The sequence below is a fragment of the Calothrix sp. FACHB-168 genome, from assembly GCF_963889195.1.
In the GTDB taxonomy this organism is placed as follows: Bacteria; Cyanobacteriota; Cyanobacteriia; order Cyanobacteriales; family Nostocaceae; genus Aulosira; species Aulosira anomala_A.
In genome coordinates this window covers 115,343-301,437 of sequence record NZ_CAWPNJ010000052.1, presented here as the reverse complement: position 1 = coordinate 301,437, position 186,095 = coordinate 115,343, and the positions used below count along the sequence as shown (strand labels likewise).

General features: G+C 40.5%; 131 protein-coding genes, 1 tRNA gene, 1 other RNA gene and 2 pseudogenes (1 of these 135 cut by a window edge). 46 read left to right on the top strand and 89 right to left on the bottom strand.

Annotated elements, in window-relative coordinates; all coding sequences use genetic code 11:
* Nucleotides 1-41: 41 nt before the first annotated feature.
* The 5 genes from AACW45_RS28680 to AACW45_RS28660 all read right to left on the bottom strand — a co-directional run bounded on the left by AACW45_RS28680 (nt 42) and on the right by AACW45_RS28660 (nt 7,003).
* Nucleotides 42-692 carry an HMA2 domain-containing protein gene (locus AACW45_RS28680; protein WP_190629606.1) on the bottom strand — a complete coding sequence of 217 codons (651 nt, stop codon included), beginning with the start codon at nt 690-692 and terminating at the stop codon, nt 42-44.
* A 372-nt stretch (nt 693-1,064) separates the two neighbouring features.
* On the bottom strand, nt 1,065-1,364 hold the full coding sequence (locus tag AACW45_RS28675) for a DUF5132 domain-containing protein (RefSeq protein WP_190629604.1): 300 nt from the start codon (nt 1,362-1,364) through the stop codon (nt 1,065-1,067).
* A 4-nt stretch (nt 1,365-1,368) separates the two neighbouring features.
* Entirely contained in the window at nt 1,369-3,669 is a 2,301-nt protein-coding gene (locus AACW45_RS28670) for a heavy metal translocating P-type ATPase (protein WP_190629634.1), read from the bottom strand.
* Between the two features lie 8 nt (nt 3,670-3,677).
* Entirely contained in the window at nt 3,678-4,736 is a 1,059-nt protein-coding gene (locus AACW45_RS28665; RefSeq protein WP_190629602.1) for an HMA2 domain-containing protein, read from the bottom strand.
* Between the two features lie 1,022 nt (nt 4,737-5,758).
* Nucleotides 5,759-7,003 carry an RNA-guided endonuclease InsQ/TnpB family protein gene (locus tag AACW45_RS28660; RefSeq protein WP_190629600.1) on the bottom strand — a complete coding sequence of 415 codons (1,245 nt, stop codon included), beginning with the start codon at nt 7,001-7,003 and terminating at the stop codon, nt 5,759-5,761.
* Between the two features lie 24 nt (nt 7,004-7,027).
* Here AACW45_RS28660 and tnpA point away from each other — a divergent pair, with 24 nt between their 5' ends.
* Nucleotides 7,028-7,435, top strand: a complete 408-nt coding sequence (gene tnpA, locus AACW45_RS28655) for an IS200/IS605 family transposase (protein WP_190629598.1) — start codon at nt 7,028-7,030, stop codon at nt 7,433-7,435.
* A gap of 90 nt (nt 7,436-7,525) precedes the next feature.
* A complete protein-coding gene (locus AACW45_RS28650; RefSeq protein ID WP_190629593.1) occupies nt 7,526-9,733 on the top strand; it encodes a heavy metal translocating P-type ATPase in 2,208 nt (735 codons plus the stop codon).
* A 320-nt stretch (nt 9,734-10,053) separates the two neighbouring features.
* Here the strand turns inward: AACW45_RS28650 and AACW45_RS28645 are convergent, their stop codons facing one another.
* The 6 genes from AACW45_RS28645 to AACW45_RS28620 all read right to left on the bottom strand — a co-directional run bounded on the left by AACW45_RS28645 (nt 10,054) and on the right by AACW45_RS28620 (nt 18,132).
* A complete protein-coding gene (locus tag AACW45_RS28645) occupies nt 10,054-10,689 on the bottom strand; it encodes a hypothetical protein (protein WP_190629591.1) in 636 nt (211 codons plus the stop codon).
* A gap of 12 nt (nt 10,690-10,701) precedes the next feature.
* Nucleotides 10,702-14,961 carry a hypothetical protein gene (locus AACW45_RS28640; RefSeq protein WP_190629590.1) on the bottom strand — a complete coding sequence of 1,420 codons (4,260 nt, stop codon included), beginning with the start codon at nt 14,959-14,961 and terminating at the stop codon, nt 10,702-10,704.
* A gap of 122 nt (nt 14,962-15,083) precedes the next feature.
* Nucleotides 15,084-15,308, bottom strand: coding sequence for a hypothetical protein (locus AACW45_RS28635; protein ID WP_199330982.1), 225 nt, complete (start codon nt 15,306-15,308; stop codon nt 15,084-15,086).
* Between the two features lie 346 nt (nt 15,309-15,654).
* A complete protein-coding gene (locus AACW45_RS28630; protein WP_190629587.1) occupies nt 15,655-15,870 on the bottom strand; it encodes a bromodomain-containing protein in 216 nt (71 codons plus the stop codon).
* A gap of 228 nt (nt 15,871-16,098) precedes the next feature.
* On the bottom strand, nt 16,099-16,782 hold the full coding sequence (locus AACW45_RS28625; protein WP_190629585.1) for a hypothetical protein: 684 nt from the start codon (nt 16,780-16,782) through the stop codon (nt 16,099-16,101).
* A gap of 285 nt (nt 16,783-17,067) precedes the next feature.
* A complete protein-coding gene (locus AACW45_RS28620) occupies nt 17,068-18,132 on the bottom strand; it encodes a hypothetical protein (protein WP_190629584.1) in 1,065 nt (354 codons plus the stop codon).
* A gap of 248 nt (nt 18,133-18,380) precedes the next feature.
* Between AACW45_RS28620 and AACW45_RS28615 the strand changes: the two genes are divergently transcribed.
* Nucleotides 18,381-19,262, top strand: a complete 882-nt coding sequence (locus AACW45_RS28615) for a UTP--glucose-1-phosphate uridylyltransferase (RefSeq protein WP_190629582.1) — start codon at nt 18,381-18,383, stop codon at nt 19,260-19,262.
* A gap of 65 nt (nt 19,263-19,327) precedes the next feature.
* On the opposite strand, the gene AACW45_RS28610 is transcribed toward AACW45_RS28615, so the two are convergent.
* From AACW45_RS28610 to AACW45_RS28600, 3 genes are all read right to left on the bottom strand, one after another.
* Nucleotides 19,328-19,555, bottom strand: a complete 228-nt coding sequence (locus AACW45_RS28610) for a hypothetical protein (RefSeq protein WP_190548048.1) — start codon at nt 19,553-19,555, stop codon at nt 19,328-19,330.
* Nucleotides 19,556-19,754: 199 nt separating this feature from the next.
* On the bottom strand, nt 19,755-20,195 hold the full coding sequence (locus tag AACW45_RS28605; protein WP_190629580.1) for a hypothetical protein: 441 nt from the start codon (nt 20,193-20,195) through the stop codon (nt 19,755-19,757).
* Between the two features lie 63 nt (nt 20,196-20,258).
* Nucleotides 20,259-20,828, bottom strand: a complete 570-nt coding sequence (locus AACW45_RS28600; RefSeq protein WP_190629578.1) for a hypothetical protein — start codon at nt 20,826-20,828, stop codon at nt 20,259-20,261.
* A 235-nt stretch (nt 20,829-21,063) separates the two neighbouring features.
* Here AACW45_RS28600 and AACW45_RS28595 point away from each other — a divergent pair, with 235 nt between their 5' ends.
* On the top strand, nt 21,064-22,788 hold the full coding sequence (locus AACW45_RS28595; RefSeq protein WP_190629576.1) for an ABC transporter ATP-binding protein: 1,725 nt from the start codon (nt 21,064-21,066) through the stop codon (nt 22,786-22,788).
* Between the two features lie 475 nt (nt 22,789-23,263).
* Here the strand turns inward: AACW45_RS28595 and AACW45_RS28590 are convergent, their stop codons facing one another.
* On the bottom strand, nt 23,264-24,025 hold the full coding sequence (locus tag AACW45_RS28590) for a peptidylprolyl isomerase (protein WP_190629574.1): 762 nt from the start codon (nt 24,023-24,025) through the stop codon (nt 23,264-23,266).
* 433 nt (nt 24,026-24,458) lie between these two features.
* Nucleotides 24,459-25,121, bottom strand: a complete 663-nt coding sequence (gene lipB / locus AACW45_RS28585; RefSeq protein WP_190629629.1) for a lipoyl(octanoyl) transferase LipB — start codon at nt 25,119-25,121, stop codon at nt 24,459-24,461.
* Nucleotides 25,122-25,740: 619 nt separating this feature from the next.
* On the opposite strand from lipB, the gene hpf reads away from it, so the two are divergent.
* Entirely contained in the window at nt 25,741-26,391 is a 651-nt protein-coding gene (gene hpf, locus AACW45_RS28580; RefSeq protein WP_190629572.1) for a ribosome hibernation-promoting factor, HPF/YfiA family, read from the top strand.
* Between the two features lie 116 nt (nt 26,392-26,507).
* Here the strand turns inward: hpf and AACW45_RS28575 are convergent, their stop codons facing one another.
* The gene (locus AACW45_RS28575) at nt 26,508-26,966 is read right to left on the bottom strand and encodes a peroxiredoxin (protein WP_190629570.1); all 459 of its coding nucleotides are present in this window, start codon (nt 26,964-26,966) and stop codon (nt 26,508-26,510) included.
* Between the two features lie 75 nt (nt 26,967-27,041).
* Between AACW45_RS28575 and AACW45_RS28570 the strand changes: the two are divergent.
* Nucleotides 27,042-27,488 (top strand): annotated as a pseudogene (locus AACW45_RS28570) (RNA-guided endonuclease InsQ/TnpB family protein); the annotation flags it as partial.
* Between the two features lie 190 nt (nt 27,489-27,678).
* Nucleotides 27,679-28,806: an acyltransferase family protein gene (locus AACW45_RS28565; RefSeq protein WP_190629568.1), complete on the top strand. Its 1,128-nt coding sequence runs from the start codon at nt 27,679-27,681 to the stop codon at nt 28,804-28,806.
* A gap of 234 nt (nt 28,807-29,040) precedes the next feature.
* Here the strand turns inward: AACW45_RS28565 and AACW45_RS28560 are convergent, their stop codons facing one another.
* From AACW45_RS28560 to AACW45_RS28550, 3 genes are all read right to left on the bottom strand, one after another.
* Nucleotides 29,041-29,628 (bottom strand): Uma2 family endonuclease, encoded by a 588-nt coding sequence (locus AACW45_RS28560; RefSeq protein ID WP_190629566.1) that lies wholly within the window; start codon nt 29,626-29,628, stop codon nt 29,041-29,043.
* 16 nt (nt 29,629-29,644) lie between these two features.
* The gene (obgE, locus tag AACW45_RS28555) at nt 29,645-30,667 is read right to left on the bottom strand and encodes a GTPase ObgE (protein ID WP_190629564.1); all 1,023 of its coding nucleotides are present in this window, start codon (nt 30,665-30,667) and stop codon (nt 29,645-29,647) included.
* A gap of 253 nt (nt 30,668-30,920) precedes the next feature.
* Nucleotides 30,921-31,637, bottom strand: coding sequence for a Mo-dependent nitrogenase C-terminal domain-containing protein (locus AACW45_RS28550; RefSeq protein ID WP_190629562.1), 717 nt, complete (start codon nt 31,635-31,637; stop codon nt 30,921-30,923).
* Between the two features lie 484 nt (nt 31,638-32,121).
* Between AACW45_RS28550 and AACW45_RS28545 the strand changes: the two genes are divergently transcribed.
* Entirely contained in the window at nt 32,122-33,231 is a 1,110-nt protein-coding gene (locus AACW45_RS28545; protein WP_190629560.1) for a glutamate--cysteine ligase, read from the top strand.
* A gap of 234 nt (nt 33,232-33,465) precedes the next feature.
* On the opposite strand, the gene AACW45_RS28540 is transcribed toward AACW45_RS28545, so the two are convergent.
* On the bottom strand, nt 33,466-34,161 hold the full coding sequence (locus AACW45_RS28540) for an SAM-dependent methyltransferase (protein ID WP_190629559.1): 696 nt from the start codon (nt 34,159-34,161) through the stop codon (nt 33,466-33,468).
* A gap of 112 nt (nt 34,162-34,273) precedes the next feature.
* On the bottom strand, nt 34,274-35,383 hold the full coding sequence (locus AACW45_RS28535) for an iron-containing redox enzyme family protein (RefSeq protein WP_190629557.1): 1,110 nt from the start codon (nt 35,381-35,383) through the stop codon (nt 34,274-34,276).
* Between the two features lie 332 nt (nt 35,384-35,715).
* Here AACW45_RS28535 and AACW45_RS28530 point away from each other — a divergent pair, with 332 nt between their 5' ends.
* Nucleotides 35,716-35,916: a hypothetical protein gene (locus AACW45_RS28530; protein WP_096645891.1), complete on the top strand. Its 201-nt coding sequence runs from the start codon at nt 35,716-35,718 to the stop codon at nt 35,914-35,916.
* Between the two features lie 139 nt (nt 35,917-36,055).
* On the opposite strand, the gene AACW45_RS28525 is transcribed toward AACW45_RS28530, so the two are convergent.
* Complete coding sequence (locus AACW45_RS28525; protein WP_242045535.1) at nt 36,056-36,253, bottom strand: DUF2795 domain-containing protein; 198 nt, start codon at nt 36,251-36,253, stop codon at nt 36,056-36,058.
* 431 nt (nt 36,254-36,684) lie between these two features.
* Here AACW45_RS28525 and AACW45_RS28520 point away from each other — a divergent pair, with 431 nt between their 5' ends.
* On the top strand, nt 36,685-36,927 hold the full coding sequence (locus AACW45_RS28520; protein WP_190629555.1) for a hypothetical protein: 243 nt from the start codon (nt 36,685-36,687) through the stop codon (nt 36,925-36,927).
* Between the two features lie 141 nt (nt 36,928-37,068).
* Here AACW45_RS28520 and AACW45_RS28515 read toward each other — a convergent pair whose 3' ends face one another.
* A complete protein-coding gene (locus tag AACW45_RS28515; protein WP_190629553.1) occupies nt 37,069-37,896 on the bottom strand; it encodes an Rpn family recombination-promoting nuclease/putative transposase in 828 nt (275 codons plus the stop codon).
* A gap of 338 nt (nt 37,897-38,234) precedes the next feature.
* On the opposite strand from AACW45_RS28515, the gene AACW45_RS28510 reads away from it, so the two are divergent.
* Nucleotides 38,235-40,043 (top strand): PmeII family type II restriction endonuclease, encoded by a 1,809-nt coding sequence (locus AACW45_RS28510; protein WP_190629551.1) that lies wholly within the window; start codon nt 38,235-38,237, stop codon nt 40,041-40,043.
* Between the two features lie 51 nt (nt 40,044-40,094).
* Here AACW45_RS28510 and AACW45_RS28505 read toward each other — a convergent pair whose 3' ends face one another.
* The 6 genes from AACW45_RS28505 to groL form a co-directional block, all read right to left on the bottom strand.
* On the bottom strand, nt 40,095-41,168 hold the full coding sequence (locus tag AACW45_RS28505; protein ID WP_190629549.1) for a Gfo/Idh/MocA family protein: 1,074 nt from the start codon (nt 41,166-41,168) through the stop codon (nt 40,095-40,097).
* Between the two features lie 223 nt (nt 41,169-41,391).
* Nucleotides 41,392-42,111, bottom strand: coding sequence for a ribonuclease III (gene rnc, locus AACW45_RS28500; RefSeq protein ID WP_096645886.1), 720 nt, complete (start codon nt 42,109-42,111; stop codon nt 41,392-41,394).
* 220 nt (nt 42,112-42,331) lie between these two features.
* An RNA gene (rnpB, locus tag AACW45_RS28495) (RNase P RNA component class A) lies at nt 42,332-42,780 on the bottom strand.
* 48 nt (nt 42,781-42,828) lie between these two features.
* The gene (locus AACW45_RS28490; protein WP_190629547.1) at nt 42,829-43,539 is read right to left on the bottom strand and encodes a hypothetical protein; all 711 of its coding nucleotides are present in this window, start codon (nt 43,537-43,539) and stop codon (nt 42,829-42,831) included.
* A 63-nt stretch (nt 43,540-43,602) separates the two neighbouring features.
* Nucleotides 43,603-44,745: a magnesium/cobalt transporter CorA gene (gene corA, locus AACW45_RS28485; RefSeq protein WP_190629545.1), complete on the bottom strand. Its 1,143-nt coding sequence runs from the start codon at nt 44,743-44,745 to the stop codon at nt 43,603-43,605.
* Between the two features lie 316 nt (nt 44,746-45,061).
* Nucleotides 45,062-46,732, bottom strand: a complete 1,671-nt coding sequence (gene groL / locus AACW45_RS28480) for a chaperonin GroEL (RefSeq protein ID WP_190629543.1) — start codon at nt 46,730-46,732, stop codon at nt 45,062-45,064.
* A gap of 532 nt (nt 46,733-47,264) precedes the next feature.
* Here groL and AACW45_RS28475 point away from each other — a divergent pair.
* Entirely contained in the window at nt 47,265-48,356 is a 1,092-nt protein-coding gene (locus AACW45_RS28475; RefSeq protein ID WP_190629625.1) for an MraY family glycosyltransferase, read from the top strand.
* Between the two features lie 148 nt (nt 48,357-48,504).
* On the opposite strand, the gene fabG is transcribed toward AACW45_RS28475, so the two are convergent.
* From fabG to AACW45_RS28460, 3 genes are all read right to left on the bottom strand, one after another.
* Nucleotides 48,505-49,272 carry a 3-oxoacyl-[acyl-carrier-protein] reductase gene (gene fabG, locus AACW45_RS28470; protein ID WP_096645881.1) on the bottom strand — a complete coding sequence of 256 codons (768 nt, stop codon included), beginning with the start codon at nt 49,270-49,272 and terminating at the stop codon, nt 48,505-48,507.
* 271 nt (nt 49,273-49,543) lie between these two features.
* Nucleotides 49,544-50,836 carry a glucose-1-phosphate adenylyltransferase gene (locus AACW45_RS28465; protein ID WP_190629541.1) on the bottom strand — a complete coding sequence of 431 codons (1,293 nt, stop codon included), beginning with the start codon at nt 50,834-50,836 and terminating at the stop codon, nt 49,544-49,546.
* A 405-nt stretch (nt 50,837-51,241) separates the two neighbouring features.
* Entirely contained in the window at nt 51,242-51,541 is a 300-nt protein-coding gene (locus AACW45_RS28460) for a hypothetical protein (RefSeq protein ID WP_190629539.1), read from the bottom strand.
* 477 nt (nt 51,542-52,018) lie between these two features.
* On the opposite strand from AACW45_RS28460, the gene urtA reads away from it, so the two are divergent.
* From urtA to AACW45_RS28425, 7 genes are all read left to right on the top strand, one after another.
* Entirely contained in the window at nt 52,019-53,341 is a 1,323-nt protein-coding gene (gene urtA / locus AACW45_RS28455) for an urea ABC transporter substrate-binding protein (protein ID WP_190629537.1), read from the top strand.
* A 229-nt stretch (nt 53,342-53,570) separates the two neighbouring features.
* Nucleotides 53,571-54,731, top strand: coding sequence for an ABC transporter permease subunit (locus AACW45_RS28450; RefSeq protein WP_190629535.1), 1,161 nt, complete (start codon nt 53,571-53,573; stop codon nt 54,729-54,731).
* A gap of 45 nt (nt 54,732-54,776) precedes the next feature.
* A complete protein-coding gene (gene urtC / locus AACW45_RS28445) occupies nt 54,777-55,895 on the top strand; it encodes an urea ABC transporter permease subunit UrtC (protein WP_190629533.1) in 1,119 nt (372 codons plus the stop codon).
* On the top strand, nt 55,870-56,616 hold the full coding sequence (gene urtD, locus AACW45_RS28440; protein WP_190629531.1) for an urea ABC transporter ATP-binding protein UrtD: 747 nt from the start codon (nt 55,870-55,872) through the stop codon (nt 56,614-56,616). Before urtC ends, urtD begins: the two co-directional genes overlap by 26 nt.
* 100 nt (nt 56,617-56,716) lie before the next feature.
* Nucleotides 56,717-57,415, top strand: a complete 699-nt coding sequence (gene urtE, locus AACW45_RS28435; RefSeq protein WP_190551309.1) for an urea ABC transporter ATP-binding subunit UrtE — start codon at nt 56,717-56,719, stop codon at nt 57,413-57,415.
* 2 nt (nt 57,416-57,417) lie between these two features.
* Nucleotides 57,418-57,669 (top strand): UPF0175 family protein, encoded by a 252-nt coding sequence (locus AACW45_RS28430; protein WP_096645873.1) that lies wholly within the window; start codon nt 57,418-57,420, stop codon nt 57,667-57,669.
* On the top strand, nt 57,662-58,147 hold the full coding sequence (locus AACW45_RS28425) for a DUF3368 domain-containing protein (RefSeq protein WP_190629529.1): 486 nt from the start codon (nt 57,662-57,664) through the stop codon (nt 58,145-58,147). Before AACW45_RS28430 ends, AACW45_RS28425 begins: the two co-directional genes overlap by 8 nt.
* A gap of 75 nt (nt 58,148-58,222) precedes the next feature.
* Here AACW45_RS28425 and AACW45_RS28420 read toward each other — a convergent pair whose 3' ends face one another.
* The 3 genes from AACW45_RS28420 to AACW45_RS28410 all read right to left on the bottom strand — a co-directional run bounded on the left by AACW45_RS28420 (nt 58,223) and on the right by AACW45_RS28410 (nt 60,955).
* Nucleotides 58,223-58,858 (bottom strand): hypothetical protein, encoded by a 636-nt coding sequence (locus AACW45_RS28420; RefSeq protein WP_190629527.1) that lies wholly within the window; start codon nt 58,856-58,858, stop codon nt 58,223-58,225.
* Entirely contained in the window at nt 58,858-59,109 is a 252-nt protein-coding gene (locus tag AACW45_RS28415; RefSeq protein WP_190551291.1) for a hypothetical protein, read from the bottom strand. The genes AACW45_RS28420 and AACW45_RS28415 overlap by 1 nt, the downstream gene beginning before the upstream one ends.
* A gap of 118 nt (nt 59,110-59,227) precedes the next feature.
* Nucleotides 59,228-60,955 (bottom strand): S8 family peptidase, encoded by a 1,728-nt coding sequence (locus AACW45_RS28410; protein ID WP_190629525.1) that lies wholly within the window; start codon nt 60,953-60,955, stop codon nt 59,228-59,230.
* Nucleotides 60,956-61,325: 370 nt separating this feature from the next.
* On the opposite strand from AACW45_RS28410, the gene AACW45_RS28405 reads away from it, so the two are divergent.
* A complete protein-coding gene (locus tag AACW45_RS28405; RefSeq protein ID WP_190629523.1) occupies nt 61,326-62,789 on the top strand; it encodes a glycoside hydrolase family 13 protein in 1,464 nt (487 codons plus the stop codon).
* Between the two features lie 229 nt (nt 62,790-63,018).
* Here the strand turns inward: AACW45_RS28405 and AACW45_RS28400 are convergent, their stop codons facing one another.
* On the bottom strand, nt 63,019-64,203 hold the full coding sequence (locus AACW45_RS28400) for an NAD(P)H-quinone oxidoreductase subunit H (protein ID WP_096645869.1): 1,185 nt from the start codon (nt 64,201-64,203) through the stop codon (nt 63,019-63,021).
* Between the two features lie 1,330 nt (nt 64,204-65,533).
* Here AACW45_RS28400 and pntA point away from each other — a divergent pair.
* The 5 genes from pntA to AACW45_RS28375 all read left to right on the top strand — a co-directional run bounded on the left by pntA (nt 65,534) and on the right by AACW45_RS28375 (nt 73,115).
* Nucleotides 65,534-67,123 (top strand): Re/Si-specific NAD(P)(+) transhydrogenase subunit alpha, encoded by a 1,590-nt coding sequence (pntA, locus tag AACW45_RS28395; protein ID WP_190629521.1) that lies wholly within the window; start codon nt 65,534-65,536, stop codon nt 67,121-67,123.
* A gap of 7 nt (nt 67,124-67,130) precedes the next feature.
* Nucleotides 67,131-68,582, top strand: coding sequence for a Re/Si-specific NAD(P)(+) transhydrogenase subunit beta (gene pntB / locus AACW45_RS28390; protein ID WP_190629519.1), 1,452 nt, complete (start codon nt 67,131-67,133; stop codon nt 68,580-68,582).
* 261 nt (nt 68,583-68,843) lie between these two features.
* The gene (locus AACW45_RS28385) at nt 68,844-69,059 is read left to right on the top strand and encodes a hypothetical protein (protein WP_190629517.1); all 216 of its coding nucleotides are present in this window, start codon (nt 68,844-68,846) and stop codon (nt 69,057-69,059) included.
* Nucleotides 69,052-69,468 carry a retroviral-like aspartic protease gene (locus AACW45_RS28380; protein ID WP_190629515.1) on the top strand — a complete coding sequence of 139 codons (417 nt, stop codon included), beginning with the start codon at nt 69,052-69,054 and terminating at the stop codon, nt 69,466-69,468. The genes AACW45_RS28385 and AACW45_RS28380 overlap by 8 nt, the downstream gene beginning before the upstream one ends.
* Before the next feature lie 332 nt (nt 69,469-69,800).
* Nucleotides 69,801-73,115 (top strand): leucine-rich repeat protein, encoded by a 3,315-nt coding sequence (locus AACW45_RS28375; RefSeq protein ID WP_190629513.1) that lies wholly within the window; start codon nt 69,801-69,803, stop codon nt 73,113-73,115.
* A gap of 124 nt (nt 73,116-73,239) precedes the next feature.
* Here AACW45_RS28375 and recR read toward each other — a convergent pair whose 3' ends face one another.
* The gene (gene recR / locus AACW45_RS28370; protein ID WP_190629623.1) at nt 73,240-73,869 is read right to left on the bottom strand and encodes a recombination mediator RecR; all 630 of its coding nucleotides are present in this window, start codon (nt 73,867-73,869) and stop codon (nt 73,240-73,242) included.
* Nucleotides 73,870-74,064: 195 nt separating this feature from the next.
* Here recR and AACW45_RS28365 point away from each other — a divergent pair, with 195 nt between their 5' ends.
* Entirely contained in the window at nt 74,065-75,636 is a 1,572-nt protein-coding gene (locus AACW45_RS28365; RefSeq protein ID WP_190629511.1) for a WG repeat-containing protein, read from the top strand.
* Between the two features lie 478 nt (nt 75,637-76,114).
* Here the strand turns inward: AACW45_RS28365 and ftsH2 are convergent, their stop codons facing one another.
* Both ftsH2 and AACW45_RS28355 read right to left on the bottom strand, forming a co-directional pair.
* On the bottom strand, nt 76,115-77,998 hold the full coding sequence (gene ftsH2, locus AACW45_RS28360) for an ATP-dependent zinc metalloprotease FtsH2 (protein WP_190545329.1): 1,884 nt from the start codon (nt 77,996-77,998) through the stop codon (nt 76,115-76,117).
* 625 nt (nt 77,999-78,623) lie between these two features.
* A complete protein-coding gene (locus AACW45_RS28355; RefSeq protein ID WP_190629509.1) occupies nt 78,624-79,121 on the bottom strand; it encodes a hypothetical protein in 498 nt (165 codons plus the stop codon).
* A 95-nt stretch (nt 79,122-79,216) separates the two neighbouring features.
* Here AACW45_RS28355 and AACW45_RS28350 point away from each other — a divergent pair, with 95 nt between their 5' ends.
* On the top strand, nt 79,217-79,459 hold the full coding sequence (locus AACW45_RS28350) for a hypothetical protein (protein WP_190629506.1): 243 nt from the start codon (nt 79,217-79,219) through the stop codon (nt 79,457-79,459).
* Here the strand turns inward: AACW45_RS28350 and gltX are convergent.
* From gltX to AACW45_RS28320, 6 genes are all read right to left on the bottom strand, one after another.
* Nucleotides 79,415-80,860 carry a glutamate--tRNA ligase gene (gene gltX, locus AACW45_RS28345; RefSeq protein ID WP_190629505.1) on the bottom strand — a complete coding sequence of 482 codons (1,446 nt, stop codon included), beginning with the start codon at nt 80,858-80,860 and terminating at the stop codon, nt 79,415-79,417. The genes AACW45_RS28350 and gltX overlap by 45 nt on opposite strands.
* 146 nt (nt 80,861-81,006) lie before the next feature.
* A tRNA-Asp gene (locus AACW45_RS28340) sits at nt 81,007-81,080 on the bottom strand.
* A gap of 179 nt (nt 81,081-81,259) precedes the next feature.
* Nucleotides 81,260-82,801, bottom strand: coding sequence for a protein kinase domain-containing protein (locus AACW45_RS28335; RefSeq protein WP_190629502.1), 1,542 nt, complete (start codon nt 82,799-82,801; stop codon nt 81,260-81,262).
* 96 nt (nt 82,802-82,897) lie between these two features.
* Entirely contained in the window at nt 82,898-84,508 is a 1,611-nt protein-coding gene (locus AACW45_RS28330; protein WP_190629498.1) for a serine/threonine protein kinase, read from the bottom strand.
* Between the two features lie 526 nt (nt 84,509-85,034).
* Complete coding sequence (locus tag AACW45_RS28325; protein ID WP_190629496.1) at nt 85,035-86,219, bottom strand: esterase-like activity of phytase family protein; 1,185 nt, start codon at nt 86,217-86,219, stop codon at nt 85,035-85,037.
* Between the two features lie 145 nt (nt 86,220-86,364).
* Nucleotides 86,365-87,873 (bottom strand): TM0106 family RecB-like putative nuclease, encoded by a 1,509-nt coding sequence (locus AACW45_RS28320; RefSeq protein ID WP_190629494.1) that lies wholly within the window; start codon nt 87,871-87,873, stop codon nt 86,365-86,367.
* A gap of 172 nt (nt 87,874-88,045) precedes the next feature.
* Here AACW45_RS28320 and AACW45_RS28315 point away from each other — a divergent pair, with 172 nt between their 5' ends.
* Nucleotides 88,046-89,236 (top strand): aminotransferase class V-fold PLP-dependent enzyme, encoded by a 1,191-nt coding sequence (locus AACW45_RS28315; protein ID WP_190629492.1) that lies wholly within the window; start codon nt 88,046-88,048, stop codon nt 89,234-89,236.
* Between the two features lie 238 nt (nt 89,237-89,474).
* Here the strand turns inward: AACW45_RS28315 and AACW45_RS28310 are convergent, their stop codons facing one another.
* From AACW45_RS28310 to AACW45_RS28300, 3 genes are all read right to left on the bottom strand, one after another.
* Nucleotides 89,475-89,894 carry a hypothetical protein gene (locus AACW45_RS28310; protein ID WP_190629490.1) on the bottom strand — a complete coding sequence of 140 codons (420 nt, stop codon included), beginning with the start codon at nt 89,892-89,894 and terminating at the stop codon, nt 89,475-89,477.
* A gap of 576 nt (nt 89,895-90,470) precedes the next feature.
* Nucleotides 90,471-91,616, bottom strand: coding sequence for a glycosyltransferase family 4 protein (locus tag AACW45_RS28305; protein ID WP_190629620.1), 1,146 nt, complete (start codon nt 91,614-91,616; stop codon nt 90,471-90,473).
* Between the two features lie 80 nt (nt 91,617-91,696).
* On the bottom strand, nt 91,697-92,818 hold the full coding sequence (locus tag AACW45_RS28300) for a glycosyltransferase family 4 protein (protein WP_190629618.1): 1,122 nt from the start codon (nt 92,816-92,818) through the stop codon (nt 91,697-91,699).
* Nucleotides 92,819-93,686: 868 nt separating this feature from the next.
* Between AACW45_RS28300 and AACW45_RS28295 the strand changes: the two genes are divergently transcribed.
* From AACW45_RS28295 to AACW45_RS28285, 3 genes are all read left to right on the top strand, one after another.
* Nucleotides 93,687-95,894, top strand: coding sequence for a hypothetical protein (locus AACW45_RS28295; protein WP_190629488.1), 2,208 nt, complete (start codon nt 93,687-93,689; stop codon nt 95,892-95,894).
* 1,059 nt (nt 95,895-96,953) lie between these two features.
* Entirely contained in the window at nt 96,954-97,730 is a 777-nt protein-coding gene (locus tag AACW45_RS28290; protein ID WP_190629485.1) for a PIG-L deacetylase family protein, read from the top strand.
* Nucleotides 97,731-98,084: 354 nt separating this feature from the next.
* A complete protein-coding gene (locus tag AACW45_RS28285) occupies nt 98,085-99,194 on the top strand; it encodes a glycosyltransferase family 4 protein (RefSeq protein ID WP_190629483.1) in 1,110 nt (369 codons plus the stop codon).
* 275 nt (nt 99,195-99,469) lie between these two features.
* Here the strand turns inward: AACW45_RS28285 and AACW45_RS28280 are convergent, their stop codons facing one another.
* The 24 genes from AACW45_RS28280 to AACW45_RS28165 form a co-directional block, all read right to left on the bottom strand.
* A complete protein-coding gene (locus AACW45_RS28280) occupies nt 99,470-100,921 on the bottom strand; it encodes a GH39 family glycosyl hydrolase (RefSeq protein WP_190629482.1) in 1,452 nt (483 codons plus the stop codon).
* A gap of 824 nt (nt 100,922-101,745) precedes the next feature.
* Nucleotides 101,746-104,373: a CHAT domain-containing protein gene (locus tag AACW45_RS28275; RefSeq protein ID WP_190629480.1), complete on the bottom strand. Its 2,628-nt coding sequence runs from the start codon at nt 104,371-104,373 to the stop codon at nt 101,746-101,748.
* Nucleotides 104,374-104,462: 89 nt separating this feature from the next.
* On the bottom strand, nt 104,463-107,987 hold the full coding sequence (locus AACW45_RS28270) for a two-partner secretion domain-containing protein (RefSeq protein ID WP_190629478.1): 3,525 nt from the start codon (nt 107,985-107,987) through the stop codon (nt 104,463-104,465).
* 35 nt (nt 107,988-108,022) lie between these two features.
* On the bottom strand, nt 108,023-110,317 hold the full coding sequence (locus tag AACW45_RS28265) for a DUF11 domain-containing protein (protein ID WP_190629476.1): 2,295 nt from the start codon (nt 110,315-110,317) through the stop codon (nt 108,023-108,025).
* A gap of 1,118 nt (nt 110,318-111,435) precedes the next feature.
* Nucleotides 111,436-112,866 (bottom strand): O-antigen ligase domain-containing protein, encoded by a 1,431-nt coding sequence (locus tag AACW45_RS28260; RefSeq protein ID WP_190629474.1) that lies wholly within the window; start codon nt 112,864-112,866, stop codon nt 111,436-111,438.
* Nucleotides 112,867-112,963: 97 nt separating this feature from the next.
* Nucleotides 112,964-113,899 (bottom strand): glycosyltransferase family 2 protein, encoded by a 936-nt coding sequence (locus AACW45_RS28255; protein WP_190629471.1) that lies wholly within the window; start codon nt 113,897-113,899, stop codon nt 112,964-112,966.
* Nucleotides 113,817-115,019 carry a glycosyltransferase family 4 protein gene (locus AACW45_RS28250; protein ID WP_190629469.1) on the bottom strand — a complete coding sequence of 401 codons (1,203 nt, stop codon included), beginning with the start codon at nt 115,017-115,019 and terminating at the stop codon, nt 113,817-113,819. The genes AACW45_RS28255 and AACW45_RS28250 overlap by 83 nt, the downstream gene beginning before the upstream one ends.
* 611 nt (nt 115,020-115,630) lie before the next feature.
* Nucleotides 115,631-116,587, bottom strand: coding sequence for a glycosyltransferase family 2 protein (locus tag AACW45_RS28245; protein ID WP_190629467.1), 957 nt, complete (start codon nt 116,585-116,587; stop codon nt 115,631-115,633).
* Nucleotides 116,581-117,729 carry a glycosyltransferase family 4 protein gene (locus tag AACW45_RS28240; protein ID WP_190629465.1) on the bottom strand — a complete coding sequence of 383 codons (1,149 nt, stop codon included), beginning with the start codon at nt 117,727-117,729 and terminating at the stop codon, nt 116,581-116,583. The genes AACW45_RS28245 and AACW45_RS28240 overlap by 7 nt, the downstream gene beginning before the upstream one ends.
* A 1-nt stretch (nt 117,730) precedes the next feature.
* A complete protein-coding gene (locus tag AACW45_RS28235) occupies nt 117,731-118,648 on the bottom strand; it encodes a hypothetical protein (RefSeq protein WP_242045538.1) in 918 nt (305 codons plus the stop codon).
* A gap of 150 nt (nt 118,649-118,798) precedes the next feature.
* The gene (hepA, locus tag AACW45_RS28230) at nt 118,799-120,649 is read right to left on the bottom strand and encodes a heterocyst formation ABC transporter subunit HepA (RefSeq protein ID WP_190629463.1); all 1,851 of its coding nucleotides are present in this window, start codon (nt 120,647-120,649) and stop codon (nt 118,799-118,801) included.
* Between the two features lie 361 nt (nt 120,650-121,010).
* The gene (gene hepC / locus AACW45_RS28225) at nt 121,011-121,781 is read right to left on the bottom strand and encodes a heterocyst development glycosyltransferase HepC (RefSeq protein WP_190629461.1); all 771 of its coding nucleotides are present in this window, start codon (nt 121,779-121,781) and stop codon (nt 121,011-121,013) included.
* 170 nt (nt 121,782-121,951) lie between these two features.
* Nucleotides 121,952-124,201, bottom strand: coding sequence for a GumC family protein (locus AACW45_RS28220; RefSeq protein WP_190629460.1), 2,250 nt, complete (start codon nt 124,199-124,201; stop codon nt 121,952-121,954).
* A gap of 250 nt (nt 124,202-124,451) precedes the next feature.
* A complete protein-coding gene (locus AACW45_RS28215) occupies nt 124,452-125,558 on the bottom strand; it encodes a glycosyltransferase (RefSeq protein WP_190629458.1) in 1,107 nt (368 codons plus the stop codon).
* A gap of 338 nt (nt 125,559-125,896) precedes the next feature.
* Complete coding sequence (locus AACW45_RS28210) at nt 125,897-127,210, bottom strand: NAD(P)H-dependent oxidoreductase (protein ID WP_190629456.1); 1,314 nt, start codon at nt 127,208-127,210, stop codon at nt 125,897-125,899.
* 150 nt (nt 127,211-127,360) lie between these two features.
* Nucleotides 127,361-127,915, bottom strand: a complete 555-nt coding sequence (gene rfbC / locus AACW45_RS28205) for a dTDP-4-dehydrorhamnose 3,5-epimerase (protein WP_190545276.1) — start codon at nt 127,913-127,915, stop codon at nt 127,361-127,363.
* Between the two features lie 182 nt (nt 127,916-128,097).
* The gene (locus AACW45_RS28200) at nt 128,098-128,937 is read right to left on the bottom strand and encodes a phytanoyl-CoA dioxygenase (protein ID WP_190629454.1); all 840 of its coding nucleotides are present in this window, start codon (nt 128,935-128,937) and stop codon (nt 128,098-128,100) included.
* A 40-nt stretch (nt 128,938-128,977) separates the two neighbouring features.
* A complete protein-coding gene (locus AACW45_RS28195) occupies nt 128,978-129,976 on the bottom strand; it encodes a glycosyltransferase family 2 protein (RefSeq protein WP_190629452.1) in 999 nt (332 codons plus the stop codon).
* Between the two features lie 268 nt (nt 129,977-130,244).
* Nucleotides 130,245-131,273, bottom strand: coding sequence for an NAD-dependent epimerase/dehydratase family protein (locus AACW45_RS28190; protein WP_190545270.1), 1,029 nt, complete (start codon nt 131,271-131,273; stop codon nt 130,245-130,247).
* Nucleotides 131,274-131,492: 219 nt separating this feature from the next.
* Nucleotides 131,493-132,704: an L-2-hydroxyglutarate oxidase gene (gene lhgO / locus AACW45_RS28185; protein ID WP_190629450.1), complete on the bottom strand. Its 1,212-nt coding sequence runs from the start codon at nt 132,702-132,704 to the stop codon at nt 131,493-131,495.
* Between the two features lie 171 nt (nt 132,705-132,875).
* The gene (rfbF, locus tag AACW45_RS28180; protein WP_190545266.1) at nt 132,876-133,652 is read right to left on the bottom strand and encodes a glucose-1-phosphate cytidylyltransferase; all 777 of its coding nucleotides are present in this window, start codon (nt 133,650-133,652) and stop codon (nt 132,876-132,878) included.
* 1,292 nt (nt 133,653-134,944) lie between these two features.
* The gene (locus tag AACW45_RS28175; RefSeq protein ID WP_190629448.1) at nt 134,945-137,119 is read right to left on the bottom strand and encodes a tetratricopeptide repeat protein; all 2,175 of its coding nucleotides are present in this window, start codon (nt 137,117-137,119) and stop codon (nt 134,945-134,947) included.
* 59 nt (nt 137,120-137,178) lie between these two features.
* Nucleotides 137,179-137,961 carry a PP2C family serine/threonine-protein phosphatase gene (locus tag AACW45_RS28170; RefSeq protein ID WP_190629445.1) on the bottom strand — a complete coding sequence of 261 codons (783 nt, stop codon included), beginning with the start codon at nt 137,959-137,961 and terminating at the stop codon, nt 137,179-137,181.
* Nucleotides 137,962-138,009: 48 nt separating this feature from the next.
* Nucleotides 138,010-138,684: a vWA domain-containing protein gene (locus tag AACW45_RS28165; protein WP_096645815.1), complete on the bottom strand. Its 675-nt coding sequence runs from the start codon at nt 138,682-138,684 to the stop codon at nt 138,010-138,012.
* A gap of 722 nt (nt 138,685-139,406) precedes the next feature.
* Between AACW45_RS28165 and AACW45_RS28160 the strand changes: the two genes are divergently transcribed.
* Complete coding sequence (locus tag AACW45_RS28160; protein ID WP_190629444.1) at nt 139,407-140,819, top strand: response regulator; 1,413 nt, start codon at nt 139,407-139,409, stop codon at nt 140,817-140,819.
* Between the two features lie 44 nt (nt 140,820-140,863).
* Nucleotides 140,864-141,226: a response regulator transcription factor gene (locus AACW45_RS28155; protein ID WP_190629442.1), complete on the top strand. Its 363-nt coding sequence runs from the start codon at nt 140,864-140,866 to the stop codon at nt 141,224-141,226.
* Between the two features lie 471 nt (nt 141,227-141,697).
* Here the strand turns inward: AACW45_RS28155 and AACW45_RS28150 are convergent, their stop codons facing one another.
* Nucleotides 141,698-142,534, bottom strand: coding sequence for an Rpn family recombination-promoting nuclease/putative transposase (locus tag AACW45_RS28150; RefSeq protein WP_190629440.1), 837 nt, complete (start codon nt 142,532-142,534; stop codon nt 141,698-141,700).
* 330 nt (nt 142,535-142,864) lie between these two features.
* On the opposite strand from AACW45_RS28150, the gene pheT reads away from it, so the two are divergent.
* The 3 genes from pheT (at nt 142,865) to AACW45_RS28135 (ending at nt 147,912) form a co-directional block, all read left to right on the top strand.
* On the top strand, nt 142,865-145,300 hold the full coding sequence (pheT, locus tag AACW45_RS28145; protein WP_190629438.1) for a phenylalanine--tRNA ligase subunit beta: 2,436 nt from the start codon (nt 142,865-142,867) through the stop codon (nt 145,298-145,300).
* Nucleotides 145,301-146,180: 880 nt separating this feature from the next.
* Nucleotides 146,181-147,290 (top strand): hypothetical protein, encoded by a 1,110-nt coding sequence (locus tag AACW45_RS28140; protein WP_190629436.1) that lies wholly within the window; start codon nt 146,181-146,183, stop codon nt 147,288-147,290.
* Between the two features lie 349 nt (nt 147,291-147,639).
* Nucleotides 147,640-147,912, top strand: coding sequence for a YciI family protein (locus tag AACW45_RS28135; RefSeq protein WP_190545248.1), 273 nt, complete (start codon nt 147,640-147,642; stop codon nt 147,910-147,912).
* A gap of 425 nt (nt 147,913-148,337) precedes the next feature.
* Here AACW45_RS28135 and AACW45_RS28130 read toward each other — a convergent pair whose 3' ends face one another.
* Nucleotides 148,338-149,678: an HlyD family efflux transporter periplasmic adaptor subunit gene (locus AACW45_RS28130; protein WP_190629434.1), complete on the bottom strand. Its 1,341-nt coding sequence runs from the start codon at nt 149,676-149,678 to the stop codon at nt 148,338-148,340.
* A gap of 386 nt (nt 149,679-150,064) precedes the next feature.
* Here AACW45_RS28130 and AACW45_RS28125 point away from each other — a divergent pair, with 386 nt between their 5' ends.
* Nucleotides 150,065-152,209, top strand: a complete 2,145-nt coding sequence (locus AACW45_RS28125; protein WP_190629432.1) for a peptidase domain-containing ABC transporter — start codon at nt 150,065-150,067, stop codon at nt 152,207-152,209.
* A 39-nt stretch (nt 152,210-152,248) separates the two neighbouring features.
* Here AACW45_RS28125 and AACW45_RS28120 read toward each other — a convergent pair whose 3' ends face one another.
* Nucleotides 152,249-152,638 carry a hypothetical protein gene (locus tag AACW45_RS28120; protein ID WP_190629430.1) on the bottom strand — a complete coding sequence of 130 codons (390 nt, stop codon included), beginning with the start codon at nt 152,636-152,638 and terminating at the stop codon, nt 152,249-152,251.
* 1,050 nt (nt 152,639-153,688) lie between these two features.
* On the opposite strand from AACW45_RS28120, the gene namA reads away from it, so the two are divergent.
* Both namA and AACW45_RS28110 read left to right on the top strand, forming a co-directional pair.
* On the top strand, nt 153,689-154,756 hold the full coding sequence (gene namA / locus AACW45_RS28115) for an NADPH dehydrogenase NamA (protein WP_190629428.1): 1,068 nt from the start codon (nt 153,689-153,691) through the stop codon (nt 154,754-154,756).
* Nucleotides 154,757-155,330: 574 nt separating this feature from the next.
* Complete coding sequence (locus tag AACW45_RS28110) at nt 155,331-156,830, top strand: site-2 protease family protein (protein WP_190629427.1); 1,500 nt, start codon at nt 155,331-155,333, stop codon at nt 156,828-156,830.
* A 471-nt stretch (nt 156,831-157,301) separates the two neighbouring features.
* On the opposite strand, the gene AACW45_RS28105 is transcribed toward AACW45_RS28110, so the two are convergent.
* Nucleotides 157,302-158,561, bottom strand: coding sequence for a glycoside hydrolase family 10 protein (locus tag AACW45_RS28105; protein ID WP_190629614.1), 1,260 nt, complete (start codon nt 158,559-158,561; stop codon nt 157,302-157,304).
* 498 nt (nt 158,562-159,059) lie between these two features.
* Between AACW45_RS28105 and AACW45_RS28100 the strand changes: the two genes are divergently transcribed.
* Nucleotides 159,060-159,560 (top strand): hypothetical protein, encoded by a 501-nt coding sequence (locus AACW45_RS28100; protein WP_190545232.1) that lies wholly within the window; start codon nt 159,060-159,062, stop codon nt 159,558-159,560.
* A gap of 619 nt (nt 159,561-160,179) precedes the next feature.
* Nucleotides 160,180-162,042 (top strand): hypothetical protein, encoded by a 1,863-nt coding sequence (locus AACW45_RS28095; RefSeq protein WP_339385099.1) that lies wholly within the window; start codon nt 160,180-160,182, stop codon nt 162,040-162,042.
* A gap of 456 nt (nt 162,043-162,498) precedes the next feature.
* Here AACW45_RS28095 and AACW45_RS28090 read toward each other — a convergent pair whose 3' ends face one another.
* From AACW45_RS28090 to AACW45_RS28075, 4 genes are all read right to left on the bottom strand, one after another.
* The gene (locus AACW45_RS28090) at nt 162,499-162,804 is read right to left on the bottom strand and encodes a hypothetical protein (protein ID WP_190629423.1); all 306 of its coding nucleotides are present in this window, start codon (nt 162,802-162,804) and stop codon (nt 162,499-162,501) included.
* 353 nt (nt 162,805-163,157) lie between these two features.
* Nucleotides 163,158-164,156: a DnaJ C-terminal domain-containing protein gene (locus tag AACW45_RS28085; RefSeq protein WP_190629421.1), complete on the bottom strand. Its 999-nt coding sequence runs from the start codon at nt 164,154-164,156 to the stop codon at nt 163,158-163,160.
* A gap of 206 nt (nt 164,157-164,362) precedes the next feature.
* The gene (gene dnaK, locus AACW45_RS28080; RefSeq protein ID WP_190629419.1) at nt 164,363-166,669 is read right to left on the bottom strand and encodes a molecular chaperone DnaK; all 2,307 of its coding nucleotides are present in this window, start codon (nt 166,667-166,669) and stop codon (nt 164,363-164,365) included.
* A 59-nt stretch (nt 166,670-166,728) separates the two neighbouring features.
* Nucleotides 166,729-166,881, bottom strand: a complete 153-nt coding sequence (locus AACW45_RS28075) for a hypothetical protein (RefSeq protein ID WP_190629417.1) — start codon at nt 166,879-166,881, stop codon at nt 166,729-166,731.
* A 145-nt stretch (nt 166,882-167,026) separates the two neighbouring features.
* Between AACW45_RS28075 and AACW45_RS28070 the strand changes: the two genes are divergently transcribed.
* The gene (locus AACW45_RS28070; RefSeq protein WP_190629415.1) at nt 167,027-167,875 is read left to right on the top strand and encodes a M28 family peptidase; all 849 of its coding nucleotides are present in this window, start codon (nt 167,027-167,029) and stop codon (nt 167,873-167,875) included.
* Between the two features lie 3 nt (nt 167,876-167,878).
* On the opposite strand, the gene AACW45_RS28065 is transcribed toward AACW45_RS28070, so the two are convergent.
* The gene (locus AACW45_RS28065; RefSeq protein WP_190629413.1) at nt 167,879-168,814 is read right to left on the bottom strand and encodes a bestrophin family protein; all 936 of its coding nucleotides are present in this window, start codon (nt 168,812-168,814) and stop codon (nt 167,879-167,881) included.
* Nucleotides 168,815-169,327: 513 nt separating this feature from the next.
* Between AACW45_RS28065 and AACW45_RS28060 the strand changes: the two genes are divergently transcribed.
* Nucleotides 169,328-169,543, top strand: a complete 216-nt coding sequence (locus tag AACW45_RS28060; RefSeq protein ID WP_190629411.1) for a hypervirulence associated TUDOR domain-containing protein — start codon at nt 169,328-169,330, stop codon at nt 169,541-169,543.
* A gap of 167 nt (nt 169,544-169,710) precedes the next feature.
* Here the strand turns inward: AACW45_RS28060 and AACW45_RS28055 are convergent, their stop codons facing one another.
* The 5 genes from AACW45_RS28055 to AACW45_RS28035 all read right to left on the bottom strand — a co-directional run bounded on the left by AACW45_RS28055 (nt 169,711) and on the right by AACW45_RS28035 (nt 179,256).
* On the bottom strand, nt 169,711-170,085 hold the full coding sequence (locus AACW45_RS28055; protein WP_190545213.1) for a hypothetical protein: 375 nt from the start codon (nt 170,083-170,085) through the stop codon (nt 169,711-169,713).
* A 1,170-nt stretch (nt 170,086-171,255) separates the two neighbouring features.
* A complete protein-coding gene (locus AACW45_RS28050; RefSeq protein WP_190629409.1) occupies nt 171,256-172,557 on the bottom strand; it encodes a hybrid sensor histidine kinase/response regulator in 1,302 nt (433 codons plus the stop codon).
* Entirely contained in the window at nt 172,554-175,340 is a 2,787-nt protein-coding gene (locus AACW45_RS28045) for a CHASE2 domain-containing protein (protein ID WP_190629407.1), read from the bottom strand. The genes AACW45_RS28050 and AACW45_RS28045 overlap by 4 nt, the downstream gene beginning before the upstream one ends.
* 123 nt (nt 175,341-175,463) lie before the next feature.
* The gene (locus tag AACW45_RS28040; protein WP_190629404.1) at nt 175,464-176,516 is read right to left on the bottom strand and encodes a DUF928 domain-containing protein; all 1,053 of its coding nucleotides are present in this window, start codon (nt 176,514-176,516) and stop codon (nt 175,464-175,466) included.
* A 190-nt stretch (nt 176,517-176,706) separates the two neighbouring features.
* Nucleotides 176,707-179,256 (bottom strand): CHAT domain-containing protein, encoded by a 2,550-nt coding sequence (locus tag AACW45_RS28035; protein ID WP_190629402.1) that lies wholly within the window; start codon nt 179,254-179,256, stop codon nt 176,707-176,709.
* A 90-nt stretch (nt 179,257-179,346) separates the two neighbouring features.
* On the opposite strand from AACW45_RS28035, the gene AACW45_RS28030 reads away from it, so the two are divergent.
* From AACW45_RS28030 to AACW45_RS28020, 3 genes are all read left to right on the top strand, one after another.
* Nucleotides 179,347-179,514, top strand: coding sequence for a hypothetical protein (locus AACW45_RS28030; protein WP_339385098.1), 168 nt, complete (start codon nt 179,347-179,349; stop codon nt 179,512-179,514).
* 205 nt (nt 179,515-179,719) lie between these two features.
* Nucleotides 179,720-180,946, top strand: a complete 1,227-nt coding sequence (locus tag AACW45_RS28025) for an ATP-binding response regulator (protein ID WP_190629400.1) — start codon at nt 179,720-179,722, stop codon at nt 180,944-180,946.
* A 427-nt stretch (nt 180,947-181,373) separates the two neighbouring features.
* Nucleotides 181,374-183,341, top strand: coding sequence for a GAF domain-containing sensor histidine kinase (locus AACW45_RS28020; protein ID WP_190629398.1), 1,968 nt, complete (start codon nt 181,374-181,376; stop codon nt 183,339-183,341).
* 285 nt (nt 183,342-183,626) lie between these two features.
* On the opposite strand, the pseudogene AACW45_RS28015 reads toward AACW45_RS28020, so the two are convergent.
* Both AACW45_RS28015 and AACW45_RS28005 read right to left on the bottom strand, forming a co-directional pair.
* Nucleotides 183,627-184,487, bottom strand: a pseudogene (locus AACW45_RS28015) (filamentous hemagglutinin); the annotation flags it as partial.
* Nucleotides 184,488-184,818: 331 nt separating this feature from the next.
* Nucleotides 184,819-186,095 carry the 3' portion of a two-partner secretion domain-containing protein gene (locus tag AACW45_RS28005; RefSeq protein ID WP_190629392.1) on the bottom strand. It continues 1,636 nt past the right edge of the window, so the window shows 1,277 of its 2,913 coding nt (coding positions 1,637-2,913); the start codon falls outside the window, past its right edge — the gene reads right to left on this strand; the stop codon is at nt 184,819-184,821.

Below are 186,095 nucleotides of genomic sequence, written 5' to 3'. Positions count from 1 at the left end.
GCAACTTCTTTGAGTAAATCATCTCAAAGAAAGAGGAAAATTCAACAGTAATGTTGGAATCTCCCGCTACATTGCTTGCAATTAGCGGGAGAGGATGTCAAATTTAGCTGAGAATAGGGATTTTGCGAATTAACATTATTGAGTTTCAAGAAGCTATCAAAGGCATACCATGCTAAGACATACCAAGGAATCATATCTAATTGCATCCCTTTAATAATCAACTGTCTTAAAGATAATATACTTAGTCCTAAAGGGAACAATAATCGTAAATCAACTGTACTATCTGTAGCGCGGGCAAACTTATTATTTACAGCTATTACAGATTTTCTTACATATATAGCTGCTTTAGTATTTCTTGGTATATAGTTTGTAAAATTCATACCAAGTTTTTGCAGAGATGCGAAAACAACAGCTAAAGTAACATTCTCAGCATAATTGATGAGAATGCTACCTTGATGCAAGTTGGTTTTTACCTGAATAATGTACGGTTGCGTCTCTAGAAAATTGACAATTTGTTGCATTATCTCAGATTGACGATGGCTAGGTGCAATTCTCAACCGCAACCTTCCCGGAGTATCGCTAATAATTTGGGTAGCTATCAGTGTATCAGCGAGTGCTGGATGGCTAATTTGTTGTTTCTGGGGAATAATTACCATAGTTTTGGTTGAAAATGGGCATGGGGCATGGGGCATGGGGCATGGGGCAAAAGTTAAAATTCAATATAGAGTTCTTATACCAATTGGAAAAAAGAATGCGACAGATTGTAGGGGCACTGGCAATGCCATGCCCTCTAGAACATTTTGATGTGTCGCAAAGATTATTGAAATTGGTATTACAGCATCTTCCTGTAAATAGACCACTATGTAGGGGCACGGCACCGACAATCTTTTGGTACATACAATAATTTTACTGTTGCCGTGCCCCTACTACGACAGATGTGGTTCAAATAGGTGAAAACTGCTGTAATTTTGAATTTTGCGGAAAGTCTGAGCGCCGGCTTCCGGCGAACAGAACTTTCCAAGAGAGAATTTTGAATTTTTTATCCCCCTTCCCCATGCGCCGTATTAATCTTTGTGGTGATTTTCCACAACATTAGCACCTGGTTCAAATACACGTTGATATTGACTTTCGGCGATTTCGGCTTTGGCTTCAGCAACGATGTCTTCCCAGGTTTCACCGAGTTCAGCGAAAGCACCTTTGCTTTTTTCGTAGGCGAGGATTCCACCTTTAATAATAGATTTAGCTACGGGTTTACCAATACCGGCGACAACTGGCAAAATAACCGGTGCTAATAATACTGCACCAATACCAGCGATTAGTCCAGGTCTACCTGCATTTTCCATTAAATCTGTAATTTTAGGCATATTTTTATAAACCTCCTGGTGGGGAATATGGGGATGAATGTTTGCTAGCGGCAGTATCGCGGATTTGGGATGAGGAATTTGTGAGGATTGGCCTTAAACCGTTGACTCCTGCAACTACGGTGGAACCGTTGTTGACTATGGTTGCGGCTAGGGGGTTGAGTCCAAATAAAGCGGCGATCGCTAATCCTGCCAAATTTGGTATAGTGACAATGGCGATATTTTGCTGAATCAGTTGCTTGGCTTGATGGGCAATGGCGATCGCTGTTAACAAACCATGCAAATCATTCTGCATTAACACTATATCTGCTGTCTCCCGTGCAATCTCGGAACCATTGGCAAAGGATACGGAAACATCGGCGTAAGCTAAAGCTGGTGAATCATTAATTCCATCGCCAACAAAGGCGACTGTTCTACCTTGGTTGTGTAGTTGCTGGACGATAGCGGCTTTTTGTGCGGGAAAGGCTTCTGCGTGGGTATGCGATGGCGGTATTCCCAATTCTGCTGCTACGGCGTTGGCTATCTGCTGGTTGTCTCCGGTAAGCAGATGCACATCTATGCCTTCTACCTTTAACAACTGATGAATTACGTCAGGGCTTTCATTGCGTAAGACATCTTTATAAGTAATTATACCCTGTAATTCCTGGTTGCTAGCAACATATATTGTCGACTCTGCGAGATGATATTGTTTAGTTAGGGATGACATATCTACGCCTTGTTGACGTAAAAAGCGATCGCTCCCTACATAGACAGTTTCACCATCGATAATTGCTTCTACACCTAAGCCTAGTTGATAATGCCATTGACTGCGCTGGGGTATATTCACACCTTGCGCCTGGGCGTAACGAATTATCGCTGCCGCTACTGGATGAGTTAATCTTTGTTCTGCTGCTGCGGCTAATGCTAAAACTCGCCATTGGGAAACATCGGGATGACAACTTTCTACATTAATCACCTCTGCTTCGCCTTTTGTTAGCGTCCCTGTTTTATCAAAAACAATAGTATCAATTTGTGCCAGTTGTTCTAAGGCTCGACCACTGCGAATCAGAATTCCTTGTTTAGCAGCATAGCTCAAAGAGGCTAAAACTACTGTGGGAATTGCCACGCGAATTCCTGTAGCAAAATCTAAGGTAAGGATGCTGGCGGCTCTGGCGGCGTTTCTTGTTAGTGAAAATACTGCTGCTGCTAGTAGCAAAGTTGGCAATACAGCTTTATCGGCGATCGTGGTTGCATAGTTTTCCATGCGGGTATCATGGACTGGTGCTGCTTCCATGAATTTGATACTTTGTCCAGCACGGGTATCATCGCCTGTGCTTTCAACTAAGATATAAATTCTCCCTTCCCTTACCAAGGTAGAAGCGAATACTCGTTGTCCTTTGGTTTTTAAGCTGGGTATGGATTCACCAGTAAGTTTTTGCTCATCTAGTAAGGCTTTTCCTTTAATGATTGTGCCATCCACGGGCACTTGTTCCCCAGGATAAACGATGACAGTATCGCCTGTTTGCACATCTTGAATGGGAATTTGCGCCTTTTCTCCATTTCTTTCTACCCAGACAAATTGTCCTAAACAACTGAGTAAATCTAATGTTTGCAGTTGGGAAGTACGTGCAGTGCGATCGCGGATATTTTCGCCAATAGCAATTAAACTCAACATTAGGGCTGGTGTGAGAAAATGACCTTGAGCAGTGGTAATTGCGATCGCTAAACAATCCAACACATCAATTGTGAGTTTTTGCTGTCTGACAATTCCTGTAACAGCTCGTTGCAAAACAGATAAACTAGCTACAGCAAGAGTTCCCACCCGCAAAATTGGCGGAATTGGTAAACCAAACATCCTCTCGCAGATAGCTAAACCTGTAGCTAACACTGGTAGTGATAAGCTAGATTCAGCTATTTGTTGTGCGTTAGTTGATGGCGTAGGTTGAGAAGTTACAGAAATTTGTCTAGCAGCTAGCAGCAACTTACCCAAACAGCAGCGCATTTTGTTGTCATTAACTACGTTGGGTTGATAGGTAATAACTAAAGATGCGGCGATTGAGTTGATGCGAAAACTAGTAATTAAAGGTTCTGCTGTTAATAAACCTTGCAGTCTGGAAGTATATTGTGCATCATGCCGTAAATTTGGCACTCGTAACCTTAATCTTCCCGGTATCCCATGAACAACTTGATAATTTTGATCAGGGGAATTTTGGTTACTAGCTACAGGAAGTTGGACAACTTTACCATTGCTTTTCCCTAAATCCTCTAAGGGACTAGCTGCTACTAACGATTCGAGTGGAATTTTCACTTTACCATTCCTTTCGCCCATTGGAAGCGTCATAAAGGAAAGTTCGCCATCAAGCCTAAAGAATAAGACATCATTGAAGGCTTTAAATCAACCCAGATTTTTGATAAATCTAACTCTATATTTGTTTCTGCTGACGGCGTTGTTAATGGCTGCGCTTCTGGCGGTGACACTAATATTTCTGGTGCTATCTCTGGTGGTAAAGCCGATTCAAGCAAGTGTAACCAATAATCTAAACTCGTTTCTGAATGATGATAATTAATTACTACTGAACTTGCTTGATAGTTCACCCGAAAATTAATAACTTCTCCATCAGCTTTGAGAATACTCTCTAATTTTTTACCATAGGCGGAATCTTTAGTCAGTTGCTCAACATGAAAGCGAATTCTCCCAGGAATTTGATGGACAACTTGATAACTTAGTTTTCCCGGTTTAGCTATTTCTTGAAGAGACTTGTTCGCCACTTTTGTAAATCCTCGTAGCGGTATTTCTTTTTCCGTGAATTTCTCGGCAGTTTTTGCAATTACAGCCAGCAACAAACCCGGTTCTACAGAGTCTATTACCCAGCGAGTTGCATCTGCCACCAGCATATAAATTAAAATTGCTGGTAAGCCTCTAACTCTCAAACCTCTTGTGAATGCTAACCCAGCCAGCAACGGTATCACCGCCATTGATTGCTTTTGCCAGAATCCCAGAGATTTAAAATCAGTCAAATCTACTTTATTTACTGAGGGAGAATAGCTAACATCAAATTCTGTTAATATTTTCAACACCTGGGGTAAAGAAACCTGATTTTCATCAAAGGTAAAAATTACACTACCCCGTTGTTGATTATGCTGAATATCTAATAGCCAATTCTGCTGTTTTAAGTCTTGGCAAAGTTGCTCTATTTGGCAATTCCAATTCCCATCGTTAGACCGGATACGTAGCCGTCCAGCAGTTGCATGAATTACTTGTAATTTTACCTGCTCAACTACTTGATTACCATGTTCCTGCGCTGATATTTCATCACAGAAATTCTGCTCAGAAGTTAAGTCAGGATAATCATTTAACGGCGTACTTAAATTGTGACTACTGATGGTTGTTGTCATTAGTTAATAGCTGCACCAATTCAGACATTCACGATAGCTTTAATCATACCCGATTCTTTTCTCAATAAGATTCGTTCTTGAGAATAATTTGATAATCCGTAAATTTTGCTATTATTTCTTGTTCTTTGTTTATATAACTTAAAAGTTATACATAATTTTGCATACTCAACTCTCACAAGCTGGAAAATATGGTTAAATTTCGGTGTCTTTTCATCTTTTTTCCTCTGTGAACTCTGTCTTGAAAAGTTCTGATCGGAGGAAACCTCCGCTCAGACTTTTCGCTGTGTCCTCTGTGGTTCATTTCTTCCTAATCTTAAAAATGAATGGCGCAGATTGCAGTTCCGCTTCAACAAGACTCAAAGCTTTGCATCAGAACGTGAGAGAAACTTCAAGACTTACGCAAAAGTTACGGGAAATTAAACCACAGAGGACACAGAGGACACAGAGAAATAAAACTTTTAGAGAGTTATTGCTTAACTCTTAAACTTACAGCAGTTTTCATGCATTTAAACCACAATCGTAGTAGGGGCACGGCACCAGTAAGATTATTGTATATCCGAGAAGATTGTGGATGCCGTGCCCCTACAATGTGGTCTATGTACCTGAAAATTGCTGTAATCTTTATGTAAAGAAATATATTCATTAATCACGATTCTTAACTTTTTGCAAATAAAAAGTTAGTCAGATGCAGAAAAGTTTTTGTAAAAATAATCAAAATAATTGTTATTGTATAAAATCATCAGAAAAATTAGGGTTTCGCTAGGCATCAGAATGCAACTTTTGATAGGATAAAGAATCCCTATGGGCACAGAGGATATATTAAAACTTAAGTTAGAACTGGGGAATTTTAAATTTGAGATTTAGGTAGGAGCGCTAACTTAAATCGAGAGTTGCCAATTTGAAATACTCCCACTTTAATGGTTGGAATTAATTCACAATTGATTGAGCTTGTTAACTCTGAGCCATTGTCTGCCAAAAGAGAGGATGACGATGTGACAACTCTCCCACTACACCGCTTGCGGTTAGTGGGAGCATCTCAAATTTACAAATGAAACTTGCTGCTTCACAGGCTGGGCATCCCCTAAGCCTCCACAGCCAGGAATCGGTAGTCCAACCGACCCATGTTTTAAAAGATTAAGTGCGCTGTTCCAGTCGCGGTCAATAACCAGTCCACAAGAACAACTATGAACACGAACGAAGAGCGTTTTCTCAACTCTTGCGCCACACCCTGAACAATTAATACTAGTCCCTCTAGGGTCAACGCCTCTTGTATGCTTGCCGCGTCTTACCGCTACTGCTTGCATGATTTGGAGGAACGCACCCCAGGCAACATCGAGTATCGACTTCGCTAGTCGTGTTCTAGCTAGTCCTTTAATATTCAGGTTTTCAAAAACAATTAAGTCATAGGAATTAACCAACCAATGAGCAACTTGATAATGAAACTCTTTCCTTTGTCTTGCAACGTGCAAGTGAATTTTAGCTACCTTGTTCGCCTGTTTTTGGTAGTTTTTAGACCCCTTGGTAGACCTTGCAAGCTTGCGTTGTTGACGAGCTAAAGCCGACTGCGCTTTGCGGTAATACTGCGGTACTTCAATGCTTTTTCCATCAGCAGTTGTTAAGAATTTTTCCAGTCCAACATCTATGCCAGTAGCAGTTTTAATTCCATCAATAGGTATCGGTTCTGGTAAGGTTTTATCTTCCAGAGAAAAGCTGACATACCAACCATCAGCTTTCCTGAGAATAGTTGCTTGCTTAATCTCAAAACCGTCTGGGATTGGCCTGTGCAAAATAACCTCAATCTTACCAATCTTAGAGAGTTTGAGAATGTTGCCAACTAGATGTGCGCCTGCTTTAGCACAGTTAACACGGGGGAAAGTGAACGAACAAATATCACCACGCTTTTTAAATCTTGGTCGTCCTCCCCGCTTGCCGTTTTTATCTGGCATTAACCACCGCTTCCACGCCTTGTCTAACCTCATCAGGTTTTGTTGTTGGCAGTCGGCGTAGATGTTTTTATATTCGGGGAACAGATCCTTGGTTTGCTTGAGATCAGATGCTTGTGTGTAGTAGTCAACTTTTTGTGGTATCTCGCCAATTGGCTCACGAACCAAACTACAACGGTCAATCTGTGACCTTGTGCGGTTTAACCAATCCAGTCTTTGCCCTAGTGCATAGTTGTAGTGACGGCGCAGTAACTCACCCCAGGTTTCCATCGTGACAACCTGCTGTGGTGTGGGGTTGAGTTTGTACTGGTAAGTGAGTAACATATACTCATAGTACGATTTAGTGGAATGAGTTACAACGTAAGCCATAGGGCAGTTTATAGCTTAAATATTAATTTAGTGTTGGTGACAAAATACCGTAGAAAAGTAATCAACCAGTCAATACTTAATCGACTCAAAGAGATATTTGAAACCACTTGTGCTAAGTGGAGAAGCAAGGTAACGGAGTTTAACGCACAGTCAGATCATGTTCACTTAGTTATTAGTTATCTGCCAGATGTCGAAGTGAGCAAGTTAGTTAACAATCTCAAAACTGTATCTAGTCGCTTAATTCGCAAAGAGTTCAATGAACAAGTCAATCAATTTTATAAAAAACCAGTCTTTTGGACAGGTGCTTATTTTGTCGCATCCTGCGGTGGTGTCACCCTTGAACAACTTCAATCTTATGTTGAGAAGCAAAACAATCCTGATGATTGAAGGGGCATTGAACCCCTTCAATCCCAAGCGCAATTCCCCATCACCGCCAACCGTTCCGGTGTGGCGGGAGTACTATGAGCGGAGGTTTAGATGGTTTTAGCAGTAAAATTACCAGATAATATGGAGATTGCAGTAAAAGCAAAAAATACTGCTATTACTTACTCTGTCGTCCATGCAATTCCAGGACGGGTAAGATTCCGCATTCCTTTGTTAGCAGAAGATGGGGATTATGGCTGGCGGTTAGAAACACTCTTAAAATCAGATAGTAGAGTCACAGATATTCGCATCAATCGCCAAGCCGCATCAATTGTGATTCAATATCAACAGAGTGAAAATTATAATCGCGCTTTTTTGAAACAGATAGTGCGATCGCTCCAACTTGCCACAAATACCTCACCTATTACCCAAAATACCACCAGCCCAGAAGAAGCTGAAGCAGAAGAGGCAGGTGTTAAATTACCAGCCTTTGCAGTTTTGCTAGCGTTACTGGGTTTAAGGCTTCCCATTCCCCAAAGTTTAATTGCTTCCGTTGTCGGCCTCGCAGCTTGGCCTGTTGCTAAACGCGCCTACAATAGTATTACCAAGAACCGCAAATTAAACATTGATTGCCTAGATTTTATGGCAATTTCCCTCACCGCAGCCCAAGGAAACCTCCTCACCCCAGCTTTGGTGATGACTCTGCATGAAATTGGTGATATGATTCGCGATCGCACAGCGCGAGTATCCGAACAAAACGCTTCTAACCTCCTTGACTCCCTGGGACGTTATGCTTGGGTATTGCAACCCGATGGACAAAAACAGCAAATTGAAGCCACATCTGTGCAACAAGGTGATACAGTCATTGTCTATCCAGGTGAGCAAATTCCCGTAGATGGTCAAGTGTTGCGCGGTAAAGCATTAATTGACCAACAAAAACTCACAGGTGAGTCTCTGCCTGTGTTGCGGCAAATAGGCGAAACTGTATATGCTTCCACCTTGGTAAGGGAAGGAGAAATTTACATTCACACCGAGAAAGTAGGCAATGCTACCCGTGCTGGTGCAAGTATCGAGTTAGTTCAACAAGCACCGGTTCATGATACCCGCATGGGAAATTACGCCGCCGCCATTGCCGACAAAGCGGTAATTCCTTCGCTATTATTTGCTGGCATAGTATTAGTTGCTACCCGGAATCCTGCCAGAGCAGCCTCAATTTTGACCCTAGATTTTGTCACCGGAATTCGTGTTTCCCTACCCACAACCTTTTTAGCCGCCTTGACTCATGCCACCAGACATGGTGTACTGATTCGGAGCGGTCGCGCTTTAGAAAAATTAGCACAAGTAGATACTTTAGTTTTTGATAAAACCGGTACCTTGACCCAAGGTAACATTCAAGTAGTAGCAGTAGAAGCAGTTGCAGAGCGGATATATACCAGCAGATTATTAGAATTAGCCACAGCCGCAGAACAAAGATTAACTCATCCAGTAGCCGAAGCAGTCATGCGCTATGCCGCAGAACAGCATGTAGAAATTTTACCCCGTGGGGAATGGAGTTATGAAATCGGTTTAGGCGTAATTGCCCAAATTGATGGTCAAGAGGTATTAGTAGGAAGCGATCGCTTATTATCTAAGTTTAATATCCCCCTGACTTGTTTTGATCGCAAACATCACTGTCAGCTAGAAGATTGTACAAACACCTTAAATTGTCCGATCTCTGCCCATGATTCCTTACTATATATAGCAGTTAACAGAGAATTTGCCGGAGTCATTGCTTATACAGATCCTCTACGCCCCGAAAGTTCCGCCATCCTAGAACAATTACAAACAGAGTATGGCATGGAAATTCATCTATTAACTGGGGATAGCCAAACCAAAGCACAGATGGTAGCAGAAAAACTCGGTATACCCTTGAGTAACGTTCACGCCGAAGCCTTTCCCGAAACCAAAGCCGCAATTATCCAGAAATTAAAAGCCGAAGGTAAAACAGTAGGTTACACCGGCGATGGTTTAAACGATTCCGCCGCCTTAGCTTATGCAGATGCAGCCATATCCTTTGGTGATGGTTCCGAAATAGCCAGAGAAACCGCCGATGTCGTGCTGATGAATAATAACTTAACTAGTTTTGTCGATGCAATAGCGATCGCCCGCGAAACCAAAACCGTCATTGGGCAAAATATTAGTTTAGCTGTCGTTCCCAATTTAGCCGCCTTAGGACTAGCCACCACCATAGGAATGCACCCCCTAGCAGCCACTGTAATACATAATGGTTCCGCGATCGCAGCCGGACTCAACGGTTTGCGTCCACTCATGCACCGCGATTAATCAGCATATTAAGACTAAAAGATGCGATCGCGCTATAGATGATCTTACTACCAAATAAGTATAAAGCGATCGCATTTGGATTTTGCGCTGATTGCACCATGATTCACTTGAATTTGCGCGATTGGATATTCACAGGTTATCAGGATATGCGATCGCATGATATCAATGTTATACCAGTTCTCCGTGACAGCGATAGGACATTTCTTATTTAGAAGTCCCTCAGGCAAAAGACATGATTTTCACTATAATGCTAGGAAATAAACTTCCCAGCCAAAATGCTGTATAAGGTTTTTTTACCACAGTGACAAAAGATCTCAAGATTACAACCACCGTGCTGTCCCTCGTCCAGCAAAGACTAAACGTCCTTCAGAAATAGGTATCATGTCACGATCATCACGTAGTGTATTTGAGTCCCAGAGTTGATTCATGTAATAATTCAAATAGAGAAGACCAAATCGTTCATCAGCTAGTGCATTGACATTTAATTCTAGGAGCATCAAATAATAATTAATAATCCAATCCTTATTACCTTGCTTATTTTCCCAAGCCTCATCGCCATAATGAGCATGAGTATCTACAAAAGCAACTTCTGCTGGTATCTTTTCACATGCATCGCGGAAAGTATATGCTAATGGCAATAAAGGATCTTCTTCCAAAGGTAAATTTTGATTGTCTGGAAGATTGGGAATTAGGTCAAGAAAGTGGTCTTGGGAAAAATAAATCTGTAAGCAGTTGTGATATTCAAGTCTATCAAGCCTAGCCCAAGCATCTCCAAATGCATTCCATACTCCATAAATGACTTCTTGGTTGGGATCATTGATACCTAATCCTAGCTTTTCAGCTTTACTCAAGTATTGTAAACTTTCCATTCTAGCCAGCGTCAGCAATTTTTCTAGTGAAAAATCATTACTTCCATGCTCAATAAAGAAAGCTGTAGCTAATGTTTTGAAAAACATAGTTATATACAATTATTGTGATGGTGGTAAAGGTATTTCTGGCCCAGTAACTTGTACATTACGACCATTCAATTGGATAGATCTCAGCCTTGTTGCTACTTCAGGTGTTACACCTTTGGGAAAATCAAAAACAACTGTTGGTGGAGTACCATTCACTAAATTGGCTTCAGCAGCACGCAAATTCATTTCTGCTTGGGTAATCAATTCGTCAATTTTCGGATTGTTTAGCCCAAAAAGTTCATAATTCTTCACATTTATCCATTTTCCATCAGGACGTATTTGATCAATTTCAATCTTTTTACCTTGAAATTTAATATAGCCACCAATTTCTGTGCCAGGTGGTGCTGTTTTTGCCCTTTCAAACTCACTTCTAGCACCTTTAAGATTGTTCTCAAAGCCTTCAACACGAGCTTTACTAGCTTCGTCTATCCCTTCTTCCATTCTTTTCATCGGGCCTTTCAAATCATTATCAATCGTCTTAATAATTCGTTCTCCTCTCTTGATACCAGGATCTGTCCTTAACCAAGCATTAATCTCCTCTATTAAATCTTCAGCTTCTTGACGCAGCCTTGGGAGATCTTTAACCCTTTCTCCAAAACGAAAACGCTGATTAGTTGGAACTTCAACTTGCTTGTTAGCATTTAAGTCTTTTATGAAACCGGTTTCTAAATCGCCATCACCTTTATTGATAACAGATTTCAAATAACGCTCAAAATTGTTAATTTTTTTGGGATCGGTGGCATCGCCCACTATGGCTTTATACTTTTGGTCAAATAATTTAATTGCATCCGGATTTTTAAGTCCGGCACGTTTATTCATAAAATCATTGACCATTTTAAATGCATCGTCAGTAATTTCTACAGCACCTTCCGTACCTTTTTCAACCTGTGTAATTTTCCCTTGCGCAATAAGTACCCAAGGATTAATTAAACCTTCTAGTCGGAACCAGCCATTTGCCACCCGAATGCGGAATGCTTTAAACCGCATCCGCTCTAACAAGGCTTCACCAAAATTTCTCAGTCGCTTAAACTGGTTACCAAGCTTGGTACCAGCAATCCCCTTGAAAAGAACTTTGCCTTTTTCAATGAGATATTTAGCACCCTTGATGATTCCTCTATAAGCTCTTTTAGCAACATTAGCTACACCCTTGGCAGCTGTTTTTAAACCTTTGGCGGCGGCTTTGGCTCCTTTGGCGGCTACTTCTCCCGCTTTGAAAGTTAAGTACATAATCACTTCAATGGCTCCCGCAGCCAGCGCTTTAGCCAAACTCTTACCACCGCTTTGAATATCGCCGTCCCAAGATTTAGAAAGATAATCACGCAGATGTCCACCAATTTTGGCTATAGCTTCTGCGGCAAAGACTACAGTCAAAATTTCCATGATTATGGGTAATGCAGATAAAATTGCACCACCGGAAGCAATAATTGCTGCAATAATCACAGCAGCAGCTGCTATCAATCCAGCTAGTAATTTAGGCCAGTTATCAGAGAACCACTGCTTAATTCCTTGCTTCATCATTTCCCATTTAATGCTGGCTCGCTGTCTTGGCGATAGTCCATCATCGGGAATTTGTTCTGGTTCTGGTTCTTGTTGCTCTCCTACCTGTTGTTCTCCAACAGCTTCGGAGATAATTGCATCCATTGAGCGGTTTTCTTCTTGAGATTCTGCAAGGATGATTTCCCCTTCACCTTGGGTTTGCTCCATGACTTCTGCAGTGAGTTCTGGGGAAAGCTCCATATCTTCTTCAACTGCATCCACCCCAACATTTTCTTCACTCCAAGGTGCGCTAGGCATCTCTGCGGTTTCACCAGTTTGTGGTGTACCTTCAACTTCTGTATGCGGAATATTCACCCCAATTGCTTGGGCTTGGGCGAGTTCTTCTGGTGCTAGAGGTTTATCTAAGTCAACTTCACCTCCCATCAGCTCTTCTAGAGCTGCGGTTTCAAATTGAGGAGGCATTGCTTTAGCGCCTGCAATCAGGTTACTAAAACGCTTGGCTAATTCGGCAAATTCTCCCCGGATGAGCATACCAATCACGGTGAGAGCGCCATTGTACAGGCTTTGGACTAATCCCAGTAATGTATCTAAAGTTTTCGCTAAGAAATCCAGAACGCTAGAAACGGCTTTCTTCAAAAAGTCAGCAGCAGCATTAACTACCTCTGTAGCTTTGTTAACTGCTTGATCTATAGCATTGGTAAATTTCTTAGATATTTCTGGGAACGCAGCAAAGACTATCTGCACTAATCCTTTAAGAATTGCTCCCAAGCCTTGAATTATACCGACAATGACATTACGGGCTAGATCGATGGCAGCCATAGCTAATTTTTTAGCTGCCTCAAAAATAAATTTTACTGCTTTGCGTAAGTTGTCATAGATAAAGTTAATAGCTGTTTTGAGTCCTTCAACTATGCTACTAAAGAAAGATGTGACTCCTCCCCAAAATTTATCCCAACCGCTTTGATTCGATTGTTTTTCCTTTTCTTTTTCTGCTTCTTCTCGTTTTTTTGCTTCTTCGTCTTCAGCTTTTTTCTTCTCAGCTTCGGCTTTCTGTTCTGCTTCTTGTAAGTGCTGATCAGCTTGGGCCTCTCCTTTAGTTTTTTCTTCTTCAACTTTTTGGCGTTGTTCTTTAGTTGCTTTACCAGCTTTTTCTTGATAGTCTTTTTCCGCAGTATCTATTTCTTGTTGCCAATTTTGTTTGGCTTGAGCAACTTCTTGTTGTGCTAATTTTTTGGTTTCTATTTGTTTATTGGTAGTTTCTTGATTGAGATTTTGAATCTCTTTATTGGCATTTTGGCGGGCGGTGACTGAATCTAAATCAAACTTTTGCTTACCTGCGGCATATTTCTCTTGTTCTGGAGCAATTTTAGATTGATAATAAGGGGTTAAACCTTGATTTAAGCCACCTGCAATTTCTTCAGAAATCACAGGAAGTTCACCACCTTGGCTAGAAGGAGGCGCAATTTGAGAAATTTCTTGATTTGCTTTGAGAATTTCTTTGCTGGCTTGAGGATAGATATTATTTTCACCAAAATCGCGATAAGTTTCACTATTAGCCTGAGCTTTAGCTTGTTGCACTTGTGAAGCGGATTGCTGCTGCTCTGCATTCATTTGTGCTGGATCTGCATCTCCTGTGAGATTTAGCTTGGGACGTTCTCCTGCACTAGTGCTGATTTGATTGCTGTCTTGGCCTTGATGGGTTGTTGATGACGCGATCGCAGAAAATAAACTACTGACACCACCGAAACTTGCTCCTATATTACCAGATACAGGATTTGGCTGTCCTGGTTCTGGAACTGGTTGTTTCGATTGTGGAGTGGTTGATGCTGAATTATTCGCCACATCCACATTAGTTTGCGATGTCAAGCCTGTGGGCGCTGGAATTTCTGGTATTGTTGCTTGCAGCTGTTTCTTTTGATTCTCTAATGCTTTAGCTGAAGCTGTTTCCGCTTGGCTGTAGGTTGTAAAAGCTTGGGTGGGAGGTGTATTTTTTAACTGCTCAAGAATTTGTCCGGGGTCTTCCGCACTAATATTAGTAGTAGGTTGTTGATTAACTACAGTGCTTTCTGGTGCGGCTTTATCGCCACCTTTGTCTCCATTAACATTAGGTTTCCCATCTGCTGGCGGTGAATTTCCCATACCACCTCCAGCCAGTGGCGGTGTATCTGCTGCTACGCTTTTTTCTGTCGGATCTGGAGAGACTGGCTGGTTTTGTGTATCTGGTTTACTGGCTACTGGTTCTGCTGTCCCTTGTTTTTCTGGCTCGGTTTGCTGCTGCGGACTCTCTCGACGCTGAATTAGTGATTCGCTAGCAGGTGTAACAAGGAGAGCTTTGGTTTGGGGACGCCGCAGTGAAATTCGACTAATGTCGTGCCCTAGAGTTTTGTTGGGAGTTTGTACTTCAGCTACTGTTGGGGATGAATCAGCAAACTGCTGCATCGTCAACTCTGCTGGTTTTTGCTGTTCATTGGCTAGTTCTTTTCCTGGGATAGATGCGGCACTTCCCGGTGCGTTCATCTGAGAGATATTATTGGTATTTAACTCAGCAGTTTGTTCTGTAACTTCTTCTGTTTGATCTGGTGTGAGTTTTGCTTGTGGACTTAGTGATATGCGACTAATGTCGTGTCCTGGAGGCTGATTGAGGGGTTCTAATAAAGAAGCTGCTGGGGGTGAAGTTGGCGCTGAGTCTAAACCGAAGCCGCGTACTGGGTTTTTCAGAGTGGGGATAGAGAAACCTGTAGTAGTTTTTTTGTGCCGGCTTACCTGTTCTCTCATAGTCTGCTCCTAAAGCCCCAGCAATCAAGTTATTGATATTGCACCAGTTCAAATATCTCAGGATACAGCGATCGCATTTATCAAGCAATTAGCCCAAAGTCTAATAGTTAGATTTGGATAATTTATTTTCTGGAAGTCCCTAAATCTTTGAATTTCCATTGCATATAGGCCTCAACAGAAGGAAAGTATTGGATAATACCATCTAACCCTTGTGGTCTACCTTGGAGATAAGCTTCCAAATAAACCGAACCTTGCATTTGTGGCAATAACCCAGCATCGCGATCGCGACAACCTTGTTGATAATGAATTTCTCTTAAGCGATCGAACATACTCATATACCCACTCATATATATATCACGCTGCTACTTATAATCTATGCATTCCGCAAGATAAGAGCAAATACTCTTGTTTTTCAAACGCATAAATACAAGTTATTGGTAATTGCTAAAGTGCGATCGCATTTACAGCAGTTTTCACCTATTTGAACCAAATCTGTCGTAGGGGCACGGCACTAGTAAAATTATTGTATGTACAAAAAGATTATCAGTGCTGTGCCCCTACAGCGTGGTCTATTTACAGGAAGATGCTGTAATACCAATTCAAATAATGTTGGCGGTATATCAATATATTCTAGAGGGCATGGCATTGCCATGCCCCTACCATTTGTCGCATTCTTGTTGCAAATGAGTAATACTACCGCTTTTCTTCAGGGGGAACTGCGTGCGGTAATACAGGAATGTCTTCATCTACAGTGTGTAGAGGTACGTTTAAATGCTTTCTTGCCATGTCCTCAGCTAGTTTATGGTCTTCCTTACTGTTAAACTGGCTCTCATCTAGCAAATGCTCATTCTTGGCTGCTTCATCTCGACTGGGCGCTCTGCCATTTTTCCACCGATACTTAAAATCCATAATACACAGCAGTTAGACTGCGGTTGATTTCTACGGTATTAATAGTAGAGATGAAGCAAAGATTGTACTTCTACCATAAAGTTGAAGCCAATATCTAGCCACTATACATTTAGATCCATTTTTGTATTAGGAGTCGAGTAAAAATAAGTTGAACAATTTAATATTTGTAGTGCGGGCATCTTGCCCGCGCGAGCAAGATGCTCGCACTACTTATTTTTACTTGATGACTTAGTTGTCTTCGTTGTCTTCGTTGACTAAAACTAGTTTACCTTCCTGGTATGCCTTTCTTAAGGCTACTGCTTCGGCTACGATTTGTTGAGCGCTTAAACCTTCTGTATCAATCATGCTTTGCAAAGTTACCCCTGTACGCTCATCTTCTTCATGAATCGCCGGAATTTGGCAATATCTGCCACCATTCTTTGTCCGCCGCCAAATACTTGGTTTTTCTGGTTTTGGCGCTTTGGGTTTGCGACTTTCTTTAACTAAAGAACGTACAGCTTCTTGAGTAATGGCGCTTAAATCTAACAGCGCATCGATAACTGGCTGATATTTATTACTGTTATTTGCTAGCTGATATACGGTTAAAGGTTCAACTTGTCCTAAATCTTGGGGTGAAAACTCACCAAATACCGCCGCAATTTTCAGATATTTTTTTTCTTCACCGCGCCAACCTCTATCAACCAGTAGCTTTTTGTACTGCCTGAGGGAAAGCTTCTGTTTTTGTTCCGCTAGCCAAAAGGCATGATGTAAAATTGTTTTGGTAACATCACCTAAAGAAGGTAAAGGAAATTTTTCTCCACCAACACTTTTGAGGGCGTTCGGCTTTTCTTCCACATATTGCTCAAATTCTGATTTTGTAATCGCTTTAGAGTCAACGGGGGTGGGAACTACACTCTGTACTTGTGCGATCATAAATCTTAGCCTCCTAAAAACTCCCTGGCACTACAAATCCATCGCCTTAGCTATTTCTATTTCGCAGGCGATCGCTTAAGTTGGTGGAAGTTGGAAAATAAAGTTTTCTACTAGAACAATTGTACTATTTAACTTCAAAAAAGCATCCCCAAACATACCCAAATTTTCGGGTGTGCGGGGAAAGCTTTATACACAGCCGCCCCTAATACCATTTTGGATTTTAGATTTTAGATTTTGGATTGAGAATTAGTCTCTATGGTCGAGATAAGATTAGGGACTTGTAAATTATCTTGAAGGAACCCAGCCATTTGCAGAACATACGCCTACTTCGCGTCTGGGAGGAATACACCAATAATTTTTACCATCAAATACCAAACCTTCTTTGATAGAATTTAACTCAGAAGTTGGTCGCCATTCTTGAGTTCCACCCTCGTCATAATAGCGATATTGTTCGCCTTTTACTTCCAAGCCTTGATCGGTTCCTCCCAAGACATAAAACCCGTCTATAATGCGTGGGGATGAGACTTCTATTAAAGATGACTCACAAATTGTACCTTCACCTTTACAGCCTCTTGCTATTTGTCCATCAGGTGATAGGCTATAAATTTTATTATCTTGTAAAAGTAATCCTAAGCCACTGCCATCTTGTAATTTGATGGGATTAGAAAATTTACCTTGATATTGCACTAAAGTTTCAAATTTACCGTTAAGCTTAACTATAGTGGTTCCATCAGGCGCGATCGCAATCGATTGACCGGTACCATTACCATTGAGAAAATTAAACAAGCGAGTACCAATAAAGGGTGGTTTCGCTTCAGAGGTAGAAGGTACAGCTTGCTGATGATTATTTGTTCCCTTGTCAATTCCCCAGCGCCAAATCACTCGTTCTGTATTAGTTCTATCAGCCATAATTGCCGAAATCCACAAGAGTTCTCCAGCTTTGTTGGTAAACTCAAATCGACAAGGGCCTAATCCTGTTCCCGCACAGTCTTTCACCTCTTTATACCCAAAATCAAACAACTCTCTGACAGTATTATCTCGGAGATTGGGAGCATCGCCTTGTAAATTAGGTTGCCAACCTTGTTGCATCACCAACTCTCGCGCAGTTCGATACAGCATACCTTCTTTAAGCGTGATTTTTGCAACCGGATTGGCGGAATCTTGCACCCTAGAACCAACATTCTGGACTTGCTGTGCTGCTGTTGAGGTGGGAGTGTTAATATTTACATTATTTTCTTGCTGTACATTGGGAGTTGTTAAGCTAGTGCATCCACAGGCGATCGCTCCTAGTAAACTTGTAAATATAGTTGTTTTAATCCTAGAGTCCCAAAATTTCTGATTTTTCCACATAAGTTAATTGCATAATTACGCAAAACAATTTAGATGTAACGTTAAATAATACATATAATTAACATTATTTTCCGCAAATTTACTGTCTAAGTGTCGAGGTTAGTAAACACCCCCAATGAAATAATCAGGAAATACAGCGACAAATGACTAATGACTAATGAAAATTGTACAGACGCGATGAATCGCGTCTCTAACAAATGAAAATTGTACAGACGCGATGAATCGCGTCTCTAACAAATGACTAAAATATGCAAACAAACCCAGTAAGAAAAGCAGTCATTCCGGCTGCTGGTTTTGGTACAAGATTATTTCCAGCTACCAAAGTTGTCAAAAAAGAACTTTTCCCCATTATTGATGAGAATGGGAGAGCTAAACCGATAATTTTAGCGATTGTCGAAGAAGCAATTAGTGCAGGGATTACAGAAGTAGGTATCGTTGTTCAACCTGATGATGTAGGAGTATTTGCAGATTTATTTAAAAATCCTCCCACACCAGAACTTTGGCAAAAACTCTCACCATCTAATCAAGAATATAGCCAATATCTGCAAGAATTGGGTAAAAAAGTAGTGCTATTAACCCAGGAAGAGCAAGAAGGATATGGACATGCAGTATTTTGTGCTAAAGATTGGGTAGGGAATGAGCCATTTTTATTAATGTTGGGCGATCATGTTTATAAATCTCATATTGATAAATCTTGTGCGCAACAAATCGTAGAACTTTACGCCCAATTAAATCAAAATGTAGTCAGTTTAACGATTATGCCAGCCGCGATTATTCATAAAGCGGGATGCGTTACCGGAGTGTGGCAAGAGTTTAACTCGCTGCTAAAAATCACACAAATAGCAGAAAAACCCAGTATTGATTATGCCCGCCAAAATTTAAGAGTAGAAGGCATGGCAGAAGATGAATTTTTGTGTATATTTGGTTTATATGTATTGACACCAAAAATATTCGATTTTTTAGCAGAAAGCATTGCAGAAAATTCCCGCTACCGGGGTGAATTTCAGTTAACAACATGTTTAGATCAATTATGTCAGGCAGAAGGCATAACAGGTTACGCTATCAAAGGTCAATATTTTGATACAGGTTTACCAGACACCTATCGCCAGACATTAATTGATTTTATATAACTCAACCGATTCTCATTTCCCGATTAAATAAATAATGACAAATGACAAATGACAAATGACAAAACTTAATATAGAGAACCACATACAGCTTTTAACTGCGGTTCTGTTTGTCCAAAGTTTTGTTGGCGACAAAGTAAAACTTGAGCCGAACGATAGCGATAATAAAATTGATGGCTAAACCAGCCTAAAGGCGCACCAGCAATTAAACCAATACATAAGCCAGTGATTAAAAGAGGTAATGGATTACGTCTTTTGAGATAAATATTTGGCTGTGAATTCGTAGTTTCTACCATTTTGATTTGATGTGTTCACTTGCTCCTGTTTCTTAATAGTGAACAAAAAATCGTGTTTAGTAGCTTCTCTCTGGGTGCGTATTTACGTTACTCCCAAGGTTGATATATTGGATGCGATCGCTAGCTCAAACCTGAAAAAATTGCGATTATCATCTGGGAAGGTGCGTTTATACTAAATTAGCTATGATTTAGTACCGCTTTAAACGTCAGGCCCGTTAGCGAGAGTTTCTGCCTCCTGACGCGGTACACCAAAATTCATCAGTGTGTTAACATCTCGAATATAATTGCCATCACCTTTAAATACCCAACGATTACCCTCATTTTTAAATAAAAGTTGACCAGCCCAACCATTAGGATTCTCACGGCTAACAATAAGATAACTCGTAACTAGCCAGTCTCCACTGATAATTAATGATGAAACTTCAATCTTTGCATTGCGGCTAAGACGAATATTATTTTTTTTGAAATCTTGCACCAGATGGTTAAAAACCATTATTTTAATTGGTCTCCAACTATCGTTTTTAGCACCAGGGTTAACCAACCTTTGAGCAATAGCAGGTGTAGATAAACCTAATCCTAGTCCACCACAGCTAATTGTTAGCGCCAAACCAATACTGCAACTAATCTTATATAAATTCATGGCAACTTTCTCAAGCCAAATGTGTTGTATTCATGTCTAGTTTCTATCGCCGACTTTTTGGAATTAATTATTAAACTCTGGAGGAAAACTTTGTACAAATTTCAACCACTTTGAGACATTATTACCTGATATCTTCAAAGTCGGTACATTAACTATATTTCTGGATTTGTGATAGTAAACTTCTGTACGCTGTGGGCGATCTAATCCGTAAGTAGCTGCAACTTGACGAGCACGGGCGCAGGTAATATTGAAAGAACCCATATTAATTGTGCCGTCACCTGCACTATACTGCCAAACAATATTGTTCCACTCACGTCCGGGAGTAGTTTGACATTCGTGATTGGTTAATTCAAACATCTTGGCAACATGAGCATCATATCGACGCAATTTGGTACCCTTGATGGTAACAGTAGTATTTTGATCTGGTACTGTTAATTCAGCCTGCATTGCTCCATTCTCAAAACTTGCTAAAAAATGGACATACATAGGTAATGAAGGTCTTGCTGCTGCTGGTGCTGCTTTTAACAGCGATGTTGTCATGAATGACCCGCTAGCTAAAGTTAAAAGTGCAAATAATCGGATTCCTGCGTTTGTAAAAGCTACTTTGGTAGACATATTTGGTTTTGACAACATTTCATCTTTTCCAGGATAATTTCATGGATTAAAAGTATCAAATAGTACATATACTGTTCTTTCTTAATTAACCACCTGCTGGTTTTATGGGAGATATGCGTCTTTTTACGTAAATGACGGAAAAATCTAGATTTCTCCAGAGAAAATTTTGCAGATAATCTGGAATAAGTCTTCAGAAACTCCGCAAAAACTGATAGCGTCAAACAAAGTAAAAGATTATTGTGGATGTGACAGCTTGAAAACGCGATCTAATTATTGGCAACTGCTACCCTATATTCAACTCCAATGGCGAACCATTATTAAGGGATTTATTGGTATTTTGGGATATGTGCTGGCTACATTAACGCTAATTAATCTTGCAGGTAAATTGGCAGTTCCTTTTGGAGAGGGTAATGTAGTAGCGATCGCACAATTAGCAGGAATCTGCGCTGTCGTCTTTCTAGTGCGGGGGTTTTTTCAGTCTGTACAAGATATTTACATGGCGCAAGCTGCTTTAAGAGTAGCTTTTAATCTCCGCAAACAAGTCTACTCTCATCTACAAAAGCTGAACTTAAGCTATTTTGAAACAGCCAAAGCAGGTGATTTATCTTACCGCTTAACTGAGGATGTTGACAGGGTAGGAGAAGTAGTTAATAAATTATTTCATGACTTAGTTCCCTGTGTGTTGCAATTGCTGGCAATTCCTATCTATATGATTTACTTGAATTGGCAGCTGACATTAGCAACGGTGATTGTTGCGCCATTGATGGGAATTTTAATTGGCTGGTTTGGGGAACGGTTACAAAAATATTCTCGCCGCAGTCAAAATCGTATCTCTAGTTTATCGGCTATTCTCACGGAAGTTTTTAGCGGAATTCGCTTAGTTCAAGCTTTTGCGGCAGAAAACTACGAAATTGCTAGGTTTAGCCATGAAGCCGAACGCAGTCTCAAAGCTAAATACTCAGCAGAAAGACTCAAGGCGATTCAAATCCCCATTGTGGGATTTTTAGAAGCTGTGAGTGCTTTATCGCTGTTATTGGTGGGAGGTTGGCAAATTTCCCAACGCAATTTAACTGTGGGAGAATTTTTCAGCTATTTAACAGCAGCAGCGTTATTAATTGACCCCATTGGTCATACTACTAATAATTACAATGAATTTAAACAAGGTGAAGCTTCCGTTGACCGAGTTTTTGAATTATTAGCCATTCAACCCACTGTACTAGAAAAACCAAATGCGATCGCTCTGCCGCCAGTGCAAGGTAAAGTGGAATACGATCGCGTAGCTTTTGCTTACAAACCAGGCGAACCTGTATTAAAAGATATCAGTTTATTAGTATATCCCGGACAAGCGATCGCTCTTGTGGGTGCTTCTGGTGCTGGTAAGACTACATTTGTGAATCTGCTACCCCGATTTTACGATCCGGTATCCGGTCAAATCTTGATTGATGGCGTAGATATTCGCGATGTCACCCTTAACAGTTTGCGGCGACAAATCGGTATCGTTCCCCAAGAAACTATGATGTTTTCCGGCACAATTGCCCAAAATATCGCCTTTGGACAAGAATATTTTGAAATGTCAGCAGTTATCGAAGCTGCAAAAATTGCTAACGCCCATAACTTTATTACCCAGCTACCAGAGGGTTACGATACTTGGGTAGGCGAAAGAGGAATGAATTTATCCGGGGGACAAAGACAAAGAATTGCGATCGCTCGTGCTGTACTTCTTAACCCGCAAATTTTGATACTCGATGAAGCTACCTCAGCCCTAGATTCCGAGTCAGAAGCCTTGGTACAAGAGGCTTTAGAAAGACTGATGGAAAGCCGCACTGTATTTATTATTGCTCATCGCTTAAGTACAGTCAAAAGATGCGATCGCATTTTAGTTTTAGAACAAGGGCAAATAGTCGAATCTGGAACCCATGAAGAACTGTTAGCACTTCACGGACGCTATGCAAAATTTTATGCGCAGCAGTTTAGTTAAATTTGGGCATGGGGCATTGGGCATTGGGCATTGGGCATTGGGCATTGGGCATTGGGCATTGGGCAAAAGTCAACAGTCAACAGTCAATAGTCAATAGTCAAGGGACTTATAAAAAATAAATTACCCATATTTCGTAGTGCGGGGAGCATCCCAATTTTGACGCAATACCCTTTTAGGGTATTGCTATACCAACAAAGCCTGCCGAAGCCGGCTAAAAGTTTGATAGCCTGCGTTCGTCGAAGACGTTCCCGAAGGGTAGGCAGGCTTCGTATTTCTAGCCCCACCCTTATAGGGTGAGGGCGTTTTTGCACATTTGGGATGCTCCCGTAGTGCGAGCATCTTGCTCGCTTTTGAACACCAGCGAGCGAGACGCTCGCACTACAAATTTATTGATTGGGTATTTAAAAAATTGGATGTCCCCAATAGTCATTTGTCCTCCTTCCCTTGTCCCCCTTGTCCTCCTTCCCTTCCTAAACTACGCCGATTTGCTAAAAGAAGAACTGTCATCAACTGAATTAGCAGATAACATCATTTGCTTTTGCTGTTCGTTCATCCAATTTTCAAACAGTTCATTCAACAGGCGCATTTTCATCGCATCATCTAGTTGTGCAGTGACAAATTTTTCTAACTGCACAATCACAAACCATTCGCCGATGCGGTTGGGAGGTACAACTTGTCCTGGTTGAGAGTTCATGAGTAGTTGCGCCATTGCTGGATGTAGTTGGCTGAGTTCCACAGGGCCGACTAACCCACCTGTTTGTGCTTCTGGGCCTTGGGAATATTGTCTCGCTACTTCGGCAAAGGTTTGCTCTTTGTCTTGAATGCGAAAATATAATTCTTGGGCAATTCCGATATCTTGGGTACGCAGCAGGGAATAAATTACCTTGTCTAGCCTGGATTTAGATTGAAAGAAATAGGATTCAAGTTTTTTACCCCAGGTAATTTGCTTAAATTTTTCAACTTTGAGCTTGCGTAGGGTTATGGCTTCTAGTTGATTAATGCTGAGACCTTGATATTCCATCCAAGCTTTGAGTTCAGCTTCTGATTTTAACTGTCTCTCAGCCAAAAACTGCTGTTTAGCAGCATTGATTTCTTCTCGCGTACAGTCAACTGATGCGATCGCCTCATCAATAATCAATTCCCGGCGCAACTGTGGCAGCATTTGGTAGCTTGCCAGTAAAGGAATCAGTTCATCAGCAGTGATTGTACGGTTACCAACTCTCAGTATTTCATTCATGATCTTGCAAATCTATATAAAGATATAGTATATGGTTTGTTCGATTTGATGCTGTTGATTTATCGATACTGATTCAGCAGCCTGCACTGCAATTATGCCATAGCGCAATCTGTACTGAATATTTATCGCTACTGAAGTTAAATATTTAATAGGTGATTATTTTCAACAATCCTTTGGTAAAGATGACTCATGCCAAAACTCATAATTTGGTATCAGTAGTTGCTTATGTTCTACACAATCAAATTTTAATTTCCAAACTATGCCGCTTTTTATAAATTTTTCGACAAGAAAACACTGAGATCGTTAGGTAGATGTAATTGTGAAAAACTATATGTAATATAAAATCTGTTTATAAGCTCAGTGATTTTACCATATACCTGATAACTAAATACGGAAATACAGCCAATGACCAATGACCAATGACCAATTAAAACTAAAAATCAGGATTGACAAACTCTATAGCAAACACTTCTGCAAAACATTTTGATACATGTAAACGCACTTCTTCGCAGGTAATCCCTGGAATCCATTGAGCTAAACTAGCTACAGGTTTATCAGCAATACCACAGGGAATAATTTCTTTAAAGCCTGTGAGATCGGGACAGACATTTAAAGCAAAGCCGTGCATGGTAATCCAACGGCTAACTTTAATCCCAATGGCTGCGACTTTACGTCCTTCGATCCAAACACCTGTAAATGAAGGAATGCGATCGCCTTTTAAGCCATAAATTGCCAATACCCGAATTAAAACTTCTTCTAGCTGGCGCAAATACCAATGCAGGTCTTTTTGATAGCGTTGCAGATTTAAAATCGGATACCCCACCAATTGACCGGGACAATGATAAGTAACTTCCCCGCCACGTTCAATTCTATGGACATCAAATTTATTGTTGTTGAGGTCAAATTTGAGAAAGTCTAAACTAGCTCCTTGTCCCAAAGTATAGACAGGGGGATGCTCCAAGAGAATTAACACATCATCTAGATTGGGGTTGTTCAGGCGATCGCTCATTAGCGATCTCTGCCATTCCCAAGCTTCTAAGTAAGGTAACAATCCTCGGTTATATAACACACAGCGATGCAAAGACATGGGGTTCATTACTACGGATGCCACGAAAAATCAACTACTTGAGGGACAAAAAATATTGCAAGTCTCTGGGTAAGGGTCAACAAATGTCAAGCTATGCAAAGGATTTTAAAGGAACATCAACGGAACCCACTTTAGAAAATACAAAATGCTAGTTTGAATATATAACCTAACTGGGTGTAGGAGGAGTTCTCTGCAATAAGCATCACGCCACAACAAGAGGAAGAAATGTACTGGCTGATGAAGTCTAAACAAATTGTTTGCATCAAAACCTTAACATTCTCTATGCAACACCAGCGAATACCCAGGAGAAAAAAGAATAACTAATAGTTAGCTAAACATAGCTCCCATAATCAAAGCAAGTCAGACAGATGCTGTTCAGATTGCTTTATTCAGGGTTTTCACATAGGTAATCAATTGACTGACAACCAATGAGATACCTGCATCAACATAGAGAAATATTGCCCAGGAACGCGCAATAGTAAAATAAGATACAACAATCATGATAGGCAGATTGGTAGTACAGCAAAACACTTCAGAGATTGTTTTGGCGGCAGTGATAGACCTTACCGCATTTCCCTTTCATACAAAACGAATACACATCAAATAAATATTGAGCGGGAGAGTTTACATGAAGCTTGTCATCCACGGCAAAAATATTGAAATCACCGACGCCATTCGGGATTATGTGCATCAAAAGATAGAAAAGGCGGTTAATCATTTTCAAAACATCACCAACGAAGTGGATGTGCACCTTAGCGTAGCTCGCAATCCCCGAATTGCTTCTAATAAACAAGCAGCTGAAGTCACCATATATGCCAATGGTAACGTCATCCGTGCCGAGGAAAGCAGCGAAAACTTATATGCCAGCATTGACTTAGTAGCAGATAAAATTGCTCGTCAATTGCGCAAATACAAAGAAAGAAAACAAGATAAGAAAACTCAACCAACTAACGAGGTAGTAGTACCAGAACCAGTAGTTGGAGATTTAATTGGCGATCGCACTCCCGAACTCCCCAGTGAAGTCGTCCGCACAAAATACTTCTCCATGCCACCCATGTCAGTTGCCGAAGCTTTAGAACAGTTGCAACTGGTCGGTCATGATTTTTATATGTTCCTCAATTCGGAAACTAATGAGATAAACGTCATTTACGAACGTAACCACGGCGGTTATGGCGTCATTCAACCCCGCCATAACAACGCCCACACCAACGGTCATAGCAAGAATGGCAAAACAGCCCATGCTAATACCACTGTAGAAAAAGCCTCTGCGAGTAAATGAGGGGCTAGGGGCTAGGGCGTGGGAATTTTAGATTTTAGATTTTGGATTTTAGATTGAAACCTAATCCAAAATCGGAAATCCAAAATCTAAAATTGAATTGCCCAATGCCCCATGCCCTACTTCACTAATTGTTGCAATGTTTTCAATGCTTCTTCAACGTGACCTTGAAAATTGAACATTGAATCAAAGACATATTGCACAACGCCCTGTGAATCAATAACATAAGTCACGCGACCAGGAAACAAACCAAAGGCGGCTGTTGCACCGTAGAGTTTACGTACTTGGTCGCCTTTGTCACTTAAGAGTATAAAGGGCAAATTGTACTTAGCCGCAAATTTTTGATGGGACTCGCTAGAGTCACCACTGACACCAATCACTTCAGCGCCGGCGTTTTTAAACACTTCATATTGATCGCGAAAAGCACAGGATTCCGCAGTACATCCTGGCGTGTCGTCTTTTGGATAAAAATACAGAACTACAGCATTTTTGCCCCGAAAATCGCTTAAGCTTACCGTTGAGCCGGTTTGCGCAGGTAAGGTGAAATCAGGCGCAGTATCTCCAACTTTAACTGGCATAGGTATTAAAAAATTCCAAATTTGATAATTGCAGAAACAACTATTTTAACTAATTCGGCGGAATTCCCCACCTTCAGCGATAGCCAAGCTGTCATAGTAGAAAATCTTCATATCAAAGGTATGGTTCGTAACCACAATTTGGCGAAAGCAATTATGAATTGTGGATGGGGAATGTTCACTAACTTTCTATCTTATAAGCTAGAACGCAAAGGTGGAAAGCTAGTAGAAATTGATAGATGGTTCCCCAGTTCCAAGCTTTGTTCTAATTGTTTCTATCAAGTCAGCGAAATCCCACTAGATGTGAGGGAATGGACTTGTCCTAACTGTGGCACTCATCATGACAGGGATGGGAACGCAGCGATAAATATTAGAGCAGAAGGAATCAGAATGCTAAAGGCGGATGGTTCAACCGTCTCTGCTGTAGGAGGAGAAGTAAGACCGAAGCTTGGGCGAAAGTCTAAACTAAGGCATTCTCCTGTGAGTACAGAAGCCCCACCAAGAGCCGAAGGCCGGGTGGGGTAGTTCACGTGATGTTAAGACCGTAAAGATAGGAAATACTAGATTTCAGACTTCTTCAAGAAGCTGAGGATCTGACATCATTAAACTTCATTTTTTACAAAATTTTAACTTCTATGTTAGTCTAGATAATTTGCTTGCTCGTCTTTCATAGCAGGTGTACTGTGTAGATCTCAAAAAAAACTACTTTCCTGCTATGCGTCTGACCTCACTTGATGTTTTTCGTGGTATTACCATCGCTGGGATGATTCTCGTCAATATGGCGGGAGTTGCTGATGATGTATATCCTCCCTTAGCACACGCCGATTGGCACGGCTGCACGCCAACTGATTTAGTATTTCCCTTTTTTCTGTTTATTATCGGTGTGGCGATGACATTCTCATTGTCAAAGTACACTGAAGGCGAAAAACCCCAATCGGGAGTTTACTGGCGAATTTTGCGCCGTGCGGCTATTCTCTTTGTCTTGGGTTTGGTACTCAACGGTTTTTGGAATAAGGGTATTTGGACTTTCGATTTCAGCAGTATCCGGCTAATGGGAGTTTTACAAAGAATCAGTCTCGCTTATCTGTTTGCTTCATTCACAGTCCTGAAGTTACCACGTAAAGGTCAATGGATATTAGCGGCTGTTTTACTCATCGGCTATTGGTTGGCGATGATGTATATACCTGTACCTGGTTACGGTGCGGGAGTGTTGACGCGGGAAGGTAATTTTGGCGCTTTTATAGATAGACTAATTATACCTAAAGCGCATCTGTATAAAGGCGATGGCTTTAATTTCTTAGGAGACCCTGAAGGGCTTTTCAGCACGATTTCCGCAATTGTCAGCGTATTAGCTGGTTATTTTGCTGGACAATGGATACGCTCTCAGCCTGTACAATCACGTACAAGTATTGGTTTAGTATTATTTGGCGTTGGCTGCTTAATTGTTGGTTCGGCTTGGGGGTGGATATTTCCCATCAACAAAAAAATCTGGACGAGTTCCTATGTAGTGTTTACTAGTGGTTGGGCGTTACTGTTGCTAGCTGCTTGCTACGAACTGATTGAAGTGCGACGGATCAAACGCTGGAGTAAACCATTTGAGATTATGGGCTTAAATGCGATCGCTCTTTTCGTGGCATCGGTATTAATGATTAAAATATTAGTGAGAACCAATATTGGTACTGGGGAAAATGCTCCCAATACCTTCAATTGGATTTATCAAAATGTTTTTGCCTCTTGGGCGGGAACCTTCAACGGTTCATTTTTATTTGCCCTTGTTACCGTCCTTTTTTGGTGGCTAGTTGCAGTTATTATGTATCGTCAACGCTGGTTTGTGAAAGTATAAGGGTAATTCGTAATTCGTAATTCGTAATTCGTAAGCTGATGTGCAGCTAAATTGTGTAACACGAAAACACAAAATTATTGTAGTGCGGGCAGCGTTCGACTGAGCGCTCACGCCGAAGTCTTGCCCGCGTCTAATACACAAATTAAATAAACAACAGCTTAATTCGTAATTTCAATTTTGAATACTTCATGAAGCTCTCATTACAAGTTTTGAATTTTGAATTTTGAATTGAAATTACTCTTCTTCCGCGTTGAAATCCACCTTATCGTAAATATCCGCTAGAGTAATTTGGAAGGAAACAGACGCCAGGGATAACATGACATCGCCATCTTCATATTCCGAAAATATCCATTTATTATTTTCGGTTTTAAAGTATTGTTCAACATGCATCTTATATTGGTCAATTAGAACATACTCTTGAAAAGTAGGAATTGTGCGATAAGCTGCAAACTTTTCATCCCTGTCATAACTCTTGGTAGATTTTGATAACACCTCAGCAATAAATACTGGATTCATCAAAGTGTCTCGTCTTGCTTCCTGATACTCTAAAGGCGTGTTTACTATCATCACATCCGGGTAAGTATGTATTCGCCTGTTAGGAATCCATAAACGCTGATCGGTAATATAAGCTCTATAAGGCTGACGTTTAAGAGCAAAATTCAATGCAGCGCTAAAGTTACCAACTATTTGATTATGGTTTGGTGTTCCACCAGATTTGAGGATAATTTGTCCATCAATATATTCATGACGTTCCTCAGCATTAACCTCTAATTCTAGGTATTCTTCAGGCGAATAATATTTTTGTGTCTGTGCAATAGTCATAGGATTTCACCTAAGCTTATACTTCTACTTCTTCAGCAGTATTAATCTGATCGAGAATTCCCCAAATTTCTTGTAAAAGTGGCTCTAAACCAGTGCGAGTCACTGCGGAAATTAAGAAAACCTTAGCGTAGGAACGATGATTTAATTCAGTAGCTAAAGCCTCTAAATCTACCGTTTCTCGATCCACTGCATCTATTTTATTTAATGCTAAAATTTGCGGACGTTCTGCTAAACCCCGTCCGTAAGCTTTTAATTCTTGCTGAATCGTCATAAAATCACCCACCACATCCTCACTAGTCGCGTCAACTAAGTGTAGTAATACCCTAGTGCGTTCGATGTGGCGAAGAAAATCGTAACCTAAACCCGCGCCATGAGAAGCGCCTTCAATTAATCCGGGAATATCAGCGAAAACTGTACCATCACCTGTGGGTTTACGAACTACGCCTAAATTTGGTATCAAGGTAGTAAAAGGATAGTCAGCGATTTTTGGACGCGCTGCTGACAGTGAGGAAATTAAGGTAGATTTACCCGCATTTGGTAAACCAATAATTCCCACCTCAGCTAAAAGTTTCAATTCCAAACGCAGTACTTTTGCCTCACCTGCTAATCCGGGGAGGGCGTATTCTGGGGCGCGGTTGCGGTTACTCAAGAAATGCTGATTTCCCAAACCACCTTTACCGCCTTCCGCAGCCCGAAACCGTTGTCCAGGTGTAATTAAATCTTCTAGTAAAGCGCCTGTGGAAGCATCATAAATCGCAGTACCACAGGGAACTTCGATAATTAAATCTTTGCCATTTGCGCCAGTACAATTATTAGGGCCGCCTCTTCCGCCGTTTTCAGCTTTAAAAAGGTGATTATAGCGGAAATCTAACAAAGTTTGCAGGTTTTCTACTGCTACAAAAATGATTGAACCGCCTCTTCCGCCATTACCACCAGAAGGGCCTCCTGCGGGAACATACTTCTCACGGCGAAAGGCGACAATTCCATCGCCGCCTTTACCAGCTTCTACTTGAATTACTGCTTGATCAATAAATTGCATAGTTAGTCAATAGTCAGTTGTCATTAGTCAATAGTCAGTTGTCAGTTGTCAGTAGGGGCGGGTTTGTGAGAGATTGTTATGAATATTTGAGGATATCTGTAAACCCGCCCGTACAGTTGTCAGTTGCTTTAGCTGTTAGGGTGACAATCCTTTTTGGCAGACGAAAGGCTGAACTAACAATTCTACAAGTTGGGGAACCCTCAGTGCGAACTATTTCACCAATGACCAATGACCAATGACTAATGACTATTAACTAAATATATGGTGAAATATCCTCTCCACAATCATCTGCCAAATAGGAGAGGGCGCGGAAACGCAAACCTACCATTTGTTCATAAAGGGGATTAATTTTACATAATGGCGGAATATGTACAATTTTGCGTCCAAATAGCTTCACATCCCGTTCAAAGGGACACTGGGGCGGAATCATTTTACATAAAAAGCGAGCAACTCTAGGATCTTGAATATCCAGTCCGTCTAACCAATCGCGTACAGGGGTAAGTGCATCATGGGGAGGAGAATGGGGCCCAATGGTGATGGAAGGCTGGGCGGATGCTTCTTGCTGGAGAAAACTGTCGATTGTTGGATCTACATGTTCTGTGTGTTCTAGGGTGTGGCGCAAAGCTTCGATTAAATCCTTGGGTTCGCCTAGTGCTTGACACAGCTGTTGCAAAACTTGGTCTTCACTGGGAGAATATATCCCATCTGCGATCGCTACCATCACAGCTGTGCGCAAGAAATTTTCTGCTGCTGATGTTCCTTTACCCAAAACTGCGGCTAATTCCTCTGGTGTAATCACTTCCAGAGAATCAAAATTAATAGTGGGAGCTAATTCATTTTCCGTTATACTAGCAATTAACTCTTTTTCATGTGCGTCAAAGTCACCATCAGCTAGAGCAATAGTGAGCAATCCACGCAACCAAGCCGCTACTTGTTCGCTAGTATAAGGGGATTGAACGACACTTTTCATAAACTCATACCTCAAGCTGTCCTCAGTCCATACAGTACATAGTAAGCTACCTTAAAGGGTATTAAACTGCTACATATTTAACTTTAAAGACTGAGAGAATTGGTTTTTCAGCCTTAGAGAGCAAAAATACTTTTAAAAATCCCATAGCTTCTTAAAAAAAGATTGAGAATTTTTCTACTTAAATGGTTTAGCGTTAAGTTAGTTTTGATGGCTTTATAGCCTCCAAAGCCTTGCCAAACGGTTACTGATATTCAATATGACTAGCTTATTGCAAAAAATATTACCTCTTTGATACAATCACTATTGCGAATATATCTCATGTATTTGACATAAACAGTAATTTTCTGCAACTCGTTGCAAAACTACTGCAAATGGCATCCTAAAATTCATGTATTTGGGATGACTACAAAATGTGAGTTGAAATATTTCCTGTTTTATTACTTAGCATCAGATTGCAATTAACTCTACATATTTAGGTAATATCATGACGTTTTTTTTTGGGATTGAACACGAAGTTGCTTTTCTAAATCAAGCAGGAAAGTTTGCTGATTTTGAAAATACAAAATTTGCTGATTTTAGCCAAATTGTCGAAAGATTACCAACATACCCCAATGATTATGCACATTTACGTGTAGGTGATGCGGGGATTAAGGCTAAGAGATGGTATATAGAAGGATTTGAAAGATTTGCTGACTCTGATAAAGTAATTGATTGTTTACCTAAAGGTATTGAAATTAGAACGACTATCCACCCTAATATTCAAGCTGCAATTCAGGAATTAACCGAAAGTTTTTGCTTATTACGTGATGTAGCTGCTGATTACGGTTTTTCACCTGTATTAACTAGTTTTAATCCCTACAAAACTGTTTTTGAACCGCAACCACCATTAAATGAATATGAAAAAAAATATCTCCAAGCTTATCCTGACGAAAATACCGCCAATATTTATATGGTGACATACGGGCCAGATTTAAATATATCTATGGCAAATTTGTCTGTAGAAAAGCTAATTGATATTGGTAAAAAGTTAACTTATTACAGTCCTTATATAGTTCCTTTTAGTTATAGCGCACCTTTTTATAATGGTGATTTATGGGAGGGATTATCGGTAAGAACTTTTGTGAGAACCGGTAAAAGATCGGCGGCGCTAGTTTTTGTAGAAAAAGCCGAACAAACGATTGCGAGCGTTCCTTCTTTAACCAAAGTCGCACGCATTTCCGCAGAAGTAGGAAGAATTGAATTTAAGGCTTTTGATACTTGTGATGATTTTTCGATTTATGCAGCTTTGTTAGCTTTATTAAAAGGCTTAGTTTTAGATGAATCTTTGTTAGGTAGAGCCACAATTCCCGATGCAGCTTTACATCAAGTTTCAGCCAAAGCAGGATTTAATAACGAAGAGATATCTCTGATTGCACATCAGGTTTTAGAAGCAGCAGAAATGGCTTTGAAAGATGACCCAGATAGAAACTTATTAATACCTCTGAAACTGAAATTACAGCAACGAGAAACACCATCTCAAAAACTCATTCAATGGTATCAAGAATTAGGTTCTATAGAAGCAGCAATGCAGCAAACTTACTTAAAATTTAGCTGAGTCTTAATTTGAGATTTAATCATAAACTAATCTATCGCAATACTATCTAAGTTGTGAAAATATTTTTTAAATGAACCGCCAAGTACGCCAAGGACGCCAAGGATAAGAGAAAAAAATTGAGAGTTTGTAACTTTCACAAAAGATTTAGGATTGCTATAATCATCAAAATTGGGAAAACCTTTGCGTCACTTTGCGCCTCCCTTAGCGCTACTCTGCGTTTCAGAATCAATAAAGTTACAAACTCGTCAATACCTGAGCAAGTTCCTGAGATAAATCAGTTTGCTGTGTTTGACATTTACTAAATAAAACACCAGCTAAAAAGTAATAGTCACCGGAATAAAATGCCATTTTATGCTTCCGCAATTCTTCAATATGGTTTTTCACCTTTGGTTCCGAGCTATAATGACCAAATTTGAGCGGAAGCACGACAAAATTATTCACTATATATCCATAATCTTTTGCTTGTTCAATGGTGCTATTAGGGTTAGAATAGCTAGAAATTAAAACTAGCACGTTCTCGTAACCTAAAGACAAAAGATTATTAGTCACTGTCGCGCCATCTATACCCCCAAATAATAGTGGCATATAAATATCTGGATCTGGTGCGGGGAGATAAGGCGGATTAGCAACTAGATATTTAGCTTTAGGTTTATCTGATTTAAAGAGACAGGCATTATTGATGATATATTTTTCCGTGAGATTATATTCATCAATTGTTAAATTGGCAGCTTTCCAAGCTGAGGTATTTAATTCAAATCCCTGGATCACACCATCAAATTTATTTCTCAGCAACGAGTTGATTACCGGACTACCATCACCAGAACCAAATTCCACAATCGACTCAGGATTGGGACAATTTCTCAAAACTAAATTTTCTAAACAATTGGAGTAAAAATTAGATTCTTCTGGGCAAAAGAATATCTCTTTCATGTGACCTCAAGTCAAATTTAATGTAAGATAAATTAGATTTAGACAGTAAGAACTGTTTCTTTAGCAGTAGATTGCTAAAGAAAGGTTTTGCTAAAGAAATTGAGAATTTTAGCTATTGTTCTTGGGCGCGAATAGAACAGACAACAGCTTTTGCGGCGCGATCGCCCATGAGTTTTTCTTGGTCATACCCTAGTAGCAATTCCCACGCATCATTGGGATACTGTTCTGCTAAAGCTAAAGCCACATCATCCAACATCCAACGACCGTGGCGTTCGTCTTCGCGAATATGCAGTTCCCAATAACCCATCGCCGCCTCTGATAGTCCCAAGCGTTGCGCTGCTGTGAGATAATTTCTGTAAGCTGCAGGGCCAGCTACTTCAAAATAGGTTAATGCACCACTGTAGCGGAGAAAATAGCGCTTGCGTTCTGTGGTTAAAAAGTTATGGTTATCGCAAGCTAAAACTTCCCAAGGTACTAAATCAAAATATGCCTCTGGTGCGGTATTCATGCCAAACTCAGCTAGCATTTGGGCGAAATATGTCGAATGCTTGCGCGATAAGCGACCGTTACCATATTCTTCTAAAAATACTCGCACTAGAGTACACTGCACTTCATTAGCTGCACCGCCTAAAATAAATGTCATGCGACTACCTTCTACCAAGCCATCAAAGGAACCAATGGCGAGTAGGTGACGGTAACCAGCTTCACTCATTTCTTCGCGGATGTAGCGACTCTCCGGCGATAAAGGCGGATCGACATCAACAGTAGCGCGTTCAATCAGTGCTTGTTTAACTTGTGTAACGTTTAGCTGTTGCAGTGCAAAGACATCGATTTGGGATAGTTCCCACTTTTGCCAAGCTGCTTCAATTTTATTTCTACAGGATAATAAATAGAGCGATCGCTCGTTGTCATAATGTCGTAAATCGTCATACCAAAACAACTTTAGCCGATTAATACGGTACAGGATTCTTTGCAGAAAGCGATGCGCCACATCATCACCACCGCCTTTTCCATAAGCAGCAGTAATTGCTGTTGATAACGTCTGTTCAAATTCCCAGACTTTGCTAGCATTTTCTTCCAGTTGATTATCTAAATTTTCTGTAGCTAGCAGTTCTATAAATTGCTGTTCAGCATTGTGATAGTTGGGAGCTGTTGTTTGTGCTATTTGATTATCATTCCCTTTCACCTTTAAGTCAGGGAACATCAGCAGATTGTTTTGCATGGAATATTAAGTAGCGTTGCCAATTGTGAACAAAAAACCGTTATCTGTAATATTTAAATTTACATAGTTATAGCTATATGTACCTCTTTCTCAGGTTATAAAGAAAGATTAATTTGGGAGAGACAGATAATTTTTCTAAAGTTGGCAAATATGCCAAAAGATTGATGAATAAACTCCATAATCTCTATTGAAGTAATTTAAAAAATAAAGTGAGTATATGATGCAACTTTAATCAAGAATTGTATTAGTTTGATAACTGCGACCTTTGTCTGCTCCTATACTAAGGATATTCCTCAAGTTAGCGTGCGTATTGCACATTTGGAGGCTCCAAAATGGTTCATACATACGAGGTATTGGTAGATATTAAGGAATTTGCCGGACAAACAGACAATACCTTTCAACGCGAAACGGCAAGGTACGAAATAGACGCTACTTCCAAAGAAAAAGCGGATGGTATGGCTTTCCAAAAAGCGAGAAGCGAGCATCCACACGGCACAGAATATGATGTTAGGGTAACAAGACTGCTGAGATAAAACGAATATTAAGTATGCTGATTCTTGGGAATAAGCATTCTGTAAAATTTGTAAATTCAATAATTAATTATATAGTGTAAAACCGCCCTCGACCGTTTGGGGGCGGTTGCAGTTTGGGGTTTAATTGACAATTTTTCGACTATTTCAGATTTGCGATCGCTTCACTCACATCTGTAGAATTTTCATAATCTTGATAAGGTATCTTTTTCAAAATCCGCAGTACTTTCTCATCAAAACCTTTCTCTTCTGCATTCTTAATCAAGTCTTTCTTACTAATGGGATAATTAAGTTCATGCAAGTTCTTATTGAGTTGCACCGAGGTGGCTGTACTCATCATGGCAATTCTCCTGAATACTAATGATTTGCATTCAAATGTTATCCAGTTCTAATTTGCTATGAGACTTACTGGATTGTAATCTTACAGATGAATTCGCTTACTCGTGGTAGTCAGGAATATTCGAGTAATTAATTACAGCCTATTTTAACTATTTGTTATTACCTTTACAATCGAAGGATACAATGCTTTTTGACATCCTACTAATGATAGATTTTTAAATTTTAATAGTAATTTTTAATTCAGCAAATTTGATTGTAGGAACACAGTATCAAAAATTCCTACAAATGACCAATGACCAATGACCAATGACAACCCTACCCAGTTATCTTTAATTCCACCAACCTACTTAATTTTTTCTACGCTTTTAGGAAGATGAAGCTCTCTTTTACTGTGAGTAGAAATTAATTAGACACCTAAAAGAGGAAAAAGTTATGGTTACTACAGGTAACGGACAGTCTCAACAAGCCATTAGCAATCTAGAGTACGATTTTGTCACCGTGCTGCACAATAAAGCAGAAGCTGTTAAGGCTTACGATACTTATATCAAAGATGCACAAGAAGCTAACTCTCAGCCTTGTGTAGAATTATTCCAAAAATTGCGCCAGTCTGATATGGAGCAAGCACAAGAAATCCGCCGCCATCTTCAACAAGTATTACAGCACGGTAAAATGTAAAGCTGGTAATTCAATTTTAGATTTTAGATTTTGGATTTTGGACTTCGTCGTGAGCGCTCAGTCGAACGATTTGAGATTTAAATTTCCTAAGTCCAAAATCTAGAATTATCTGAATTGAGATATAGCGAGTAGCAGGTAATATTAGCTAGACTGATTGCGTGCTACTTTTTGTACTTGCTCCACAGTCAAATCTAAAGCTTGCGCTATTTGTTCCACACTTAACCCCAAAGCTAACAATCTGGGTACAGCTTCTAATTTTGCTTGTTGTCTACCTTCTTGTCTACCTTCTTGTCTACCTTCTTCTAAGCCGTCCTGTTTAATAGACTGATACATCCTTGTTTTTTTGAATTCCTCATCTATACCTAACATGGCTGCCAACTCCTCTCGGCTAAGTCTGGTAAATTTGTACAACAGGATAGTTTCTATTAATTCTACAATTTGCTTTTTGGTAGTTTCATCAGCCAATTGATTTTTGGCTTGTAAAATTAGTTCTTTACCTCTTTCTATTGCTGTCTCTTCACCTGCGATAATTAATTGCACTATAGCAACTTGAAGTGAGGTTTCCGTGACTGTCCCTAATTCATCTAAATAAATACATTGTACTTGAGGACTGTCTAGCAATAAGTGATAAGGCTGTTGATCCTCTGGCTCTACACTACGTTGAGGATAGATAACCACAGCACGCCAAAAGTTAACAGATGGATTTTGACGTAAGTAAAGAAATATTTCCGCAAACAAGCGGCGATAAAAATTTGTATCTAGTTGAAATTGGACTTCGACAAAGTATAAAGGTTGTTCTGGGGTTTCACTTTCGGGAATAAATACACCATCAATTCTAAAGGCTGTATCTTTGAGTTCAACTGATACAAATTCATAAGCATTAATGTTAACCCTAGTTTCGCCAATGATGGCAAAAAAGATGCTGGGGAAAGCTTGGAATAAGCTGTAGAAAATTTTGTCAGTTTGCACCTGGATATTCTCATGTCGAAAATTCTCTAGTCGCCAGTCTATCAAGAAGTTTCTCTACGAGAGTAGTAATATAGCAATTCTCAATTATTCGTCAACAAAAGGCTTAACAGCTTCAGTTACCTGATATCACCATCAGAAACTAACAAAACTGGTAAAGTTTATCTACCTGTGGTTCATTTGAACTACAATAAGTTCAAATTAGCTATCAAATGTAATAATAACTTGATTTTTGCTGCGCTCTATAGTGTCTGTAAGCCTTTTAAGGTACACTAGAACGCTGCATACTTGTTTTTTAGTATATTTTGGCTAAGTAAAATTTCAGTCTAAGAAGTTCGGTTATGGTAGAAGCATCGCTAAACATTTCCTTGGAATCTGAGGAAATTCTTATTCAGGATTTGGGATCAGTAGACAAGGATAATCCGCAAAGTTGGAAGAATCAGGTAATTCTTGGTGATTGTTTAGAGGTTTTACAAAAGCTACCGTCTGCAAGCGTTGATTTAATTATCACTTCACCTCCATACGCTGATAGTCGAAAAAAAACTTATGGAGGAATTTCTCCAGATGAATATACTGATTGGTTTCTTACAGTAGCTCTAGAGCTAAAAAGAGTTTTAAAACCAGAAGGTTCCTTCATTCTTAATATTAAAGAAAAAGTAGTTAATGGTGAAAGACATCCTTATGTATTAAATTTAATTTTAGGAATGCAAAACCAAGGATGGTTATGGACAGAAGAATATATATGGCATAAGAAAAATAGTTATCCAGGAAAATGGTCTAATCGCTTTCGTGATTCCTGGGAGCGTTGTTTACATTTTAACAAGCAAAAGAAATTTAAGATGTATCAGGAATCTGTTATGGTTCCTATGGGAGATTGGGCAAAATCCCGTCTCAAAAATCTGAGTGAAACGGATAAAAGGCGCGATACTTCTAAAGTTGAAAGTGGGTTCGGTAAGAATATATCTAATTGGGTAGAGCGGAAAATGGCTTATCCAACCAATGTGTTACATTTAGCAACTGAGTGTGGAAATAAAAATCATAGTGCAGCTTTTCCGAAAACGCTTCCTTCATGGTTTATCAAGCTATTTACTGATTTCGATGATGTCGTTCTCGATCCATTTGCTGGTTCAGGAACATCTTGTGTAGCTGCTAAAGAGTTGGGTAGAAATTATATAGGAATTGAGATTAAACAAGAATATTGTGGCCTAGCTGCAATGAATATTAAAACAGCAGTTGCTAATAGTCAAGTTGTGAAAAATAATAAACAATCTAATGAGGAATTAAATGTGGTTGACCGAGATTATACAATCTATCATGATTACTTGATTCAGCAGGTACTTACACCTTTCTATGATAAGAGATTTGAAAAATTGAGTAAGTTAAAACTAAAAGATGTCATTAAACGTAAAAACCCTTATTTATTTAAAGCAAAAAATATTGAACTTGCTCAAGATTTGGTTGCCAGCATAATTACGGCATTTCTTTCTTCACAAGAAGAAACGATTTTCGGGAATTTGCTAGAAGGATTTGCAATACATATATCTCAATCTTTATATGGTGGTTTTAAGTCAAAATTAAACAGTGTAGATCTAGAATTTCAACGAAATGAAACTTATTATATTGTAGGGATTAAATCTGGTAATAACTGGGGCAATTCTGACCAAATTAGTAAAATGAAAGACAATTTTAAAAAAGCAAAACAATTATTGATAAAACAAGGTATTACAAGTAATATCGTTGCTATTAATGGTTGTATGTATGGTAAAGATAGTAATCCTTTGAAAGAAGATCTCAAAGATCCTGATAAGACATACTTTAAATATGCTGGTCAAGAGTTTTGGGAATTTATCTCAGGAGATGCCAATCTTTACCAAGAGATGATTGTTCCTATCGGGGAAGAAGCAAAGAAGAAAGATGAAATTTTTCAATCTACTCTTAATGCAAAAGTTAATGAAATGACTTTTGAATTTATACAGTATTTTACAATAAATGGTCACATTGATTGGATTAGGTTGGTTGATTATGTATCTAAAAAAGGCGATTTCAAATTAGAACCTATATCTCAACAGATGACGTTAGAACTAGAAGCAGGGGATTCAGATTTAGAAGAACCTCTAGATTTAGCAGATGCGCTAGATTTTGAAGAATAGAAGAAAATACTGCTGAATATCAGCCTATCAAGGAAAATCCCGATGCTGTTATCAAATACTATTGCTGTGTTCCCTACAGCCTTTTAAAAAAATCGCCTGTCCACCATATTTGAGAGATACTGTAAGCGCAGAGAGAATTTGCACTAACTCCATACCTACCCAACCAGATGATTCAACTGGGGGCGTATTTTTCAGGATACAACTAATAAAGCGATCGCACACCCGCGCTAAAGGTTCGCCTGTTTCTACCTCTAATACCTCTTGGCTTTGATTCATCGGTAAAAATTGATTATCTTGGTATTCAATTTCACCACTGAGTAAAGTTAAAGGCGACGGGTGCAACATTTCATCAAAAATCAAGGTACCACAGTCACCCACCACCGCTAACCGCCTTTGTTTATCGGTATTCAGCCAGCAGAGATGAATATATGCTTGAAAACCATCTGCATAGGTTAGCGTCACCCATACTAAGTCAGCTAATCCTTGATTTGGGAAATTAGCAACTCTTTTCTCCCCTGCTTGTTGTAGCCACACTGTACCCGTAGCTTGCACTTTCACTGGTAGCTTACCTAACCAGTTATTAAAAATAGCAATATCGTGAATCGCTAAGTCCCATAGTGCATCAACATCTTGTCTCACAGGACCTAAGTGAGTACGAGTAGCATAGCCGTAGCGTAAATCACCTAAATTACCCGCCTGAATGACAGCTTGTCCTTTCTCAACGGCTGGATGAAATAAATAAGTATGATCCACCATGAGTATTAAATGTTGTCGCTGTGCTAACTCGCAAAGTTCACGACATTCTAAGGGATCTAAAGTTAAAGGCTTTTCGGCTAAAACATGGTAGCCCTGGTTAAGGGCATCTTTAATCAGATGATAATGGGTAGTAGCTGGAGTTGCGATCGCTATTGCCATTAAATCTGGTATTTGCTTTACAGCTTGCCAATCAGTAGTTAATAATACATTATCGTTTAGCTTAAATTGCCGTTTTACCGCCTCTAACCGTTCGGGATTGGAGTCTACAACCGCACTAATACTTACTTGATGATGTTCTAAAAAATTCCGTAGCAAATGCACGCCCCAACGCCCAACGCCCAGGACAGCAATTTTAATTTTGTTATTCATTAGTTATTAGTCAAGAGTCAATGGTCAAGAGTCAAGAGTCAATGGTCAATGGTCAATGGTCATTTGTCATTTGTCCTGCTTGTTGTCCTTTCGCTTCCCCAACGATTGAGCAATTCTAGATTGTTGGCTATGGACTTTTGACTATGGACTTTTGACTATGGACTATGGACTCTTGACTCTTGACTAATAACTGAATTATCGACGTATAAATAGTATGTTGAGTTCAGGGTTGTTCCTGATTAGTAATAGATAAAAAAGCTACTTTGGCTGCGGCTTGTTCGGCGGCTTTAATTGAGCGTCCTTTACCTTGACCTAGTTGTTTACCGTGTAACCACACCTCAGCCACAAATCGCTCTTGATTGCGGTGGGGTTGCGTAACTTCGACAACACGATATTCTGGTAATACCTTAAATTGCGCCTGAGTCCATTCTTGTAGGGCGGCTTTGTAGTTTAATCTAGCTGGATCGAGGCGAATTTCTGCTGCTAGTTGTTTGAAGTGGGGATCGAGCCAAGGACGGATTAACTCAAGATTGTGAGTACTTAAGTATAAAGCACCAAGAACCGCCTCAAAAGCATCTGCTAACCGAGATTCTTGACCAACTTTATCAGCAGTAGCACTACCGGCGACTAATAAATACAGTTCTAAACCATATTCTCTAGCTAATTGAGCGAGAATGCGATCGCTCACCAAGACTGAACGAATAGCCGCAAAATCTCCCACCGGACAATCGGGATAATGTTCCCACAACACCACAGCCGCTACCAACCGTACTACCGCATCACCAACAAACTCCAGCTGCTCATAGTTCGCAGACTCCGACACGGTAGGATGAGTCAAAGCTAAATCAAGCAAGTGCCATTGTATAGCTGCTTCCTTTGGTAGACCTAACTTTTTAACTAAACTTTCAAGCTGGCGCTGACGGCGTGGATAAGCGAGAGACATTCAATTCAGAAGGGGTGCGGGAAGGGGACAAGGAGGACAAGGAGGACAAGGAGGATAAAGAGGACAATGAATTTTAGATTTTGCGAAAAGTCGGAGCGCCGGCTTCCGGCGATCTGAACTTTTCAAGACAGATTTGCGATTTTGGATTCCAATCTAAAATTTAAAATCCAAAATCCAAAATTGTTTCAATGCCCAATGCCCAATGCCCAATGCCTAAAAGAGAAGAGAGCAGATCGTAAGCCGGGTTCTGTTCTCTACTGTAGAGATGTTTTGCAACTTCCCTACAATGAGGGTGGTTATCTATCTGGGACGTTTGTTACCAAACGCCTCTAGCGGCTCTATTTTGCGGAACTGGTAAAAGACCAACCATAGTTCCTTCGCCTTGCTCCCAACCGGGGTTTACCGAGCCAACGCCTCTCGACGTTGCTGGTGCGCTCTTACCGCACCTTTGCACCCTTACCAATCAATTTTGGATTTTGGATTTTGGATTTTAGATTCAATCCAAAATCTACAATCTAAAATTTAAAATTGATTGGCGGTATCTTTCTGTGGCACTATCCTCACGATCGCTCGCACTGGACGTTATCCAGCAAGTTTGGTCTTTGGGAAGCCCGGACTTTCCTCAAACCGATTTTGACAATCGATCTGCAACCGCCTACCTCTACTCTCTCCCTAGATACAGTGTAATCTTGGATGGCGTTGTGTGTCTGATTTGAATTACTTCTTTTTATTCCAAGGTAGGGCGTATGTCCAAGGCAATTTTCTAATGGTAAAAGGACAATTGACGATGCACATTGGCGGGATATTCTCACCCGGAGCTAAACCTACACGCACTTCAGACAAACGCAAAACTAACTGTAGTGAAAATTCTAACTGTTTTGTTCTGCTGACAAAGTCGTTGTATAACTTTTTTTGGGCTTTGACAGGACTTTTTTGCAAAGCCGTGATATTCACTAGGGGTTGTTTGGCTGAGTAAGTCCCTGAGGTTGCATCGCGGGCGAAAACATCTTCAGCTGTGACTGTTGCGGAAAGGGTTTTCTTGGGCGCGATGAGACTGGGGCTTTGGGGTACAGCTAAGTCACGAGTTAAATCTGGTGATTTGCGAATTACCCGGCGCGATTGCTTGCTATGTTCGACAACTATAGAACTATTATCCCAATCAACATAAATAGCGAGATTATCAGATTTATTTTCGATACTCACTGACAACTCTTTCAATTCATCAAAAGAATAGGAAGGACTAAGTTTAAAAGAAATTCCTACTTGGTCTTGGAGATTTTGCTCTTTGAGTTGATCGTCAACAACATTTTTTTGATGCTCAAATTTAATTTTGTCATCAATTGACTCAATCATCAAATTAAAAATGTAAGAGACGCCGATGATATAAAGCGTCAAAACCACTAAATTTTGGTCGCCACTGCCTCTCATAACTTTAAATATAGACTCCCTGTACTAATTTTGTATATTTGTTCCCTAACTCATCGGCTATAGTTAATCTTCCTTGATTGGTACCGACCTTTCTAGCCAGCCCCGCCGCCAGAAAAAGTATAATAATCCCCCGGCGATTCCCAGCATTACTCCCCAGCACAACAGGTATCCCCATTTCCAATTGAGTTCAGGCATATTATACGGTGATATTTCCGTATTGAAGTTCATTCCGTAAATTCCTGCTACAAAAGTTAAGGGAATAAAAATTGACGAAACCACCGTTAGCAGCTTCATAATTTCATTCATTTTGTTACTCACTGCTGACAGGTAAACATCCATTAATCCTGATGTGAGTTCGCGATAAGTTTCTACCATATCAATTACTTGCACTGCATGGTCATAACAATCTCTTAGATATATGCGGACTTCTTCGCCGATTAAGTTATCGCTATCTCGCATTAAAGCACTCATCACATCTCGTTGTGGCCAAATTGCGCGGCGCAGTTGCAGTAATTCTCGCCTAATTTTATAAATTTTTTGAAGTGTTTTTGGCGTAGGTTTAATAATGACTTCTTCTTCTAATTCTTCAATTTCCTCGCCGTAGCGTTCTAACACAGGAAAAAAACCATCAATAATCGCATCTAATAGAGCATAAGCTAAATAATCTGTGCCTGATTTGCGGATGATTCCTTTGGCTTTTTCAAGGCGCGATCGCACTGGTTCAAAACAATCATGTTCTGGTTCTTCTTGTACGGTGAGTAAATAATTTTTACCCAAGATTAAACTCACTTGTTCGCTATGAAAACCAAAGGCATTTTCCTTTGGTACTACCATGCGGGCAATAATTAATAATTGGTCGTCATAATCTTCTGTTTTCGGACGTTCTGGGACATTAACTATATCTTCTAAAACTAGAGGATGTAATTCAAAAATTTGACCAACTCTTTGCAATAAGTCTTGATTTCCTAAGCCCTGCACATCTACCCAAGTGACTGATGTTGTATCTAAATAAGGAATACATAGTTCTGGTGTTTCTATTTTCTTACGAATATATTCTTGGGCATTATAATCTATCAACACAATTTCTGGATATTCGGCATTTTCATCAATTATTAGAGTGCCGGGAATATTTCCTGGTTGGTGATAGAATTCTTTGATTAATGAATGTTTGATAGCTTTACGATTGCGAGGAATTCTTAGACCCATAAAGTTTTACCTGTAGTCATTTGTCAATAGTCAATGGTCAATGGTCAATGGTCAGTAGTTAATATATAAATAAGCAGAAAATCAGGTTTTGGATGAATTTTAAATTATTCATCACAATTAATATTGTTTCGGATAGGCAATGCCCAGCCTCAGAAATGAATTAGCAGCCAAAATTGGTTAGCTATTCAAGCCGATATGATATCATCTCCTCACTTCTGAGTCAGAAATAATAAAAAAACAGTTTGTCTCAATTAAGACAAACTGCTTCATAAATGTTTATACAAATAACCAATGGGAAGATATGGGGAAGCGGAGATTAGAACATGCCCATGCCGCCCATACCGCCCATACCACCCATGCCGCCCATGCCGCCCATACCGCCATCAGCAGGAGCTGCGGGGGCTTTCTTTTCGGGTTTTTCTACAACCAAGGCTTCGGTGGTTAATACCAAGCCAGCGATGGAACCAGCATTTTGCAGTGCAGAACGCACAACTTTGGCAGGATCGATAATCCCAGCTGCAATTAAGTCTTCAAATTCTCCAGTAGCGGCGTTATAGCCTACGTTAAACTCGGTTTCCCGGACTTTGGAGACGACTACGGAACCTTCAGCACCAGCATTGTCTGCTATTTGACGTAGGGGTGCTTCTAAGGCACGGCCAATAATATCAGCCCCAAGCTTTTCTTCTTCATCTTTGAGGCTGTTTTTAATTGCTTCTACCTTGGTAGCCAAGTGAATCAAGGTTGTACCGCCACCAGGAACAATCCCTTCTTCTACGGCGGCTTTAGTGGCGTTCAAAGCGTCTTCAATGCGGAGTTTGCGATCTTTGAGTTCGGTTTCTGTGGCTGCACCAACTTTAATTACTGCCACACCACCAGCTAACTTAGCAATCCGTTCTTGGAACTTTTCTTTATCGTATTCGGACTCTGTTTCTGCCAACTGCTTGCGAATTTGCCCAATTCGCTTTTGAATTTCGGGTTTAGTGTTGCTACCAGCGACAATGGTAGTGTTTTCTTTGTCGATGGTGATTTTGCGGGCGGTTCCTAAAGCTTCTAGAGAAGCGGTATCCAAGCTTAAACCGATTTCTTCAGAAATTAACTGACCATCGGTAAGAATGGCGATATCTTGTAATAATGCTTTGCGGCGATCGCCAAATCCAGGGGCTTTAATTGCAGCTACAGAAAGTACGCCTCTTGCTTTATTCACTACCAAAGTTGCCAAAGCATCGCCTTCTACATCTTCAGCAATTACCAGCAAGGATTGACCCAAACGCGCAACTTTTTCGAGTACGGGTACTAAATCCTGAATGCTGTTGATTTTCTTGTCGGTAATTAAAATGCGGGCATTTTCAAATTCTACGGTCTGGCGCTCGTTGTTGGTGATAAAGTAGGGAGAAATATAACCCCGGTCAATCTGCATCCCTTCTACCACTTCTAATTCAGTTGTCAGGGACTTAGATTCTTCAACGGTAATTACACCATCTTTGGTGACTTTATCCATTGCTTCGGCAATCATGCTGCCGACTTCTTCGTCATTACCTGCGGAAACTGTCGCTACTTGTGCGATCGCACTTCCTTCTACTGGCTTGGCTATCTTGACGATTTCTTGTACCAGCGCCTCAATCGTCTTGTCAATTCCTCGTTTTAAACTAACTGGGTTGCTACCAGCTGCAACATTCTTTAGCCCTTCGCGGATTAAAGCCTGTGCTAAAACCGTCGCGGTAGTGGTACCATCACCAGCAACATCTTTAGTTTTTGATGCGACTTCTTGGATCAGCCGCGCACCTGTATTTTCTAATGGATCTTCTAATTCAATTTCTTTAGCTACAGTGATACCATCATTGACAATTTGAGGGGCACCATATTTTTTTTCTAAAAGCACGTTACGACCTTTTGGCCCTAAGGTGATTTTTACCGCATCAGCAAGAGCGTTAACACCCCGTTCCAGGGCCCGCCGTGATTCTTCATCAAATGCAATAATCTTCGCCATGTTTCATTTCTCAAGCGCTTCCATTAGACAATTTAGCACTCACAGCGCCAGAGTGCTAACACATTCCACAACTCAAATCACAAATCAAGATAAAAATATGAAATTACATATTTAACTGTCAACAGTCAATAGTTCATAGGATCGGGTTCCCCTAAATATGTATCGGGAAAACAGCTATTGTCAGTCAACCCACCCTTTCATCAACTATTGGACTTTGGACTTTGGACTTTGGGCTTTGGACAAATGACCAATGACCAATGACCAAATAATAATTCCAATTTGGCTTTTATAACAGGCAAATCTATGCTTTTATCCTGTTTAGCCACTTCTATATAAGGATAAGGCCATCAAAAATACTGGACAAAAATTTGAATGTGTATTTGCATCTGGGGAATGCCCTTGATAAGGATGTAAGACTGGCTCAGTTTCAAGTTACGCCCGTAGACAAGTATTGGCCGACTGCCTTAGTTGAAGCGGGAAGTAAATATCAATTGCTCAGATTTGAGCGATATATGTAAATTTTATGGAGCAGATGAATTTAGGTAACTCCCTTAAATCCTTAGGTATTGCTGACCCTAGCGGCACCGGCTGGTTGGCTGTAGTATTTACGTTTCTCTTGGCTTGGCTAGTAACATGGCGGTTAATCCCCACAGTCCGCAAATTTGCCTTACGGGTAGGTTGGGCGGATCAACCAAACGCTAGGCGACTTAACCGGGAACCTTTGCCTAATGCCGGAGGGCTGGCTATTTATACAGGCGTAATTGCGGCATTGGTATTAGCAACTCTCTTAAGACCTATTGAACTACAAGGGGTATTAGCTCAAGTTCTGACAATTCTCTTGGGAGGAACAATATTAGTTTTGGTTGGCTTTATTGATGACCAATTTGGCTTACCTCCCTCTGTGCGGATGTTTACTCAGATTCTCACCGCCCTTTTGCTTTATGCTAACGGAATTAGAATTGATATCGCTTTTGGTACACCTATCGACTCGATTCTTTCCATTTCCCTGACAGTATTTTGGGTAGTGGGAATTACCAATGCCATTAACTTAATGGATGGGATGGATGGTTTGGCAGGAGGGGTAAGTTTTATTACTGCCATGAGTTTGTTGGCGGTTTCCGCGCAAATTTCCTATCGTGCCGCAGCAACTCTAGTTCTAGCCGCCTTGGGTGGTGCGGCCTTGGGCTTTTTGCGCCATAACTTCCACCCCTCACGTATTATTATGGGTGATGCCGGGGCATACTTTTTTGGTTACGTGCTAGCGGCAACAAGTATTTTAGGTAAACTCCAAGTCAATACAGTATTTTCCCTGATTCCTACAGTTTTATTTTTGCTACTACCAGTATTAGATACTACGCAAGTAATTGTGCGGCGACTGATGGCGGGCAAAAACCCCATGAGTACCCCTGGTAAAGACCACCTGCACCATCGCCTCTTGGCTTGGGGCTTCTCTCAACGCCGAGCTGCATATACTCTGTGGTCAATTACTTTAGTTTGTAATTTGTTGGCAATGAGAATGCAAAATTTGACTTTGGTACAAATGGTAGCTACCACTATGAGTGTAATTTTGCTCATTAGCTTTACCATTTGGGGAAGAATACAGCAGAGAGAATGTATTACTTGAGCGAAGTGGGAAGGGAAGGGAGACAAGGAGGACAAGGAGGACTAAGAATTTTAGATTTTAGATTTTAGATTTTAGATTCAAAGCCAATCCAAAATCGCAAATCCAAAATCCAAAATTGAATGGCCCAATGCCCAATGCCCACACCTATCTACGCCATGACCATACCACCATCGACATTAAACACTTGTCCGGTGATATAGGCGGCGGCGGGGTCGGCGGCGAGGAAGCGTACCATACCAGCAATTTCTTCTGGTTGACCGTAGCGACCGAGGGGAATGAATTTGAGAATTTCTTCAGTGTTGCTGAGGTTGCTGGTCATGTCTGTGGCGATGAAACCAGGGGCGACAGCGTTAACGGTGATCCCGCGAGAAGCTAGTTCTTTTGCTACAGTTTTGGTAAAGCCGATAACGCCTGCTTTGGCGGCGCTGTAGTTAGCTTGACCAGGGTTACCCATTTGCCCTGCAACTGAGGCAATATTAATAATCCGCCCAGAACGTTGCTTGAGCATAACTTTACTAGCCGCGCGAGTGCAAAGAAATACACCAGTAAGATTAAGGTCAATCACTGCTTGCCAGTCTTCTGGCTTCATGCGCAAAAGTAGAGTGTCGCGGGTAATACCAGCATTATTAACTAGGATATCAATCCGCTTAAATTTATCGATGACGGTGTTAAATAGGGATTCTACTTGATCGCTTTTAGAAACATCTGCTTGTATGGCTATCGCCTGACCGCCAGCATTTGTAATTTCTGTCACTATGCTATCAGCCGCACCACTAGAACTAGCATAATTAACGACTACATTAGCGCCGTAGCTAGCTAATTCCAGAGCGATCGCTCTACCAATTCCCCGTGAAGCACCTGTAACAATTGCAACTTGTCCCTGCAATTTTTGTAAATTCTCACTCAAAAGTTCCATGAAATATATTTTGAATCACCGCGCTAATTATCTTATGGTGATTTGTACCTTCAGTATTAAAACTGCGTGTTATTGATTGTGGGTTATGGGTGTCAATGGTCAATAGTCAATAGTCAATGGTCAATAGTCAATGGTCAATGGTCAATGGTCAATGGTCAATGGTCAATGGTCAATGGTCAATAGTCAATGGTCAATGGTCAGGAAATTTTTGACTTTTGACTCTTGACTATGGACTTTTGACTCTTGACTTTTGACTTTTGACTATGGACTCTTAAATGATTGTGCCATCAGGGATGACGGCATTTTTTAATACAACCACAATTCCACTACGGATATAAAAGCCCTGACTTTCGCGATCGGCTTCTTGTACATTGTCTTTATTGACAATTTTGACATTTCTACCGATGCGGGCGTTTTTATCAACAATGGCGCGGCGAATAATCGTATCTGCACAAATACCGACGGAAACCTCATCGCTGAACAAGTTACATTGTCTTTCTACAGCAGGTTGGTAAAAGTCGGCACCCATAATTAGAGAGTCTTCGATGATGCTACCAGATTCAACTCGCGATCGCACTCCTAAAACTGAATGTTCAATGCGGCAGTTTTTCAAAATACAACCTTCACCAATCAATGATTGGGTGATTGTACAATCTAACATTTTTGTGGGAGGCAAGTAACGCGCGCGGGTGTAAATCGGCGCTTGTTCATCATAAAAGCTAAAAGGCGGTTGGGGTTGCTCTGTTAGAGCTAAGTTGGCATCATAAAAAGCTTCAATGGTTCCGATATCTTCCCAGTACCCATTGAATAAGTAGGCTTGGACGTTGTAATCTTTAGCAGCAGCATCAGGAATGATTTCTTTACCAAAATCTGTGCTTTCTAAAGATTCGCGCAATAATTTGATCAAAACTTCTTTTTTAAAGACGTAAATCCCCATCGAAGCGATGTAGGGTTGGAGTTGGGCTTGTTCTGGACTCAATCCCAGTACGGTGGTATCGACGCGCATGTTGGCTAAAGCGTCACCTTTGGGTTTTTCGCTAAAGTCAATGACTCTACCGGATTGATCGATTTTCATCAAGCCAAAGTCAGAAGCGCGGCGATCGTCGATGGGAATTACAGATAATGTAATATCTGCTCCTGTTTCTCTATGACGCTGGACAAATTCGCGGTAATCCATGCGATAGAGATGATCCCCGGAGAGAATCAGGTATTCTTCGGCGTCCCATTCTTCCAATAGCCAGATATACTGACGCACAGCATCGGCTGTCCCTTGGAACCAGTTGGGGTTTTCTGGGGTTTGCTGTGCTGCCAAAACTTCGACAAAGCCATCGCTGAAGCCACTAAAATTGTAGGCACGAGCAATGTGGCGATTCAAAGAAGCTGAGTTGAATTGTGTCAGGACGTAGATTTTAAATATTTCTGAATTGATGCAGTTGCTGACAGGGATATCAATTAAGCGGTACTTCCCTGCAACTGGTACGGCTGGTTTTGCACGTAGTTTAGTTAACGGATAAAGGCGAGTACCTGCACCACCACCGAGTATTATTGCTAAAACTTTTTTCACAAAATGTCTCCCGACTGCCTTTCAACTCTCACCTTCAGTTTATGACTGTATGTAGCAGCTGGTAAGGGGGGATCGCAGATTCTGAAGCGTGAATTTTACAGAATGCTGGCGGTAATTAATGTCGCTGCCAATAAATACAGCATTAAGATTTATGTATAATTTACTGCCTGCCTAATTTAGGCGATCGCGATCAAGTTTTCACTACTAAGTAGGCAATTATATCTAAACACTCAATTAATTTGCAGATAATCCCATTTTTTCTAAGTAACACATACTTATACGCAAGTATTTTAAGTTGCATATACTATACTTAGTTTAATAGGAATAATTCTCAAGTTTTGGGCAAAATTTTCAGGGAAGAATTTAAGATGGAAGCTGAGTTAACAAGTGCGATCGCCAAATAAATTAAACACTCAATTTTTTGAAATTTAACTTGGTATTAACGAAATTTAATTGCTGTGATAACCTGATCTGCTGTACCCAAGGTTGCGCAGATAACTGGGAAATAGCATTTGCAGACAGAGTAGCTGTAAAAATATTCTTTCCGGGAGTGACATCATTCACCCCGATATTTTCCAAAACAGCAATAGCAGTTGCATCTAACACAGGTTCAGTATGGATAAACACTGTCAAACTCTGTGCATCTGAGTTTTGTACTTGATTGATTGCAGAAGCCAAGGCTGCGTCAAGTTTTTGATAGTTCATAAGCAATTCCTTAAACAGCGTAGCTGGTGATTGTTAACCTAACCTATCACCAACCTATCAAATTTATCGATTTTCATTACCTATCTTCGTATAGACGTAACATCCTGTTGGCTACGTCTAATTGCAGATTTGCTACATCAATCCTATCGGTAGCAACAAGGTAAAATTTTATCTTTTATTCAGAATTGATGCTTGACAAAATATTAAATGTTGCAGATAGGAGGGGAAAAATTATTATTTCTGAAGTTATGTTGCTTTCAGGTTAGTACTGGAAAATCTAATATATTTGTTGCACAATAATTAAAAATTTTTATTTAAACTTAACGTAAATTATTTTTCAAGTAAAGAAACCGAAATTTAGTATCCTAAATAACAATTTAGTGGTTAAATATCAAACTAATATCACAGTTTAAAGCTTGCGCTGGTTAAATTTCTAGGAGCTAGCTGATTCTTCATTGAGAGAAAATTCACAAATATATGAGTAGACTTAACCGACGTAGGTTTTTGATTTACGGTTCCGCAACGATTGGTACCAGTATCTTTCTCAAAGCTTGCGCTAATGAATCTCCCAGCAGTACAAATAGTCCCAGTCCCACTAGTGCAAATAGTCCCAATGCTTCGCCAGTAGCAGCTACAGGCGACAAAATTAAAATCGGGATTTTACACTCCCTAAGTGGCACAATGGCTATTAGCGAAAAAAGCGTTGTTGATGCGGAAAAATTGGCAATTAAGGAAATTAATGCCAAGGGTGGGGTTTTAGGCAAACAAATCGAAGCCATTGTTGAAGATGGTGCTTCTAACTGGGATACTTTCAGAGAGAAAGCCACTAAATTAATCGATCAAGATAAAGTAGCTGTAGTTTTTGGTTGTTGGACTTCAGCTAGTCGCAAGAATGTTAAACCTGTGTTTGAAAGTAAAGACCACATGCTGTGGTATCCCGTACAGTATGAAGGTCAAGAATGTTCTAAGAATATTTTCTACACAGGTGCGGCACCAAATCAACAAATCGAACCTTCTGTAGATTGGCTGTTAAAAAATAAAGGCAAAGAATTCTTTTTAGTCGGCTCAGACTACGTATTCCCTCGGACTGCCAATACCATTATTAAAGCTCAATTAGAAGCTCTTGGTGGCAAAACAGTTGGTGAAGATTATTTACCATTAGGTAACACAGAAGTTACACCAATTGTGACGAAAATTAAGCAACAGTTACCTAATGGCGGGGTAATTTATAACACCTTAAATGGTGATAGTAATGTGGCTTTCTTCAAGCAATTGAAAGGTGCGGGATTAACACCAGATAAATATCCTTCGATGTCAGTAAGTATTGCTGAAGAAGAAGTGAAGGCCATTGGTGTGGAATATCTTAAAGGTCACTATGCTGCGTGGAATTATTTCCAAACAGTCGATACTCCTGCGAATAAGAAATTTGTCGAAGATTTTAAAAAAGAATATGGTGCAGAAAGGGTAACAAATGACCCAATGGAAGCTGCATATATTGCTGTTTATTTGTGGAAGCAAGCAGTAGAAAAAGCGGGTAGTGTTGACTTAGCGAAAGTACGCGCAGCAGCTTATGGTCAAACCATAGATGCGCCAGAAGGAAAAGTGACAGTAAATCCTAATCATCACATCTCCAAAGTTGTGCGCATTGGTCAAGTGCGAGATGATGGTTTGTTTGAAATTGTCTATGCTACGCCTGCACCAGTTGAACCTGTACCTTGGAACCAATTTGTCAAAGAAACCAAGGGATATGCTTGTGATTGGTCTGATCCAGCTAAAGGTGGTAAGTACAAAAAGGCTTAATTAGTCATTGGTCATTGGTCATTAGTCATTGGTCATTGGTCATTGGTGAAAAATTTGACGGAATTGGCTGATCTCATATATCTTTATTCCCCATAAATTTCTATAAAAACTCTACGCAACCAACAATTGTACAGACGCGATTCATCGCGTCTCTAATGACTCAGCGATTAATCGCGTCTCTGACTAATGACTCATTTATCAACAAAAAGCTGATAGCTGGGGAATCAAAATGTTAACAGGTTTTTTAGATGCTGTATTTAATGGGATCAGCATCGGTTCTGTGTTATTAATTGCTGCTTTGGGATTAGCCATTATCTTTGGCTTGATGGGCGTAATTAATATGGCGCATGGTGAATTGATGATGTTTGGGGCTTATACAACCTTTGTGGTGCAAAATGGTTGTAAGCAATTAGGCGGCTTTTGGTGGGAAATTTATATATTTTTGGCGTTAATTATCGCTTTCTTTTTCACAGCATTTATCGGCTTAATTTTAGAAAGGGGCGTGATTCGTTATCTCTATGGTAGACCCCTGGAAACTTTACTCGCAACTTGGGGAGTAAGTTTAATATTTCAGCAGTTTGTCCGCAGTGTAAATTGGGTTGTAATTATTGGCTTAGTTTTGTTTTCAGGATTATTTTTTGGGGGTTTATGGTTTTTAAATTCCCGCACCAATTTAGAGAGAGTGCATAACTGGGTTGTTGGCGTTATTTTCTTGCTATCTTTGGGTGTGACAGTCACCACAGGTAAGATATTAAGTCAAACCTATAAGTTAGCGGTAACACAACCTTGGTTTGGCGCACAAAATGTAGATGTAACTGCTCCGAAATGGTTACAAACTGGTATATCTGTAGGTGGTGTACAATTACCATTTGCTAGATTATTTATTATCAGTTTAACAATAATTTGTGTCGCTGGAATTTATTTGTTTTTACAGCGTTCTAGTTGGGGATTAAGAATTAGGGCGGTTACCCAAAATCGCAGTATGAGTGCTTGTTTAGGTATCCCCACTCAAAAAGTTGATGCAATTACCTTTGCGTTGGGTTCTGGGTTGGCTGGTGTAGCTGGATGTGCAATTAGTTTGCTAGGTTCTGTAGGGCCAAATACCGGACAAAATTATATTATCGACACCTTTATGGTTGTGGTTGTCGGTGGTGTGGGGAATTTAGCTGGTACTATTGTGGCGGCTTTAGGAATTGGTACAGTTAACTTTTTAATTGGTTCAGGAACCTTGGCTTTATTATTTGCACCAGTGAAACCTTTAGCAGATTTGTTGAACTTTTTTGCGACTACAAGTATGGCAAAAGTGATGGTATTCGCACTGATTATTATATTTTTACAGTGGAAGCCAGCAGGAATTTTTCCCCAAAAAGGTCGGACTGTTGATGTTTAACCTTAAGTATTTCACAATCTTGCTTCAAAATCAGAGGGCGCAAAGATGAAGAAGGGAGGACGGTTAATCTTAATTGAAGTTGGGGTGGTGGTAGCGATCGCACTCATTCTCATCTTAATTATGCCAGCAGTGTTGTCAGAGTTTCGCTTAAATTTGCTGGGGCGATTTTTATCCCTGGCGATTGTGGCTTTAGGTATTGACTTGATTTGGGGCTATACTGGGTTACTCAGTTTAGGTCATGGTATATTCTTTGGTTTGGGTGGATATGCGATCGCCATGTACCTGAAACTGCAAATTCCATCGGGTGACTTACCTGATTTCATGGAATTATACGGTGTCACGGATCTTCCCTGGTTTTGGAAACCTTTTTATTCTTTCCCTTTCGCAGTCACAGCTGTAGTCATCATTCCCGGTTTACTGGCTGGGTTACTGGGGTATTTAGTATTTCGCAATCGCATCAAGGGTGTTTATTTTTCTATTCTTACCCAAGCGGCAATTATTGTCTTCTTTAACTTTTTTAACGGACAGCAACAATTTTTTAATGGTACAAACGGGCTGATAGATTTTACAACTTTATTTGGTGCAACTGTCAGCGATGCCAAAACCAAATATATTTTCTACATCCTTACAGTATTATTTCTCGCTGCGACATACGGCGTTTGTCGCTGGTTAACTAGCGGACGTTTTGGGAGACTGTTAATCGCCATTCGCGACGATGAAAGTCGGGTGAGATTTTCCGGTTATAACCCTACAGATTTTAAAACATTAGTCTTTGCCGTGTCCGGTGCGATCGCTGGGATTGCAGGAGCATTTTACACCCTACAAAGTGGTTCTGTATCCCCCAGAGCAATGGATATTGCTTTTTCGATTGAAATGGTGATTTGGGTAGCAGTTGGGGGACGCGCAACATTAATTGGCGCAGTTTTAGGAACTTTATTAGTTAATTATGCCCGTGCTTTTTTAAGCGAACAATTCGCGGAAATTTGGCTATTTTTCCAAGGCGCACTCTTTTTAATCGTCGTCACAGTTTTACCTGACGGACTAGTTGGCTGGTTCCGCAGTCAAAACTTTGCTATTTTCAAACGCCCTCAAGAAATTTCTACCTATCCCAGCTTAGAAGAAGATCCGGAAGTACAAAATGAACGCCAAAATCTTGGAAACTGAAAACGTTACTGTTAGTTTTGACGGTTTTAAAGCTCTCAACCAATTAAATTTTAATATGGATATGGGCGAATTACGAGTAGTAATTGGCCCTAATGGTGCGGGTAAAACTACATTTTTGGATGTAATTACTGGGAAAGTTCAACCAACTATCGGCAGAGTTTTATTTAAAGGTAAAAATCTCCGTTCTCTACCAGAATATGAAATTGCACGGCGAGGTATTGGGCGGAAATTCCAAACACCGAGAGTTTATCTTAATCTTACGCCCAGGGAAAATTTAGAAATTACCAGTAACCGCAAGAAAAATGTATTTTCTACATTATTGGGGCGTTCTCCAGTTACTGAGCAAAATAGCGTCAAAGGTTTATTAGAAACCATTGGCTTAACTGCTAAAGCTGACATTCCCGCCGCTTTATTATCCCACGGCGAAAAGCAACGGTTAGAAATTGGGATGTTAGTGGGACAGTCACCAGATTTATTACTGGTTGATGAACCGGTTGCAGGTTTAACCGATGAAGAAACCTATAACATTGGCGAATTACTTTTAACATTAGCGCAGAGTCATTCAATTTTAGTAATTGAACATGACATGGAATTTGTCCGCCAAATTGCGAAAAAAGTCACAGTATTACATGAGGGTTCCGTACTCTGCGAAGGTAACTTTGAAGAAGTGCAAAATGACCCACGAGTGGTAGAAGTTTATTTAGGACAACAACAAGAGTAGTGAAATGTTGATGGTTAACTGTTGACTGTTGACTGTTGACTGTTGACTGTTGACAAATGCCCAATGCCCAATGCCCAATGCCCAATGCCCAATGACTAATATGCTAAATATTTCTAACCTGAACGTTTACTATGGTGAAAGCCATATTCTCCGCAATGTAGATTTGCATGTTCCTAATGGACAAATGGTATGTCTCATTGGGCGTAATGGTGTCGGGAAAACAACATTACTTAAAAGTATTATGGGTTTGCTGAAACCCCGCAGTGGCACAATTAATTTAGCTGGAAATTTAATTAACTCGAAAACTCCCGACCAAAGGGCGAAGTTAGGAATAGGTTATGTACCCCAAGGACGAGATATTATTCCTCGGTTGACGGTGAAAGAAAATCTGATTTTGGGATTAGAAGCGAGACAAAAACAACTGAAAAAACCGGAGATTCCCGAAGAGATTTTTAGCTTATTTCCAGTTTTAAAAACCATGTTGGCGCGGATGGGTGGCGATTTAAGTGGGGGACAACAGCAACAATTAGCGATCGCGCGTGCTTTAATGGGACAGCCTCAATTATTAGTGTTAGACGAACCCACCGAAGGTATTCAACCCTCCATCATCTTGGAAATTGAAGCTGCTGTTCGTCGGATTATTGAAAATACCGGGATTTCTGTATTATTGGTAGAGCAGCACTTACACTTTGTGCGTCAAGCCGATTATTATTACGCCATGCAAAAAGGTGCTATTGTCGCTTCAGGTTCAACTGATGAATTGAGTCAAGATGTAATTCAAAGATTTTTAGCGGTGTAATTATGACCAGAGTAAACCTAGACTTACCCGAAGAAGTATTTTCAGCGCGTCGTCTTCCTCCGGATGATTTCGTGCGTGATATGCGGCTGGCTGCTGCTATTTACTGGTATCAAAAGGGTGAAGTTTCCCAGGAAAAAGCTGCTCAAATTGCAGGTTTAAATCGCCGTGACTTTCTTGCAGCCCTTGCCCGCGAACAAGTAGATGTGTTTATTGTAGACTTTGATGACTTGCAACAAGAATTAAACCGTGGCTGAACGTCCCGCAATTAATACCTCCCCATTGATTTTTTTGACTAAGGGTGGCTTTCTCTACCTATTACAGATAGTTAGTCCAGAAATAATTGTCCCGCAAGCTGTCGCTACAGAAATTCAAGCATATGGACAGACAGACGTAACTGCAATGGCGCTGGCTGCTACTTCCTGGCTGATAGAGGTTGTTACACCTACTGTCCCAGCAATTATTCAAAGTTGGGATTTAGGTCCTGGTGAATCTGCTGTATTAACGTGGGGTTATGTAAATAATAGCACTGAGGTAATTTTGGATGACTTAGCCGCCCGCCGTTGTGCAGCAGCTTTGGGAATTCCAGTACGGGGAACTTTAGGTATAGTTATTACTGCTAAACAACGAGGTGTAATTCCAGCAGCCCGTCCGGTTTTAGAACAACTGCGCTTGTGCGGAATGTATTTGTCGGACAAAGTAATGAATCGAGCATTAGCATTAGTAGGAGAATAATCACAAATATTTATCTTCCCTGTCCTTTTTGTCCTCCTTGTTCCTTTTGTTCGCATCTCAAATAGGATTGCTAGACTACCAACCTAAATAACCAAATTTCAATAATAACCAGAGAAAATTTATCAATAAAAAACAGATTACTCCCAATCCGGCGATCGCGCCCAATATAAATGCTACTGTGGTTTTAATTCGCTGATTTTTATGGCGATAAAATCTTGGCGCATAAAAAAAGACCGATTCCGCCACATTAAAACCACTGAATATTGAGAAGAACCAAAATAAACCTAGCAAGAAAGATCCATTGACTTCGTGATCATCAAAGATTCGCAAAGTCGGCAATGGTTTAATTGAATGCTTGATGTATCCTATTTGTATTGGCGTTAATTCTAAGCCTTCAATAAAAATACCGTCGAGTGCTGATGCTTGGAACCATATACAGGTAGGTGTTTGTTTGCCAAATCTGGCTCGACAATCCAGGGAAGGAGGTAGAATTTCTTCGACTATCAATGTTTGATGGTCGATGGGAATCTTGCAGTATAGGGTTTGTGTTAACTGACAATGTAGCAAATGTCTAGGAACTGCTATTGATTGTTCATCTGTGGTGGCAATAGATAATTCAAAATATGGACTTGGGGAGCGATCGCCTATAATTAACATTGTCAGCAGAAACGCGATCGCTAAATTGAAAATCAAGCGTTGTCTGCGATGCATTACAAATTGTGAAAGTAATTGACAATGCTTTCTTCAACTTTGATCGCAGGTAAAAATAACTGGTACTCCCATCCTTCCCCAGGGGTAAGATCTTTTTTAGCAATGTAGTCTTGTCTTGCTCCAGCTTTACCTTCCGCACTTGGGTAATTTTCTACAGCGTGAAAGACGGACATTCTTGCATAAGCGTAGCCCAGTGAATACAAGCACAACACACCGAGTAAAGTAGGAAGTAATTTGCTTACCTTTTGCATAATCATCGATAGAAGTCGGGGAAACGTTTCTTTCTTTATAACTACAACTCCAGACGATGATTTTACTGATTAGATCCCCGATTTCTGCAAAAATTCGGGGATCTAGAGTGAATTTTAACTACAAATTACCAACATTAATCAAACCAAAACCCCATTTACTATCAAAAGTTCCTGGAGGTTTACCAGGAATTGAGCTATTTTTGCGCAGTAAATCTTTGACTGTTGCTGGGTCAAGATTGGGGTCGCGTTGTAATAATAATGCTACAACACCTGTAACAAATGGTGTCGCCATACTTGTACCAGCCATGACGACAAATTTAGAATTAATCATCATCGAGCGATCGCTCTCGGCATTAGACGACAATGCAGAAGCTATCATCGCCCCTGGTGCGGCTATATCTGGTTTTTGTCCATCATTCCGCAATGGCCCTTCACTGCTGAACTCCGAGATAGTATCTAACTCTAAGCCCATATCGCGGACTTGACCATCAATATCTGTATACTCAACTTTTGTCGTGTAAGCTGCAACTGTAATCGCACTGCTAGCTGCCCCAGGTGAGCCAATTTTTACACTATCTTTAACGCTTTTACCTGTAAAAAATACTGAAGAATGATCGTCCAACGTCCACACATCCAAGCGGGTATCACTGTTACTAGTATTGCGCACCCTTAACTGCCAAACCCCACCCATCACAGGGGAACGGCCGTTACCGCGAATTTGCACAAAGAAATTGTGGTCGCCATTACCTTTATCTGGTGATGGTGTGACAATTTCTACCTGTGAATCTGGTAATTGATACTTCTGGGTAGGATTGTCATCAGTAATAATTTTTTGGTAGGGAGTGACGAAACCATTCGGACTGCGCACTGAGATTTCTAACTCGCTATCAGCATCATACCAACCGTTTAACCAGACAATACCGACTTGATTTAAGGGCACATTAAAGCGCATACCCCGTGATTTTTGTGCAGGTATGTTTGCTTGACCATGTATATTATCGTTTCCTTCGTTACCTGCGGCACAGCAAACAATTTTACCCGGCCCGGTTTCCGCATCAATAATCCGCGATAGGGAGTCACTACCATCATGAGCATCAGCATGTCCGCCCAAACTCATATTTAATACTATTGGTCGTCCTAATTCTGTGGCTACGCGGAAAACGTAACGCACTGCATCAGCAATATGAGCATCCTGTAAATCAGACTTAACAATAATTAATTCTGCTTCTGGTGCTACCCCTGGATAAGTTTCATCTGCACCCGCAGCAATACCCGCCACATGGGTACCATGACCGTTAGTATCTTGGGATACAGTCATTTGTTCGCCGCTAAATTCTGCACCATAGTCGCCTTCTTTAACTCCCGGCCCTGGGAGCGTCTGATCCCAAATACGCAAAATCCGGCCAGCAAAAGCGGGGTGTTTGGGGTCAATACCGCTATCAATAACGCCAATCAAGACTCCCTTGCCAGTCAATCCCGTTTTGCTTTTAAAATCAGGTAATTTCACCTTACCAGGAGCCACATCCATCCGCAGATGGAGTTTGCGCGATGGTTTGATGCGTTGAATCACATCTTCTTCTGATAGCGCATCTAAAGCTTGTATGGGTAAAAAAGCCGTGCGGACACTACCAGAACTTTGATTGATGCGAATCCCATACTGTTCTAAATGACTCAAATCTGCATCAGGTTCGCAGTAGAGAAACACAATACTCTTAGTCGGCTTAACAGCACTTTTGGGAGCAATTATACCAAGCGATCGCCTGTGAGTAGTTAAAGCCTGCTCTCCTTCATTTTGATAATCTTCATACGCCAACAGCAAACCGGGAGATAGTTTATCGTGTCTCATAAGTCTTACCATCTTCTATGTAATTTTCCTTAATTAGATAACTGATTTGAGTAGTCTTAGATGTTTTAGCATAAATACGAAAAATGTCATTATTAGCAGATCGAGGGATTTGCAGCTAAACTTTTGTATTGATCCAATGCCTAATTCCCAAATTACAGATAAATCTCTAGAGAGAAAAATAAAGAATTATTAATTGGTCAATAGTCAATGGTCAATGGTCAATGGTCAATGGTCAATAATAAATTCTATGGACTGTTGACGGTTGACTATGGACTTTTGACCAAAAGAATCAATGATCTACCACAGGTGGGAACCATAAAGAAGCTATGATTTGCAACGATCGCTCCTGTAGGTATAAATAGAGTAATCAATGCAAATTCAAACACCAGACTGGGTAAAACACGCTGTATTCTACCAAATATTTCCCGATCGCTTTGCCAGAAGCAAGCAACCCCGCAAACGATTATTACATGAAGCTCGTTGGGAAGATTGGGAAGCAATGCCTTCACTACAAGGTTACAAAGGCGGTGATTTATGGGGTGTAATGGAGGGTTTGGACTATATCCAAAATTTAGGAATTAACGCTATCTACTTCACACCCATCTTTCAATCGGCTAGTAATCACCGCTATCATACCCACGATTATTATCAGGTCGATCCACTGTTGGGGGGTAACGAAGCCTTTAAAGAATTGCTAGACGCAGCCCACGAACGCAATATTAAAGTTGTCTTGGATGGTGTATTTAATCACTCCAGTCGCGGCTTTTTCTTTTTCCATGATGTATTGGAAAATGGCCCTCATTCCCCTTGGGTGAATTGGTTTAAAGTTGAAGGCTGGCCGCTTTCTGCTTATAATGGCGATTTTCCGGCTAATTATGTAGGTTGGGCGGGAAATCGGGCTTTACCTGTATTTAACCACGATAACCCCGAAGTTAAAGAATATATCATGGAAATTGCCGAATATTGGATGAAATTCGGCATTGATGGTTGGCGGTTAGATGTTCCATTTGAAATTAAAACCCCTGGCTTTTGGCAAGAATTTCGTCAGCGCGTCAAGGCGATTAATCCCGAAGCTTATATTGTGGGCGAAGTTTGGGGAGATTCTCGCGAATGGCTAGATGGTACGCAATTTGACGGCGTGATGAATTATCTGTTTGCCGGGCCGACCATTGCTTTTGCCGCAGGCGATCGCGTAGTCTTAGAACAAGTGCAAAGCCGCGACTATAAACCCTATCCCCCCTTATTCGCTGCGGAATACGCCGCCAAAATTCAAGAAGTACTAGAACTTTACCCTTGGGAAATTCAGCTAACCCAATTAAACTTACTCGCCAGTCATGACACCGCCAGATTAATGACTATTTCTGGAGGCGATAAAGCCAGTGTTGAATTAGCAACATTACTCTTACTCACCTTCCCAGGTGCCCCTAGCGTCTACTATGGTGATGAAGTCGGCTTACCTGGCGCGATAGATCCCGATTCTCGCCGTGGTTTTCCCTTAGAAGCAACCTGGGATAAAGAAATCCTTGATACTCATCGTCAATTAATTGCCATCCGTAATAGTTACCCAGCATTGCGCATAGGAGATTATCAAGTGCTTTATGCCCAAGGTACACTATACGTGTTTGCTAGAACCTTAGGAACTGAGGAATTAATTATTGCTGTAAATGCAGGTACAGCACCAACAAAAGCAGAGATTCCCATTAGCAACTTACAGACTCAACCCAACAAACTTTTATATGGCAATGCCGAAGTAGAATGGCAAGATGCAGGAGAAAATCAGCAACTTTCCATATCTCTTGATGCCCGTGTTGGTTGCATCTTAGGTGTAGGTTAATCCCATAAATTTCTCTTGCTCTTTTCTTTCTTCCTTCGTGTACTTCGCGTCTTTGCGGTTCGTTCTCTGATCCTTAAACATCAATGCGATAGACAACTAGAAAATAACCCAACAATCGCGTAAGGGCGGGGAAACCCCGCCCCTACGATTGAAAATAAAAATAAGGGCACAAATATAATTTATAATTGTGCCCTTATATTGATTCTGTATTCAACTAAAAAACACTGATTTATCTGTCCACAGAACCCATAATTACATCGATACTACCGAGAATTACCACAATGTCTGCTACTTTCATGCCACGTAATAAATGGGGCAGAATTTGCAGATTATTGAAATCGGCGGCGCGAATCTTCCAGCGTGCGGGGAAGACATTATCATCACCCACTAAATAAATACCTAATTCACCTTTACCGCTTTCGACACGAGCGTAAATTTCACCTTTAGGAATCTTAAAAGAAGGAGAAACTTTTTTACCAATATATTGATAATCAAAAGCATCCCATTCTGATTTTTTCCCAGCAGCTAAACGCTTCGCTTCTAAGTTCTCATAAGGGCCGCCAGGAAGTCCTTTAATTGCTTGGCGAATAATCTTCACAGATTCGCGCATTTCCCGCATCCGCACCAAATAACGCGCAAAGCAATCACCGGCAGTTTCCCACTGTACATCCCAGTCAAAGTCATCGTAGCATTCATAGTGGTCAACTTTGCGCAAGTCCCACTTCACCCCAGAAGCCCGTAACATAGGGCCAGAAAGTCCCCAGTTAATTGCTTCCTCGCGGGTGATTGTGCCAATACCTTCAACCCGACGGCGGAAAATGGGGTTATTGGTAACTAACTTTTCGTACTCGTCTATTTTAGGTAGCAAGTAATCGCAGAATTCTGAGCATTTATCTACCCAACCGTAAGGTAAATCAACTGCTACACCACCAACACGGAAGTAATTGTTATTTACCATCCGGTAACCAGTAGCCGCTTCCCATAAATCGTAAATCATCTCCCGTTCGCGGAACTGGTAGAAGAAGGGAGTTTGTGCGCCTACGTCAGCCAGGAATGGCCCGAACCACAACAGGTGGTTGGCGATGCGGTTCAATTCCAGCATAATAACGCGGATGTAGCTGGCGCGTTTGGGTACGGCAACACCTGCCAATTTTTCTGGGGCGTTGACAGTAACGGCTTCATTGAACATCCCTGCTGCGTAGTCCCACCGACTCACGTAGGGGACATACATAATCGTCGTGCGGTTTTCCGCAATTTTTTCCATTCCCCGGTGCAGGTAGCCAATTACTGGTTCACAATCAATGACATCCTCGCCATCCAGGGTAACAATTAACCGCAGAACCCCGTGCATTGAGGGATGGTGCGGGCCCATATTGAGCACCATAGGTTCAGTGCGGGTTTCTATTCTGGCCATAGATTATGTGTTCTCCCGTTCATGAAAATTTAGACTTGGATCGCGTAGATGCCAACCAGACCCCATTTATCGTGTCTGCCACAATCAGACTCTTCAGGGTAATGGGTTAGGTTGGAGAGAAGATGGCAGCCGAGGGATTTTGGTTGATGTTTAATTTTGTTGCACTTCTTCAATTATTATATGGAATACGCAATGCCTAACACCGATTGTCCCGAATTTGCCCGCCTACTGTTGATGGGGCACTCAGCTAGCAATTTATCTAAGTTTGTGCTTGATCGAGTTTTCCCCGTCCTTAAGGATACAGCTGGCGAGTAGTAACGTAGGGTGTGTTGTCGCGCAGCGCAACGCACCTTGAATTTGAGACGGTGCCTTAGCCTACGGCATAACACACCCTACGAAAAATTTATATTTTATTTATATAAATTAAATTTATTTTGCAACCTTTTGGAATTGCTATGCATAGTTTCTGACAGTCATCCATTCCAATTCAAGTGGGAGCATCCCAATTTTGACGCAATACCCTAGAAGGGTATTGCTATACCAACAAAGCCTGCCTTCGCAGGCTATCAAACTTTTTAGCCTGCGAAGGCAGGCTTCGTATTTCTAGCCCCACCCCTTATAGGGTGAGGGCGTTTTTGCACATTTGGGATGCTCCCAATTCAAGTTGCTATTAATCGCTGTTGTATAGCAAACATTATTGATAATTTTGATTAATTTCAATTATTAAAATATAAAAATTATTATTTTTTTGTTGATATTACTATAGTAAATATTATTTACCCTAGTCGCTAGATATTTGGTCTACTAAAACCAACAATGGTTGTGAAGAATTAATACAATTATCGATATCCTATACTATAAGAAATAGTATCTTTAGAATAAGTAATTCAATCAATATCAAAGATACAACCTGAGTAGGGGAGACAAAAACAAAAACACTTTTGTAAACAAAAGTTGTTTTCATATTTAGTGCTGAAAGGCGGTTTGCCGAAAACATTCCATCTTAAATTGTCGTAAGTGGCGTGCGCATGGCGTGCCGCAATTAATTTCAGCGTAATTTTGAGGTTGGTGCAAGATCTAAACCTCGCGTTAAAAGCGATCGCTCCTAGCAACTAGATAAAATTATTCCCAACTTTTAGCGATCGCATAATTCAATTCCACATTAAATTGCATACAGCCGAATTAGGGCATGGGGCATTGGGCATTGGGCATTGGGCATTGGGCATTTTTCATAGACGCGATGAATCGCGTCTCTACAATGTCTCCCTTGTCTCCCTTGTCTCCCTTCTCAACAACTGGGAACACTGCATAAATCAATAGGAGAACGCCAATGAAGATTGGTATTCCAAAAGAAGTTTATCCTGGCGAACAGCGTGTAGCCGCTACGCCAGATACAGCCAAACGCTTGCAAAAGCTGGGTTTTGATGTATTAGTAGAAAGAAATGCTGGCTGCGGCGCAAACTTTAATGATGATGCTTACACCGCAGCACAATGTCAGATTGTCCCAGATGCAGCAACTTTATGGACAGAAGCAGATATTGTCCTCAAGGTGCGCCCACCGCAATTGCACCCAGATGCATGTAAACATGAAGTCGATTTACTCCATCAGGGAAGCACGTTAATTAGTTTTATTTGGCCTGCCCAAAATGGCGATTTATTGCAAAAATTAGTATCGCGTCAAGTTACAGTCTTGGCGATGGATGCCATTCCCCGCATCAGTAGGGCGCAAAAGCTAGATGCTTTAAGTTCAATGGCAAATTTGGCAGGGTATCGAGCAGTAATTGAAGCAGCTAACCACTTTGGGCGCTTCTTTAACGGGCAAATTACCGCCGCCGGCAAAGTACCACCAGCCAAGATAATGATTATTGGTGTAGGCGTTGCGGGATTAGCCGCCATTGGTACAGCTAAAGGATTAGGCGCAATTGTGCGCGCTTTTGATACTCGCTTAGTAGTCAAAGAACAGGTAGAAAGTCTTGGAGCAGAATTTCTCGAACTCAACTTTGCTGAAGATGGAACTGGTGAAGGCGGTTACGCCAAGGTGATGAGCGACGAATTCATCAAGGCGGAGATGGCGCTGTTTGCCGAGCAAGCGAAAGAAGTTGATATTATCATCACTACAGCCTTGATTCCTGGGAAAAAAGCACCAGTGCTAATTACGCAGGAAATGGTTGAAAGTATGAAAGAAGGTTCGGTAATTGTTGATTTAGCAGCCGAGCAAGGTGGGAATTGTGCCTGTACTCATCCCGGTGAAGTTTACCGTCACAAGGGAGTAACCATAGTTGGTTTAACAGATTTGCCTAGCCGCATGGCACAACAAGCCAGTCAACTTTACGGTACAAATCTTTACCATCTCCTGGAAGACATGGGAGGAGCAAAGAATTTTCAAGTCAATCTCGAAGATGAAGTCATTAGAGGCGCTTTAGTCGTTCATAGTGGCGAAATCACTTATCCACCGCCAAAAGTAGAGAAAAAAGTAGAGGTAACAGCAACCAAAAGTAGCAAAAGTGAAGATAAAGTCAAAGAGCCGATTCCAGTCTTAGCAACTGCGCCAGCTTCTCCAGTTCCCAGTAAAGCCAAAAGCGAGAGTAATGTAATTTGGCTGTTGTTGGTTGGTGTCGCCTTACTGGGTATCGGTATAAGTGCGCCGCCAGAATTTTTATCTCATTTCATAGTCTTTGTTCTGGCTTGCTTTATTGGCTGGCAAGTGATTTGGAATGTCAAACCAGCATTGCATACACCACTAATGAGCGTGACTAACGCCATTAGCGGCATCATTATTCTCGGCGGGATGCTGCAAATATCGGGAACATCCAACTTATCTACAACAATTCTGGGAGCGATCGCAATTCTTGTCGGCACAATTAACATTTCCGGCGGTTTCCTAGTCACCCAAAGAATGCTCAAAATGTTCCAAAGGTAGAAGATTTATGTCAAATAATTTACTGACAGTAGCCTATATTGTCGCTAGCGCCTTATTCATTCTCAGCCTTGGGGGACTATCCGATCAAGAAACTGCACGCAAAGGCAATGTTTATGGCATCGTAGGAATGCTGATTGCTTTTGTAGCCACTGCCCTATCTCTAGATATCAATGCTTACGGTATCTTGGCTACAGTTGTTATCCCCGGAGCAGTTATAGGGGCAATTGTCGCTTCGCGGGTAGCGATGACTTCTATGCCAGAATTAGTAGCAATTCTGCATAGTTTTGTCGGTGCAGCCGCAGTTCTCGTTGGCATTGCTAATTATCTCCAAGAAACGCCACTGAATCCTGGAGAGTCCACAATCCACCAAATAGAAATATTTATTGGTGTATTTATTGGTGCAGTCACCTTTACTGGTTCAATCGTTGCCTTTGGTAAACTTAGAGGTATCATCAGCAGCAAACCCTTACTATTACCAGCAAGGCATTTATTAAACTTAGCTATGCTTGCGGCTGTAATCTGGCTTGGTAGTCAATTTCTCGGTGCAGAAGTAACAATCGGATTGCAACCTTTATTAATTATGTCTGCAATTGCCGCAGTCTTAGGCGTTCATCTCGTCATGGCAATTGGTGGCGCGGATATGCCGGTAGTAATTTCCATGCTCAACAGCTACTCTGGATGGGCGGCGGCGGCGGCTGGTTTCATGTTATCTAACGACTTACTGATTATTACCGGTGCATTAGTCGGTAGTAGCGGGGCAATCCTTAGCTACATCATGTGCAAAGCCATGAACCGTTCCTTTATCAGCGTCATTTTAGGCGGCTTTGGCGCGCAGACAAGTAGCGCAACTATGGCAGATGGCGTACAACCAGAAGGTAAAGTTAACTCAGCGACAGTAGAAGACACAGTAGAAATTCTTTGCCGTGCCAAGAGTGTGATCATTGTTCCTGGCTACGGTATGGCGGTAGCCCAAGCACAACATGGCGTCTCTGAAATTGTCAAACGATTGCGCGATCGCCGAATTAAAGTGCGTTTCGGTATTCATCCCGTAGCTGGACGTATGCCAGGACACATGAACGTTTTGTTAGCAGAAGCGAAAGTTCCTTATGATATCGTCTTAGAGATGGACGAAATTAATGAGGATTTTACGGAAACAGATGTAGTTTTAGTCATTGGTGCTAACGACACCGTTAACCCTAGCGCCTTAGAAAATCCCAATAGCCCCATTGCAGGAATGCCTGTACTCGAAGTTTGGAAAGCTGGTACAGTCATTGTGATGAAACGCAGTATGGCAAGCGGCTATGCTGGAGTAGAAAACCCGCTATTTTATAAGCCAAATACCCTGATGTTGTTTGGCGATGCGAAAAAAAATATTGATGCAACAGTCAGCAAACTTAGCGAATTAAGCGAGGAAAGCAGCAATATTAATCTAGTAGCGAAAGCAGTATTTTCCACATAAGCATTGTTAGTGAGAATACTTGCGCTGATGCCGCAATACCGCCGTCACCCTCAAGGGTGCGGCTAATCGAACAAAGCCTGCAAACGCAGGCTAATTTTTTTAGCCCACGCAGGTGGGCTTTGTATTAATAGCCCCAGGCTTCAGCCTGCGGGCGATATATCGGGTATGCGATTGTATAAAATGCGTAGGCGATCGCACCTCAACTGATTTGTTCAATTGCCGCAAGTTAAAATTGTATATAGTTATTTTTCCTCAGCCTAGATGAGCATAGCAGAACTATTCCCCACCTTGCGAAATCTGTCTCGTGCAGAAAAATTACAAGTCATGCAGTTTTTAGTTCAAGAACTAGCAAATGAAGAATCATTGTCACTACAACCAGGAGCCACTTATAATGTCTGGTCTCCATTTAACTCTCATGATGCTGCTTTGAAGCTAGGCGCACTACTAGAAGAAGACAGACAAGCAAGTGATGGTTAAAGCTCAAAGGTTTCCCTTCATTGAAGCACGCGATGCATTTGGCGATATTGATGCAGTACCACAATTACCTTTGACATTGGCTTACCGCAATTCAATTCTAGAAGTTAGCGGACTGCTAGATACAGGAGCAAGCATTAACGTTTTACCATATTCCTTAGGTATTCAACTAGGAGCTGTTTGGGAAGAATTGAATACTTCCGTGCAACTCGCTGGAAATTTAGCACCCGTTGAAGCTAAAGGATTAGTTTTATCAGCGCAAATTGGTAATTTTTCACCTGTGCGATTGGTATTTGCATGGAGTCTTACAGATAATGTGCCATTGCTGTTAGGGCGGATGAACTTTTTTCTAGAATTTGATGTTTGCTTTTACCGTTCTCAAATGGCATTTGAACTGCGTCCCAAGTCATAAGCTGAGGATATTCAATTTGTAATGCGTAAACCCGCAGCAAGCAGCTTGTCTTAGACATCGCACTGCCTTGTTATATTAATGCATCGGTCTGCGATCGCATTACATCGAGTGACAATGCGATTGCATCGAGTGACAACGTTATAGCTGTAGTCACATAGGTTAAACACCTGGAAAGCGTGAATGCTAAGAATCGCAATAGTTTTACCCGATCCTGAATCGCAAAATCTCAAAGCGCGTAGACATCCCCAAAAAGCGAAGATGTAGCATTTTTTCCACATCAGTTAAGATAATGTGCATCAATCTTCTTTCTTTTTACCCTTTTGCTGGGAATTATGACGCAGGATGAGTTATTGCTACTGATAGAGCGCGCGGCGGCTGAGGGTTGGCGAGAGTTAGACTTGTCGGGGCAAGAGTTGACTGAGTTACCTGGGGAAATTGGTAAGTTGCAGCAGCTTGAGTCTTTGATTTTGGGAAAGAAGGTTGAAGGTGATGAAGAAGTGGGAAACCGCTATCTCGAAAAGGTTTCAGGCAACAATTTAAAAACGCTTCCACTCGAACTATTGGGTTTGCCTAATTTGCGTAAGTTGGATATTAGTGGCAATCCTTTAGAGAGCATTCCCGATGTGGTAACGCAAATACTACATTTAGAGGAACTTATCTTAATTAGAGTAGGGCTAACCGAGATACCAGAGGCGCTGGCAAAATTAACCAATCTCACCCAGCTTCACCTCAGTGGCAACCTAATAACCAAGATACCAGAGGCGCTGGCAAAATTAACCAATCTCACCCAGCTTCACCTTGGTGACAACCAAATAACTAAGGTACCAAAGGCGCTGGCACAATTAACTAATCTCACCCAGCTTGTTCTCAGTTACAACCCAATAACCAAGATACCAGAGGCGCTGGCAAAATTAACCAATCTCACCCAGCTTGTTCTCAGTTACAACCCAATAACCGAGATACCAGAGGCGCTGGCACAATTAACCAATCTCACCCAGCTTCACCTCAGTCGCAACCTAATAACCAAGATACCAGAGGCGCTGGCACAATTAACCAATCTCACCCAGCTTCACCTCAGTCGCAACCAAATAACCGAGATACCAGAGGCGCTGGCACAATTAACCAATCTCACCCAGCTTCACCTCAGTCGCAACCAAATAACCAAGATACCAGAGGCGTTGGCAAAATTAACTAATTTCACCCAGCTTGACCTCAGTGGCAACCAAATAACCGAGATACCAGAGGCGCTGGCACAATTAACCAATCTCACCCAGCTTCACCTGAATTACAACCAAATAACCGAGATACCAGAGGCGCTGGCACAATTAACCAATCTCACCCAGCTTCACCTCAGTGGCAACGAAATAACCGAGATACCAGAGGCGCTGGCACAATTAACCAATCTCACCCAGCTTGACCTCAGTGTCAACGAAATAACCGAGATACCAGAGGCGCTGGCACAATTAACCAATCTCACCCAGCTTGACCTCCGTGGCAACGAAATAACCGAGATACCAGAGGCGCTGGCACAATTAACCAATCTCACCCAGCTTGACCTTAGTTACAACGAAATAACCGAGATACCAGAGGCGCTGGCACAATTAACCAATCTCACCCAGCTTGACCTCAGTGGCAACCAAATAACCAATATTCCATTAGAAATTCTTAATTCAAAAGATACAAAAAAGATTTTGAATTACTTGCGGCAAATTAGCATAAGTGAAACTCGACCATTACACGAAGCCAAACTCTTGCTTGTCGGACAAGGTAGCGTCGGCAAAACATCTCTCATCGAGCGTCTAATCCGCAATAAATATGATAAAAATCAACCCCAAACCGACGGACTCAATGTCCAAACTTGGAACGTGCAGGTCAATAGCAAAGACATTCGCCTCAATGTTTGGGACTTTGGCGGACAAGAAATTTATCATGCCACCCATCAGTTTTTTCTGACTAAGCGCAGCCTCTATCTCCTAGTCTGTAATTGTCGCACCAGCGAAGAAGAAAACCGCATCGAATATTGGCTGAAACTAATTGAAAGCTTCGGCGGACAGTCCCCCGTGATTATCGTTGGCAACAAAAAAGACGAACAACCCCTCGACATCAACCGCAAAGCACTACGCGAAAAATATCCTAATATCCAAGTCATTATCGAAACTTCTTGCCAAGACAATATCGGCATTGATGAACTTCGCACCGCCATTTTGCAGCAAATCGCCAACCTCAAAGAAGTTTACGACCTTTTACCTCTCTCATGGTTTGAGGTCAAACAGCAACTTGAATCCATGCCTCAAGACTTCATCACCTACAGTAACTATATCGGCATCTGCTACGAAAACAAAATTCCCGAAGAACAAAACCAAGAGCAACTCATCGATTTGTTGCATCGACTCGGCTTAGTTCTCAACTTCCGCGAGCATCCCATCCTCAAAGATACCAAAGTCCTCAAACCCAACTGGGTAACAGAAGGTATTTACGCACTTCTGAGCGATGAAATGCTCAAAACTAAAAGCAAAGGCATTTTCACCCACACGGATCTCAGCCGCATCCTCAATCCAAAGCGTTACCCCACTCAGCGTCACGGCTATCTAATAGGGCTGATGAAAGAATTTGAGCTTTGCTTTGCCTTAGAATGTCAGCCACCACAATTCCTGATTGCGGGACTTTTGCCCAAAGACGAACCAGAGGAAACAGAATTAGAAGGCGAAACCCTAGAATTTCAATACCATTACAAAGTTCTCCCCGAAAGCATTATTTCCCGCTTCATCGTCATCACCCACGAAAAAATTCATAAACAAATCTATTGGCGCAGTGGCGTCATGTTGCGATATCAAGAACACAACGAAATCTACAACATTGCTCGCATCAAAGCCGATCCCGAAGACAAAAAAATCTTCATCACCATTAGCGGACGCAAAGAAACCCGCCGCTTATTTCTCGGTATTCTCCGCGATGTCTTCAACAAAATCCATAAAAGTCTTCCCAATCTTGAAACCACCGAATGGGTTCCCGTTCCCGGCTATCTTAATCATCCACCCCTCGACTACCAAGAACTTCTGGGGCTTGAGGCAATGGGTGAAAGCACAGTCACCATCGGCAAATTAAAATTAAAACTAGATTTGCGTCAACTTTTAGATGGCTACGAATCATTAGAATCACGGCGAAAATCACAAAAAGTTGATCCAGAAAGCAGTTTTACAATTGTCAACCAGATTTACAATAACAACCACGGAGAATTTAAACCCATGACAGAAAACATAAACAACCTGCAAGGCGCAAACATCGGCAACTTTGCCAACAAAGTCAAAGACAAAGCCAGTCTGCAAGCCTCTAACTTCAACCAAACAAGCGGCGCAAATATTAACGAAATTCTGCAACTAATCGCCAACCTCCGCCAAACTGCCACCCAATTTCCCCCAGAAATCCGTGACAATATCATTATTGATATTATTGATGATGTAGAAGCAGAAGTTCAAAAGCCAGAACAAGAACGCAATACATCCAAACTCAAAAAGGGTCTAACAGCTTTATTAACTGCTGTTAGTTTAGTCGCTACACCAATTGCAGGTATAACAGATTTTGCAAACAATGTTATGGAAATAGGAAGCAAATTAAATATTGAACTCCCGCTTCCCCCTGGTAAATAGACTTATTCGCGTTAAGGCATTTTTATTTAAAACTAATGAGATTGCTGGGGAATGCGATCGCATTTTCACTCTATATAATGACATTGCCAGGAATGCGATCGCCTGAACCAAAAAATCACAACCCTCAATCCAACTCTCGCCGCCCTTCCAAAGCCCTAGCTAACGTCACCTCGTCGGCGTACTCCAAATCTCCACCCACAGGTAAACCAAAAGCAATCCGCGTCACCTTGGTAAATGGTTTCAATAGTTGACCAATATATAATGTCGTGGTTTCACCTTCCACGCTGGGACTAATCGCTAAAATTACTTCTTGGGGTTTTTGTTGACTCACCCGCCTTACTAAAGCTTGAACAGTCAACTGTTCCGGGCCGATACCGTCCATTGGCGAAATCACCCCACCCAAAACGTGATACTTACCTTTGTACTCGCGGGTTTTTTCCAATGCAATCACATCACGGGAATCTGCCACTACACATATAGTATTGATATCGCGGTTAGGATTGCGGCAGATTTCACAAACTGGTTCAGCAGATAAATGAAAGCAGACAGAACACAAGCCCACCTGTTTTTTAGCATCAATCAGAGCTTGTGCCAAAGCCTCTACTTCTGTTTCTGGTCGCTTCAAAATATGCAAAGCCAAGCGTTGGGCAGACTTAGGCCCCACTCCTGGTAGGCGTTGCAATTGCTCAATTAACCGTGCTAAAGGACGTGCGTAAACCGTAGCTTTATCTCCAGAATGTTTTACCTTAACTATGATGACATTCTTAGAGGATTTTGGACGAGCGATCGCCCAAATTGCGTAGATGCAGAGCAGCTTATCGTAGACATCGCCTAATTCCCATATATTTATATTGCAGTAGTTGTATTATTTGTTGAAATACCTGACTAATAGGGTATTTTTTGAATGGAATTTCCTACTTAAATTCATATATCGCAAGATTATTAAGATATGTCAAATTCTCTCAATTTTAGTGACATTCAAAATCATTGGGCTGAAAAATGTATCAGAGAATTAGCCAAACGCGAAGTGATTAAAGGTTATCCAAATGGTACATTTCTGCCAGAAAAGACAATTACTCGTGCTGAAGCTGCGGCGATTTTAATGAAAGCTTTTGCTAATCTGCCAGCCAGACGAAATCCGATGCAATTTTCAGATGTTTCACCCAATTTCTGGGCAGAACAAGCAATAGAATTTGCTAGTGCTAGAGAATTTTTCCAAGGTTATCCTGATGGCACTTTTAAACCCAACGAATTGTTACCAAGGGTGCAAGCAATAACTATTTTGGTAAAAGGAGTAAATTTTAATTTAGTGCAAAATCCTGATGCAATTCTGCTAGAATTTTTAGATGATGCGGCAGAAATTCCTGATTATGCTAAACCTGCGATCGCAAATGCTTGTCTAAACTTTTTCGCTGTCAATTATCCCAATGTCAGAAGGTTACGTCCCAATCAACCAATTACTAGAGGCGAATTTGCGGCTTTAATTTGTCAAGCTTTATTTCTGTGGAATTTAGTGCCATCAAAATATGTAGTTGGCAGCGATATATTTAAAATTCAGCCGCAGTTTGATGCTGTAGAAGGTTTTTCTGATGGTGTAGCTTGGGTGCAAATTGGCAAGAAATGGGGTGTAATCGATAAAACTGGCAAAATAATTATAGCACCGCAATATTATGAGCATTATCCCTTTTCTTATGGATTAGGATTAGTAACTATTGGCGGTAAGTATCGCTATATAGATAAGACAGGTAAAATAGCGATCGCGCAAAATGTTGACAAAGCTTTTCCTTTTTATGAAGGTTTAGCCATGATTATAGTTGATGGCAAGATAGGCTACATTAATACTTCAGGTAAAATTGTCATTAAACCGCAATTTGATTCTCCAAGAGGTATATTCGGTTTTGCACATTTCTCTGAAGGTTTAGCAGCCGTTGGCTATCAACAGAAAGTTGGGTTTATTGATAAAGCAGGAAAATTTATTATTAAACCACAATTTCTCTGGGCTGATGATTTTTCTGATGGAGTAGCATTTGCTTCGACAAGTTCAGTTTTTGGTTTTATTGATAAATCAGGGAAATTTACTGAAGTAGAAAAATTAGATCAAGTAGATGTCCACACCCCTTTTTCAGATGGATTGGCAAGATTTCCCGTCAATGGTGGTTATGTTTTTATTAATAAAACTGGAAAAAAGGCATTTCCCATAATATTTCCCTATGCCTCAACTTTTTCTGAAGGTTTAGCCATAGTATCGATAAATGATAAAAGACAGTTTATTGATACAACTGGTAAATTTGTTCTGCAAAATACATTTGATTCAGTATCAGACTTTAATGATGGTGTTGCCTGGGTTAGTATTGGTGATAAAAGGAGTTATATTAATCGCAATGGTGATGTGTTAATTAAACCTCGCTATATTGTGAATTATCATACTTTTTATGAAGATTTAGCTGGGGTATTTGTAGGTGGTCAATTGAAGTCATACAATTTTGTCGGTAAATGGGGTTATATTGCTAAAGCAAAATAACATCGGCTAATAATTCGTAATTCGTAATTCGTAATTCGTAATTAAGATTTAAACCACATCTATTTTGGGAACCATAGTTTTTCATGGGTAGTGGGAGCATCTTGCTCCCTGATGGTAGTAGCGGGCAAGACTTCGGCGTGAGCGCTCAGTCGAACGCTGCCCGCACTACTCCAGGTTTCAACATGGACGAAGTTTATGAAAACAGATGCGATTTTCTATGAACTGATTCGAGAACTACCGCAAATACAGCAAATTGCAAGTTGGTGAGGTACAGATAATCGTTGATTGTAGGGGCATTGGCACTGCCATGCCCTCTAGAATATATTGATGTGTCGCAAACATTATTTGAATTGGTATAAGAAGTCTAATAAATAGATAATCAAAAAGCTGGGAATTTGAAAATTAATTCTGAAACCAAACAAAAATGGGTATGGTGTTATTCCCATACCCATTAAATTAACTAATTTTCAATCAGCGATTATAGCTGCGCATACTGAGGTTTCTCAGGTACATCAGTGTACTCAGCCACAATTTGCCGGAATTCAGCGCCGTCAATGGTTTCTTTTTCAATCAGCAAATCGACTAAACGGTCGGTGACGCTGCGATTATCACGAATAAGCTTCTTGGCGTTTTCGTAACATTCTTCAACGATCGCTCTCACTTGACCATCAATTCGAGATGCAATAGATTCAGAATACTCAGATCTGGTTGTCCAGTCACGACCTAAGAACACTTCACCTTGTTGGCTTTCCAAGGATAAGGGGCCTAAATCTGACATGCCGAAGCGGGTAACCATTTGTCTGGCCATTCCCGATAACTGTTGTAAGTCGCCACCAGCACCAGTGGTTACTTCAGCAGCGCCAAAAATTACTTCTTCGGCGGCGCGTCCACCTAAAGCACCAGTAATCCGCGCTTTCAATTGAGAACGGGAAATTAAACCCTGTTCTTCGTTGGGAGTAAACCAAGTTAAACCTTGTGCTTGTCCGCGAGGAATGAGGGTAACTTTTTGTACTGGATCGTGGTCTTTTAACAGTGTTCCCACTAAGGCGTGACCGACTTCGTGGTAAGCAATTAAGCGCTTGCTCTTGCTGTCAACTAAAGGAGTACCTTCCATACCCGCAACTACCCGATCTACCGCATCATCGATTTCGGTGAGGGTAATGCCTTCTTTGCGTCTTCTGGCGGTGAGAATTGCCGCTTCGTTGAGCAAGTTAGCTAAATCTGCACCTGTAAACCCAGGAGTACGACGAGCGATCGCATCTAAGGATACACTCGGATCTAATTTCTTATTGCGAGCGTGGACTTGTAAAATTTCCAAACGTCCTTTGATGTCTGGTGCATCCACGGTGACTTGACGGTCGAAGCGTCCGGGACGCAATAATGCTGAGTCTAATACGTCAGGACGGTTGGTAGCAGCAATAATAATGATGCCTGTGTTACCTTCAAAACCATCCATTTCGGTGAGTAGCTGGTTGAGAGTTTGCTCTCTTTCGTCGTTACCACCACCGATACCTGCACCACGCTGTCTACCTACGGCGTCAATTTCATCGATAAAGATGATACAGGGAGCGTTGTCTTTAGCTTTCTTGAACAAGTCGCGGACGCGGGAAGCACCCACACCAACGAACATTTCCACGAATTCCGAACCGGAAATACTAAAGAAAGGAACACCAGCTTCCCCGGCGATCGCTTTTGCTAGTAAAGTTTTACCAGTTCCGGGAGGGCCTACTAACAACACGCCTTTAGGAATCCTCGCACCTACAGCAGTAAATCTTTCTGGCTGTTTGAGGAAGGTGACAACTTCTTGTAATTCCTCTTTAGCTTCTTCAATACCTGCTACATCGTCAAATTTCACCCCGGTTTTGGCTTCCATTTGAAACCGCGCTCTCGACTTACCGAAGTTCATTGCTTGACCGGGGCCGCCGGGAAGATTACTGGAGCGACGGAACAAAAAGAACAAACCGGTAATCAATAAAATTGGGAAAACTAAATTGCCCAATAAACCCCAAATAGCACCATCATTGCGCATGGGATGAGCATCAAAACTAATTCCTTTTTCTTTAAGCTTGCTGATTAACTCAGGCGCGTTCACAGGTAAATCCACCCGCCACCGTTGGACACGATTTTCGATGTCTTGATCCACGGCTTCGACAATTGCTGTTCTGCCACCTTCATACAGATCTACGCTGCTGACGCGACCAGCATCTACATATTCCAGAAAGCGACCATAAGTCATGCGGGTATTGGCTGCATTTTTCGTCATATCAGCCGGCGCACCTGCAAATGCCCCTTGCCAAAAGAAAAAGCCAATTACCAAAGCAGGCAATGTCCAAAGTAAAAGGACTTTCCAAGAAAATTTCATCTTTATCTGCCTCTAGATGCCAATAGAACTCATCAGCTTTAGCAACCAAATGATGTAATCATCCTGCAATTTCAGGATGAGAGTTGAGTAAAAACTATAAAATTTTTCAAACTGAACCCTGTAAGCCGCGCTACCCTTTGGTAACGCTAGCACAAAGGCTTTTAATCGGGGAATTCAAAAGTTTTTGTCATCATCCATCCTTAATTTGGTTGCTAAATCGCTGGGAAACGGATTTTGATAAATCCATTTTGCTTAATCTGATGTTTTACGCGCATCGCTATAGAAACTCTAAGTGCCTTACAGCAAATCTATAACGACATCACGAATCTTAATTAAAGTTAACTTAATTTTAATACAAAACTACACCCCAAAAGCAACGAGAATTAAGAAAAGTCCCCAAGACGAAGCATTATTAAAGCTTGCTTCCTTAATCCTGGGCGCTTCTCTACTCTTCTATCCTATTGTCGATGCTTGATTTTGGATGCGGAAATCCTAGCGGTGTAGCTGATGTATTTGCGGCGACAAACAGCCATCTGTGGGAGCGCCTACAAGCACCCACCACCAAATAAAAAGTCCCTAGCCCCTAGCCTCTAGCCTCTAGTCCCTAGCCCCTAGTCCCTAGCCCCTACTTCACTTCTGTAATTTGCAGCGTGTAAGGCAAATACTTATCTTGGACATAGGAACCCACCCAAATTTGGTAAGTTCCGGGGAGCCATTCACCCGCAATACCAGGATTTTGACCATCTGACAACTCGTCATTGCACCAGATACCACCAGGCCCTTTGACAATAATCGTCGTATCTTCAGGACTTTGCACTTGCACCTTCAAGTAGTCGAATTTACTAGTTAACTCTAATTTATGGTCTGGAGCTTCATCGACAAATCCCGTACAGGGGCCAGTGGGAGTAGCCGGGCGCTTTGATACTTGATTTCCGGGAATTGAGCCGCCACTCATCCCCCGAACTGTAAACGGATCTGGGGAAAAATTTTTGCCGATGGTAACATCTCCAAATATGGGTGGTGTTTGTTGCGTATCCGCTCTGGTGTAAGTTGTTGATGTAACGAAGAATGCAAGTATCAAAAATGGTAAGCTTATCCCTTTATTGAAGGCTATTTTCGGCATTTTAACTACATGGTTATCTAAGTGTAGATAAAGACATTAATTTTACACAAAATGTTCCCGAACAATAGAATAATTAACTAGGTTGTTATTGGGCATTGGTCAACAGTCAACAGTCAACAGTCAACAGTCAACAGTCAACAGTCAACAGTCAACAGTCAACGGTCAACGGTCAACAGTTATCAATTGTTCTGGTTGCTTTAATTATTAATAGAGGCGCACATAGGTACGCCTCTAAAAATCTAAAATTTTTCTTAAGACTGATGGTTTGTCGCTGTATCAGATGCGATCGCTATTTAACTACCAGCAGTTATGGCTTGATTCAAACGCGAGCGATCTAAACCAATTTGGTTGAGTAGTAACCAAGATTGAATCAAATCGGGGCCGTGAACATCTCCAGTTAAGCCGGCGCGGAGCGATCGCATTACTAATCCTTTCTTGACATTTTGCGCTTTGACTACTTGCTTGATAATCTCCTGGGCGCTGGCTTCGTCTAATTTTTCTTGATTGTCTAAAGCTGTCAAAATACTTTGCAGCGCCGCCGCAGAACCTTCTTGCTGCAATTGTTTCACGGCTTCTTCGCTAAATTCTACGGTATCGCTAAAAAACAGTTGGCTTTGCTCTACCGCATCTTTGAGGCGAGTTAAGCTAGGGGCAATTAAAGCTACTAGCTTTTCTAACCAAGCTCTTTCTCTGCCACCTTCAAATTTAAAACCAGCTTCTTCCCAATAAGGTATGAGTAAATCTGTCAGCTTGTCTACTGGGGTATGGTGGATGTACTGACTGTTTAACCAATCTAACTTCGCCCAGTCGAACTTTGCACCGGCTTTATTCACACGCTCAAAGCCGAAGTCTTTCGCTGCTGATTCTAAGGTAAATATTTCCTGAGTCGAGTCTAATGGTGACCAACCCAACAAAGTCATGTAATTAACTAAACCTTCGGAAGTAAAGCCTAATTTTTTAAAGTCGGAAATCGAGGTTACGCCATCACGCTTCGACAGCTTGCGCCCTTCCATGTTTAAAATTAGGGGTGAATGGGCAAATTCGGGTATTTTTGCTCCCAAAGCTTCGTAAAGCAGAATTTGCTTGGCTGTATTGGCGATATGGTCTTCACCCCGGATGATATGGGTGATTTGCATATCTATATCATCAACTACAACCACAAAGTTGTACAACGGTTGACCTACTCCGGCTTCGGAAGCGCGAGCAATGACCATATCACCGCCCAAATCGCTACCGCGCCAAGACATTTTGCCTCGAACTAGGTCATTCCAGACAATTTCTCGCTCGTCTTCAATTTTGAAGCGAATGACAAAACTACGTCCTTCTGCTTTAAAAGCTGCTTCTTGTTCTGGGGTGAGATTACGGTGACGGTTATCATAACGCGGTGCTTCCCCTTTAGCTTTTTGTGCTTCTCGTAAAGCTTCTAATTCTTCCGAGGTGGTATAACAGCGATAAGCTAACCCTTGTTCTAATAGCTTTTCTACTGCTTGTTTATAGAGATCCAGGCGTTGAGATTGAAAAAATGGCCCCTCATCCCAGTTCAAACCCAACCAGCGCAAACCCTCGAGAATATTCTCTGTATATTCAGGACGCGATCGCTCTAAGTCTGTGTCTTCAATGCGTAAAATAAACTTCCCGCCGTGGTGACGAGCAAATAACCAGTTAAATACAGCCGTTCTCGCTGTACCAATATGTAAATTTCCCGTGGGACTGGGAGCAATCCGAACTCTAACTGTCACAGTTCTTTCTCTCTTTCTCAAAGCACGATCACTATAACAAGCGCTGAGTTTTAGGCGATCGCTAATGAGGTAGAATTTACAAATAAATTTCTTTCACCAACGTCTACTTAAGACTCAGCACTTTTACTTATCTATATCTAATTTAACGGGACTGACGGGGCTCGAACCCGCAACTTCCGCCGTGACAGGGCGGTGCTCTAACCAATTGAACTACAGTCCCTCAATCGGCAACTTTGTTATTATGTACCGTTTCTTTTGGGTTGTCAACTACCTGGAAGAAAAAAATTTGGGCATGGGGCATTGGAAACAATTTTAGATTTTAGATTTTGGATTTTAGATTAGAATCCAAAATCCAAAATCTAAAATCTAAAATTCCTTGTCCCCCTTCGCCATATTTCTTCACAAAGCACGAGATGCCACAACCGGGGGTTTTGCGCCTAAACGCTGCTGAATCTGGGATTGCATTTGCTTATACTGCTGTTTTAAGATGTTTTTGCTCAATTGGGCTTGATCGGCATGTGGTAAGCTTTGACTCTGTTTTACCCAAGTTTTCAAGAGTTGCCGCTTGCTGGGATCGATGTAACTGCTGATGACGCTGATACAGGAATGGGGTGGTTCGAGAGTAAATAAAATTAAAGGGTAGCGTTCACTTTCTGCTAAGGCTGTGACTAGGCGTTGATTTTGTGGGTTTTGCATATCTAAGTAGCAAGGTAGCCACTTAGGTACAAGCAGGCGATTGTACAGAACTGTCAGCCACAGTAACATCGGGTGCGGCGATGCGATAAACAAAAATTCGTTGTGACGAATCGAAAGGCTGCGTTTTTTGATTTCTTGGGTGGATAACATCAGCCACAGCGATGCTACAGAGCCTTGTTCGGTGTCGATAACCTGGGGAAAGACAATTTCTTGAATGGGTTTTTTCTCAGGCCAGGTGAGTTTGTAGCAGGCTTGTTCGATTGCTGGCGGTAACTCCGAGTTTTTGGGTAGTTCTGGCGGGAGATTAGTCTCTACTTGCTGGCAGCTAATATTTAATGGCAAGGCGAAATAATGAGCGCGATTAATATTTTCTAGGACTCGCAGCACTTCAGCCATATTTTGCGGGCGATTGCTGGCTTTTTTCGCTAAACAAGCCATAATTAAATTATTTAACGCCCTTGGTAATTGTAAATCGGGTTTGATTTGCGCGATCGCTCTGGGTTGTTCAAAGTGATGTGCTTTGTACCAAGCACCAAAATGATCTGTTTCTGGCTGCCAAGGTTTTTCACCTGTCAGCATTTCAAACATCACCACCCCTAAACTATAAATATCAGAGCGGCTATCTAATTCTTCTCCTTCTAATTGTTCTGGCGAACAATAAGGTAATGTGCCGTGAAATTTTCTATTTGTGCTGTTAGTTGCAGTATGATTTAAAAATTTCGCAATTCCAAAATCGAGAATTTTGACTAATTGACCTAATATAGGGTCGGGAATAACTAATATATTGTTTGGCTTGATATCTCTATGTACTAATGGATAAATTTTGCCATCAATGTTTATTCCTTGATGGGCGCATTGTAAGCCTAAACAAATTTGTCGCATCAAAGTCATAAACATGGGTAAATCCATCGGCATGAATTCCTTCAAGCACTTACCCGGTAAATATTCCATAACGTAATAAGGATTTCCGGTTTCACTTACGCCATAATCGTATGCTCTCACTATATGTATGCTTTTTTGACTCAAAGCTGCACTCATCAATGCTTCTCTAGCAAAATCTTGTTGCATCTTTGGTTCACAAACAGTATGAGCAAGAAATTTAATTGCTACTGGGGTTCCTCCGAGCAAAATATCATTAGCTAAAAAAACATTGCCCATGCCTCCATTACCAATTAACTCGCGCAGTTGATAACGATTGGCTAGCAATTTTGTAGCCTGTGGAGATGCAAATGAGCTTTTATTCACCTTTACAACCTCTAATTATTCCTGGTTTGATTATTCCCAGGAAATATCTAATTTATATCTCTACTTAATCATTCGCAACTTAATCTACTCTCAACCTTATTCTGCCCCAAAAAAGAAATAATATAGTTTGAGTAGAGAAGTTTTTAAACTTACTCCTTTAGGTTCTGTATTTGCCACTAATTTGCGAATGATGCTAGCTTTTAATCTTTCATGCTCTGCTTTTAATATGATTTTGGCTTGCTTGGTAGAAATAAATTCTTGATAATTGTGTTTGTTGGCTACCCAATCTGTTAAATATTGGCGCTGGTTAGCATTCAGAGTTAAGGTAATTACATGTTTACAATTAGTCGGGTCTTCGATAGAAAAAAATAGTAAATGATAGTAGCCTATTTCTGCTAAACTTTGCGCTATTTTTTGCCCGCGTCCATCATTCATATCTAAAAAGCAAGATAGCCACTTGGTTTGCGACTTTTGGGCATTATGTAAGACTGTTACCCATAATATCATGGGATATATATTCATTTTTGCAATCAATTCAGTGCCGTAATTTTTATCTAAAAATTTGGCGATTTCTTGCTTAGGTAACATTGCCCAAAATGTGGGTATAGTTCCTTGTAGTGTATGTAATAAATAAGGAAATCCAATAGGCGCAATTGGTCTATTTTTAGGCCAAGTTTTCTGTAAACACTCTTTTTCTGTTAATGAAGTGACAGGTACTATTTGGACTGGAGAAGATGGTAATTTCTCATCTATCTTATTATTTACTGACTGCTCAAGTTCTAGTTTAATATACTCTAAATCAACTAAAATTTCTTTAATACTTTGTGGGCGATCGCCTACTTCTTTGGCTAAACAACGCATCACCAATTTCTGCCATTTCGCGGGAATTGCTAATTGCGGATTTACGTCATCTAATGGCGGTGGAGTTTCAAAATGATGCGCTTGATACCAAGTACCAAATGAGTTACTAGTGGTTTGAAATGGATGTTTTCCTGCCAGCATTTCAAACATTAATATGCCTAAACTATAGATATCAGAACGCACATCTAATAGTTTACGCCCTTCCATATGTTCTGGAGAGCAGTAAGGTAAACTACCAATAAAGGAATCAGTGAGGGTCATCCCACTGCGTTCTGTAAAAAATTTAGCAATACCAAAATCCAGAATTTTAACTACATTATCTTTTTTTAGTTCTTCTAATAAGAAAATATTTTCTGGTTTAATATCTCGATGAATAACAGGATAGTTTTCGCCTTTAAGAATAATACCTTGATGAGCGCAGTATAAGCCAGAACAAATTTGCTGGCAAATGTCTAATATTTTGCTTAAAGATAATGTTTGATTTTTGAGAATACGTTTGAGGTTTTTACCTTGAAGATATTCCATCACATAATAGGGAATATTTTCTTCGGTAGCACCATAGCTAAATACGCGAACGATATTTCTACTTTTACGTCCTAATTGTGCGCCAATAAAAATTTCTCTAGCAAAGCGTTGGGATATTTGCTGACTTCCTAAGCTGAGTGATAGGATTTTGACTGCAACCGCCATTCCACCTTTAGCAACATCTTCAGCTAAGTAAACTCTACCCATCCCTCCTTTACCAATTAAATCTCTGATTAAATAGCGGTTATTGAGAAATTTACCAATATAAATATCTAATTCAGTTTTATTGTTGGCTAGATTCGGAATCGGATTCTGCACCATATATTTATTTTAAAAATTAGATAGTTATTAACATAACTCTCTTGTAAACTTTATTTTATCTATAAAAAACATCCCTGATTTTAGAGAATTGATCATGTCGAGTAAAATTTACTCCAATACTTGGTGAGTTTTTAATAAAATTACAAAAAAATCTATGTAACAGTTCTTAATCATGGTGTAACATATTTATTTTAAAAACCGTATGAGAGATTCCACTGAATCCACAATTCAGATCGGTGGTATGACCCCTCATTCTCAGTAGATATACGTAAAATAAATATTTTTATCCTTTTTCATTGGAAGTCGGCGGGAAACGCCATCCCCTTGTGGGTGGAGAGGGATAGCCGCCCGCCGACTTGGGGCATTGGGCATTGGGCATTGGGAACTCTTACCTATGCCCTATGCCCCATTCCCCATGCCCTAAAACTCCATCCCCTTGTGGGTGGAGTTTTTCATTAACTTCATAGTCCACAATTTTCTTGTGGACTACAGTACTGATGACAAAGTGATTACCAGCAGCAGCAATTTAGCGGTTGAAATTTGGAATCAGACGGCGGAAGATGCGCATCCAAGGTGATTCGATTTTCAGCTTAAAGGCGAGGATTTGGGTACGTTGTAAAGAATTGAAATTGTTGTCACTAATTAGGATTAATGAGCGTTGATTATCAGGTAATTTAGGCCCTAGAGTTAAACCTTCGATATTGTCGAGCAATACGTCTAAACCTCGCAAGTCTAACAACAGTTTTTTTCGTACAGGTTTGACTTGTTGAGAATTAATTTTTAAGAGGCTATCGATCTGCTGAATATCATCAGCACCATCTAGGGAAACCTGAAATAATAAAATAGCAAATCCTAAGCCTGTAAATGACCTTTCTAAACTGAGGAAATTTCCGCTATCGTCAAGGGCAACTAAATCGGGTAGCCCGCTAGCAAACTTACCAGTAAAATTCAAAAAGGATGATATTGGTTCTGTTTGATAAAGGTATTCTTTTTCTGGCTGCTGGGTTTGTAAATTATACTGTATAATCCGGCAAGAAGTAGCAATATTTGGTTGAGCTTCTACACCATCTTGAATCAGAGCATTTTCGGTGGCTGTAAATAGTTTCGCTTCGTTAGGCGTAACGGTTAAGCTTTCAAAAGCTAAATTATCGCGGATACCAGACTGACCATTTTTAGCAGGTAAAAACTTGTTTGGTATGGGTAGTGTTGAGATTACTTTACCAGTAGATAAAGAAAATTCTTTAATAAAAGGATTAACGAGTTCCTTAGCATCACCTTCTGAAGAAATAAAGACAGTATTTTTGCTAGTGTAAGCAATTCCTTCCGTATCGCTGGTAGCTCTAGCAAAGGTGTCACCATTTTCATTCAAGAGTGTGGTAACGGCAATAGGGACAACACCATTATTTTTAAGTGAACCTGTACTCAGGTCTATTTTCAGAGTATAGAAACGAGCGGGAGCTTTTTCACTCCTATCATCAGAAATTGCATAAAAAAGGTCTTTTTTAGCATCATAGGTGATTCCTGACAAACCACCAACCGGGGTTTTTTGGAAGTTCAATCCTTTGGGAAGAGTAGCTTGTCCGATAAACTGGATCTGAGTAATATTGACCGATGCCGATGCTAAATTGCTCCAGCAAAGACTGATAATAATGATGGGGATAATAAAATAAATAATTCTTCGCCAATTTAAAATTTTCTTGATGGGCTGCATGGATAGCGATCGCTAAAATTAACCTGTCAAAGTCCAACAACACAATATCATGGCAGAAGGCAGATGGCAGAGGGCAGAAGGAATTAATGCCGGTTGACTGTTGACTGTTGACTGTTGACTGTTGACTGTTGACTGTTGACTGTTGTTAAGCAGGCCGCAAATAATACTCTTCTTGGAAGAATTGCACCAGCCAGTCTTTGACGTTGCGGGTTGCGCGGCAGTCGTCTTCGTTGTAGCGTTGAATTGTTTCTAATAAAGTGCGATCGCCTGTTTCTAACCAGGAATCGTACCAGTAAATACACTTAGCACCACTGGCTTCTTTATCACGCCATTCAAAGCCTAACCACCGCGCAATGGCTTTTAAAGCATAGCTTTCTATGGGTAAGGCGACGCTTTGGGTTAATTGTTCATAAACATCCACAAAGCGGTTAAGTACGGGACGTACTTGAGAATTGGGTGTTTGGTAAAGTTTTCCCAGGCGCTGCACTGTATCAAATTCGTAGGCGCAAAAATGATAAATTGGGGCTTCGGGATATTGCCAAACTAAATCTAAAAATTGTCGCCACACTAGTTCTTCGTCTTCTGGTTTTTCTGCCAGGAGAGAATAAAACTGTTCTGTATTAGTTTGTCTGTTAACTACTAAAACACCTAAAAGATAATTTAAATTTAAATCTGGCTGCGCTTCAATATCAAAATAAATCTCGATAGGCGCTGTATAAGTAATAGTTTCTAGCGGTAAAGGGTAAGGTAAAATCAACGGACGATTTTGCAGTACGGCTTGCGCTTGTACTACTAATTTGTGGGCTACTTCACGGTCAAAACCAGTCAGATTTTCTAAAATGCTGGGATTGGTATTAGCTAGAGATTCCAGTGTCGTTAACTCTAGTTCTTGCAATTGCTTGTAGCGAACTGGGGTGACTCCAGGTAAAAGAGACAGATGTTTTTGCGATTGCGCGATCGCATAACATTGACTATACCAGTGACAAAGATTGCATTTTTGCCGAGAAATAAATACTTCTGCACCATCGGCTGACTCTAAAGCGGCAATCAACTCTGCCAATATCAGCTGCATTTGTGGCGTCCATTTCAGTAAATCTACTGGATAAGTATTTTCCCTGGTACGCAATTGTAATAAACCTATTGGCGGCGCAGTTTCTTGGAATTTTGCCAATATTTGAGCATGAAATGCAATTCCTACTTGATATTCCTGCTTGGGACGTTTACCCATCTCCAAATTTGCAGGTAAATAGATCCAATCGCCAAAACGAGATTGTCCAGGATGTTTGACTAGTAAATCTGGACAACTGAGCAGGGTATATTTTTGATAATCTGGGGAAACAGAGAAATTTTCATTTTCTGTATTTACCCATTCGTCGTAACTAACTAGCAATATTCCCCGATGAATGTACTCAACCCCACGCTGCATCAATTCTAGAGTTGCGGCTTGACCAGCTTCCCAGTCTCTTCTGGGATAATCTGGCTGATGATAAGACAAATTTGCCAAAATACTTTTTTGATAAGCAATTTTGTCTTGTTGCAGTTTTAGCAGCAACTCATTGGGACTGTCGCGCTGGGTTCTATCACCGCGACTATCTAAAAAAGGTCGGCGCTGACAGCGTTGATATTGCAGTAACAGATCGGCATTTATTAGCATTCCTTTAAGCTAACAAGAATTAGCATTTTCTGGGAGACAAAGTTTAAGAGTCAACAGTCAACAGTCAACAGTCCACAATCAAAAGTTTCTTGACAAATGACCAATGACAAATGACCAATGACCAATGACAAATGACTATCCACTATTTTTGCCAGTTTAATCCAAAATGAGTATGACTAATTTTCCTGCCTTAGACAAGAGTTTGCATAGTTATCGAGAAGGATTTCCAGCTTTAGCGAATAAAGCATATTTTAATTATGGCGGGCAAGGGCCGATGCATCAAAGTGTAATGGATGCAATTACGGAAGCTCAAACGCAAATCCAAAAACTCGGCCCTTTTGGTAATGAAGTTGGGCGTTGGATTGGTTTAACTGTGAAAGCGACAAAAGAAGCGATCGCATCTGAGTTAAATGTACCAGCAAATACCATGACTCTCACAGAAAATGTCACCGTTGGCTGCAATATTGCAATGTGGGGGATTGAATGGCGTTCTGGTGATCATATTCTGCTTTCTGATTGCGAACATCAAGGAATTATCGCCATTTCTCAAGAAATTAGTCGCAGATTCGGTGTAGAAGTTACCACTTGTCCTTTGATGGATACTTTAAATATAGGCGATCCTGTAGAGGCGATCGCGCAAAATTTACGCCCCAATACTCGCTTGGTAGTTTTAAGTCATATTCTCTGGAATACAGGCCAAGTTTTACCTTTAGATAAAATTGCCGAAGTCTGTAGAAATAATAATTCTCTACTTTTAGTAGATGCGGCTCAATCTGTTGGGGCTATACCTTTAAACTTAACTGAATTAGGCGTAGATTTCTATGCTTTCACAGGTCACAAATGGTTATGTGGCCCTGCTGGTATTGGCGGTTTATATGTGCGTCCCGAAGCAAAAGCTAGTTTAAAACCTACTTTTGTAGGTTGGCGCAGTGTTATTTTAAACGATCGCGGTCAGCCAATAGATTGGAATCCCGACGGTAGCCAATATGAAGTCGCGACATCAGATTATCCATTGTACGTTGGTTTAAAAGAAGCGATCGCTATTCATCAGCAATGGGGAACCGCAGAAGAACGCCATCAACAAATTTGTCGCCACAGTGAATATCTATGGCGACAATTAACAGCTTTACCTAATGTCAAATGTTTGCGGACATCCCCCCCCGAAAGTGGTTTAGTTTCGTTTCAACTAGTGAACCAAACACCCCAAACTACTTTAAAATTAGTTCAGTTTTTAGAATCAGAAAGATTATTCATCCGTCAAATTCGCGATCCCGATTGCGTCCGTGCTTGCGTGCATTACTTTACGTTAGAATCAGAAATCGATCAATTGATTGCAGCAGTGCAAAAATTTGAATTGTCTTAGAGGTTGTTTGAAAAGTTTTTGGCTGTGATTTTAGATACTTATTGATCCCCCCTACCCCCCTTAAAAAAGGGGGGAAACTTCTCAAAGTCCCCCTTTTTAAGGGGGATTTAGGGGGATCTAAAACGTTTTGCTACCAACGATAGGACTTTTAAAACATCCTCTTAGGGAATAGGAGACAAAGAGACGAGGTAAATTCACAAATTCCCAATGCCCCATGCCCAATGCCCCATGCCCAATACTATTGACTATTACCAAAATCAAACTGTACTTGTGTTCCGTCATTACCATTAAAAGACTGAACAGGAACAAAAATAAGTGAACTATTAGGGGCTGAGAGTGCTTCTGTTAAGCGTGAATCTTGAGCAGTTATGTTATTTGTCTGATTTTCAGTATATGTAACTGCTGGATTTTTTTGCTCAAAAAAGCTTTGATAGTCCTGCTGCGAATCGCGATTATTTATTCCCGTCAGCGAATCACCAGTGATTTTATATTCTTGAGTATCTTGGTTTGCTATCCCTGATGACTGTGCTTGAACCGGGCTTACTAAGCTTGCAAAAGCTGTCATAATTGCTAGCAAAGCAACAATTCTAGCGTTCATAAGTTTTATCCCAATTCTTTGAGTAATTTTTGTTGTTATTGCCCAAGCGATTTTTTTCATGAACCTCATTATAGGTTCATCTTTACAATTAATTGTAATTAACTATACTTAAGCCGTCAACCAATCATCATTTTTCTTATACTTTTGGTTGGCTTTTCAATAACAAGGCAGTAGAGTGATGAGGCTGATAAAATTGGCAGAATACAGGCAAAAAAAGGATTATTTGTCTTGCTGATTGTGCCTTAGTTGCCTTTTTTAAGAATTTTTGCAAATTATATAAACTTGAAACATTCTTGCCATAAATATTATTAATTTCATTAATAATTTAGCCTGAAACCAATTTACCGCAAGGAACTGAAGTTCCTTGCTCATAGCCAAAGTCATCTCAAGATGACTAAATATCCTCAAAATCTTGAGTCTACTTTAGTAGACTTGAGGTATTAGCCTTGGAATTCATTCCAAGGTGGTTGATAAAGCTGAGACTGAGGCTATTTTTAGCTTAAGTTGACACCTATGGGCACTGCCACACCCTCTAGAATATATTGATGTGTCGCTTTACGTAAATATGCTTGCAACCCTTACCAATGATTAATGAAAACCTTAACCAGCTATCTTCAATAACAACGCACTACTTAATTATCTGAATTTAGATAATAAAACTTCCGCAATTTGTTGATTAATATTTGTCACATCAAATCGCTGAGTTGCCATTCTTCTTGCATTATGAGCCATAGTTGTACTGTTGTGCCTTTGTTTTAAACAAGCAGTAATGACTTGCGCTAGTTCTTGAGAATCTTCTGGTTGAAATAAGTAACCATTAATCCCTGGTTTGATTAATTCAATTGCGCCTCCAGCTTTACTTGCAACCACAGGCGTACCAGATAACATTGCTTCAACAATTACTCTACCAAATGGTTCTGCAAAAGTGGAGGTATGAGCAACTAAGTCACAAGCCGCCATTAACTGAGGAATATCAGAACGGAATCCTAAAAATTTAACGCGATTTTCTAGCCCTAAATCTGTAATTTGTTGATGCAATTGTTGCACGTAATTTTGTTCGCCAAATAAGGCTTCACCAACTAAAATTACTGTTACTTGTTGGGGACATTGCACCAGAGCGTCAATTAATATATGTTGTCCTTTCCAAGGTGAAAGGCGACTGAAATGTCCAACAACAAATTTACCAACTAATCCTAATTCTTGCTGTAATTGCCTGACATCAAATTCGCTCGTTTGATAAATTTTGGGGTCAAATCCATTATAGATAACTGTGGTTAATTCCTTACGTCCACCAGCTTCTATAAAAGCCGATTGACTAGCTTGAGAATTAGCAATTACTAACGATGCAAAACGATTAGCTAAGTTAACAGCAATCCGGCGGTTACTGAGGCTAAAGTGTTCTTTGGAGAGGATATCGTGCAAATGATAGACCAAAGGACGACGAGCAAAAAAACTTGCGATCGCGCCAATGACTAAAGCTTTTTGAGTATTCGCATAAATTAAATCATAGTTTTTGGCTCTGTTAATTACCTTAATGATTAAGGGAATTATTTGTTGTAAACTTCTTAATGATTGAAAAAAACTACTACCTTTTTTAACTTGAATCGATCTATCAGTTAAAACTTCTACAGGAATATGATTTTCCTGTAATAAAGTTTTAAACGAACCATCTGCAAATAAGCCAACAAGACAGCGATCGCGATAGGGTTTAGCAATATCTATTAAACATAGTTCTGCACCCCCAGGTTTACCACTTTGGTCTAAAAACAGGATTTTTAACATATTAGTCAATAGTCAATAGTCAATAGTCAGTTGTCAGTTGTCAGTTGTCTCCCTTGTCCCCCTTCCCTATCCCCTATCCCCTAGTCCCTATCCCCTAACAAAACTCCCCGCACTTCTTGGGCTATTTTCTGCCAGTTAAACTTTGTAGCGGCGTATTGCTGACAAGCTTCTCTAGAAGGAATTAATATGCTTCCTAATAGGACTTGTTCTAATTTTTCAGCAATAGCGGAAACTTCTGTAGAGGTAGTAATTAAATCTGGTGATAGGGGTGATAAAATTTCTGGCATTCCGCCTACTGGAGTACAGACAACAGGAGTACCACAAGCAAGAGATTCGACAATTGCTAATCCAAACCCTTCAAAAGATTGGCTGGGCATAATTGTTAAATCAGCCGCTTGATATGCTAAAGGTAAATCTTCGTCAGGGAGAAAACCTAAAAATTTTACGTTGTCTTCTAAACCTAATTCTTGAGCCTGTTTTTCTAGTGCAGCTTGAATATGTCCTCTTCCAGCTATCGCTAACCAAACATCAGGAATTGTAGGTTTAATTATTGCTATTGCTTGCAATAATTTATCTAATCCAACTCGATTGACTAAACGCCGGGATGTAAATAATATTTGGCGATTATCAGGCCAGCCTAATTTATTTCTAGCTTCTTGGGGTGAGAGGTTGGCTTGAAATCTATTCAGATCAACTCCACCAGGAATAATGTGAATTTTATCCCAAGGAATATGATATTGTTGATGTAAAATTTTCCCAAATGCTTTGCTGAGAACAATAAAGCGATCGCAGCGATTATAGGTGCTTTTTTCAATCAGCCAGCGCTTGAGTAAAACACTAACTATTTTATTATCTGCTTCTTCTAAGCTTTCAGATGCCCAAGGGCCATGAAAGTTAAAGGTAATTGGTACTTCTTTGGGTAAAAGATCCAAAATCGGAAAGCTGTATAAGGCAAAATGCAGGTTAATTGCATCTGGTTTGTAGTTTCTGGTTTTCTGGAAATTTTGCCGAATCGACCATAATCTTTGCCAAATGACGCTATCTGGTTCGGCTAAATTAGTAAGCTTAATGGGAGTATTGATTTGTGTATTTGGTAACCCGACTCCACATAATTCTACTTTGTCTTTATTAGCTGCTAATTGATGTGTTAAATCATAAATATAGCGTTCTAATCCTCCAGGTGTATGCGGAAACCAGCCCATTCCCAAAGTGAGTATTGATGCTGGTGCGATGTTGTCTTTGCTAGGTTCCACCTATTGAACTCCTGCGATCTACGGTAATTGCTTGCGGTAGTTTATGCCCCCAAATCAAGCACTTTTGGCATTCAATAATCAATTTACGTTGCTACTACTTTTATTCCGCACTTCATTCCATTATCAGTACTTTTAGGAGTCCTATATAGGAAAAGTGTTATGATAAATATACACAGAATTCTCTGTTCTAAACTATCTATATTGAAACGTCAACTAGTAAATTTATAACTGTATTTTTAGTGACTTCATGACACCCAAATCGATTAATTTTATACTTTAATTATCAATAATTACTGACTCATTTAAATTTTATTTCTAAACATTAGGCGTAGAATGTCAGATTTATGAGACAAAATTCTGTATTCAGATTTACTATATTTGAAGATATAAAAGTGATGATTAATACAGTGTAAAAAAAATAGCGATCGCTCTCGGAGATAACTTTAAAAAACTGTGTGTTTTTAATAAAGTTTTCGTAAACTAGTCCTGTTTGAATGTCAAGGCTTTGTTATCTATGTATATATCTTGTTAAATGCAAGATTGCTGATAATGATGAAAAAATTTATTCTTTAGGGCTGGACAATCTTCAGTCAGCAAGCGCAAAATAAATCTACCGCTCTACAATATCTCGGTTAACATCGCTAACTGTCAAACATATCGGGGTTGTGACAATTAATTTTGATGGTATTAATTAGTTAATACTTATTGGCGATTGCTATGTATTAAATAATGCATCGCAAGGCTTGCTAATTCATATAAATAATATTCTCTGAAGCGATAAAAATATAAATTTGGAGATTAGAGGAACTTGAAGTTAATGCAAAAACTCAGCAGAATTTACTATAAATTTGACCAGTATATCAAAAATAGGTGGCGATGGCGAAATTTTCAGCAGCGAAAATTTGTCACATTTTTAGTTTGTCTAATTTTCGGAATCATCATTGCTTCTGTTAGTATTAGCACACGTTGGTCTGTGAGTGGAATGCCAACAACTACCTATAAAACATCTTGGATAGGTAATAGTTTTGGCGGTGGTAAAGAGTGGGTGCAAAACAACATTGAAGGCATGTATGTAACTGCCAATGGCACAATATATACCAATAGTGTATGGGATGAAGCCGGTAGAGAAGCTGGTATTTATAAAGATGGTAAGACTATTGGGATGGCTGATGATACTCACGGTTGGAGTCGTACTGGAGGTAAAGCTGTCACAGTAGATAGTAAATATCTTTATCTAGCAATAAATCAAGGAGACATTGGTAAAACCGAGAAAGATTATCCGCCTGAAGGAACGAATTGGTACTGTGTGAGACGCTACGACTTATCGGGAAAACCTGCACCTTTTTCTGGTGGTCGTGGTTGGGATAAGAGTATGTTAATTGTTAGTACTAAGGGTGAAGTTACTGGATTAGCAACTATCAATAAAGAATTATATGTGAGTGATTCGGCTGCTAATCGCATTCGTGTTTATAGTACAGAAACGATGCAAGAATTACGCAGCTTTAGCGTTGCGAATCCAGGTGCAATCGCTATCGATTCTCAAAGTAATTTGTGGATTATTCAAGGGAAAAAAGCTACTAATCCGGCGAAGATTGTCCATTATTCCCGCACAGGGAAACAATTACCCCAAGAGATAACGCAACTTATCGAACCAAGTGCGATCGCGATCGATCCCCAAGGGAGGCTGTTAGTTGCAGAAAATGGCCCTCGTCAACAAGTATTAATTTACAACGTTAAATCTCAGCCTGTAGAAGTAGGGACTTTTGGGGCTAAAGGCGGTATTTATGCAGGTAACCCTGGAGAAGTGCAAGATTTAAAACTTTACGGAATTACAGGGTTAGGTACAGATGGCGCAGGAAACATTTATATTAACAATAATGGTTTTAATCGTTCAGGAACAGATTTAAGAAAGTTTTCACCATCAGGAAAACTGCTTTGGCAATTATTAGGATTAATATTTGTTGATAATGCTGATACCGATCCCCAAAGTGACGGTGTGGATGTATTTACCAAACAAGAACACTTTGTGATGGATTACAACCAGCCACCGGGGAAAAAATGGACTTTTAAAAATTACACCCTCAATCCGTTTAAATATCCTCAAGATCCGCGATTGCATACATCTCCAGATGCTACCTTTTTCCGTCGCATTCAAGGTAAGCCTTTTTTGTTTCTCTCGGATATGTATGCTAGTTTTTTGCAAATTTATCGGTTTGATGGCGGTAGTAAGAGTAAAATTGCGATTCCATCAGCAATGTTTGTTGGAACTCGTGGGGATGGTAAACAATCAATTACTGGTAAATGGCCGCCATATCAACCAGAAAAAGGCGAATGGATATGGCGCGATCGCAATGGTAATGGTAAGTTCGATGAGGATGAATACGACAAAAGCGAAGATTATCCCTATTTAGGCGGTTGGTGGGTTGATAAAAAAGGTGATGTTTGGAAAACCTTGCGCACTCAAGATGGTATTGGTATTCGCCACTATCCCTTACAAGGACTAGATGCTCATGGTAACCCCATCTACAGCTATAGTTCCATGACAAAACAAAAGACTCCTAGCATGTTTACCGACTTGCGACGCATCGAGTATCTTCCAAATACAGACACCATGTATTTATCTGGGTTTACTGTAGAACATCCAGCCACAGGTGACGATAGTGGCGTTGTCGGATCGGAAATTATTCGGTTTGATAATTGGAGTCAAGAAAATCCTACACCTCGTTGGCGCATCGTCGTTCCGCACGACATCACAGGTAAGCGTGAAGTCTCCACCGCAGCCATGAGTGTAGCCGGAGACTATGTATTTGCAGTCACATTTAAAACTGCAGAAGTACATGTTTACAACGCCGCTACAGGAGTGCAAGTACAACAATTTAAACCAGGCCCAGAAGTTGCTGGTGAAAGCGGTTGGATTGATATACCTTATGGTATCCGCGCTTTCCGTCGCCGCAATGGTGAGTATTTAGTATTTGTAGAAGAGAATTGGAAAGGTAAAGTGATTATGTATCGATTACAAGGTTAATTCTCTCAATATTAGCTCCTGTGATTTTAGATACCCGATTTATTAAAGAAGTCGGGTATCTGAGCGCCGCAATTCTGATAAAATGCATCTATAATTATTAGATTTAATTGAATTACAGCTATTTTCAGGTAAATAAACCACGCTGTAGGGAACACCGACCATTGGTATCAACTTAACGTGAAACCCGCTTGGTGAAAAGGTTTCGCCCTCACCCCCAGCCCCTCTCCCCTGGGGAGAGGGGAGCTAGAGATCCAATTCCCCTTCTCCTTGGGGAGAAGGGGTTAGGGGATGAGGGCGAGAGGGTTTTGCACAACGCCTGCCCTATATAGCTTTCGGCTTAAGTTGACACCAATGGGCACCGACAATCTTTTGGTACTTACAATAATTTTACTGTTGCCGTGCCCCTACGACAGATGTGGTTCAAATAGGTGAAAACTGCTATAAACATCCGCATTGAAGAACAAAAATTTTATGCTGTATTTTTAAGATATTTGGATTAATATACTGATTTAATACAGCATATTTCAGGTAAATGAGGTACGCGCTTCGGGGCATGGCAGTGCCAATGCCCTTACAATCAACGATTATCTGTACCTCACCAACTGGCAATTCGCTGTAAATTTATAATCAATAAAATACTGGTAATAATTAAAAGTTGTAGTCAGGACTAAATCCCTCAAACAAGGACTGAATTATTGACTGCAAAATGAATTATTTTTGTTTTTTGCATATTGTATTTTTGCTAACGCCTTACTTTTTTAAATAGAAACCATTGTATTGATGTTCAAATGTATATTGAACATCAATTTATAGTAACTATTATTTCTGATTATTGCATTTACTAAAACTTTATTATTCACTTGTTATTAATTAAATATTTTTACACAAAACACAAATATATTTGATGACAATATTTGCTGATTAAATTATGATGTCATAACAGCAGTATCAATATTGGATAAAAGAAAATATATAGAAATTGTTGAAGCTGGAGTCAGTATTAACTGTGTATGGTAACTAAATATCTCAGTGGTTGGAGCCTGATTAAAGTCAGTAATTATGAACTTAAAAATGCATTTACAGCGAATCCAAAAATTCATTCCACATAACTGGCTGGAGTATTTGCAATATTTACACTCTAGACTACTATTTCATTGGATTATCCAGAATGGAAGTCAACCTCTGAAATTCAGCCAAAAATCAGCAATGGTGTTTTCTCCTCACCAAGATGATGAAACCTTTGGCTGTGGAGGCACGATCGCTTGGAAACGAGAGCATGGAATTCCTGTTATTATAACTTTTCTGACTGATGGACAGGGTAGTACTAATTCAGAGGATGAGCAAAATCAAGTTGTTCAAATTCGCAAGCAAGAAGCTGTAAATGCATTAGAAATTCTGGGAGTAAAACCATCGGAAATTTACTTTTTAGAAAAACCTGATGGGAAATTACCAGATTTAGACAATGAAGAAAGACAGCAAACAATTAAACAGATAACTGAACTTTTAAAGCGTTATCAGCCTGAAGAAGTATATGTACCTCATCGTAAAGATTGCCATCGAGATCATGAAGCCACATATCAATTGGTAAAAGACGCGATCGCGCAGGCAGAAATTACAGTAGAACTCCTACAATACCCCATTTGGTTATTCTGGAGAGCGCCGCTATTTATTCTGCTGAAATTGCAGGATATAGCCGCAGCCTACTATGTTTCAATTTCCTCAGTTCAAGACAAGAAAAATCGCGCAATTTCTGCTTATTATTCGCAAATTTCTAGCCTACCGCCTGGTTTTATTCAGCGATTTCTAGGCTCCCATGAAATATTTTTTAAGTCTTAGAGACGCGATGAATCGCGTCTGTACAATTGTCATTTGTTAGGCTTCAAGTTTATTTATGGTTAGGATATAGAGAAATCTGACATGAAGGGTTGTTGACAGTCAACAGTCAACAGTCAACAGTCAACAGTCAACAGTCAACAGTCAACAGTCAACACCGATATTTTTCACAACTGAAATAGGGTTGCTAGATTACTTAGTAATCAAGATTCAATGACAATACAGCCTACCCTGTACAACTGGGTAGGACAATTGAATTAATCTCAGTACAGAGGACTATCGAGTTCTTAATATCTCAGCTACTTTGCAGTGCTGAATCATCAATTTTCTATAAAAATTTCTGTGGAGACAATTTAAATGCGTATACTACATATTACCAATCACGTACAAAAAATTGGCAATGGAATTGTAAATGTAGCAGTAGATTTAGCTTGTTTACAGGCACAAAATGGCCATTCTGTAGCTGTAGCCTCAGATGGGGGAGAATACGAAGCGTTATTTGCAGAAAATGGCATACAACATTTTCATCTCGATCAATCGAGAACACCATTAAATATGCTCAAAGCTGCTTGGCGTTATCGCGAAATTATCCAAGAATTTCAGCCAGATATTGTCCATGCACACATGATGACAGGGGTTGTGCTAGCCGGAATTCTCAGAAATAGTGGTGACTATAGTTTAGTTTCTACCGTACACAATGAGTTTCAGCGCAGTGCTGTATTGATGGGATTAGCCGATCGCGTAATTGCTGTCAGTAATGCTGTTGCCGATTCAATGATAAAACGTGGTATACCCCAGAGTAAATTACGAGTAATTGCCAACGGGACATTACATAGTCCGCGTCATTGCAATATTAAAGATTATGAACCCATGCCTTTATGTCGTCCAGCTATTACAACTGTAGCGGGAATGTACACTCGTAAAGGCATTGTGGAGTTAATAGAAGCCTTTGTGAAAATTGCTCCCGACTTTCCCCAAGCACATTTATATTTAGTGGGAGATGGCCCCGATCGCGCTATGTTTGAGGAGATAGTGCAAAGTACAGCTTTTAGCACACGCATTCATTTTGAAGGCTTTCAACCCGATCCCCAACGCTATATGCTTGCTAGCGATATCTTTGTTCTGGCTTCCCACTGCGAATCCTTTGGATTAGTACTGACAGAGGCGCGAGAAGCAGGTTGTGCAATTGTGGCTAGCAATGTCGATGGAATTCCCGAAACTTTGGATCGGGGACAAGCTGGACTTTTAGTACCGCCAAAAGATAGTCAAACTTTAGCTAAGGCTTTAGGACATTTACTCAGCGATCCGCAACAATTACAAAAGTTGCAATCTCAAGCTAAACAAAATGTAGAACGGTTTAGTGTCAAGCGGGTGAATGAGGAAACGTTAAATATTTATTCGGAATTAATCAATAAATACAGTATGTTTAATGTCTTTAGAACTGAGGAATTTGCAGTTAGTAAATAAACTCATACCAATTGGGCAAAAGAATATAACAAATGGGTAGGGGCAAGGCAATACCTATAGGTGTCAACTTAAGGCGAAACCCCCTTGGCGACAACGTTTTGCCCTCACCCCCAACCCCTCTCCCACTAGGAGAGGGGAGCAAGAGATTTAATTCCCCTTCTCCAGGGGGAGAAGGGGTGAGGGGATGAGGGCGAGGGTTTTTGTACAACACGCGCCGTGTATAGCTTTTAGCTTAAGTTTACACCTATGGGCAGTGCCATGCCCTAGCAGGGTAATTAATTAGGCTTGACTGTTACAAACAAAATACTATAAGGTTCAACCGCAAAAGCCTGTCCGCGCATGATTGTAGATGGCAAAGTTGAACTAGCTACGGAACTGCTACCATTTTGGTTGACTTTGTACAGTTGGATTTTTTGCCCAGAGGCTCCAGGTAACGCCCAGCTTTGGGGTGCAATCATCTTTAAACGTGCGGAAACATTCACACTGGATCTGTTGACTAACATCAAGGATAAGGACTTTTGACCTTCAGATTCGCTCAACACTGCTAAAGGTACTAAAGTAGAGCTGTTGGAACTGGTTGACTCTAGGACTTTACCGTAAAATCCTTGATTCAAATACTCAAACACCCAGGATGCAGGGCGTCTGGGGAAAGAGGGAGCAGCACCAAGTTTACCATACCAGCCATCAGCCTCGTTCCAAGCTGTCGCTCCGGTTGCGCCTGCATAGAGAATAGAACGTGCTGCTAAAGCATCAAATATGGCACTTACATGGTTAGTCATGCGCTGATCTGGCGGAGACCAACTGATGTTGTACTCGTTATGGAAATATTCTACAGGTTTTGCAGTAAATTTCTTGACGCTGTTGCGCATGTAGTTTGTCGCCGCACCTACAGTTTTCTGCGCAGAGTTCCAAATTTCTGAGTTAGCATTGGTCTTAGAACCGGTGGAATAGGTATGATAAGAGATAAAGTCTAATTCGGGGAATGCTGTTGAGACAAAAGCCTCAATCCTCGCTGGGGTATAAGATTGGGCGAAGGCTGGCCCGCCGATTTTGATTGTGGGATCGACTTTGCGCATTTCTCGCGCCGCGATCGCAAATATCTTTCCTACCTCTGCCATGTTATTGCGGTAGTAGGGTTTAGAATCTAGCTCGTTGGTGACCTCCCAATATTTAATCTTTTTTTGCTGCTGAATATTTAAAATTCTGACTAATTCTGCACAAAACTGCCCATATCGCTTGTATTCAGATGGTTTCAGCGCCCCACTACTATCGGTTAAGTAAGCAGGAAAGTTGACAAGGTTCATCATAATTGCGGGGCGGTGCGGATAGGCTCCATTCATGGATGCAGTTATTTTTTCTACATCCCAAGAAAAGTTGGCTGAATTTGGATTCTTTACCCAGCCTCGCTTATCTGTAGTCGAGTCTTTCATTTGCCCTGCATAATGGTATCTGATTAAACCAGGACGCATGGCATTTATACCATTACGATAGTTGGTATTACCGCCTACGTTAGCTATTCCGGGGATATTTCCCTGATAAGAGTTGAGTCCGAAGTGCAAAGGTGTTGATACTAAGGGCTTGGAGGTAATTGGATTAGTTAACTGCTGACTCCAATTTACAGAGATACCAACCTCTTCACTGAAAGCTGGTTGGCTAAATATAATCAACAGAAAACTGCCGAGACACAAAGGTAGGAAACGACGAAAAAACGAAAAATTCAGGAACATAACAAACAAATCCCTAGAGAACAGCAGAAGTGACGAGACATAGCCTAGATTTGGCGATCGCCAGCTTCTTCAAGGGGGAAGAATAAAACTCAGCCCCCAAGATTGATTAGATACCCCTGAATTTATTGATGATGAAAAATCAAACCTATTTACAGCTAGACAAAGCTAGCTAGGAAGTTTCAATTCGTAATTGCACATGAAATTGAATAACTTAAGTTGTTTAGGACATGCCTAAAATCGTTGGTATCAGGTAGCCTGCACAATATTAAGTTTTATTTTAGATATACCAACCTGAAAACTTCATGCTTTCTTCACATAAGTTTATCATCTTTTATACTTCCTTTATCAAGTACAAGTACTTGTACAAATTCAAAATTCAGACTGTATCTGGGTTTCCGGTTGTGGATGGCGTTATGTTGGGTTGGCTTAGGGACATCCAATTTTTTAAATACCCAATAAATTTGTAGTGCGAGCATCTTGCTCGCTGGTATTCAAAAGCGAGCAAGACTTCGGCGTGAGCGCTCAGTCGAACGCTGCTCGCACTACGAAATATGGATCAATACAGTTCAGTTAAGGATAATTGTAGGTTGGGTAGAGCGATAGCGAAACTCAACATTAAAGCAATTTTCAGGTAAATAGACCACACTGTAGGGGCACGGCATCTACAATCTTCTTGTATATACAATAATCTTACTGGTGCCGTGCCCCTACTACGATTGTGGTTCAAATGCATGAAAACTGCTGTAAAGCGGCTTTGTTGGGTTTCGTTCCTCAACCCAACCTACATCTTTTCAGGTTTTTGATGCTAACTGAACCGTATTGGCTTATAACCAATTACCGACAAGCACAAACGCCGCCCAAAAATAGGGATGCTGGTATAAAGGATCGGTCATGATTTTCAGCTGCGCTTGTCGTAATGCTTCAGCTTTAGTGAGGTTCGGGTTATTCAATTGCTGATAAAATTCTTTCATTAAGTTGGCGGTGGATTCGTCATTTACCGACCATAAACTAGCGATGGTACTTTTAGCTCCAGAACGCAAAGCAAACCCAGCTAACCCTAAGGTAGCGCGATTATCACCGGCTGCGGTCTGACAAGCACTCATAACTAATAATTCGATTGGTTGCTGAAGTCCTAATCTTCGGGATTGGAATAGGCGATCAAAATCTAAAATAGAAATGCGATCGCTCCATGTCAGCAAAAAGGTATCCTTGGGATCGGAACTAAATTGACCGTGAGTTGCAAGGTGAACTATGGGGAATGGTTGGGTATCAAGGTACTTTTTCAAGCTATCGCGAGTAAATTCTTGATTTAGCAATACCTTGGTCTTAATTTTCGTCCTTACTTCCTGAATTTCTTCTGTCACCGCAGGTAAAGAACTAAATCCTTGGCGTGCTTCGGTTAATCCCGCAGCTAACACGCCTAATTTTTGTCGTTTTAGTCCTTGGGGAAATAACTGTAATCCCGGACTCAGGGCTACATTATATTTTTCTACTACATATTGTTTACCATCGTGTAGCGCTGGCATGGGGATGTTGCGCAATAAACCATCTAGGACAAAAACTAAGGTTGTGACTTTACTGTTGTTGAGTTTTTCCTCCGCAGGTGCGATTAACCATTTGTAAACTCGTTGTGAAAGGCGAAAACTTTCTTCCCTGATATAACCACGGGACATATAAGAATAAAGGCGTTTGAGGTTAGCTTCTATTTGCGCTTTGGGGATTGTGGTGCTGTAGTGATGCAGGGGTTGATTGGGAAGAGAAAGGATAACTTCTAAGCGATCGCTTAAAATAATGGGGTAAATCACGGCAGCTTGAACATCGATTTTATCGATAGCTACAGGATAGGTATCGACACAAGCATCTTTAAAATAATTATCCAATTCTGCTAATTGTAGAGCTTCGATTACCTGACGCGCTTGTTTGAGGTTTTTTTGATTGTCTCCTGGTTGTAATAACAAACTCACATAATCTCGATAAATTGGTTCAACACTTTCTTTAAAGTCAAACTGGACATCGGGATTAATCGCAATTAAATCGCTGCGCAGGGATTGTAAGTTATTAAAGGCGATTTCATAAGCTGCGATCGCACTTTCTATGTCTCCTTGTTCTTTAGCAATTTTCCCTGATTGTGCCGCAGTCCGCGCCAGCAAATCAGATGCATTCATTGCTTGCGCTAATATTTGTGCTTGTTTAGTTAGTTTTATCGCCTCTGTTAACTGACCGTTTTGCTGGTAAAGTTTACCTAGTTGTTGCAGAGAATAAACCTCGGATCTAGAATCTTGAATTTCCTGGGCTTGTTGGCTAGTTTTTGCTAATAATTGGGCGATTTTAGCAGAATTGTTCTTTGAATCTGTCTGCTTAATCTGTTTTTGCATGAGACTTTCTGCAAAGTTTATTTGAGCATAAATAGCCGGACGACTAGGAGAAAGTAAGGCGAGGTTAGTTTCAATTTCTGGAATTAGCGATTGTGTCGCTTCCCATTTTTGCAATTTAACTAACAAGCTTAATTGATTTAATTGCGCTTCTAATTTAATTTGTGGTTCTGGAGATAAATTAATTGCTTCTTGATACTTGCTCAAAGCTACATCATAGTTGTTTAAATCTTTAGCAACATTACCCAGGCTGAAAATAACTGCACTGACATCAGCAGGAGAGTTCAATTTTTGACTAATTGCTAAACTTTTCTCTAGTACTGTTTGAGATTGCTGAAGGTCGCCTATGGTTTGTAGCGATATCCCTAAACTTCTCAATCCTTGGGCTTTTAACAAGCTATCTGGTTGATTTTGAAGTTCTTTTACTAGTCCTTCTAACAAGGTTTTTGAACGTCGATATTGTCCTAAGATTTGCAAAGCTTGGGCTTGATTAATTTGACTGATGAGTTTACCTATTTTATCTCCCGCACGTTCGTAAATTACTGCGGCTTGCTTCCAAGTATCTATAGCAGTTTCTGTTTTACCTTGGATTATTTGCAGGGAACCTTGGGTATTTAATGCTTGAGCTAACAGTAAACTAGTTTGGGTATCTCTTGTTTTAATTTGCTTGATTAAATTAATACTTTCGTTAATTATTTTGTCGCTTTGGGGAATATTGCCTAATTTTTGATATGTTAATGCTAGGTAATTTAGTACTTGAATTTGCTTAACTTTTTCTTGCCTGTTTTGGTAAAAATTAAGGGCATTTTCCCATGTTTTAGCTGCTGCTTGATATTGTCCATTTTGATAGTAATTCTTGCCTTCTGCCAATAAATCAGAATTATTCGCTATTTGTTGAATTAGCGGTGATGAATTTGGCAAGGTAGAAGAATTAGCAACGGCATAAATATTTTTATTGATAAATAATATAGTTAAGATTAAGCCAGTTAAAAAAATATATAATCTCTGCCGATTTTTCCTGTTTGAGGAAAATTTAAAAAATAAGATTTTGGCTAGTTTGAGGACTGTTTGATGATTCATTATATTTAATTCAAATAAATACACAAAGCGCTGAACTCAGGTTGAAGCCAAAATTTTTCATGTTGGGCAATTTTGAGCATATCGAGTCATTAATGGGGAACTTTCAAGCTGTTTGGCTGGTTTTGTAATTTTGATAGATTACTACAATCAGGAGATTTATTAAAGCTTTCTTGAGGTAAAGATGCCACTAATTCTACTTCTCCTTGGGCGTTAATTTTCCAACTGTTAGCAGCAACAATTAATTGTCTAATTGGCGGCAAAGTATAAGTTGCTTGATTGCGGCTCTCTGTAGTGGTAAAATCTCGCATATCAGACAAAAAAGTTTGACCGCGAGCAGTTGTTGCTGGATCTGCTGGTAAACCACCTGTACCGGTGATGATAAAGGAATTATTCTCCGTTGCGCTACAACTAGCAACTATGCGATCGCTCGGATCGGTGGGTTTATCGCCTAACTCTACCAACCCCGAACTCGGATCGAATCCTAGATTGTTAATTGATACGGTTCCCGAAACACCGAAAACTGAACTGGCTGTAATATCACTTCTAGAAGTAGTCTGCTGTTGAAACCCAGTTCCAAACAGACTAGTAGCTGTAATCTTGACATTACCACCACGACCGAAGAATGCGTTAGCTGTAATATCGCTATTTTCTGCGGGGACAGTCACGATAAAATTGGTGTCGATAGTAATGTTTCCACCGTCACCACCTGCGCCAGCATTTCCCGCAGTGGTGGAAATCTCGCTTTCACGGCGTAATAATAATAAATCTGGTAACTTCAGGGTAATATTCCCGCCATTGGTACTGCCTGTCTTTGCAGAAATTACTGCTTGATTGTCAAGCATTAATTTATTGGCGCGAATTTCAATATCACCACCAGTTCCCGTACCTTGGCTATTAACAGAAATGGCTGCACCATCTTTGATTTCTACCAGTTCGGGATCGATGAAAATATTACCGCCGTCGCCAGTAGAACCCGGAGTAGTATTAGAAAATAAACCTGTATTTGCACCTGAGAGTAAAACTTTATCTTTGGCGATGATTGTGATATCGCCTGCTTTTCGCGCACTGGCGGTTAAGGCTTCTAACTGTGCGCCATTGGTAACAGATAAAGATGGTGTAATAATTTCCAGCTTACCGGCTTCTCCGCTTGCATTTTCTAATGTACCGACAAAAGCACCGCTAGGGTAAAAAGGTTCTCCAGGATTTCCGTCAAAACTTACTGATTCACTGGCATTAATAAAAATATTACCTGCATTACCCACAGAATTAGTACTAGAACTAATAAAAGCACCATTTTTCACTGTCAGTTGACCAGTTTTAATGTCAATATTATTAGCATTACCTCGAGAACCTGGTAAGACTTCGCTGAGAATCGCACTAGGAAGTACCTCTAGTCCGGAAAAACCGGGGGGTAAATATAAAACTGCACCATCAATAATCACGGATTTAGCGGCTTCTATCTCGATTTTGCCTGCATTGCCGATTCCTTGAGTGCTAGCTCTAATTTGCGCGCCTTCTTGCAAAGATAGAGAGCCAGTTTTAATTTTAATAATACCGCCATTCCCTTGACCAATATCCCAGACAATGCTACTAAAACCGCTAAAAACCCCATCTAAGGTGCCGGTGAGAGCGATCGCATCTGCCACATTTACGGTAACATTACCTGCATTACCTAAACCTCTAGTTTGCGAGAATACTTGACCTCCATTAGTAGCAACAAAGGTTTTACTGTTAATTTCTACATCCCCTGCATTTCCCCCAACTGTACTTCTGGTTTGAGTAGCTATCCTAGAGTTATTTAAAGAAATTGCTTCAGCATTGACAATTACATTCCCCCCATTTCCTGCACGAGTAACGGTGGATAAATTTGCTTGATTTGCTTCTAAGGATTTAGCGGTAACTATTATGTTACCGCCAGTACCTGTGGCGCTTCGACGCAAATTACTTTGCACCACGTTACTCAAAGAAATTAACGGGGCGTTGAGGGTGACATCGCCACCTTTACCAGCACCAAAAGCGGCAGTTTCAATAAAAGAACTTACCGGAGGTGCTGCTTCTTGAATAATTGCCGATTGACTTTTTAGGGTAATATTTCCGCCTACAGAACCGTAAGAAAAAATTTGCGTTCCCCCAGGCATAAAAATATCACTTTGTGCTAACAAAGTAATATTTCCACCAGGGTTATTAAACACAGTATTCCCATCCTCGTAGGCAGACGCACCAAGGATGAGCGGTGTAATAATTTTTCCTTTGGAATCAATGAAAATATCACCGCCACTACCATCTATAAATGTCTGGGCTAGGGATTTAATATTAATATCACCGGATAAATTAGGATTCGGCTGATACTGATTAGTTAAATATATTAATCCTCCCTGATTAGTAATTTGATTGATAGTAATATTGGCATTACTAGCGTTACTATTTAGGCTGGGAACAGGAGAAAAAGCGGCGGTATCTCCGGTAATTCCTATAGAATTAAAAGCAGTAGTTCCGGCTCTAATATCAACAGTTGGTTTGAGACTACCATTAATTGAAACTTGAGTGACACCATCAGCTAAGGTAACTGTTTCATTAATAAAATTCGTATTATCAGGACTAGTAATATTTAAACTATCAATTGTGACGCTACCACCTGCAAAAATGTGCAGAGAAGCACCTGTATAACTATTAAAACTAACATCGCCACTAGCGCGAATAATGGGATCGTCAGTACTAGCTAAATCTCCACCATTACCATTGATTTGTTCGAGGCGAAAATTTCCACCAGTGGAAAATTGCGCATTTCCCCCAATAGCATTAGCTGAACGCAACAGCAGATTATTCCCTGCGAAAAAGCCACTCTGAGGATGATTTAAAGCGAAAATGTCTATTTTATTGGCTTGTAAGAGTAATTTTTGTCCAGATGAGGCAATAAAAGGCTGATTGAGGCTATCTCTAATTTTTAAGGTATCGGTAGCTTGTAAGGTTAAATTATTCCCTGCTTGTAACTGTCCTTGCAAGTCGAGATTTTTACCCACTAAAGTTAAATCTTGCCCTACAGATAAGTTACCAGAATTATTTATGGTACTTTCCGGTGGTAACCAACTATCTAACCCTAAAGGCTGGTTTATGGTGAGTAGGGAAGGTGCTTTTGGGTTTTGCGTACCGAATCTTTCCCCATTGGGAAACAAGAAACTTTTGCTGGTACTGGCGAAAAAAGAACCAGATATATCTAAACGCGCATCTTTACCAAAAACAATGCCGTTAGGATTAATCAAGTATAAATTCGCACTACCTAATACGCCCAGAGTTCCGAAAATATTTGAGGCTTGATTTCCCGTAACTCGTCCGAGAATATTCTCAATCCCTGATGGATTAGCAAAATAAACTCGTTGCTGATTACCGACGTTAAAGTCTTGGAAGCTGTGAAATAAATTATTACCCCGAATTGCACCACCATCAATGCGTTCTATATTACCGCTTGATTGTTGTACATTCGGGGTTATTACAGAGCTTTCTTTACCCAAACTATTGTCAGGGATAATCTGCGCCCATACACCAGGGGTTAAACTTAGGGTACAGGCGATCGCGCCACTGCTGACCAAAATCTTAATTAATTTGTAGTGCACCATCTTGAGTTAGCTGATTGCTTCACTGAGGACTCTGGTTAAAAGATAAAATCGTTGATATTAACCGCAGTGACTCCTGTGAAAGTGATAGTACCACCATTTAAAGAGGTTAGATCTAGCTGGAGATTGTGATTAGTGAGGGAGACGAGGCTATCTTTAAGATTAAGGACGCGATCGCCATTCGTATCCAAAATACCTTTAACTAGCTTCAGTTCTCTGAGGTCGATTTTGTCTTGACCTTTACAAAAATCAGTAATAATGTCCTTACCAAAGTTTATACCAAAGATAAAGTCATCAGCCCCCAATCCCCCGGTTAAAATATCGTTACCTCTACCGCCAGTTAACAAATCGCAACCATTACCCCCATTAATTGAGTCATTGCCATCAAAACCAGATAATATATCATCAGCGTTACCGCCGACAATGACATCATTAAACCGACTTCCTGTAATGGTATCTTTGGCGTTATTGCCCTGTAATTGAAAATTTTGAATTGGATTAGTAATATTAACTTGCGATAAATCAATATTAGCTGACTTATTGCCTGATGCTAAAATTACTTGATTGATATTATTACCAATCGTGATGTTTTGAATTGACCAATTTTTCTCAAAATTATAAGTGCTAATTTGTTGCAATCTGCTTCTAACTACTTTATCTCCATTAGCATCGTTAATTGTCACATTTACGTCAGTGGGATTGGTAAAATTAAATGAGTCTAAAGCCGCTTGCAAATTCCTAAAAGTTCCCACCGAATTACCATTGCGATCGGTGACGACAGCACTTGTATCTGTCACAGCAACATTCACAAAATCGGTAGTACCTGGACTAAATTCGCCTGCGTTAAATTCGATGGTTTCTGTTTGCGTACCGTTGTCAAGAGTAAAGCTACCATTATCAAAGCGATCGCGGCTATAAACTCCATCTTCAATAAACTTAAATAGCGCATCTACTACCGCTTTTTCATCTTCAATATTCGATAAATCTCCATCAGCTTGTAAAGTATCCCAAACTGCTAAATCGGCTAAATATTGCGGATCGTTATTTTTCAGCCAACTTGCAAAAAAACTCGCGCTTCCAGTTTGACCAGGTGGTAAAAATTCCGATTGATTATTGGTAGGATAAGCTTTAGGCGCTGGTTCTACATCAGGATCGGGATTGAAAATATACGATCCGGGAGTACTACTAGGATCGAGTAAATCTTCGATGGAATAAATAGTAAATTGCTGTCCGTTATTTAGCGTTCCAGCTATTTTAAAGCTAGAAACATCTAACCTCGCGCTAGCTGTAATTGAGCCAGATTTGAGATTACTGCCATTAAAACCAACAATTTCCGCTTGATTGGTAATATTTAATAAGCCAAAATTAGCCCTTGGTTGATTGGCATTTTTTTGCACGTTGTAATGCAAAAAAAATGTCCCATTAAAAGGTGTATTATAATATTCTGGCAGTTCGGAATTAATATTGCCTGTAAGCGGGTCAATAGTGCCTATTTGACCGGATAAATTAGCAGTTTTAACGTTATCAGTACTAACTTTGGCGTTAACTGTAATAGTTTTGGTTTCCCCAGGCGCTATACTATTAAATAGTACCTCAACTGTTTGGGCATTCCCATCACCACCACCAGCAGTATCAAGATTCACACCACCATCAAGACTGAGGCTTTGCAATGTTAAACCTATTGGCAAAACCTGAGTCATATCGTCTAAAATTTTCACATTGGTAGCATTAACCGCACCATTATTAGTGACTTGAATTTGAAACGATACATCATCACCAGGAAGGGCTAAATATTGCTCTGGTTTACCATCATTATTACCATCTACTTCTTTGGTAACCTTAGTAAATTTTTTGCTTAAATCTAACTTAACAACAGGCGCAGTTACACTAGTGTAGTCATCTTCATTAGGGTTGCGATTATTGACAACCGAATCTGGATCGCGTTGATTAGCCGCAATAATTTCTGCGATATTAGTATAAGCATCAGGGCTAGTTGCATTGACAACTTTACCCGTCAATACTAGGGTTGCACTACGTCCCGATTTGATATTACCTACATCCCAAATTCCGGTTTTGCTATCATAAGTCCCCAGACTAGTACTAGCATTAACAAAGCTAAACCCAGCAGGTAATAAATCTTGAATTTTTACCCCAGTTGCATTAGCAGGGCCGCTATTATTTAATCTTAATGTAAAAGTAGCTTCACTACCTAATACTAAGGGAGTATTAGAGATAGTTTGCTTCAGCGATAAATCGGCTAGTAAAGGTTCGCAGTAACTCCTGCTGCTATTTTTTAAGGAAGTATCGGAGATTCTAGTAGTTTTAGTAGTCATAGTAATGATTACATCCGTGAGTAAATAAGAATGGGAAAAAGTCAAGTATAAAAGCCTTCATTCTTGACTTTTTTAGCAACATTATTCTGAAAGATTGGGATTAAAAAGCTTAAATCTACATAGCTTTAATTAGCCTATACTGGTAAATCGAGGTTGTTCCAGGGTGATAAATTTGTCCAATAGAGGGCAAATATCCGCTTATCTGTATGTTGATAACAAGCTTTTTTGAATAATTTTTGAATTTTCAAATATTCCTTGACAAATTTTGTTATATTTAACTTAAATCTTCGTCAAAAAAATACACATAAATATTATTTTACTGATGGATAAAATTTAAACTTTTGGGTACATGTCGGGTATTTTATGAAACTCTGTATTCATATTAAATAAACAAAATATTCCTGTTTTAGTTATTAAAGCACAATGTTATGTAATTCTAAAAATCTAGATAATATCTTTAAAAAAGCTGTCTTAGAGGCGCTTATATAAATAAATTGTTAAGTAGTAGATTTTTTTACTGCAAGTATGTATGCTAAATAATTTATAGAGAAAAATACCTCTAAGCCTGATGCAGCAACGCACAAGCGAAAAATTAATTTATCTGAAATTACTCACTGTTAGATGTTACTTTTAACAGAGAAAAATCAACCCCTTATTTAAAACTTCATATTTACAAAAATCGGCTGATTAGGAATTGTATCTAAGCTCACATTTAGGCACAATTTAATATAAGTAGGGTGGTGCAATTAAATATAATTAGTAAGGGCTGTCATTAGTCATTGGTCATTCGTCATTGGTAAGGAGTTGACAGTTGACAATTAATTATCAACAAACGGCATAGCAGCGATTAAAGTATGCATTCCCTTCCATCGTTGCAATCGCCCAACAATGCCAATTAACAGCCCTTATAATGCTAAACATAAAAAATCGGGCAATCGGGTATGGGAAAGAACATACAGCATATTTCAGGTAAATGAGGTACGCGCTTCGGGGCATGGCAGTGCCAATGCCCCTACAATTAACGATTATCTGTACCTCTCCAACTTGCAATTCGCTGTATCAATGCCCAATGCCCCATGCCCACTCGCCTTGAGCGAAGTCGAAAGGATGCCCAATAACTACTTAATCCCCTGATGCTGATAATATTTATGTGCAGCCATAGCCATAGCCAGAAATCCCCAAAGCATCATACCGCCAACACTCAGCATCCCGCTACTAATCACTAGTTGTAAACAAAAACTGATACCAATAGCGCGGGCGGCACTAACAAAACTATCAAATTGTCCTTCCGTGTACTTACTGACATTAACTATCAATAAAATTAAACCGCCTAAATAAGGTATTGCACCAAACCAGCCTAATGTGAAAAATATATCTAAAACGCCACTGTCAATCACAAATACTTCTATTTGTCCGGTTTTATCATTGACTTTCCAAATATTTCCTAACCCATTACCTAACCCATTAGAAAGAGCAATGCTTAGGTTTCTATCGTAGCTTCCCGATCTATCTTTAAAGCTAGTATCATTTTCTAGATTAGAAAAACTCTCAAAGCGACTAACAACTATTTCAGAAATTGGCTCGATGGTTGTTAATGGTACAACACATACTGCCATTACCAAAATAATAGTAATTAACCGCATTTGAATTTTAGCTTTCACCGAACCTAAAAGGAGAACTACTCCTAGTAACCAACCACCCCAATTAGTCCGGGCTTGGGCTAGGATAAATGATAAATAACCAACAGCAGAGGCAGGAAAAATTAAAAATCCAGTTCTAGTAAATAATAGTAATAAACCCGCTTGCATGACAGAACCAAAAGGCCCGACTGAGTGCAAAGTACTCCATACGCGCATCCCAAAAGGTTCTGGATTGCCAGAACTAGTAAACATTTTGGATTCTATAAGCCAGTATCTATCCCACTCTGGTGCTACGACAAATTGATATACACCATAAGCCCCCAAAATTAACACACACCACAGAAATACCCGTTGAATATGCTGGCGATAACTGGGATAATCTCGCCAATTAATAAATAAATGAAAAGCAAAAATAATCGGACTTAGCCAATCTAAAAGACCGCGTGCTACAGGTACAGGTGTATTATAAATTAGACCTACGAGAAAACCATAAAACACCCCGATAAAACCTAACAAAAAAGGTAAACCGCCTTGACGGATGCTACTAGGAAGATAGCGTAAGAAAGTACCTATACATACAAACACTACTAAATAGGGTGTGATTAGGATCTGACGAGTAGGGTCCCAACCTACTCGATAATCGATTAAACGTGCAACTAGGGGTGTGAGAAACCAAACCCACCAAGTAAAGCCGATATAAAGAATAGGATGACGAAAATAGAGAAATAAACCTACCAGTAAAGCTGTTGCGGGAAACACCAGACGCAACATTGCTGCTGCACCTGCAAAATAACAAACTACTGTGAGGAGTACAAAACCCAAGATTACCATCCAAGCTTGTGGTGCGCGTTCTTGGGGTGAGAAATTCTCTTTTAATACACTATTGAAAAGTAATTGCTGAGAGGTCATTCAATTTTGGATTTATTTCGCTTTGCGTGTCAATGGTCAATGGTCAATGGTCAATAGTCAATAGTCAATGGTCAATAGTTATTTTACGAATTACGAATTACGAATTACGAATTACGAATTGTCTATGTGTTTGCCATCCTTGCCAACGTCCTTGCAAAGATGCCCACCATTTTTTACCAGCTAATTGACCTTGACTGGGTAAAAGTCGTAGCCATTGAATTAAGCCTAAACTATCTCTGGTACCGATGAAAATTGCCCAGATTAAAAATACTAAACGCCGCAATGGGGGTAAATTTTCTAATAATACTAATGTTTCGTTATGAACTAAATTAATAAAGGCAATTTCGTTAAAATTATGGCGTTGATCTTCATCAAAACGTTGTGCAGGATAGTGATCTACTGCCACTTGTGGATCGTAAATTAACTTCCAACCTGCGCGTTTTAAGGCGAGGGTAAATGCCATTTCAAAATGTACTTGTGCCCCTGTACCGCGCATTCTTTCGTCAAATCGCAAATTAGCAGTCGCTTTTTGCCGAAAACTCATGTTCACACCTTTGAGAACATCAACTTCACGGGGTTCTCCCACTCCTAGATGATGGTTACCAATGACTCTACCAAACCATTGCAACTTACCGACGATTTGCCGCGATTCATCAAGCAGTCGGTTTCCTTGATGAACCCAATCACGCCCACCCACACCAGCAATGCGGTTATCTGCAAGAAAATGGGCGTTGATTTTCTCTAACCAATCTGGGTGCGGTGCAGCATCATCATCTGTAATTGAAACAATATCACCTTCTACTACAGCTAATCCAGCGTTGAGGGCGGCTACGACTCCGGGAACGCTAACTGTAACGGTGTGCAGTGGTAGGTTATATGCTGATTGGGCGAGGAATTCCCAAGTTTGGCTATCTGTATCGCGGACAACAACGATTACTTGATCTACAGGTTTAGTTTGCGCCTGTAGGGCTAACAGACAACGAGACAGATCCAGAGGACGGCGATAAGTGGGGATGAGAACTGTGTTCTTCATTCTGGATTAACTCCTCAAATAGATCCACATAGGTTTGTGCCATCGTATTCCAGCTATATTGTTCGGCAACGGAACGGGCGGCTTGAGCCATTTGCTGCATTAAAGGGCGATCGCAGACTAAAGACAACAAAGCGGCGACTAAAGCCTCAATATCATCGGAATCGGGCAAAATTACCCCGCATTCTGGCGTCACTAATTCTGCACCGCCAGTAGCAGAGGCGGTAATCACAGGTAAACCAGATGCGAGGGCTTCTAATAATACGAGGGTGCAAGCTTCATAACGGGAAGGAAATACAAATAAATCCACAGCCCGCATAATTGCCGCAATATCACGGCGATAGCCTAAAAAATGCACTCGTTCGCTAATACCTAAAGTTGCGGCTAGCTGGGGAAAGGGGCTACCCTGAGTGCTACCTACCACTGCTAAATGTAAATCGGGGACTTTAGCTAAGGCGTAGAGTACGGTGTCTAAATTTTTTCTGGTGGTGCGGATATCGCCAGCAAAGAGGGCGAGGGGGACATTGGCTGGTAAACCCCATGTTTGACGATTGCTAATACCGGGGGTAAATTCTTGTAAGTCTACGCCGTTGACAATTACCTGAATACGCGATCGCGGAACGCCAATATTCACTAATTCCTGGGCGACTTTCTCGGAGACAGCAACGACTACTTGCGCTTTTTGGAATGCTTGCTTTTCCCAATGGGCGTTTAAAGCAGTATACAGCCATTGGTACAAACCATAAGCATCGCGACGGGTGCGGGAAATATGCACAGGCGATCGCCACCAAGAACTATGGACAAAATGCACCGCATTCACATCTGCGAATGTGTTGGTAATTGCGCCGTTGACTTTAACTAAATCAATCTCAGAGCGATTTTTTTGCAACCAATCGGCACTTTTTTGCGCAAATACGAAATTACGCAAAAATTCGGTGGGGAATTTCTGAACGGGAATTTCTATCCATTTTACTAGGCTATTTTCTGCTAACTCTGGTGCAACTTCGCTAGCTAATAATGTCAGGTGATGTCCGCGACGAATTACTTCTTTAGCAACCTCATAATTAACTCGTCCTTGACCATCACCTTTTTTAAATTTGTGGGTAACAATGCAAAGTTTCACACATCACTTCCTTAATTAATTAGGTTTAGTCATTGGTCATTTGTCATTGGTCATTTGTCATTGGTCATTTGTCATTGGTCATTGGTCATTGGTCATTTGTCATTGGTCATTGGTCATTGGTCATTGGTCATTGGTCATTTGTCATTTGTCATTTGTCATTGGGACATCCAATTTTTTAAATACCCAATAAATTTGTAGTGCGAGCATCTTGCTCGCTTTAGAATATCAGCGAGCAAGACTTCGGCGTGAGCGCTCAGTCGAACGCTGCTCGCACTACGGAATATGGGTAATTTATTGTTTGTAAGTCCCATTTGTCATTTGTTATTGGTCATTTTTACAAAGTTTTGAGCGCGGAAAACCTGCGATCAGACTTTGCGTTTTGTCATTGGTAAGGGATTTAATACCAATTTAATCAGGACTTAAGCAAAAATTGCCAAAAAGCTTAATTTATTGCACTGCCCTAATTATATGCACTTACTTAGTTAATAAGGATACTTCTCAAGAATATCCAAGTTAAAGACAGTTGCACCCACAGATAAACACCAATAGATACACATAATTTACTAATAATTTTTTGTGTTTTTCTCCGTCTTCTTCTCATTTCATTACGGTTATAAAATAAATGTTAGTGCTAAAGCAGCTAGAGTGCGTAAGTTTAATTTCTGCTGACTCAATGCTTGCCAAAGATAAGGACGGGCTGCATCTTTCTGTTTGTTGCGAATTAAGCCAATCCCTAAAGTTGTATTAGCTTCTAACCATTTATGATGAAAGTATGACTTAAATTCTTGCAGTTTGGGGTCTGACATCAAGGTTTGATAACAAAATAATTCGCTTTTAGCCTTGCGAATTTTTGCTTGGGCATCATGAGAACCACTGAGTATGGTATCAGTTTGCTCGTGGACGCGATAGCGCGTTAATCTTTCAGGAGAATAGTAAGCGCCATAGCCAGATGTACTGCAAAGATAGGTTAAATATAAATCCCACATACCACCAACTTCTGCAGGAATTTTATTCCAATCAACAAGACTAGCACGAATTACACAAGCAGCCGCAGTAGGTATACTTTTATCTATTAAGCCTATTTTAGTAAAAGATTGATAAACTCCTGGGGCTAATTTATGGCGTTTAAAACCTCTTGTATTCTCTTCTGTAGCTGGGTAATTAATATTACCTTTAGCATCGATAATATATTGATCGCAAAAAGCCAGAATCAGGTCGGGATTGGCTTCTAATGGCGGTACTAGTTTGGCTAAAAAGTCTGCATTCCACATATCATCATCATGCAGGCTAGCAACATATTTACCACGCGCTATTTTAAAGCCATGCATTTGATTAGCAATCATGCCAATATTTTCTGGATGTCGCCAAAAGCGGATACGCGGATCGGCAAAAGATTCGACAATCGGTAGGGGATTTTCTGAACTACAATTATCAGAAATAATAATTTCAATATTTTGATAAGTTTGTTTAACTGCGCTAGCGATCGCGTGTTTGAGATACTCTGGTCGATTGTAGGTAGGAATCACCACACTCACCAGTGGTTCAGATAATTGATTATCGCTCAACATAAATTTCTCTGCTTATTTCTTGCATGGAATTCAGTGATGGTTTTAGTATAAATTGCGGCTAATCGCTGAACATGAATATCAATGGTATATTCTTCCTGATACCAAGCTTGACCTTGTTCGCCAATTAATCTGGCTTTGCGATAGTTATTAGCTAGTTCATTAATCGCCGCAGCCAACTGAGAAATATCATTAGGTGAAATGAGAATTCCTGTTTTCCCATCTTGTACATATTCGGGAATTCCCCCGACAGCACTAGCAATTACAGGGCGATAGCGTGCATAAGCTTCTAAGGTGACAAGACCGGCTGGTTCTGGCCACAAACTAGGAAAAATTACAGCCAAGCACTGTTGATAAAGGGTTTCTAATTGTTCTGGTTTACACCAACCATGCCATGTAATGCGATCGCTTAACCCTAAATCTTGGGCTAATTGTTCCATTCGTGGTTTACTCCAACCATCACCAGCAATATCTAAATGGATATGTCGCTCAGTTTTGCTTAAGGCTTTGAGTAGCCAATCTAAACCTTTATCGGGAACAATGCGACCAACAAACAAAATGCGCTGATGTTGATGAATTGTCCGTTTGAGAGGTTCTGTGGGGAGATTAGGCGATCGCACACCACAATGGAGGGTAATTATCCGCTCAGGTGCTATCCCTACACGAATAATTTGTTGACGCACATATTCGCTATTGGCGATTACGGGAATTTTCAGTGTTTTCAGTATAGTTAAGGGATTGTAAGCATTCCACCAATCACCAAGAATTTTGTGCGGTCTGCGGCTACCACAACCATCTACGACATGACCCCACAAGCATCCTAGAGGATCGAGGGAGCGATCGCAGATTTTGCCTCGGTCTGCTAAATATTTGGTACCGCTAGGACAGTAGGTGCAGTGATTGTGCAGAGTAAATATGGTGGGACATTCTTCACGGATATCGGCTAATAATTCCGGATCGTGGATGTGCAGCAACTCAAACTGAGATTGATCCTCGGTTTTTATCTCCTTGAGAACGCGATCGCTAACTCCAGAAATTTTTGATAGTGCTAAAGATGCTACATAAGTTTCAATGCCACCACCTCCTTTCATATTCGTGTTGGTACAGTGATAAATCATTTTGGTATTAGTTACAATTTTGTTCATGTTATACACCGATGTTCAACCAAAATTTGTGCCTGACATCGTTCACATAATGCCTTAATGCAATCTGCTGCGAAGCGTAACGATCAGGATACATAAATTGGTCGTCAACATTAATTATATATTTATCTTTTGTGAGTGGTTTAGCATGGGCATTATGCATAGCTAAATGAACTACAGTTTGGTCTGTATAAAAAATAGGTGATTCGACAAATTTAGCAACTCTCTCTAATGGTGGATACCAATCTAATTGCTGTTTTAAGATGAAAAAACCTGCGTTAACTGGGTTAATTTTTTCATCGCTTTCTAAAAGAATGCGATCGTCTAAAGAAGGTTTACAATCTGGTAAATACCAAGGTAAATTATCTCTAGATTGACATAGAGCAATTAAATCTGTAGCTCCAGGAAAAAATAAAATATCCGCATCTGTATAAATTGTGGGACTGTCAATCTTTAATGACATTAAAGCTGCCAATCTTTTCCACATAGCCTTAGTGGGTCGATGGGGATGATTTAGAGCATGTTTAAAGATATAATCGGGAATTTGTGGAGCGGCTAAATCTTGCCAATCAACAACATCTACACAAGGGTGAATTTGCGACAATAATTTACAAGAGTTAACCGTATAACTACCATCAGAAATCACAGTAAATTTATGAGGTACGCCTACATGACGAATAAACGAGCGAATACTTGCTACCTGTACAGCTAAATCTCGTTCGCAGGAAAAAGCATAGACATTAATATTGACTTGGCGCGCTTGTTTAATCGGGATATTAATAATTTTATCAACAATTTGTGTATAGATACTGCTGATAACTTGCCCTTGAATTTTACTGGAATGGTAGCCGATATTTACCATTGAATTTACCTCATACAATATAGGTAAGTTAGTTTTATTTACAGAGGTATTTATCCCCATCTGGACATTTTTCTGAACAAAGCTGTGAAAATTTAAACTTAAAAATATTTTCAGATGGAGATTGCAAATCACCCATCTGAAAATGATACTAAGTATAAACTTAGAGGTCTAAATTTTTGGGATTGACGGTGCAATCAACAAGAGTAAACTTTAACCTATTTGACCCATTTCATACTGAGACTTATGATATTCCCAAAGTTTACCTTTTAACTCTAGGAGTTCTTGATATTTACCTTGTTCAACGATGCGTCCTTGTTCGAGAACTACAACTTTATCGGCGTTAGCAATAGTTGAAAGCCGGTGCGCGATCGCAATTACTGTTCGTCCAGCAGATAACTTTTCTAGGGATTCCTGAATTAACCGTTCGGTAACCGAATCTAAAGCGCTGGTAGCTTCATCCAAAATCAAAATTTCTGGATTGCGTAATAAAGCACGCGCGATCGCAATTCTTTGGCGTTGTCCCCCAGATAATCTCACACCCCTATCTCCTAATTGGGTATCAAAACCTTCAGGCATGTCTAAAATAAATTCTATTGCATTCGCTTGTTTAGCAGCTTCTTTAATTGCTGCTACTGTCGCGCCTGGGGTACCGTAAGCAATATTATTCCAGACAGAAGTGTTAAAAATAAACGTATCTTGGCTAACAACAGCTATCTTGCGCCGCAGGGAATTAATATCAAATTTCTTGACATCAACTTCATCAATATATATATATCCCTGGGTAGCATCATGAAATCGGGGAATTAAATCTGCAAGTGTGGTTTTACCTGCACCCGATCCACCGACTAAGGCAGTCATTTTGCCTTTTTCAATCGACAGGGTAATATTATTCAACACTAAATTTTCGGCATTATAGCCAAAATCTACCCCTACCAAGTCAATAGACCTTTTTATTCCGGGAAACGCCAGCTTACCGTTTTCAAAGTAAGTTTTATCCTCAGTTCTCAACAAGTCTTTAATATTATTTACTGAACCATGCATGGTACTGAGAAAAGCTCTAGTACCATTCATATCTTGGACAAAGGGTACTAGGCGAAATAGAACAAAGAAAAAAGTTAAAAGCGATGCAACTTGTAGGGTACCATTCGCTACAAATAAAGTGAATGCCAAAATAATCATACCAATTAACACCGTTGTGGCTACGCCTTCGGCAATTGGTCTTACCAAAGTCCAGGTATAAATTACTTTTGTCGAACTACTCACGACGCGATCGCTAGCTTGATAGTAACGCTGACGCTCAAATTCCTGAGTCCCAAAGGCGTTAACTGTGCGAATTCCGTTAATGAATTCCATAGCTGTGGAGGTAAAAGTCCCATTAGCAACGGACATACCAAAACTGCTTTCTCTCACTCTGGCGTTGAGATTAGATAACCCTACCCCTAATAGGGTAAATAACATCAGAGAAATAATTGCCAGTTGCCAGGATAGCAAAAACATGGAAATTAAATAAACCAGGGTAGTAATGATTCTCGTAAACAGAAATGCCACACCACTAAAACCCTGTCTGATGCGTTCAATTTCTGTAGTAATAGTGTTAATTAGTTCCCCAGAACGAACTTGAGTGTAGAAGCTTAATGGTAAAGCTTGCAACTGTTCAAAAATTTGCTTACGTAAGCGATCGCCAAGATGCAGTTGAGTTAATTCTGTATAGACTTGAGCAAAATAATTAAAAGTTGCTCGCATCCAAGTAGTTAATAAAATCAGCAAGCAAATCCGATATAACCGACTATTTACTGATTGATTAATTCCTAAAATGGCAATATCAAACCACTCGATACCTGTACGCACAGGTTGAGCATTTGGAGTAGTTAAGCTTTGTAAAAAAGATAATAAAAATCCAATGCTAACACCTTCAAAGGTGGCTGCTAAAAAAGAAAATACAATTGCTAAAACCGCAATTTTGCGAAAATGTTTAAATTCTCGTAATATTAAATGATTTTCTTGCCAGAAATTACTAGCTTTAAATAAATTTTTGAGCGTCAGCTTAATTTGCAAAGACATGGATATTGTTTACGAATAGTGGGGCTAGATATACAGGCAGTTAGTAAGTTTTAGACTAAGCTAATGTGTGTCTAAATTGCATAACTATTAATCAGGACTGTTGACTGTTGACTGTTGACTGTTGACTGTTGACTGTTGACTGTTAACTGTTAACTGTTGACTGTTGACTGTTGACTGTTGACTTTTAACTGTCAACAGCCCTGACGATAGATTGTGCAACTTAAAAGCAAAATAACTTAAACATCTCAAATGGGATAACTGCAATGCATAGGGAGAGTCTTGATGTAGAGAAATTTCCCATCCTTGTGATTCAGATTGATGTTATGAAATTCCTCAACCATCACATCTCATCAGCAAGAAATTACAGGGTTTGTCCATCTAAATTTAACAGGTTCATCTCTGGGCTGATTTCCCATGCACCGCTTATTGCTGGTACTGGATTTGCGTCTTTTTGGGCTTCTGAACTCAGATAGACTGCATCCTCTAAAGTCCAACAACGAGAGCCGATAAAACCGCGATCGCCTTGTAATATATTAAATAACTGCGGCAATTTGTGCAGATTATATTGAAGCATCCAACGCCCCAAGCGTGTCAGGTTTTCCTGCTCAGTGGTACGAAAATTGATAGCGCGAAACAGTTTACCACTTTCTGCTACCTGCCACTCAGAAGAGAAAATTGACCCTGGTGCATCAACTTGCATGAGTACAATCAATGCTAACATCGCCGGAATCGCTAACACCAGCAAGAATAAAGCCACAAGCCAATCTAGAAGGCGCTGCAACGGCTTTTTCCCAGATTTAGCTTTACCTAGTTTCAGCCGTTGATTACCAGAGGGGAAACGTAAATACATTGGCTTATTTGCTTGTTCGCAAGCTTCTACCCATAACGATAACCAAGCTTCGCCCAGCCGAGAATCTATACTTACCAATTTCACTGGCGAATGTTTGAGACAATCTACTAACAACTGTTGGTTATATAAAGAAGGTAGATATGGCTGTTTGATATCTTTAGGAGACTTCACCCACAGCTGACCTCTTCGCCACAATAGGGTGCAATATGGAGAGAGAAGTTCTTGATGTTGCTCAGTTGGATTGTAGTGATTTTGCCGAGAGGGAATGATTGAAGTAGTCATAGTCACCAGAGGTGTAGAGTAATTCATGACTCGTTAGGGAAATTTTGGGGTTTAAAACCCCGTCCTAAATGGAAGACTTGAAGGTGGTTGTGAACTTGATAATTCAACCCTCGTAGTGAGAACCTCAATCCTCAAAAATAGGACTAAAATCCTGACTACGACGAAATGCTTTATTTTTCTACAGCTTGTTGCAAAGCCAATCGTTGTGGCTTGTTATAAGGTACATATGTGCTTTGAGAACTAGAAGCACCATTAGCAACTACCCCAATCAAATTTAACTTGCTCAACATTGCTGTAGCTTGCGCCATTTGAGCGCGAGTTACCCTACCAATACTGGCTACCATCACCACATTGCGACAAGATGAGGCGGTGAGCATCGCATCTACCAAACCCAACACCGGTGAACCATCTACCAATACCAAATCGTAATTCTCTTCAAATGTCGCCATTAATTGTTTCATTCGTGGAGAACTCAAGAGATTGGCTGCATCTGCTGGTATAGGCCCGGCAGTCAAAATATCAATGTAAGATGAACCTGAATATTGAATACTCATTTGATTGGGAACAGCCGCCTCACTAGTCAAGAGAGTGGAAAGTCCTTGATCGTTGGGAAGATTTAGCTGATGATGCAAACTCGGCTCCCGTAAGTTGGCATCAATTAACAGTACCTTTTTGTGTAAGCGTGCAGCACTCATAGCCAAACCTAAAGCCAAAGCTGATTTACCTTCATCGGGTAAAGCCGAGGTAATCATCAAAGATTTTAAATTGGTAACAGTATTGAGTAGCTCAATATTCTTATAAATCAAATCGAGAGATTCCCAACTCGGAGGAGATTGCAAAACTTGCACTGTCCAAGGTGCGAGAACTTCTGGCTTCCCAAAAGGTAACTTAATCAATGAATCTCGCGGTTGTGTAGCCGGTAACTTAGGCGTAATTCCTAACACAGGGAGTGCAACCTGCTTCTCTAATTCTGCCGTTGTATGAACCGCATCATCAGAGGCTTCTCTGACAAAAGCGGCAATTCCTCCCAACATCAAGCCAACCACTGCACCCAACAACAAATTCTGCTGGAGATTGGGGCCCATTAGCATCCCTCTTTGAGGTTCTTCCACAACTTCCCAATTAAATCCACCTTTAGAAAGTTCTTGTCTTAACTGTTGTTCTGCTCTTAACAGTTGTTCCAAACGTTCGCGGCTAAATTGTAACTGCGGTAGTATGCGATTGTAATAAGCCAAAAGCGGCGGAAAACGCTTGATTTGTAGGCGTAAATCGTTCTCTTTCTGCACCAAAGTTTGATCGCGTGCAGCTAATGCAACTATCGTAGTCTGGGTTTCTACTAACTGACCCGCAAGATTCAAGTCAATTTGACCGAGTTGTCCTTGTTCTAATAGATTTTCTCCCGCAACCGCACCTGCTGGGATTCCGCCTAAAGTTCTGCTGACTTCTTGTTGTAATAATTCCTTTTGTCCTTCTAGTTGTTCTTTCAACTTTTGGACGCTAGGAGTGTCATCTGTGAAGCGCAAACGTTCTTGTGATAAAGCCAGTTCGGTTTTTTGAATTTCGTTCAATAAACCTTGATAGCGAGTAGATTGACTCAGACGAGAAGAAACCAGCGCATTTTGTGGAGAGCGGTTAAGTTGTGCTTGCAAAGATTCTTGACGCGCCACAGCTTCTTGATAGAGAGAACGGGTAGTGCGTCTTTCTTCTTGGATTTTGTTTAAATTATCTTCTAATGCTTTGGCTTGTGTTTCTGGATCGATTAAATTTTGAGTGCGGCGGAACCTTTGCAAATTAGTTTCCGAAGCATTAACTTCATCACTAGCTTTTTTTAACTGATCGCGAATAACTTGCAGACCTTTTTGTAAGCGGGTATCTTGCTGCTGCTTGTTATAATCCACATACACTTGGCGAATCGCCGCTAAAACTTTTTGGGTTTTAATGGGGTCGTTAGAAGTATATTCAACTTGGAAAATTTTGGTTAAAACATTATCTTCTTTAGTTTTGATTTGATTTAAGACCAAAGAAGTTTTAATTTCCCCTACAGTCATATCCGGGTAATCTTTTTGCAGCATATCGACTGCTTTTTGAATTAGTCCCGAACTTTGCATCAAGTTAAGCTGAGTTGCTGTATCTATTTCAATGTTAACGTCGGTAAATTGGTTTTCTAATCCGGCTTTATCTGGCTTAACTTGATAGTTAGGTTCGACTAATAACTGCATGGAACTTTTATAAGTCGGCTTAGTCTTAGTCGTAATCAAACCTGCCAAAGTAATAGAAGTTAAAAATACAAGTATAAACCAAGGAAATCGGCGGACAAGTACAGCAAACATTTTTCCATAACCAACTTCATTGTCGGTAGTTGGATTAGGAATTGAATTAGGGCTGGAATTGAGGCTGGGATTGAGACTCGCTTGAACCACGTTTATTATCCTTATTTTTGAGACGCTATGGGAACATCTGATAATTCGTAATTAAATGAGTTGATACAATAAAACTACTAGAATACTCAGTTAAAAGTTCTCATTGGTAAGGGTTTCCAGATATATATTTATGTTTCGTAATAAGTGAGATTGACTGACTTACTTACGTTATAGATGGAAATTTATACCACAAACCTAACTGAGAAATCTGTAGATATCAGGTGTTACAACATTGTTTAATTACGAATTACTAATTACTAATCATTTGTTGATGCATTCTCCAAGCTCGATCAATAATGTGTTCGACTTTACTGAAAAATGCGGTTTCGGAAAAGTTTGTCAATGCATGATCGCGGATATTTTGGTAATTCCAATTGATTGCGCCAGCTTCTAGTAATGCAGCTTGTATAGATTCGGGTGTTTGTCGTTGAAAAAACACCCCGGTTTTTCTGGGGATTTGAGTATCTAATACACCACCTGCGCCATAAGCTATGACTGGAGTACCGCTAGCATTAGCCTCTACTGGAACTAAGCCGTAATCTTCTAAAGCTGCAACAATCACAGATTTAGCCTGAGAAAACAAGTCTTGACGTTGGCGATCGCTCACATGACCTAAGAACTCAATATTATCTAATGCTTTGGATTTTAAGCGTTCTTCTTCTGGGCCGTCACCGGAAATTAATAATCGCCATCCTAACCAATTAAAGGCTTCAATTATTATATCTAAACGCTTATAACTGATCATCCTGGCTGAAGCCAAATAATATTCTTCTTTGGTTTCTGAAAAGGTAAATTTACTGGTATCGATAGGGTAATTAACGACTATAGCTTGCTTTTGGTATATCTCTTGAATCCGGCGCGCTACAATGGTGGAATTGGCAATATATAAGTCTGGTTCTTGGGAATATTGCAAATCTACTTTCCGCATGAATTGGAATATCTTTTCAATTAGCGGTGTAAAAAATCGATAGTCTTTATACTCTCGTAAATAAGTTTCTGTATCCCATAAAAATCGGGTGACATTATGACAAAAGCAAATATGTAGCGCTTGGGGATTTTTTCGGACTGCTTTAGCAAAGCTAGTACTACTACTAATAATTAAATCGTAGCCTTGTAAATTAAGCGCCCGAAAAGCTGGAAAATATAAGGGAGCAATCAGACGAAAATAATTAACCGCACCGGGAAGATTTTGTAAGAAAGTTGTATTAACGATGCGTTCGCTCAAATCGATGGTTTTTTGATGGTCGTATAACGAAGTATAAATATCGGCTGTAGGGTAACGTTTACAAAGTAACTCAAATACCCGTTCTGCTCCACCGCGCTGGGTTAAGTAATCATGGACTAGAGCTATTTTCATACTTTTAATTTCCGCTAAAGTTTATTTGAATACTCCCCAGCAAGCTAATTCTTAATTCGTAATTCGTAATTCGTAAGTAGGGAGACATAATTATTTGTAGGATGGGTTAGCGATAGCGTAACCCATGCGGGTGTTGGGTTTCGTTCCTCAACCCAACCTACGTCCATCTTATATTTAATTCCAAATACCTACTTAATTAAGACTATTTAGTTAAAAAAATACCGCAGTAATCAAGTTATAATTACAAGATTAATTGAGATTGTTGTAAGCACTTTAGTAATGAGAAAGGAAACTAAAGTGCTTACAAACAGAACTAAAATGTGAATTACGAAATTAATCTAACCAACTGTAGCGAGCATTTTTTCTGTGGCGAAATAAGCGTTTTGTTCGGCTCGTAGTTGGTCGCAAAGTCTATCTGCGGGTAATTCCACATCATCGTAGGTGAGAACTTGATCTTTAAGTATATCGCGTTTGAGGCGACATCCTTCGGCTAATCCCATTGGTAAGAGATTTTGCTGTTGCGCGATCGCAGAATTTTCGCATTGTCCGTAGGTCATATAGTAGCCGATACCATCTAAGGTTTCGCCAGCTTTTAAATCAATTTTGGCGGTGGTGACTACATCTACTACTGGCCCGCCTAGGGGAGCCATCACTGCATCTTGGAAGAGAACAGCACGGGCTACGGAGAGGGGTACTTCAAAATGACAGAGGTGATAAGGAGTATAGAAGCTGTAAAGCGGCCCTTCACCGAGTTTGTATAAGTTGAGATAGTGGCGTTGTTTGGGGTCGTCGTGGGTAGCAAACACAAACACTCCTGGCCCTGGTTTAGCACCAACTACATAGTCAACAATACCGCCTAATTCTTTCAGCTGGTCTACATCATACATATTGGTCATTTCATCCACATGACCGGTAAAGTCATAGCCCAGCATTCCCCGTTTAGCCACCTTCATGCCGGTGGCGTTAGCGACAATCGCCTGTTCAAAGGAGATTTTTGTGCCATCAGCAAAGCTAGTCACCATGTGGGCTTTTTGTCCCCAACGTTTTGCAAAGGCTTCTTGGGTGGTGGGATTGCGATATGGGTCTTGCAAACCCTTGATATTACCGCACAACAAAGGAGTTAGACCAATGCTTTTAACAAACCGGTAGAGGTTCATTTCTACCCCTGGCTGATCGCCGTCGCAAGCGCTGAGAATCACACCTGCTTTATCTGCATAAACCTTGAGGATGGGGCCGATAGTACCGTCAAGTTCAGCATTCATCATAATCACATGCTTGCGATGGGCGATCGCACTCATGACAATCTGTGCGCCAAATTCCACCGCACCAGTCACTTCAATTAAAGCCTCGATACCCTCAGCCCGACAGAGCAATTGTGCATCTTCCGTGACTGCATATTTACCATGCGCGATCGCGTCTTCAATTTCTGTGATGTTTGCAACAATTTTGATATCTTCAATCCCAGCTTCTTGATAAGCTTGTTTCGCCGCATCAATTTTGCGGTTAGAGATAGCAACTAACTCCATGCCAGGGACAGAATTAATAATTTGATTAGCAATTCCTCGACCCATAAAGCCGGCACCAATCATCCCCACTTTAATAGGTCTACCTAAATCCGCACGTGCTTGTAAAGCTCGATCGATAATAATCATGAGTTTAATTTCCTTTATTAATTTAATAAGGCAGAAAGAATAGAGGCAGGGGGGCAGGGGGCAGGGAGCAGGGGAGAAAAACTTACCCAATACTTCGACTTCGCTCAGTACAAGTGCCCAATGCCCTATGCCCAATGCCCCATGCCCAAATTAAACACTTACCCCACCAACAGGCATCATGCTTAATAGAGGCCAATTTAAATCTTTGTCAGATATTTCTGTGACTTCTATAGGCCATTGAATATTAAAAAATGGGTCATCATAGCGTAAACCACGTTCATAACCTGGGGTGTAAAATTCACCAACTTGATAGACAACTTCCGCGTCATCTGTAAGCGCTTGATAGCCATGCGCAAACATTTCTGGTACATATAAAGCGCGGTGATTATCTGCAGTTAGTTCCACACCAATATGCGATAGGAAAGTGGGGGAATCAGGACGCATATCAATAATTACGTCATAAATAGCGCCTTTAGTACAGCGAATTAATTTGGTTTCTGTTGCAGGCGCAATTTGATAATGCATTCCCCGCAATGTACCTTTTTTGTAGTTATAAGATACATTACATTGGGCAACTTGTGGTTTTAAGCCATGTGCCATAAATTCTTGAGCGCAGAAACTCCGCGCAAAGAAACCACGGTTATCTTGCCTTTGTTCTAATTCAATAATAAATGCGTCTTTCAGGTCAGTTTTGGTAAAAATCATAAATAAGCCTCAAAAGTTAAATGGTCAATAGTCAATGGTCAATGGTCAATGGTCAATGGGCATGGGGCATTGGGCACTTGTACTGAGCGAAGTCGTTCGCGGAGCGTCTCGAAGAGAAGTATTGGGCATTTGCCTCCTTGTCCTCCTTGTCTCCCTTGTCCTCCTTCCCTAGCCCCTAGCCCCTAACCTACTGGCGCGGTTTCTGAAGAGTTGAGCCTGGGGAAGGTATCATCCCAATATTGAGTACAAAGTTCAGGTCTTTCTGGTGGATTAGCTGTGTAACAGAAAAATAAAGTTACTCGTTCTTCTTGGCGAACAGTTCCATGATGTAGGGTATTTTTCGTATCTGCCATGACTACTGTACCTAAGGGGCCTGTACATGATTTCCAAGCTGATTGTGGAATAACTTTTTTGACTATTTCGTCATCAATGCCCATATATCTAGACTGCCAAAGTTTAAAGTACAGCCAGTAATATTGCCAGTTAAATAAAGAAGTTAAAGAGCGAGGAATATATTCAAAAGGCCCTGATTTTTCTCCTACTTCTTTTAAGGGAATAAATATTTTGATAATCCGGCGGTCTTCAGCATCGCTATGCCATAATAACGTACCAAATTGATGGTCGCTAGGAAAGTCTTGGCGCAAGTGGACACCATGAAAAGTTACAGGCAGACCGATATAATTCTCAATAATATTGAGCAGTCTTTTTTCTGTCGCCCAAGCGTAAATTTCTGGTGACTCTGTAACTGTATGGATTTGCGGCCACATTTCATAGATCGGCTGATTTTTATCTGGTTTTATTTGTGACCAGAGCTTATTAGCAGCTTTGAGCATATCTGGTGTAGAAGATAATCCCAATTCTGCCAAGGTGGTTGTATAAACACCCTCGCGTTTGAGAGTTTTTAAAATTTGGCGATCGCGTTTTTCTAAAAGAGGTAAATTTTTCCGATGTTTCCAGCGCGCGATCGCACAAATCAAGTCAGAATACAAAGCAGAGATTTTGCCTGTGATAACCTTCCACATAAAGCCAGTGTCCTTCAATTATTTAATGACTTAATTCTCTTTATTTTTGTACTTGTTGAGTAGTGACTTCCGTAGTTTCGGCGATGCTAGCTTCTTTAAAATACATCGCATCAACCACAGATAATCCAATTAAGGCTAAAAATGGAATCACTGTTTTAATCGCTGACATCGGCCATCGTTTTAACGCACCGAAAAAAACTTTTAGGTTAACTTCCTTACCATTTTGCAACAGCATTCGTCTGCAAAATTGCTTGGAATAACCGCTATCTTCGAGCTGTAAGATAACTTCGGGTATGTGTTTGTATTGCATTAATAGTGCAGATTTTGGCTCTTTCTGCCAATAACTCACACCAACAATACATTCTAAAAAAGTCTCTTTAGTCACAATTACACTACCATTAGCAGCACAATAACCCGCTAAATAAGCTAGAGATATCCAATTACTTGCTGCATCTGGCCAGCGTTGCAAAGCTTCCTTGACTAGGTTGGTGCGGTAAATTGTCGCCGTGAGAAATATCACTGCACCCACGCTTTTAGAAAAACAATGTTCAAAGATGGCTTTACCATCACCACAACCATCTTCGCTATCCGCATCAAACCAGCGATTACCAACTATTGTTGGTGGGTGAACTGCCTCACCTGTCATTTTATTACGCCCAGAAAAATTGAGAAATATTAGTGATAAATCTTCATGTTTTTTGAGCTTATTAATCACATAAGGGATAGCTCGATTTTGAATTGGATCGTCATCGCCAATCGTCCAAACATACTTGGTAGTGGCAGAATTTAGGCAAAAAATGATATTTCGCATTACGCCTAAATTTTCTGCATGACGATGAGATTTAAATGTAATGTTGCTAAGTATGCCTTGCCACTTTTTAATTACATCTTGAGTGTGATCTGGGGAGCAATTATCGGAAACAAAAATTTCACATTCCGATTCATAACTTTTAATAGCTAGAGACAACCACGCTAGTTGTTTGTCAAGCAATTCCGCCCGATTATAAGTAGGAATAGCAATAGTCAGCAATTTATTCATTTAATGGTTGGTAATCTATGGAATTAATTGAAAAAATAAATTGTTGTAAGTGATATTTCCCGAATAAAACAAGTTATCCGGAGATTTTTATTTGTTTTCGGAGTAAATTTGGGCTGGATAATTCTGTCAAATATTGTACAGTCAAAAATCCTCAAAAACCCGTATTTTAGGTTCTTGAGTGTGATGTTTTGCTAACATTCATGACGATTAGATCCCCAACTTTTACAAGAATTCGGGGATCTAAGAACTTAATCGTTACTAATCTTAACTATCTTTTTGCCCAAAAAAAGTCTTTGTCAATTTGCTCGGTGCGAATGAGATATTCTAGCTGCTTTAACCGCGTAAATCCTCTAAACAAGAAAGTATCTTCTGTCATATCAATTTGGCTGAACAAATTGAAGAGTTGTTGTGCGCCAAGTTGGGCATTCCAATCACATTTAAATCCGGGTAGCATGGTGTTGATTTTCTCAAAAGATACCCGATAGCTGCGGTTATCTGCACCATTGTCACCAAAAGATAACTGACAACCGGTAAATACATCTGCAATGATTTCCGCGATTTCTTTGACTCGATAGTTATTAGAAGTATCGCCGACGTTAAAAATTTGCTTGTGTACAATATCACGGGGTGCTTCAATAGCGCAGACAATGGCTTTGCAGATATCTAAAGCATGAACTAATGGCCGCCAAGGCGTACCATCACTGGTCATTTTTATTTCCTTGCTAGTCCAAGCCAACCCGGCTAAGTTGTTTAACACAATATCAAACCGCATTCTCGGAGAAGCGCCAAAAGCTGTCGCATTACGCATAAAGGTAGGCGAGAAATCATCATCAGCTAAGGGCATAACATCTCGTTCTACCAAGGTTTTACACTCTGCGTAGGCTGTTTGCGGGTTTACAGGCGATTCTTCGGTTACATCTCCCTCGGTAGCGACACCATAGACGCTACAAGAAGACATATAGATAAAGCGACGGACACCTGCTTCTTTAGCTAACTTAGCAAGACGGACTGAACCTTGGTGATTGATGTCATAGGTAATAGTCGGAGATAACTGTCCGGTGGGATCGTTGGAGAGTTCCGCCATGTGAACTACAGCTTCTACACCTTGCAAATCTTTAAGCAGGATATTGCGGATATCTTTATTTAGGGTTTTGGCTGTGACATCAGTACCGTTATACAACCAACCAACTTTATAAAAGCCAGTATCGACACCAATCACTTCATGTCCGCGTTCAATTAGCAATGACGGTAATAATGAACCGAGATAACCTTCTGTTCCAGTTACTAATATTTTCATTGTGGTCTAAGCCTATGTATTTCTATGAGATTGCAGCGTTAAATAAACTAATTAGGACTTACGCACTGAACACAAAAACCCTCACCAGGGTGGTCAAAAGTCAAAAGTCAATGGTCAAAATTCAGGTTTTTGGACTATGGACTATTGACCATTGACAAAAAGCATGAAAAATATCTGACACTGCATAAGTTCTAACTAATTTGTTTCAGTCAATTCAAATTAATGAACGGATAAAGCCAGATGTGACGGTGCGGGAATTTGTGCCACAATTGCTTTGCCAATTTCTAAGGAAGAAGTCGCAGCTGGAGAAGGTGCATTGCAAACATGAATCGAGTTTTCTCCTTGAACAATTAAAAAGTCATCGACAAGGGAACCATCATTTTTCAATGCTTGGGCGCGAACTCCGGCGTGGGTGGGAACTAAATCTTCGGCTTGAACTTCGGGAATGAGTTGTTGCAAACTGCGAACGAAGGCGGCTTTGCTAAAAGAACGAATAATTTCTTTAATACCTTCGTCAGCGTGTTTGGCAGCTAATTTCCAGAAACCAGGGTAAGCCATGACTTCTGCAAAATCCCGCAAGTCAAAGTCAGTTTTATGATAACCTTCGCGTTTGAGGCTAAGTACTGCATTTGGCCCGGCATGAACACTACTATCAATCATGCGGGTAAAGTGAACGCCCAGAAAGGGAAAATCGGGGTTAGGAACAGGATAGATGAGGGTTTTGACGAGATAGCGTTTTTCTGGGGTAAGTTCGTAATATTCGCCCCGGAAAGGGACTATTTTCGCTTGTGGTTCAACTTGTCCTAGTTTAGCAATGCGATCGCTATGTAAGCCAGCGCAATTAATCACAATCCGCGTCTCAAAGCTACCGTTATTAGTTTCTAGTACCTGATTTTTACCACTGCGGCGAATGTTCTCAATTTTGGTATTAAGGCGTAAATCTCCACCCTGTTGTTGAATTAATTCAGCGTATTTCTGGCTAACTTTTTTATAGTTAAGAATTCCTGTAGAAAATACTCTGATTCCCCCTACACAACTCACATGGGGTTCAATTTCTTTGACTTCTTCGGGACTAATTCTTTTTACCGGAATCCCATTGTCTAATCCACGTTGGTAAAGGTTTTCTAGGCGTGGTAATTCTCCTGCTGAAGTGGCGACAATTACCTTACCACAAATTTCATGTTCGATGCCATATTCTTGACAAAATTCCACCATTGATTTAGCACCATCACGGCAGAATTTTGCTTTAAAACTTCCTGGTTTGTAATAAATTCCTGAGTGAATTACACCACTATTATTACCTGTTTGATGGAATGCCCAATCGCTTTCTTTTTCTAATACGAGAATCTTCGCATGAGGATAGCTTTTACCTAATGCCAATCCTGTAGAAAGCCCAACTATTCCCCCACCAATAATTGCAAAATCGTACATGAGTATTATTGCGTCTGTAAAAACAAATAAAGTAGAGCGTGAGAAAATCTCACAAGTAGTCAACAGTCAATAGTCAACAGTCAACAGTCAATAGTCAACAGTCAACAGTCAACAGTCAACAGTCAACAGTCAACCCTATTTTCAAGTTAGCCCCTAGCCTCTAGCCTCTAGTTATGACCACACTTTCCAAGGAGCTTTATCGCTCTTCCATAAATCTTCGAGATAATTTTTATCGCGTAATGTATCCATTGGCTGCCAAAAGCCATTATGTTTGTAAGCTGATAATTGTTCCATCTCAGCTAGCTTTTCTAATGGTTCTTTCTCCCACACTGTAGCATCATCAGCAATAAAGTTAATTACTTCTGGTTCTAACACAAAATAACCGCCGTTAATCCAAGCACCATCTCCTTCGGGCTTTTCTTTAAAGCTGGTAATTTTAGTTTGTTCTTGTCCCAAAGAAATCGCGCCAAAACGACCCGCAGGTTGTACAGCAGTAAGTGTCGCTAGGGTATTTTGTTCTTTATGCAATTTAATGAGTTCTGTAATATTTACATCGCTCACACCATCACCATAAGTGAAGCAAAAAGTATCATTTCCTAAATGCTCGCGCACTCGTTTTAAGCGTCCACCTGTCATGGTATTATCGCCCGTATTAACTAGGGTCACACGCCAAGGTTCTGCATAGCCAGAATGCACATTCATTTGATTAAATCGCATATCAAATGTGACATCTGACATGTATAAGAAATAATTAGCAAAATACTCTTTAATGATGTAACCTTTATAACCACAACAGATAATAAAGTCGTTAATCCCATGAGCAGAATAACTCTTCATGATGTGCCATAAAATTGGCTTACCACCAATTTCTACCATTGGCTTAGGTCTGATACTAGTTTCTTCACTGAGGCGTGTACCCAGACCTCCAGCCAAAATTACTGCTTTCATGCAATTACCTCGAAGATTTGCACTTTCGTTAAGATTAATTAGCTTTAGGGATCTCTAAAAAATAAATTATTCCGTTTAAGTTGTTGACTGTTAACTGTTCACGGTTAACAGTTAAGGCATCAAGTAAAAATAAGTAGTGCGAGCATCTTGCTCGCGCGGGCAAGACTTCGGCGTGAGCGCTCAGTCGAACGCTGCCCGCACTACAAATATTAAATTGTTCCACTTATTTTTACACGACTCCTAACAGTCTGTAGGGGCGGGTTTTGTGAGGTACTCACGTCGAAAACAGATATGTCGCTTAAACCCGCCCGTACAACAATTACTTCGGAAATATTTTTTTTACTTGGAAGTCCCTTATTTGATTGAGTTGCTCGCGATGGAATAAGAATTTAGCAGTCTGGATTCATCAGCTGGAATGGGTTCTGTGCAAAGTAGCGGATGAATGGGTATTTTCCGACTTAAAAGTTGACAATTTGGTAGTCCACCCTTCAGTCAAGCTATATCTACAATTAGTCGAGGTCTAAATACCCAACTGCGGAAATTCTAAATCCCAATCGATATGAAGCGAACGCACCTGGTTTGAGAAAAATTTTTCATCAAAGTCTTCGCGCCGTGGAAACCCCTGCATTTATGCATGGGGGTAAGGCGCAGGCGAATTTATTCGCAGTCCCCCTTGCGGGGTTGGATAAGCAGAGGAGTAGTACTTATCCAAAACCCTGTATGCCGGGAATCGCCTTGCTACTCCAGTAAAGTTAGCTTCTCCCAAGGGGAGACGCTTCGCGAACGACAATGTTAGAGGTCGGTAACTATCCAAACGACACTGGTTTAACCCTTTTAAGCCTGTTTAATCGTTCGGTTCTAGAGCAAGGAACTAGCTACGCATTCCCTGGTAGGTCTTTAACTCTTGCCTCTAACGTAGTTCAGTTAAGAACTTAGTCTGGTCAGATGTGGGCTTTTTCAAGCCCCCGGCTTTAGCCGTGGGGTTTCTGACCTTATTTATCTTTCTCCGTAAATAATCTAACGAGATTTTTCCGCTAATTTGTAAAGAAAAGGTGAATAAACAGGTTTGATATGTAAAAGCTTGATGAATATCCCTCAGATAAGAAATTTAAAATATAAATTAAATATAAATTTAACTTCAAAATAAAAAGGGTTAGCCAGCGCTAACCCTTCTTGAACTTATGTTTTCACAATCATTACTAACAAGTCACGAGTAATTAAATTTACTCTCGGTCAACCGTCAACAGTCAACCGTCAACAGTCAACCGTCAACCGTCAACACCCTCGCCCTACTACCTTGTTGTTTTACCATCTAACATGGATGTACTTTGGAATAAAGTATCACATTTGTTTTCCACAACAATACAGAGACTACTGAGAGCTTGTTGGTAACTATCCATATCTTCTTGTTCCAGGGAGACTTTAGCTGATGTTTGCAAATCTTCAACTGCCTGGAGACGATTGCTATTGGCGTTACGTCCCCCATACTGAGATAGTTCGTAACGAATCATACCTCGTTTGAGATAGGCTTTGGCCATTTGCGAATTGATTTTTAATGCTTGGTCAAAGTCCGCGATCGCTCGATTGTACTCTTGTTGATAATTACTGCTGTATTGGGCGACTTGCGAGTATACTACAGCTCTTTGATAATAAGCTTCGGCTTTTGTAGGATTGAGATCAATCGCTTGGCTAAAGTCTTTGAGGGCTAGCTGATAATCGTTTTGAGAGTCGCCGCTATATTTAGCCATTTGCGATCGCACTACGCCGCGTCTGATGTAAGCTTCAATTTCTTTGCTATTCAGGCGGAGTGCATTGTTAAAATCAGCGATCGCTAAATTATATTCGCGATCGGGATCGTTGCTATATTCTGCTAGCATGTAGCGAACGTTACCCCGATTCACAAAAGCTTTAATTTCTTGGGGATTGAGTTTTAAAGCTGCGCTATAATCTGCCAGTGCCCCTTCGTAGTCTTTCATATTGTAGCGAGCATTAGCCCGGTTAATATGAGCTTTGGCGTGGCTGGGGTCTTTTTCTAAGGCTTGGTTAAAGTTTTCTATCGCCCTTGCATAGTCGCGGATTTTATAAGCTGCATGACCTTGTTTATAGTAGTCAGCAAAATCGAGATTGTTATTAGTTTGTTTTTGCGGTGTAAGCAGACTTTGCTGAGTATAGGCATTTTGAGTGACATTGGTAAATTTTACCATCACATCTAAGTAACCCAACATACCGAAACCCAACACGCACAAGGCTAGAGGATAAAACTTCTTCTGCTGTTTGAGTTTTTGATAAAAGGGAGTTTTTTGCTGAACTCCTGGTTGCCAATAAGTTGACAAGGGAATTGCTGGCTGCTTCGGTTTTTTACCTGGCTGGCTGTGGCGTTTTTTAGTGGGTATCCGGGGTTTAAGGTGTTCTTTGGCCGCGATCGCTTTATGTGATGGGAAGGGATCGCGTCCGCCTAAGCGTAATGTCCGTTCGCACCAGGGGCAAGATTTCAGATGGTTGTTGTAGTTATGCTGGGGATTGACATCACAGGTAACTAAACTGTCTTCAGCTTCCGCAATTGCCGATAGCCAAGTTTGGGCGCTAGGACGCAGATGGGGATTTTGATGACCATCTTCAAAACAACGCCAAAATAGTTCTTGCAAAGCAGGATGGAGAATTTCCCAAGCTGGTGCTATTGGTGTGGGCTGATATGGTACGTGCCGCTTTTTACTGTAAGTAAAATGACCAGCCGCGATGCGGGATTCATAGGCTGGTGGTTCGCCAGAGCCTTGATAAATCCCGGAAAATGGGTGAGTACCTTCCATTAATAGTTGGAAGATGATGACTCCTAACCCAAATAAGTCATGGGTAATTTCGCGATCGTATTGGGAGAAAATTTTATTTTGCAGTTCTGGTGGCGTAAACTCTGGTTTACCAACAGGACAGCGATAGACAGCATGGCTATCGGGATCGATAACTTGAAAGGAGTCTGTATCTACTAAGGTTACTAGGGCGGTGTCGCTGACGAGAATATTTGACTCGTTGACATCACCAATACAATAGCCACTATTGTGTAAAGCCGCAAAAGCAGCTGCCAGATTTCGCGCCGTGCGTAACAGATACTGATAGTTGAATAACGGACAATGTTGGCGGCGGGTTCTGGGGTTGTAAAAGTCAATAATTGGACGCATCCCCCGAATGCGCGGCATTAAAAAGCCGATAATGCGATCGCTACCATCGACAGCGCGCAATAAATCCATTGGCCAAGCAATCGAAATATGTCCCAAACTTGCTGTCGGGTTTTCTGGCGGGTTAGCCAGCATGGCTTGCAGTTTGTAAGCGTGGTCTACTGTCGGTTTGTGATAAACCTTAGCCACCAAATTACTATGAGATGGTACTGCATAAATACATGCTTCACCACCCCGCCCTAAACTGACGTTAAGGCTGAGAATTTCTTGTTTCGGAAAACAACGTAGTACCTGCATGATAAAGTCACGGTTAACGGGGGTTACTTAAAAAATGCTTAATCTGGCGGAATCGTGGCTTATGGTTTGCCCAGAGCAGCTATGATGAGCGTTAAATCATCATCGGTACGTTGTGTAATCCGCTCAGACCCTAAAAATTTGACTAACTGTTCTTTGGCTAAAATCTTGTCCTGGGTATTCGCCACAAAGTCGAATAAGGGAAAGAAGAATGGTTTGTGTGGTTCCCCAACTACCATATTTAAAGCCAGCATTTGTAGTCCATCGGTGAGCAGCCCAACGTTGACTATTGCTTCGCGCCATAGTTTCATTTGCGCTGTTTCTAAAGCTCCCGGCGAAGTTAGAAAAGTGGTTTCATTGATATATTCACCACTATCAGGCATGGTTAATGCCAGTAAATTACCCATGCTATCCTTCGCTACTGCCAAGCCGTCACCAATTTGCGCTACGGCCACCACTTCTGGTGTGGCAACCATAAGAATTAAAGTAGTTGCTAAGTCCTGAGGTTGTTTGTTAGTCGCAGCAGCTTCTGTTTCCACTGCTGTTTTTGCGGCTTGCATCGCGTCTGCCAACAGCGATCGCACGCTCGCATCATCAGCTAGAGTATCACAAGTTACTTCCTGATTAGATATATTTTCGATTGCTGTTTCTACAGCAATCATTGCTCCGACTTTTCCTTGGCTAGCTGAACCAGCCCCATCTGCTGCCGCCGCTACTAACACATTCTCTGACAATAATTGCCAGTGGTGAGCATCCTGACACAGCTGTTTGTTTTTGAGATGGCTTGTACCGCATACCGATGCAGCTACCACCTGCCATTGAAGTATCTGTTTGGTCATATTCATAAGTTTTCTTGCAGCAACTAGCTGTGTTAGTATCCAGTTGCAACTTGATTACACAGTACCCCAGCCAATTGGTGGTAGTGCTACCTGTTCATCTATCTGTGAGTGCGAAACAGCTGACATACTAGCTGACAGCCAAACAAACATTTCGATAAAATTTAGTCCCTTGAGTTTTAGCGGTGTCCGCACGCCTATTTGATTTAAGCGTGTCATATTCGCATTTTCTACGCCAACCGTAAAAAACGCTACCCGCTTACTGGCTTCATCACCTTGTAAACGCTTACTCGCTTGCTCGACCACTTGGTCTAGCTCCCCTTGTGGCTCTCCATCGGTAATCATGAATACCCAAGGACGGTAGTAAGCAATACCATTGCTGCGATATTGAGATTTCCGCTCTTGAATTAAATCCAAGGCTTTGTTAATCCCTGAACCCATTGTAGTCAATCCTTGTGCTGTGAGGATTGGCGGGTTAAATTGATCGGCAGTGACAAAATCTTGGACTACATTAACATTACTATCAAATGTAACTATTGCTACTTCTACCCTTCTAGCCGCTAAGGAGTTCTTAACTAATTCATCCTTTAAACTCAGCAAACCTTGATTTAAAGCTTCTATCGGCTCTCCTTGCATAGAACCAGAGGTATCTAGTAATAATACGCAAGGACAACGTGGTTCTGGATTCTCAGCAAATTCTACGACTTCATCAAGCCTTAATGTATCATGCATAACGTTTTGTGTTATGTTATAATTCAAACTCTTTTTTCCTTTTACTAAAAGTATATAGTTTCCAAGGTGGCAAAAACTACATTTAAGGGATTTTCTGGTAGATAGCTTAACCTTATATTAATTAAGATAATTGGACTCAATTCTCTTATTCCTGAGAAAAATCTTCAGCAAAAGCGAGTTGAGTCAGATAGGAAACCACTTAGAGTTTACATTAACTTTATCAAAACAGCTATTAACGGTAATAGTTACTGTAAACCCAGAATACAATAAACACTTACCTCTGCCCAGACAATAATTTAAAGCTTTTGTGTAGAAACCCCTAATTTTATATAAAAAGAATAAATATCTCAGACCCAACAATATAATCATCAGAATTATCCTCAGTAAATATATCAATCCGAGTTGATTGGTAAAGTGAGTAAAGTAGAGGCAAACAACAGTCAGGGACAAACTTCTATGGATATCTAGCTAACGAGCGCAAAAATCAAATAGAAGCCCTAAATGTTCACAAAAAATTTAAACTACTGGCTTCATCAGCAGTTTCAGTAGGCAGTACAAAATTTAACAAACAAGCTATACTGTTGTGTTTATAGCTTCTGAGATATAAATATATTTCTCTAAAAATAAATTGTTTTTAGAGAAAAATAAACACTAAAACCATTCCTCATTAGCGTCATTTTAAATTTACCTAGATTCACGTTGATTTCCGGAAACTTGAGCATATGAATCTTAGTGGCACATTTACCAAACTCAGTCCCCAGAATTTATTAAGTCAGTTAGCTAAAAGTTCTGACAGCACTTGTCTTTTAGTATTTAGTAACTCAGTTTCTTGGGCGATTTATCTAGAACAAGGCAAAATTACCTATGCTACTCATTCAGTGGAACCATTCGATAGATTAGAACGTCACTTACGGCGTCTCAGTCATCAAGTACCGCTTCTAGACAGTCAAACCCGCGTCCAATTACGGCTGATGTTTGAATTTGACTCTCCCAGTCAACAAATAGAACAGCAGAGTAATTTTGCTAATCAGCCGGCTGAATACCAAGCAATTACTTGGCTTGTTAACCAAGGGCATTTGCACTCGACTCAAGCAGCCGTGTTAATCCAAGAATTGGTGAAAGAAGTCATAGAATCCTTACTGTTAATCAAAGTAGGTAGCTTTGAACTCAGCAATTTACCTTCTGACGTACCAAAACTTTGCAGGCTAGACGTAGAAAAAATCATCGAACGCAGCCAAGCAAGAATACAGCGCTGGCAAGCTTTTGCTCCTTATATTTCTTCTCCTTATCAGCGTCCTTACCTGTTTATCAACAAATCCATCCAAAACCCAACTTTTTTAGATTTGCAACCAAATTTAACTAACTGGATGAAGGGTTTTAGCCTGCGTCATTTGGCAGTAATTATGAACCAAGATGAGATCCAATTGGTTCAACAACTGTACCATTACATTGTCAATGGCGGAATTATCTTGCATGAAGCAGACCCACCATTTGATAAATTACCAAAGACATTTGGCGAATCCACATCCTCTGTGGAACAGGTAACAACACTCATACCACATGAATTAGAGGAATTAGTCGATCCAGTCGCAGAATCAGGTAGTATAGATGCTAAAACCTATCCCAATCTGCTTGTAAATGATATACCTTACTTTGAAGAACCTCCATATATTTCTTCTGTGGTTGAACACGAGTTTCAGGAATTAACCACAACAAATAACATAAATTCTGCACCGGAAAGAGTAACTACAGCTACTGCTACTGCTAAAAAAGTTTACAAAATCATTTCTGTAGATGATAGTCCCACTATTCTGAAAGAAATTAGTCGTTTCTTAGAGGATGAAAATTTTTCTGTAGTTACTATTGAAGATCCATTAAAGGCTGTGATGTCAATTATTCGGCACAAACCAGACTTAATTTTACTGGATCTAAATATGGCAGGTATTGATGGTTATGAATTATGCAGAATTATCCGGAATAATTCAATGTTCAAAAATACTCCCATTATATTTGTTACAGGAAATAAAGGACTTGTAGACAAGGTGAAAGCTAATTTAGTCGGAGCTTCGGGGTATTTAACTAAACCTTTTACCCGTGCTGAATTACTTAAGCTTGTTTTTATGCATTTAGCGTGATGACCTAAAAATCATACCAGTTTAAACAGTGAATTAACAGCAATATGGCTACAGTTTTGATCGTTGAAGATACGCCTTCGCAATTAGAATTAATTAACAATTTTCTCAAAGATAGCGGTCACGTTGTGCTGAAAGCTTATGATGCTAAAGATGGTTTAGATCAAGCAGTCAATAACCATCCTGATGTGATTATTACTGATGTAGTCATGCCAGGATTAAGCGGATTTGAATTTTGCCGGCAACTAAAAAGAAATCCGGTAACAGAGAAAGTACCGATTATTATTTGTAGTTCTAAGAACAAAGAAATTGACAGAATTTGGGGGATGAGACAAGGCGCAAAGGTGTATTTAACTAAACCTTTTACCAAACAAGACTTACTCCGCGCTTTGGAATCGGTTTTTGGTTAAAATTATGGATAATTAAATAGATAAATAATGTATATCCGTTGACAATTGACTGTTGACTGTTGACAGACTTAAAAGCCTTTTATTGTCAGGGTTTTATCTTAGCTTGATGTCCTAATCTATCTGGATACAGCTATATTGTCAATAAATCAAGTATTTACGTAGGGGCACAACATTTTTGTGCCCTTGTAATTATTTGTACATATATCCAGAATATTTTATGCCAATTTAAATAGTGTTTGCAGCACATCAATGTATTATAAAGCGCATAGCATTGCCTACCATCTGCCGCATTCTTTTTTCAAATTGATATTAGCGCCAAGTATTTACCTAATCTTATCCCTACTGGCGTGGCAAGCTTAAAATGGTGAATTAATAAAACTCTTGTGGGATGGGCGTCTCGCCCGTCCTGGGCGGACAAGTTGTCCACCCCACAAGAAAATCATATTGCCACATTTTAGCTGTGTCAGTCCACTACCTAGATTCACCATTGGCTTGCTGGTTAGCATTAGCTTTCGCCGCTACTAATCGAACTAACTCAATATCTAAACTTAACGCCTCAGCTATTTGTTCGACAGTTGCGCCTAAATTTAACATGAAAGGAATGGCTTCTAATTTCCCTTGTAACCTTCCTTCGAGTTTACCTTCTTCTTTCCCTTCTTGCTTCGCTTCTTGATAAACTTTAGTTTGTTTCAACTCGCTAAATCCAAACATTTGTTCAATCTCCTCTCTACTTTTTTGGGGAAATTTATAAATAATAATGGTTTCTATTAATTTGAGAAATTCCTGTTGAGAAATTTCTGAAGTTATTTGTTGTTTGGCGAGGTTGATTAACTCCCTGGCTTTTGTAACTGCACTATTTTCAGGCTCTACTACTAATTTAACAGTCTCAATCCCAATTGACTGTGAAGCTGTGGAGTCTAATTCGTCTAAATATATGCGCGTGACTCGCCCGGATGTGAGTAATTCTGTATATCTTTCTGTTGCGCCTACATCAATACTGCGGCTGGGATAAACTACAACTCCACGCCAATTGTTGGTAAGTTGGGTTTGATCTAAGTAAAGAAAGATTTCGGAAAATAGGCGAGAGTAAAATTTTTTATCGGGTTGAAATTGAACTTCTACAAAGTAGATAGGGGATAATGGATTACTTTTAGGGAGAAATACCCCATCAATACGGAAAGCAAGCTGTTTGACTTCAACAGATGAAAATTCGTATGTATTAGCGGTTTCGGGTGGTTGGTTGATGAGTTCAAAAAAGATACTGGGGAAGCTTTGGAATAGGCGGTAGAATATGGTGTCTGTTTTCACGCTGATTGATGCAGAATTGAGACAGGTTTATACACTTATAATTATTTGCACATAGATCCAAAATATTTTATACCAATTTAAATATTATTTGCGGCAGATCAATATATTCTAGGGGGCATGGCAATGCCATGCTGCCGCATTATTTTCGCAAATTTGGATGAATTCACGTTGATAGATTCAACATCTGCGAGATTATTTCCGCAATTTGCTGGAACCAACGTAGTAGGATTGTTCAAGTGAATGGGTAGACTTTGCTAAGAAGCTGCGATCGCTCTTTAGCAAGCACCCTAAAATGAGAGCAAAAGACGATTCCTAAAACAAGCACACTCCATGCGTATCTCTTTAAACTGGTTGCAAGAACTAGTAGAAATCAAACTGAGCCATGAAGAATTAGCCGAAACCCTGACAATGGCTGGGTTTGAAGTAGAAGATATTGAAGACCGCCGCACTTGGGCTAATGGCGTGGTTGTGGGGAAAGTGCTTGAGCGTCAACCCCACCCCAACGCTGATAAATTAAGTGTGTGTCAAGTAGATATTGGTGCAGCTGAGACTTTAAATATTGTCTGTGGTGCGGCGAATGTCCGGGCTGATATTTATGTAGCAGTTGCAACTACAGGTACTTATTTACCAAATATCGATTTAAAAATTAAGCCGGCGAAACTGCGCGGTGTTCCTTCTCAAGGAATGATCTGTTCTTTAAAGGAACTGGGCTTAACTAGCGATGTCGATGGAATTCATATTTTTACCCAAGAAAATCTCGCCTTGGGTAGCGATGTCCGGCCTTTGTTGGGGCTAGATGATGTAATTTTAGATGTCACCGCCACAGCCAACCGCGCTGATGCTTTAAGTATGGTGGGTATCGCCAGGGAAGTCGCCGCTTTGACTGGTGGGAAGTTGAATATTCCCCAACCGCGTGAGGTGACGATTAACCAAGGTGGGGGAAATTTAGGCTTAAGCATTTCCGAAACCCAAGCTTGTCCGGCTTATTTTGGCACTGTAATTGAACAGGTAAAAATTGCGCCTTCGCCAGCATGGTTACAACAACGCCTACAAGCTGCTGGAGTACGTCCCATCAATAATATTGTGGATATTACTAACTATGTATTGTTTGAATGGGGACAACCTTTACACGCATTTGACCGCGATCGCCTGCAAGCTGTGGCGGGAAATGGTAATTTAAATATTGGCGTCCGCTTCGCCACAAATGGGGAAAGCTTGAAAACCTTGGATGGACAAACACGCAACCTCACAGCCCAAAATTTATTGATTACCGCTAACGATAAACCAGTGGCGATCGCGGGGGTGATGGGTGGCGAAGAAACGGAAGTTGATGCAGGTACGCAAAATCTAGTTTTAGAAGCCGCTTTATTTGATTCTGTGGCGATTCGTCGTTCTTCTCGCAGTGTGGGTTTAAGAAGTGAATCCTCAGGGCGATACGAAAGAGGCGTCAACCGGGCGGAATTGGAAGTCGCCTGTCGTCGCGCTTTATCCCTGATAACTGAACTGGCTGGTGGCGTGATTGTCAAGCAAGAAATCGCCGATACTCGCCCCGATCCCTCAACTTGGACGGGTTCGATTGGGTTGCGGTTAGATAGAGTCAATCAAGTACTCGGCCCTATCGATTTAGGGGAAGAAACCGGGGAACTGGAAGAACAAGACGTTGAACGCATCCTCACCGCCTTAGGCTGTCAACTTACCCCAACAGGCGATCGCGCTTGGACAGTTTCTGTACCGCCTTACCGTTACCGCGACTTAGAACGGGAAATTGATTTAATTGAAGAAATCGCCCGTCTCTACGGCTATGACAAATTTTGTGATACTTTACCGCAAAAAGCCGAAGCCGGTTATTTACCTTTAGATCAGGAATTAATTCGCAAATTGCGGGCTTATTTCCGCGCCGCCGGATTGACAGAATTAATTCAATATTCTTTAGTGAAACCGGGCGAAGATAGACAAGTGGTGCTGTCAAATCCCTTGTTTGTCGAGTATTCGGCGTTGCGTACCGATTTAATTGCTGGGTTAATTGATGCTTTTCAATATAACTTAGAACAGGGTAATGGTTCGCTTAATGGCTTTGAAATTGGGCGGATTTTCTGGCAAGGGGAAGATGGCTTGCAAGAAGGCGAAGCGATCGCGGGTATTATGGGAGGCGATCGCACTCTCAGCAAATGGACAAGTAGCGGACGAGAACAACCCCTGACTTGGTACGAAGCCAAAGGAATTTTAGATAGCGTTTTTCGCCAACTAGATTTAGAGGTAGAATACCAACCAGATCGCCGTGACGAACGCTTACACCCTGGGCGCACAGCTTCTTTATGGATTGGCGGTAACAGACTGGGTATTTTTGGACAACTCCATCCCCAAATTCGCCGGGAAAAGGGTTTACCAGATTCCGTGTACCTCTTCCAGCTAGATACTGATGTGCTACTAGATGCATTAGATAGCGATGAAAGCTTAGTACCAGTATTTCATCCTTATTCCACCTATCCCGCCAGCGATCGCGATATCGCTTTCTTTGCACCCGTAAAAGTTACCGTTGCGGAAATCGAAAGAGCAATTAATAAAGCTGGTAAAGGCTTACTGGAATCCGTGGAATTATTTGATGAATATCGCGGCGAACACGTTCCTACAGGACAACGCAGTTTAGCATTTCGTCTAGTTTACCGTGCGAGCGATCGCACCCTCACCGATACTGAAGTCGAACCAGTACATAACAAAGTGCGGGAAGCTTTGGTAGAAAAATTCGGCGTTAGTTTGAGGAGTTAATTTCAGCTAATGCGCGTCTAAATTGCATGGGAGCATCCCAAATGTGCAAAAACGCCCTCACCCTTATAGGGTGGGGCTAGAAATACGAAGCCTGCCAAGGCAGGCTATCAAACTTTTAGCCTGCCTTGGCAGGCTTTGTTGCTATAGCAATACCCTAGAAGGGTATTACGTCAAAATTGGGAGCATCCCAATTGCATAACTACAAACAAAGGCTGTTAACTGTTGACTGTTGACAGCCTTCACTATTAATTGTGCAACTTAAAAGCAACTCGTAGGGGCAGGGGATAACCCATACTGGTCAACTTAACGCGAAACCCGCTTTGTAGCAAGGTTTTTGCCCTCACCCCCAGCCCCTCTCCCACCGGGAGAGGGGAGCAAGAGATTTAATTCCCCTTCTCCTGGGGGAGAAGGGGTTAGGGGATGAGGGCGAAAGTTTTTGTACCCTATATAGCTTTTAGCTTAAGTTGACACCAATGGGGTCACCTTGTCCTTGAATTTATGTATTTTTTATTACTAAATATTTATCATATATCAGTATTATTCGCTATAAAACACTTGTCGAACTACCAAGAAAATTCTCTAATTGCGAGCTTTTTTGTCTTATAAGCTCTGACAAATTCCTCTTATATCAGTTTTTCTCGAAAATAATATTACTCCAGTATTTTTATTTAAATAGATTTACTAATTAACTAATATTTTGAGGTTTGTAGCAGTTCTGGTTCATTAACAAAACGTAGACGTTACTTTAAAAGCCCATATAATAGAATTTATCTCAAGCTCATCAAAGAGTCTTTCACAATTTATTACAACAGATTAAAATAAAACATCAAACCTACCTTCAAGAACTGATTGTCAGCCAACAATATCCAAACATAATTTTATGCGAACCAATGCATCTACCGATTTAGCAGAAGTTTCTGATATAGAAAATCAAAGTGGTGTGGAATCTTTAGCCCAACAATGGGCTAAAAAATATATGCAGAACCTGCAGCCAGATGCTAACTATGCAGAGGGTGTAAAGACGCAGAATTTAGCTGCAATAGTATCATCAGCAGGTAGAGCAAAAACTGCGCAAAAAATCTTAGAGTCATTACGCAGTGTTAGTGCTAAAGCGTGGAATCAAACAGAAGCACTATTAGCAGAACAAGTTAAATTACATTCCATAAATCCCAACCTCATCAATCCTTGGGAAATAGCGGGAGATTCGTTTAATATTTATCAAAAAGCGTTGGCAATATACAGCCAACAACCTAACCTGCAACCTTTGGCTGCGGTGATGCAATTAGCACAAGCAGGTAATCCCCTGTACGAGCAAGCATTAGCACTTTATAGCGAACAAGTTGCACCTAATCAGCTAACTACAGTTGTTGGTGGCGATATCGGAGCAATGAGAAAAAAATATACCAGTCAAGATCCGCGAGTGATTGGCTTTGTGACAATGCAGTTTCATTACACCAGCCAAATGTTGTTAGAACTGCTGGAGCCAATAGAGCGATCGCTCATTGGTGCATACTTTAAAGTGATTGACGATCACTTATATATGCCCCTACAACGTGCTTATGAAGCCGCAGCTCAACATGATTATGATTCAACCATCATGTCCGCAGTTCGCAAGCTGTTACCAATGAGTACACAAATTGCCAAAAAGATTTTTCAACAGGTAATAGAACTCTATCCCAATTACCGTTGTTTTTCTGGTAATTTAAGCGATCCATTGGTGAAAATCTCCAGCATTCGCGATGTGGAAATGTTTCAAGTATACCTATGGGTGTGTGCTTTAGAAGGAAACATCACCGCAGTGCAAGAAGAGTTATTTCCCTTGTGTATCATGCTTTATCCCAGATTAAAAGTAGACTGGGATCTCGTGCGTCAAATGTTGGTTTTGCTGAAGCAAGAAATAGAAACTCACCTTACACCAGCAGAAAATGATACTTTAATCCCCTATTTGCAAGCGTTGTGGAAGATGTTTTCTACAGAAGTCATTCGTTGATTGGGCTAACTGGGATTTTTAACTATACCCAACAGCCTGAACATTCATCTAGGCCTGTAAAAGCTAGGACTTACGCAGTGTCAGATATTTTTCATGCTTTTTGTCAATGGTCAATAGTCAATAGTCCAAAAACATGAATTTTGACCATTGACTTTTGACTTTTGACCACCCTTGTGAGGGTTTTTGTGTTCGGTGCGTAAGTCCTAAAAGCTTAAAAGTGAGATGCTCTTGTTAGTTTAATATGATTAATGCGGCACAAATTTCTGAAAATATCAGATATTTGCAAAATGTCGTTCATTTTTTTGGCTTTTAATCAAGCCTAATTTTGTCATTTCATCTCGAATTTGTTATGCCCAAATACATCATGTGCGGAAGTTATTGTGAAGACGTTTTAGAAAAACGTGCCCCTTATCGCCAAGCCCATTTAGACGGATTAGCTAAACAAAAAGAATCTGGCGTGTTGATTACTATAGGCCCTACAAAAGATGTGACACAAGTTTTTGGTATTTATGAAGCTGAAGACGAAGCCACTGTACGCCAGTTAGTTGAAAACGATCCTTATTGGCAAAATGGTATCTGGACTGAATATTTTGTTAAAGAGTGGATTCAAGCGGTTGGGTGAAATAATTCGTAATTCGTAATTCGTAATTTTTGCTCTCGTACTCTGTCTTGAAAAGTTCTGAGCGCCGGAAGCCGGCGCTCAGACTTTTCGCTGCGTCTCTGTGGTTAGATCAATTTAAATAATGTTTGCGGCACATCAATATATTCTACAGGGCATGGCATTGCCATGCCCCTACCATCTGTCGCATTCTTTTTTCAAATTGGTATTAGATAAATTTTTTTCCACCGCAGAGAACACAGAGAACACAGAGATTTTCAACAATCATTAAAATGTTGCAACATAATTTTATTGTGGGGTGGACATCTTGTCCGCCCAGGACGGGCGAGACGCCCATCCCACAAGAGTTTTATTCATGCACTATTTTAGCCTTGCCACGCCACTACACATACTTAAATTTGTTCCATAATTAAATTGGATTCCCAGACTTAAACCCCTACTAATAACCTGGCTTTGCGCAAAATAAAAGTTAAAATTGTTTCTTCTTGGGAAATTATATCTGCTTGTATTTCCATTCCTGGAAGAATTGTATATTGGCGATCGCTCTTGATTAAATAATTTTTTTCTGGTATAATACTAACCTCAAAATAAGGCGCAGTCGTTGCAGCTGGGTTGGGATTTTGCTCGGTAATCGCATCTGCTGCGATCGCAATCACTTTACCTGCTAAAGTGCCATAATCTGTGTAAGTATAAGCAGATACGCGCATATTCACCCGTTGTTCAACGCGCACTGTACCAATATCTTGGGGAGATACTCGCGCTTTAATTACCAAGGTAGTGTTTTCTGGGGCGATTTGGGCGATAGTGTCGCCAGGGCGGACTACTTGTCCGGGGTTGCGCAAGCCTAGCTTTAAAATAGTTCCATTGACTTGCGCGCGAATCACCGTATCTTGCAAGTCATCGCTAGTTTGTTTGAGTTCCTTGCTCTCTTGATCAATTTGCGTTTGTAATTGGACTTTTTGCTGTCCTAAGGCTTCTCTATCTTTCTGTAGGGTAGCTAGAGTTGATTTTCCTCTGGCTTCGGCTTGGGCGATTTGTTGTTGCGCGATCGCAATTGTCGCAGAAGTGGGGTTAAGGCTAGTTTTCGCCCGTTCTAATCTGGCTTTTGCAGCTATGTAGTTTTGGCGCTTGCTTTCCACTTGCACCATTGCAATCGCTCCTTCTTTTCCCGCACGTTCAAAGGCTGTAAACTCAGCTTGAGTAGCAGCGACATTGGCTTGGGCTTCTTCTACTTCTCGTTGCGCGATCGCTTTTTTATCTCCGTACTCGCGCTCAATGCGAACTAGCTCCGATTGTGCAGATGCAGTAGTGCGATTCATTAAATTTTGCTCGGCGGCTATTTGCGAGTTAAGATTTACTCTTTGCGCCTCTAATTGTTGAATTTGGAGATAACTTTGCTGAATACTGCTTTCTAGCTGTCTTTTGCGAGTTTGCAAGCGAGAATCATCAATCAGTGCAATTACTTGTCCCTGTTTTACTTTTTGATTTTCGGCTACATCTAATTTATTAATTGTACCTTCCGCAGCCGCCTGGATAATTTTTACCTCACCATTAGGGCGCACCACAGCAGGCGATCGCACAACCACAGGAAATGGTGTCACAGCTGCTATCCCAACAGCTATAACAATTCCCCCCAACAAAAAAACCCCACCCAAAGTAGCCCAACGACTAATCGGGGGCATAAATTCATCGCTATTCAAAGGAATGACAAATTCTTGATTAGCAGATTGCGGTTTTTTCTGAAACTCTGGGCTAGATGGGGTAACCATGCGGGTGGAATATCACAGTATATTTTTTAGCTCTGTGTTTAGATTACCCACCACAAATATTTTCTATCTTTCAGCTAGTGCTTTGTCTCATTAATTTATGTATGGTAAGTTTCTTCTTCTTTTCTCTTCCTTCGCGGACTTCGCGTCTTCGCGGTTCGTTTTTTACCAATCATATTTAATGCGACAGACCACTAGGTGTTGCTTTAACTCTACTTTTGGGCATTTTAGGGGATAAGAACCAGGAAAAAAATCCCTTTTAACTTCTTATCTCTGTGTTCTCTGCGCCTCTGCGGTTCAATAAATCTTTTAAAAACCACACCAGACACAGAAAGCGCAGAGAAAAACCGAACCCTATTGAAATCACAGGTGCTATTCACGTTATATCTATGAAATACAAAAGCGTTTTACAGCATAGTGAAGAAGATTGTGGAGCGGCTTGTCTGGCAACAATTGCTAAGTATTATCAGAAAATATTTGCACTCAACCGTATCCGGGAATTTATCGGTACTGGTAAGCAAGGAACAACATTACTAGGGTTAAAGCGAGGGGCGGAAGCTTTAGGTTTTAATACCCGTTCGGTGAAGGCTTCACCCGCCATTGTGGATAGGCTAAACGAGCTACCTTTACCCGCGATTATCCACTGGAAAGGTTATCACTATGTAGTTCTTTACGGGCAACGTGGTAAAAAATACGTCATTGCCGATCCGGCGGTGGGGATTCGCTACATCCCCAAGCAGGAGTTACTTGCAGGTTGGAATGATGGCATTATGCTGTTGTTGGAACCCGATCCGATTCGCTTTTACCAACAACAGGAAGATAAAGTTAGTGGATTCGCTCGATTTTACAAACGTGTTGCGCCTTATCGCGGAATTTTATTTGAATCTTTGCTGATTAACTTATTTCTCGGCGTGCTTTCCCTAGCATCGCCGTTTTTAATTCAAATTCTCACCGATGATGTGCTGATTCGGGGCGATACCCAATTACTTAGAGGATTAGCGATCGCAATTATCGTGATGACAATTGTTAGTAGTACCCTGAGTTTAATTCAAGCTAACCTCGTCACCCAATTTGCCCAACGTCTAGAATTAAGTTTAGTCATGGAGTTTGGGCGAAAAATTCTCCGCTTACCCTTAAGCTATTATGAATCCCGTCGCAGTGGAGAAATTGTTAGTCGCTTACAAGATATTCAACAAATTAATCAATTAGTAGCGCAATCTGTCGTTACCTTACCCAGTCAATCTTTAATTGCCTTAATTTCCTTAAGTTTAATGCTTTTCTATAGCTGGAAATTGGCGATAGTCGTGCTGATTTTAGCTGTAATTAGTAGCATGACTACCCTGATTTTTTTACCCGTTATGCAACAGAAAATTCGTAGCATTATGGTGTTAGATGCAGAAAATCAGGGATTATTGGTAGAAACTTTTAAAGGTGCTTTAACTCTCAAAACTACCACAGCACAGCAGCAATTTTGGGAAGAATTGCAAAGTCGTTTTAGCCGCTTGGCGAGGTTAATTTACAGTACTGCACAAATTGGCATTACCAATAACACATTTTCGACTTTCATCTCTGGGGTAGGCGGGATTGTTTTGCTGTGGTTTGGTAGCAGTTTAGTAATTGGGCGAGAACTGACTATTGGACAATTAATTGCCTTTAATACCATGAGTGGCAATTTTCTCAACTTTATTACTGGTTTGATTAACTTTGTAGATAAATTCATGCGGGTGAAAACTGCTACTCAACGCTTATCAGAAGTGATTGATACAACCGCAGAAATTGACGAAACTGATAATAAAGCTTATGCCCAAATTCGTGATGATGCGGATATTAGTTTATCGGAACTCGTATTTCATCACATTGGTAGAGTAGATTTACTTGATGATTTCTCATTAATAATTCCGGGGGGAAAAACTACAGCCATTATTGGTAAATCGGGATGTGGTAAAAGTTCCTTAGCTAAATTAATTTCTGGGCTTTATGCTTATAAATCAGGTAATATTCGCATTGGTGCCTTTAACTTACAAGATTTAGCCTTGGATTGTCTGCGCCAGCAAGTTGTACTAGTACCCCAAGAAGCCCACTTTTGGAGTCGTTCAATTGTCGAAAATTTTCGCCTTGGTTCGCCAAATATTACTTTTGAGGAAATTGTCTCTGCTTGTCAAATTGCTGGAGCCGATGAATTTATTAGTAAATTACCAGATAAATATCAAACTATTTTAGGTGAATTTGGTGCTAACCTATCCGGCGGACAAAGACAAAGGTTAGCCATAGCCAGAGCCATTGTTAACAATCCACCCGTACTCATTCTAGATGAATCCACAGCCGGACTAGATCCCATCAGCGAAGCCGAAGTTCTCGATAGACTAATAGCTGTGCGTCAGGGAAAAACCACAATTATGATCAGCCATCGCCCCAGAGTGATCCAAAGAGCAGATTGGATCATTTTCTTAGAGCAAGGAAAAGTGAAAATCCAAGGTACCTGCGAAGATTTAGAAAATCAAGATGGCGATCACATTAACTTTTTAAAACCCTAATATATTGTACAGACGCGATTAATCGCGTCTCTATTTAATTTAAAATCTTACCCCTAACTGTCCATTAAAGCCGCGCACAGAATTGTAGCCAGCGCCCACAAAAACATGATCTGTAGCGCCTACTTGAACGCCACCAGAAACAGCAACGCCTTTATCTTCAGAATAATACCCCAAGCCGACATAAGGAGATATTACTGGGAGACTGATAAATTTTAAAACATCTACGCCTGTAGAACCGTCAGGCCCTACGCCTACTTCCACGCCTAAATTTAACGCTCTCGCACCCACAGCATAGGTAACATCGCCATCATTACCACCCACGGAAACCCAAGGTTGGGGGATTAGTTGCGCTGAAGCCTGATTTGGGCTGAAAAAAGTTAAAAATCCCAATGATGCGAGGATTGTCTTGATAATTATGGCTTTTTTCACGTTTTTATCCTAAAAATTACCTATAACATTATATTTTTTTGTCAGAAAATCTCTGGTATTACATGACTGTATAGCCTAGATTTATCTATGATGTATATTTATGACGAATTAACCTTGTCTAAGTGCCCAATCAATTTACCAAAATTTGTGTTCCTCATCACATAGTCAATAAGTTTAGATTTTTAAAATTTACTTGCTCATTAATTTTCAATATACCTAATATCAATTTTATGTGAGGCTGCACATAACGCCCTCAGGCTGGAAGCCTGGGGCTAGAATTACAAAGCCTACCTTTGCAGGCTAGATTATATGCATCTTCATGTTGAATTGGTATAAGCTGAGTTTTCAGCAATTGAATAGTTTTTGACTACAAGAAAAATTGATAAATAGCTTGCTGAGAAAATTACAAAAATCTTAAGAAGAAGTCGATTTTTTAGACTCAGTATTCATCAAGTATTGAACAGATGAAAAAAGTATGAGATTGTGGAATAATGAGTGAATTAGTTGCATATTTCTATCAAAGAATCACCCATGATATAGGAGGATTTTTAATTACATAATCTATTTATCTATTATTGGCAAATTTTGTAATAACTTGAATATTAGAACTCAGTTTATGAGTTGAGTAGCAGGGATGCTGATTCTAGTGATAAGACTAGATCTGCATCTTCAGCTAGCTATTAACTGTTAAAGGCTGCTTGAATCAGTCTTTATGCCTACTCTCTCATCTGTAGGGTAATAGATTCATACTCTTGGCACTTACAGATGTAGATTATTGCTGTGTAATTATGTTTATAATCTCAGATTATTTCTGTTAGTTATTGCTTTGCTCACCTCAATCAGTAGGTAGCAGCAAACATCTAGTACCGCTACGCGGAAGTCAAAAGTCAAAAGTCAAAAGTCAAAAGGTTAATATATCAAGGCTTTTGGCTGTTTGAAATGGTAGCTTTATTTACGCCGTCTTGTACTAGAGAATTGTTAGCAACTGAAGTCTACTGCGTAAATCTATTACTAATTTCTTTCACCTAGCAAGAGAAGGAATCTATAAAAATGGCACAATTGTTTGAAGCATTCAGGATTCGTGAAGTTAATTTTCGCAACCGCATTGCCGTTTCACCGATGTGTCAATATTCCAGTACCAACGGTTATGCTAATGAATGGCACAAAATACATCTAGCTTCCCGCGCAGTCGGCGGTTCTGGTTTAGTTTTAACAGAAGCAGCAGCAGTAGAACCAAGAGGACGCATTAGTCCCCAAGATTTAGGAATATGGTTAGATGAACATGTTGATAATTTAGCTCAAATCGTCGAATTAATTCATAATTTTGGCGCTGTAGCGGGGATTCAACTGGCTCATGCGGGGAGAAAAGCCAGCACAGCCAAACCCAGCAAGGGAGGAAAATTTTTAGATGAAAATCAGGAAGGTTGGCGGCCTTTAGTTTCCAGTAGTGCGATCGCATTTAGTAAAGATAGTCCCATACCAGAAGCCTTGACCATTGAAGGTATTAAACAAGTTACCGATGCTTTTGTCAAAGCTGCGCAACGTTCTTTACAAGCTGGCTTCAAAGTTATCGAAATTCACGCAGCGCACGGTTATTTAATACACCAATTCCTCTCACCCTTAGCGAATACTCGCACCGATGATTATGGTGGTAGTTTTGAAAATCGTACCCGATTGCTTAGAGAAATCGTTCAAAGTGTACGCGAAGTTTGGCCGGAAACACATCCATTATTTGTGAGGATTTCTGCAACTGATTGGGTAGATAAAGGTTGGGATATCGAGCAAAGTATTGCTTTAAGCGATAAACTCAAATCTTTAGGTGTGGATTTAATAGACTGCTCCTCCGGTGGCATTATACCGGGTATTAATATCCCCCTAAAACCAGGTTATCAAACTCAATTTGCTGAACGCATCCGCCGCGAAGCAAATATTGATACAGGCGCAGTTGGCTTAATTACATCACCAGAACAAGCAGACAAAATCATTCGTACAGGTAGCGCTGATATTGTGTTGTTAGGTCGTGAATTATTGCGCAATCCTTACTGGCCGCATCTGGCAGCAAAACAGCTAGGACATGATAAACTCTGGCCAGTTCAATATGACCGAGCTTGGCAATAATCTCAAGTCTTCCCATTTCTTCTCTAGATATGGTGGGCATTGCTCACCATTATTAATAAAAACCCTCGCCCTCATCCCCTCACCCCTTCTCCAGAGGGAGAAGGGGAATTAAATCTCTTGCTCCCCTCTCCTGGTGGGAGAGGGGCTGGGGGTGAGGGCAGAACGTTATCGCCAAGCGGGTTTCACGTTAAGTTGACACTTATGGGCACTGTCATGCCCTCTAGAATATATTGATGTGCCGCAAAAACTATTTAAATTGGTATTAGGGAAAAACCCACAATCAAATATAGGACTTACGCACAAACTACGGAAGAATCGAACCGCGTTCGCGTAGCGTCTCGCAGAGAAGACACGAAGGACACGAAGAAATAGGAGTTTCAAAGGTATTTTGCGTAAGTCCTGAAATATTAAAATCTCTCTCCCCTCACACCTAACCCCTCACACCTAACCCCTGAGCGAAAAAGCAGAAATTCTGATTAAAACTTGGGTAAGCCACAGACGGCGTTATAGATTAAATAATGTACCTGCAATACCGCAGCTGTACTAGCTCGGTCTCAAAATCAAAGGTTTGGAGATGTTTACTCTATCAGAAACTTCTATCGTTACAACAACTGTCCTGGTAGCTTTTGGCATTTTGGGTTGGGGCTTTTATCGCGCTAGACCTTTTGGTAAGCTGGGAATCTTGGCCTGGTTACAGTCGGTGGTGTTGATGGCTCCTTGGCTGTTGTTTTTTGGCTTGTTTGCCGCCGGAATTTACATCAACATAGTGGGTATATTGTTTTTGGTAGTAGGTTCGGCTGGGTTGTATGTCTATTTAGGAAAGCAATTGCGTTCAGCCGGACAAGATGAACTCATTAAGCAAAGAGCAAACCAAAGGTTAGCAGCTGAAGCTTCATCGGAAGGTAATACCGCACCAGTTTCTCAAACTCCTGTGGGAGTTGGGGAAATAAAAATTGAGGTGGTGTCAATTCCCGAAGATGATTTGAGTGCAATTAAAGGGATTTTTGGGATTGACACATTTTTTGCTACAGAAACAATTCCTTACCAGGAAGGGGTAATTTTTAAAGGTAACTTGCGGGGAGAAGCGCAAGAAATCCACACTCGCTTGAGTAAAAGTTTACAGGAGCGTATAGGCGATCGCTATCGGTTATTTTTGGTAGAAAATACAGATGGTAAGCCTGTAGTTATTGTCCTCCCTAGTCGCAACGATCCGCGCCCCGCATCTTTACCCCAAAAAGTATTTGCGGGTATCCTATTTATCGCCACTATCACTACCAGTTTGGAAGCTGCGGGAATACTCCTGGGTTTTGATTTATTAGCACAAACACAACGCTTAGTAGAAACTTTACCCATAGGTATTGGCATATTAACAATTTTGGTAGCCCATGAAATTGGTCATTGGGTACTGGCGCAACGTCACCAAGTCCGCCTTAGCTGGCCGTTTTTTCTCCCAGCAGTGCAAATCGGCTCTTTTGGGGCAATTACTCGCTTTGAGTCACTCTTACCCAACCGCACAGCTTTATTTGATATCTCTTTAGCGGGGCCTGCGGCTGGTGGTATAGTTTCTTTACTCATGCTGATTGTTGGTTTGTTGCTATCTCATCCCGGCAGTTTATTTCAAATTCCCAATCAGTTTTTTCAAGGTTCAATTTTAGTCGGTAGCTTGGCGCGAGTTGTCCTTGGTTCGGCTTTACATTCACCTTTGGTAAACGTTCATCCTTTAGTGGTGATTGGTTGGCTAGGGTTAGTCATCACCGCGTTAAACTTAATGCCAGCCGGACAATTAGATGGTGGGCGGATTGTCCAAGCAATTTATGGACGTAAAACCGCAGGTAGAGCCACCTTAGCAACTTTGATTTTGCTAGGTATTGTATCTTTGGCTAATCCTTTGGCGATGTATTGGGCAATTTTAATTCTGTTTTTACAACGGGATTTAGAACGCCCCAGCTTGAATGAAATTAGCGAACCCGATGATGCAAGGGCGGCTTTAGGGCTGTTAGCGCTATTTTTAATGATTACCACCCTGCTTCCCCTGACACCTGGCTTGGCTGGGCGCTTGGGAATTGGGGGCTAGGGGCATCCAATGTTTTAAATACCCAATAAATTTGTAGTGCGAGCGTCTCGCTCGCTTTTGAACACCAGCGAGCAAGACTTCGGCGTGAGCGCTCAGTCGAACGCTGCTCACACTACGAAATATGGGTAATTTATTTTTTGTAATACCAATTTTAAACAAGAATGCGACAGATGCGTAGTGGCGCGACAAGGCTAAAATGATGCATTAATAAAACTCTTGTGGGATGGGCGTCTCGCCCGTCTTGGGCGGACAAGATGTCCACCCCACAAGAAAATTATATTGCCACATTTTAGTCTAGACACGCTAGTAGGTTGGGTTAAACGGAGTGAAACCCAACATATACAAGGCGTTGGGGTGTTGGGTTTCGTTCCTCAACCCAACCTACATTTGTAGCGAATGAGGAAAATAACAATAGTTTGCTTACTTTAGTCTCATCTCTCCCCTGCTCCCTGCTCCCTGCTCCCCTGCTTCTTACGGTTTCCAGCCGGCGAGTAAATTGGGGTAGGTTGTGCGGTTGGGGAAGATTTGCTGTAATCCTGTTTGCCTATCTAAAGGTTTTTCTTTACTCATGTTCCATAGGGTTTCGTAGAAAAAGAAGGCGACGCCAGCAAAATTGCGATCGCGTACTTTTTGTACTTGTGTTTGAATTTGTTGTATGGGTACAGATCTACCTTTTAACCCAGATAATATGCCGATACTCACCGGTATATGCTTTTTAGCCGCTATAACTTCGGGATACTCTAATTCTTTGACAAATACTTTCAAATCATCCCGATATATTTGCAAAACTAAATCTTCGACTAATCCCATGCGTTCCCATTTCTGCCAGTCGGCTAAAAAGTATTCGTAAGAGAAACGCTGGGGATTGGGCGCTACAGATACTATACAGTCTTTTTTCACGGCTTTGATAGCTGTAAATACCTGTTTCATATAGTTGGTAATTTTATTGGCTCTCCAGCTTACCCACTCTGGGTCTTTTGGATTGTTAGAAGGTGCAAGTCCCCGGTGTTCTTTTCTGTAGAGAGCTATCGTGTAAGGATCGTAGCCTAGCTCTGAGGGTAAGCCAAAATGGTCATCAAATTGAATCCCGTCAATATCGTAGTTTTTGACAATTTCCACGATTAAATCTTGGATAAATTTTTGCACATCTGGGCGAAAGGGACTCAACCAAACTCGGTCGTGGGTACCTTCTTTAACAATCCGCGTTCCGTTACGCCGATTGGTTAGCCATTGGGGGTAACGTTTGGCTAATTGGGAATCAGCTGGAGCCATAAAGCCAAATTCAAACCAAGGAATAACTTTTAAACCTTGCTTGTGTCCTTCTGCTACCACTTCTTTGAGCATGTCTCGCCCTTGCAATCCCGGTGTGGGATCGAGCGATCGCCCTATGGCTGAGGCAGCAACTTTGCTAGGATACAAGGTATAACCCCAATTCCAGACTGTGGGGTAAACAACATTAAAGTTAAGTTCTTTGAGTTTTTGTAAAGAAGATTTAAGACGATTTCCCTCAAAGAGAACATCGCTATCAATATTAGTTAACCATACACCTCTTAATTCCGTTCCTGGCGATCGCACAGGAGGAGAAATGGGAGTTTGAGCATTTAACGGGAAAGAAAGCATGAAACTCGCCACCATGCTCAAAACTACAATAATTGCAAATAATCCCCGCTTGCTAGTTTGGTAAAAATTCCCTCTCACAACAGTCGCTAACCGCTTCACCAGTTTCTTCATCATTTGTTACAAGCTTTGTCATACACAAACCATGACTTTAATCATCCACCAGAAGTTGCATTAATACATGCTGATAGAATTGCTTGTTTTATGGCTTTTTAAATATTTATACCAATTGTTGTCACGAATGTATGCTGATGATGTAAGTTTATAATTAACACTCTTTATAGGATATTTCACCAAAAAAAATCTCTAATTTTATTTTTGATTGATGCAGGCAAAGTAATGTAACATACCTGGATTTTTGTCTATAAATTACTCTATGAACGTGTGAATTTGGCTTATTTGTAATTTCGATTACATGCATTTACGTTATTTTTCCGTAAATGTGGGGTCACACACTCCACCCTCAAATATTAAATCATGCGTATCATTACTGTAGGTCATCAAATAAAATGTTATCCAATTTTACCTAGAATTACATTGGATAACTAGTTGGTGAGCGAATTAAACTGAAAAGGCTAAGGTACTTTTAAAGACCAAAGGCAGGATTTTATAATGATCAGCAGCTTTCACAATTCACAAGATGGTATGGGGAGTACCATCGCCTCCACCAAACGACTCGCAAGAGCGTTGATGGTTTCTGCTGGTGCATTTTCATTAATCTTGGTATCTTGCAATTCTGCCCACAGGCAACAGCAAGTACTGAATCTGTTAACAGAGTTTTCATCAGCACAAATCCAAGAGATTGTCCTACCACCGGCAACTGAAACACTTTATACAACCATTTCAACGACAGTCGGCGTCGCTCAACCTGAAGTTTTGATGGTCAGAGGTTTAGAATCTGTAATTGATATTAATGAACTGATCATTAGTACCAATCTGATGCGAGATGAATTTCGCAAACAGTTTCATTGTCCTTTGGTGTTGTGGGTAAATGATGAAATTCTGCGCAAACTAGTTTGGTTAGCACCCGATCTCAAAGACTGGGCAGCCAGTACTATTAGATTTGATGTCCCAAACTCGCAGACAGTGGAACAACAAGCTCTTAGTGCTTAAGACTTTTGGCGCTAGCGATCCAGATATCAGATTAATGTGAGATTTGCACCTAAAAAGGCAAAAAATTAGCTATATCAAATTTGATGCGCCAAACCATCAATAAATATTCAATGCTTAATACAATTGTGGATTATTGTAGATTTTAAGGTTTAAGTTGACTGAGCATGAGGCTATGGTCAAACTAAAGTCTTGCATTAAAAGTATTTTCAACCCCGGCGAAAGCCTAAATACGAATTGTGCATAGTGGTACTAGCTCCAATAATTCAGGAACAAACTATAAACTTATAGGCGTCTATCTTCCCATCTGCAACAGAAGATAGACGCTTGTTTAATTTCTAGTCAATAGTCAATAGTCAATAGTCAATAGTCAATAGTAAACCACATCTATTTTGAGAACCATAGTTTTAAAAGTAGTGGGAGCATCTTGCTCCCTGGTGGTAGTAGCGGGCAAGACTTCGGCGTGAGCTATCAGTCGAACGCTGCCTGCACTACTCCTGATTTCAAAATGGACAAGGTTTAATTGGTTATTAGTTATTAGTTATTAGTTATTAGTCAGGGTTTAATGTTTTCAAGCCTAAAAGGGTATAGGTTTCAATTGAGGTATTTTATGAAAGGCTGTATGGGTAATCATTCTACCAGCGATCGCGCTAGGATTTTCACTGCTTTAGTGTTAACGGGAATTTTATCTGTTGGTAGCGGGTTCACATCTATTAAAAGTAGTCATGCTGCTGCTTTGGCGCAGTCTCCAGAGACGACAAACACAGTCAATAAACAAAATATTAGACAAAATAAATTACCACGTTCAATAGTAAATGCAGTTATTCAAGATGTGTCGCGCAGAACGGGAATTAATCGCAATCAACTGCGACTAACTGATTACAGTCAACACAATTGGCGCAATGGCTGCTTAGAACTACCTCAACCAGATGAATTTTGTACCCAAGCGATAGTTCCTGGTTGGCGATTTGTGATTTCTGATGGTAGACAAAACTGGGTTTATCACACTAATAATAACGGCAGTTCTATCCGGCTAGCTACAGCACAAAATCCGACAACTAACCCGACTACCCAATTACCACAATCGGTGAGCAATGCGGTTTTACAAGCTGCGTCTACAAAATTGCAACAACAGATTTCTCAGCTAAAAATTATTCAAGCGCAACCACAAAATTGGAACGATGGCTGTTTAGAATTAGGTACTGCTGCTGAAAGTTGTCTGAGAGCTATAGTACCAGGTTGGCGGGTAGTGGTGGCAGCTGTGGGACAAACTTTGGTTTATCACACTGATGAGACAGGTTCTACAATACGTTTAAATGAAAACGCTAGCCAAACTACAAGTCAGCAATTACCCCAAACAGTGAGAGATGCGGTTTTGCGTCAAGCTTCCCAGGTTTCCGGGTTACCTATCAACACCCTCAACATCGTTGCGTATAAACAGAAGAAATTTGCTCGGGGTTGCGAACAGTCAACATTTCCCAATCCTTGCGATCCTGTATTAATATCTGGTTGGGAAGTATTTGTTAAATCAAATAATAGAATTAGTCCTTGGGTGTTTTTCAGCGATGAAACTGGTTCTCAAGTCGATTTGGTAAATCGCGATCGCCCGAATAGAAATACCAATAGTGGTAAACTCACAGCAGTAGCCATTCCCCAAAACGAACTCCCAGCACCATTAGATAGAAATGTGGTATTTCGCCAAATTGCTAGTGGGGGTTTGACTGGCGCTACCTATGAAACAGTTTTACTCGACGATGGTAGCTTGATTCGAGTGAAAATTGGCGATGCTAACGATTCTGAACGCAGAGTACGCCGAGTTTCTTTGCAACAGGTACAACAATTTCAACAATTGTTAGCTAGCAGCAGATTTACACAGTTTAAAAATTTGAGTTACCCCGCACCTATTGGCGCTGCTGATTACGTAACTTACACTCTCACCAGTGTAGATGGTACTGTTAAATACAATAATATTTCTCAGGATCAGTTACCCAGCGATTTACGCAATGTCATCAAAGCTTGGAATCGACTGCGGAATAATCCTATATCTGATAGCGGTACGGGTAACAATACAGGTGACGCTGTACCAATTCCTACAAATGAAATCCCATTACCTTTAGATAGAGATGTGGTATTTCGCCAAATTTCTAGTGGTGGCTTTGCTGCTATCACCTATGAAACTGTTTTACTCAAAGATGGAACCTTGATTAGAGTGCGGGTTGGCGATGCTAACGATTCTTCTCGCAGCGTGCGCCGCATTTCTCCCCAACAAGTGCGACAATTTGAACAGTTAATTGAGCGATCGCGTTTTGGTGAATACAAAAATTTGAGTTATCCAGCACCCCCAGGCGCAGCTGATTTTATTACTTATACCCTCACCAGTACCCAAGGCACAGTGAGATATAACGATGCTTCTCAAAAGAGCTTACCACAAAATCTTTTGCAAGTAGTCAATGCTTGGAATCAAATTGGTAACATCGCTCGATAATTGCTGATTTTCAAAAATCACCAAATGATAAATAAGAGCGCATATTTCATCATTAAATATGGTGAAATATGCGTTCTGTAGGGGCAAGGCATTGCCTTGCCCTCTTAGAGTATATTAATGTGTCGCCAATATAATTGCACTTGGTATAAATATAGGAATCCGATTTGATTATTGAAAAATCTAATACCAATTCAAATAATCTTGGCGACACATCAAAATATTCTAGAGGGCATGGCAGTGCCAGTGCCCCTACAATCTGTCGCATTCTTTTTTCCAATTGGTATAATACCAATTTCAATAATCTTGGCGACACATCAAAATATTCTAGAGGGCATGGCAGTGCCAGTGCCCCTACAATCTGTCGCATTCTTTTTTCCAATTGGTACAAGTATGTGTAGGGTGCGTCTATTTCAGAAATCAAGTATGAATCCTATAGGCGCGAAAAAATAAAATATTCTATTCTTCTTTCTCAAATAATTCTAATAACCCAACTGTCCCGACAAAGAAAGTATAAATAGTATATTGTATTGCCATTTTCTGTTTAGAATTAGCATAAAAACCTGCAATAATCGCCTCAATTAAATGAGCAGTAACAGCAAAGCGACCAATCCAAAAAATAGGATTTAGGGCGCTAGGTAAACTCATATTATTAGCAATTAAATAAATATTTTCTAATTCTAAACCTATGACGCTAGATATCAGTACCAGAGAGATAACTTTGATAATCTGGTAAATTTTTTGTTTGATATATTTAAAATTCATTGCTTGCTAATTTTTCTCTACATCATTATAAATCGAGACTGCCTAGGGACATCCAATTTTTTAAATACCCAAGGGACTTCCAAATAAAAAAATATACAACTATTGATTGTGGGGTGGGCGTCTCGCCCGCCCATAGTCAAAGGCGGGCAAGACTTCGGCGTGAGCGCTCAGTCGAACGCTGCCCACCCCACAAGATTGGATAATTTATTTCTTGGAAGTCCCTTATCTCTGTATACAGATTATCACTTAAAATTAATACATAAAAATATATAACAACAAATGCACGCGAATAAACATAGATGAATTTTTACTTCATCTACAAGCAAATTATTCTTTATTAAATATCCACAGTCTTATCCCAAACCGATTAAATCTGCACGGGGTTTAAAGGTTTCAATTTGGCGAATTTTTTCGTAAAGTTCTTTTTCTTCGTCACTAATAGTTTTTGGCGTGACAATTTGAATTTCTACTAATTGATCGCCACGTTTACCCGCTTCACTAGGATAACCTTTATTTGCTAACCGAAATCTTTGACCGGATCTCACCCCTGGCGGAATGGTCATTTTTACAGGGCCATCTAAAGTTGGCGCTTCTACCTGTCCCCCTAAGACTGCTTCGCTGGGAGTTACAGGTACTTGGCAAAAGATATTAGAACCATCTAATTTAAATAAAGGATGGGGTTCGACGGTAATTTTTAAGTATAAGTCACCACCACCAATGCCTTGATTACGCAGGCGGATAGTTTGACCTGTAACCATTCCCATCGGCATAGTAACTTCTAGCGATCGCCCATCTTCTAGGCGAATGCGTTCATTACCACCAACATAAGCCTTTTCTAATGGTAGAGTCAATCTCGCTTCGATATCGCGACGAGCGGGACGCGGTTGGCTTTTAGGTACTGTGTATTCAACTCTACTTTTAGTCGAACGAAACGGATCGCTATCTGTGTTGCTAGCTGCACCATTTTTGCTGCTTTTTCGCCCTACACCAACACCAATGACTTGGTTAATAAAACTTTCAAAATCTGCAAATTGGCTAGGATCTACTTCTTGAGTGCGGTTATTCGGGCGATTATTCCAATCTTTAGCCTTTGGCGTTTGTTTATTAAAGCCTTTTTGCTTCCAATAGCGGCTAAACTGATCGTATTGCGATCGCTTGGCTGGATCGGAAAGGACTTCATAAGCTTCGCCAATATCCTTAAATTTCTCCTCAGCAGCTTTGTTTCCTGGGTTTAAGTCAGGGTGATACTGTCTGGCTAAACGGCGATAAACCTTTTTAATTTCCTCACCTGAAGCTTCTTTAGGTACTCCTAAAATTTCGTAATAATCGCGGAAATTCTGCAAATTTTGCATAGTTCAGTTATTCAACTTTAAATTTTAGATTTGAGATTTTGGTAATCAGTCATGGATGCTGTTAGTTGTCAGCTTAGGGACTAGGGAAAAAGGATTTTCATCCTAGCTTGTGAGATTTTCTCGTGATTAGCTGACTAACTAACAAATTACCAATTACCAATTACCAAATCCGAATTTTGATGCAATTTCACTCGTTTGTTTGCATACTACAACCAATCGTCATCATCATCATCCCAGTTATCTTGGTAGCTGGGGCGAGGTTTGCGCGAAGAGCGATCGCCTGAGGAACGATTATCTCGTCCATAATCTCTGTTAGAATCCCTGCCATAGTCTCTGTTTGTATTTGAGTCTCGGCCATAATCCTTGGTAGAATCCCTGCCATATTCTCTATTGGCGTCTCTACCATAATCTCTGGTAGAATCCCTGCCGTAATCTCTATTGGCGTCTCTACCATAATCTCTGGTAGAATCCCTGCCATAGTCTCTGTTTGAGTCTCTACCATAATCTCTGGTAGAATCCCTGCCATAATCTCTGTTTGAGTCTCTATTGGAGTCTCGGCCATAATCCCTGGTAGAATCACCTCTGCCAAAAGAATCATTCCAGTATGAATCTCTGGGAGAATCGCGATCGCGTTCTTTATCGCCACCAGTGAAGATATCGCGAATTGTACCAAATAAATCGTCGTCTTCGTCCTCAGCATAATACTGGCGGACTTCCCGGTTTAATTCATACAAAGCATCTTGCAAATCGGCGTAAGCTTGATCGATTCCGCGATCGTCGTTATCTTTTAATGCATCCTTCAGTTCGCGAGAGATATTATCAATGCGTTGGCGACGACTCCGCGCAAACTGCATTCCAAATTCTAACGCTACTTCTCTGAGTTGGCGTTCGGCTTGACCAATCAAACCCTCAGATCGAGTGCGTTTTTCTACTCTTTCTTTGCGTTCTCTGTCAACATCAGCGTATTTTTGCGCTTCTTGAATCATCCGGTTAACTTCTGACTCGCTCAAAGTCGAAGCACCTTGGATGGTAATACTTTGCTCTCTACCTGTAGTTCTATCTAAAGCTGTGACTTGTAAAATACCGTTAGCATCAATATCAAATGATACTTGAATTTGGGGAATCCCTCGCGGTGCTGGCGGGATACCATACAGCTTAAACCGTCCTAAAGACTTGTTATTAGCTGCCATTTCCCGCTCGCCCTGTACTACGTGGATTTCCACAGTATTTTGGTTATTTTCTGATGTAGAGAAGATATCAGAACGGCGGACTGGGATGGTAGTATTGCGGGGAATTAATTTTTTCATCACACCGCCAATGGTTTCTAAACCCACAGATAACGGCGTAACATCCAACAGCAGCACATCTTTCAGTTCCCCAGCCAAAATACTGGCTTGAATCGCCGCACCAACTGCGACAACTTCATCGGGGTTAACGTTTTCATTCGGTTCTATCCCAATTAAATCGCGCACTAACTGCTTCACCATGGGAATGCGTGTAGAACCGCCTACTAATACTACTTCTTCAATATCTGCGGGTGAAAGACCGGAATCTTTTAAAGCGCGTTTAACTGGGGTGCGCAAACGTGCTACCAAATCGCCGCATAAATCCTCAAATTGGGCGCGAGTGATGCGGGTTTCTAAATGTTTGGGGCCGTCCTCAGTCGCGGTGATGAAAGGTAAATTAATATCAGTGACGCTCACAGCAGAAAGTTCAATTTTCGCTTTTTCTGCCGCTTCCATCAGCCTTTGTAAAGCTTGGCGATCGCGTCTTAAGTCTACCTCTTCTGCTTCTAAAAATTGCTCTGCTAACCAATCAACAATTTTTCTGTCAAAATCATTACCACCAAGCTGCGTATCTCCACTAGTGGCTCTAACCTCAAAAACCCCATCACCAACTTCTAGAATCGATACGTCAAATGTTCCGCCACCTAAATCGAATACTAATATAGTTTCCGTACTCCCCCGATCCAAGCCATAAGCTAAAGAAGCGGCGGTAGGTTCGTTAAGAATCCGCAACACTTCTAAACCAGCAATTCTCCCCGCATCGCGAGTGGCTTGGCGCTGGGAATCATTAAAATAAGCAGGAACTGTAATAACTGCCCCTGTAACTTGTTCGCCCAGGTAGGTACTAGCATCATCCGCCAATTTTTTCAGCACCATTGCCGAAATTTCTTCAGCAGCGAAATCCTTATTCAACCGGGGACAAGCAATTTTAATATTACCAATTTCGTCTTTGCGAATAGTATAAGGTACACGCTTCGATTCCGGATTTAGCTCGCTATATCTACGCCCAATAAAGCGTTTTACCGCAAAAAAAGTATTTTGGGGATTCAGCACAGTTTGTCGCCGCGCCATTTGTCCGACAACTCTTTCGCCTTCCTTGCTAAAGCCAACAACGGAGGGGGTTGTGCGCATTCCTTCTGCATTGGCAATCACCACCGGCTTGCCACCCTCCATCACGGCGACTACTGAGTTGGTTGTACCCAAGTCGATGCCGACTACCTTGCCCATGCGTTACTCTTCTCCTAAATGTGTCTTACTATATATATTATGATTAGGCGAGAATGCCTCTAGCTTTTTCCTTTAGGGTAAAAACCCCTCAAAGGTATAATAGTCATTATTAAAGTAGACAGGATCGGGATTTTAGCTAAATTAGTTAGTTGCAAGACTAGGATAACATTGACAATGGTTGGTGTGTTCAAAGGTGCTTGGTCATTGGTCATTGGTCATTGGTCATTTGTCATTTGTCATTTGTCATTTGTCATTTGTTATGAGTCATTCTCCTTCCCTTGTCCTCCTTTCCTTCCCTTCCCTTGTCCCCCCCTCCGTTACGAATTTTTCCCGCCTAGCTGCTGAATAGTTAAAAAATTGGATTTAAAAACCAGATTACAAACTTACCTTACAGCAATTGCCCGAGAACGCGATCCCTACATGGCGACGGCGGGACATTTCTTTGTCCAAGAATATATTCGGCAGCAATTTGCTCAATGGGGAAGTGTGGAAATCCACACCTTTGAAGCGGGGAGTAAAACCTGCCAAAATCTGATTTTAAATTTACCGGCTGAAGCTAAACGACAAAAACGAAATCTGCCACCGATTTTAATTGGCGCGCACTACGATGGTGTACCGGGTACAGTTGCAGCAGATGATAACGCTACTGGCGTGGCGGTTTTATTGGAATTAGCAAGTAAATTTGCAGCGCAACCAGCTAAATATCCTTTGCGGCTGGTGGCGTTTGATATGGAAGAATACGGCTTATTGGGTAGTGCTGATTATGCAGCTTTGTTACGCCAGCAAAACCAACCCTTACGCTTGATGTTATCTTTAGAAATGCTGGGATATAAAGATTCTACCCCTGGTAGCCAAAGCTATCCACCACCATTAGAGAAGTTTTACCCCAATACGGGAGATTTTATTGCTTTAATTGGAAATTTGCGGACAATACCCGACTTATTTAGTATGAGTCGCAGTATTCGCCAAGCTGGTATATCTAGTCAATGGCTACCAGTACCGAATCGTGGTTTAATTGTCAGACAAACTAGACTCAGCGATCATGCACCGTTTTGGGATGCAGGTTATCCGGCAATTATGGTCACAGATACGGCATTTATGCGCAATCCACATTATCATAAACCGAGTGATGCGATCGCGACTTTAGATTTAGATTTTCTTGCTGGTGTCTGTGAGGGGTTAGAAATTGCTATTCGGCGGTTATAACTTTTAGTTCCCCAGGCTGATATCTTCGGTGTTAGATAAATTAGCAAAGTGCGATCGCATATTGGGAGTTAGACTAATTAAATCATCAATATTGCGCTTCATCGTCTGACAAATCCCATCCAAAGGTAAATCGTTAGCATCATAACCAAAAGGATTTTCGATTTCTAAACCAATAGCCTCAATCCCAAATAAAGTAAAACTAACTAAAGCAGTAATTAAACCCGTCCACAAACCCAAACTACTCACCATTTGAAAAGGTAGCAACAAACAGTAAAGTAATAACAATTGCTTGAGATGAATAGCATAAGCAAGTGGCATCGGTGTTCTTAAAATTCGCTCGCAAATTCCTAAATTATCTACCAAATTATTCAATAACTCTTGCATAGATATTAACTGGTAGCTATTTAAGCGATTGCGATTATATTGTCCTTGTAAATAATCGCCAATCCAAAATGCCACCTCGATGGGGGGATTATTCATAATTTTTAATTCCAAATACATCGAAGCTGGCATTAATTTTTTTAACTCATGATTTACAGGTTCTTCCCGTAAATGCAATTTAGTCGCCACAGCAAAAGCTACTAATAAATATAAAGCAGTTTTTTTATCTTTACTATCTTCCGGGGCAACCTCCTCAACACTCACCCATATTTGTCGCGCCAAATTTCGCGTGGTATTGACTATCGCACCCCAGCTTTTTCTCCCTTCCCAAAAACGTTCGTATGCTGTATTTGTCCGAAAAACCAGCAATAAACCTAAAACAATACTCGGAATTACACTGCCTAAAATAGGTTGGGAAACGGGAAGTTTAAAATAGTAAAGTATGGAAACAATAGTGCCAAAAACTCCACATAGTATCACATTTTTAGCTATTGTTTTGAGAACCGACCCTTTAATCTGTAAAACTAGGGGAATTTTTTTTGCTTTATTATCTGCCATACAACTGACCTAAATAACCGATTGCAATTCACATCCTCAAGATAATAACTCTAGGTGTAGCACAATTGACAACGATCAACATGCGACAGATTGTAGGCGCATGGCAGTGCCCATTGGTGTCAACTTAAGCTAAAAACCTTTCTCTATATCGTTTCCAGCCTCTGGCTGGAAATGCATATTCGTGGGCTGCTGCCTCGTCTTCTGATAAATTGAGGCAGAGCCTCAGGATCATCGCTCCCACGCAGAGCATGGGAGCCAGTTAACATGCGACAGATTGTAGGGGCATGGCACTGCCATGCCCTCTAGAATGTATTGATGTGTCGCAAAAGCTATTTAAATTTGTATGAAATTATCTCGTGATTAGCTGTACGGTACGACAACTAAGTGGGTGCAAGAAAACCCAACTACATTAAGCAATGTAAATGATTATCGGTTTTTATATCTTGCGACTGATTAATTACCCTAACTCAGTCAACATAATGAGCAGGTATAAAACAGTATCAAAGAAAAATTATGACAGAAAAGTTTAACAAGGGCGACAAGGTGAAGTGGAATACAGCCCAAGGTGAAACCACTGGCGAAGTTGAAAAAAAATTGACTTCCCCTACAGATATTAAAGGACATCATGTTGCTGCTGATAAAGACAATCCCCAATATTTAGTCAAAAGCGACAAAACAGGAAAAGAAGCGGCTCATAAGCCTGATGCTTTAGAAAATATTGAGGAGTAGTTAAATTTTAATGGTCAATGGTCAATGGTCAATAGTCAATGGTCATTTGTTATTTGTCTCCCTTGTCTCCCTTCCATAGTCTCTATTTATTAATAGATTGAAAAATCAGCTAAAAGTCAAAAGTTAATCCAGAGGAGTTAAAAAAACTCCTCATCATTCACCAAATTTCAGCCAAACCAGTGAGATGGTTCTAAACCAGGCTGAACTTTTTCGCATAAATGATGACTAATCCAGTCTGACTTGTCTTTGAAAATCGCGTAAATTCCTTGATGAATCAGATTTTGTACGTGAAGTTGCTGCTCTAAAGCACTGCGAGGTCTTTTATAGTTGAGTAAGCACTCCTTTTCTGCTTCATCTAAGGGTAATCCTTCGGCAATTGTGTAGTAAAGACAAGGAATTCGGCTGAGAACAAAGGCGATTAACTCTTGGCGTAAGTCAGGAATTGCAAACGCTTGTTGATAAGGATGATATGGATATGTATCTAATACACTTTCAATCTCTCCTAAGACTGATTGTTGTGTTAAGTTCACTACTGTTTTCATAAATTTCATCTCCTCTATTATTCGGTTAGTAATTTGTACATGAGTAAATGTTCTAGGTGGTACTTTTGCCATGAAAACCAACTAGAAATGATTTACATTAAGAGATGGCCAAACCCTGAATCTAAAATGCTATCTCGGCAAAATCATTAAACATCTATGTGCTGTTGATGTATTAATTAAAATTTATACATAAACCAGGTATAAATTTTAGAAACAGCACTTACTAGAGTGGGAATATACCGATGTTTTATTTCTCTAATTTCAATTATTCCAAATTTTCAATTTAGTATCAGGAAACTACACAAAACGCAGCATAAGTTTTTGGGGATCAATTCTTTTGGCAGAAAAATGAATTGATTGTTGCCAATTCTTAACAAACCTTAATATTATCTGCAAGTTACCCACAAAGGTAGCGGACGGAAGGAAAAAACTCTTAATAAAAGCTGTGTTTTAGGTTTAGTAGCCCAATTAAAAAATTAGCATTGTCTGGGAATATCTGAAAAGAGAACTCAAGCACCCATAGCCTAAAGTTCAGATGTTTAAAACAACTTAGATATAGCTGCTTTTGGTAATGACTGATGGAACTAACTAGATTTATGGCTAACCGATTTTGATATTGGAATTACTGAGCCGAGAAAGATAATTGTTTTGTACATTCATTTAGCAAATTCCTAAATTAGTAACTTACTATACTGAAAAACAGTCTATTCATAGATACGGTATTTCGGGAGAAATTTTGAAAAAGTTAACATTTACTAAAAGTATTTACTACAACTGACGATTAATTGCAAAACTAGCAGTGATTACTTGAAAAAAATCGCGCATTCCCTAAGAATTCGTGCCTATTTTTATACTTTACTGAAAAAATAAATTACTAACTTTAATTTTTATAAATTTTAATTACAAAAATTGAGAATAATCAATAATTAGGAATTTCATAAATCATATTGACAGATAGATTTCTATCAAGTAATCAACGGTTCCATCGCCATAAAGCTAGAAGCATGGGCGAAAATTTAAACGCATAGGCGCTTCGCCTTCCCGCAGGGTAGGGGTGCAAAGGTAAGCGCAGAGGTACGCAGAGAATGAGCTAGGAAGGAATGAAAGGTTGTGCTAAGTTTAGTTGCGAGAAAATTGAACAGACGAATCTGATTGCGATCGCTACAAGATTTAAATTGGCAGAGTGATGATAAATGATGTACCCTGACCTGGATGGGATAGGCAATTAATTTGGCCGTTGTGTTTACTGACTATAATCTGGTGGCTGATAGCTAATCCTAGCCCTGTTCCTTTACCTACAGGCTTAGTGGTAAACGATGGCTCAAAAATTCGCGCTAGCACTTCAGGAACCATCCCCGGGCCGTTATCTTGGATGGAAATTGTCACAGTTTCTGTTTGTAGATTGACAGATGTGGTGACGGTAATAGTTTGTGGTTTAGTATTTGTCTGTAAAGCATGTTGGCGATCGTGACATTCTTCAAAGGCATCAATAGCATTGGCGATGATATTCATAAATACCTGGTTAAGCTGTCCAGGATAGCAAGCAATAGGCGGTAATTCGCTATATTGTTTCACAACCTTGATTGCAGAGCGATCGCCATTACCTTTGAGCCGATGTTGTAATAGCATTAAAGTACTATCTATGCCTTCATGAATTTGATAATCTATTTTTGATGAGATATCCGCACGGGCAAAAGTTCTCAACGATAAGCTCATTTCCTTTAATCGGTTAATTCCTTGATTCATTGATGCCAGCAATTTAGGCAAATCTTCAGTAATATAGTCTAAATCGATTTCTTCCACTAGCTCATCAATATCTGGATCTGGATCGGGTAATTTTTCTTGATAGAGATTTATCAGCCGCAGCAAATCGTTGATATATTGCTCAATATGAGAGCAATTACCGCTAATAAAACCTACAGGATTATTAATCTCATGTCCAATACCTGCGACTAATTGTCCTAATGTGGACATTTTCTCGCTTTGCACGAGTTGTAATTGGGTTTGCTGTAAGTCTTGTACAGATTTGGTTAATTGGGCGGTGCGCTCTTGCACTCGTTGTTCTAATGTACGTGTCAGATGAGAAATTTTTAAATGTAATTTTAGTCGAGCAATGACTTCTTCTTGTTGAAAAGGTTTGGTAATATAATCAACTGCACCAATTTCCAATCCTTTAACTTTGTCTGTAGCATCAGCTAAAGCCGTCATAAAAATAACTGGAGTATTTTGAGTATGGGGATTAGCTTTTAATCGCCGACAAGTTTCAAACCCATCAATACCCGGCATCATCACATCTAAGAGAATTAAATCGGGATTAGCATATTCTGTTTGTTCAATCGCTGATTCTCCATCTGTAGCCATGAGTGCTTTCCAGCCACATCCGAGAATAGCTTCTGCCAAGACTTTGAGATTATTGGGATTATCATCCACCACCAGAATATGCATGGGTTGTGTGAGCGGATCGGCAATCATTGATGTGACTCCGTTGTGACAAAAGATTTGAGGAATTTACGAATTTTTGCGGTTTGAAAACTGCTAGTGAGTTTACTTAACTCAGTGGCAAAAGGAGTTAACTGGCTGTTTTGCTGAATTAACTCTTCTATAATTCCCTCAATCGTGGGGATATCTCCCATCATGGCCAAATGATATAGTTGCTGCAACACTTCTTGTGATGGTAGAACTAATTCTATCTCGCCTGTTTGCTGAGATGGAGAAGATGCGGGATTAGGTGCAGATTGAGCATAAATCCATTCAACTTTCAGGAGCGATCGCATTGCATTAAATAGTTCATCAATTTGCAGGGGCTTAGGTAAAAATGCTGTTGCGCCTGCTTGTAAACTCCGTTGGCGATTTTCCTCAAATACACTGGCACTAGAGACAATAATCGGAAGATTAGAAGTTTGCGCATTCTGTTGTAAATGTACCATCAGTTCAAAGCCATCCATATTCGGCATAGCTAAATCCAACACAATCACATCTGGGTGATGTTCAGTGGCGATTTCTAATCCCTGTTTACCATCAGTTGCTTCCAAAGTTTGGCAACCAATTCCTTGCAGTAAACTGGTTAACATTGAACGATGATTACTATCATCATCAACAATCAAAATTTGTGGTTTACTACCGCGAATACCGATAATTTTCTCTTGATGGGGACTAATTGTAGCAATCTGCCAATCATGGGTAACTGGCGCTTTAACCGTCAAATCTAGCCAAAATACGCTACCTTCACCTAAGCGACTTTGCACTTGAATTTGACTTCCCATCAATGTGGTAATTCTTTGACTGATGGCTAATCCTAAACCAGTACCTTCAGATTTTTTTCCTGCTTCACCTACTTGCTCAAAGGGTAAAAATATTTTCTCTAGTTGGTTTGAAGACATGCCAATACCTGTATCTTCAATTTGGAAGCGAATCTGAATATATTGTGTTTGTTCGTTATCATTTGTGATTGATTGTAATTCGTGATTGATCAGTTCAACTTTCAAAGTAACGCTACCATTTTCTGTAAATTTGATTGCATTACCTAGTAAGTTAATTAACACTTGCCTGAGCCGCTTTTCATCAACTTGAATGGCAACAGGTAATTGTTCATCAATCGCAGTATGAAATGCAATTCCTTTCTGAGTGGCGCGGATACTGCAAATTTCCGTAACTCCATGTAAAAAACTAGTTAAATTTACAGTTGTCGCCACTAATTCTAATTTACGTGCTTCAATTTTTGACAAATCAAGAATATCATTGATTAACATCAGCAAATGGGTGCCACATTGATAAATAATGCTGATGCCTTCGAGATTTTTCTTGGTCATATTTGGTGCTGTTTCTAGCACCTTAGCAAAACCCAAAATGCCATTAAGCGGCGTGCGTAGCTCATGACTCATATTCGCGAGAAACTCGCTTTTAGCTTGGTTAGCCGCATCAGCAGCTTGTTTTGCTTCTAGTAGTTCGTGAGTGCGCTCTTCAACTTTAAATTCGAGAGTTTTGGAATAGTCTAATAATTGAGCGTTAGCAATTTCTAGCTGCTGATTAGTTTCCTCTAAACGTTGCTGTTTATAGGCATTAATTGTGGCAATTACACTACTAATAAATGCAGCTAAAGCGGGTGTTACAGGAATTAAAATTCCCTTTAAAAATAACCCATAGCCACCAACTAAACAAAGACAACTCATACCCACAGTTGCCCAGAGAATTTTACCTCCAGGAATTCGCAATTTGCTACTGGATAATAGCCAACTACCAGCAGAACCCATTACAGACCAAAAAACAATCCATAAAGACACATACTTGCCAGAAATACCATGCAAGGTGCCTTCACCTGTTTTGGCTGAGGTTACCAAGTGATGGGCTATATTGGCATGGATAACTACACCAGGGGTAGGTTTTTGAGCAGATAACCCAGAAGAGAAAGGGGTACTAAAAAAATCATTGGTACTCGAAGCAAAAGAACCAATAAATACCATGCGATCGCGCATCAGATTGGCGGGAATTTTTCCAGCTAAGACATCGCGCATTGAGACTGTGCGAAATGCAACTTCAGAACCGTGCCAATTAAGTAAAATTTGATATCCACCTATATCAGCATCAGCATAACCTGCTTCTTGATTGCTCAATGGTACATAAATGGCTTTACCTAACTGAAACTTTTGCTGCTGGGGGTCAATACTTTCTAAACTAATCTTGTCAGTTTCCAAATACTTGAGCGCCACCATTGTTGCTAAACCAGCTTTGAGGGTATCTTGCTCTTGAGCATCAATGGCTGTTAACAATGCACGGCGCACAAAGCGATCGCCATCTAAAACTAAATCTGCTAATCCTACGCGATCCAGCTTTTTTAATTCTGGTGGTGGCTTCACACGTTCCCCGGTGATTTTCTCCACACCAATTAAATTAGGTGTGGTGCGGAAGACTTTCAGCAGTTCCTCATGTCCAGTTCCTTCTGGTAAATCTCGATAGATATCCAAACCGATGACTCTGGGTTGCTGTGCCCGAATTTTATCTAATAATTTTGCTAAAGCCCAGTCGGGAACAGGCCATTTCCGCACCGATTGGATATCTTTTTCGTCAATCGAGACAATGACAATTTCCTCAGCGATAGTTTCGAGCGATCGCTGACGAACCCATTCATCACGAATTTTCCATTCAAGTAAATTGAAAAATCCCAAAGATTGCCCGACAATCACAGTTAAGGCAACAGTGGGAGTAATAATCAAAATACTACGAGTACGTTGGATTATGGTTTGAAATTTGCGCCACATATTTGCGCCATAGGTTGAGGTTAGGGGCTAGGGACTAGGGGCTAGAGACTAGAGGCTAGGGAGCAGTCAAGATAACTCAGTAAATACTCAATGCCCAATGCCCCATGCCCCATGCCCAATCTTTTAATTCGTCGATACTGCTATGTTTGCTGTAACAATATCTTTTAAACTAACTGAAGAAAGCAGTTCCTCCCATTGCTTGCGTAGATTCACATCGGTGGGTTGGGCACTATGTAAAGCTGCAAGGGTTTCTACACAGTCATACCAAACGCCATGATGCCCTAAAGCAGTAGCCCGCTTTAGGGCATCTTCTTGCTGCATTGCTGCTGCTAACTCGGCGCTGGGCTGAATGCGTTGAATCCAACCATCAACATAAGGTGTACTGGGGCTGAGTTGTCCATCAACTTTAATCGCTAAAAACCAATGGTAGTTTTTACCAACGGCTAAAGCTGGTGCATCAGCTGGTAATTTGACGGCGATCACTCCTGCTGTTTGGGCAACGGGAATGGTCATTTGATACTGTGTATTGCCAGCTTCATCTTTGAGGCTAAACACAGCTGCTTCTGCATTAGAAACAGGTACATACACCAAAATTGTCGGACGTTCAGACACTGTTGTGCCATAGAAGTTCTCAGGTAGGAGGGCAATTAGGGCGGCTGGGCCTGCTGCACCTACATCTGAGGGATTTAGGTAATAAGTACCAACGCGAGCCGCACCGCCTGCGGTCTGTTGGGGTGTACCTTTACCTGGAGCTGGTGTAAATAATTCACCGCGAGAAGCTCCGCCTACTGCTTGTTGGGGTGTACCTTTACCTGGAGCTGGTGTAAATAGGTTGCCGCGTGAAGCGCCCCCTACTGCTTGTTGGGGCGTACCCCTGCCTGTAGCTGGTGTAAATAGGTTGCCGCGAGAAGCGCCCCCTGTTGCTTGTTGGGGCGTACCTTTACCAGTAGCTGGTGTAAACAGGCTGCCGCGAGAAGCGCCGCCTGTGGCTTGGCTAGGTGCGCCTTTTCCCGATCTCGGTGTAAACAGGTTGCCGCGAGAAGCGCCCCCTGTGGCTTGTCTAGGAGCGCCATTATTAGTTGGTGGAGTAAATTTTACAGCATAGGCACTGTTCCATGTACTACTAGCCAGTAGAGCGATAACGCTCAATGTACTAGCTACATATCGACGTTTCATGAGCTTGCACCTCAGGTGAGAGTAAGTAATACTAAGTATTTTGATCGCGACTGTGGGAAGAAGTTTGCAGATATCTCTAGATAAAAAGCCAAAAGAGTAAATACCTACTAGAAATATACAATGAATCCGTATTTTAACATGTAAAATAACATGCAAATTCTACCAAATTAAATTCAGTAATTTTACGTAATTAGAGCCAATTACCTACTAAAACAAAGGCAGACCAAAAGAAAGGATCGCGGAAATCCGTTTGGCGAATTAGATTAATTTGGGCTTGCCTTAAGGCTTCTGCTTTAGTGATTTTAGGCTGTCGCAATTGGTCATAGAAGCGCGTCATCAGCATTTCTGCGGCTTTATCTTTGACTGGCCAGAGAGTGGCGAGGGTGGAACGAGCGCCTGATTTGACAGCTAAACCTGCTAGTCCGAGAACGGCGCGATCGTCGCCAGTGGCGGTATCGCAGGCACTGAGTACAAGCAATTCAATGGCTTTTGATGCATCGTTACCTCGATTTTTCAGGAGTTCGGACAATTCTTTAATATTGACTTCCCCATCCCAAGTCAGTAAAAAGGTATCTTCTAGACGAGAGCTAAACTGTCCGTGGGTGGCGAGGTGAACAACATCAGCACGACTAAATTTGACCCGTTCGGCTAAGGCTTGACTGGTAAATTGTTGGTTGAGCAATAGGGAAGATGGTACAGCTTGGGAAATTTGTTTGACTTCTGATTCCACAGCAGGTAATGCACTAAAACCATGACGGGATTGACTGATACCACCAACGATCGCATCGATACGATTTTGCTGGAGCGATCGCGCCGCCATTAATTGCATTCCTGGAGAAAGAGCAACTGCATATTTCTCAATCAAATATTGCTGACCGTCATACAAGGCGGCTACCGGGATATTCCGTAAGCGTCCATCTAAAACAAATACCAGGGTTTTACTATCTTTAAAGGCTTGATCCGTTTCTGCCGGACGAATTAACCAATCATAAATTTCTTGGGAAAGGCGATCGCGTTCTTTCGCATCGGAAACGGGATTAAAGCTAGCTAACAAATTACCTAGAGTCTGTTCAATTTCGGTTTGCGATTTTGATGTGACGTAATAACGCAGAGGTTGTCCGGTTTTGGAGAGAATTACCGCTAGGCGATCAGGTAAGATAATTGGGTAAATTACAGTGGCTTGGGGATCTACTTGGTCAATTTGCTGCGCTCGATCTAAACACGCTTCCCGGAAAAAATTATCGAGTTCGGCAACTTGCAAGGCTTCAATTAAATCCCGCGCTTGCATCAGCGATGCTTGGGTGGGTTGATTATCTAGCAGTAAAGCGACTAATTCCCGGTACACAGGCTCCACACTTTCGCGAAAAGAGAATTGGATATCGGGGTTGACTGCAACCAAATCCCGGCGAATTGATTTTAAAGCTTTGACTGCTTCACTATAGGCAGTAATGGCTTTGGGGCGATCGCCTTGTTGTTTATATAGTTGTCCCACCTGCCAAGCAGATTGGGCAATAATATCCTCAGCTTGGAGTTGACGGGCAATGTTGAGGGATTTCTGCGTTAATTCCTGTGCTTGTGAGAATTGTTTTGTTCGACTATAGAGTTTTCCCCACTGATGCAATGCATAAGCTTCTGCTTGAGTATCTTGAATTTGCTGGGCAGACTTAACTGTGACTGCCATCAGTTGTGCTAAATCTTTTAACGGTACAATTTGCTGTGGATTTGACAAGCGATTTAAGCTAGCAACAAAATTAATCGCTGTGTAGAGAGATGTATGACTGGGAGGTAATTCTCCTAGCTGTTGGAGTATCTGCGGTGCTAGGGGAGTAGCCAGTTCTGGCTTGTCGTAGTCTAGGAAAAGTTTAAACTGGGCTAATTGTGCTTGTAAGCGATCGCTGGGATTGACAGCTAACTGTTGGGCTTGTTCAAAATAATCGAATGCCTTCTGCGGATCTTGCAAGTCAATGGTAGTTTTGCCGAGATTTAGCAATATGGAACTCAACTGTGGCGTGATTTGAATTTTCTGGGCGATCGCTAAACTTTGCTCTAACACCTGTTGACTTTTGCCAGATTCACCAATCATTTGCAATGCCAAACCGAGCGATCGCAAGCCATTTACTTTCACTTCCGAATCTGGTGTCGCTTGTAGCTTCTGTGTTAGCGTCTCTAGTTGCTGTTTAGAACGCCGATAAAATCCCAAAGTTTGCAAGGCTTGAGCTTGGTTGATTTGACTCCCCAAGCTGCCCATTTTATCCCCTGCTTGCTCATAATATTTTTGTGCTTGTTGCCAAGTTTCTAGGGCGATTTCGGCTTTACCATTGTGCAATTGCAAATTTGCTTGGGTATTGAGTACCTGTGCCCACAAAATCGCATCAGCCGCAGGTTTAGCTGTTTGCAAGAGTTTGAGGCTTTGCTCAATTGATTGGCTGGCTGCTTCCCATTGATTTAGTTCTTGCTGTGCCAAGGAAAGATAACTTAAACTCAGGGCTTCATTGATGCGATCGCTTTGAGTTTGATACTGTTTTGCGGCTGTTTGCCAAGCCTTGATAGCTTCAGTGAATTGTCCCCCATTGTAAAACTTGCGTCCCTCCTCTAGCAAGTTAGTTGCAACAGTCGTAGATAAAATCGGGGTTGTCACTGGTACAGATGCCACTACTGGTGTGATATTACCTACTAAACATAAGCCAAACATACTCAAATACGGATACAGCCAAAAACCTTTTTTTATTGATATTGCCATGAATAATCACCCAGATTTATATAACTTAATTAATCACTATTCATCACACAAGTGTTGTAGAATACATCCTAAGTTATATTGCCCAGCTGAGTGTGTAATCTATCAGTTTGTCAGCGATCGCCTAAAATTAACATGCACTCTCATTTAGCGACTGCCAGAACAGAAATTATCGGCGTTGCACAAAAGTGGAATGAATTGAAGCCAGAAGCAAGGAAGCAGAAGATGCAGGGGGAGCATTTTATTCAGCAATGCCCTTGAAAATAGGGGCGCTTAGGCTAGGGGGAGAAGAATTTTCATCCTTGATTGTGAGATTTTTTCGTGATTGATTTGCTGGGACTTTGGACTCTTGACCGCAGATAGCCTGAACGCGAATATATTTGATATGGGGGCATAAAAGCTTAACTTGCTGTTATGGTGCAAAGCAGAATAAAACAGGAAATCATAATTTACACAGGCATTCACAATGCTAGAAGACGGTTTCAGTTTAGCAAAACATATTCTTTTAGTTGATGATAATCCCAATAACCTCAAGTTGTTATCGGAAATCATTCAGGGATGCGGCTGGAAAACACTAATGGCGACAGATGGAGAATCAGCTATTGAACAAGCAGAATATGCCCATCCCTATTTAATTCTTCTCGATGTGATGATGCCAGGAATTGATGGCTTTGAAACTTGTCGCAGGCTAAAAACCAATCCGAACACTAAAAAAATTCCCATCATCTTTATGACTGCCTTAACTGATACTAGTACTAAAATACGTGCCTTAGAGTTAGGCGCAGTTGATTACATTAGCAAACCCTTTCAAGAACAGGAAGTATTAGCAAGAGTCAAAACTCATGTTTCTTTGTATACGCTACAACTGGATTTGGAAAAACTTGTTCAAGAACGGACTGCAGAATTAGTTAAAGCCAAAGAAAATGCAGAAATTGCCAATCAAGCAAAAAGCAATTTTCTCTCAATGATGAGTCACGAGTTGCGTACTCCTCTCAATGCTATCTTGGGTATGACGGAAGGGTTAAGTGACGAAATATTTGGTACTATTAATAGTCGGCAAAAATCAGCGCTATCAACAATAGACAGTAGCGGACAACATCTATTATCTTTAATCGACAATATTTTAGATGTATCCAGAATTGAGACTGATACAATAGATCTGCATATCTCATCATTTACCGTTGAGGAACTCTGTAGTGATGTTCTGCCGATAATTAGTCAACAAGCTGCACATAAAAATATACAATTAATTACGGAAATTCAACCTAATTTACCGAAAATTACCCTCGATAGACGACGCATATCTCAATCAATTATCAATTTATTAAGTAATGCAGTCAAATTTACTGCTAATGGTGGTAGAGTAAATTTAAAAATTTCTGCTGTTTCTACATTATACCCAATCAACTATGAATCAAATTTTCAGCAGATTGCAACTACACAAAATCATCAAGATTGGTGGAGAATATCTGTAAGTGATAGTGGCATTGGTATAGCCCCGCAAGACATCAATAAAATTTTTCAACCTTTTATACAATTAGATAACGGTTTAAATCGCCAATATGAAGGCACAGGTTTAGGGCTAGTTTTAGTAAAAAAAATAGTCGAACAATATGGTGGCAATATTTTAGTTAATAGTGAAGTCGGTAAAGGTAGTTGTTTTACTCTTGAATTACCCCTAGTCAGCGAATAAGTATTTTTGAGAAGTATCCAATTCAATTATTAGTCATAATCTCAATAGGATAAATTAATATTTGTTGAAAATTAGCCTAAAAATTTATCAAAATCATGACTTTATCCCAATTGTCTAAAATTCAGCAACATATTCAAAGTCAGATATCCAGATACAGTCTTAATTTTGAATTTTGAATCTTGAATTGGTATTAGTCCTATCGTTAATAAATCTACGAACAATTTTACTAGGCTTCATTCCTAGCTGCTATATAACTACGTAAGTAAATTTTCCCAAGTAAATTGAATTAGTATATTTAGGTAAATATTTACTTAATAACTTTATTTTAAATCAACAAATATTTTATTATTTTCAATTTTAAAAGAAATATATTGATGTATACTTCTTTTTAAGTAAAAACAAAACCCAAAATTGAAAAATTTTATTTATGAACTTGAATTTACAGACATTTAACCCGGAAAATCATTCAAATAATTATCGGCCAATCAATTTCAGCTATCAAGCTGCAGTGAATGCATTAGGACAAAAAGCACTATCAGGAATTGACTTGTTGTCTTTGTTCCAAGATACAGTGACTTTAGTATCGCAAATACTCAATATCCAATACAGTAGAATTTGGCAAGTAATGTCAGATAGCAATTCTTTGCGTAAAGTAGCTAGTGTTGGGGAAGATTCTGTCACATCAGAATCGGTTGAAATTAATGTCAGCACAAATCAGCAAGTACAAAAATTATTAGATAATACTCAACCAGTTATTAACTTAAAAACATCCTATGCTCAGATAGATGATTTAAATATTCCCGCTCCACCAAATAGTATTGCTGGGTTGAGCGTACTCATTCCTGGAGCAAGTAAACCCTTAGGTTTTTTAGAAGTATATGCTACTCAAGAAAAGGATTTTTCTCCAGAAGATATTCATTTTTTACAGTCTGTCACCCATGTGTTAGCAACAGCAATTGAACGCAAGTTTTCTGAAGCATTAGTATATACCCAAAGCCAAGTTTTAGAACAAGTTGCCTTTGGAGTTAACTTATATGAAATTTTTAATAACTTGTGTATTTTACTAGAGCAGCAATTACCTGGAGCTTATTGTTCAATTTTAGTTGTAGATAAAGAAAATCGATGCCTGCGGGGAGGAGCAGCACCGACTCTACCACAAGATTTTGCTAAAGGTGTTGATGGTTTGATGATTGGTGAATGTGCTGGTTCTTGTGGAACTGCAGCTTATAGAGGAAATCCAGTATTTGTGAATGACATTGCTAACGATCCTTTATGGGCTGATTTTCGAGATTTTGCTTTGAGTTACAATATTAGAGCCTGTTGGTCATCACCTTTTACATCACAAACTGGTGAGGTTTTAGGAACATTTGCGATATCTCATAAATTTCCCTGCAATCCGACAGTTCATCATCTAGAAATTCTCAAAACAGCTACTCATATTGCTAGTATTGCTACAGAAACTGCTAGAGCCGCAGCAGCTTTGCAAAATGCTAATAATGAATTAGAGAAAAAAGTTGAAGAACGCACGGCTGAATTACAAAAGACTTTACTTGACTTAAAAAAAGCTCAAGCTCAACTAGTGCATAGTGAAAAAATGTCCAGCCTTGGACAAATGGTTGCAGGAGTTGCGCATGAAATCAACAATCCTATTAGTTTTATTGCGGGTAATCTTGAATATGCGAATCAATATATTGAAGATTTATTAGATTTAATTGCAGTTTATCAACAGCAATATCCGCAAATCAATCCCACCATCGCTGCCAAAATCAAAGCTATTGACTTGGATTATTTATGTAAAGATCTACCTAAATTAATGACATCAATGAAAGTAGGTAGCGAACGGATTACAGAGATTGTATTAGGCTTGAGAAACTTCTCAAGATTAGATGAAGCAACCATGAAGTCTGTAGATATTCATGAAGGCATAGATAATACATTAATGATTCTCAATCATCAGTTAAAAATGCCAAATAATTTACCTGATATTCAGATAATTAAGCAATATGTGAATTTACCGAAAGTTGGTTGTTATGTCAATCAATTGAATCAGGTATTTATGAATATTATTAATAATGCAATTTACGCCTTGAAGGATAAGCAAGAATATTGGCAATCTGCTACTCATCCGCCAACTATTCACATTAAAACTTCAGTTTTAGAAGACAGTAAAGTTGTAGTTAGTATCAAAGATAATGGATCTGGGATGAATTCAGACACTCTCAAACATATATTCGATCCATTCTTTACTACTAAACCAGTTGGTCAAGGTACTGGCTTAGGATTATCTATCAGTTATCAAATTATTGTCGAAAAGCATCAAGGACAACTCAATTGTATTTCTACATTAGGAGAGGGAACTGAATTTCTGATTGAGATTCCGCTTCAGATTTCCTGAGGGGATAGCATAATTCAGGTAAGGCATTAAGTAAAAATAAGTAGTGCGAGCATCTTGCTCGCGCGGGCAAGACTTCGGCGTGAGCGCTCAGTCGAACGCTGCCCACACTACAAATATTAAATTGTTCAACTTATTTTTACACGACTCCCAAATGAGGTACGCGCTTTGGGGCATGGCAGTGCCAGTGCCCCTACAATCAACGATAATCTGTACCTCACCAACTGGCAATCTGCTGTAAATACTTGGGTGCAAGATATAAGGTATGGTGTTACCTCTATCTGGCGCTTATTTTTGGGCAATTCCTGCACAGGTTAATGGATACTGGACAGCAGGAGATTGATTTGCTACTAGCTCAATTTTTCCTTTGCTGTTACGATGCCAGGAAGTAGCTTGGATAATTACCTCTCTTGATGGGGGTATTTGTCCTGTGATTTCCCCACTTTTCCTGAATGCAGAGATATTGCGGATATCAAACCAAGTGCGATCGCTCCTCAATTCTTGTGTAGGATTATTTGGTAAGCCACCCCTACCGGTAGCTACAAAACTGCTACCAGACATCTCAGAACAACCAGTAGCAATTTGCTGTGATGAATCAGTGATATTAACGGGCAATTGTACTAAACCAGAGTTAGGATCGACACCAAAATTATTAATATCTACTGTCCCGTTCACACCAAATTGAGAACTAGCAGTGATATCGTTTTCGCTTGTTAGTTCTTGACGATACTTTAGTCCAAAAATCCCTTGGGTAGCGATTTGAATATTACCCCCATTACCTGTGACTGCATTGGCAACAATATCGCTGTTTTCCCAACCCAAAATTACTGGTGAATTAATAGTGATGTTACCTCCATTACCAACACCACCAGCATTAGTCACAATGGAACTACCGCGCCGCATGAGCAAATTATTTGTCTGCACAAAAATATTACCGCCTTCACCCTGCTTAGTAGCCGCAGTTAAGCTACCACCATTATCTATTCGGATGGAATTGGCATTAATTTCTAGTTTTCCTGCATCACCAATACCTTGATGATCGACACCAACAATGGCTCCGTCTTTAATTTGTAATTGAGAAGTATTGACGGTAAGCTTACCTGTATTCCCTGCGATTATATCTGGTAATCCAAATAATTGGCGTAGCTGTTGCTCAAGAGAATAATTCCTAATGGTAGTAGGATAGAAACTGGTAAAATGCGATTTGCTAAACCCCTAGTAGAAAACACCATTTGCATCACTATATATTTCCTTTTATATCAAAATATATTGTTCCCTTAATGTGCTGGTTTTGAACAAAAGCATTAAGCGCTTTGGGGCATGGCAGTGCCAATGCCCCTACAATCAACGATTATCTGTACTTCACCAACTTGCAATTTGCTGTCAGTAGAGGTATGCGTAAATGGGAATTGGTGAATCAATTTTGGATGTGGGAGTAGACCTTAAATTATATTTATTGACTTAAATTTTAGTTAAAAAATTATCTAGAAAGGACAGCACAAGTTAATGCTTGTTGTCCAATTTCTGAAGATTTAGCTGCCACTAATTCAATTTTACCTTGGGCGTTACGATGCCAAGATGTAGCTTGGATGAGAACTTTTGGTGATTGGGGGATTTGGGTTTTAATTTCCTCGCTGTTCCTGAATATCGAGATATTGCGGATATCAGCCCAAGTGCGATCGCTCCTGATTTCTTGTATAGGATTATTTGGTAAGCCTCCCCTACCTGTAGCTACAAAACTGCTACCACTCATCTGAGAACAACCAGTAGCAATTTGCTGTGATGAATCGGTAACATTCGCGGGCAATTTTACTAAACCAGAGTTAGGATCAACACCAAAATTATGAATATCTACAGTACCGTTGACGCCAAATTGCGAACTAGCAGTAATATCACTTTCGTTTGTCAGTTGGGGGCTATATTTTAACCCGAATATACCTTGAGTGGTAATGTTAATGTTACCGCCATTACCATTAACAGCATTGGCAATAATATCGCTATTTTCGGCAGCGACAATCAAAGGAGAAGAGATATTAATGTTTCCACCATTGCCTATACCACCTGCTTCGGCATTAATTTTACTGCCATGACGGCTCAAAAGACTATTGGCGATCGCTAAACTGATATCACCACCTTTTCCTGATGCAGTAGTAGCAATAATATTGCCATTATCTAAAAATACGCGATCGGCTTGAATATTTAACTGTCCGGCGTTACCTGTTCCTTCATAGGTGACACTCACCCTACCACCATCACGAACCGTTAGCTGCTGGGTATTGATGTTTAACACACCTATGTTACCTGTGGGTGCATCTGGTAAATTATAAAATTGGCGGGCGCTCTCTAGTGGGATGGGTGCGCCGGTAGCAATTGCTGAAGTGTGGATATTCTTACCTTCTACCAGAATGTCATTGGCTTGGATTGTCAAAGCTCCAGTATCGCCAGTACCACCAGTAACGTTACCAACAGCACCAGCATCAAGTACCCGCAATTGATTAGTTTGGAGGGTGACATCACCAGCTTTACCATTGCCATAAGTTAAGCTTCCTAAAAGAGTGGAAGCCTTTGTAAAAGGATTGATACCACTGATAGTTAAATTTTCTCCAACATTTACACTGATATTGCCAGCATTTCCTAAATTATTAGATTGACTCGGATCGCCAAAACTGCCAATTACAGATACAGAACTTGTTGCCAAAGAGGCTCCGGCTTGCATTGACAGCATAGGTGTAGTTAGCGACACATTGCCACTATTCC

What these genes read in the sequence shown, in the direction of transcription:
- AACW45_RS28190 (WP_190545270.1), bottom strand. Translation starts at nt 131,273, where the DNA reads ATGAAAATATTAGTAACTGGAACAGAAGGTTATCTCGGTTCATTATTA.
- AACW45_RS28255 (WP_190629471.1), bottom strand. Translation starts at nt 113,899, where the DNA reads ATGAAGAACACAGTTCTCATCCCCACTTATCGCCGTCCTCTGGATCTG.
- corA (WP_190629545.1), bottom strand. Translation starts at nt 44,745, where the DNA reads ATGGGTCTAAGAATTCCTCGCAATCGTAAAGCTATCAAACATTCATTA.
- AACW45_RS28385 (WP_190629517.1), top strand. Translation starts at nt 68,844, where the DNA reads ATGAGCATAGCAGAACTATTCCCCACCTTGCGAAATCTGTCTCGTGCA.
- AACW45_RS28245 (WP_190629467.1), bottom strand. Translation starts at nt 116,587, where the DNA reads ATGTTGAGCGATAATCAATTATCTGAACCACTGGTGAGTGTGGTGATT.
- rfbF (WP_190545266.1), bottom strand. Translation starts at nt 133,652, where the DNA reads ATGAAAGCAGTAATTTTGGCTGGAGGTCTGGGTACACGCCTCAGTGAA.
- AACW45_RS28315 (WP_190629492.1), top strand. Translation starts at nt 88,046, where the DNA reads ATGACTAATTTTCCTGCCTTAGACAAGAGTTTGCATAGTTATCGAGAA.
- AACW45_RS28520 (WP_190629555.1), top strand. Translation starts at nt 36,685, where the DNA reads ATGGTTACTACAGGTAACGGACAGTCTCAACAAGCCATTAGCAATCTA.
- AACW45_RS28095 (WP_339385099.1), top strand. Translation starts at nt 160,180, where the DNA reads ATGGGTAATCATTCTACCAGCGATCGCGCTAGGATTTTCACTGCTTTA.
- AACW45_RS28600 (WP_190629578.1), bottom strand. Translation starts at nt 20,828, where the DNA reads ATGTTGTCAAAACCAAATATGTCTACCAAAGTAGCTTTTACAAACGCA.
- AACW45_RS28280 (WP_190629482.1), bottom strand. Translation starts at nt 100,921, where the DNA reads ATGTTCCTGAATTTTTCGTTTTTTCGTCGTTTCCTACCTTTGTGTCTC.
- AACW45_RS28680 (WP_190629606.1), bottom strand. Translation starts at nt 692, where the DNA reads ATGCCCCATGCCCCATGCCCATTTTCAACCAAAACTATGGTAATTATT.
- AACW45_RS28560 (WP_190629566.1), bottom strand. Translation starts at nt 29,628, where the DNA reads ATGACTATTGCACAGACACAAAAATATTATTCGCCTGAAGAATACCTA.
- AACW45_RS28200 (WP_190629454.1), bottom strand. Translation starts at nt 128,937, where the DNA reads ATGTGGAAGGTTATCACAGGCAAAATCTCTGCTTTGTATTCTGACTTG.
- AACW45_RS28065 (WP_190629413.1), bottom strand. Translation starts at nt 168,814, where the DNA reads ATGGCAGATAATAAAGCAAAAAAAATTCCCCTAGTTTTACAGATTAAA.
- AACW45_RS28060 (WP_190629411.1), top strand. Translation starts at nt 169,328, where the DNA reads ATGACAGAAAAGTTTAACAAGGGCGACAAGGTGAAGTGGAATACAGCC.
- AACW45_RS28310 (WP_190629490.1), bottom strand. Translation starts at nt 89,894, where the DNA reads ATGAAAAAAATCGCTTGGGCAATAACAACAAAAATTACTCAAAGAATT.
- AACW45_RS28405 (WP_190629523.1), top strand. Translation starts at nt 61,326, where the DNA reads ATGCAAATTCAAACACCAGACTGGGTAAAACACGCTGTATTCTACCAA.
- AACW45_RS28540 (WP_190629559.1), bottom strand. Translation starts at nt 34,161, where the DNA reads ATGAAAGAGATATTCTTTTGCCCAGAAGAATCTAATTTTTACTCCAAT.
- AACW45_RS28285 (WP_190629483.1), top strand. Translation starts at nt 98,085, where the DNA reads ATGCGTATACTACATATTACCAATCACGTACAAAAAATTGGCAATGGA.
- obgE (WP_190629564.1), bottom strand. Translation starts at nt 30,667, where the DNA reads ATGCAATTTATTGATCAAGCAGTAATTCAAGTAGAAGCTGGTAAAGGC.
- AACW45_RS28045 (WP_190629407.1), bottom strand. Translation starts at nt 175,340, where the DNA reads ATGTGGCGCAAATTTCAAACCATAATCCAACGTACTCGTAGTATTTTG.
- AACW45_RS28420 (WP_190629527.1), bottom strand. Translation starts at nt 58,858, where the DNA reads ATGCATCGCAGACAACGCTTGATTTTCAATTTAGCGATCGCGTTTCTG.
- AACW45_RS28300 (WP_190629618.1), bottom strand. Translation starts at nt 92,818, where the DNA reads ATGGGCTGGTTTCCGCATACACCTGGAGGATTAGAACGCTATATTTAT.
- AACW45_RS28590 (WP_190629574.1), bottom strand. Translation starts at nt 24,025, where the DNA reads ATGAATGAAATACTGAGAGTTGGTAACCGTACAATCACTGCTGATGAA.
- AACW45_RS28375 (WP_190629513.1), top strand. Translation starts at nt 69,801, where the DNA reads ATGACGCAGGATGAGTTATTGCTACTGATAGAGCGCGCGGCGGCTGAG.
- AACW45_RS28605 (WP_190629580.1), bottom strand. Translation starts at nt 20,195, where the DNA reads ATGAATTTATATAAGATTAGTTGCAGTATTGGTTTGGCGCTAACAATT.
- AACW45_RS28430 (WP_096645873.1), top strand. Translation starts at nt 57,418, where the DNA reads ATGACCAGAGTAAACCTAGACTTACCCGAAGAAGTATTTTCAGCGCGT.
- AACW45_RS28305 (WP_190629620.1), bottom strand. Translation starts at nt 91,616, where the DNA reads ATGTTAAAAATCCTGTTTTTAGACCAAAGTGGTAAACCTGGGGGTGCA.
- urtC (WP_190629533.1), top strand. Translation starts at nt 54,777, where the DNA reads ATGAAGAAGGGAGGACGGTTAATCTTAATTGAAGTTGGGGTGGTGGTA.
- AACW45_RS28545 (WP_190629560.1), top strand. Translation starts at nt 32,122, where the DNA reads ATGACGTTTTTTTTTGGGATTGAACACGAAGTTGCTTTTCTAAATCAA.
- AACW45_RS28125 (WP_190629432.1), top strand. Translation starts at nt 150,065, where the DNA reads ATGAAATACAAAAGCGTTTTACAGCATAGTGAAGAAGATTGTGGAGCG.
- AACW45_RS28160 (WP_190629444.1), top strand. Translation starts at nt 139,407, where the DNA reads ATGAATCTTAGTGGCACATTTACCAAACTCAGTCCCCAGAATTTATTA.
- AACW45_RS28165 (WP_096645815.1), bottom strand. Translation starts at nt 138,684, where the DNA reads ATGCATGATACATTAAGGCTTGATGAAGTCGTAGAATTTGCTGAGAAT.
- AACW45_RS28055 (WP_190545213.1), bottom strand. Translation starts at nt 170,085, where the DNA reads ATGAAAACAGTAGTGAACTTAACACAACAATCAGTCTTAGGAGAGATT.
- AACW45_RS28270 (WP_190629478.1), bottom strand. Translation starts at nt 107,987, where the DNA reads ATGGTGCACTACAAATTAATTAAGATTTTGGTCAGCAGTGGCGCGATC.
- namA (WP_190629428.1), top strand. Translation starts at nt 153,689, where the DNA reads ATGGCACAATTGTTTGAAGCATTCAGGATTCGTGAAGTTAATTTTCGC.
- hepC (WP_190629461.1), bottom strand. Translation starts at nt 121,781, where the DNA reads ATGACTACTTCAATCATTCCCTCTCGGCAAAATCACTACAATCCAACT.
- AACW45_RS28235 (WP_242045538.1), bottom strand. Translation starts at nt 118,648, where the DNA reads ATGGGGATAAATACCTCTGTAAATAAAACTAACTTACCTATATTGTAT.
- AACW45_RS28265 (WP_190629476.1), bottom strand. Translation starts at nt 110,317, where the DNA reads ATGACTACTAAAACTACTAGAATCTCCGATACTTCCTTAAAAAATAGC.
- AACW45_RS28295 (WP_190629488.1), top strand. Translation starts at nt 93,687, where the DNA reads ATGCAAAAACTCAGCAGAATTTACTATAAATTTGACCAGTATATCAAA.
- AACW45_RS28400 (WP_096645869.1), bottom strand. Translation starts at nt 64,203, where the DNA reads ATGGCCAGAATAGAAACCCGCACTGAACCTATGGTGCTCAATATGGGC.
- rnc (WP_096645886.1), bottom strand. Translation starts at nt 42,111, where the DNA reads ATGTCTCTCGCTTATCCACGCCGTCAGCGCCAGCTTGAAAGTTTAGTT.
- AACW45_RS28670 (WP_190629634.1), bottom strand. Translation starts at nt 3,669, where the DNA reads ATGGGCGAAAGGAATGGTAAAGTGAAAATTCCACTCGAATCGTTAGTA.
- AACW45_RS28550 (WP_190629562.1), bottom strand. Translation starts at nt 31,637, where the DNA reads ATGAAAAGTGTCGTTCAATCCCCTTATACTAGCGAACAAGTAGCGGCT.
- AACW45_RS28215 (WP_190629458.1), bottom strand. Translation starts at nt 125,558, where the DNA reads ATGAAAATAGCTCTAGTCCATGATTACTTAACCCAGCGCGGTGGAGCA.
- AACW45_RS28105 (WP_190629614.1), bottom strand. Translation starts at nt 158,561, where the DNA reads ATGAAGAAACTGGTGAAGCGGTTAGCGACTGTTGTGAGAGGGAATTTT.
- AACW45_RS28110 (WP_190629427.1), top strand. Translation starts at nt 155,331, where the DNA reads ATGTTTACTCTATCAGAAACTTCTATCGTTACAACAACTGTCCTGGTA.
- AACW45_RS28505 (WP_190629549.1), bottom strand. Translation starts at nt 41,168, where the DNA reads ATGAATAACAAAATTAAAATTGCTGTCCTGGGCGTTGGGCGTTGGGGC.
- urtE (WP_190551309.1), top strand. Translation starts at nt 56,717, where the DNA reads ATGCTAAATATTTCTAACCTGAACGTTTACTATGGTGAAAGCCATATT.
- pheT (WP_190629438.1), top strand. Translation starts at nt 142,865, where the DNA reads ATGCGTATCTCTTTAAACTGGTTGCAAGAACTAGTAGAAATCAAACTG.
- AACW45_RS28650 (WP_190629593.1), top strand. Translation starts at nt 7,526, where the DNA reads ATGGTTTTAGCAGTAAAATTACCAGATAATATGGAGATTGCAGTAAAA.
- AACW45_RS28035 (WP_190629402.1), bottom strand. Translation starts at nt 179,256, where the DNA reads ATGGCAATATCAATAAAAAAAGGTTTTTGGCTGTATCCGTATTTGAGT.
- AACW45_RS28410 (WP_190629525.1), bottom strand. Translation starts at nt 60,955, where the DNA reads ATGAGACACGATAAACTATCTCCCGGTTTGCTGTTGGCGTATGAAGAT.
- AACW45_RS28675 (WP_190629604.1), bottom strand. Translation starts at nt 1,364, where the DNA reads ATGCCTAAAATTACAGATTTAATGGAAAATGCAGGTAGACCTGGACTA.
- hpf (WP_190629572.1), top strand. Translation starts at nt 25,741, where the DNA reads ATGAAGCTTGTCATCCACGGCAAAAATATTGAAATCACCGACGCCATT.
- AACW45_RS28490 (WP_190629547.1), bottom strand. Translation starts at nt 43,539, where the DNA reads ATGAGAGGCAGTGGCGACCAAAATTTAGTGGTTTTGACGCTTTATATC.
- AACW45_RS28635 (WP_199330982.1), bottom strand. Translation starts at nt 15,308, where the DNA reads ATGAGTGGGTATATGAGTATGTTCGATCGCTTAAGAGAAATTCATTAT.
- AACW45_RS28620 (WP_190629584.1), bottom strand. Translation starts at nt 18,132, where the DNA reads ATGTGGAAAAATCAGAAATTTTGGGACTCTAGGATTAAAACAACTATA.
- AACW45_RS28615 (WP_190629582.1), top strand. Translation starts at nt 18,381, where the DNA reads ATGCAAACAAACCCAGTAAGAAAAGCAGTCATTCCGGCTGCTGGTTTT.
- pntA (WP_190629521.1), top strand. Translation starts at nt 65,534, where the DNA reads ATGAAGATTGGTATTCCAAAAGAAGTTTATCCTGGCGAACAGCGTGTA.
- AACW45_RS28355 (WP_190629509.1), bottom strand. Translation starts at nt 79,121, where the DNA reads ATGCCGAAAATAGCCTTCAATAAAGGGATAAGCTTACCATTTTTGATA.
- AACW45_RS28510 (WP_190629551.1), top strand. Translation starts at nt 38,235, where the DNA reads ATGGTAGAAGCATCGCTAAACATTTCCTTGGAATCTGAGGAAATTCTT.
- AACW45_RS28290 (WP_190629485.1), top strand. Translation starts at nt 96,954, where the DNA reads ATGAACTTAAAAATGCATTTACAGCGAATCCAAAAATTCATTCCACAT.
- AACW45_RS28475 (WP_190629625.1), top strand. Translation starts at nt 47,265, where the DNA reads ATGAATTTAGGTAACTCCCTTAAATCCTTAGGTATTGCTGACCCTAGC.
- dnaK (WP_190629419.1), bottom strand. Translation starts at nt 166,669, where the DNA reads ATGGGCAAGGTAGTCGGCATCGACTTGGGTACAACCAACTCAGTAGTC.
- AACW45_RS28575 (WP_190629570.1), bottom strand. Translation starts at nt 26,966, where the DNA reads ATGCCAGTTAAAGTTGGAGATACTGCGCCTGATTTCACCTTACCTGCG.
- AACW45_RS28450 (WP_190629535.1), top strand. Translation starts at nt 53,571, where the DNA reads ATGTTAACAGGTTTTTTAGATGCTGTATTTAATGGGATCAGCATCGGT.
- AACW45_RS28365 (WP_190629511.1), top strand. Translation starts at nt 74,065, where the DNA reads ATGTCAAATTCTCTCAATTTTAGTGACATTCAAAATCATTGGGCTGAA.
- AACW45_RS28325 (WP_190629496.1), bottom strand. Translation starts at nt 86,219, where the DNA reads ATGCAGCCCATCAAGAAAATTTTAAATTGGCGAAGAATTATTTATTTT.
- AACW45_RS28330 (WP_190629498.1), bottom strand. Translation starts at nt 84,508, where the DNA reads ATGGTGCAGAATCCGATTCCGAATCTAGCCAACAATAAAACTGAATTA.
- pntB (WP_190629519.1), top strand. Translation starts at nt 67,131, where the DNA reads ATGTCAAATAATTTACTGACAGTAGCCTATATTGTCGCTAGCGCCTTA.
- AACW45_RS28665 (WP_190629602.1), bottom strand. Translation starts at nt 4,736, where the DNA reads ATGACAACAACCATCAGTAGTCACAATTTAAGTACGCCGTTAAATGAT.
- AACW45_RS28415 (WP_190551291.1), bottom strand. Translation starts at nt 59,109, where the DNA reads ATGCAAAAGGTAAGCAAATTACTTCCTACTTTACTCGGTGTGTTGTGC.
- urtA (WP_190629537.1), top strand. Translation starts at nt 52,019, where the DNA reads ATGAGTAGACTTAACCGACGTAGGTTTTTGATTTACGGTTCCGCAACG.
- lipB (WP_190629629.1), bottom strand. Translation starts at nt 25,121, where the DNA reads ATGAACCCCATGTCTTTGCATCGCTGTGTGTTATATAACCGAGGATTG.
- urtD (WP_190629531.1), top strand. Translation starts at nt 55,870, where the DNA reads ATGAACGCCAAAATCTTGGAAACTGAAAACGTTACTGTTAGTTTTGAC.
- AACW45_RS28170 (WP_190629445.1), bottom strand. Translation starts at nt 137,961, where the DNA reads ATGAATATGACCAAACAGATACTTCAATGGCAGGTGGTAGCTGCATCG.
- AACW45_RS28660 (WP_190629600.1), bottom strand. Translation starts at nt 7,003, where the DNA reads ATGTTACTCACTTACCAGTACAAACTCAACCCCACACCACAGCAGGTT.
- AACW45_RS28460 (WP_190629539.1), bottom strand. Translation starts at nt 51,541, where the DNA reads ATGAACTATCAAAAACTTGACGCAGCCTTGGCTTCTGCAATCAATCAA.
- AACW45_RS28175 (WP_190629448.1), bottom strand. Translation starts at nt 137,119, where the DNA reads ATGCAGGTACTACGTTGTTTTCCGAAACAAGAAATTCTCAGCCTTAAC.
- AACW45_RS28050 (WP_190629409.1), bottom strand. Translation starts at nt 172,557, where the DNA reads ATGATTGCCGATCCGCTCACACAACCCATGCATATTCTGGTGGTGGAT.
- AACW45_RS28100 (WP_190545232.1), top strand. Translation starts at nt 159,060, where the DNA reads ATGATCAGCAGCTTTCACAATTCACAAGATGGTATGGGGAGTACCATC.
- AACW45_RS28275 (WP_190629480.1), bottom strand. Translation starts at nt 104,373, where the DNA reads ATGAATCATCAAACAGTCCTCAAACTAGCCAAAATCTTATTTTTTAAA.
- AACW45_RS28260 (WP_190629474.1), bottom strand. Translation starts at nt 112,866, where the DNA reads ATGACCTCTCAGCAATTACTTTTCAATAGTGTATTAAAAGAGAATTTC.
- AACW45_RS28625 (WP_190629585.1), bottom strand. Translation starts at nt 16,782, where the DNA reads ATGATCGCACAAGTACAGAGTGTAGTTCCCACCCCCGTTGACTCTAAA.
- hepA (WP_190629463.1), bottom strand. Translation starts at nt 120,649, where the DNA reads ATGTCTTTGCAAATTAAGCTGACGCTCAAAAATTTATTTAAAGCTAGT.
- AACW45_RS28530 (WP_096645891.1), top strand. Translation starts at nt 35,716, where the DNA reads ATGGTTCATACATACGAGGTATTGGTAGATATTAAGGAATTTGCCGGA.
- AACW45_RS28025 (WP_190629400.1), top strand. Translation starts at nt 179,720, where the DNA reads ATGCTAGAAGACGGTTTCAGTTTAGCAAAACATATTCTTTTAGTTGAT.
- AACW45_RS28090 (WP_190629423.1), bottom strand. Translation starts at nt 162,804, where the DNA reads ATGAATTTTAAATATATCAAACAAAAAATTTACCAGATTATCAAAGTT.
- AACW45_RS28085 (WP_190629421.1), bottom strand. Translation starts at nt 164,156, where the DNA reads ATGCAAAATTTGCAGAATTTCCGCGATTATTACGAAATTTTAGGAGTA.
- AACW45_RS28155 (WP_190629442.1), top strand. Translation starts at nt 140,864, where the DNA reads ATGGCTACAGTTTTGATCGTTGAAGATACGCCTTCGCAATTAGAATTA.
- AACW45_RS28075 (WP_190629417.1), bottom strand. Translation starts at nt 166,881, where the DNA reads ATGACCAATGACCAAGCACCTTTGAACACACCAACCATTGTCAATGTT.
- AACW45_RS28645 (WP_190629591.1), bottom strand. Translation starts at nt 10,689, where the DNA reads ATGTTTTTCAAAACATTAGCTACAGCTTTCTTTATTGAGCATGGAAGT.
- groL (WP_190629543.1), bottom strand. Translation starts at nt 46,732, where the DNA reads ATGGCGAAGATTATTGCATTTGATGAAGAATCACGGCGGGCCCTGGAA.
- AACW45_RS28135 (WP_190545248.1), top strand. Translation starts at nt 147,640, where the DNA reads ATGCCCAAATACATCATGTGCGGAAGTTATTGTGAAGACGTTTTAGAA.
- AACW45_RS28040 (WP_190629404.1), bottom strand. Translation starts at nt 176,516, where the DNA reads ATGAAACGTCGATATGTAGCTAGTACATTGAGCGTTATCGCTCTACTG.
- fabG (WP_096645881.1), bottom strand. Translation starts at nt 49,272, where the DNA reads ATGGAACTTTTGAGTGAGAATTTACAAAAATTGCAGGGACAAGTTGCA.
- AACW45_RS28195 (WP_190629452.1), bottom strand. Translation starts at nt 129,976, where the DNA reads ATGAATAAATTGCTGACTATTGCTATTCCTACTTATAATCGGGCGGAA.
- AACW45_RS28380 (WP_190629515.1), top strand. Translation starts at nt 69,052, where the DNA reads ATGGTTAAAGCTCAAAGGTTTCCCTTCATTGAAGCACGCGATGCATTT.
- lhgO (WP_190629450.1), bottom strand. Translation starts at nt 132,704, where the DNA reads ATGTACGATTTTGCAATTATTGGTGGGGGAATAGTTGGGCTTTCTACA.
- AACW45_RS28565 (WP_190629568.1), top strand. Translation starts at nt 27,679, where the DNA reads ATGCGTCTGACCTCACTTGATGTTTTTCGTGGTATTACCATCGCTGGG.
- ftsH2 (WP_190545329.1), bottom strand. Translation starts at nt 77,998, where the DNA reads ATGAAATTTTCTTGGAAAGTCCTTTTACTTTGGACATTGCCTGCTTTG.
- AACW45_RS28535 (WP_190629557.1), bottom strand. Translation starts at nt 35,383, where the DNA reads ATGCAAAACAATCTGCTGATGTTCCCTGACTTAAAGGTGAAAGGGAAT.
- tnpA (WP_190629598.1), top strand. Translation starts at nt 7,028, where the DNA reads ATGAGTTACAACGTAAGCCATAGGGCAGTTTATAGCTTAAATATTAAT.
- AACW45_RS28130 (WP_190629434.1), bottom strand. Translation starts at nt 149,678, where the DNA reads ATGGTTACCCCATCTAGCCCAGAGTTTCAGAAAAAACCGCAATCTGCT.
- AACW45_RS28640 (WP_190629590.1), bottom strand. Translation starts at nt 14,961, where the DNA reads ATGAGAGAACAGGTAAGCCGGCACAAAAAAACTACTACAGGTTTCTCT.
- AACW45_RS28240 (WP_190629465.1), bottom strand. Translation starts at nt 117,729, where the DNA reads ATGAACAAAATTGTAACTAATACCAAAATGATTTATCACTGTACCAAC.
- rfbC (WP_190545276.1), bottom strand. Translation starts at nt 127,915, where the DNA reads ATGATTTTTACCAAAACTGACCTGAAAGACGCATTTATTATTGAATTA.
- AACW45_RS28630 (WP_190629587.1), bottom strand. Translation starts at nt 15,870, where the DNA reads ATGGATTTTAAGTATCGGTGGAAAAATGGCAGAGCGCCCAGTCGAGAT.
- AACW45_RS28210 (WP_190629456.1), bottom strand. Translation starts at nt 127,210, where the DNA reads ATGATTATTATCGATCGAGCTTTACAAGCACGTGCGGATTTAGGTAGA.
- AACW45_RS28020 (WP_190629398.1), top strand. Translation starts at nt 181,374, where the DNA reads ATGAACTTGAATTTACAGACATTTAACCCGGAAAATCATTCAAATAAT.
- AACW45_RS28525 (WP_242045535.1), bottom strand. Translation starts at nt 36,253, where the DNA reads ATGATGAGTACAGCCACCTCGGTGCAACTCAATAAGAACTTGCATGAA.
- AACW45_RS28320 (WP_190629494.1), bottom strand. Translation starts at nt 87,873, where the DNA reads ATGCTAATAAATGCCGATCTGTTACTGCAATATCAACGCTGTCAGCGC.
- AACW45_RS28140 (WP_190629436.1), top strand. Translation starts at nt 146,181, where the DNA reads ATGCGAACCAATGCATCTACCGATTTAGCAGAAGTTTCTGATATAGAA.
- AACW45_RS28610 (WP_190548048.1), bottom strand. Translation starts at nt 19,555, where the DNA reads ATGGTAGAAACTACGAATTCACAGCCAAATATTTATCTCAAAAGACGT.